Source organism: Methylomonas montana (assembly GCF_030490285.1).
Taxonomy (GTDB): domain Bacteria; phylum Pseudomonadota; class Gammaproteobacteria; order Methylococcales; family Methylomonadaceae; genus Methylomonas; species Methylomonas montana.
Genome location: NZ_CP129884.1, coordinates 2,122,954 through 2,353,639, shown reverse-complemented (window position 1 = coordinate 2,353,639; position 230,686 = coordinate 2,122,954). Strand labels below are relative to the sequence as shown.

Annotated in this window: 202 protein-coding genes, 1 tRNA gene and 2 pseudogenes (2 of these 205 running past the window's edge); 69 read left to right on the top strand and 136 right to left on the bottom strand. The window is 51.9% G+C overall.

Annotated elements, in window-relative coordinates; genetic code table 11:
- From QZJ86_RS10910 to QZJ86_RS10855, 12 genes are all read right to left on the bottom strand, one after another.
- Positions 1-1,510: the start of a DEAD/DEAH box helicase gene (locus QZJ86_RS10910; protein ID WP_301670436.1), read on the bottom strand. 4,748 nt of this gene lie to the left of the window's left edge; the window shows 1,510 of its 6,258 coding nt (coding positions 1-1,510); it begins with the start codon at positions 1,508-1,510; its stop codon lies off the left edge, out of view.
- A 2-nt stretch (positions 1,511-1,512) separates the two neighbouring features.
- Entirely contained in the window at positions 1,513-4,866 is a 3,354-nt protein-coding gene (locus QZJ86_RS10905) for an STY4851/ECs_5259 family protein (RefSeq protein WP_301670435.1), read from the bottom strand.
- A 205-nt stretch (positions 4,867-5,071) separates the two neighbouring features.
- Positions 5,072-5,530, bottom strand: a complete 459-nt coding sequence (locus QZJ86_RS10900; RefSeq protein WP_301670433.1) for a DUF3368 domain-containing protein — start codon at positions 5,528-5,530, stop codon at positions 5,072-5,074.
- On the bottom strand, positions 5,523-5,750 hold the full coding sequence (locus QZJ86_RS10895; RefSeq protein WP_301670432.1) for a UPF0175 family protein: 228 nt from the start codon (positions 5,748-5,750) through the stop codon (positions 5,523-5,525). Before QZJ86_RS10895 ends, QZJ86_RS10900 begins: the two co-directional genes overlap by 8 nt.
- Positions 5,751-5,752: 2 nt before the next feature.
- Entirely contained in the window at positions 5,753-7,126 is a 1,374-nt protein-coding gene (locus QZJ86_RS10890; protein WP_301670431.1) for a HEPN domain-containing protein, read from the bottom strand.
- Between the two features lie 22 nt (positions 7,127-7,148).
- Positions 7,149-7,553 (bottom strand): restriction endonuclease subunit S domain-containing protein, encoded by a 405-nt coding sequence (locus tag QZJ86_RS10885; protein ID WP_301670430.1) that lies wholly within the window; start codon positions 7,551-7,553, stop codon positions 7,149-7,151.
- Between the two features lie 264 nt (positions 7,554-7,817).
- Positions 7,818-8,624: a restriction endonuclease subunit S gene (locus QZJ86_RS10880; protein ID WP_301670429.1), complete on the bottom strand. Its 807-nt coding sequence runs from the start codon at positions 8,622-8,624 to the stop codon at positions 7,818-7,820.
- Positions 8,621-10,195, bottom strand: coding sequence for a type I restriction-modification system subunit M (locus tag QZJ86_RS10875; protein WP_301670428.1), 1,575 nt, complete (start codon positions 10,193-10,195; stop codon positions 8,621-8,623). The genes QZJ86_RS10880 and QZJ86_RS10875 overlap by 4 nt, the downstream gene beginning before the upstream one ends.
- Before the next feature lie 44 nt (positions 10,196-10,239).
- Positions 10,240-10,629, bottom strand: coding sequence for a type II toxin-antitoxin system VapC family toxin (locus tag QZJ86_RS10870; RefSeq protein ID WP_301670426.1), 390 nt, complete (start codon positions 10,627-10,629; stop codon positions 10,240-10,242).
- Positions 10,629-10,886, bottom strand: a complete 258-nt coding sequence (locus tag QZJ86_RS10865) for a hypothetical protein (protein ID WP_301670425.1) — start codon at positions 10,884-10,886, stop codon at positions 10,629-10,631. The genes QZJ86_RS10870 and QZJ86_RS10865 overlap by 1 nt, the downstream gene beginning before the upstream one ends.
- A 2-nt stretch (positions 10,887-10,888) precedes the next feature.
- Positions 10,889-14,284 carry a DEAD/DEAH box helicase family protein gene (locus QZJ86_RS10860; RefSeq protein WP_301670424.1) on the bottom strand — a complete coding sequence of 1,132 codons (3,396 nt, stop codon included), beginning with the start codon at positions 14,282-14,284 and terminating at the stop codon, positions 10,889-10,891.
- Between the two features lie 28 nt (positions 14,285-14,312).
- A complete protein-coding gene (locus tag QZJ86_RS10855; protein WP_301670423.1) occupies positions 14,313-15,830 on the bottom strand; it encodes a sigma-54 interaction domain-containing protein in 1,518 nt (505 codons plus the stop codon).
- 887 nt (positions 15,831-16,717) lie between these two features.
- On the opposite strand from QZJ86_RS10855, the gene QZJ86_RS10850 reads away from it, so the two are divergent.
- From QZJ86_RS10850 to QZJ86_RS10835, 4 genes are read left to right on the top strand one after another with little or no spacing between them, the layout of a single operon-like run.
- A complete protein-coding gene (locus QZJ86_RS10850) occupies positions 16,718-16,957 on the top strand; it encodes a helix-turn-helix transcriptional regulator (protein ID WP_301670422.1) in 240 nt (79 codons plus the stop codon).
- Positions 16,950-17,402 (top strand): hypothetical protein, encoded by a 453-nt coding sequence (locus QZJ86_RS10845; protein ID WP_301670421.1) that lies wholly within the window; start codon positions 16,950-16,952, stop codon positions 17,400-17,402. The genes QZJ86_RS10850 and QZJ86_RS10845 overlap by 8 nt, the downstream gene beginning before the upstream one ends.
- Positions 17,383-19,197, top strand: coding sequence for a DUF927 domain-containing protein (locus tag QZJ86_RS10840; protein ID WP_301670420.1), 1,815 nt, complete (start codon positions 17,383-17,385; stop codon positions 19,195-19,197). The genes QZJ86_RS10845 and QZJ86_RS10840 overlap by 20 nt, the downstream gene beginning before the upstream one ends.
- On the top strand, positions 19,190-19,657 hold the full coding sequence (locus tag QZJ86_RS10835; RefSeq protein WP_301670419.1) for a hypothetical protein: 468 nt from the start codon (positions 19,190-19,192) through the stop codon (positions 19,655-19,657). Before QZJ86_RS10840 ends, QZJ86_RS10835 begins: the two co-directional genes overlap by 8 nt.
- 4 nt (positions 19,658-19,661) lie before the next feature.
- Here QZJ86_RS10835 and QZJ86_RS10830 read toward each other — a convergent pair whose 3' ends face one another.
- From QZJ86_RS10830 to QZJ86_RS10815, 4 genes are all read right to left on the bottom strand, one after another.
- Complete coding sequence (locus tag QZJ86_RS10830; protein WP_301670418.1) at positions 19,662-20,924, bottom strand: tyrosine-type recombinase/integrase; 1,263 nt, start codon at positions 20,922-20,924, stop codon at positions 19,662-19,664.
- Positions 20,925-21,324: 400 nt separating this feature from the next.
- On the bottom strand, positions 21,325-23,682 hold the full coding sequence (locus QZJ86_RS10825) for a TOTE conflict system archaeo-eukaryotic primase domain-containing protein (protein WP_301670417.1): 2,358 nt from the start codon (positions 23,680-23,682) through the stop codon (positions 21,325-21,327).
- The gene (locus QZJ86_RS10820) at positions 23,675-24,226 is read right to left on the bottom strand and encodes a hypothetical protein (protein WP_301670416.1); all 552 of its coding nucleotides are present in this window, start codon (positions 24,224-24,226) and stop codon (positions 23,675-23,677) included. The genes QZJ86_RS10825 and QZJ86_RS10820 overlap by 8 nt, the downstream gene beginning before the upstream one ends.
- Positions 24,227-24,614: 388 nt before the next feature.
- Positions 24,615-24,860 (bottom strand): hypothetical protein, encoded by a 246-nt coding sequence (locus QZJ86_RS10815; RefSeq protein ID WP_301670415.1) that lies wholly within the window; start codon positions 24,858-24,860, stop codon positions 24,615-24,617.
- A gap of 353 nt (positions 24,861-25,213) precedes the next feature.
- Between QZJ86_RS10815 and QZJ86_RS10810 the strand changes: the two genes are divergently transcribed.
- From QZJ86_RS10810 to QZJ86_RS10800, 3 genes are read left to right on the top strand one after another with little or no spacing between them, the layout of a single operon-like run.
- On the top strand, positions 25,214-26,782 hold the full coding sequence (locus QZJ86_RS10810; protein WP_301670414.1) for a recombinase family protein: 1,569 nt from the start codon (positions 25,214-25,216) through the stop codon (positions 26,780-26,782).
- On the top strand, positions 26,779-27,681 hold the full coding sequence (locus QZJ86_RS10805) for a plasmid partitioning protein RepB C-terminal domain-containing protein (protein ID WP_301670413.1): 903 nt from the start codon (positions 26,779-26,781) through the stop codon (positions 27,679-27,681). Before QZJ86_RS10810 ends, QZJ86_RS10805 begins: the two co-directional genes overlap by 4 nt.
- A complete protein-coding gene (locus tag QZJ86_RS10800) occupies positions 27,678-28,559 on the top strand; it encodes a plasmid partitioning protein RepB C-terminal domain-containing protein (RefSeq protein ID WP_301670412.1) in 882 nt (293 codons plus the stop codon). The genes QZJ86_RS10805 and QZJ86_RS10800 overlap by 4 nt, the downstream gene beginning before the upstream one ends.
- Positions 28,560-28,581: 22 nt before the next feature.
- On the opposite strand, the gene QZJ86_RS10795 is transcribed toward QZJ86_RS10800, so the two are convergent.
- The 4 genes from QZJ86_RS10795 to QZJ86_RS10780 are packed head-to-tail and all read right to left on the bottom strand — an operon-like array spanning position 28,582 to position 31,638.
- Positions 28,582-29,103 (bottom strand): hypothetical protein, encoded by a 522-nt coding sequence (locus QZJ86_RS10795; protein ID WP_301670411.1) that lies wholly within the window; start codon positions 29,101-29,103, stop codon positions 28,582-28,584.
- The gene (locus QZJ86_RS10790) at positions 29,084-30,967 is read right to left on the bottom strand and encodes a DUF927 domain-containing protein (protein WP_301670410.1); all 1,884 of its coding nucleotides are present in this window, start codon (positions 30,965-30,967) and stop codon (positions 29,084-29,086) included. The genes QZJ86_RS10795 and QZJ86_RS10790 overlap by 20 nt, the downstream gene beginning before the upstream one ends.
- Positions 30,960-31,403, bottom strand: coding sequence for a hypothetical protein (locus tag QZJ86_RS10785; protein WP_301670409.1), 444 nt, complete (start codon positions 31,401-31,403; stop codon positions 30,960-30,962). Before QZJ86_RS10785 ends, QZJ86_RS10790 begins: the two co-directional genes overlap by 8 nt.
- The gene (locus QZJ86_RS10780; RefSeq protein WP_301670408.1) at positions 31,396-31,638 is read right to left on the bottom strand and encodes a helix-turn-helix transcriptional regulator; all 243 of its coding nucleotides are present in this window, start codon (positions 31,636-31,638) and stop codon (positions 31,396-31,398) included. Before QZJ86_RS10780 ends, QZJ86_RS10785 begins: the two co-directional genes overlap by 8 nt.
- 728 nt (positions 31,639-32,366) lie before the next feature.
- Between QZJ86_RS10780 and drmD the strand changes: the two genes are divergently transcribed.
- The 7 genes from drmD to drmC all read left to right on the top strand — a co-directional run bounded on the left by drmD (position 32,367) and on the right by drmC (position 46,418).
- Positions 32,367-35,522 (top strand): DISARM system SNF2-like helicase DrmD, encoded by a 3,156-nt coding sequence (drmD, locus tag QZJ86_RS10775; protein ID WP_301670407.1) that lies wholly within the window; start codon positions 32,367-32,369, stop codon positions 35,520-35,522.
- Positions 35,523-35,818: 296 nt separating this feature from the next.
- Positions 35,819-39,535: an Eco57I restriction-modification methylase domain-containing protein gene (locus QZJ86_RS10770; protein WP_320415855.1), complete on the top strand. Its 3,717-nt coding sequence runs from the start codon at positions 35,819-35,821 to the stop codon at positions 39,533-39,535.
- Between the two features lie 24 nt (positions 39,536-39,559).
- A complete protein-coding gene (locus QZJ86_RS10765) occupies positions 39,560-39,799 on the top strand; it encodes a hypothetical protein (protein ID WP_301938863.1) in 240 nt (79 codons plus the stop codon).
- Positions 39,787-40,200 carry a type II toxin-antitoxin system VapC family toxin gene (locus QZJ86_RS10760; protein WP_301938861.1) on the top strand — a complete coding sequence of 138 codons (414 nt, stop codon included), beginning with the start codon at positions 39,787-39,789 and terminating at the stop codon, positions 40,198-40,200. Before QZJ86_RS10765 ends, QZJ86_RS10760 begins: the two co-directional genes overlap by 13 nt.
- An 11-nt stretch (positions 40,201-40,211) precedes the next feature.
- Positions 40,212-43,736 (top strand): DISARM system helicase DrmA, encoded by a 3,525-nt coding sequence (gene drmA, locus QZJ86_RS10755; RefSeq protein ID WP_301938859.1) that lies wholly within the window; start codon positions 40,212-40,214, stop codon positions 43,734-43,736.
- A gap of 10 nt (positions 43,737-43,746) precedes the next feature.
- Entirely contained in the window at positions 43,747-45,585 is a 1,839-nt protein-coding gene (drmB, locus tag QZJ86_RS10750) for a DUF1998 domain-containing protein (protein WP_301938857.1), read from the top strand.
- Positions 45,582-46,418, top strand: a complete 837-nt coding sequence (gene drmC, locus QZJ86_RS10745; protein WP_301938855.1) for a DISARM system phospholipase D-like protein DrmC — start codon at positions 45,582-45,584, stop codon at positions 46,416-46,418. The genes drmB and drmC overlap by 4 nt, the downstream gene beginning before the upstream one ends.
- Before the next feature lie 53 nt (positions 46,419-46,471).
- On the opposite strand, the gene QZJ86_RS10740 is transcribed toward drmC, so the two are convergent.
- From QZJ86_RS10740 to sbcB, 9 genes are all read right to left on the bottom strand, one after another.
- Positions 46,472-48,871, bottom strand: coding sequence for a hypothetical protein (locus QZJ86_RS10740; RefSeq protein WP_301938852.1), 2,400 nt, complete (start codon positions 48,869-48,871; stop codon positions 46,472-46,474).
- Between the two features lie 268 nt (positions 48,872-49,139).
- On the bottom strand, positions 49,140-50,015 hold the full coding sequence (locus QZJ86_RS10735; protein WP_301938851.1) for a glycerol kinase: 876 nt from the start codon (positions 50,013-50,015) through the stop codon (positions 49,140-49,142).
- A gap of 32 nt (positions 50,016-50,047) precedes the next feature.
- The gene (locus tag QZJ86_RS10730) at positions 50,048-53,005 is read right to left on the bottom strand and encodes a UvrD-helicase domain-containing protein (protein WP_301938850.1); all 2,958 of its coding nucleotides are present in this window, start codon (positions 53,003-53,005) and stop codon (positions 50,048-50,050) included.
- A 123-nt stretch (positions 53,006-53,128) separates the two neighbouring features.
- Positions 53,129-53,464, bottom strand: a complete 336-nt coding sequence (locus QZJ86_RS10725; RefSeq protein ID WP_301938849.1) for a hypothetical protein — start codon at positions 53,462-53,464, stop codon at positions 53,129-53,131.
- A complete protein-coding gene (locus QZJ86_RS10720) occupies positions 53,448-54,494 on the bottom strand; it encodes an integrase domain-containing protein (protein WP_301938846.1) in 1,047 nt (348 codons plus the stop codon). The genes QZJ86_RS10725 and QZJ86_RS10720 overlap by 17 nt, the downstream gene beginning before the upstream one ends.
- A 1,716-nt stretch (positions 54,495-56,210) precedes the next feature.
- Complete coding sequence (locus QZJ86_RS10715) at positions 56,211-57,476, bottom strand: tyrosine-type recombinase/integrase (protein WP_301938844.1); 1,266 nt, start codon at positions 57,474-57,476, stop codon at positions 56,211-56,213.
- 175 nt (positions 57,477-57,651) lie between these two features.
- A tRNA-Leu gene (locus QZJ86_RS10710) sits at positions 57,652-57,738 on the bottom strand.
- A gap of 142 nt (positions 57,739-57,880) precedes the next feature.
- Positions 57,881-59,062, bottom strand: coding sequence for a pyridoxal phosphate-dependent aminotransferase (locus tag QZJ86_RS10705; protein ID WP_301938842.1), 1,182 nt, complete (start codon positions 59,060-59,062; stop codon positions 57,881-57,883).
- Between the two features lie 107 nt (positions 59,063-59,169).
- Entirely contained in the window at positions 59,170-60,609 is a 1,440-nt protein-coding gene (gene sbcB / locus QZJ86_RS10700) for an exodeoxyribonuclease I (protein WP_301938840.1), read from the bottom strand.
- A gap of 126 nt (positions 60,610-60,735) precedes the next feature.
- Here sbcB and QZJ86_RS10695 point away from each other — a divergent pair, with 126 nt between their 5' ends.
- The 3 genes from QZJ86_RS10695 to QZJ86_RS10685 all read left to right on the top strand — a co-directional run bounded on the left by QZJ86_RS10695 (position 60,736) and on the right by QZJ86_RS10685 (position 62,715).
- On the top strand, positions 60,736-61,332 hold the full coding sequence (locus QZJ86_RS10695; protein ID WP_301938839.1) for an SRPBCC family protein: 597 nt from the start codon (positions 60,736-60,738) through the stop codon (positions 61,330-61,332).
- A gap of 69 nt (positions 61,333-61,401) precedes the next feature.
- Positions 61,402-62,352 carry a YVTN family beta-propeller repeat protein gene (locus QZJ86_RS10690; protein ID WP_301938837.1) on the top strand — a complete coding sequence of 317 codons (951 nt, stop codon included), beginning with the start codon at positions 61,402-61,404 and terminating at the stop codon, positions 62,350-62,352.
- 72 nt (positions 62,353-62,424) lie between these two features.
- The gene (locus QZJ86_RS10685; RefSeq protein ID WP_301938835.1) at positions 62,425-62,715 is read left to right on the top strand and encodes a hypothetical protein; all 291 of its coding nucleotides are present in this window, start codon (positions 62,425-62,427) and stop codon (positions 62,713-62,715) included.
- A gap of 36 nt (positions 62,716-62,751) precedes the next feature.
- On the opposite strand, the gene QZJ86_RS10680 is transcribed toward QZJ86_RS10685, so the two are convergent.
- From QZJ86_RS10680 to QZJ86_RS10670, 3 genes are read right to left on the bottom strand one after another with little or no spacing between them, the layout of a single operon-like run.
- Positions 62,752-62,973 (bottom strand): FeoC-like transcriptional regulator, encoded by a 222-nt coding sequence (locus tag QZJ86_RS10680; protein ID WP_301938834.1) that lies wholly within the window; start codon positions 62,971-62,973, stop codon positions 62,752-62,754.
- The gene (gene feoB / locus QZJ86_RS10675) at positions 62,970-65,291 is read right to left on the bottom strand and encodes a Fe(2+) transporter permease subunit FeoB (RefSeq protein WP_301938833.1); all 2,322 of its coding nucleotides are present in this window, start codon (positions 65,289-65,291) and stop codon (positions 62,970-62,972) included. The genes QZJ86_RS10680 and feoB overlap by 4 nt, the downstream gene beginning before the upstream one ends.
- Entirely contained in the window at positions 65,288-65,521 is a 234-nt protein-coding gene (locus QZJ86_RS10670; protein ID WP_301938832.1) for a FeoA family protein, read from the bottom strand. The genes feoB and QZJ86_RS10670 overlap by 4 nt, the downstream gene beginning before the upstream one ends.
- 326 nt (positions 65,522-65,847) lie before the next feature.
- On the opposite strand from QZJ86_RS10670, the gene QZJ86_RS10665 reads away from it, so the two are divergent.
- From QZJ86_RS10665 to QZJ86_RS10655, 3 genes are all read left to right on the top strand, one after another.
- Entirely contained in the window at positions 65,848-66,123 is a 276-nt protein-coding gene (locus QZJ86_RS10665) for a hypothetical protein (protein WP_301939086.1), read from the top strand.
- A gap of 117 nt (positions 66,124-66,240) precedes the next feature.
- Positions 66,241-66,585 carry a hypothetical protein gene (locus tag QZJ86_RS10660; RefSeq protein WP_301938829.1) on the top strand — a complete coding sequence of 115 codons (345 nt, stop codon included), beginning with the start codon at positions 66,241-66,243 and terminating at the stop codon, positions 66,583-66,585.
- Positions 66,578-67,339, top strand: coding sequence for a M48 family metallopeptidase (locus QZJ86_RS10655; protein ID WP_301938827.1), 762 nt, complete (start codon positions 66,578-66,580; stop codon positions 67,337-67,339). The genes QZJ86_RS10660 and QZJ86_RS10655 overlap by 8 nt, the downstream gene beginning before the upstream one ends.
- Positions 67,340-67,465: 126 nt before the next feature.
- Here QZJ86_RS10655 and QZJ86_RS10650 read toward each other — a convergent pair whose 3' ends face one another.
- Entirely contained in the window at positions 67,466-68,395 is a 930-nt protein-coding gene (locus tag QZJ86_RS10650) for a haloalkane dehalogenase (RefSeq protein ID WP_301938825.1), read from the bottom strand.
- Between the two features lie 164 nt (positions 68,396-68,559).
- Between QZJ86_RS10650 and QZJ86_RS10645 the strand changes: the two genes are divergently transcribed.
- Both QZJ86_RS10645 and pdxR read left to right on the top strand, forming a co-directional pair.
- Positions 68,560-68,685: a hypothetical protein gene (locus QZJ86_RS10645; protein ID WP_301938824.1), complete on the top strand. Its 126-nt coding sequence runs from the start codon at positions 68,560-68,562 to the stop codon at positions 68,683-68,685.
- Between the two features lie 373 nt (positions 68,686-69,058).
- A complete protein-coding gene (gene pdxR / locus QZJ86_RS10640; RefSeq protein ID WP_301938822.1) occupies positions 69,059-70,519 on the top strand; it encodes a MocR-like pyridoxine biosynthesis transcription factor PdxR in 1,461 nt (486 codons plus the stop codon).
- Between the two features lie 54 nt (positions 70,520-70,573).
- On the opposite strand, the gene QZJ86_RS10635 is transcribed toward pdxR, so the two are convergent.
- The 7 genes from QZJ86_RS10635 to QZJ86_RS10605 form a co-directional block, all read right to left on the bottom strand.
- On the bottom strand, positions 70,574-71,782 hold the full coding sequence (locus QZJ86_RS10635) for an NAD(P)/FAD-dependent oxidoreductase (RefSeq protein ID WP_301938820.1): 1,209 nt from the start codon (positions 71,780-71,782) through the stop codon (positions 70,574-70,576).
- A gap of 80 nt (positions 71,783-71,862) precedes the next feature.
- A complete protein-coding gene (locus tag QZJ86_RS10630; protein WP_301938960.1) occupies positions 71,863-72,600 on the bottom strand; it encodes a beta-ketoacyl synthase chain length factor in 738 nt (245 codons plus the stop codon).
- Positions 72,600-73,799 (bottom strand): beta-ketoacyl-ACP synthase, encoded by a 1,200-nt coding sequence (locus QZJ86_RS10625; RefSeq protein WP_301938819.1) that lies wholly within the window; start codon positions 73,797-73,799, stop codon positions 72,600-72,602. Before QZJ86_RS10625 ends, QZJ86_RS10630 begins: the two co-directional genes overlap by 1 nt.
- On the bottom strand, positions 73,799-76,129 hold the full coding sequence (locus tag QZJ86_RS10620; RefSeq protein ID WP_301938817.1) for an MMPL family transporter: 2,331 nt from the start codon (positions 76,127-76,129) through the stop codon (positions 73,799-73,801). Before QZJ86_RS10620 ends, QZJ86_RS10625 begins: the two co-directional genes overlap by 1 nt.
- 3 nt (positions 76,130-76,132) lie before the next feature.
- Positions 76,133-76,765 (bottom strand): LolA family protein, encoded by a 633-nt coding sequence (locus tag QZJ86_RS10615; RefSeq protein WP_301938815.1) that lies wholly within the window; start codon positions 76,763-76,765, stop codon positions 76,133-76,135.
- Positions 76,762-77,373, bottom strand: a complete 612-nt coding sequence (locus QZJ86_RS10610) for a COG4648 family protein (protein ID WP_301938814.1) — start codon at positions 77,371-77,373, stop codon at positions 76,762-76,764. Before QZJ86_RS10610 ends, QZJ86_RS10615 begins: the two co-directional genes overlap by 4 nt.
- Before the next feature lie 2 nt (positions 77,374-77,375).
- Entirely contained in the window at positions 77,376-77,639 is a 264-nt protein-coding gene (locus QZJ86_RS10605) for a phosphopantetheine-binding protein (protein ID WP_301938813.1), read from the bottom strand.
- Here QZJ86_RS10605 and QZJ86_RS10600 point away from each other — a divergent pair.
- The 9 genes and pseudogenes from QZJ86_RS10600 to QZJ86_RS10560 all read left to right on the top strand — a co-directional run bounded on the left by QZJ86_RS10600 (position 77,638) and on the right by QZJ86_RS10560 (position 85,911).
- Positions 77,638-78,288 carry a methyltransferase family protein gene (locus QZJ86_RS10600; RefSeq protein ID WP_301938812.1) on the top strand — a complete coding sequence of 217 codons (651 nt, stop codon included), beginning with the start codon at positions 77,638-77,640 and terminating at the stop codon, positions 78,286-78,288. The two genes, QZJ86_RS10605 and QZJ86_RS10600, sit on opposite strands and share 2 nt — an antisense overlap.
- A gap of 70 nt (positions 78,289-78,358) precedes the next feature.
- Positions 78,359-78,598, top strand: a complete 240-nt coding sequence (locus tag QZJ86_RS10595) for an acyl carrier protein (protein WP_301938810.1) — start codon at positions 78,359-78,361, stop codon at positions 78,596-78,598.
- A complete protein-coding gene (locus QZJ86_RS10590) occupies positions 78,598-79,890 on the top strand; it encodes a hypothetical protein (protein ID WP_301938808.1) in 1,293 nt (430 codons plus the stop codon). Before QZJ86_RS10595 ends, QZJ86_RS10590 begins: the two co-directional genes overlap by 1 nt.
- Positions 79,891-80,018: 128 nt before the next feature.
- Entirely contained in the window at positions 80,019-81,446 is a 1,428-nt protein-coding gene (locus QZJ86_RS10585) for an amino acid adenylation domain-containing protein (RefSeq protein ID WP_301938806.1), read from the top strand.
- 574 nt (positions 81,447-82,020) lie between these two features.
- Positions 82,021-82,550: pseudogene (locus tag QZJ86_RS10580) on the top strand (REP-associated tyrosine transposase).
- A 106-nt stretch (positions 82,551-82,656) separates the two neighbouring features.
- Positions 82,657-83,772 (top strand): acyl-CoA dehydrogenase family protein, encoded by a 1,116-nt coding sequence (locus QZJ86_RS10575; RefSeq protein WP_301938804.1) that lies wholly within the window; start codon positions 82,657-82,659, stop codon positions 83,770-83,772.
- 2 nt (positions 83,773-83,774) lie between these two features.
- Entirely contained in the window at positions 83,775-84,644 is an 870-nt protein-coding gene (locus QZJ86_RS10570; protein ID WP_301938803.1) for a polysaccharide deacetylase family protein, read from the top strand.
- Positions 84,645-84,647: 3 nt separating this feature from the next.
- Positions 84,648-85,025: a rhodanese-like domain-containing protein gene (locus tag QZJ86_RS10565; RefSeq protein WP_301938801.1), complete on the top strand. Its 378-nt coding sequence runs from the start codon at positions 84,648-84,650 to the stop codon at positions 85,023-85,025.
- A gap of 139 nt (positions 85,026-85,164) precedes the next feature.
- Positions 85,165-85,911 (top strand): hypothetical protein, encoded by a 747-nt coding sequence (locus QZJ86_RS10560; RefSeq protein WP_301938799.1) that lies wholly within the window; start codon positions 85,165-85,167, stop codon positions 85,909-85,911.
- Between the two features lie 67 nt (positions 85,912-85,978).
- On the opposite strand, the gene QZJ86_RS10555 is transcribed toward QZJ86_RS10560, so the two are convergent.
- The 13 genes from QZJ86_RS10555 to QZJ86_RS10495 form a co-directional block, all read right to left on the bottom strand.
- A complete protein-coding gene (locus tag QZJ86_RS10555; protein ID WP_301938797.1) occupies positions 85,979-86,542 on the bottom strand; it encodes a hypothetical protein in 564 nt (187 codons plus the stop codon).
- A gap of 166 nt (positions 86,543-86,708) precedes the next feature.
- Positions 86,709-87,125: an acyl-CoA thioesterase gene (locus tag QZJ86_RS10550; RefSeq protein WP_407081646.1), complete on the bottom strand. Its 417-nt coding sequence runs from the start codon at positions 87,123-87,125 to the stop codon at positions 86,709-86,711.
- On the bottom strand, positions 87,122-88,108 hold the full coding sequence (locus QZJ86_RS10545) for an LpxL/LpxP family acyltransferase (protein WP_301938795.1): 987 nt from the start codon (positions 88,106-88,108) through the stop codon (positions 87,122-87,124). Before QZJ86_RS10545 ends, QZJ86_RS10550 begins: the two co-directional genes overlap by 4 nt.
- Entirely contained in the window at positions 88,105-88,848 is a 744-nt protein-coding gene (locus tag QZJ86_RS10540; RefSeq protein WP_301938793.1) for a glycosyltransferase family 2 protein, read from the bottom strand. The genes QZJ86_RS10545 and QZJ86_RS10540 overlap by 4 nt, the downstream gene beginning before the upstream one ends.
- Positions 88,832-89,203, bottom strand: coding sequence for an ApeI family dehydratase (locus QZJ86_RS10535; RefSeq protein ID WP_301938792.1), 372 nt, complete (start codon positions 89,201-89,203; stop codon positions 88,832-88,834). The genes QZJ86_RS10540 and QZJ86_RS10535 overlap by 17 nt, the downstream gene beginning before the upstream one ends.
- Before the next feature lie 8 nt (positions 89,204-89,211).
- Positions 89,212-89,862, bottom strand: coding sequence for a COG4648 family protein (locus QZJ86_RS10530; protein ID WP_301938789.1), 651 nt, complete (start codon positions 89,860-89,862; stop codon positions 89,212-89,214).
- Between the two features lie 6 nt (positions 89,863-89,868).
- Positions 89,869-90,117, bottom strand: coding sequence for an acyl carrier protein (locus QZJ86_RS10525; protein ID WP_301938787.1), 249 nt, complete (start codon positions 90,115-90,117; stop codon positions 89,869-89,871).
- A 320-nt stretch (positions 90,118-90,437) separates the two neighbouring features.
- Positions 90,438-91,214, bottom strand: a complete 777-nt coding sequence (locus QZJ86_RS10520) for a beta-ketoacyl synthase chain length factor (protein WP_301938785.1) — start codon at positions 91,212-91,214, stop codon at positions 90,438-90,440.
- A gap of 1 nt (position 91,215) precedes the next feature.
- Positions 91,216-92,451, bottom strand: coding sequence for a beta-ketoacyl-ACP synthase (locus tag QZJ86_RS10515; protein WP_320415848.1), 1,236 nt, complete (start codon positions 92,449-92,451; stop codon positions 91,216-91,218).
- Positions 92,445-93,173, bottom strand: coding sequence for a 3-oxoacyl-ACP reductase FabG (fabG, locus tag QZJ86_RS10510; RefSeq protein ID WP_301938783.1), 729 nt, complete (start codon positions 93,171-93,173; stop codon positions 92,445-92,447). The genes QZJ86_RS10515 and fabG overlap by 7 nt, the downstream gene beginning before the upstream one ends.
- Positions 93,170-93,595 carry an ApeP family dehydratase gene (locus tag QZJ86_RS10505; RefSeq protein WP_301938781.1) on the bottom strand — a complete coding sequence of 142 codons (426 nt, stop codon included), beginning with the start codon at positions 93,593-93,595 and terminating at the stop codon, positions 93,170-93,172. The genes fabG and QZJ86_RS10505 overlap by 4 nt, the downstream gene beginning before the upstream one ends.
- 37 nt (positions 93,596-93,632) lie before the next feature.
- Positions 93,633-94,802 carry a beta-ketoacyl-ACP synthase gene (locus QZJ86_RS10500; protein ID WP_301938779.1) on the bottom strand — a complete coding sequence of 390 codons (1,170 nt, stop codon included), beginning with the start codon at positions 94,800-94,802 and terminating at the stop codon, positions 93,633-93,635.
- A 27-nt stretch (positions 94,803-94,829) separates the two neighbouring features.
- Positions 94,830-96,068, bottom strand: coding sequence for an NAD(P)/FAD-dependent oxidoreductase (locus QZJ86_RS10495; protein WP_320415847.1), 1,239 nt, complete (start codon positions 96,066-96,068; stop codon positions 94,830-94,832).
- 343 nt (positions 96,069-96,411) lie between these two features.
- On the opposite strand from QZJ86_RS10495, the gene QZJ86_RS10490 reads away from it, so the two are divergent.
- A complete protein-coding gene (locus QZJ86_RS10490) occupies positions 96,412-97,692 on the top strand; it encodes an AMP-binding protein (protein ID WP_301938776.1) in 1,281 nt (426 codons plus the stop codon).
- A gap of 119 nt (positions 97,693-97,811) precedes the next feature.
- Here the strand turns inward: QZJ86_RS10490 and QZJ86_RS10485 are convergent, their stop codons facing one another.
- Together QZJ86_RS10485 and QZJ86_RS10480 are read right to left on the bottom strand one after the other, a co-directional pair.
- Positions 97,812-98,552: a PEP-CTERM sorting domain-containing protein gene (locus QZJ86_RS10485; protein ID WP_301938775.1), complete on the bottom strand. Its 741-nt coding sequence runs from the start codon at positions 98,550-98,552 to the stop codon at positions 97,812-97,814.
- Between the two features lie 130 nt (positions 98,553-98,682).
- Entirely contained in the window at positions 98,683-99,495 is an 813-nt protein-coding gene (locus QZJ86_RS10480) for a GlcG/HbpS family heme-binding protein (RefSeq protein WP_301938773.1), read from the bottom strand.
- 476 nt (positions 99,496-99,971) lie between these two features.
- On the opposite strand from QZJ86_RS10480, the gene QZJ86_RS10475 reads away from it, so the two are divergent.
- Positions 99,972-101,522: a phytoene desaturase family protein gene (locus tag QZJ86_RS10475; protein ID WP_301938771.1), complete on the top strand. Its 1,551-nt coding sequence runs from the start codon at positions 99,972-99,974 to the stop codon at positions 101,520-101,522.
- Positions 101,523-101,561: 39 nt separating this feature from the next.
- Here the strand turns inward: QZJ86_RS10475 and QZJ86_RS10470 are convergent, their stop codons facing one another.
- The 5 genes from QZJ86_RS10470 to QZJ86_RS10450 form a co-directional block, all read right to left on the bottom strand.
- The gene (locus tag QZJ86_RS10470; RefSeq protein ID WP_301938768.1) at positions 101,562-102,458 is read right to left on the bottom strand and encodes a DUF7281 domain-containing protein; all 897 of its coding nucleotides are present in this window, start codon (positions 102,456-102,458) and stop codon (positions 101,562-101,564) included.
- Between the two features lie 13 nt (positions 102,459-102,471).
- Positions 102,472-103,701 carry a hypothetical protein gene (locus QZJ86_RS10465; RefSeq protein WP_301938767.1) on the bottom strand — a complete coding sequence of 410 codons (1,230 nt, stop codon included), beginning with the start codon at positions 103,699-103,701 and terminating at the stop codon, positions 102,472-102,474.
- The gene (locus QZJ86_RS10460; RefSeq protein WP_301938766.1) at positions 103,698-104,330 is read right to left on the bottom strand and encodes a condensin complex protein MksE; all 633 of its coding nucleotides are present in this window, start codon (positions 104,328-104,330) and stop codon (positions 103,698-103,700) included. Before QZJ86_RS10460 ends, QZJ86_RS10465 begins: the two co-directional genes overlap by 4 nt.
- Positions 104,323-108,003 (bottom strand): ATP-binding protein, encoded by a 3,681-nt coding sequence (locus tag QZJ86_RS10455; RefSeq protein WP_301938765.1) that lies wholly within the window; start codon positions 108,001-108,003, stop codon positions 104,323-104,325. The genes QZJ86_RS10460 and QZJ86_RS10455 overlap by 8 nt, the downstream gene beginning before the upstream one ends.
- Before the next feature lie 80 nt (positions 108,004-108,083).
- Positions 108,084-109,283 (bottom strand): cation:proton antiporter, encoded by a 1,200-nt coding sequence (locus QZJ86_RS10450; protein ID WP_301938764.1) that lies wholly within the window; start codon positions 109,281-109,283, stop codon positions 108,084-108,086.
- 404 nt (positions 109,284-109,687) lie between these two features.
- Between QZJ86_RS10450 and QZJ86_RS10445 the strand changes: the two genes are divergently transcribed.
- Positions 109,688-110,968, top strand: coding sequence for an NAD(P)/FAD-dependent oxidoreductase (locus QZJ86_RS10445; protein WP_301938762.1), 1,281 nt, complete (start codon positions 109,688-109,690; stop codon positions 110,966-110,968).
- A gap of 14 nt (positions 110,969-110,982) precedes the next feature.
- Here QZJ86_RS10445 and QZJ86_RS10440 read toward each other — a convergent pair whose 3' ends face one another.
- A complete protein-coding gene (locus QZJ86_RS10440) occupies positions 110,983-111,867 on the bottom strand; it encodes a LysR family transcriptional regulator (RefSeq protein WP_301938761.1) in 885 nt (294 codons plus the stop codon).
- A gap of 157 nt (positions 111,868-112,024) precedes the next feature.
- Here QZJ86_RS10440 and QZJ86_RS10435 point away from each other — a divergent pair, with 157 nt between their 5' ends.
- The 8 genes from QZJ86_RS10435 (at position 112,025) to QZJ86_RS10400 (ending at position 123,918) form a co-directional block, all read left to right on the top strand.
- Entirely contained in the window at positions 112,025-112,603 is a 579-nt protein-coding gene (locus tag QZJ86_RS10435) for a beta-class carbonic anhydrase (RefSeq protein ID WP_301938759.1), read from the top strand.
- A 581-nt stretch (positions 112,604-113,184) separates the two neighbouring features.
- Entirely contained in the window at positions 113,185-114,579 is a 1,395-nt protein-coding gene (locus QZJ86_RS10430; protein ID WP_301938757.1) for a CmpA/NrtA family ABC transporter substrate-binding protein, read from the top strand.
- A gap of 89 nt (positions 114,580-114,668) precedes the next feature.
- Entirely contained in the window at positions 114,669-115,682 is a 1,014-nt protein-coding gene (locus QZJ86_RS10425) for an ABC transporter permease (protein WP_301938754.1), read from the top strand.
- 46 nt (positions 115,683-115,728) lie between these two features.
- Positions 115,729-117,453 (top strand): ABC transporter ATP-binding protein, encoded by a 1,725-nt coding sequence (locus QZJ86_RS10420; protein WP_407081661.1) that lies wholly within the window; start codon positions 115,729-115,731, stop codon positions 117,451-117,453.
- 34 nt (positions 117,454-117,487) lie between these two features.
- A complete protein-coding gene (locus QZJ86_RS10415; protein ID WP_301938751.1) occupies positions 117,488-118,750 on the top strand; it encodes an alginate export family protein in 1,263 nt (420 codons plus the stop codon).
- Positions 118,751-118,811: 61 nt separating this feature from the next.
- Positions 118,812-120,035 carry an NAD(P)/FAD-dependent oxidoreductase gene (locus QZJ86_RS10410; RefSeq protein WP_301938750.1) on the top strand — a complete coding sequence of 408 codons (1,224 nt, stop codon included), beginning with the start codon at positions 118,812-118,814 and terminating at the stop codon, positions 120,033-120,035.
- A gap of 12 nt (positions 120,036-120,047) precedes the next feature.
- A complete protein-coding gene (locus QZJ86_RS10405; RefSeq protein WP_301938748.1) occupies positions 120,048-122,726 on the top strand; it encodes a nitrate reductase in 2,679 nt (892 codons plus the stop codon).
- Positions 122,727-122,745: 19 nt separating this feature from the next.
- Positions 122,746-123,918, top strand: coding sequence for an EAL domain-containing protein (locus tag QZJ86_RS10400; protein WP_301938747.1), 1,173 nt, complete (start codon positions 122,746-122,748; stop codon positions 123,916-123,918).
- A 64-nt stretch (positions 123,919-123,982) separates the two neighbouring features.
- On the opposite strand, the gene QZJ86_RS10395 is transcribed toward QZJ86_RS10400, so the two are convergent.
- The 5 genes from QZJ86_RS10395 to QZJ86_RS10375 form a co-directional block, all read right to left on the bottom strand.
- Positions 123,983-124,189 carry a methylated-DNA--[protein]-cysteine S-methyltransferase gene (locus tag QZJ86_RS10395; protein ID WP_301938952.1) on the bottom strand — a complete coding sequence of 69 codons (207 nt, stop codon included), beginning with the start codon at positions 124,187-124,189 and terminating at the stop codon, positions 123,983-123,985.
- A gap of 737 nt (positions 124,190-124,926) precedes the next feature.
- A complete protein-coding gene (locus tag QZJ86_RS10390) occupies positions 124,927-125,973 on the bottom strand; it encodes a hypothetical protein (protein ID WP_301938745.1) in 1,047 nt (348 codons plus the stop codon).
- A 565-nt stretch (positions 125,974-126,538) separates the two neighbouring features.
- On the bottom strand, positions 126,539-127,306 hold the full coding sequence (locus QZJ86_RS10385) for a VPLPA-CTERM sorting domain-containing protein (RefSeq protein WP_301938744.1): 768 nt from the start codon (positions 127,304-127,306) through the stop codon (positions 126,539-126,541).
- 980 nt (positions 127,307-128,286) lie between these two features.
- Positions 128,287-128,754: a hypothetical protein gene (locus tag QZJ86_RS10380; RefSeq protein WP_301938742.1), complete on the bottom strand. Its 468-nt coding sequence runs from the start codon at positions 128,752-128,754 to the stop codon at positions 128,287-128,289.
- 38 nt (positions 128,755-128,792) lie between these two features.
- A complete protein-coding gene (locus QZJ86_RS10375) occupies positions 128,793-129,140 on the bottom strand; it encodes a hypothetical protein (RefSeq protein WP_301938739.1) in 348 nt (115 codons plus the stop codon).
- Between the two features lie 437 nt (positions 129,141-129,577).
- Here QZJ86_RS10375 and QZJ86_RS10370 point away from each other — a divergent pair, with 437 nt between their 5' ends.
- Together QZJ86_RS10370 and chrA are read left to right on the top strand one after the other, a co-directional pair.
- A complete protein-coding gene (locus tag QZJ86_RS10370) occupies positions 129,578-129,805 on the top strand; it encodes a chromate resistance protein ChrB domain-containing protein (RefSeq protein WP_301938737.1) in 228 nt (75 codons plus the stop codon).
- Between the two features lie 170 nt (positions 129,806-129,975).
- Positions 129,976-131,322, top strand: a complete 1,347-nt coding sequence (gene chrA / locus QZJ86_RS10365) for a chromate efflux transporter (RefSeq protein WP_301938735.1) — start codon at positions 129,976-129,978, stop codon at positions 131,320-131,322.
- Between the two features lie 200 nt (positions 131,323-131,522).
- Here chrA and QZJ86_RS10360 read toward each other — a convergent pair whose 3' ends face one another.
- Positions 131,523-131,930, bottom strand: a complete 408-nt coding sequence (locus QZJ86_RS10360) for a flagellar basal body-associated FliL family protein (RefSeq protein WP_301938734.1) — start codon at positions 131,928-131,930, stop codon at positions 131,523-131,525.
- A 62-nt stretch (positions 131,931-131,992) separates the two neighbouring features.
- Here QZJ86_RS10360 and nagZ point away from each other — a divergent pair, with 62 nt between their 5' ends.
- From nagZ to QZJ86_RS10345, 3 genes are read left to right on the top strand one after another with little or no spacing between them, the layout of a single operon-like run.
- On the top strand, positions 131,993-133,009 hold the full coding sequence (gene nagZ, locus QZJ86_RS10355) for a beta-N-acetylhexosaminidase (RefSeq protein ID WP_301938732.1): 1,017 nt from the start codon (positions 131,993-131,995) through the stop codon (positions 133,007-133,009).
- On the top strand, positions 133,002-133,547 hold the full coding sequence (locus tag QZJ86_RS10350; protein ID WP_320415854.1) for a hypoxanthine-guanine phosphoribosyltransferase: 546 nt from the start codon (positions 133,002-133,004) through the stop codon (positions 133,545-133,547). The genes nagZ and QZJ86_RS10350 overlap by 8 nt, the downstream gene beginning before the upstream one ends.
- Positions 133,544-134,287 (top strand): S-methyl-5'-thioinosine phosphorylase, encoded by a 744-nt coding sequence (locus QZJ86_RS10345; protein ID WP_301938728.1) that lies wholly within the window; start codon positions 133,544-133,546, stop codon positions 134,285-134,287. Before QZJ86_RS10350 ends, QZJ86_RS10345 begins: the two co-directional genes overlap by 4 nt.
- A 172-nt stretch (positions 134,288-134,459) precedes the next feature.
- On the opposite strand, the gene QZJ86_RS10340 is transcribed toward QZJ86_RS10345, so the two are convergent.
- Positions 134,460-134,654 (bottom strand): hypothetical protein, encoded by a 195-nt coding sequence (locus tag QZJ86_RS10340; protein ID WP_301938726.1) that lies wholly within the window; start codon positions 134,652-134,654, stop codon positions 134,460-134,462.
- Between the two features lie 124 nt (positions 134,655-134,778).
- Between QZJ86_RS10340 and QZJ86_RS10335 the strand changes: the two genes are divergently transcribed.
- Together QZJ86_RS10335 and soxZ are read left to right on the top strand one after the other, a co-directional pair.
- Complete coding sequence (locus QZJ86_RS10335; RefSeq protein ID WP_301938724.1) at positions 134,779-135,240, top strand: thiosulfate oxidation carrier protein SoxY; 462 nt, start codon at positions 134,779-134,781, stop codon at positions 135,238-135,240.
- Positions 135,240-135,548, top strand: a complete 309-nt coding sequence (gene soxZ / locus QZJ86_RS10330; RefSeq protein WP_301938722.1) for a thiosulfate oxidation carrier complex protein SoxZ — start codon at positions 135,240-135,242, stop codon at positions 135,546-135,548. The genes QZJ86_RS10335 and soxZ overlap by 1 nt, the downstream gene beginning before the upstream one ends.
- 2 nt (positions 135,549-135,550) lie before the next feature.
- Here the strand turns inward: soxZ and QZJ86_RS10325 are convergent, their stop codons facing one another.
- The 4 genes from QZJ86_RS10325 to QZJ86_RS10310 are packed head-to-tail and all read right to left on the bottom strand — an operon-like array spanning position 135,551 to position 139,074.
- Positions 135,551-136,510, bottom strand: a complete 960-nt coding sequence (locus QZJ86_RS10325) for a beta-ribofuranosylaminobenzene 5'-phosphate synthase family protein (RefSeq protein ID WP_301938721.1) — start codon at positions 136,508-136,510, stop codon at positions 135,551-135,553.
- Positions 136,511-136,544: 34 nt separating this feature from the next.
- Positions 136,545-137,222 (bottom strand): HAD family hydrolase, encoded by a 678-nt coding sequence (locus QZJ86_RS10320; RefSeq protein ID WP_301938719.1) that lies wholly within the window; start codon positions 137,220-137,222, stop codon positions 136,545-136,547.
- Positions 137,219-138,145 (bottom strand): hypothetical protein, encoded by a 927-nt coding sequence (locus QZJ86_RS10315; protein ID WP_301938717.1) that lies wholly within the window; start codon positions 138,143-138,145, stop codon positions 137,219-137,221. Before QZJ86_RS10315 ends, QZJ86_RS10320 begins: the two co-directional genes overlap by 4 nt.
- Positions 138,146-138,147: 2 nt before the next feature.
- Positions 138,148-139,074: a GGDEF domain-containing response regulator gene (locus QZJ86_RS10310; protein ID WP_301938715.1), complete on the bottom strand. Its 927-nt coding sequence runs from the start codon at positions 139,072-139,074 to the stop codon at positions 138,148-138,150.
- A 174-nt stretch (positions 139,075-139,248) separates the two neighbouring features.
- On the opposite strand from QZJ86_RS10310, the gene QZJ86_RS10305 reads away from it, so the two are divergent.
- Together QZJ86_RS10305 and pntB are read left to right on the top strand one after the other, a co-directional pair.
- Complete coding sequence (locus tag QZJ86_RS10305) at positions 139,249-140,802, top strand: Re/Si-specific NAD(P)(+) transhydrogenase subunit alpha (RefSeq protein ID WP_301938713.1); 1,554 nt, start codon at positions 139,249-139,251, stop codon at positions 140,800-140,802.
- An 11-nt stretch (positions 140,803-140,813) separates the two neighbouring features.
- Entirely contained in the window at positions 140,814-142,205 is a 1,392-nt protein-coding gene (gene pntB, locus QZJ86_RS10300) for a Re/Si-specific NAD(P)(+) transhydrogenase subunit beta (RefSeq protein ID WP_301938712.1), read from the top strand.
- A gap of 125 nt (positions 142,206-142,330) precedes the next feature.
- On the opposite strand, the gene QZJ86_RS10295 is transcribed toward pntB, so the two are convergent.
- The 13 genes from QZJ86_RS10295 to QZJ86_RS10235 form a co-directional block, all read right to left on the bottom strand.
- Positions 142,331-143,668 (bottom strand): sigma-54 interaction domain-containing protein, encoded by a 1,338-nt coding sequence (locus tag QZJ86_RS10295; RefSeq protein ID WP_301938709.1) that lies wholly within the window; start codon positions 143,666-143,668, stop codon positions 142,331-142,333.
- A 451-nt stretch (positions 143,669-144,119) separates the two neighbouring features.
- The gene (locus QZJ86_RS10290; protein ID WP_301938708.1) at positions 144,120-144,356 is read right to left on the bottom strand and encodes a hypothetical protein; all 237 of its coding nucleotides are present in this window, start codon (positions 144,354-144,356) and stop codon (positions 144,120-144,122) included.
- Positions 144,357-144,844: 488 nt separating this feature from the next.
- Positions 144,845-145,342, bottom strand: coding sequence for a hypothetical protein (locus QZJ86_RS10285; RefSeq protein WP_301938707.1), 498 nt, complete (start codon positions 145,340-145,342; stop codon positions 144,845-144,847).
- 30 nt (positions 145,343-145,372) lie between these two features.
- Complete coding sequence (locus QZJ86_RS10280; protein ID WP_301938706.1) at positions 145,373-146,344, bottom strand: peptidoglycan-binding domain-containing protein; 972 nt, start codon at positions 146,342-146,344, stop codon at positions 145,373-145,375.
- Between the two features lie 31 nt (positions 146,345-146,375).
- A complete protein-coding gene (locus QZJ86_RS10275; protein WP_301938705.1) occupies positions 146,376-146,792 on the bottom strand; it encodes a hypothetical protein in 417 nt (138 codons plus the stop codon).
- A 39-nt stretch (positions 146,793-146,831) separates the two neighbouring features.
- On the bottom strand, positions 146,832-147,719 hold the full coding sequence (locus QZJ86_RS10270) for a hypothetical protein (protein WP_301938703.1): 888 nt from the start codon (positions 147,717-147,719) through the stop codon (positions 146,832-146,834).
- 131 nt (positions 147,720-147,850) lie between these two features.
- Entirely contained in the window at positions 147,851-148,282 is a 432-nt protein-coding gene (locus QZJ86_RS10265; protein WP_301938702.1) for a hypothetical protein, read from the bottom strand.
- Between the two features lie 2 nt (positions 148,283-148,284).
- On the bottom strand, positions 148,285-148,887 hold the full coding sequence (locus QZJ86_RS10260; protein WP_301938701.1) for a hypothetical protein: 603 nt from the start codon (positions 148,885-148,887) through the stop codon (positions 148,285-148,287).
- 106 nt (positions 148,888-148,993) lie between these two features.
- Complete coding sequence (locus QZJ86_RS10255) at positions 148,994-150,007, bottom strand: hypothetical protein (RefSeq protein WP_301938700.1); 1,014 nt, start codon at positions 150,005-150,007, stop codon at positions 148,994-148,996.
- A gap of 26 nt (positions 150,008-150,033) precedes the next feature.
- A complete protein-coding gene (locus QZJ86_RS10250) occupies positions 150,034-150,702 on the bottom strand; it encodes a hypothetical protein (RefSeq protein WP_301938699.1) in 669 nt (222 codons plus the stop codon).
- Between the two features lie 74 nt (positions 150,703-150,776).
- Positions 150,777-151,088, bottom strand: coding sequence for a hypothetical protein (locus tag QZJ86_RS10245; RefSeq protein ID WP_301938697.1), 312 nt, complete (start codon positions 151,086-151,088; stop codon positions 150,777-150,779).
- A 20-nt stretch (positions 151,089-151,108) separates the two neighbouring features.
- On the bottom strand, positions 151,109-151,468 hold the full coding sequence (locus tag QZJ86_RS10240; RefSeq protein ID WP_301938695.1) for a hypothetical protein: 360 nt from the start codon (positions 151,466-151,468) through the stop codon (positions 151,109-151,111).
- Entirely contained in the window at positions 151,465-152,433 is a 969-nt protein-coding gene (locus tag QZJ86_RS10235) for a transglutaminase-like domain-containing protein (RefSeq protein WP_301938692.1), read from the bottom strand. The genes QZJ86_RS10240 and QZJ86_RS10235 overlap by 4 nt, the downstream gene beginning before the upstream one ends.
- A 471-nt stretch (positions 152,434-152,904) precedes the next feature.
- Between QZJ86_RS10235 and QZJ86_RS10230 the strand changes: the two are divergent.
- A pseudogene (locus QZJ86_RS10230) lies at positions 152,905-153,081 on the top strand (NAD(P)(+) transhydrogenase (Re/Si-specific) subunit beta); the annotation flags it as partial.
- Between the two features lie 98 nt (positions 153,082-153,179).
- Here the strand turns inward: QZJ86_RS10230 and QZJ86_RS10225 are convergent.
- Positions 153,180-154,520, bottom strand: coding sequence for a diguanylate cyclase (locus QZJ86_RS10225; RefSeq protein ID WP_301938691.1), 1,341 nt, complete (start codon positions 154,518-154,520; stop codon positions 153,180-153,182).
- Entirely contained in the window at positions 154,517-156,313 is a 1,797-nt protein-coding gene (locus tag QZJ86_RS10220; protein WP_301938689.1) for an ATP-binding protein, read from the bottom strand. The genes QZJ86_RS10225 and QZJ86_RS10220 overlap by 4 nt, the downstream gene beginning before the upstream one ends.
- Positions 156,314-156,498: 185 nt before the next feature.
- Between QZJ86_RS10220 and QZJ86_RS10215 the strand changes: the two genes are divergently transcribed.
- Positions 156,499-158,199: a glycoside hydrolase family 17 protein gene (locus QZJ86_RS10215; RefSeq protein WP_301938687.1), complete on the top strand. Its 1,701-nt coding sequence runs from the start codon at positions 156,499-156,501 to the stop codon at positions 158,197-158,199.
- Positions 158,200-158,222: 23 nt separating this feature from the next.
- On the opposite strand, the gene ilvA is transcribed toward QZJ86_RS10215, so the two are convergent.
- Positions 158,223-159,746, bottom strand: coding sequence for a threonine ammonia-lyase, biosynthetic (gene ilvA / locus QZJ86_RS10210; RefSeq protein WP_301938686.1), 1,524 nt, complete (start codon positions 159,744-159,746; stop codon positions 158,223-158,225).
- A 215-nt stretch (positions 159,747-159,961) separates the two neighbouring features.
- Here ilvA and rpiA point away from each other — a divergent pair, with 215 nt between their 5' ends.
- Together rpiA and QZJ86_RS10200 are read left to right on the top strand one after the other, a co-directional pair.
- Positions 159,962-160,621 (top strand): ribose-5-phosphate isomerase RpiA, encoded by a 660-nt coding sequence (gene rpiA, locus QZJ86_RS10205; RefSeq protein ID WP_301938685.1) that lies wholly within the window; start codon positions 159,962-159,964, stop codon positions 160,619-160,621.
- 221 nt (positions 160,622-160,842) lie between these two features.
- A complete protein-coding gene (locus QZJ86_RS10200) occupies positions 160,843-162,516 on the top strand; it encodes a formate--tetrahydrofolate ligase (RefSeq protein WP_301938684.1) in 1,674 nt (557 codons plus the stop codon).
- A gap of 305 nt (positions 162,517-162,821) precedes the next feature.
- Here QZJ86_RS10200 and QZJ86_RS10195 read toward each other — a convergent pair whose 3' ends face one another.
- Genes QZJ86_RS10195 through QZJ86_RS21620 form a run of 6 tightly spaced genes read right to left on the bottom strand, consistent with a single transcriptional unit; the run spans position 162,822 to position 169,168 of the window.
- Positions 162,822-163,370: a chemotaxis protein CheW gene (locus QZJ86_RS10195; RefSeq protein WP_301938683.1), complete on the bottom strand. Its 549-nt coding sequence runs from the start codon at positions 163,368-163,370 to the stop codon at positions 162,822-162,824.
- A gap of 17 nt (positions 163,371-163,387) precedes the next feature.
- Complete coding sequence (locus QZJ86_RS10190) at positions 163,388-165,427, bottom strand: methyl-accepting chemotaxis protein (protein ID WP_301938680.1); 2,040 nt, start codon at positions 165,425-165,427, stop codon at positions 163,388-163,390.
- A gap of 36 nt (positions 165,428-165,463) precedes the next feature.
- Positions 165,464-167,662, bottom strand: coding sequence for a chemotaxis protein CheA (locus tag QZJ86_RS10185; protein WP_301938678.1), 2,199 nt, complete (start codon positions 167,660-167,662; stop codon positions 165,464-165,466).
- Positions 167,659-167,997, bottom strand: coding sequence for an STAS domain-containing protein (locus QZJ86_RS10180; protein WP_301938676.1), 339 nt, complete (start codon positions 167,995-167,997; stop codon positions 167,659-167,661). The genes QZJ86_RS10185 and QZJ86_RS10180 overlap by 4 nt, the downstream gene beginning before the upstream one ends.
- Before the next feature lie 22 nt (positions 167,998-168,019).
- Positions 168,020-168,388 carry a response regulator gene (locus tag QZJ86_RS10175; protein ID WP_301938674.1) on the bottom strand — a complete coding sequence of 123 codons (369 nt, stop codon included), beginning with the start codon at positions 168,386-168,388 and terminating at the stop codon, positions 168,020-168,022.
- Positions 168,389-168,409: 21 nt separating this feature from the next.
- Positions 168,410-169,168: a methyl-accepting chemotaxis protein gene (locus tag QZJ86_RS21620; protein WP_407081660.1), complete on the bottom strand. Its 759-nt coding sequence runs from the start codon at positions 169,166-169,168 to the stop codon at positions 168,410-168,412.
- Positions 169,169-169,788: 620 nt separating this feature from the next.
- On the opposite strand from QZJ86_RS21620, the gene QZJ86_RS10165 reads away from it, so the two are divergent.
- The 3 genes from QZJ86_RS10165 to QZJ86_RS10155 are packed head-to-tail and all read left to right on the top strand — an operon-like array spanning position 169,789 to position 172,313.
- The gene (locus tag QZJ86_RS10165) at positions 169,789-170,598 is read left to right on the top strand and encodes a CheR family methyltransferase (protein WP_301938950.1); all 810 of its coding nucleotides are present in this window, start codon (positions 169,789-169,791) and stop codon (positions 170,596-170,598) included.
- Positions 170,595-171,191 carry a chemotaxis protein CheD gene (locus tag QZJ86_RS10160; protein WP_301938669.1) on the top strand — a complete coding sequence of 199 codons (597 nt, stop codon included), beginning with the start codon at positions 170,595-170,597 and terminating at the stop codon, positions 171,189-171,191. Before QZJ86_RS10165 ends, QZJ86_RS10160 begins: the two co-directional genes overlap by 4 nt.
- A 24-nt stretch (positions 171,192-171,215) precedes the next feature.
- Complete coding sequence (locus QZJ86_RS10155) at positions 171,216-172,313, top strand: protein-glutamate methylesterase/protein-glutamine glutaminase (protein ID WP_301938667.1); 1,098 nt, start codon at positions 171,216-171,218, stop codon at positions 172,311-172,313.
- A 15-nt stretch (positions 172,314-172,328) separates the two neighbouring features.
- On the opposite strand, the gene fucP is transcribed toward QZJ86_RS10155, so the two are convergent.
- The 8 genes from fucP to QZJ86_RS10115 all read right to left on the bottom strand — a co-directional run bounded on the left by fucP (position 172,329) and on the right by QZJ86_RS10115 (position 184,916).
- Positions 172,329-173,591, bottom strand: a complete 1,263-nt coding sequence (gene fucP, locus QZJ86_RS10150) for an L-fucose:H+ symporter permease (protein WP_301938665.1) — start codon at positions 173,589-173,591, stop codon at positions 172,329-172,331.
- A gap of 19 nt (positions 173,592-173,610) precedes the next feature.
- The gene (locus tag QZJ86_RS10145) at positions 173,611-175,803 is read right to left on the bottom strand and encodes a glycoside hydrolase family 3 N-terminal domain-containing protein (RefSeq protein ID WP_301938663.1); all 2,193 of its coding nucleotides are present in this window, start codon (positions 175,801-175,803) and stop codon (positions 173,611-173,613) included.
- Between the two features lie 266 nt (positions 175,804-176,069).
- Entirely contained in the window at positions 176,070-177,959 is a 1,890-nt protein-coding gene (locus QZJ86_RS10140; RefSeq protein ID WP_301938660.1) for an ATP-binding cassette domain-containing protein, read from the bottom strand.
- Complete coding sequence (locus QZJ86_RS10135; RefSeq protein WP_301938659.1) at positions 177,950-179,176, bottom strand: competence/damage-inducible protein A; 1,227 nt, start codon at positions 179,174-179,176, stop codon at positions 177,950-177,952. Before QZJ86_RS10135 ends, QZJ86_RS10140 begins: the two co-directional genes overlap by 10 nt.
- Positions 179,173-180,087 (bottom strand): AEC family transporter, encoded by a 915-nt coding sequence (locus QZJ86_RS10130; RefSeq protein ID WP_301938657.1) that lies wholly within the window; start codon positions 180,085-180,087, stop codon positions 179,173-179,175. The genes QZJ86_RS10135 and QZJ86_RS10130 overlap by 4 nt, the downstream gene beginning before the upstream one ends.
- Before the next feature lie 142 nt (positions 180,088-180,229).
- Complete coding sequence (locus tag QZJ86_RS10125) at positions 180,230-183,526, bottom strand: bifunctional diguanylate cyclase/phosphodiesterase (RefSeq protein WP_301938656.1); 3,297 nt, start codon at positions 183,524-183,526, stop codon at positions 180,230-180,232.
- Between the two features lie 143 nt (positions 183,527-183,669).
- The gene (locus QZJ86_RS10120) at positions 183,670-184,356 is read right to left on the bottom strand and encodes a (5-formylfuran-3-yl)methyl phosphate synthase (RefSeq protein WP_301938655.1); all 687 of its coding nucleotides are present in this window, start codon (positions 184,354-184,356) and stop codon (positions 183,670-183,672) included.
- Positions 184,353-184,916 (bottom strand): DUF447 domain-containing protein, encoded by a 564-nt coding sequence (locus tag QZJ86_RS10115; protein WP_301938654.1) that lies wholly within the window; start codon positions 184,914-184,916, stop codon positions 184,353-184,355. Before QZJ86_RS10115 ends, QZJ86_RS10120 begins: the two co-directional genes overlap by 4 nt.
- Before the next feature lie 153 nt (positions 184,917-185,069).
- Here QZJ86_RS10115 and QZJ86_RS10110 point away from each other — a divergent pair, with 153 nt between their 5' ends.
- From QZJ86_RS10110 to QZJ86_RS10090, 5 genes are all read left to right on the top strand, one after another.
- Positions 185,070-185,876 carry a response regulator gene (locus QZJ86_RS10110; protein ID WP_301938653.1) on the top strand — a complete coding sequence of 269 codons (807 nt, stop codon included), beginning with the start codon at positions 185,070-185,072 and terminating at the stop codon, positions 185,874-185,876.
- Between the two features lie 237 nt (positions 185,877-186,113).
- Complete coding sequence (gene lexA, locus QZJ86_RS10105; RefSeq protein WP_301938651.1) at positions 186,114-186,719, top strand: transcriptional repressor LexA; 606 nt, start codon at positions 186,114-186,116, stop codon at positions 186,717-186,719.
- Positions 186,716-187,330 (top strand): translesion DNA synthesis-associated protein ImuA, encoded by a 615-nt coding sequence (gene imuA, locus QZJ86_RS10100; protein WP_301938650.1) that lies wholly within the window; start codon positions 186,716-186,718, stop codon positions 187,328-187,330. The genes lexA and imuA overlap by 4 nt, the downstream gene beginning before the upstream one ends.
- Positions 187,331-187,339: 9 nt before the next feature.
- A complete protein-coding gene (locus tag QZJ86_RS10095) occupies positions 187,340-188,830 on the top strand; it encodes a Y-family DNA polymerase (protein ID WP_301938648.1) in 1,491 nt (496 codons plus the stop codon).
- Complete coding sequence (locus QZJ86_RS10090) at positions 188,814-191,921, top strand: error-prone DNA polymerase (RefSeq protein ID WP_301938646.1); 3,108 nt, start codon at positions 188,814-188,816, stop codon at positions 191,919-191,921. The genes QZJ86_RS10095 and QZJ86_RS10090 overlap by 17 nt, the downstream gene beginning before the upstream one ends.
- 48 nt (positions 191,922-191,969) lie before the next feature.
- On the opposite strand, the gene QZJ86_RS10085 is transcribed toward QZJ86_RS10090, so the two are convergent.
- The 10 genes from QZJ86_RS10085 to QZJ86_RS10040 form a co-directional block, all read right to left on the bottom strand.
- Positions 191,970-192,488, bottom strand: a complete 519-nt coding sequence (locus tag QZJ86_RS10085) for an REP-associated tyrosine transposase (RefSeq protein ID WP_301938644.1) — start codon at positions 192,486-192,488, stop codon at positions 191,970-191,972.
- Between the two features lie 629 nt (positions 192,489-193,117).
- Positions 193,118-193,840 (bottom strand): 23S rRNA pseudouridine(2605) synthase RluB, encoded by a 723-nt coding sequence (gene rluB, locus QZJ86_RS10080; protein WP_301938947.1) that lies wholly within the window; start codon positions 193,838-193,840, stop codon positions 193,118-193,120.
- A 25-nt stretch (positions 193,841-193,865) separates the two neighbouring features.
- Positions 193,866-194,708: an SMC-Scp complex subunit ScpB gene (gene scpB / locus QZJ86_RS10075; protein WP_320415846.1), complete on the bottom strand. Its 843-nt coding sequence runs from the start codon at positions 194,706-194,708 to the stop codon at positions 193,866-193,868.
- Between the two features lie 262 nt (positions 194,709-194,970).
- The gene (locus tag QZJ86_RS10070) at positions 194,971-195,795 is read right to left on the bottom strand and encodes a segregation and condensation protein A (RefSeq protein WP_301938643.1); all 825 of its coding nucleotides are present in this window, start codon (positions 195,793-195,795) and stop codon (positions 194,971-194,973) included.
- 2 nt (positions 195,796-195,797) lie between these two features.
- Positions 195,798-196,451: a site-2 protease family protein gene (locus QZJ86_RS10065; RefSeq protein WP_301938642.1), complete on the bottom strand. Its 654-nt coding sequence runs from the start codon at positions 196,449-196,451 to the stop codon at positions 195,798-195,800.
- Positions 196,452-196,457: 6 nt separating this feature from the next.
- Positions 196,458-197,078 (bottom strand): L-threonylcarbamoyladenylate synthase, encoded by a 621-nt coding sequence (locus QZJ86_RS10060; RefSeq protein WP_301938640.1) that lies wholly within the window; start codon positions 197,076-197,078, stop codon positions 196,458-196,460.
- Between the two features lie 96 nt (positions 197,079-197,174).
- The gene (gene tsaB / locus QZJ86_RS10055; protein WP_301938638.1) at positions 197,175-197,861 is read right to left on the bottom strand and encodes a tRNA (adenosine(37)-N6)-threonylcarbamoyltransferase complex dimerization subunit type 1 TsaB; all 687 of its coding nucleotides are present in this window, start codon (positions 197,859-197,861) and stop codon (positions 197,175-197,177) included.
- Complete coding sequence (locus QZJ86_RS10050; RefSeq protein WP_301938636.1) at positions 197,858-199,816, bottom strand: ATP-dependent DNA helicase; 1,959 nt, start codon at positions 199,814-199,816, stop codon at positions 197,858-197,860. Before QZJ86_RS10050 ends, tsaB begins: the two co-directional genes overlap by 4 nt.
- Positions 199,816-200,526, bottom strand: coding sequence for a tetratricopeptide repeat protein (locus tag QZJ86_RS10045; RefSeq protein ID WP_301938635.1), 711 nt, complete (start codon positions 200,524-200,526; stop codon positions 199,816-199,818). Before QZJ86_RS10045 ends, QZJ86_RS10050 begins: the two co-directional genes overlap by 1 nt.
- 27 nt (positions 200,527-200,553) lie before the next feature.
- Positions 200,554-201,093: a hypothetical protein gene (locus QZJ86_RS10040; protein WP_301938633.1), complete on the bottom strand. Its 540-nt coding sequence runs from the start codon at positions 201,091-201,093 to the stop codon at positions 200,554-200,556.
- Between the two features lie 323 nt (positions 201,094-201,416).
- On the opposite strand from QZJ86_RS10040, the gene QZJ86_RS10035 reads away from it, so the two are divergent.
- Positions 201,417-202,829, top strand: coding sequence for a PhoH family protein (locus QZJ86_RS10035; protein ID WP_301938632.1), 1,413 nt, complete (start codon positions 201,417-201,419; stop codon positions 202,827-202,829).
- Positions 202,830-202,835: 6 nt separating this feature from the next.
- Here QZJ86_RS10035 and QZJ86_RS10030 read toward each other — a convergent pair whose 3' ends face one another.
- The 15 genes from QZJ86_RS10030 to QZJ86_RS09960 all read right to left on the bottom strand — a co-directional run bounded on the left by QZJ86_RS10030 (position 202,836) and on the right by QZJ86_RS09960 (position 216,586).
- A complete protein-coding gene (locus tag QZJ86_RS10030) occupies positions 202,836-203,933 on the bottom strand; it encodes an AI-2E family transporter (protein ID WP_301938943.1) in 1,098 nt (365 codons plus the stop codon).
- 107 nt (positions 203,934-204,040) lie between these two features.
- Positions 204,041-204,340 (bottom strand): STAS domain-containing protein, encoded by a 300-nt coding sequence (locus QZJ86_RS10025; RefSeq protein ID WP_301938630.1) that lies wholly within the window; start codon positions 204,338-204,340, stop codon positions 204,041-204,043.
- Between the two features lie 42 nt (positions 204,341-204,382).
- Positions 204,383-205,585: a methyl-accepting chemotaxis protein gene (locus tag QZJ86_RS10020; protein WP_301938629.1), complete on the bottom strand. Its 1,203-nt coding sequence runs from the start codon at positions 205,583-205,585 to the stop codon at positions 204,383-204,385.
- Positions 205,586-205,591: 6 nt separating this feature from the next.
- Positions 205,592-206,650, bottom strand: coding sequence for a protein-glutamate methylesterase/protein-glutamine glutaminase (locus QZJ86_RS10015; protein ID WP_301938628.1), 1,059 nt, complete (start codon positions 206,648-206,650; stop codon positions 205,592-205,594).
- A gap of 8 nt (positions 206,651-206,658) precedes the next feature.
- Positions 206,659-207,297 carry a chemoreceptor glutamine deamidase CheD gene (cheD, locus tag QZJ86_RS10010; protein WP_301938625.1) on the bottom strand — a complete coding sequence of 213 codons (639 nt, stop codon included), beginning with the start codon at positions 207,295-207,297 and terminating at the stop codon, positions 206,659-206,661.
- Positions 207,294-208,130: a CheR family methyltransferase gene (locus QZJ86_RS10005; protein ID WP_301938624.1), complete on the bottom strand. Its 837-nt coding sequence runs from the start codon at positions 208,128-208,130 to the stop codon at positions 207,294-207,296. The genes cheD and QZJ86_RS10005 overlap by 4 nt, the downstream gene beginning before the upstream one ends.
- A gap of 52 nt (positions 208,131-208,182) precedes the next feature.
- Complete coding sequence (locus QZJ86_RS10000) at positions 208,183-208,698, bottom strand: STAS domain-containing protein (protein WP_301938622.1); 516 nt, start codon at positions 208,696-208,698, stop codon at positions 208,183-208,185.
- Positions 208,698-209,459, bottom strand: a complete 762-nt coding sequence (locus QZJ86_RS09995; protein ID WP_301938620.1) for a ParA family protein — start codon at positions 209,457-209,459, stop codon at positions 208,698-208,700. Before QZJ86_RS09995 ends, QZJ86_RS10000 begins: the two co-directional genes overlap by 1 nt.
- On the bottom strand, positions 209,456-209,962 hold the full coding sequence (locus QZJ86_RS09990) for a chemotaxis protein CheW (RefSeq protein ID WP_301938617.1): 507 nt from the start codon (positions 209,960-209,962) through the stop codon (positions 209,456-209,458). The genes QZJ86_RS09995 and QZJ86_RS09990 overlap by 4 nt, the downstream gene beginning before the upstream one ends.
- Positions 209,963-210,005: 43 nt before the next feature.
- On the bottom strand, positions 210,006-212,345 hold the full coding sequence (locus QZJ86_RS09985) for a methyl-accepting chemotaxis protein (RefSeq protein WP_301938616.1): 2,340 nt from the start codon (positions 212,343-212,345) through the stop codon (positions 210,006-210,008).
- A 42-nt stretch (positions 212,346-212,387) separates the two neighbouring features.
- Entirely contained in the window at positions 212,388-212,903 is a 516-nt protein-coding gene (locus QZJ86_RS09980) for a chemotaxis protein CheW (protein ID WP_301938614.1), read from the bottom strand.
- 16 nt (positions 212,904-212,919) lie between these two features.
- Positions 212,920-214,992: a chemotaxis protein CheA gene (locus QZJ86_RS09975; protein WP_301938613.1), complete on the bottom strand. Its 2,073-nt coding sequence runs from the start codon at positions 214,990-214,992 to the stop codon at positions 212,920-212,922.
- 40 nt (positions 214,993-215,032) lie between these two features.
- Positions 215,033-215,395 (bottom strand): response regulator, encoded by a 363-nt coding sequence (locus QZJ86_RS09970; protein ID WP_301938612.1) that lies wholly within the window; start codon positions 215,393-215,395, stop codon positions 215,033-215,035.
- Between the two features lie 254 nt (positions 215,396-215,649).
- Positions 215,650-216,024: an RNA recognition motif domain-containing protein gene (locus QZJ86_RS09965; protein ID WP_301938611.1), complete on the bottom strand. Its 375-nt coding sequence runs from the start codon at positions 216,022-216,024 to the stop codon at positions 215,650-215,652.
- A gap of 91 nt (positions 216,025-216,115) precedes the next feature.
- Positions 216,116-216,586, bottom strand: a complete 471-nt coding sequence (locus QZJ86_RS09960) for a type IV pilin protein (RefSeq protein WP_301938610.1) — start codon at positions 216,584-216,586, stop codon at positions 216,116-216,118.
- Positions 216,587-216,841: 255 nt separating this feature from the next.
- On the opposite strand from QZJ86_RS09960, the gene QZJ86_RS09955 reads away from it, so the two are divergent.
- From QZJ86_RS09955 to QZJ86_RS09940, 4 genes are read left to right on the top strand one after another with little or no spacing between them, the layout of a single operon-like run.
- Complete coding sequence (locus QZJ86_RS09955; protein ID WP_301938609.1) at positions 216,842-217,549, top strand: GspH/FimT family pseudopilin; 708 nt, start codon at positions 216,842-216,844, stop codon at positions 217,547-217,549.
- The gene (locus tag QZJ86_RS09950) at positions 217,549-218,214 is read left to right on the top strand and encodes a PilW family protein (protein WP_301938608.1); all 666 of its coding nucleotides are present in this window, start codon (positions 217,549-217,551) and stop codon (positions 218,212-218,214) included. The genes QZJ86_RS09955 and QZJ86_RS09950 overlap by 1 nt, the downstream gene beginning before the upstream one ends.
- A gap of 36 nt (positions 218,215-218,250) precedes the next feature.
- Positions 218,251-219,540, top strand: coding sequence for a pilus assembly PilX family protein (locus tag QZJ86_RS09945; protein WP_301938607.1), 1,290 nt, complete (start codon positions 218,251-218,253; stop codon positions 219,538-219,540).
- Between the two features lie 35 nt (positions 219,541-219,575).
- Positions 219,576-222,245: a PilV family protein gene (locus tag QZJ86_RS09940; RefSeq protein ID WP_301938606.1), complete on the top strand. Its 2,670-nt coding sequence runs from the start codon at positions 219,576-219,578 to the stop codon at positions 222,243-222,245.
- Between the two features lie 209 nt (positions 222,246-222,454).
- On the opposite strand, the gene queA is transcribed toward QZJ86_RS09940, so the two are convergent.
- From queA to QZJ86_RS09900, 8 genes are all read right to left on the bottom strand, one after another.
- Complete coding sequence (queA, locus tag QZJ86_RS09935; protein ID WP_301938604.1) at positions 222,455-223,474, bottom strand: tRNA preQ1(34) S-adenosylmethionine ribosyltransferase-isomerase QueA; 1,020 nt, start codon at positions 223,472-223,474, stop codon at positions 222,455-222,457.
- A 168-nt stretch (positions 223,475-223,642) separates the two neighbouring features.
- A complete protein-coding gene (locus QZJ86_RS09930) occupies positions 223,643-223,885 on the bottom strand; it encodes an FAD assembly factor SdhE (protein WP_301938601.1) in 243 nt (80 codons plus the stop codon).
- Positions 223,882-224,667: a succinate dehydrogenase iron-sulfur subunit gene (locus QZJ86_RS09925; RefSeq protein ID WP_301938599.1), complete on the bottom strand. Its 786-nt coding sequence runs from the start codon at positions 224,665-224,667 to the stop codon at positions 223,882-223,884. The genes QZJ86_RS09930 and QZJ86_RS09925 overlap by 4 nt, the downstream gene beginning before the upstream one ends.
- Complete coding sequence (gene sdhA, locus QZJ86_RS09920; protein WP_301938597.1) at positions 224,667-226,451, bottom strand: succinate dehydrogenase flavoprotein subunit; 1,785 nt, start codon at positions 226,449-226,451, stop codon at positions 224,667-224,669. Before sdhA ends, QZJ86_RS09925 begins: the two co-directional genes overlap by 1 nt.
- Before the next feature lie 3 nt (positions 226,452-226,454).
- The gene (gene sdhD / locus QZJ86_RS09915) at positions 226,455-226,835 is read right to left on the bottom strand and encodes a succinate dehydrogenase, hydrophobic membrane anchor protein (RefSeq protein ID WP_301938596.1); all 381 of its coding nucleotides are present in this window, start codon (positions 226,833-226,835) and stop codon (positions 226,455-226,457) included.
- Positions 226,836-226,849: 14 nt separating this feature from the next.
- Positions 226,850-227,221, bottom strand: coding sequence for a succinate dehydrogenase, cytochrome b556 subunit (sdhC, locus tag QZJ86_RS09910; RefSeq protein ID WP_301938592.1), 372 nt, complete (start codon positions 227,219-227,221; stop codon positions 226,850-226,852).
- Positions 227,222-227,258: 37 nt separating this feature from the next.
- Positions 227,259-227,432: a DUF1674 domain-containing protein gene (locus QZJ86_RS09905; protein WP_301938590.1), complete on the bottom strand. Its 174-nt coding sequence runs from the start codon at positions 227,430-227,432 to the stop codon at positions 227,259-227,261.
- 18 nt (positions 227,433-227,450) lie between these two features.
- Positions 227,451-228,758, bottom strand: coding sequence for a citrate synthase (locus QZJ86_RS09900; protein WP_301938588.1), 1,308 nt, complete (start codon positions 228,756-228,758; stop codon positions 227,451-227,453).
- 331 nt (positions 228,759-229,089) lie between these two features.
- Here QZJ86_RS09900 and QZJ86_RS09895 point away from each other — a divergent pair, with 331 nt between their 5' ends.
- The gene (locus QZJ86_RS09895; protein WP_301938586.1) at positions 229,090-229,401 is read left to right on the top strand and encodes a hypothetical protein; all 312 of its coding nucleotides are present in this window, start codon (positions 229,090-229,092) and stop codon (positions 229,399-229,401) included.
- Positions 229,402-229,819: 418 nt separating this feature from the next.
- Here QZJ86_RS09895 and QZJ86_RS09890 read toward each other — a convergent pair whose 3' ends face one another.
- Positions 229,820-230,686 carry the 3' portion of a phage tail tape measure protein gene (locus QZJ86_RS09890; protein ID WP_301938584.1) on the bottom strand. The gene runs 783 nt beyond the window's last position, so only the last 867 of its 1,650 coding nucleotides appear in the window; its start codon lies beyond the right edge, outside the window — the gene reads right to left on this strand; its stop codon occupies positions 229,820-229,822.

Sequence of the window (230,686 nt, the reverse complement as noted above, 5' to 3'; positions counted from 1 at the left end):
ACGCTTGTAAATGTGGACTGTTACAGTCATTGCAAAACACCAGTTCGTAGACTGGCGCCCCACATTCGCAACGCTCCCGTTGCTGGCTATAAACATACCCAAACTGCCAACTATCGGCTAACGGTGAATTTTGTTTGTGGCTGCAATTCGCATCCACACAACACCAAAGGCCATTAGTTACCTGATGAAACAGGTGCGAACGGATGGGCAAAAATGGTTGTTTGGGTTTATTGTCTTTATCCGGCAGCACTGTACCAGTGCACAAATCCAACCATGCTAACGTTTGTTGCTGCCTGGTTTTGATGTCTTCAATATTGCTGAATAACGCGCTGCTTAATTGAGCTAGGGTTTTGGGAATTGAGTTACGAGCAAACTCATCTCGCATCTTGCGGCTTGTTGGATGGTCTTCCAATGCCCGATAACGTTGTTTGGAGACTAATTGATTAGGTTCGATCTCGGCCAGCATTGTGATCGGTGTGTTTTGCTTAAAATTGCCTTTCGGCTTATTCAGAGGGGGAATACTTCTGTTTCCACCAATCACTGTCACCTGTTCAGGTGAGATACCAGCCAAGTCTGCTAAATAACGTTGTAATGGAACATTATCCTTATCCCCAATCGTCGCCGAAGTGGCGACGAATCGAACATCCTCGGGCTTAACGCCAAAACTATGCAAAACCCGCCGCAACAATAACGACAATTCAGCCGCTTGCGATCCTATATAGGTATGCGCTTCATCGAGAACGATCCAGCGTAACTTGCCCTGTGACTTTTCCAAGATGGGCGCGTCCACTTGTCTGACCAACATGTATTCCAACATGGTGGAATTGGTCACGAGTAACGGTGGCGGAGCATTACGCAGCAAATTACGTGACAGCACTTCATTCGGATTAGAAGCTTGCTTGGACGCTTTTTCATTTTCCGGCGTGTTGCCGTTATAAAGACAAAACCGCACTCCATCCCCAAATGCATGCGTCCACGCGCGTAAGCGATCACGTTGACTGTTAATCAAAGCATTTAGTGGGTAAATGAATAACGCTTGAACACCCACTAAAGATTGATTGCGTGCTTGGTACTGGCGGACTAAATCATTGATGACCGGCACCATAAAACACTCGGTTTTACCTGAGCCGGTACCACTAGTAATCACTATCGATTGAGGATTACTCAGTGATAGTTTTTCCCATGCCTTTAGCTGATGTTGATATGGTTTCCACTCCTTGCGAAAGGCATAATCTTTTAAATCAGAAGGTGGGCTGTCCATTGCATTGAGCAAGGACCTTTCTAACAATGATCCTGCCAATCTATCCATGGTTATATTGGCTTCTTCCCATCCAAAAATTGCCTCGAAAACCGGGTCGGCTAGAAAATTATTGGCATCGCCAACCGGTCGATTAAATTGCTCAGAAAGAAATTGCCGAAGTTCAGGATGGCTAATTCCCAAAATACTCAAAGTGGCTTCTGCGGAGCGTTCTGACAACTGCCGGATAAGCGGCTGAAAATAATTTAACATGATTAATTTGCGGAATTTTGGGATAAGTAGGCCAGAACAATCGAAAACGTTGCATAAAACCAATCTTCGTCAAATGCTTTGAGTCGGTTGATCTTAAATATTCTCACGGAGTCGCCAAGCCAATTTTCAGGCGCAGAAAGCGTTGAACAATAAATGGCTAATAGAACGGGCAAAATCGTAACCGCTCGATGATGGTCAGTAATATTTTCAAAATTTAGCCAACGCTGGGCCGATTTATCCAGTTGTAACCATCTAGCCATAATTTCAGGCTTTAGCATCTCAGGCCATTGACTTTCAGCTTGTCGCCGATCCAATTCCTGCTGAGAATCTCGGATCATATTTTTTACAACATCAAAGGGAATACCCTTCATGGCGTTGAGTTCTTGATCCGAGGTGTTGAAGAGTTCTTGCTTAAGAAGTCTAGAAATTAACGTCATCGACTGATTGAGGTTTGCAATACGTTTAATCCGACTATCAAGTATGAGTTGCGTATCTTCCGGATCATCTATTGTTTTGCCCAGGTAATCCTGATAATTGAGCAATGCCGTTATCCAATCCTGAATCGGAATAAGTTCCCAGAAAACCGGCAGTTCTTCACCCAGCTTTTTGGTAAAGCGTTCATCCATTTGGAAAACCAAATTGGCCAAAACTTCAGTACTGGTGACTGAAATAGTCCAAACATCAAAGCTAGCCAATGGCAAATGCATGCAGTATTTGCAAAGATTTCTTAAATAATTCCAACCACTGTGCTCATAATCGGAACACATGGTTTTTAGGACGTTACGGATTGCTTCTTGCCGATAATCTTTACCCAGTGTTACAGCACGATGCAGCGTTGTTACGCCATTGATGAACAATTCAGAATCATCAGCTTGTTCCCCGATGTGCCACAAAATAGGACGAAGTGATACCGAAGAAGACTCCGTCGGATAAATCAACCAACTCCCTAAATCACGTTTTTCTGGGTAAAAAAACCAACGACCAGTCAGCGCCCCCTCCGACTGTTGTGCTTCGAGCGAAATGTGAGCTTGCTCGGGCTGAGCCAGTCGCATTGCCTTTAATTCAATGCCTGAAAGTTGATCATGACCCAAGCAAGCCTGATCAATGCTGTCCAGTTCGACACTGCCTGATGCCAAATCCCTCTGAAGCATGAATTGATACCGAAATACCTCAGCTTTAAGCAATTCCGTGCCATTTTCATAAACGGCAAATGACACACTACTGTCCAGATTTCTGCTAATCGCCAAGAATGATTGAAACCATTCTTGATAGTCGATCAAGGCTATTTCGATAACAGCCCCTTTAAATTTCACCTTGTCGAGAAAATACAAATCACGAGCATCGCTCAAAGTGCTGTCTCTTAGTCTTAATTCGATATGCAAATGCCGATTTTGATTTGGCACTTCATTGAATAATCTAAGCCTAAAACCGTGTAGCTGATCTAAGAACAAAGGTTGCCGAGATGATTGCTTAATCCCTTCTGCATTGATGATCTGTCCACCACGCGCCGGAAATGGCAGCGTGACGGTTAGCATTTCTGGCTGTCGCGGCCAACATAAAGACAAATCGACATAAGCAGGCGGAGCGCTTTCAACAAACAAGTCCACACAGACAGCATTTGCTTCTGAATTTATTGTGTGTCGAATTCCTGGACCACAAATAACCGTAGCATCGCCGACGTTGTCCAAGCAGATTCGGCCATCCAGGGATTTTGGCGATGGCTTGAATCGAACCAAAAAATCTTCGGGCAAAATCGCGCATTTTTTTCGGAACCGAACATTGCCTTGGCTATCTTGATAACGAAATTCGAGAACGCCGTGATGAATTTCAGATGCAGGTGCCCAAGGATTTCGAGTGTTCGCTAATCGAGCAACCAATTTAGAAGCAGGAATCTCTGTGCGCCTTTCATTCTCATTATTCACGCAAACTAGCGTCGGTAGCCCCAGATAAACCTGCATAGGGCGAGAGTTAAATGCTAGTAACTTGCCTTGCAAATAAAACCGATCAGCAGAAACATCTTGCCCGGTTTTAATGACAAAATTAGCACCGTCATGATTAGAAAACCGGATTATCCCGCTGGCTTCGATTAAGTGATTTTGCGTCGAAGACTGTAACTGGACAACGTTCTCGCTCTCATGGCACCGAAGCTGAGAAGGATAAAGAATCCTGACTTGCTTGGCGCGCGTGTTAATGCTGGCTATACCCTCCAAAATCCAGTCATCGTTTTGCTGGCAAAATGTCCATGGTGCTTCTGTATCAAGTTCTTCGCAATCGGCAATCGCATCTTCGTAGATAAACGCGGATAAATGCCTTAAACGCAACCAATAGCCATAGGCCGCATGATCGCCTTTGATGATACTGGCACAGCGTTGTATTTGCAGGGAGGGCTTACCTTGATAAGTTGTTTTTAACGCTACGCCCAAAGATTTCACAGCGCCGCAGCTACTGACCAACTCAACATCCAGCCTTGAAGGAATGGGCTCAGCAAGGTTAAGTATGTCCAGAGGAACAAAACCAGCAAGTTCAAAATGCAGCTGTAATACACCGTCAGCACCCAGCTTGCGGATACCACGAAACGGTTGATTTGGCTTTTGATCAGATGCCTTAGCCGCAATCAAGACCATGTCGGAAAGTAAGGTCTGGCCCACTTCCGTTCCGATAGGCAATGGAAAGTTTTCCCGCCAGGTCGGCTTTTTTTGATCTAAAACCGTTATCGGATCATTACAATCATGCAATGCATATTTCTGCTTGAACTCGACAACTGTTTTAACCATGTCGCCAAGAATCGCAAACACTTGTTCATTTTGATAGGTTCTTGGAATGATGTAATCGCATTCGCCAATCAAGCTTTCCGCATTGACACCGGTATGGTGCAACCGGCTATATTTCGGAATAACTTGCCTGAAAACCCGGCCCAGCCAATCATTAGACTTGCTAGTGATTTGATTAAGCGGCAAACCGCCCTCAATGGCAATAGTACCAAGATAGCGTGAGCTACCATTGATAATTCGAACCTGTCGCCTCCAGTAACGCAAGCCGGTTTCAACCAAAACATTACGTCGACCAGTTGCTAAAACTTTGACATCGGCATTGAAGGAAGCAAATAACTTTTCCCACGACCAAGAACTACCATCGTATTCCCGCCGCCACCACTCAGATGCGTAAATCACAAATGCGGCATTCCAACCAGCTGCTTTATGAATGTTTTCAATACCGAATAAGGCAGTAGTGCTTAAGGCTGATTTTAACGACACGAACTCATCATCGTTCATTCGGTAACGATAAAGCGGACGGGCATCGGTCGTGGGGATGTTTCGGGAGGATAAAAACTCTGTTAGCCAATTTTTTGGAAGCATGTTTTTCGTTAGTAATTTAAGTCCAAATTTTATTAACCCAGTATGCTTACGCTGCCCACAATCAAGCATCAGTCAAGCAAATTGGAGTCCATTTAATTCATAAAAATCATGTCGTTATCACCAGAATGCAGACTTATCGCATTAACCCAGTCATACAACGGTCAAGCATAGGCTTTCCAAATCAAGGAACTATATTGCCTTGGTTTTAAAGCTCACCGGCTAGTCTTAATACCTCGGTTTCCAGCTTTTCAGAGAATCTGAAATTGACTTGCCGGAATTGGGCCAAAATATCGGAAACCGATGCAATTATTTTTTGTTGCTTGGCTTTGAGCAGAATGCCCAGCAACCCGGTATATTTGAGATCCAATTGTTTAGCGAGTTTTCTGGCTTTTAAATCGTCCAGAATCATGACTGAGTCGCCCGGCATTTGTACCGCCAAAGCAATGGTACTGGCTTCGCCCAAATCGACACTGGCGTTCAAAATCCGCAGATAATTTTTGTCCTGTACGACATCGACCATCATCCAGTTTGCCAAAGGTTTGCCAAATTCCTGCGCCACTTCCTCGGTGAGATGAATGGTTTGATATAACTTTTGCAGAATATCCAGCCGATCAATATTATCCAAAATGATCAGGCAACTGGTGTTTGAAATGATTTCAGGCATTTTCAAAATCCCGCCCAATGTCATCGGCAGGGTAATTCAATACCGATACCTGATAATGTCCTAGTAGCTCCATGAAGGCGCGTTTGGTGAAGCCCGCCATTTGCGCCGCCTGACCGATAGACAATAGGCCTTTTTCATATAACTTTCCCGCCAGCAGCAATTGAATTTCCTGGGCGTCTATATTGACGGTATCGGGTAATTGGACTTGTATTGTTTGCATGGTTATTCCTCTATTTTCGTAAGTTGCCGATCGGCCCAATTAGTCACGTTATTAAACCACTCACCTAAACGCCTTGAGCTAAATTTATCTTCTTTAAGTCCATCAACACCAAATTCATTTAGCACTCTCAGAAGAGTGATTTCACACAACTGTGCTCCGACATAAACACCCTGCCAAACCTCATCCGACCTAGGCGAAATACTGCCATGAACCAACTTGGAACGTAAGTCATAGGTCTTCTTCACCTTCGCTAGCCATGATTCACGATCCTCAGGCTTGTCGAAACAAAATGCAGAAACACGATCAGAAACCAATCTTGAGATGTCATCTTGCTCTTCAGTCATCACCATGCGCTCAAGGGCTGTAACATATTTGACGACGCGAGTTGATGGGCTTTTGTCGCGAGAAGCTTCGCCAAACCACTGAGCAGCATCTAGGAATCGCTGGCTTAACGGTCTAGCTAGAGCAGGATCGACTGCTAATTCCAAGGCTACGCCAAAGAGATTCAATATATTGATGTGCTCAGGGGAAGACAATCCTTCAGACCAGCCATCCGTAAAATTAACTTGCCCAAACACACTCGATGAAAGCGATGCTTCCAGTTCATTAGAATCGGACAAATACAATTTAGCTCGACGATCCATGAAAATTGCCGGCCCTTGTATTTGCATCTTATCTGTCCATTCCGCGCCCAACATCAGATGTAAGCAATCGAGCGCGGAAGTAACAGCCTGTTCTGCTATTTCGGCTGACGTTTCGCGGTCATAGCCTTTAATTTCAACTTCGGTGACCCATTGAAATTTACGATAATAACGTAGTGCATCCTTCAACAGCCGACGCGAATATTTATTATCTTCATGACCTTTGTCTTCAGTACTTTGGCGTAACTTATCCAGAAATACCCGGCGAATACTGGCTCTGTTATGAAACTTTATTGGCCCTATAACTAATGCTTCAGGATCTTTAGTTCGCATTAAATGACAGGGGATGAAATAAGTAACATTTTTTAAATGAGTCCTTGCCTGTTTAACTGAAGAAGCTATAACTTTGTCAACTTCTTTAGTATTAATGGGCCTCTTTTCTCGAAGAAATCGATTTACCATTATCCGTGAAAATATTTCTCTGAACTTTTCGGGCTTTATCTTCTTTTCTAATCCATGTTGTTTTGCAATATTACTGCTTAATTGGATTAATCGCTCACTTGCGGCGCGGCCGCAGAGCATTTTTGCCGAATTATTACTGGGATGAGGTATTTCGCAAAAACTATCTTCCTTGGATATGCTAAGTAGACCCTGGCTTTGAATCTGATCCCACAACCGTTCACACTCTGCAAAAATAAACTTTATATCCTCAATCAGTTGTTTTTTTGAACCCACGGCTTTTATTCTAGGTATTGTGTTAAATTTTGCCCGAAAAGGCTTTTTGACTTAGGGCGTTAAATAAATTATCCGCCTCATGTTGTTGGTCAAATCTTTTTACAAAACCTATGGTCTTCCTGTGAATTTTTTCAAATTTATCCTGCAGCTCTTTATTAGGAATAATAACTTTAACTTTTCCAAGTCCTTCTTGGTCAATTGTTGTCATAGTTACCGTCTTGGCTTGAGCAAAAACTCTCCGCCTAATTCCGGGAAGTCGAAGTTGAAAGTTAAGAAAAACGGGGTTTATATAGTCGAGCTTAGGGGGCATCCTAATCACATGACACTCAAACAGAGCTTCGTTATCTTTCCCAAGATAAACATTGCTCCATCCAATACCTTCAAGTTTCAAGGATGATCGACAGAATAAAATATCTCCGTAATTCATTCCATACTTGTCAATCTCTTTTGCGCTCGGCGTTACTTTATTTGTTTTCTCAGAAAATATTATTTCATGTGTTCCAAATAACTCGCCAACCCAAGCAACAGGCTTTCCTTCTCCATATTCCTCATTTTTTTTAAAAATTCCATCGCTGAAAATCTTGGAAACGGAGCGCGAGCGAAGTGAAGATTTTTAGTCCCCGATAGCCGTAGCGCCGGGCAGGTTTTCGCAGCGAAGCGGAGAAAACCTGCAAGGCATCGCGAAATGGCGTTAAGTCATGCGAGAGCCGATGTTCCGACCCCTTGTTGGGTCGGAACGAGGTGACGCGGACAAATCGGGGCCGCCGGAGGCATAAGCGGTCGCGTAATTTTTGCCGCTTGATTGGGCTGGGATGCCCAAAACAAGCTTTCGCAAAAATAGCGACTCCCCGATGTTCATCTTTCCGTTACAAAGTTGGGACAATAGCGATTCATCCCACCCCTTCGGATTAGTCACCGGATTGCCGAACATTTCTAAAAACACCGCGCGGAGAAATTGGTCGGCGAGTTGGATGGCTTGCTGGTTTTTACGGCGCAGGCTGTCGGCTTTGTCGAGTATCGCGGCGATGCGTTTTTGTTCGGGTTGAGATGGGAGAGGAATCTTAAAAGTCTTCAGAAAATCAGTACTAATCCTTTTTTGACCGGCTGCTCCTTTCATTGCTTTTTCGCCCAAAAATCGAAAACGATCATTCCAGACCATGAAAAATAAATACTTAGGATCAAGACAATCATCTTTGGCTCTGAGAACGTGGAATTCGGTTGACCCATATCCAATCGGGTGCTGCAAGTCATTGACTAAAACAGCCTTACCATTTTCAAAACACGGGGTAATCTTTGCTAATAAAACATCGCCGCGCTCAAAATATGTAAATCCTTTGCGCGTTTCTGCCAATATTCTGGATTCTTGCGACAGAATGGTTCCTTGCTCGGAAACAGACGCCATTCCTAAAAAAGAAACCTGCTGACTTTCATCTATTCCCTTTGGCAAAGATGGGTTTATTTCTGCAACGTCGTTGAGTGCGACTAGAGGCCAACTCACAGCATTCCCTCCAATTCCTTCAACTCATCCTGAATCTCATCCACCAATCCCATCCACTGCTGCAATATCGTTTTCGGGTCTTCGTATTCTTCTTCCTGATGTACGGTTTCCTTGTAGCGATTGACCGACAAGTCATACTTATTGGCGGCAATCTCGGCTTTACTGACCCAGAAGCAAGCTTGGGTTTTGTCATTGGCTTCGGTGTCGGCGCTGGACTTATCGCGGTTTTGATAGGCAGCCAACACCTTGGGCAAGTCGCCAGCAAAACTCAGCGGATTGCCTTGCTCGTCCTGATACAGCGGGTCGCGTTTGTCGTCCAGCGAGTAGCCGTCGTCTCGCACGTCGTAAAACCAGACGTGATCGGTGGCGCCGCCTTTGGCGAAGATCAAAATGGCGGTGGCAACACCAGCATAAGGCTTGAACACGCCGCTGGGCAGGTTGATGACGGCTTCCAGCTGGTTGTGTTCGATCAGTAATTGCCGCACGGCTTGGTGAGCATTGGACGAACCGAACAACACGCCTTGCGGGACGACGGTGGCACTGCGGCCACCGGGTTTCAGCATATGCAAAATCAGGGCAATAAACAGCAATTCGGTTTTTTTGGTTTTGACCAGCCGCAAAATGAGCGGGTTGATGGTGTCTTCGTCCAAACTGCCTTTGAAGGGCGGATTGGCAAAGATCACATCAAAGGCATTGTGCTCAAGCTCAGGAAAGTGCTGGGCAAAACTCTGCGCCAAGGTGTCCTGGTAATGGATATCCGGATTGTCAACGCCGTGCATGTACAGGTTCATGGCGGCGATACGCAACATGGTGCTGTCGAAATCAAAACCATGAAACATGCGGGTTTTGATGGTTTGCCATTGCTCCTGGGTTAATAAATCGCCGGTGTAAATGGTTTGGCTGACGGTTTTACCCTGATCATCGATGAGTTCTTCCTGCATCACGCCCTGTTGGCTGCTGTAGATTTCCAGCAGATATTCCATCACCGCCACCAAAAATCCGGCGGTGCCGCAGGCGGGATCGGCTACCACTTCACCCGGTTGCGGATCGAGCATCCATACCATGAGTTTGATGACATGACGCGGGGTGCGGAACTGGCCATTGATGCCAGCGGTGGTGAGTTTGCTAAGCAGGTATTCGTATAAGTCACCCTTGGTATCGCCGGCATCCAGCGGCAAGGCGTCGATCATTTCGATGGCTTTGACCAACAGGCTGGGTTTGTCGATGACCATGCGGGCATCTTTCATGTAATCGCCAAAGCGGCTGTCGCTGGTATGTTCGCGAAAATGCTTGAACACTTCATCGCGCACCAAAGTCATCAGGCGCTCGGCATCTTCGATATGACTGAACTGGCTCCAGCGCAGATGTTGATCGTTATCCTTAAAACGCCGGGTAAAACTGTGTCCAGTGCGGGCGGCGCGTTTTTCGTCACGGCTTTCGTTAATATCCAGCAGGCGGGCAAACATCAGGAAGGTGATTTGCTCGATAACGGTCAAGGGGTTGGCGATACCGCCTTGCCAAAATTCCAGCCAGAGTTTGTCGATTTTGTTTTTGAGTTCGCCGGTGATCATGAGGTTTTAAATGGTCTGATAGGGATAACTGAAATAGCGGTGTATTAAAGCACCGATGGAATATCGGTCTGGTTAAAGTCGTTGCCCTTGAACAGCAAGGGTTGATCGGTGTATCGAGCGGCAGCGTAACTACAGCAATCGCCAAAATTTAATTTGGCGGGATGGCGGCCCTTGCCGAACTGTCGCCAAGCATTTCGGGCCAATTGAGCCTGTTCCTGATCGAAGGCAATGATGACTGGAGCGATTAGCTTGAGCAGCTCGTCAAATTTGTCTGCGCCGACATTGCCTTTTTTATATTCGATGACCATGGAGGCTTCAACCACGCTGACAGCACTGATATAAAGCGAATCTGTCTCTAACAATATTTGCGCGTATTGATCTGCGTCGGTCTCATTGAGCAATATGGCGATCAATATCGATGAATCCACCACCATTATTCTTGTCCCCACAAGCCTTCGGGACTGTCGCTGTATCCCAAAATTTCATCTGGGCTACGTTCGTCTAAGGTGGGTAGTGCGGCGCAGTCATGGGCAATTTTCAGCAAGGCGGCTTGCCGGTCTTGCTTGGATTTTTTGGCTAATACACCGGATAAAAAACTGGCTTCTTCGCGCAAGCTTTGTTCCAACTCTTTGATGCGCTGGGTGGCACGGGTCATCGGTAAATTGTCGGGGACATTAATCATGATTTGCATGGTTATTTCCTGTGTGTCGGTGGTATCGGTTGTTTGCCAAAGCTTCGCACAATTGACAGCAATTCGTCGATTTGGGTTTCGTTTGTGAATAAGCGGTCCAACTCGCCAATGGCGGCAAACGGCATTTCGTAAAGGCTGTTAATTTCTATGGCACCACTTTGGGCAATTTGGCGTTTAAGCAAACCTAAAAATTGCACTTGCCGGGCGTTGAGACTGGGGTAGTGTTGAATGAAGGCTGCAAATCGTTGATTGACCTTATCTGAGTCCATACCGACGATGGAACGCAGGATTTGCTCCATTGGTGCTGCCGTGTCGTAAAAGCTTTTCAAGACATGCAAATCGACATCGGGATGGCTGGTGTGAATCAAAGCGTTGAGTTGGTTGAGTTCGGTTTCGGTGACGGCTTCGCCGCTGCGAATTTTGCTGAGTACCGGGTCTTGCTCGAACAACTCTTTTAAGGCTTGTTCGATTTTAACGCGATAAGCAGCCATATCGACGGCGTTTAAATAGGTGCTTTGTTTTTCCCTGATCTCGTCGCCATCAGTAATATCGATGGTGGGCGGCTCAACGGTTGGCCCGGTGGGTTTGTTGCGGTGCTGCATGATGCCGCGCAGTTCGACGCGAGCGTGTTCCAAGTCGGCTAGCGTGGCCGACTGCCACCAGTGTTGTTCGCGGCATTGTTTGATCCATTCGGCTTTGGCTTTAACCTGGTTTAGATTCATCTGCAATTGCCAGAGCTGTTCGATGGCGTCGCTGATCAAGTCTGCGAAGGCATTAGATTGCAAGATTTTTTGCTGCTGAATCTGGCTAAGCAATAAGTCCCATTGATAGGCATCGCTGTGGCCGCGCACGTCCAGCCATTGCATTAGCGGGGCGATTTCGGTTTCCAGCAGGATGACGGTGTTGGGGCTGAATTGTTGCAGCACATCGATTTGACTGAGTTGCTGCTTGATTTTCCATTTGTCGCGCACGGCGATGGTTTTGTTGTCCAGGCTGTTGATGGCTTTATGCAGCCAATCGGTCACCTCGTCGAAAAAACCGGTTTCAGCATGCTGCAAGGCGGTTTGCGCCAAGCTCAAACGAACTTCAAACAGTCGTTGCATCAACGACTTGGACTGGGTGATGACCACGTCGCGTTGCTTCATGCCGTGGTATTCGACCACACCCCAGTGATCGAAGATCAGGAAATGGGTTTTATGCTTGCCGGAACCGAACAAGTTAAGGCATAAGCGAGTACCACGACCAACCATTTGCCAGAATTTGACTGGGGATTTGACGGGACGGGCGAATACCAGATTGACGATTTCCGGCACGTCGATGCCGGTATCGAGCATGTCCACTGAAATGGCGATGGTGAGCTGGTCATTGGTTCCAGTACCTTTAAAATCGTCGATTAACTCTTCCGCACGCGGATCGTAGTTATCGATCACTTGGCAAAACTTGCCTCCGTATTGCGGATACAGCTCGTCAAACAGTTTCTCCAGTAATTTGGCATGTTGATGGTTGCGGGCGAAGACTATGGTTTTACCCAAGGTTTGGCCATCGGCTAGTCTTAGGCCATTTTCCATCAGGTTTTGCAGGATTTTGCGGTTGGTGTCCTTGTTATAGATGGCTTTGTCGATTTCTGCCGCATCGAAGTCCAGGCTGTTGGGGTCTATGCCTTGTTCTTCCAGTTGGGCAATCTCGTCCGCGCTCAAGGCTTTGCCTTTAATGCCATCGCGTAAAAACTTGGTGGTGTGTTTGACCACTTGATACGGCACTAAATATTTTTCTTCGATCGCGGTTTCTAGCGTGTAGCTGCTGGTTGGCTGTTTGAAATCACAACCGAACAGCTGACAAGTTGAGCGGCTGATCATTTCTACCGGCGTAGCAGTCAAGCCCACTTGCAACGCATCGAAATAGCGAAACATGTCACCGTATATGTTGTAGATGCTGCGGTGAGATTCGTCGGCGATGATCAAATCGAAAAAGCCGGGATCGAAGCGGTCGAACACTTTTATCATCGCTGGATAGGTGGCGACGAAAATGCGGTTGTGGGTGTCTTGCACACTTTTGCTGGTTAGGACAGTGATCGGCGCAGTCAGAAACTCGCTATAGGCATTTTTGGCTTGCTTCCGCAGTTCGCGGCGATCGCACACGAATAAAACCCGCTTAACCCAACCGGCTTTCATGCAAACATCGGTCAAGGCGATGGACAGCCGAGTTTTGCCGGTGCCGGTAGCTTGAACAGCCAAGGCTTTGCGCTGTTTGGTCTCAAAGCGTTCGGTAATGCGTTTCAGTGCTTCGTGCTGATAAAGACGCTCGCCGAGAATTTCAGGTTTAGGTGAAACGGTATTAAACGGCTTGCGTTCGCTGCGCTGGCGAACCTGGTACTGCAAGCTGGATTTGGAATAGAAGCCGTATAAGCGACGCGGTGGGTAGTTTTGGTCTGGATGATCGTCCCAAATCCAGATGTCGTGGCCATTGGTATAAAAGATGATGGGGCGCTGGCCGTGCATCTTTTCCAGGCCGTCGGCATAGTGTTTGGCTTGATGGCGGCCTGTTTCAGCATCAACGGCTGTTTTCTTGGCTTCAACGACGGCGAGCGGTTTGCCGTTGTTATCCCACAGCACATAATCGGCATAGCCTTCGCCGGTCGTGGTCGGTTGGTGTAGGACTTTTTCTTCCAGCGTAACTTGATCGGTTTGATCGACCGACCAGCCGACTTGGGCGAGTTGCAGATCGATTAAGTATTTGCGCGTAGTTGCTTCGTCGAAATGAAGGTCATGCGCAGCTTGCTGACCTTTGACGGTGGCTTGCTGTTGAAGCTGTTCCAACTCGGCAGCGGTTTTTTGCAGTTGCGCATTCTTTTCCCGCTCGGCTTCCAGCTCTGCCAACATGGCTTGCATGCGGGCTTCTTGCTTGGCGTATTGCTCCAGCAGGGTTTTGCGCTCTTTTTTGTATTCGGCTTTATCCGATTGCGCGGGGAGGGGCTGCTGGTAAACGGCAAGACTTTGAATATCGCCATTGGCATAGGTTGCCCATAACCAGCGGCCAATATCGAATGATTCTTTAAGTAACCATAACGCTGATTGCTCAGTGACTTTGTCACCATGCGCAGCTTTATTGCCGTGGATACGCAGAGCGTGGAGTTTGTCGATGATGACTTTAGGGGTGACCGCTTCGAAACTGGCATTGGTCAATTGTTCCATGAACGCAGCTTGCGGCGGGCGCGGCAGTCCAAGCTGGGAATAAACGATGGTCACGGAGCGTTCGGCAAAATTGCGCAACTTGGTCAGGGCGCTTTGCGGGTCCAGATAGGCATAATGCTCGGCAAAACCCGCCAAGCTGGCCAATTCCGGCCAGGTGCCTCTCAGGAATTCGAAGTTTTGTGATTGCATGATGTCGATTCTGTCCATAGCCCTTCTAAAGCGAAGAGCGTGCCAATTATTCTTCTATGCCCAGCTTGTCCATCCAATTGCTGAGCGTTTGGTAGTTCGGCAATCCTAGCAGTGCCGTGGCTTTCTTTTTATTACCGGCTACTTGAGCCAATGCCTTGGTAATGTATTTGCGTTTGATGTCGTCCAGCAAGCCTTGAATATCAAGGCCTGAGCCGATTTCGGGCAGATCGCTTTTATTGCCGCTGGCTGGTCGGCTAATCATGGCTTCCTGAATATCGAACTCGGTAATGGTATCTGATTCCGCCCATATTGAAGCTCGGAGTAACGTGCCGTGTAATTCTCGTATATTACCCGGCCAAGTGTGATTCAGAATAATATTTTTTGCTTTTACAGAAATTTTCTTATCTACATAACCCGGTTGATTGGATGCTTCACGATTGATCGCAGTCATTAAATGATCCATCAACAACGCGAGATCACCACTGCGTTCTCGCAATGGGGGCAATGTCAATACGCCAATGGCGACCCGATAAAATAGGTCTTCGCGAAAACGCCCCTCGGCAATGTGTCGCGCGAGATCGCGATTGGTGGCGGCGATGACTCGCACGTCGACTATTTTTGAATTGCTGTCGCCAACTTTGCTGATTTCACCGGATTGTAGGACGCGCAGCAATCTCACTTGAGCGTCTTCCGGCAACTCGCCAAACTCATCCAAAAATAAGGTGCCACTATCGGCAGCTTCGAAATAGCCGATTTTGTTGGTCACCGCGCCGGTAAACGCGCCTTTGATGTGGCCAAACAACTCTGAATCAATCAAATCTTTGGGAATAGCACCACAGTTGACGGTGATAAATGGCTTGCCTTGCCGTTGAGAGGCGTTATGAATGGCTTTGGCGAAGAGTTCCTTGCCAGTACCGGACTCGCCCATGATCAGCGCAGGTACATCGCGTAGCGCGATTTTTTCGGCTTTACGAATGACGCGCTGAAAGTCCGGATTTTGGGTAATGATGTCGGAAAACGCTGCCGATGTTGGCGCTTGATCCAATGCTAGCTGACTGAGCTTCTTATCGGCACGTTTAACGATTTGAGGGACGAACTCGGCGGATATGTCGAATGGAATGGTAACGAACTCGCCGCCTTTCTCCTTAGTCGATTGAACGAAGCGCGTGTTGTACTTGGTTTTACCCAGCAGAATAGATACCGCTGTCATCGACGGCGTACCGGGCGACAAGTGAATGCTGATCTCCAGACTAGGGTTTTCAGTAGTCAGCTTTTGCAGATAGCCATCAACCGCTTGATGGATGTCGCCGAAATCGATTGGAGAGCGCAGAGCACACGGGATGGTAAAAACCTTGATGCCGCTGTGCTGACTTAACCAGTCAACATAAGCATGGACTTGCTGAGGATCTTGGTCGTGTAGCAAGTGGAGTTCGTCGAATGATAGATTTTTTAGGGCACCCGATATAGGTCCATCACCTATTGGGGTTTGAGACGAGTCTAACAACAAGCCGGCTGCATTGAGATCGGTAATGCCCAGCCAAGACAACAGAATGTTTGTATTCATTTGATCGAGCAGTCTAGTCAGCAAATTGGCATGTAGAATAAACCCAAAGAAACGAATAGCCCAATTAAAAAATAACAAAACTTGTGGGTTACAAATATTTTTACCCTAACCGTTAGATCATCGAATTTACTATCCTGTAAAAAACGTGTCCCATCGCCAAATTACTTCCACAACTCTGGGTCAGCTAATCAAAGCCGAGTAAATTTTTTATATGCTTAATCACTGTCGGGTTGGCAAATGATTTTTCGCCAATTATCGAAATCGCACTAATTATCGCGATTTCGAAGACGACCTTCCAAAATTACGCTTCACAATATCCTCTAGGACGTTTTTGGGCTTCTGCCATCTCGTGAAACCCTGTTTCACGGGCATTGGCCGGTATCCATCGAAAATTTTTTTATTAATCGATCTTGCAGCTGATGGCAAATTCGTCATTAGCTGCAAGCGAGTCGCCACTCGATTTGGATATTCTGTCCGACGCGACATTACGCAATCCAATGGATTGCAGACTGGGCCGGCTGCGGTCTGAGCATGGGTGGATAGGTCTCTTGTATTAATGACTATCGCCCCATTTTTTTCAAATGATTCTGAGGTTAATAGACATGAGTAAATTACCGGAAACTGGTTTTCTACGTTTGAAACAAACGCTGAAAATCTTGGAAACGGAGCGATAGCGAAGTGAAGATTTTTAGTCCGCGATAGCCGTAGCGCCGGGCGGGTTTTCGTAGTGAAGCGGAGAAAACCTGCAAGGCATCGCGAAACGGCGTCAAGTCATGCGAGAGCCAATGTTTCGACCCCTTGTTGGGTCGAAACGAGGTGACGCGGACGAATCGGGGCCGCCGGAGGCATAAGCGGTCGCGTAATTTTTGCCGCTTGATTGGGCTGGGATGCCCAAAACAAGCTTTCGCAAAAATAGCGACTCCCCGATTATTGGTGATCCAAAAGCCGAGCCGCCCATTTCTGGATTGCTGCCTATGAGCAAATCATCCTGGTGGGATGGCGTCAAAAAAGGCATCTTTCCCAAGCCGATCAAAATGGGTCCCAATATGACGGCCTGGCGGGTGGAGGATATTGCCGAGCTCATTGCACGTTTAGGCGCTCAATGTGCCGGCAACGCGAATGCCTGATCAACGACTGCCGTTGCCGCCGTTTGCCAAGGCGCTGATCGCGCGACTGCAGTCCGCCTCGCCACCCTGGCCGATTATGATTTGCTTGGGTGGTGATGCCTGGCAACGCGCGCGGCAGTGGCAATGTAATCCCACCGTATGGTCACTGGTATTTCCGTCTAACTCAGCACCGGGCCATTATCGTTGGCCGGTGCTGGGCCTGATTCTTATCGTCGACTGGCAACTGGATCAGGCTGCTGGTCACGATGAGGTGATGGCGCTTGCCAGAGTATTGCTGCAGAAAGGCGCCGAACTGGTCGCGGTATGGCCGAGGTGGGTAGATTTTAGCGAACCGGCCTTCGAATATGATCCCTGTTTGCCGGTTGGCCAGCGCTGGGTTCAGGTGCGTGAGCAAATTGTGATTTACCGCCAGTCCAGTGGGCGAAATGATGCGATTTCTACCTGAAACACTGGATCTCGATGGGCCTGAGGAGGACATCAGCTCGGCCCATCATGGCGACCAAGACAAATACACTTCAGCGATCGAGAGAATCACTTTCGATGCATTGGACTTACCTTGTTTCCTGGTGCGGGATGACTGGTTTGACCTCAATGGCAAACGCAAGCCAGGTGTCTGGTTTTGCTATCAATCCGCCACCGCAGCCGGCAAACCGGTGACGCCGACGGCGATTCGCATTTGTTCGCCTCTGTATGTCGCTGCGGTCACCCATACCGAAGACGGCCGGTATTTTGGCAGGTTGCTGCGGTTTCTCGATACCTTGGGGCGCTGGCGGCAGTGGGCAATGCCGATGGAATTGTTGCGCGGTTCCGGTGAGGAACTGCGCGGCGAGTTGTTGGCGGCCGGCGTGGAAACTGAACAGCGTCATCGCGCCAAACTCGCGGATTATCTGCAATGGCAGGTGCCTGACAAGGTGATCATCGCGGCCTTGCGAACGGGTTGGACCACGAATGGCAAAACGTTTGTACTACCCGAACGCATTCTGGGCGATCAGGATGTGTATTTACAGAGTGATGCCATTCATCAAGCAGCGTCCTTGCGATGTGGCGGAGAGTTTCTGCAATGGCAGCAATTAGCCGCCATGTGTATCGGTAATTCGGTATTGATGGTGTCTATTTGCGTGGCATTGGCTGGCCCGTTGCTGACCAAGGTGCATCAGGAATCGGGTGGCATTCACTGGATAGGCGATACCAGTACCGGTAAGACTACCGCCTTGGTGCTGGCTGCTTCGGTATGGGGCGGAGAGGATTTCAAGCGCAGTTGGCGGGCAACTTCCAATGGAATGGAAAGCGTGGCGGTGATGCTGTCCGATACCTGTTTGTGTCTGGATGAAATTAACGAAGCCGACCCACAAGAAATCGGTGCCATTGTCTATTGCCTTGGCAATGGTACCGGTAAGACGCGTGCCAACAAAATCGGTGCGGCTCGTCAGGTTCAACGTTGGCGGCTATCGATTTTGTCGACCGGTGAGCGTTCCATTTCCGCGGCCATGCAGGAAAACGGTAAACAGGCCAAGGCCGGGCATTTGATGCGCTTATTGAATATCCCGGTAGCCCGTCGTTTTGGCGTATTCGATGAACTGCATCAATTCGGCGACGGGCGAACATTGTCCGATCATTTCAGAACACAGTGCGCCAGGCACTTTGGACATGCGGGCGTGCGATTTGTGGAATACCTGCTTCAGCAGGGCGACGCGGATTTTGTCAGCGTATTGTTGCAACTGGAAACCCAATTCCTCTGCCCGGATAATCAAACGGCGCGCGCCGCTTCGAAATTTGCCTTGTACGCCATGGCCGGCGAGTTGGCGATCGAAGCCGGAATTTTGCCTTGGCCGTTAGGTTCAGCTTTGTCCGCTTGCCAAGCGATGTATCAGCAATGGATGCTCGCACGAGGCAGTGGTCTGACCGAACATCGGCAAATCCTGCAGAACGTCACTGACTTCCTGTTGAAACATGGCGACAGCAAATTCACCGACAAAATGAATCCGCAGGAAAAGCCGCGTGCCGATCGAGCAGGCTGGTATGTGGATAGGGCCGGTGAGCGGATTTACCTCTTTACCAGTGCGGCACTCAGGGATGCGGGTGGCAATTTCGATTTCAATCGGGTGCTGGAAGCGCTGGAAACGGCACAGTGGATCGTCGAACATGACCAAGGCAAGCGGTCGAAAAAAACCGCCATCAGCGGTGTTGGCAAATTAAATCTGTATTGGTTACAGCCCAACGAGGATGGTGACCATGCTTGAAACGCTGTTTCAACACTTGGCCATCCCTGTTCCATCTTCCGGAGTTCCCCGAATTCAAGCCAAACTAAAGCGCGGAGAACCGCCACAACCCCAGACATTTCAGCATGTTCTCCGCGTTCCCTCGGTTCCCCAACAAAAAAGTCATTCAGATCATACAGAGTCGCTTTCGGCCTGTGAGCGGCAAAAGCTTCTGGCTTATCTGGCCGAGATTGAGGAAATCGATCCAATCGTCATCGATGAGGTACTGACAGTCTGTAGCAAAGACCCAGACAAACGGCAGTGGTTATTGCAATGGGCTGATCGGATCCTGCCCGCCAAACCCATCGATACCTTGGATAATCGACACTTTTGCCGAGACTGCTCGCATCTTGGTGGTGAGCTATGTACTCGTCATCAGTTCCGGTCGGTGGATGATTTGCCCCGTCACTGCGCGGATTTCCTGCCCAAACTCGCACGGTAAACGGCTAGTTCTGCTTTCTAAAGGGTATGACATGGGCGCCAGATTTCAATTCGTCCAAGTGGTCAGCCCAGGCCTGCATCATTATTTTTGTTCGTTCCGGGAGATATTCCGCGTAATTGTAGGCGGCTCTGACATCGTTGGCCTCTGAGTGAGCCAATTGGCGCTCGATATGGTCGCGATTGAAGTGCATTTCATTCAAGCGTGTCGATGCCATGGAACGAAAACCATGGGCGGTCATTTCTTCTTTGGTGTAGCCCATGCGCCTGAGTGCGGCATTGACTGTGTTTTCGGACATGGGTCTTGCCGAGCTGCGCTCGGATGGGAATAAATATTTGCCGCTACCGGTCAGCGGTTGCAATTCCATCAACACATGAACCGCCTGGGTAGCCAGTGGCACGATATGTTGGAGCCGCATTTTCATTTTCTCCGGCGGAATGCGCCATTGCTTTGCCGTCAAATCGATTTCTGACCATTCAGCATGCCGAATCTCGCCCGGACGGCAAAAGGTGAGTGCGGAAAATTGCAGGGCGCACTTTGAAATGAAGGAGCCTTGGTAATCGTCAATAGCTCTCAGCAATCCAGCAATTTGTTTGGGATCGGTGATGCTGGCATGGTGTCTTTTTCTGATGGGGCTTAACGCACCTCGTAAATCACTGCTAGGATCGCGAGCGCATCGCCGCGTGAGCACGCCATAACGAAAAATCTGGCCACAATTCTGTAAGGCTCGGTGTGTGGTATCAATCACGCCTCGGGCTTCCATGCGTTGCATGACTTCCAGCAACTCCAGGGCATCAATCTGATCGATAGGACGTTTGCCAATAAAAGGGAATACGTCGTATTCGAGCCGGGTGAGCAAACGTCTGGCATGATCTTCCGTCCATTTGGCTTTGAACTTTTCGTGCCACTCGCGAGCCACATATTCGAAACTATCGATAATGGGTAAACCCGACTCGAGTCGCTTTTCGTTTTCCGCGGCCAGTTGACGGGCGACTTTGACTTCCTTGCGCTTATCGCTGGGATCTTGGCCATTGGCAACTGAAACTCTAGCATCTTCGGCCTTGCGTCTGGCATCGGCCAGACCGGTTGTTGGGTAAACGCCCAGTGATAGCGTTTTGCGCTTGCCGTCAATGCTGTAATCAAACCGCCACCACATGGCACCGTTGGGCTTGATCAACAAATAAAGACCGCTACCGTCATTCAGGCGTCGGTCCTTGGCGGCAGGCTTGGCATTGCGAAGTGTGGCGTCGGTAAGTATATGTTTTGCCATGCAGAACACCTCGATTTACAGTAACTGCAGTAACTTTTTTCGTAAATTGGAAGTTACTGTAAAACTTACTGCATAAATTGTCGAGTGTTACTGGATTTTGACGCACTTCATTGGACAATAAAAAACCCGCGAAGCCAGTAAACTTGCGGGTTTTTGGATTGGGTTGCATCTGTTTGGATGCATAAATGGTGCTCAGACCGGACTAGAAATGACTATAAGTCAATGAAATAAATATAAATTTATATGATGAAAACCAGAAGTACACGATCGCATACACGATTTCAGGTTTTGCACTTTGCCTCGGTTTTACCGTCTCTATCAAAATAGTAAATTTTTTCCACTGACGAAAATGCTACGGGTTCAATTCTCAAATGACCAATCGAATTCGAATGCTCGTTGATCAGCTTGGGGCAGTCATTCGGTAGCCCATTGCCCGATATCCGCGTTGGCGTTTGTCCCACATCCGCAGTAAAGCCGGATGACCGGTGTCGACAAAATCGATAATTCGAACATCGGTTTTGGTGGCGTGTTCACGGTGTAAGCGTCCGGCGTATTGTTGCAGAGTTCCTTTCCATGAGATCGGCATGGCCAGAACCAAGGTATCCAGTGGTGGGTGATCAAAACCTTCACCCACCAATTTACCCGTGGCTAATAAAACCCTCGGAGCATCCGGCGGCAGCCCTTCGAGCTCTGTTATCAAAATTGAGCGTTGCTTTTTCGACATTCGACCATGAAGAACAAAAGGCGGCGGTAAATTGTTGTCCAGCGCTGACAAAATAGCATCCAGATGTTCGGTGCGCTCAGTCAGGACCAGCACTTTTCGCCCATGATCAAAAGCCGCAATGACCTCGCGGGCAATCGCCGCCGTTCGGTCCACATCACTGGCAATGTGACGAAATACATCTTGAATAGCAGATTCCTGAGGCAGATCGATTGTCTTGTACATCATCTGTGGAATAACTTCCAGATCGCTTGGTGCGTTATCTGGCTTGGCGGCTGTGTACCGAATTGGTCCACACTGCATGAAAATTATCGGTTGTTGCCCATCTCGGCGCACTGGAGTGGCAGTCAACCCCAGCACATATTTGGCTTTAACCCGTTTCAATATGGCATCAAATGAAACGGCGCCGATGTGGTGACACTCGTCGACGATCACATGGCCATAATTTTCTACCAATGGATTCACTTCACCTTGACGTGACAAGGATTGCATCACCGCAATATCAATCTTGCCGGTGGGTTTGGCTTTACCGCCGCCAATGGTTCCAACCACACCTTTGCCTACGCCCAGGAAGGATTGCAATCTTTCCTGCCATTGTTTGAGCAGTTCGGTTCGATGGACCAGAATCAGGGTATTGATGCCTCGCCGAGCGATAATCGCGGCCGCAGTCACCGTCTTACCAAATGCGGTAGGTGCACAGAGCACACCGGCGTGGTGTTGCAACATTTCACTGACTGCCAGTTCTTGATCCGATCGCAGAGTACCGGCGAATGCAATGTCGATTGCTTGTCCATCAAAGCGCTCATCCTTTAAATCATAGCGAATACCATTTTCCTTCAATAAATTTAAGGCGGCATCCAGGCAGCCGCGCGGTAATGCAATATGGTTCGGATAGTTTTCGGCACACCCAATGACACGCGGCTTATCCCAAACCGGGAAGCGCATAGCTTGTGCTTTATAAAACTCAGGATTCTGAAAGGCCGCGAGACGTAACAGTCGATTTGCCAAAGGTTGTGGCAGCTCGGATTTCTCAAAATAGATCAGGTTAGCCAGAGTAATAGACAGTGAATCAGGAAACGGCCCGGCAAGTTTGGCATTTTTGCTATCAGACCGCTTCCAAGGTTCTTTGTGATCTTCCTCATCGATAAAAGTGACATCCAAAGGATGCGCATTGCCCGTGGCCCGCAAAATAGTTGGCTCAATATCTACGGCAGCCATCGGCAGGATACTGGCTAAAAAGCCCCACTGGTCGGGATAGGGCTGTAAGTGTTTATCGACAAACACGCTAAACCCATTCTCCCGTGGCTTTTTCTGCAAGGGCAATGCGATCAAATTGCCAAAACCACCTTTGGGCATGGTGTCCTGATTAGGAAACAGGCGATCGTACGAAGTCAGCTTCAGTTGCCGAGTCCGAGAGCAGGTATGGCTGATGATGGCAGTGCCGAGTCGTCTGGCATCACGCGCGGAAACCTTGCTCGCGAAGAAAATCCAAGCATGAGCACCATTGCCGGAACGCGATATTTCCAGTGCTGCCGGTACCCCTAGTTCAGAGCATGACTGGACAAATGCCCGTGCATCTTCCTTCCAATCGGCCTCGTCGAAATCGACTGCCAGAAAATAACAACTGTCGTCAGCCAGCAACGGATAAACACCAATGGTGTGCTCGCCGGAAAGATGGCTATAAATGACAGCATCGGACAAGGCACTCAGTTGCCGAACGCCACAATCTGAGCATTTGATACGAGGCTTGTGACAGACACCGGGCCGCCATTCATTCGCGCAAGCTGGCGAGTAGCCAGATTTGCCGGTGGATTTGCTTTCCCAGCGAACGGGATACACGTCGGACCTGCCGCGAAACAATCGACGAAATAACGCAACTTTTTCGATCGTAGAAAGTGCTAATAATTCTGGCTCAATTAGAACAGGTTTTGGTGGCGGCTCAGGCGGTATTTTCCACTCGATGTTATGAGCTTCGAGTAAAGCAATCAGCCTTGCGTTTTCAGCTTGGAGATCGGCTAAAAGCTCATTGCTAGTCATCGATGCCATATTCGGCTAACAATATTTCCATGTCGTCGCCAACACCCCAGCCGACGTTCGGGCCTTGCAGCGCAACTTGCTCGAGTCTGTCTATAAACGGTGGGCGTTTGGCTTCCGGCAATGCCATGACATATTTCAACGCTTGTTCGAACATTCGCACTAAGGCATCGAAATACCCTTCATCTTCCATGCCGCAGTAACCCAGGAAAACAAATACTTCTTCGCAATAGAAAATTGATAGTTCAGCCAGTCCTTCAGGTTGACCGACCGCCTTTTTGTAATCGGTGATAGCTTTCTTCGCCTTGGCCACAGAGATGGGCTGATTTCGCATCACATCCGGACAAATCCAACGGGAAATGGTGGTCTTATAGGGTTTAAGAATATCCTCGCCCAACCCGAATCGTGCATGCAGAAACGTTTGATTATCTTTATTGGCTGCGTATAGATCTTGTATCAGACCGATCAGGCCAACACGATCGACGTCAGCCAATTTGGATTTAACGTCGCTCCAGGTTGCTTTGGATTTTTTCTGTTTGGTAGTCATTTGCTGTCGGATAGTTCTTTGCTTGTTCCTTCTTGCCGTAACTGCAAGTTATATCACTAGCTATTAAAGCTATCCATCTCGGCGACAGTGAGAGACAGAATCACTAGTAGCGTCATAAAAATTCCCGATCGGGAATATCGCCCATCATGGTTAGCCTATTTTAAGAAAATTTACCGAACGGGAAAAAACATGATCAGAATTCACTCCAATCAACAATCGGGCCAGAATACGACAGTCAAAACCAGCAAAGTCTTTAGCATTCTTAACACAACAAAGTAACTGATAAGTTGTCAGCATTGCATTCAATTAAGACATCGTAATCTTTCTGTCTATCATCTGTTTGATTGGGCTCAATACGCGTTTTTGTGTAGGGAGCCTTTGATGGCGATTAAACAATGTCTCGCTTGCGGCCAGTCTTTTCAACCACGTCCGCAAGTGCCACTGCAAACCTATTGCTCAGCGCCTTCATGCCAACAGCATCGTAAACGACAATGGCACCGCAACAAACTGAAGACAGACCCTGATTATCAAGAGAACCAACAACGGGCTCAACAATCGTGGATAGAGCGCAATCCCGATTATTGGCGTCAATACCGTGAATCTCATCCAAAGTATGTTGATCGTAATCGTACATTGCAACGAACACGCAACGCCAAAGCCAAGACTAGTCGAATTGCAAATATGGACGCGTCAACTCCAGCAAAGCTACTGCCTTCCGGGATTTACAGGCTCAGTTTGGTGACAGAGGCAAAGTTTGCAAAGATGGACGTTTGGACCGTAGAGATTACGGTACATGTTTGCGAATGTCAGCCAAATGCCGGTATTGCAAAGAGATGACTTGATCGGCAAACCATTAAGATTCTTATACCGTATTGTCAGTCCGCTCTTGGTAACCCCTGGATTTGGCTGTCCCCGCTTAGAAGATAGCTCCAGTCCACCAGTGGCTTAGCGAGAGCCTAATTTTCATGCGAACGGGGATCATCAGGTTTGATAAATCAAATTGAATCCAACGAAGAACGCCCAGAAACGTTAGTCAATTTACGCGCGGTGGAATATGTGCGAATGTCGACCGAGCACCAGCAGTACTCCACAGAAAATCAGTCTGACAAAATCCGCGAATACGCCGCTCGTCATAATATTGAGATCGTACGAACCTACACCGATGCCGGCAAAAGTGGTTTGCGCATCGATGGTCGAGTTTCATTACAACAGCTGTTGAAAGATGTTGAAACTGGATCTGCCGACTTTTCAATGATTTTGGTGTATGACGTTAGCCGCTGGGGACGATTCCAAGATGCTGATGAGAGCGCTTACTATGAATATCGGTGTCGGAAAGCAGGAATTCAAGTTACTTACTGTGCCGAACAGTTTGAAAACGACGGTTCACCTGTTTCCACCATTGTCAAAGGCGTTAAACGGGCTATGGCGGGTGAATACAGCAGAGAATTGTCGGCTAAGGTTTTCGCCGGGCAGTCTCGACTGATTGAGCTCGGTTTTCGTCAAGGCGGCCCTGCTGGCTATGGCCTACGACGGGTATTACTCGATCAAAACGGTTCCATTAAAGCCGAACTGGCCAGAGGCGAACATAAAAGCCTGCAAACCGACCGTGTCATCCTCATGCCTGGTCCCGAGGCGGAAATCCGCACCGTCAATTTGATGTATCACTGGTTCATCGAGGATGGACTGGTCGAGTCCGAAATTGCCGAACGCTTGAACGGCATGGGAATACAGACTGACCTCAACAGGCAGTGGACTCGCGCAACGGTGCAAGAGATCCTGACCAATGAAAAATACATTGGTAACAATATCTATAACCGCATTTCCTTCAAGCTCAAAAAGCTAAGAGTGGTTAATCCTTCTGATATGTGGATCAAAAAAGAAGGCGCATTCGAACCTATCGTACCGCCTGAACTGTTTTACACCGCGCAAGGAATCATTCGAGCCAGAGTTCACCGATATACCGACAAGGAATTAATCGAGCGTCTGCGAGCCCTTTACCAGCGCAGAGGCTTTCTGTCGGGATTGATCATCAACGAATCCGAAGGCATGCCATCCACATCCGTTTACGCGCATCGTTTCGGCAGCCTGGTGCGAGCCTACAAAATGGTCGGTTTCACACCAGATCGCGACTATCGATATCTGGAAATCAACCAATTCCTCCGTCGTTTTCACCCAGAAACCGTCAATGAAACCGAACGCCAGATCATGGCATTAGGCGGCACTGTCAAACGCGACGCTGGCACGGATCTACTGCAAGTCAATAATGAATTCAGTGTTTCCATAGTATTGGCGCGCTGCCAAAGCTGCGAAAATGGCCATCACCATTGGAAAGTCCGGTTTGACACAAGCTTGGCCCCAGACATTACCGTGGCGGTTCGCCTTGATGAAACAAATCATGCTGCACTCGATTACTACCTATTACCGCGACTGGATTTCGATCAACCCCGCATCCGTCTCGCCGAACATAACCCAATCGAATTCGAAAGCTACCGTTTCGACAGCTTGGACTATCTGTACGGTATGGCAGAACACACACGTTTGAGGAGAGCAGCATGACAGAAACAATCAGGACTGGCCAAATGCAAATGATCCCAATTAACTTGATTGATGTCCTTAATCCAAGAGAAAGAAACAAGCGTGTTTTCGAGGAGATCGTCACCAATATCCAAACAATCGGACTCAAGAAGCCGATCACTGTGACACCACGAGCAGCAACAGACGGCACCGAACGCTACCTTTTGGTTTGCGGCGAAGGCCGAATGAAGGCATTTCATGGTTTGGGTGAAGCAACAATTCCTGCCCTGGTTATCGAAGTCAGCGACGAAAATGCATTCATCATGAGTTTGACCGAAAATATCGCGCGCCGCCACTATCGACCGTTAGAGTTATTGGCAGGTATTCAGCAACTTCACGAACAGGGATACGACAAAAAAGTCATCGCCCAAAAAACCGGACTCTGCGTCGAGTATGTCCACGGCATACTCACCTTGCTGATGAAAGGCGAAGAACGTTTGTTGGTTGCCGTGGAAAAAGGCAAAATTCCATTGAATGCTGCCTTATCCATTGTCGGCGCGGGTGATGACGATCAAGCCATCCAGGCCGCCCTACAGGAAGCTTACGAGACTGGAAAACTACGCGGAAAACAATTGATACAGGCGCGACGAGTTATCGAACGCCGACAAACGTTAGGACCATCGGTTGCCAAAGGTACGCCGCGAAAAGCGCAAGATGTCACGACCGCAAGTTTGGTCAGAGTCTACCAAAAGGAAGTCGACCGCCAAAAACTGGTCGTTAAAAAGGCCCAGTTGACTCAACAACGCTTGTTGTTTGTCGTCAGTGCCCTCCGAGAATTATTTGCCGATGAGAATTTCTCGACTCTTCTGCGCGCAGAGGGCTTGGACTCTCTGCCGAAATATCTCGCTGAACGCGTCTTGTCGGGAGGTCGCACGATATGACCAATATACCTCTGGGATTCTGTCTCGAACCAATTTCAGTGCCGGTAGATAAGATCCTGCCCTCGCGGAGAACGCCTACTGGCGTTACCACCTCGCGAAAATATTTGCAGATACGCACATCGATACAGGAAATTGGACTGATTGAGCCTCTATCGGTCGGGCCTGCCGATGCTAAAACCGATCAGCTCATTTTACTGGATGGCCACATCCGACTGATCGCTTTGCAGGAATTGGGATATATCGAGGTTCCATGTCTGGTTGCTACTGATGACGAGAGTTACACGTATAACAGTCGTATCAACCGTTTGTCGACGATACAGGAACATCACATGATTCGCCGCGCCATCGAACGCGGCGTCACCCCAGAACGGCTGGCCAAGGCGCTCAGTGTCGATCCCCGCACGATTGAGCGCAAAGCGGCGTTATTGGAAGGCATATGCCCCGAGGCAGCAGAACTGTTGAAAGATCACCAGTTCCCAACGGATCTGTCACGGGTGTTGCGAAAAATGAAACCAACCCGCCAACTCGAATGTGTCGAGCTCATGATATCAGCCAATACCATCACCATAAATTATGCTGAAGCACTATTAGTCGCCACGCCGTCATCAATGCTTGTCGAAGGCAAGAAGCCGAAAAAGCTTAGCGGTCTAACTGCGGAGCAAATAGCCAAAATGGAGCGAGAGATGAGCAATCTTCAAGAACGATACAAAATGGTTGAGCAGACCTATGGGCAAGATGTCCTTAATTTAGTGTTGGCTAAGGGTTACTTAGCCAAATTACTTGAAAACCCAGCTATAAAAAGGTTTCTGCAGCAAAGGCAGCCGGAATTCTTGGCGGAATTCGAGGCCATTGTTCAAACAGTATCACTGGATCAATGACGCGTTGTATTCGCAATTTAACTTAACGTTGTTCAAAGTTCTTACACCTACGCCATTTATCCACCACAATCCGCCATCCGAATTGGCTGCATTGATGCCCTTGTAGCAATCGACAACTGGCACAGCGTACGAATCCCCGCGTATCGCCGTGGTGAATTCGCAGGGTATCTTCGGCCAGTTGCAAGGCGTAATGCAGGATGTCGGGGCTTGCCGCGCATTCGCTGAGAAACTCGTCGATGACCGATGAATCGGTTTCGCCAATGGCGTTCAGATAGGCCATAAGTCTGGCTTTATCTTGGGCGTTGAGCTTGTTGACGTTGTCTTGTTGGTACTTGCTGTTTTGGGGTGTTACCGGTATTACTGGTGTTACGGCCAGTCCTGGCGCGGGTTGCTGGGGTATTACCGATTCCGGGCCAGGTAACACCGGTGTTACCGCTGCAACCTTTTTACTTTGCGTTCCGTGGTGTTGGTAGTCTGGTTGAGACGGCTCATCGGTCGCCTCCGCCAGATAATGCCGTATCACATCAGCCAACATGGTCGTCATCAAACTGAATCACGTAAAACCAGGCTGAGCCGCCGTGGACTTTGACCTGGGTGACATGCTTTTTGGGATTGGGGCCAGATTTCAGGATGCCTTGACCGATCAGCAGTTTAACCGCTAATGCCAAATCGGCATGACCAATCGCCTTTTTAAAACCGGCCGAGCTGAACAACCATTGCCGGCCTCGTTCGGTTGGGCGCCAATAGCCGGAGCGCTCGCCATGCAGTCGGTTGGGATCGTCGGTTTTGGTAAAGCGGCTGTCGCCATAGAGTTCGACGTACTGCCGTAACGCATTGGCCAATTGCTGAGGTTCCAGTTCACCGGTTCCACGCTGTTGGCGCCAATGTTTGAAGCAGATCAGCGCCGCTTCCATCGCTATGCGTTCCGGCCAACCCGTAACACCATATTCGGTTGCCAGTTCCCCCGCCAGACCGATCAAGGCAAAGCTGCGGGCGGCGCGGGTTTCCTGCGCTGATAAGGGACCGAAGCGCTGTTCGAAAATGCGTAAACACTGGTCCAGGTAGGCGGCAAAATCGCGTGCATCGCGGGTCAAGTGCTCCAGAAAAGCGATACCGGCGGTGCCATACTGCTGCGACGTGTGCTGATGCAGCGCGGTGGCAAAATCCCGGCCACTGTCATAGTCATGCAGATGGTCAAAGGCGCCATGCTGACCAAACACCGCCAATTGCAGAAAGCGCACCAATTCGCCGGCTTTGACCGGAATCCCGGCCTTACTCAGATGCGCTTCAATCGAATCTTCGCCGTTAGACAGAATCGCTACCCGCCAATGCTGATGCGCCATGGCTTTACCACTGACCGTGGCCCGTTGCTTGCCAACGCCATTGGCCAGCAGATACAGCGACTTACTGACATCCTGAGCATCGGCTTTACTCATCTCATCCAGACACAGCAAACCGTCGTTGACTTGAACAGCCGCTGATTCTAGGCCATTTAACGTCGCGGTCCAGGAACGCTGGAAACTTTTTGGTTCGCCCCAGACACTGGCTGCGGCCTGCATGCCGCTGGTTTTGCCTTGACTGGAAGGACCATAAGTATGAATGGCCAGGCTGTCCAAATGGCATTTAGCCAGTAAAGGACCACAAAAGGCCAGCGAGACAACGAACAGCAAAAAAGGATTACCGGGACATAAACCCGCGACCTGTTGTTGCCAGGCGGACAAGGTACCAGCTTGCCGATAAAGACTACTGTGTATATTTCCCTCGGACTGCAGAATCACGGCATCACTTGAATCACCAATACTACGATCCGGCAGCACATAAACGTTATCAAACCAACCGGGTGTGGATGTGATCCAGACCGTTCGATCTGGATGTTGCTGACACAGATAATCCGCCAGCCGACTGCGTTGCGGATAGTGAATATCTAGGCCTTGATCGAACAAGGCTTTCTGCAGCTCATCGCCGCGGCCGGCGACTAAACGGAACGGCATGTTCCACTGTTTGAGTTGCCCCAGTCGATCGCGAAATTCCAGTAATAAACCGAAGTCGCCACCTTGTCGGTTGCGGGCAATGGCCACCGCCTTCAACACGCCACAGATTCTGACATCGCGCAGCGCCGGCGGCTCCTTGGCAGACGATTTGCCGAGAAAATGGTAATACACACCGGCGGGCCAGCAATGATCCAGGCCGCAGGTGTGTTCATACACTTGGTAACATGGCCGACTGTCGGCGCAGGGAAATAGCGCTGCCGCATCCTTCTCGGATTTGGCAGCAACCATTGATTGACGGGCTTGTTGGATCTCGGCCAAATCCGAAGGCGACAACTTCTCAGGCAGAAATCGGCTAATGGCGGATGCCAATCCGCCATCAACCTCTTCATACATTAGTGATTCAGCATGATCATCCACCGCCTGACTCCTCGTTCAGCCGATAAACAACAATCTCGTCCCGCACCTGAACCCAACGCTGGCCCACCGGCAAACGTGGATCGTATTCAAACGCGGGTTGACTGAAATCCACCCAACTTGGCCAGACGGCCACCCATTCGGCGCCGTAGCCCAGCAGCACCTTGACCAGCGCCATCACTTCATCACGACCAGTCGCGTGATCATATTGCCAGTCGACGATTAACATCAGGCCCAGCACCGGCCAACGAAAATGAGCCGGCGCTGAGTTAGACGGACATACCAGTGCCCATACGGTGGGATTCGATTGCCATTGCCGCGCGCGTTGCCAGGCATCACGACCAAAGCAAATCATAATTGGCCAGGGCGGCGACGTAGATTGCAGTCGTGCGATCAGCTCCTTAGCAAACGGCGGCAACGGCAGTCGTTGATCAGGCATTCGCGTTGCCGGTACATTGAGCACCTAAACGCGCAATGAGCTCGGCAATATCCTCCACCCGCCAGGCCGTCATATTGGTGCCCATTTTGATCGGCTTAGGAAAGATGCCTTTTTTGATCCCATCCCACCAGGATGATTTACTCATGGGCAGCAATCCAGAAATGGGCGGCTTGGCCTTTGGATCGCCAATAATTTGTTTCAAACGCAGAAAGCCAGTTTCGGGCAATTTATTCATGTCTATTAACCTCATAATCATCGGAAAAAATGGGGCGATAGTCATTAATACAAGAGACCTATCCCCCCTACTCAGACCGTTGCCGGCCCAGTCTGCAATCCATTGGATTGCGTAATGTCGCGTCGGACAGAATATCCAAATCGAGTGGCCACTCACTTGCAGCTGACGATGAATTTGCCATCAGCTGCAAGATCGGAAAATTAAATTTGTCTGATGCGATCTGAGGACGTATTTTTCAGCAAAAATTTTGAAAGCTGCTTGCAGTAAATTGCGATTTCGCAATTTACTGCAAGATTACGAAAAAAATTTTCGATGGGTACCGGCCAATGCCTGTTAAACGGGGTTCAACTCGATGGCAGCCGTCCGGAAACGTCCTGGGGAATATTGTGAAGAGTAAATTTGGAAGGTCGTCTTCGAAATCGCGATAATTATTGCGATTTCGATAATTGGCCAAAATTTTTTGTACTAACCCGACTGCGTAAAAGCGTCTATAAAATTAGCTGGTTTTGATTAGCTGACACCGAGATACGAAACCACTTGCTGATAGCGCATTGGTAGCGGATGAACAAGTGACTCCGACTCCACCTTGTTGTTGGTTCGCCAAACACTTTGAATCCCCCCTGAACCTTCGTTACTGACCCCTCGGATTAATTTTCTCGCAGGCAATAATTGATGTTGGTGTAGCATTTGCCTTTATTTATTAGCACAGCTTTGAATTAGGGAAGAAAATGCAGACAACACCGGAAATTGGCCAGCTTGCTATCGTTCGCAAGCGCCCCTTCGTTGTTACGGAAATCATTCCGGCAGCCCCCGGAATTGGACGAGATAAACCCAACCACTTGATCAAACTCTCGTCAGTTGAAGACGATGGATTGGGAGAAGAGCTGCAAGTTATATGGGAGTTGGAGCCAGGCACCTCGGTTTACGAAAAATCTACGCTTCCAAACCCAGATTCATTTGATCATCCCAAACGCTTGCAAGCCTTTCTGGACGCTGTTCGCTGGGGTGCCGTTTCGCAAGCCGATGACAAAGCCTTACAGTCACCTTTTCGCAGTGGCATTGAAGTAGACGACTACCAGCTCGATCCCGTCGTTCGGGCACTGTCCATGCCGCGCGTAAATCTGTTAATTGCCGATGATGTCGGTCTCGGTAAGACCATTGAAGCTGGCTTGGTCGTACAGGAAATGATTCTGCGTCATCGAGTTCGTTCTGTATTGATCGTTTGCCCCTCGTCTTTGCAAGTGCAGTGGAAAGAGGAGATGCGGGATAAATTCGGTCTCGAATTCCGCATTATCGATAGCAATACTATCAGTCAATTGCGCCGTAAGCGCGGCATTCATGTCAATCCGTGGACACATTTTCCGCGGTTGATCACTTCCGTTGACTATCTGAAACGTGAGCGTCCGTTACGAACTTTTCGGGAAACCTTGCCCGCAGGCGATCAACCCACTTACCCGCGGGCATACGATTTACTCATCGTCGACGAAGCCCACAACATTGCCCCTTCTGGCCGCGGCAAATACGCCACAGACTCGATGCGCACGTTAGCCGTTCGTTCGCTAACTCCGCATTTCGAGCACAAGTTGTTTCTCTCCGCGACACCGCATAACGGTTATCGCGAAAGCTTTGCCGCGCTATTGGAATTACTGGATAGCCAGCGCTTTGCCCGCGCCATTACCCCTGATCGCTCGCAATTAGACGCCGTGATGGTTCGGCGTATGAAATCCGAGCTTAAATTGCGCTGGGATGGCAGCCGTCGTTTTGCCGAAAGACTCGTCAAACATTTGGAAGTGCCATATACAAATGAAGAACGACTGGCCCACCAAGCCTTACAACAATATTCGGAATTGCGCCTCAAACACGCCAGCTCAGACGGCGAGCGCATGGCTGCCGAATTCGTCTTGAAACTGCTTAAAAAACGATTGTTCTCCTCGCCAGCTGCTTTCGGCACCACGCTCGAAAAACACGTCGCATCTGTCGGTAAGCAAAGCGGTAAAGCAATCGCCAATCGGGACATTGCCGACTTTTCCGATGACTATGCAGACGACGATGAATACGAACTCGAAACCGGCGAAGTCGTCAGCTCCGTCAGCCAATCATTATCGGCCCTGACCAGCGAAGAGCAAAGCCTGCTCAGACAACTCAGCGACTATGCTGTCAAAACCAGTTTGCGACCGGACAGTAAAGCCGAGACCCTGATCAAGTGGCTCAAAAACACTTTGCGTCCAGGTGGGCAATGGAATGAAGAGCGTGTGATCATCTTTACCGAATACCGCGCCACACAAAAATGGCTTTATGACCTTTTGGCCCGCGAAGGCTTTGCCGAAAATGAACGCCTGGAGATGATCTATGGCGGCATGGACAATAAACATCGCGAAGCCATCAAAGCGGCGTTCCAAACTCACCCAAAAGATTCGACCGTACGTATTTTATTGGCGACTGATGCCGCATCTGAAGGTGTCAACTTACAGAATTATTGTTCCAAGCTGATTCATTTTGAAATCCCCTGGAACCCTAATCGCATGGAGCAACGCAACGGCCGGGTGGATCGCCACGGTCAAAAAGCCGATGAGGTGGATATTTATCATTTTGTCGGCAAAGGCTTTGATAAAGCCCAGTCAACCGCCAAAGTGGGTGACCTGGAGGCCGATTTAGAGTTTTTGATGCGCGCTGCGCTCAAGGTGGAAACCATACGCGAAGACCTCGGCAAAGTTGGCCCGGTAATCGCCACGCAAGTTGAAGAAGCCATGCTGGGAAAACGCCAGCGCCTCGATACCAGCCGCGCCGAGCAAGAAGCAGAGCCCGTGCGCCGCATGCTGAAATTCGAACGCAAACTCCGCGAGCAACTGGAAAAACTGGCCGCTCAATTACACGAAACCCAGCACGACCTCAATCTCACGCCCGATCATATCGAAAACGTGGTTCGAGTTGGCCTGGAGCTCGCCGGCCAGCCTGCACTGATACCGGTCGAGATAGACGGCATTTGGCCCGATCCGACTGGCCTGCGGAAAACTTGCCCGGTATTTCATTTACCGGCGCTATCGAATAGTTGGGCGCAATGTACCGATGGTCTGGCCCATCCGCACAGCAAAATAATTCGCCCGATTGTTTTTGATGCCGCTTTGGCAACCGGTCGTGACGATGTGGTTTTGGCTCACCTCAATCATCGTTTGGTGCAAATGTGCTTGCGACTATTGCGAGCGGAAATCTGGTCACTGGACACCCAAACGCAGCATTTATCTCGCGTCTCGGCCTGCATCGTCGATGATTCTGCATTAAGCCATCCCGTGGTTATTGCCCATGGCCGAATTGTCGTTTTAGGTGGCGATAATCATCGATTGCATGAAGAAATCATCACCGCCGGCGGCGCCTTAATTGAAGGCCGCTTTAACCGCTTGAATGTCGGTGAAACCAAAGCCGCATTAGAATCCGCTACCGATACACCGGTACCGGCTGCCATAGAAGTCCGCTTCCAAGCGCTATGGCCAAAACATGCTGATAGCTTACTGGCAGCCCTGGAAGCGCGACGCGTCGACCGCACTAAAAACCTGGAAAAAACGCTTGAAGAACGCGCAGAAAAAGAAGTCAGCAAACTAACCGCCATCATGACCGAATTGCAAAGATCGATCCAAGCCGAACTAGCCCCCCACCAAATCGAACAATTAGACCTCTTTCTCTTCGGCGACGATCTTGGTAAACAACAGCGCGAACGTGATCTCTCGGCATTGCGTAGACGGCTAGAAGAAATTCCCGAAGAAATTGAACGCGAATCACGACATATCCGCTCGCGCTTTACTAATCCCCATGCCCGACTGTTCCCTGTCGCTGTTACCTGGCTAATTCCGCGTAAAGCCGTACTCGAAATCACCGGGGGTAAAGCATGAGCCAGCCCAACGTTTCGCGTCATCATGCCGATTGGCTGTCGTTGGTCGAAGTCTCCGGGCCATTTGTTTCATTGCCGGTATTACTCAAAACCTTTCCCCAGGGCTTGGATGCTCGCGATCCGGCGCAAGCTAAAGTATTACGCGCTGCCTATGAGGAATGGCAAGACAACCCCAATGGCCCCGGCAAACAGCGCGCCTGGATACTGCATGTCCTGACTCAACTGTTGGCGTATCCGCAAGATCTGATTGCCGAAGGTCAAACTCTCCCGGCTGGACTGGAAGCCAGTTTGCCGGAAATGGGCGAAACCCTGCGTCCGGATTTTGCCTTGGTAAGCCCGGCGGGTTCCGACAAACCCGGCCAAGCGCAAATGTTGATAATGACTTACGCGTCCGAACAGGCACTGGATAAACCGGTGATGGGTAAACTCTGGAAAGCCACACCCGCCACCCGCATGATGGAATTGCTGCATGGTGCCGATGTGCCATTAGGGTTGGTCAGTAACGGTGAGCAATGGATGTTGGTCTATGCCCCACGCGGCGAAATTACCGGCTATACCTCGTGGTATGCCAGCCTTTGGCTAGACGAACCCATTACCTTGCGCGCTTTCCATTCCTTGCTTAGCATTCGTCGCTTCTTTGGCGTCGCCGAAGACAGCACGCTGCAATCCATGCTCAAAGAAAGCGCACAAGATCAGCAGGAAGTCACCGATCAACTGGGTTACCAAGTCCGGGAAGCGGTCGAGGTATTGGTGCAATCCTTCGATGCCTTGGACAAGGAAAGCAACCGTGTCTTATTAAAAGGCGTCAGCGCTAAAAGCCAGTACGAAGCTGCACTCACCATCATGATGCGCTTGGTGTTCCTGTTTTCTGCCGAAGAACGCGACCTGCTGCATTTGGGCAAACCGCTGTATGACGAAAACTATGCGGTTTCCACCTTGCAGGAACAACTCCAGGAATTAGCCGACCGTTATGGCGAAGAAGTCTTGGAAAGACGCTACGATGCCTGGACTCGCTTATTAGCCACTTTTCGCGCGGTACATGGCGGTGTCGATCACCAGGATTTAATGATGCAAGCCTACGGCGGCTCGCTGTTCGATCCTGACCGCTACCCGTTTCTGGAAGGCCGCAGTATCGGCAGCAACTGGCGTAACAGCAGTGCCGAGCCCTTGGCCGTCAATAACCGCGTGGTCTTACATCTGCTCAACTCTTTGCAACGATTGCGTACTAAAAATGGCCCCGCAGGCATGTCAGAGACCCGCCGCGTGTCGTTTCGTGCCTTGGGTGTGGAACAAATTGGTCATGTTTACGAAGGCTTGCTCGACCACACCGCAGTGCGGGCCCATGAGGTAGTGTTGGGGATTGCCGGCACCCGAAAAAAAGAGCCTGAAATACTATTGTCCGAGTTGGAAGCCTTACTGGCGGACAGTCAAGATAAACTCATCAACTTTCTCAAAGATGAAACCGGCCGTTCTGTATCAGCATTGCGTAAAGCCTTGGAACAAGGCAGTTTACTGGACGAACACAAACTTTTGCTCGCCTGCGGACAGGATCAAACCTTGCTGGAACGCTTACGACCCTTGGCAGGTATCATCCGTGACGATTCCTTTGAACGACCACTGGTAGTCTTGCCCGGTAGCGTCTATGTCACCGCCGGCACAACCCGCCGTAGCACCGGCACGCATTACACACCGCCGACGCTAACCGAACCAGTGGTTCAACACACCCTGGAACCTTTGGTGTATCAAGGTCCCGCCGAAGGTTGGCCGCGTGAGCAATGGCAACTCAAATCGCCCAAACAAATTCTGGCTCTCAAAGTCTGCGATATGGCCATGGGTTCCGGGGCTTTTCTGGTACAAGTCTGCCGCTATTTGGGTGAGCGTTTGGTGGAAGCCTGGGAGAACGAGGAAAAACGCCATCCCGGCGAAGTATTGACCAGTCCGGAAGGCGAGTTTTCCAAAGCCGCACCCAGCGAACGCTTGATCCCTCAAGATTCAGCAGAGCGTGTTGCCATCGCCCGCCGGGTAGTGGCCGATCGTTGTCTGTACGGTGTAGACATCAACCCGATGGCCGTGGAAATGGCCAAATTGTCAATGTGGTTGATTACCGTCGATAAGCACCGCCCGTTTACGTTTTTGGATCATGCCTTCAAATGCGGTGATGCATTGTTAGGTATCACCGACTTCAAGCAATTGGAAAACTTCACTTTGCGAGGGGAAGATAGTCATCTGCTGGTTGCCTTCGCTGCGCTAAATCTGTGGCGACATATTGATGAAGCGAAAAGCAAACGGGAAGCGTTGGAAGCCATGCCATCTGACAGGCCCGAACAGATTCAGGCTAAAGCCTTGTTATATGCCGAGGCAGAAGAATCAGTAGCTAAACTCAATGCCGCTGCGGATATTTTGATCGCCGTCGAGTTACAAGGTTTGAAAGGCAAGGCTTATGACGCCGAACGCGAAGCTTCCGCAGATCACATGTTTGCTTATTGGAGTCAAGGCTTGCCTGAATTGCAGGCCTTTGCCGCGCGAAAATTAAATGGCAGAAAATGTTTTCACTGGGCGCTGGCCTTTCCGGAAATCATCGAAAATGGTGGCTTTAATGCATTTTTGGGAAACCCGCCGTTTGTCTACGGTACACTGGCAGCGACTGCCTATGGCGTAGATTATATGAATTTACTGCAATCAACCACTCCTCCATGGCATGGTAAAGCAGATCTAGTTATCGGCTTTTACAAGAGGTCCGCGAATTTGATCCGCGATAATGGCTGTTTTTCATTCATTGCTACAGCTTCAATTTTAAGAGGTGAATCTTTAGAATCAGGCTTAAGAGATTTGATTGAGCGTGGATGGAAAATATTCTGCGCTCGAAGTCCATTTAAATGGCCCGGTGAGGCCAATCTCGAAGTCGTAACCACGTCATTGAGCAAAAACTGGAATGGCCTTTATTTTCTTGATGAGCAACTTGTTGAAGGAATTAGCGAAGAATTAACTCCAGGGGGATCTGTTTCCGAAATACCTTTTGAGCTTGTATCTAACAATATTACCTCCGCACTTGGAATAAAGCTGTGCCCAGCTAATAGGGAGATAAGCTATCAAAAATATTTAAATGAGGAACAACTTGCACCTGAAATAAAAGATTTTTTTGTTCCTGCTATTGGAGGTGAGGAACTTTACGAACTGGTTGATCTTTCAACTGCCCGACGATCGATCTCACCTGAAAAACTAAATAAATTTCTTAAAGCTGGTGGACAACTTACTGGCAACGGGACAATTGAGATATATCAACCTGATACTTACACTCACTCGGCACCTGCTGCGGCAATCAACTTTCTACTAAATCACAGTGAACATGCGTTTGCGTGTGGTGAAACCTCCACGATATTAAGATTCACCAAAGTGCCAACCACTGGATGTATTCTCAAGCATAAATTAATAATATTTCCTGCTAATAATTGGGCTTTGTTAGCGGTACTTCAATCTGAAATTCATGGGGTTTGGGCTTGGCGTTGGGGACTACGACGAAAACGTGATCTTGTTTATAGCCCAAAGCGTTGCGCGGCAACGTTTCCTTTACCTGAACAAGTTAAAGGGTTAAATAGTATTGCTGAAGTTTTTTACAGTACTCGCCAAGCATACATGCAAAACAAATGCGAAGGGCTAACAAAAATTTACAATCGCTTCCATAATCCTAACGAAAATGAGCGAGGAATCATTGAACTGCGCCATCTGCATGAGGAAATGGACAGCGCTGTCGCAGATGCCTATGGCTGGCAAAATCTAAATCTCAAGCACGACTTTCATGAAACGAAGCAAGGACTGCGTTATACCATTTGCGAAGCCGCCCGCCGCGAAGTGCTTGACCGCCTGTTGGAACTCAATCACCAACGCTACGCCGAAGAAGTCGCTGCCGGCTTGCACGACAAGAAAGCTGCCAAGTCTGCCGGCACTGGTCGAGGGCGCAAGAAAAAATCCGAGCCAGCTGCTGCCAATGAACCCGAACAATTCCAACTTTTCTGAACACCATTCAGAAGGAGAGCCGTTATGACCGCCCAATATTACGAAGCCGTTGCCGAAATTCCGTTAGATCATTGCCTGCACTTGCAACTGCCGCTGGAAATTCCCGCTGGCCCGGTGCGGGTCGCGATTATTTATGATAGGGCTATCGATACCGCGGGACAGGACATTAAAAACCTGCTGGCCGCAATGCCGGATGTCGGCGACGATGCTGATTTTACTCGTCGCCGAGACCTAGGCAGAGAGGTACCGGAATGGGATTCCTGATCGACACCAACGTATTGTCCGAATTACGCAAGAAGGATCGCGCCAATTCAGGTGTTAAACAGTGGTTTGCCAGTGTCGATGGCAAAAGCCTGTATTTGTCGGTACTGGTCATTGGCGAAGTGCGTAATGGTATTGAACGCCTGCGTCGTCGCGACCCTGCGGCCGCCGAAAATCTGGATCGCTGGTTGTCCAAGGTAGAAAACGACATGGCTGGCCGGATTTTACCGGTGACGACTGCTATCGCTGATCGCTGGGGCCAACTTAATGCGCCTGATCCCTTGCCGGTAATTGATTCCTTGCTGGCTGCGACGGCATTGGAACACGACCTAACGCTGGTCACACGCAATGTCGCTGATGTGCAGCGCTCCGGCGTCAAATTGTTAAACCCATTTACGGATTGAATAGGCCAAGTATGACCGATCACAGCACCGCTGTAACCGCCCTGGCAACTTTGCCTAACCCAACCCCCACGACGATTCGCGATGAACTCACACAGATGGTTATTCGTGATCTTCTCGGTCCTGCCGGCGGTCCGGAGGAAGAATTAAACCAATACGAAGACCATGCCTACCAGCGCTATTTGGTCGGCATGTTGGCGCCAAAGGACAAGGAGGTTGCCGGCGGCGAATTGGACGAATTGGCAACGGGCGACGGCGATGAGGGGGAAGAAGGCAACACCGATGCCGGCGTGCCCGCGGGCAGCACGTATTTTCCGTCTTCAATGGGTTTAAGTTTTGTGGTGGCATCCGAAACGGCTGACATTCTGGTCGCTGCCGAATGGGGGCAGTACCTGCGGATCAAAAGCGATAATCAACAGAACAAAGACGGCAATCCCGCCAATGTCTGGAAGCGTAAACCGGTGATTGCGCCAGAATTACCGTTAGTATTGAAGGAAGGCAATATTGCCCCGCAAGCACTTCATCCCGATCACCCCTTGGTGTTGCTGCAGGGACGCATCCGTTCGACTGCGGACGGCTGGGTGGTTACGTTATTCATGATCAATCAACAGGAAGAACGTAAGGGTAGGAATGAGCCTAAAGATGAGGTTTGGGTATTTCAACCGAAGCTCAAAGTGTATGCCGCGGATAGTCGGCCAATTTTTGTGCAGCGCAAAAACGCCAAGCTTGATCTGTCAAAAATGGATCCTTTGACACGTGAGGAATCGGAAACCTTGGAAATGCTGTACCGGCATCAACGTGAGTTTGCCGTCGGCCACGGCATCTCGGTGCATGCCACGTTACCTGAGCCTTTGGCAGAACGAGCGAGCCAGGTAGAAACTGAATGGGTACCCTGTTTTGAAGTGCCGCAACAAACCCCGCGTTCTGCCGCGGACGATGAAAATCTCGCTGGCTTAACTATGGACATGAAGGCCCTGGCTGATTTACCCAAAGAAGGCTTGATTGCCAGCTTGCGCCATATCGAGACGGCCTACCGGGTGTGGATAAAGGTAGAAGCTAACAAACTGACCTTGCCGTCTGAGAAGCTAGATGGTCATGAGGAAACGGCGCGCCGATCTGTGGAGCGTTGTACTCGGGCCTTGCAACGGATTAAAGCCGGAATCGAGCTGATTGAAAACAACCCACTGGCCGAGGAGGCCTTTCGATTTGCCAATCGGGCGATGTGGCAACAGCGGATTCACACCACTTTTTCCCGAAAAGTGCGTAAGAAGGAAATCAAGCTGGAAGATGGCACTTCTTTGTTGGATGTTACGAAGAATCGTAGCTGGCGTTTGTTTCAGTTAGCATTCGTATTACTCAATTTACCGAGTCTAACCGATTTACATCACCCTGATCGTAGTCATGAAACCGATGCAGTTGCAGACTTGCTGTGGTTTGCCACGGGTGGTGGTAAAACCGAAGCTTATTTGGGTTTGACGGCCTATACCCTGGCATTAAGGCGACTACAAGGCGAAATCGAGGGTCGACGCGGCGATCATGGCGTGGCGGTTTTAATGCGCTATACCCTGCGCTTATTGACGTTACAACAGTTTCAACGGGCTGCGGCGTTGATGTGCGCCTGTGAATCGATTCGTCGGACCGATATTGGTAAATGGGGTGAAACACCCTTCCGCCTGGGACTTTGGGTAGGTAATAAAACCACTCCTAACACCCTTGCCGCTGCAGCCAATTCATTACGGCAGCGCAATGTCGGTGGCAGACCATCGGCTTCAGGTACACCCCAACAAATTACATCCTGTCCCTGGTGTGGTTGTGAGATCAAGGAAAAACATTTGCGGGTCTATGAAGCACCCAGCGACATTGGTCGCTGCGTCACCTATTGCGGTGACAATTTAGGAAGATGCGAGTTTTCCGAAGCCAAAGCCCCCAAGGAAGGTTTGCCGGTGATGGTGGTGGATGAAGAAATCTATCGCCGGCCACCCACGCTATTGATTGCCACTGTCGACAAGTTTGCGCAAATGCCCTGGAAAGGCGAAACGCAAATGCTGTTTGGCAAAGTTACAGAGGTTTGCGATCGGCACGGGTTTTTGTCGCCGGAAATTGATGATGGGCAATCCCACCCTTCCCGTAATGGTTTACCGTCAGTCAAAAATCGGCCCCATGGGGCATTACGACCACCGGATTTGATTATTCAGGACGAATTACATTTGATCAGCGGGCCATTGGGCTCAATGGTCGGGCTCTACGAATCGGCGGTTGATGAGCTGTGCTCTTGGCAAGTCGACGGCAAGAAAGTACGGCCTAAGGTTGTGGCTTCGACTGCTACGATCCGCCGTGCCCCGGATCAAGTGCAAAAACTGTTTGTGCGTAAACTGGAAGTGTTTCCACCGCAAGGCACCAGTATTAGGGATAGCTTTTTCGCCATTCAACGACCGACGGGAGCGGAGTATTCTGGTCGGCGGTATTTAGGGATCAATGCCTTTGGTCGGCGTTATCCGGTGGCCATGATTCGTAGCTATGTGGCGCATATGGCTGCGGCGCAAGCGCTTTATGATAAATACGGTCGATTGGCTGATCCATGGATGACCCTGGCTGGATATTTCAATTCCATTCGCGAATTGGCCGGCACGCGTCGTCTGGTCGAAGATGATATTCGCGCTCGTCTCCGTGATGCCGATCAACGGGGATTGGCAAAGCGCCGGGTACGAATGGGTGCTGTGGAAGAGCTAACTTCGCGTAAATCCGGCTCGGACATTCCAAAGATATTGGATAGGCTGGAGGCCGTTTTTGATAAGGAATTGGAAGCACAGCGTGCTGCTGAGCGTAAAGCTAATCAGCCTGTTAGTTCTTCGATGCCTTACGATGTAATTCTGGCAACCAACATGATTTCTGTTGGTGTGGATATTGACCGATTAGGTCTCATGCTGGTCGCCGGTCAACCCAAAAACACTTCTGAATATATTCAGGCGACCAGCCGTGTGGGGCGTTCCTCAGACGGGCCTGGCTTGGTCTGCACGGTATTCAACTGGGCGCGTCCACGCGATCTGTCGCATTACGAACGTTTTGAACACTATCATGAAACCTTTTACAAGCATGTCGAGGCCTTGTCCGTAACGCCATTTTCCGCGAGGGCTCTCGATCGTGGCTTGTCGGGTGTCATGGTTGGTTTGATGCGCTTATGGGATGAGCATTTGAACGAGAACGCCGCGGCTGGCCTAGTAGCGGATACAGACGCATTCTGGAGCATGATGGCAGACGTATTGGCCAAGCGAGGGGTTAATGCCACGCATGATCCTGCTGTCGCCGAACGCATCAAGGATATGCTGGATAGGCGTCGGGACGAATGGCTGTGTCGAGTGCATAACCAAAAAGATCATCAGCTTTGTTACCGCTCCGAGGGAGGGGCGACTGTTGGCTTGCTGGAGTTGGCCGATGATAAAGAGTGGAAGCTATTTACCTGTCTAAGTTCGCTGCGCGATGTTGAGGGCACCGTAGATCTGGTGCTGGATCAGCGCACCACAGGTTTACACACGGATTAAGGAAACGACGATGAACGAACTTGGCGAACTGCGCCCCAGCCAGTTAATTTTTACCTTTGGCATTGGCTCGTTAGTCGATTTGCCGAACATGTCAGCTCTTGTGATGGGGCTAGATGACTGGGATGCCCGATATTGTAAGGAGATCGAAGAAGATCGCTTGGTAGCCGCGGTACAAAAGCGCCTCGGCGCTCAGATGAACAGGCTTTACATGCCGCCAATAAAGTTGGATAGCATGGACCGTGATCCGACTGCGCCGGCTATCGGTGTGCCAGTGGTGCCATTTCCGCGCTGGATGCGCTGTTCGTTATGTGACACCTTGGCGACAGTGGAGTCAGGGGTTTTTAAACTGATTCAAGACCCTTATCGCCCGGATCGGACGGAATATGTGCATCAAGGCTGTTTGAAAAGCCAGGGCGGGCGTTCTCCATCGGCTTTGTCGGTACGATTTTTACTGGCATGTCGCGAGGGGCATTTAACCGATTTTTCTTGGTTAAGTTTTGTGCACAAAGGCAATGTTCCGTGTCGTCCGGCGACATTGAGCATGCGGGAGTTTGGCGCCTCAGGTGACGCCTCTGACATTATTGTGAAATGTCATACCTGCGGAACCGAACGGCGTATGGCCGATGCATTTGATCCGGCGGCCGAATATGCATGCACGGGTCATCATCCGCATTTGCGTCTGGTTGAAAATGACTGCAAAGAAAAAGCAAAACCCATTTTGCTTGGCGCGTCGAATAGCTGGTTTCCAATTGCCCTTTCCGCGTTATCCATCCCGCGTGCCACTGACAAATTGGGGAAATTGGTCGAAGAACAGTGGGCCAAGCTGATGAACGCGAATTCGTTAGCAAAGCTGGGCTTCTATCGAGAAGAGCAACAGACCTATCAATCGTTAATTCCGTTATTTGCGGAATTTTCTGACGAAGAAATCTGGGTGGCCATTGAAGAAAAACGCGCTGGACAACAGAGCACTCTGCCTGCCGAAGATTTAAAGCTACCAGAATGGATGGCTTTCTCAAATCCTGACTCATCCAAGGAAAATCGAGATTTCAAATTAAAGCGAGTATCACCGCCAAAAGGGTTTGAGGTGTTTCTCGAAGACACGGTCTTAGTGGAACGAATCAGAGAAGTCCGGACCTTGTTGGGATTTACCCGAATCGAATCTAATGCTGATTTTGCCGAAGCGACAATCATTCAAGATGGCCGTATGACCAAGCTTTGTCGCGAAAATCCAAGCTGGTTGCCCGCAGCGGAAGTACGTGGCGAAGGCTTGTTTTTGCGTATCCGAGAAGAAGTACTTCTGGCTTGGCAATCGAAAGATGAGGTCAAGCAACTTGAGCAAGAGTTTTTGGAATCACATAAGGCATGGCGCCGACTGAGAAAACTTGAACCCGTGCAAGATGGCTTTCCAGGTATCCGACTGATTCTTTTGCACTCGTTATCCCATGCCTTGATGCGACAAATCGTTTTGGACTGTGGATATACGGCTTCCAGTGTTCGCGAGCGCTTGTATTCGCGCAACCTTGGAGAAGATGGCGGGCCTATGGCTGGCATATTGTTGTACACCGCGGCGCCGGATAGTGAAGGCACGTTAGGCGGCTTGGTCGAATTGGGTGATCCACTCACTTTAGGCCGGCACCTTCAACAAGCGCTAGAGAGTATGCGCTTATGTGCGTCCGATCCGTTGTGTTCCGAACATAGACCCGATACGTTGGGCAGAGGCATACACGGTGCTTGCTGTCACGCTTGCCAATTTGCCGCGGAAACCTCGTGCGAAAGGGGTAATAGGTATTTGGATCGATCAGTACTTGTCGATACATTTTCCGCCCGCGGCACAGCGTTTTTTGAATGACCAACGTGCGTAAAGATTTATTTGCATTGATTGACAAGCTAGTCAAGAAAGCACCGGCTGATTGGATGAATGCCGCCTGCGAAACACTTCGGTCGGTTGATGCTGATAGTTCATCAGACAGGGTGGTCAAAAAACTACCGTTAACTAACAATGCCGATCTTTCATTTCTAGTTTGCGAAACGGTGCGAATGGCTTCCAACACCATGTCGTGGGAGGCTTTGAGTTGGACTCTTGATTCGAGTTTTGAAGTTTATCAACAAACCTTAGCCTCTCAACGTATCGAATTACTTTGGTCAGGCCCAACACCGGTTGCACAGATTCCTGCCCGCCGAATCGATCAGGCGCTATACGATTTAATTGCTAATGCTAAAAGCGAAATCTTGTTGGTTACATTTGCTGCATCGAGGATTCAGCGGCTTGTTAATGAGTTGGTCAATGCTCGACAGCGTGGTGTAAAAATCCGGCTGATCCTTGAGTTCGAACAAAGCTCTGAGGGGCAATTAAGCTACGATGCGTTGAAAGCTTTTCCAGAGACCTTTGTTCAGAATACTGAAGTCTATTGCTGGCCATTAGAGAAGCGCGATAGGAATCAAGCCGGACGCCCCGGAAAACTACATGCGAAATTAGCAATTGTTGACGATACGGTTTTAATTTCCAGTGCAAACCTGACCGATGATGCGTTCAATCGAAATTTGGAAGTTGGGGTCATGATCCAAAACAACGAATTTCTTGTAAATACAAAGGACTATATTGGGTCGCTGATTTCATGCGGAATTTTAAGCCGGTTAACAACCATGGTCCCGATAGTACTGGCGCCGAGCCCCACTGAATAACCTTCGTCAATTAAGGCGCTGCAATCAAACCGGTTTGCAGGAAGTGGAAGAATTTATCGAGCGGGAAGTGCTGTATGGCTCTCCGTGCGGTTCGTTACCTCACCGCACACTGCGAGCTGATCCGCTCTCTTAGAAGCGAGAGCTATATAATGATAAGGAACCACGTCATGGTCGATATTTTTCCCAATAACTAAACAATATCTTACATGCTCAGGCTCAAGCGCCATGTCAGCACCATTTTTTATGAACTCACTTTTACGCTGAATATTTTTGTCGTTATACAATACTACCACCATTGCAAATTCTGACGCTTCTGGTGGAATTAGAACTATTGAATTCTTGTGACCTTCTTTATCCCACATTCTTTGAACGCTTTTTTTCAGAGTTACTAGTGCTGCGTCAATTTTAATCTGATCGTCAGGAGAGAATCTATTTAACAAAACGCCAATTTCTGTCCATCTGGGTGTTGAGCGACGCTCAAGCTGATTAAATATTCTATTGAATAATGTAGAAGTTCGTGGTTTTGGCTTTTCAATAAAAATCCCATTGTCTTTAGAGTCATAATATCTATCAAGTGGCTCTGACATTTCACTTATTACAAGATGATCACAATTATCAGTATTAATGTTACCTAGATTAAATAACGTTGAAGCGTACAATCCCATCAAATCTAGTTCGCATCCAACAAAGTTAATTCTTCCTTCCATCTCTGTTCTTCGTTGCAAATAGTGGATGATCTGAACAGGGTGTTCTAAGAAATCAAATAATGTTTCGAAATCAGCAAGATTCATGGTTGGGCACGGGCAAAAATCCTTTGGCAACCATTCTGTTTCTTCAAATTTTAAAAAGCTAGACTGTATTGTTGCGAAATCCTCTAATGTTACAGAGAGTCTAATTATTTTATGTATGTTATTGAGATCAATCGGTAGTTTTTCTCTTAATTCGTCATTAATATCTGGATTCAGCCTGAGTTGATTTAGCCTATTTTCCAGGCGCGTCGATTGAATACTTGGCTCAACAAATAGTTCCTTGATATGGCGTTTAATTCTATCTGGGGCTCCCCGTAATGCGGGCTTAGTAATTCTTTGTGATTTTGCTTCGATAATTAGCAAATGAGAGTCAATCATGGTTATTAAATCGGTCTCATATTGATCATTACCTAATCGCCATGTTAATCCAGAAACAGTAGTAGACTCAGGGAATCTTCGCTTTACAATTTCAACTATTTTGTTTTCAAGGTACTGAGCCCTTCTTTCGTGAAGATCATCCTTATTTAGGCTTTCAATAATTTCATCAAAAGAAGCTAGTACAAAGCTGAAAAATAATTGGGGCACTGGGCAAAAATACAAGTTGCTAGTTTTCACTACAGGCTTATTCCAAATTGGATTGTCTAGAAAGAGATATCCTATTTCGTTACTAGATAATGCCCCCGCGCACAAAGAAAAATAATCAAGAATTTTAGATATGTTTTCACGATGTATATTAGATGCCTCTGATATATGTTCTTCATTAAAATAAAAACAAACTGGCAATCTGAGATCGTAATGAGACAAAATCAAGAAAAACAGTTTTTGTACCGATAAGCCAGAAATTGCTTCTGAACTCAAAAGTTCATCTACTTCTTTTTGTCCTTGTCCAATTATATGATGATATTTTTTTACCAGTTCTTTTTTATTATTTATCTTTTTTAATTGTTTCAGAACTGTAAGTCTTTCAGTCAATCTTTTCTCTATTGTCCGCACCATGAAGTCAAAAACTACAATTACTTCACTAGCTCTAAATCCTAAATGATTTAATAGCTTTTCATCGAAATAACTATATAGCTCGGTTGATATGCACTTTACTTGAGAATAAAACCCCCAGTTTCTAACCGATTGAGTGTGATTTCTTATCCATTCTTGAACTTCATTTACGGCTTTTTCTTTAGAGTTTAAATCAAATCTTTCACTAGCGAATCTACTGAAGGTGAAATCGCGACTAAAATACTTTAAAGCATTAATAGTGCCCTGTATAACATCTGGAGTTGGAGGTTGTTTTCCCCATTCGCTTTCAGGCATTTTTAATATGAGCGCCTGAAGGATTTCGACGTGTGATTGATTAAAACTATCTTCTCGCTCCTTGTATTGCACTCCTTGGTCTCCAGCACCAACACTCAAGCAATCGCCTGATACAATCGCCAAGACAGTTATTGGATCATGTTTAACTAATATATGCTGTATTTCATTCAATCTCTCTTGATAACTAGTTTTTGATTTTGCACCAATATCGTCTATTAACTCTCGCCTCATTTCATCTGTAAGATGTTGGAAGGGTGAAAAGTTTGCTAAAACAGGTGTAGATATTCCTATAGGTCTGGGCTGTTCTTTTTCGGCTTTGATACTCAATCTAGTTTTCTTTATTCTCAATTTCTCTCTTTTCTTCAACGCCCGCTTGGCCTTATTGTCTCTGCTCATTACATGTCCTAAGTCAAGATATATACCAGAATAATTTTGCAAATAAAGTGCACTGCATAAATCGCATACTCGATGACTCGGCTTTTAAATTTACCGACATACTATGCAATGACACAAGAAAGCAAGCTTTATCGATAAAATACAGGTTTTGAAGAAAAATATTCTTTTGTTATTAAAAGGTTGGCTTGGTGATTTGAATATCATTTTTCTCAACTCCATTGATGCCGCATTGAGACTACGCGATAAATAAATCAATCCACAGTATCATTTAATACGCCTGCACCCCAAACTTCAACAACAACCTCGGCAAAATATCATCCAAATTCAACACGTCCTTATCAGTCAATTCAATCAAATTGAAATTGTACTTATTGTAAATGGCGAGTTTTTCCTGTTTTCGGGCTAGATATTTGGCGTCGTTATCGTATCCCCAGAATTCGATATAGACTTTGCCGGTGGGGATGTAAAAGTCGCAGTACATTTCTTCTTCGATCGGCAGTTTGCGTTCGTAGGCGTGGACGATTTCCGCCATGTACAACCAATTGTCGATCAGCATTTCCGCCTTAGAGCGGACGAAGTGGTAGTCGGTGGTACGGTGGGTGGCTTCGAATTTGTGGCGGAAGCTGTCCATTTTGTCGGTGTCGGTCTTGGGTTTATCGACACCTTTCATGTTATCGACATTGTCTTTCAAGGCCCGGTTGCGGGTGATCTTTTCCGGCCAGCGCACGTAGGGAATACCGGAGCGGCTGTCTTCGCCTTGTTCGGCGCCCATCGCCAATCCTTGTTCGGTGACCAGCCAGCCTTTCAAGCCCTTTTTGATCCAGCCGAGTTCTGAAAGGATGTAGTTCATTTTGTTGGCAGACAGTTCAAAGTGTTGTCCCAACACGGTGGCGGTTAGCAGCTTAGCCGCTTCCGCTTTGGCTGCGGCGGTTGGCAATTGGAAGTCCTCGGGCCAGGCGACGTATTGGCCGAATTTACCGGTCAGGTAGACACCGCCGGCAGCCGTGCCTGCGTCGGTTAACTGCCATTTGTCTTCTTGCTTTTCGATTAGGCCCAGTGCAGTCAACTGCCCAAACATTAGCTCTTGGGACATGCCGCGCAATTTGGCCAGTTGGGTGGTGGATAGGCGTTTCTCGTCACTCATCTCTGTAATTCTCTAGTTAGATTGGATCAAGTTTAGACCATGCCCGGAGTCGCTCGAGCGGCGCTGACTGGTGATTTAACCTTGGCGGTCTGTAGATCAATAAATTGCTCGGTATGTGCACAGGAAAATGCTGCGTTTTTCCGGTAATGCGAGCAGCCCCAAAATTGGCCATGCGGTCCTTTGCGCAACACCATGGCGCCTTGGCAACGTGGGCAGATCGGTTCGACAAAGTCGCAACGACGATTTTCACAAACGCGAAAACGACCCTGGATTTTCAAGCTGCCGCCACACCACTGACAAGCCCGCTCTGTGTGATTGCAGAGTGGATATTGGTTGCAGCCAAAAAAGCTGCCGTACTGGCTATCTCGGGGTACCATCCAGCCGGTTTTGCAGGCTGGACAGGGAATATCGGCGATCTGTTCTTGAAAGCCGGGCCCGGTAAATTCGTCGATACTGACGGCATAGTCGCCGTCGACTAACTCCCTGACGAATGGCGATGGGTTGAGGCCGTTGGTGACTAAATACACGTGATGTCGTGCCCGCGTCAGAGCCACGTAAAACAGTCGGCGCTCTTCGGCATGCGCGAAGGCTTCGGCTTGAGGCAGCAATAATTCCAGCAAGGGGTGGGTGGCTTTTTCCGACGGAAAGCCGTGCTCGCCCTTCTCCAAACCAAACACGATCACGTAATCGGCTTCTTTGCCTTTGGAGGCATGTACCGTCATGAATTGCAGTGATAGCTGGGGATAGCGGCGCTTTAAGGCGGCGACATCGGGCCGTTTGAAGTTAAAGCGTGCAAGCATTAACACACTGGCGGATGGCTTGGCCTTGCTGGCGATGGCATCGAGTGCCGAATGGATGCCGGTCAAATCCTGATCGGTTTTGATGAGGGATACAGCCGGCTGTTCGACAAGCCGCAGGCTACGAATCTGCTTGTCGATCTGGCTGGGGTTTTGGATGACGAAGCGTGACGCCACTTCACCGATTTTGTTGTTGAAGCGAAAGGTTTGATCCAGCACGCTGGTTGCCGTGTCGCCAAAGTGGGCTTGAAAGTCTTTGGTCAGTGCGACATCGCTGCCGGTAAACCGGTAGATGGACTGCCAGTCGTCGCCAACGCCAAATAAGCTGGCTTCCGCTTGCTGTGCCATCAAGGCTTTTAGCAAGCGTGCCCGGCTTGCAGAAATATCTTGAAATTCGTCCACCAGCAAATATCGGTATGGCGATGGAAAACGGCCGGATTCGACGTAGTCGATGGCGCGGCCAATCATGTCGTCAAAATCAATGGTGGCGTTGTCGCGCAACCGTTGCTGGTAGGCTTGGTAGATCGGTTCGAATAAATGCGCGGCGGCGCGCATGCGTTCCTGGTCTTCATGCTTGTCCGCCTTCTCGACCAGTTGTTTGATGCTGAGGTAAGCGGCTTTGAACAAGCTGAGGATTTGCGCCATCAGTTTGCTGAATTCCGATACTCGGCCCAGTTGATTCAGTTGGTCGAGTAACTCGTTTTGCGGCAAGGGTTTGAACTGAACCCCGGCAGCTTGTAATTTTTCGCTGAGTACTTCGGTCAATCGCCCTTGTTGTTTCAGGTAGCTGAAGGTTTCAATCAGCGGTGTTTGATATTTTGCGTGTAGCGCCCGTTTCCAGGCGATGCCAGCAAGGTAGTTTGTTTGGTCTATAAAGGGCGGGGTTTGATTTAGTTCGTTAACGGCAAAGTATTCGATGTAAATGCCGTAAGCTGGTAGAAAGAAATCCGGTTGGTAGACGCGGTAATCCGGGCCGGAGGTGTTAACCTGGTAATTGGCCTCGTATTGATAAGCAATCCCTTGTCGATACAAGAAATTGGCAATCTCGCATTCCTCGTAGCTTTTGACGAGCTCGCCTTGCATTGTACGAATATCGTTTTCGAGGATGTAGGCATTGTAAGCGCCTAAACTATTGAAATTGAATTGGCTTTTGTAGGGATAGGCAAAACGTAGAAAATAGGTCAACAGCCGCGAGCGATAGCGTTCATCTTCCAGCAGGCTTTGAATTTGACTATCGACAAACGCAGCACGCAGGACGTCGTCTTCCGCCATTTTGTCAATGGCCGGCCTAGCACCTTCAACCTGGCTAATGATGTCTAAACCCAGGCCATGAAAGGTTTTCACTGTCAGGTTTTGAATCCCTAATTTCGACCGGATGCGTTCGCCCATTTCATCCGCCGCTTTGCGGGCATAGGCCAGCATCAAAATTTGTTCGGGTTTTGCCAGACCAGCTTTGATTAAATAACCGGCGCGGCCGATCATGGTACTGGTCTTACCGGTACCCGCGCCGGCCAGCACCAGGTTGTGCTGTTCGTCGATGATGCAAGCCTTGCGTTGCGCTTCGGTCAGCGGGTTGGTTTCGACCTGATCAAAAAAATCCCTGAACAGCTGGGCTTGTCGATCGATAAACGCCTGATTGAAACAGCTGATCTGCTCATCCATGTTGTCTATTAACGGACGGACATGCTGATAGTCTTGATGCAACTCGCTCGGCAAATACTGTAAACCATCAGGACGCTTCAGACCCGCCGCTAACGTAGCATGGCGTTTAATCCAATGAGCCGCCAAGGCACGGCGAATATAATGCTGGCCGGAAAAGATCAATCTGGCTTCTTGGGCTGCTTGTATCAAGGCAGGGGCAAACTCTTGGTAGAAACGCTGGATGCGTTGATTGACGTGGCGTTTCATCGATACTTGTAACAATGCCGACTGCTTTTTATCGACGCCGCCAAAGCGTAAGGTCTGGCCATCTATTTGAGAAATCACCAACGTATTCCAAAACCAACCGGATTCGACGCCAATAGCTGGCTGAATACTCAGTACGTGGTGTTGATGTTTCTTTTGAAACTTGTCCGTCAACACCAGCATTTCTTGGTCGAGAGCAAAGGCGTGAAAGCGGCGATCGTTAGCAAACCACTTGGCCCATTGACTCAGTTGGTAACGTGGTAAGTGGTTAGGCGTTGGCGTCTGCATATATCCTTAATTTATTTAAATCCGCTTGCCGAGTCAGCACTACCAAGTAATGAGAGTGGCCAAAAAGACGAAACTAGCATTTTTAAGCCGGTGAAAGCAAAGTAAAAACAGACGCAAACGGATTTAGACCGTAACTGTTGAGGGCGATTTTGCATCCGTAATCGGTTTGGTATTACACAGTGGCTTTGGCGGCTGGCCCGGTTTATCGGTCCATTCCCAGATCACGCATAACGCCAGCCAATAGGCATGGGCGGTTTTCGGTGCCAGATCGCGGTGGGCTTTCCAGAAGTCAATGACATGACGTTTGCCGATTTCGTGCAGGTTATGCGGCCGTTCCGTCTGTTCGATAAATTCCACGAACTTGATCATGCGACCGACCTGCAAGCGGCGATGGGCTTTGGAACCCTGGCGGACATAGTGGTGGGCCAGAGCCTGGATCTGCTTAACCAATATAGACACGCACCACCTCCAGACGCTCATGGCCCAGCTCCTGCGAGAGGATGCTGCGGGCGCGTTGATCCAGTTTTTCTGCTGCTGCAAGATCGATGTTGAGTTGGGTGGCCATGTAACTGTGCCACATTGATGAGTCGATTGCTGTATTGATCGGCGCCTTTACGCCGGTTAATGCCTGGTAACGCTGCTGGGCATAGTGGTGGCGCTGGCCATGAAAACGGAATTGCTGCTGTTGTGCCTGGCGATAGCAGTGGTCACGAAAATCGACATAGCGCAGATTAGCGGGAACCATCGATTGTCCGTCCTGCAGGATGGCGGCTGTTTCCAGTGCCACCAAGGCTTCTACTGAGACTGGCACCTGGCGCTGTTTGCCGCCTTTGGTGCCGCTAAAGACGGTGATGCGGTCTTCCCGTTGTGCTTGGCGAAGTGCTTTTTGCGCATCCAGCAAGGCCGATTCCTTGAAACGCAGCCCCAATGTCCGTTGCAGATTGAGCAAGACGGCAATGCGTTTGTCGTCGACACTGGTTTGCAACTGGTCGTGCTGCGACTGTGGCATGGCTTTGCTGGATTCCGGGATGTAACACCGTTTTGGTATGCCGCAATCTCGGGTCGGACTGACCGTTTGCCATTCGCCTTGTGTGGCGGAGTTCATGATGCTGTTGACCGCCGAGACATACAGTTGCGCAGTCGAGGCTTTCAATTCGTTGCGTTCCACCCTAGCTTTCAACGCCTGGCCATAAGCAATCACCAGCTCGCGGTTAATCTCTTCCATGCGTTTGATGCCTTGGGTTTGTTCCAGCCATTTGGCAAATACCGACCAGCGCTCGGCGAGTGTGCCGCGCGTGGCGAAGGCCTTGCCCGATTGATGGGCGCAGGTTTTTCCTGCTCGGGTCAGATTGCGACTGCCAAGACCGAGATTGCGGCCTCGCTTTCGACTCGCCATCAATGGTTTTGGCGCTTGGTCATCAGGAGGACTGACACGCGCGCCTGTGCCAGTCTGGTTTACTTGGTATTCGTCAGGTCGATCGATTGGCATGGTTAACCTCCAGAAAAAAGTGGGCAACAGACTCCCTTGTCCAAAGCGGACTGGGACTGATTTCATGGGCAACGCCATGCGCATCAGCAGTCGGCTTTGAACAAGGGAGCCGGGGTGGCCTTGTTAAAACAGTTTTTCTTTCGTCATGAGCGGGGGACCCCGGCTCCAACCCCACTTTGGTATACAAGGCCAAACTCATGACGATGAGTGTTGACGCACGGGTTGCCTACCCGGCGGAGGTGTATACCCAGTGTGAGGTGCGCGGCTTATGACTCGCTGCGCGGGCGAGTAATTGGTGTCGGTCGATGACGAACTCGGGGTGCTGGCCAGACGGATTCAGCGTCCACCTGCGACGCTAAACTCGGCCCCTTACACGTTCGAGACAGACTGACCCGGCAAAACCCGCGGCTATTACGCAGGTATCCGGTTGATTAACTTGATGGAAATGCTTGAATCCCGTTCTGTTTCTGTTTTTTAGAAACGGCGAAACAGCGGGCTTGGGTTTTTACCGGAAGACGTTATGCAAACGTCCGGGTATGACTTTGAAGGGAATCCAGATCCAATCCGCGTGACGAAATCGGTTGTTACGCCGGCAAACGCGACTGCCGGTGGCACAGACCGATGTGAAAACGGGACGACGGGATTCTTAAGAGACGTTCAATCGCCTTGCTCGGGTGGGCAGGCAGTCGCCTGACGCCGATCCAGATCGGAACGATTGATATAAAAACCCTAGCTATAAGATTGCCACCACCGAAGCGGTCAAACGACCTTTCAGTTATCCATTTTGCGGAACCAGGGTTCCAGACAAAATTTCTGCGCGCCTGCAAACGCGCAATGGCAACACCGCCTTTCGAAACTCTACTCGCGCGGTCTATCGGTTTGCGCCATCAAGGCGCTTTGGATTACTCAGCGATCGGCAGACGATCGTTGATGAATTTATAAAATGCTTCACTATCGACAGCGACCGTACCTTTCATCAAGGCGCATTTTCCCTGCCGACCCAAATAGAGCGTTTTAAACACCCTATCTGCACCCAAAAATAGTTTTAAGCGTGGACGCATGACCCTAAGGCCCAACGGACACAGTATATCCAACGGCTTCACTCTGCCACCCAATTGGGCTATAAGTCGGTCTGATTCGTTTATTTATACTGTCGAATTCCAACAGTCTATGAAAATTTCATCCTGAAAAATTCTACGTGCGGGGCTATTTTGGGGCTAAAATTGAGCGATTGTCAAACAATTTTTTCATTATATTTCAATCGTTTAAATAAATATTTCAAGCTGGATGGCGTTGGATTTTACTGGACAATCCGGTTTCACAGGCCCGAATGTTTTTCGCGCCAACCGTCCTTGAAAATAGGGACTGCGCCAAGATCGGTTAATTCGATTTCGATGGAGACACAGACCTAAATGAACTGGATATGGTTTATAGAAATCGTCGGCTAGTAATACCGATAATACTTGGTAATCCGTCGACATGTCCTCTACAGCACACGCCAGATAAGGCGGTAACACCAGTAATACAAGTAATCCCATTTTCCAAACATTTGCGTAAACACTGAGCCATGCCTGGACAATCAAATGCCTGATGACCAAAATGATCAATAAAGAGCTTTTTTATCGATCAATCATTGCGCAGATTCTGATCGATAAAAACACCTTCCAGCATCTGTATGTCGCAACTATGCGCAACCTTTATCTGACATGAAAGCAATCATGTATTCAATGATTTACGGATTGGTATTACGTCTGCGCTTTTGCCGCTTTTCAGAGTATCCAAATAATCCGCCCAGGATTGCATCATTCGGCGGCGTTCGTCCAAATATTGGGCTCGATTGTAGACAGCTCTTATTTTGTCCCTGGGGGCATGGGAAAGTTGTCTTTCGATGGCGTCTGGACTCCAGCTCTGTTCGTTAAGCAACGTCGACGCAGTGGTCCTAAAGCCATGTGCCGTCATTACTTCACTGTCGTAACCCAATGTCTTGAGTGCAGTCATGATGGTGTTTTCCGACATGGGACGACCGTTACCACGACTCGAAGGGAATACGTATGGGTTGTTTCCGGTCAGGGGATGGATGTTCTTTAAAATCTCCGTAGCTTGGGTAGATAGAGGCACTATATGGTGAAAATCTGTTTTGGAGATGAATGGCCGCCATTCCTTCGATTCAAAATCAATATCGGACCAGAGCATTTTTCTGATTTCCCCCGGTCTTTGGAATAACAATGGAGAAATGCGTAACGCGGACTGCACGACAAATGTGCCTTGGTAGTTGCCGATGTCTCTGAGCAATTGTGCAACCAGTTTCGGGTCGATGATTGCTGCTCGATGTTTTACCTTTTGCGCGGGTATTTGCTTGGCAACGGGTTGAGCGGGATCGAACTCGGTTAAGTTGTGTACGATCGCATATGCAAAAATGGCACTAATCTCCGCCCGGAGCCGGTGCGCGGTATCCAGTTTGCCTGCTTCAATTAAAGGTTTGAGTGCCGCCAAAACTTCGGCAGATTTAATGCCGTCGATTGGCTTGTCACCTATGTAGGGGAAGATCCAAGTCGTGAGGCGATTTTTCTTTTTCGTCAGAGTGTCGGCTGTATTGGTATTGATGATGGAATCAAGCCATTTGCCGGTTATGTCGGCAAAACTATTCAGGATGGGTAATCCATCGCTTTTTCGCTCCTGATTGAGCTTTGCAGTTTTCTTGTCTTCTCTAACTTTCTTACGTCCTTCCGCAGGATCATTATCATTGGCAAGTTGTTCGCGGATTTCTGAAGCCTTTCGTCGAGCAATTTCTAGCGTTACGCCCGGATATGCTCCTAGGGCGAGACGCTTCCGTTTACCCTCGAAGGTGTATACAAATTGCCAAAGTTTAGAGCCGCCAGACTTGACCCACAGATAAAGTCCGCCGCCATCATTGATGAAATAATCTTTTTCTTCCGGCTTGGCAGCCTTGTAGACCGCGTCCTTATTGAGTTTTTCAGCCATCTTGCACGCCCCAGTGTGTACTTTTTCCGGAAGGTATCAGTGAGTACACGAAAAAATACACGATTTGGTGTGTACTTGGCTAGTTTTTGTTGGATTGCGTCGGACAATAAAAAACCCGCGAAGCCAGTAAACTTGCGGGTTTTTGGATTGGGTTGCACCCTATTGGATGCATGATTGGTGCCTCAGACCGGAATCGAACCGGTACGACCTTTCGGTCGCGAGATTTTAAGTCTCGTGCGTCTACCTATTTCGCCACCGAGGCCTTCTTACTGATGAAGTGCGAAGGCCGCGAATTCTATAACATTGTTTAAATTTGTCAATTGAAAATTGGCAAATTAATGCCGACCTGTCCGCTAGTGATCGAAAATTAACTAACCGAATTAAACCGCTTGTTTGATTCTAAATTAAACCGCTTGTTTGATTCTAACCAAGGCGTTTTCCAAATTGGCCATACTGGTGGCAATGGAGATTCTGATGTGGCCAGGGCAACCGAATGCGGAACCAGGCACTAACGCCACGCCGGCTTTTTCGATTAAGTATTCGGCAAACTCCAGATCATCGTTGATGCCGTCCAGTCTGCTCAATAGTTTTTCCACGTTAGGGAATACGTAAAAGGTGCCGTCGGTCGGCAAACATTCGATACCGGCTATGCTATTCAGTTCGGCAACGACATAGTCATGGCGTTTTTTAAATTCCACCATCATGGTGTCGATGCAACTTTGGTCGCCATTCAACGCTTCTTCGGCAGCGACTTGCGAGATTGATGTGGGGTTGGAAGTGCTTTGCGATTGAATGATGCACATGGCTTCAATCAACGGCGCGGGGCCGGCGGCATAGCCGATCCGCCAGCCGGTCATGGAGTAAGCTTTGGAGACGCCGTTCAAGACGATGGTGCGATCGTAAAAATCCGGATGGGCATTCAGGATGTTAACGAAATCGCCTTTGTTCCAGAGGATCAGTTCGTACATGTCGTCGGTGGCGATCAGCACATCCGGGAACTCGCGCAATACGTCACCCAAGGCTTTTAATTCGTCTAGGCTATAAGCCGCGCCAGTCGGGTTGGATGGGCTGTTGATCACCAACAATCGAGTTTTCGGGGTGATGGCCGCACGCAATTGCGCTGGCGTGATTTTAAAATTTTGCGCCTGGCCGGTTTCGATAATAACGGGTACGCCGTCGGCCAATAGCACCATGTCCGGGTAGGAAACCCAGTAAGGGGAGGGGATGATCACTTCGTCGCCGGAATTGAGCAGGGCCTGAGCCAGATTGAAAAAGCTCTGTTTACCGCCGCAGGACACCAAAATTTGATTGGGCTGATAATCCAAGCCGTTATCGCGTTTGAATTTCTCGATAATGGCTTTTTTGAGGCCGGCGGTGCCGTCGACAGCAGTGTATTTGGTAAAACCGGAATTAATGGCTTTAATGGCGGCCGCTTTAATATGATCCGGTGTATCGAAATCCGGCTCGCCGGCGCCCAGGCCGATAATATCTTTGCCAGCGGCGCGCATCGCGGCGGCTCTGGCGGTGATAGCCAGGGTAGGGGATGGTTTAACCGCTTTAACTCTGTTGGACAGTGTAATGCTCATGATTCCTCGGTAGAAAATTCACTCAAATGGCCTGCATTATACGGCATAACGCATAAATCGCTTTGTTCCTGAAAAGAACTACTGAATTTTCAATCAGCAAAGAATCGTCAATTCAACAATTTTAAGCGTTGTTCTTCAGCATAATCCGCAAGCGCTTTCAATATCGCTTGATCCGCGCCAAGTTCTTCGCGCATTGCCGCAATTTTGGCGGTGAACTGCTCCAGGTTTAGGTAGCCATCCGTAGCCACACTGTTTAGCTTGTCTCGGCAATATTGTTGCCAGAGTTTGGCGTCTTCCTGTGACAGAGTATACGGATAATTTCGGGCGCGATAGCGAAACAGCATTTCAGGCAGACGGGCGTCGTCGAAATCGGCATCAAATTCGGTTAGCTCAGTAGGTCTGGCTTGTCTGATCTGGGCCATGATCGCCTTGTCGTTGTTGCTGAAAAAACCGCCGCTGTAAATCATCAAATCAGGATCGCTGGGAGAATCGTGGTATTTGCGCGTAAAAATTTCGGCGAGCTTATCGGCCAGAGGTGGCGCGGTCTGAATTCGCTGCAAGTTGGATCGACACAAGTCCAAATCAAGTTGCAAGCGCTCGGCGTCGGCCGGCCTTACCACAGACAAGGGTGCCAACACAGGAGCCTTATTGATATGCACAGTCTTTAATGGGATTCTGGCAACACCTTCAGGCAACGCGTCGCTGGCAACAAATAGCCTTTGCTGGATTTCCTCTGCGGTTAGCTCCAGCAAAGGTTCGGGACAGACTGAGAGATCGTAAACGATAATTTCGTTGCTATTCGTCGGATGCTGCGCCAAGGGCAATACCACTGCAAGACTATTGTTACGTGCGGCAAAACGGCCGGAGACATGGATTAACGGGGCAAAACTACCAAGTTGCAATAGTTTTAAAGCCGCATTTTTATGCCGGTTATTCAACAAATAGTCGAATAGCTTCGGTTGGCGTTGTTTGACCAACTTGGCCATCGCAATCGTTGCATACACATCGGATAACGCATCATGCGCCGCTTCATGGGCAATGCCGTTGGCCTTGGTGAGTTCTTCCAACTTAAAACTGGCAACGCCGTCGGCATTCAGCGGCCACTCGATGCCTTCCGGACGCAAAGCTTTGGCGGCACGAACGATGTCGATAATATCCCAGCGGGAATTACCGTTTTGCCATTCGCGAGCGTAAGGATCGTAAAAATTGCGATATAGCAGATTGCGGGTCACTTCGTCGTCGAAGCGGATACTGTTGTAACCCACGCCGCAGGTGCCGGGTTCGGCGAGTTGCCGACTAATCATGCTGGCAAACTCAGCCTCGCAGACGCCTTTTTCAAGGGTGAGTTGCGGCGTGATGCCGGTAATCAAGCACGCTTCCGGATGCGGCAAATAGTCTCCGGCGGACTGGCAATACACCATGATAGGTTCGCCGACGATATTGAAATCGTAATCGGTGCGGATGCCGGCGAATTGACAAGGCCGGTCGCGTTGCGGATCGATACCGAAGGTTTCGTAATCGTGCCAAAAAAAAGTCGCTGTGGTCATCAAATGCTCAAAAGAGGGAAGGGGTGTCGGGAAAATTTCCGCAAACATGCTTTTGCGGATACTCCCAGAAGGATTTTATTTTATAATCGCCCTCTCCATTTTATGTGACCATCATAGGAAAGTGTTATGAAAAAAACCTCGCTATTCGTTTCAGCTGCATTGTTTTTGTTTACCAGCATGGCAAATGCTCATGGCCCGGTTAGAGCAAAACTGACCGCGACTGTAACCATTGATGCGCCAGCGGCAAAAGTTTGGGATGTGATTAAAAGTTACGACGATCTATCCTGGTTGCCAGCCGTTAGAAGCGTAACAGGGGAAGGCACCAATAATAAAGGCGCAATCCGCACGCTGCATCTGACCAATGGCGGCACCATCACCGAAGAGTTGAAAGCCTATGATGCAGCCAAATTTGCCTACAAATACAAAATTACCGAGATGAGCTCATCCGGTACTATCAAACACGCCGGTCAGGACGAACATATTCCCGTATTACCAGTCGGCAACTATGCAGCCGAAATATCCGTTACCGATAAAGGCGGTAAAGCCGAAGTGGAATGGGTGGCGACTTATTACCGCGCTTACGTCAACAACAATCCTCCGGCTGAACTGAACGAAGAAGCAGCCGACAAAGCGGTCACTAACGTGTTGAAATCCGGCCTGGAATCTATTGCTAAAAAAGTCGGTGCGGGCGCTGTTTCCGTTGAAATCGACATCAAACGCTAAAACGTTGTCGTCCGGTTCTCGGTATACCGCCGAGAACCCTTCCGCTGCAAAATTCCACTCATCCTCACCATGTACAACAGATATTCGTTTTTGGCTTTGACGCTGCTAAGTGCTTTATCTAGCGTCAACGCCGATCCTCACGCCTTTATCACCAATCAGTTGGATAATTCGGTATCGGTGATCGATACCCAAACTCAACAAGTAGTCGAGACCATTAAGGTTGAGGGTAAGCCGGCTGGTGTTGCGGTGAATCTGCCCTTAAAACAGATTTATATCAGCACCCCGGAAGGCGGCGGCTTTGCGGTATTGGATAGCGAAAAACTGACCAAATTACGTACTGTTAAGGTTGGCGGAGCATCGCTGGGAATTACCGCCGATAGAAAAGGCGAACAAGTATTTGTGGCTGATTGGTATGAAAATTCGGTGACGGTTTTCGACACGAAAAACTTTGCCAAACAAAAAACCATAACCGTTGGCAAATCGCCATCCGGCATGGCGGTTAGTCCGGACAATCGTTGGCTATACGTTGCCAATCGCATCGATGATTCCATCTCGCAAATCGATATAAGAAAATTGGCGATCCGCAACACCACCAAGGTTGGCGCACATCCATTCGGCATTGCCGTGGATAGCCAAGGCAAGCGCCTGTATTCCGCTAACGTCGAAAGCGACGATGTGACGGTGCTGGACGCCCGCAGCCTGAAACGCTTGGCTACCATCAAAGTAGGGGCGAGGCCCTATGCGGTGGCTTTAGCTTCAAACGATAAACTGCTGTTTGTCACCAATCAGGACGACAGCACGGTCTCGGTAGTGGATACAGCGACTTTAAAACAGATTGAGGTAATCACTGTCGGCGATAAGCCGGAGGGTATCAGTACTCATCCAGATGATCAGCATGTTTATGTCGCCAATTGGTTTGATAACAATGTTTCAGTCATCGACGCCAAAACCCTGCAAGTGGTTAATACCATTAAGACGGGGGAGGGCAGTCGCGCCTTTGGCGAATTCATCACGCCTTAGCCCCGATAGACATTTTTACCGGATCGCTTGTATGGTAGACTGCGCGCCGTTGCTAACATCATTGAGAAATACATGGCTGAAAACGTTGAAGATTTAACCATTAGTTACGAAGACGGCGGCGTTGAAACTGTCAAGGAACTGGACAAAAAGATCCTGAGTAAGGGCGCTTGGGCGACGGTCATTTACCGTTATCAGGATTGGGAGCCGGCCAAGAATCAATACAGCCAGGATAGATTTAGTATCCGCCGTTATCAAAAACGCAACGGCGAATATCAGCAAAAATCGAAATTCAATATTTCCAGCGAAAAACAGGCGCAAGAGTTGATCGAAGCGCTGCAAGGCTGGTTGGCAGAAGATAAATAACATTTCAGTCTAGCGAGGTGAATACGCCTCGCTATGCTAATCGACCCACTCGTAAATCTCGGTCAAGGTCGGGTCGCACTTGCAACAGCTAGTGCCGCAGGACGAAGCGACCGGATTTAAACGTACTTTACCTTTGTTGATCCATTTGCCCAGCATCCCTCGCAAGGCATCGGCATCCATATGAAAATGGGCTACTAAATCGCTCAAGGTTACCCGGCGTTTTTCCTGCAAATAGCTGCGTAAGTCGGACAATATCATTGCATGACTCCATTCGCAGCAGCTTGGCGTACCCCGTAAAAACGTAACAAGAACAATATGCCAGCAAAGATAAGGGTTAGCGCCAATATCCAGCCGATAGCCGAATTTGGGTGCTGGGCATAGGTCATGCCTTGGTAGAAGAGGGTGGCCGTCAAGTAAGCGACAAAGGTGGTCCAGCACACCACGAATAAAGCCCAGCTGCCGTTGGTTTCTTTGTATATCGCCGCAGTGGCGGCTACGCAGGGCGCGTACAGCAAAATAAACAATAAATAAGCAAAGGCGCCGATTTGGCCATCAAAATGCGCTTGCATTACGCCGAATGTATCAAGTTTGACTTGCTGTTGTTCCGCTGCTGCAGCCTGATCGGAGATATTGGCTATGCCCAATCCTAATGGATCGAGCAGTTTGTCGGCAATTGCCAGCAGATTGTCGGGCACTGTTTGACAGGCTTCAAGCAACGCCTGTTGTAAATTGAAATTTTTCTTTTCCAATGCGTGATCGGAAACAGCCATTTGGCTGTACAACGCATCCAGCGTACCGACTACCGCTTCCTTGGCCAGCACGCCGGTAAAAATACCAACGGTGGCCGGCCAGTTGTCATGAGCGATGCCCATGGGCTGGAAGACCGGGGTTAGGGTGCGACCAATTTCGCTCAACACCGATTTATCGCTATTTTCCTGGCCGAAACTGCCGTCGGTACCCAAAGAGTTCAATACATTCAACACCAACACCATCGGCACGATGACTTTGCCGGCGTTGAAGATGAAGGTTTTTAAGCGTTCCCAGGTTTTGGTGTACACGCCTTGCAAAGTGGGCAAATGGTAAGCGGGCAGTTCCATCAAAAAAGGCGTGGGGGAGCCGCGCAACAAGGTGTGACGCATGATTAATCCGGTCAATACCGCTACCACGATGCCGAATAAATACAAACCAAACACCAGATTCTGGCCGCCAACCGGAAAAAACGCGGCGGCAAACAAGGCGTAAACCGGCAGACGGGCGCCGCAGGACATGAACGGATTCATCAGATTAGTTAAAACCCTATCACGCTGATTATCCAATGTGCGGGTAGCGATAATGGCTGGCACATTGCAGCCAAAACCGACGATCATCGGCACAAACGACTTGCCGGGTAGGCCAATGATGCACATGAAACGGTCCATTACAAATGCAGCTCTGGACATATAGCCGGAGTCTTCCAGCATCGATAAAAATATGAATAAGAAGCCGACGATGGGAATAAAGGTAGACACAACTTGAATGCCACCGCCGATACCGCTACTGATTAATACCACTAGCCAGTCCGGCAAATTCAAGGCGGTCAGTAACTCGCTTAAGCCATCCACCAGCAATGCTCCGACCGCTTTGTCGAAAAAATCGACGAAAGCGCTGCCGATATTGATGGTAAACATGAACATCGCGTACATCACCAACAAAAAGATGGGAATGCCCAGGAAGCGATTTAGGACGATACTGTCGATTTTGTCCGTGGTATTGCGGGAAACCTCGTTGAGTTTGCAGACGCTGGCTTTTACCAATTGGTTAACCAAGCCATAGCGGGCGTCGGCGGCTAGGATATCGATTTCGTCTTGGGTTTGAACTTCGATGTCTGCACGCAATTGTTCCGCAGCTTTTTGCAGTTCAGGACCGGCAAGCTGTTTGGCCAAGGTATCGTTTTCGAGTAAACGCAGTGCAAGCCAACGACTATCGCAAACTAAATCGACAGATTGCTGGGTTAATTTGGGCTGTAATTGGCTGACGGCAGTTTCAATGGCCGGATCGTAATTAACTTGTAAGCCTGGAATTGGCTTGCTGACGCAAGCTTTATTAATGACGTCGCGCAATTCCCTGATGCCGGCACCGGTCGCAGCGGTAACCGACACTACCGGGCAAGCCATTTCTTTAGCGAGCAGTTCGAGGTCGATTTTGATGCCGCGTTTTTTAACCGCGTCCATCATGTTCAAGACCAGTATCATCGGCACCCGCATTTCGATCAGTTGCGAGGTCAGATAAAGATTTCGTTCTATGTTGGAAGCATCGACGATGTTGATGATCAAATCAGCTTGGCGAGACGCCACATAATCGCGGGCTACTTTTTCGTCCAGCGAAATACTGTCGTCATCAGCTTCCAAGGAATAAGTGCCGGGCAAGTCGACGAGGCTTATTTGTTTGCCTTGATGCGTGTATTCGCCGGTTTTTTGTTCGACAGTCACGCCTGGCCAATTGCCGACATGCTGCTTAGAGCCAGTCAATGCATTGAACAGTGTGGTTTTTCCGCAATTAGGATTACCGACAACGCCGACGGAAAAGTCCATACTCATACTTTTTCTATGAGTAAGACTGACGCCTCGTTTTTGCGCAGCGACAAAGAAAATCCGCGGATCCTGATTTCAACCGGATCGCCCATAGGCGCGAAACGCGTGATAGTGAATTCCGTGCCTGGCGTTAATCCCATGGCCAACAATTTTTTGCGATAAACGCCGCCGGACCGATCGAAACCAACTATCCGACCTGTATCGCCGGTCGCAAGCGCTTTAAGATATGTCGACATATAAGCTAATTAATAATTGTTCTCATTAATTTGCAATATAGCATATCAATAAGGGGATGTTACACAATTAGTTCATTGCTTATCCTGCTACCAAGTCTTTGAGTTTGGGCACCTCGAAAAACTCATCGCCATGAGAAAATAGTCCTGTCGCATACATACCGCAAAACCGCCATGATTGTTGGCGCCGATTGAAAATTGACCTGGGGATTTAATGGCTCAGCGTACGCCACCGGGTTGTATTAGTCGAAGCCTCGTCCAATGACACATGAGCCTGAGCGAGGCGCTGTATTCCCAGTGTGAGATGAACCTGGGGGCTTGAAGTTGGGATGGCGATCGTGTTTACATACATGATGGATGCCTTGCCGTTTGTGAGTCGCAACGTCCATTCCGATAACGGCTCCCAGTACATCAACCACAAGGTGGCTGATGGTGTATCAATTCGGTTTTCAGGAGATGAAAGAAGCTTTCCGACAAGGCGTTATCCCGCCAATTGTCCTTACGGCTCATGCTTTGCCGGACGCAATATTTTTGCCGATTTTTTCCTGCTGGGATGCTCGAAAAAATCTTTCGGCAAAAATAGCGACTCCCCGGACTTCGCATAATGTATATTATGTTAAATTGAATACTATCAATAGGAACACTTTTTGCGTTGGCGTTCATTTAAGTAAACTTGTAACTAGATTTAAAGTACATTTGTAAACGGCATAACCCTTGATGATTTGCGCGGCAAAACCAGTTCAGACCTGCCGGATATTTTGGCGCATCGAGACGAAGCCAAAGCTTTTTATGGCGTGATTCAGGAGCCCTTGGCGGTTTATTCCGTGGCGGGCTACACCACGCCGGAAGTCTTTGCGGCAGAAACCGCCGTGAAGCTGGACGAGATTATCAGCGGGCATAAAATCCGCGACTGGACAAGAAATCAGGATGTAAAAAACCTGATGATGAATGAGATCGAGGATTACCTTTACAGTCTGAAAGGCCGTTATGAATTGCCCATGGATATAGAGCTGATCGAGCGGATCACCTATCAAGTGCTGGCTATTGCGGAACGACGGAATGGCTAGCATGAGGCGCGGTGTTTTGGCGGTGGCGGAAAAACCCAAACAGTCTGTTTTATTCGGGCAGACGGAAATCATCTATCGCGTGAATGCTTCTGACCGCAAGACCTTGGCTATTCATGTGTACCCAGATGGACAAGTGATTGTCGATGCACCGATGACGGCCAGCCGCGAAGCGATTGCCGAAAAGGTAAAGAAAAAAGCAGCGTGGATTTTTAAGCAAAAATTACAATTCGAGGCCTATCCCCCTGCCCTGCCCCAAAGGCGCTATGTGTCCGGAGAAACGCATCGTTATTTGGGACGGCAATACCGGTTACTGGTCAATCAGGGGTTGGTGGATCATGTCAAACTGGTGCATGGTCGACTGATTGTAGAAACAGCGACACCGAATAGCACTGAAAAAGTCAGAATGCTTTTACAGGCGTGGTATCGCTCGCGGGCAAAGACGGTTTTTTCGGAGAGCTATGCGCTTTGTGTCAGGCAAGTTGCCAAGTTAGAAATTCTGCATCATCAAGGCTTCCAGCTTCGTTTTATGCCGAACAGGTGGGGAAGCTGCACCGCGCAAGGCAATATCATCCTTAACCCGGAGCTGATTGCCGCCCCGAAGGATTGTATTGATTACGTGATTACGCATGAGCTTTGCCATGTGAAAGAGCGCAATCATAGTCTGGCGTTTTATAAACTGCTATCGGCAGTGATAAAGGATTGGGAGTTGAGGCGCAAGCGGCTCAATGAAATGGTTGAGGTGCGGTTTGTTTGAGGAGAACCTAAATTTATCAGTTTAATCGTGCGTAATTACACCCACTGGCACACCGTCGTCCTGACAGGTGCGCAAGCGCCGGGTTTTTGTGCTGAAAAAAGTACGGATGCAATTGAGATAACTTGTTTAACGGGCAAGATTAGTTATTTCAAGTGTTGATCGATTACATTGACTGTTAGCGAGTTGCCGGACAAACGCCCGCAACGCAGTGCCGATTTCGACGTGCGAATCTTCCTGAATATAATGAATGCCCTTGACCGACACCTCCTGTTGGTTCGGCCAGGTCCGGCAAAATTCGAGTGCGCGACCGGTGAGCAGTGCACCCGGTTCGGCCGAGACCAGCAATTTTGGAATCTGGCTGGAGGACAACCAATGCCCATATTGCTCAACAATCCTGACGACATCCGCCGGTTCGCCATCGATAGGTATTTCTCGCGGCCAAATCAGTGTCGGCCATCGCGCCGCGTGCGATTTGAACGGCGTCCGATAGGCATCCATTTCCCCGTCAGATAGCTTACGAAGTACGCTCTTCGGCAAAACGGTTTCCACGAAAAAATTGTCTGTCAATACCATTTGCTCGCCCTGCTCCGAACGCAAGGCGCGGAACAGAGCGTCTCGACCATCAGGAAAATCTTCCCAGCGCCTGGGTTGCACCAGGGCTTCCATGTAAGCGATGGCCCGAATCTGCTGCGGATGCCGATAAGCCCGGTAGAAGCCTAAGGCTGATCCCCAATCGTGCAAGACCAATATCACGTTTTCGGTCAAATCCAACGTATCGAACCAGGCGTCAAGATAGCGCGCATGATCCGTGAAGCGATAGGCGGCGTTTGGGGACTCGCCGGACTGTCCCATCCCCACCAAATCCGGAGCAAGGCAGCGGCCCTGCTCGACGAGGAACGGAATGATGTTGCGCCACAAGTAGGAAGACGTCGGGTTACCATGCAAAAAAACGATGGGATCGCCCTCGCCAACGTCGATATAGCTGATCTCGGTATCGAGTACGGCGATACGTTTGCGCGGATAAGGATCGGTACTGGATATTTGCAATTCGAACATGTTGAATCTCCTTTCAATCGGATCTCTGGTCAAATGTGTCAATGCATTGCCGGTATTCATGACTGCCCCCTTATTGCAGATAGTGATTTTGTAACCGCGATGGGTATGGGCAGCAGAATACGTCCGTTACCCATACCGTTAAAGAGCCACCATTCGTGAATTGCATGGGACCACTTTCGCTGACGCGTCATCTGTTACAACTACAGCGTCTCCCATCCGCCGCCCAGAGCATCACCGGCGGCCCGCCCGTCAGCGTGGCGTCGTCCAGTCCGACCACGATACTGTTCTGAAACGTATTGGCCGAGAATGCTGCGCAGGCAGCGGCGTTTCTATCCTGACTCAGCCCAGAGATTGCCAGTTGCGGCAAGATTTCCGCCAGAAGTCCGCCTGACACCGGCACGATGACGACCTTGACGGCCGAGTTTTTCTGTTAGAATAAAAGTAGGCATCGGGCGAGCGATTTTCCATAGCCGCCGTGCTGTAAAGCGTGGCTAGCCGAGATGAGCCGTTGAAGGATGAAACAAAGCGCACGCCTTTGCGGGCTACGTTTGCAGGCTCTATGGTCATGGTCAAGATACTTCTCCTTAATGTTGGATTCTCGTCAGGTGCGGATAAAATACGACCGCTTGCGATGCCAGGTAAGATCCACCAATCAAAAAAATCATGAGACCATTTTTCGATTTGGCAATTACGTTGCCGCCGCAAGGTTCCGGTGATTTGCTCCGCACCGTGCATCGCCAGTTGAGGGCCGCAATTGACGATGGCAGGCTGCAGCCGGGACTGCGCCTGCCATCCACCCGCGCGCTGGCCGCGGCACTTGGCGTCTCGCGCAATACCGTCGTGGCTGCATATGATCTTTTATTGAGCGAAGGTTACTTGGTGATTCACCCCAACGTGGGGACTTATGTTGCCAACCTCGCATCCCAGCCGATGCCGAGCAGGACGCCGAACCGCGTTAGTTTGCCGGATGTGCGCCTGAACGAATTCTGGCGGCAGCCGCCGCCGATTTTTCCGGGACCGATGTCGCGGGATGCGTTCCGTTACGACTTTCGGGTGGGACTTCCCGATAAGACATTGTTCCCCTTTTCCCTGTGGCGACGTTTATCGACCAGGATTTTACGGCCACTGACGAAAACGCCCGCCGCGTATACTGAACCCGAAGGGCGGGAAGCGTTGCGGGTGGCGATCACCAAGCATATTTCTTATGCCAGAGCGGTTTCCTGCCGGGTGGAGAATGTGGTGGTGACGGCCGGTGCCCAGCAGGCTTTCGATTTACTGGCACGGATATTGGTCACTCCGGACAAAACAGTCGTCGCCGTAGAAGAGCCCGGTTATCCGCCACTGCGAGCGGCATTTGCCGCTGCTCGCGCCAAAATCGCGCCCATTCCGGTCGATCATGAGGGACTGGTGGTCGAGCGTCTGCCGGAGGATGCGCGGGTGATCTACGTCACGCCTTCGCACCAGTGCCCGCTTGGCGTCACGCTATCGGCAAGGCGCCGGGCAGCTCTGTTGGATTTTGCTCAGAGCCGTGGTGCGGTGGTGATTGAGGACGATTACGATGGCGAATTTCGCTTCAACGACCGGCCAATCGATGCACTACAGACGCTGGATCGTCACGGATCGGTATTTTATGTCGGCACCTTTTCCAAAAGCCTGTTTCCTTCAATCCGGCTCGGTTACGTGGTTACGCCGCTCTGGGCCAGGCGCGCATTGGTTGCGGCAAAGGCCTACACCGATTGGCATTGCGCGGTGATCGCGCAGGATATGCTGGCCGCATTCATCGAGGAAGGCCATCTGCTGCGCCACATTCGCAAGATGCACAAAATCTATGCCGAGCGCCGCTCTATACTGAAGCAGTCGTTGGATCGACATTGCGGCGACAGGCTGAGCGTGATTGGCGCCGATGTGGGTTTACACCTAACGGTGGAACTGGCAGAGTCGCTGCAGGCAAGAAAATTGGCGCTAACAGCGGCCGCCGAAGGCATTCGCTTGCAGCCTTTGGATAGCTACGCTACGCAAAAACCTGCGCGTAACGGCTTTGCTCTGGGTTACGGCATGATTCAGGCAAACCAGATTGATGAGGCCATTTGCCGTCTGGCGCAAACGATGGATAAAATCGGCTAACCGTTTGCAGAGATCCGGTTATATCAATCAGTGACAGTCAACCGGCGAAAAAAATTAACTTACGTTTCGGCGCCCAGCCAGCAGACTTTGTTGCAAGGTGTTGTTGTCGACCCATAAATCGCCCGCCAAGAGCTGCGCAATCTGGGCTTTCAAATCGGGATCGCGGTCGGCCTCGAAAAACAAGTTATGGACGATGTTGGATTGGTAAAAGCGTTCCACGAACAGCCGCATGGTGTTGAAACCCAACAAGTAATTCTGATCGTCCTCGGCGTGTAGCTCAGGATCGGCTTCACGCCCTTCCGCCAGCCCTTGGTGAACGCGGTCAGCGACGCGAGCGGCACTGGTGAAAGCCAGAAATACGCCGGAGGAAAACACCGGATCAAGGAAACCGGCGGCGTCGCCGCAACAAGCGTAGCGAGAGCCGTAGCGGCTTTGGTTGGTGTAGCTGAAATCCGCTTCAACCCGAACGGGTGCAGATTGCTCTGCCCCCGCCAGCAATCGGTTCAAAATAGGTGAAGCCGCCAGATAACGGCGCAACAATGCTTCTGCGTCACAGTCTCTGGGGCGATCTTTTTGGACCACCAGCCCAACGCTCAAGCGCCGTCCGGACAGTGGAATGACCCAGATCCAGCCGATGTCCACGACCGGCACATAAATATTGCCGGAACGGAACAGATCATCGGCCTCTTCGCCCGGCTGAATATTCTGAAAGTGGCTATACACCGCAAACTTGCCCAAATTTTCGATGCGCTGGATGGCCTTGCCTTTCCTGCCCGTCAACGCGCTGCGGCCCGTGGCATCAATCAAATAGCGACAGCGGTATTGGCCCTTATCGGAAACGATGTCCACCCCTTGTGGCTGACAGGAGACATCCAATACTTTTTCTTCCTGATGGGTTTCGACACCGTGTTTGGCGGCGTTTTCAAACAACAGCTGGTCGAAGGGGCCGCGTTCGATCTGGTAGGTTTTACGGTGTACGCTTAGCGGGAAATACATGCGCTGTTCGGTGGTTTCGTCGATGAAAACCGCCCCGCTCTTAGCCAGGTTGCCGGCGCTCCAATCTATCCCCAAGCGCTGAATGACCGGCTCGCTAAAAGGCAGCATGGATTCGCCAATGTGGAAGCGCGGATGTCGGTCGCTCTCCAACAGCAAAATCTTGTGGCCATATTGTGCCAGCAAAGTCGCCGCCGTCGAACCGGCCGGGCCGCCACCGACTACGACGACGTCGTAGTCAAAAACATTTTGTTTATTGTCGGGCATCATCTGATCTGTTTAATAAAAAATCGCTCGAAAATCTGTCTTTTGCGCAAGCATAGCAAAGTTCAGGAGGTCAAAAACCGCTATCAACCGCTGACTTCAACCTGCCACGCCGGCGAAACCGACACGACTTGCGGGTGATTTTCTGCTCTCGCGGCCCGTTCAAGCAAGGGCATGGCCGCCAAGATCGGCATTTTCGCAATCAACGCCGCCCAGGCGGGTGGTAAAGTCGGCGCTCCTGTTTGAGGTCTGCCGAGTTGCATGATACTGCCCTCCACCATTCCGGCTGCCAACACCAAGGCACAGCCAAAAGCCGACTCGCCGCAGCCCGGATCGAGATATTCCGGCCAGGGTTCATCGTAGCAAACCAGCAGCAGCTCGCCGCCTTGGCAAGCCAATTGGCACCAGACTTCCAACAAGGCCATCGCAAAGGTGTCTGATCCTGCCGCTAACGCGCTGGCAGGCTGGGTACATAGCTGGGCAATACTCCAATAAGCGGCCGCGGTATTTTGCACGGAATTGTGAAAAGCGCTGGGGGACATCACTCCTTCCGGCTTGACCAACTCGGTGCAAAGCAGGTCGGTGGTCTTGATTTCGCCGGCCACGCTGGCGAATATCGAAGGCAGCGTCGCCGGCGAGCGTTGGGCATGCTCGCAGGCCGCTGCCGCCGCGCTGAACGCCAATTGCATCGCCTGGCTACTACGGCGGCGCAACAGCGGCGGAATCGTCTGGCGATTAATATCAAAGGCCGGAAACGGCAGACTGGCCCGAAATTCAGCGTCCGGCGCACAGGCGCCAAAGCCGAGCAGACTCATGCATTCCATCACGCGGCCTCCAGCAAAACACTGGCGTTATTGCCGCCAAAACCAAAGGCATTGCTCAATATCAGTCGAGGGCTAAATTCCAGGTTCGGCGCGGCGACGACCGGAAACAGACATTCCGGGTCCGGCCGCTTCAACCCGCAAGTACCAGGTAAAAAACCCCGTTCCAAAGCCAGCAGACTGACCACAGTTTCCACCGCGCCGGCCGCACCCAAGGTGTGGCCAAGCAAACCTTTCACGCCGCTGCAGGGCGGTGGATTCGGAAACAGGCTGACCACCGCTCTGGCCTCAGATAGATCGTTAAGCGTGCTGGCGGTGGCGTGCAGGTTGATGTAATCGACCTCGCCTACTTGCCGCCCCGCCAGGCGCAAGGCTTGGGCCATGGCGGTTGCCGCGCCGACCCCGTCGGGATGAGGCGCGCTCATGTGATGGGCATCGGAGGACTCCCCCACTGCCAACAGTCGAGGCCGGCCGGCATTGTCCGAGCTTTGCTTTTCCAGCAGCAGCAAAGCCGCCCCCTCGCCGATGTTGATGCCTTGGCGCTCGGCATCCATCGGCCGGCAGGCTTGTGGCGAAATTAATTGCAAACTGTTGAAACCGCGTAGCGTCAAGCGGCATAAACTGTCCACCCCGGCCACCAACACCGCGTCGCAACAGTCTGTCGCAATCAACCGTTGCGCTGCCGCCAAGGCTTTCGCGCTGGAAGAACAGGCCGTGGAAATCGCATAGCAAGGCCCATGCAAACCCAGTTCCAGCCGCAAAAACTCCGCGGTGGCCTGGGCCGTCTGGACTTGCAGGAAATGAAAATCGCCGGGCATCACGCCATCTTGCCGCAAACGGGCATAAGCATTCTCGGAGTCGTAAATACCCGAAGTGCTGGTGCCCAATATCAAGCCCACTCGTGCCGCGCCATACCTTGCGATTGCCCGTTCCACCTCGGCGCGAAAACCGCCCTGGCTCAGCGCTTTAAGCGCCAGCCTGGCATTGCGGCAATCATAGGCTTTCAGGCTGGGACGAATTTCCGGCAAAGGTGACGTCACCTCGCCCACCACCGTTTCGAAAGGAATATCGAACAGTTGTAGCAGTTTCAGACAGCTGCGATTGTCGATCAAACTCGAGTATAAGGCTTCCACATCGTCGCCGGCAGCGCTGACGCACTGGTAGGCCGTGACGGAAACTGGCGGTATCTGCGGGATCGTCATTAATTAGTTGGCTTTTGGATCAGTAAAGGACAGAGTAGAAAACCCAAGGTAACACCCAAGCTCACCGACAGCGCCAGAATCGGCAAGGTTGGCGTCTTGCCTAGCCCAAGCGCTCCAAAGGAAGCAATCGTCGTCAGGGTCGATGAGGCGATGGCGTGGTAGGTGACATCGGCATCGCGGCCGCGATTGTCGATAAAGAATATCCCGTAATCCACGCATAGCGATACCGACAACAACAGGCCAATCACATGCAGGAAACTGACTTCCTCGCCCATCAACGCCCAGGTGGCGAAAATGAACAGAACAGACGCCACGGAAGGCAACAGGGTCAAAAATACCTTACGCAGATCGCGTTGCTGCAGCCAGATAAACAGCGCCATCACGCCGATACCGATGCCCAGCATCACTAAAGATCGGTCCCGATATTTTCCTGCCAAATGATCCAATTGATCCTTTTGACTGAAGTAACGAGTGCCTTCCAAACCGGCCAGGCCTTCGATCAGTTGATCGGGATCGTGCTCGCCCAGCCACAGCGACAACATCACGCCATTTTGCCCGGCCAGCATTTGTCCGGACAGGATATGCCGTACCGGCGAATCCATTACCGCAGCGGGTTGCAATGGTTCAGCCGACGCAGGAAACAGCGTACCCAGTTTCTCGACGGACAGGCCAGCCTTGGATAATCCAGCTTTCCAGGCTTGCTGAAACTCCGGAGTTAGACCTCGTTGGTAAACTTTGGCGTTTTCGGTTTGCAGTTGTTCGGACACCAGCCAAGGAAACAGGCCGTGGTATTCGCTGACGACACCGGCCTGCTTCAGCGCCTTCAAGCGCCGCTCGGCCGCTTCGGAACGTTGGAGCGCGGTTTCCCAGTCGTCCGCTTGTATCAACACAAAGCGGCCCGGCTCGATACTGGAAAAATGAGAACGCACCGTCGCATCCTGCCGTTTCAACAAATCCATGTCCATCGCCAGATTTTGCATATCGTCCATCCAGCGGATTTGCGGTAGGGATAGTCCGGCAAATATCACGCCGACGCCGAACAGACCCAGCAACAATTTCCGGTGACGGCCGCAGAAATCCACCCAGGCGCCGATGCCCGGCAAATGCGCAGCGTGCAACGAGGAATGAGTCAGCAAGGCCGGCAACACCCAGCGGGTCAGGCCCAAGGACCCGGCAATGCTGGCTACGGCAAACACGGCGATTTGCTCGAAGCCTGGAAACCCGGTAAAGCCCAAAGCGCCATAGCCGATGACGGTGGTCAAGCCGCCCATTAACAGACTCGGCCACAGCAACCGGACCGCTGAAAGCGGCGTATTGCGGTGTTTGGCGCAATGTACCATCACATGAATGGGATAATCGGAAGAGATGCCAATCAAGCTGGCGCCGAGAGCCAGTGTCAAACTGTGGACATCCTGGAACACCAATGCTGTCGCCAAGGTGCCGATCACAAAGGAAGCGCCCTGCACCATCATCACCCAGTGCAAGGCAGAAAAAGAATGAAACAGGAAGATAAACACCAAGGCCACGGCGAGGCTGGACACCACCGAAACCAGAGTCACGTCCTGGCTGATCTCGCTTTGGGCCGCCACGCTGAACACCGGTACCCCGGCCATGGAGAGCCGAAAGGCGCCGCCGGTTTCTGAGTTCAAGCTGTCGAAGCTGGCCCGGATCGCCGCTTGCAGCCGGGTATGTGCTTCGGAATCCAACGCAGCCGGCCGGCTTTGCAAGATCAGGGCACCGCCGTCACCGAGCTTGGCTTGTTGCTGGAATTGGCCCTGTAAATCCTTGAAGCCGTTCAGTGACAATAACAAAGGATCCTGCTTGGCGATGGCTTTGACGAAACTGCCCTGGGGTGAAAGCAGAGCCTGTTTGAGTCCTTCTGCCTTAGCTGCCAACTTGGCAGGATCGAATAATTCCTGCCCGTCCTGTTCGGGATTCAGGCTGAATATGCGGGCCTGGTAAGGCGCGTAAGACGCTACGGCATCGATCCAGTCGCGGGGCGGCTGGTCGGCCGGCCACACCTGTTCCACGTCTTCCAGCTTGGCAAACTGACTAAGCAGTCGAGCGCTGAATACGGCTAAGGAAAGCGGGGATTCCGTAGGGCTGGTTTCGCTAGCCGAGTTCGCCGGTTCCGCCTTTTCGACCACTAACATATAGCGCCGCGATAGTTCGCCGGATTTCAACAAGCCGGACAACAGCCTGGAATCTTCGTCGTCGGTAGCGGTAAAAAAAGCGTTCAGGTCTGTCTCGACCCGAAGTTGCCAGACAGTCACCGCCAACAATAGCGGAAACAGCAGTATGAACCAGCGCTTTCTCCAGACGAAAGACACGCCTTATTCTCCGATCGCTTCCAGCAGCAAATGCTGGAAGGAATATTCCTGTTGCTGGGCTGCAGAGGCTTTCTGCATCCGGTACTCGGTAGATTCACCGTCCGCTTGACGGATCAGGATGCGCCGCTGTTTGTCCTCTTCGTCACCGGAGATTTCGATAGCCGGAATCTCATCGTTGCTGAGTTCCGGTTTAGGCGTCATCCGCAAGGTCCATCGCTTGCCTTGCTTTTCGGCGACAAGGTCATAGCTTGTTTGCAATTCTTCGGTGCGGCCCTGCAGGATGGAACGGAATACCGTGATCTGCTCGCCCGCGGGACCAGCCGAGCCTAAAGCCGCGCTGTGGCGTTGGTTTTGTTGCGGATCCCAGTAGTACATGCGCTGTTCGGCGATAGCCATGATCACCCGCGCGGGTTGCAGTTGCAATTTGACTATGCTGCCGTCCGGACCGGATAGCATGTAACCTTGACCATGCCATGGCGACGAGGCCAGCTCCAGTATGCGGGTTTCCTCGTAGCGAAAAAATGACTGGTCAGTTTGGCGGATGCGGGCCAACAATTCGGTCAGCACGGCTTCATCGGCCAATCCAGCAACGGGCAATAAGGCCAGGAGCAAAAACAGGCTGCGTTTAAAACTCATCCCTTGAATACCTTATGACCGTTCATAGCGATGCATTTGAAAGTCTCCAACGCCGGCGGAATCTCCAGATCGGGAAAACGCCGATGCCGGTAAAACCATTCGCCGGTTCCCAGTAAAGCCATCAGCCCATAAATCAGCACCCCGGTATAGAGTGCCCAAGCGGTTTGCCCGGCGATAACCGGCAGCAAGGCGCAGATCACCATGTTGACGGCGAAAAACAAGGTCCAGACCCAGGTCAGCTCCCGACAGTATTCGGCAATGCCAGGTACTAAGTCCGGAAATTGCAAGCGCACCAGGCGTTCGCAAAAAGAGGGCGGCGACCATAAGGTATGCCCGAACAAGACCGTCAGCCACAAATAGGCAAACGAGGGGACCAGCCAGATGAAATAGGCATTGGCAAAATATGCCCCCGCCAACAACACGGCCGCCAATAAGAAACTGCCCAGTCGCGCGACCAACATCGTCGCCGTAATGCCGCGCCATAGCGTTAGCGCCGCAAATACCAACAGTTCAAAGCTGGCAAAGCCCAGGCCGGCTAGATAAGCACTGAGGAATGGATAGGCGACAAGAATACAGGCAATGACGATCGGCTTGATGACATAACCCATATTTAACGGGTGCGATTGGCGGCGACGAATTCTGCGAGGGAACGGAGAGAGAGAAAAATCTGATTATTGCGTTCGTCGCCGGACGTGATCTTGATACCGTATTGGCGATCGAGCATCACGCCTATTTCCAGCGCGTCGATAGAATCCAATCCCAGTCCGCCGCCGAACAAAGCGGCATCCGCAGAAAGATCATCCGGTACGATGTCTTCCAGGAGCAAGCCCTCGATAAGCATGGTTTTCAATTGGCTAATCAAGTCATCTGACATGGCGGTTTATGTTCCATTAACAAACGCCGAATTCTACACAAATTCCCGGAGAGGTTCAAAATCACTTGGATTGAGTCGCCGGGAATGCCAAAATTGCCGCAAACCCAAACCAGCCAACATTCCAATTCCGACAGACAGATACGTGCGTCCTTTCCTGGCCTTCAAGATCCTGCTATTCACCCTACTCGTGCCCGGCACGGTGCTAATTTACATTCCGCACTGGCTACTTTCCGATCCAGTCGGTAACTTGCAGCCGGCCAACCTGACCTGGGCGCTGCCCGCGGGCTTCTGTATCATCCTCGGCTCGGCCTTTTATCTGCGTTGCGCCTGGGATTTTGCCATTGAGGGACTAGGCACCCCTGCTCCGATCGATCCGCCGCAGAAACTGGTCGTCACCGGGCTGTATCGCCGGACCCGCAACCCGATGTTTCAAGGCGTTTTGATACTGTTGTTGGCCGAGTGTTTGCTGTTTGCCGATCCGGCCCTGTTAGTTTATGCCGGCTCGATTGCACTGCTTTTCCATACCGCCGTGGTATTTCACGAAGAACCCGGCCTTGCCAGCCGTTTTGGCGTGTTCTATAGCGACTACTGCCGTCAGGTTCCGCGCTGGGGTTTTGCGTTACAGGCTTTTTCTTCGGACGCTGGCTGACGCCGGAAACCGATCGTTTGCTGGCGATCTGAGTATAATTTTCACCTCACTCACAAACCATTTCGATGCCATGAAGGAAAAACTCAAGAATTTCATCTTTGCCGAACTTATTTATCATGAAGATTCGGCCTCTTTCGGCGATGACGATAACCTGTTGGACGCGGGGCTGGACAGCATGGGCATCATGCGGCTGATCATGTTCGCCGAGAAAGAGTTTGGCGTGGCACTGCCGGACACCGAAATCGAACCGGATAACGTCGGCAGCCTGAACTCACTAGACAGATGGATACGCCGCAGCGGCCAAGCCTGATGACAAACCTTGCCGACAAGCTCTTCAACCCTGCCGACTATTTTACCTTCGTACTCGATCAGGAAATCCGCGACGCCGGCATGCCGGGCGGCTATTGCGGATTTGCGTTGCAATTGGCCGCCGCACCCGATTTGCAAGCCCTGCAACAACGTTTAGATCTGCTGGTGGAACGCTTTCCGCAAGCCTCCGCCATCATCGAAACTCGCGGCAAACGTTATGCCTGGGTAGCGACTGGCCGGACTATCCCGCTGGAGCAGCATCAATGCCAGCCCGGTGCGGATGAGACGGATGAAACCCAACGCCTACTGTTGGATATTTTCAATCGCCCCGAATCCCGGCCGCTGACGGTGCACTGGATAGCCGGGGCAGACGGCGGCACTTTGCTGCTGATCTGGCTGCATCCCTTGCTGGATGCGCGTGGCGGCAAGATATTGCTGGATTTCCTGTCGTCCGAGCGGCCGGAAAGCTTCAAGGAATCGCCATCGTTGATCGAAGCCAAATTAGCGCAATGGGGATTCTGGAAAAAACTCCAGTTGTTCTTCAAGGCCAAACGCCACAACACCGCAGCCAATAGTCTGGATAGTTGCCTGCCAACCCAGGTTGAACAAGGCCCGCAAGTGCTGCGTCTAAAAGTGCAGCGTTTCGATACGGATCAGTCGCAGCGCATCGCCAAACTGGCGCAACAATACACCGGTCTGACCGGGCGCACGCTGTATTACCTGGGCTGCTTCATGCGAGCGATGGAGCTGGTAGGGCCGCCGGCTGCTAAAGACGGTTATTGCATTCCTTACGCCTTCAACCTGCGTCGCCAGAACGCGCCGACGCCGGTGTTTGGTAATCATATCGGCTGCCTGTTTGCCCGCGCCACCCGCGATCAGGTTCGAGACAGAAAAGGCTTGTTTGCGCATCTTTTGAGTCAGCATAAACAAGTAGTAAGGGATGAACTGGATCTGGCCTACCTGCCGCTGATGTGGCTTGGTCAATGGCTGTCTCCGGCCCGCTACGCCAAAATTTTGCGCAAACAACACAGCGGCGGCGAATTGAGTTCGCTGTGGTTTTCCGACATCGGCGACTTGTCGTGGGGCAAAAAAGGCTTTCTCGGCGTTCCGGTGACCAATCTGTCCCTGATGTGCTGGATGACCTTACCGCCGGGATTAGCGCTATTGGCTAGCCAGCTCGACGGCAAGCTGGTCTTATCCTATAGCTACTTATCGCCGGCGGTTGACGAAGCTTGGCTGGATGCGGTGATAGCGGGGATGAACGCGGAGTTGTTGGAAACCGGGGAGAGCTGAGTGACGTATCGTTCCCGCGCTCCAGCGTGGGAATGCAACCGGAACCGCTCCAGCGGTTCGGGACGCTGGAGCTCTCACGCCGGAGCGTGGGAGCTATAAGTAATAATTTTTAGAATATCCCTTAACTCATGTTGCTAGCCCCCGTTCTACGCCAATGCCGACACCAACCCGACGCCCTGGCCCTGCAAGAGCAAGACCGGCAAATCAGTTATCGGCACTTGCTGCAACAGGCGCAAACCATCGCCGCCGCGTTGCAAGCCAAGGGCATCCCACCCGGCCAGCCGGTAGCGATTCATCTGGATCGCGGCATAGACGCGGCCATCGCGCTGTTCGGCGTGCTGCTGGCCGGGGCGTGCTACGTGCCGCTCGACCTGAAAAATCCGGCGCCGAGACTGAGCTTTATCGTCAGTGACGCTCAGGTTGGCGCGGTAGTGGGAGCGGGTTCTGCGCCGGCTTGGCTGGATGAAAATTTGTGGCTGGACATCGCCAGCTGTAACGAAGGCGTTCCGGAGCCAGTTGAAATTCCCGCCGAATCGCTGGCCGCGATTTTGTACACCTCCGGCTCCACCGGTCAGCCGCGCGGCGTGGCGCTCAGCCATAGAGCGGTATCGGCATTCGCCTCATGGGCCGCCGACTTACTGACTTTAACGCCTGCCGACCGCATCGCCAGCAGCGCACCATTCTTCTTCGACCTTTCTACCTTCGATCTATACGCCGTGTTGGGCGCCGGCGCCAGCCTGTATTTCCTTCCGGCCGGATTGACTATGGCCCCCGCCCGCTTGAGCACCTGGCTGAGCGAGCAAGCCATCAGCGGCTGGTACACCGTACCCTCGCTATTGGCCTTCCTGACCTATAAAGGCAACCTGGCGCAAACCCCGCTCGCCGCGTTGCGCTTTCTCATCTTCGCCGGCGAAGTATTTCCCACCCCTGCCCTGATTGATCTGGCCGTCAGTTTGCCGCAGACCGCCTTGTACAATTTCTTCGGCCCCACCGAAACCAATGTCTGCTGTTATTGGCCGGTGGCGCGCGACCGCTTGGTCGCGGCGCAAACTATCCCCATCGGCCAGCCAGCCGCTGGCTGCGAACTGCATATCGACACCGAAACCGGCGAGTTATGGGTACGTGGACCGACACTGGCTAGCGGCTACTGGCGCGATGGCCGCGTGCAGTCTTTTATGAACGCTGACGGCTGGTATGTCAGCGGCGACCGCGCCAGCCAGGAACAAGGCGAATATCGCTTTCACGGCCGCCTGGGACGCATGCTGAAATGCTCCGGCTACCGCGTCGAGCCAGCTGAAATTGAGGCTGTCGTCAACGCCATCCACGGTATCAACGGCTGCGCGGTGATCGGCATAGATGATCCTACTGCCGGCCAACGCCCGGCGTTGGCAGTGGTTTTGGAATCGGAATTGACTATCGCGGAGATTCGCAATGTACTGAGCCGACAATTACCGGCTTATATGCAGCCGAGTCGTTATCTGGTTTTGGAAGAGTTACCGCGATTGGCGAATGGGAAGATGGATTACTGCAAAGTGCGGAGCTTACTGGTAGCTTAAAGTTCAGGCGGAAAACCATCAGACTGCGTTTATTGCTAGGCATACTGCAATCGGCGATGATATACGGACACTTCATAGTCATTTTAACCAATTAGAGGAATCTCATGCACAGAGTTGCGCTATTTATGCTGGCTATCATGGTTTCCAACACGTCGCACGCTGGATGCTGGAAGGTTGGAGATTTCAGCGGCGTCTCTGCAAAAGCGGATGAGGGCTACGCAATTAGCAAAGACGGAATGTCTGGACAAAGCTTTATGGTTCAGATATCAGGCTCATCAACGGCCGTCATTCCTAGTGACTTGTCTTGCAAAGAAGCATCATCTACCTCAGTCGTGTGTGTCCACTCTGAACCAAATAGGAGCGTTGTCGAGACTTGGTCGGTTGATATAGCAAAAAAGGTAGCGTTTTACACAAAAGCAATCAGCGGCTACACAATATTTGACGGGCCCAATCTTTTCGTTGGAAAAATAATCGGGCCATGCAATTAATCATACTTTACGTCTAACATGATTCCCACGCTCCGCGTGGGAATGCAGCCCCGGACGCTCCAGCGTCCTGAACAAACAACTAGCCAATGGGCCGAAGCCGTTACACCATCACTGAATCTCGGCAAGCGCATTTCATGACCTGCCGGTCGTGGAATGGCTGCCGGTGTTTACCCGGCCGGATACCGTGCAAATCCTGCTCGACTGCTGGCAATATCAACAGCAACAGGTCGGTTTGAAGCTTTACGGTTACGTGATTTTGGAAAACCACCTGCATTTCATCGCGCAAAGTACCGCGCTGGATAAATGTGTTGCCAGTTTCAAAGCGTTTACCGCTCGGCGGGTCATCGATCATTTGCAGGCAAAACAAGCCGAACATTTATTGCAGAGATTGCGGTTTGCCAAATGCGCTCACAAGCATGACCGGGAGTTTCAGTTCTGGCAGGAGGGTGTGCATGCGGAGCTGATTCTCAGCGAAGCGATGATGCAGGAGAAGTTGGATTATATTCATGCCAATCCGGTCAAGCGAGGTTATGTGAATTTGCCAGAGCATTGGCGCTACTCCAGTGCATCGAACTATGCGGGACAGGGTGGCTTGATCGAGATTGACGTATGGTAGTCGTGACGCTGGAGCGTCCGGGGCGGCATTCCCACGCTGGAGCGTGGGAACGATACAATAACGGCCTCGATAAAAATCAATCTCTTCGCCTGTGTAAAAACTCAATATGAATAAACCTCCCGACTTTTCCGATTTAACTCCGTATGCCGGCCCACCGGACGAAGCCAAAATCCAAGCCCGCTTGCGCACCGTCGCCGAGCAAGGTGTGTTCCGCCATGCCCTCCCCGAGCACATCGGCGGCTTCGGCGACGATTTCGCCGCGTTGGTCAAAACCCATCGCCGCCTCGGTGCAGCCTGCCGCGATCCTGGTCTGATGCTGGCGATCAATGCACATCTATGGGGCTCGGTTTTCCCTATTTTGTTGTACGGCAGCGAGGCGCAGAAGGAGACATTTCTGCCGCCATTGCTAAACGGACAATGGCTAGGCGGCCATGCGATTACCGAGCCGTCCTGCGGTTCCGACGTGCAAGCGATGACAACTCACGCGCAACATAACGACGGCGGTTATATATTGAACGGCGAAAAACGCTATATCAGCAATGTGCCGTTGGCCGACTGGCTGGTAATTTACGCCAAGCTGGACGGCAAGATTTCCGCGTTCCTGGTTTCCCGAGAAGATCACGGCTGTCATTTCAGCAATGAAGGTGCATTGGATGCTTGCCGGGGCAGTGCCACCGGCAGCGTGATATTGAAAGATTGTCGGCTCGAAGCCGGCCGCTTGCTGGGAAAAGTCGGCGCCGGCACGCAGATGATCCAAAAGGCGTTGGAATACGAACGCGCCTTCGTGTTTGCCGGCATCGCCGGGATCATGGACTGGCAGTTGGCGGAAGTTGTTCGTTACAGTCGGGAACGGCGCGCCGGCGGCGTGCATCTGGGCCGCCATCAAGCCATCAGTCATAGAATCGCCGACATGAAATTAAGGCTGGATACCATCGATTTATGGTTAGGCGAATGCGCACGGCTTTGCGCCGCCGGCCAACGACTGACTATGGCCTCCGCGCAAACCAAACTCTATGCCGCCGAGGCATTTTTGCAATCCAGCCTGGATGCGGTGCAGATCATGGGCGCGGCTGGCCTGGAATCCGGGAGTCTCATGGCTGAATTGGTACAAGACGCACTGGCCGGCCGGCTGTTTTCCGGCAGTTCGGAAGTGCAGAAAAACCTGATTGCCGCCCTGCTCGGTACCGGCGACGCCTACAAGCTTAACCCTCAATCCTATTAATCATGACTCTTTCCGCTTACCGAAACTGGCAACCTACGCCGTTGATGAAGACTTCGTTCGTGCTGACGCTAGCCGCGCCGCTAGCGATCGCGATCCATCCTGCCATCTGGCCCTGGGCCTTGGCCGTCGTGGTTGCCGACCACCTGCTGTTAACCTTTGCCGGACTCTGGCCGCGCTGTTCCTGGGCGGGATCAAACTGGACTTCGCTGCCGCCAGCTTCCGCCGAGCGGGGCGAAATCGCCATCACCATCGACGACGGCCCCGATCCCGAAATTACCCCCGCCGTGCTCGATGTACTGGATCGTTACGGCGCCAAGGCTACGTTTTTTTGCATCGCCGAGAATGCTCAATCCTACCCAGACTTGTGTCGAGACATCGTCAAGCGTGGCCATGGGGTGGAAAATCACAGCATGCAACACAAATACCACTTGCCGTTTCTGCTGCTAGACGGATGGCTGGCCGAACTTAATACGGCCCAGGATGCTCTGACTAAGGTTACCGGCATCCGCCCCCGTTTTTTTCGGCCGCCTGTAGGCTTGCGCAACCCTTGGCTAGACCCGGTGCTCAACCGGCTGGATCTACAATTGGCTAGTTGGAGCCGGCGCGGCTTTGATACTGTGCAGCGCGATCCGCAAGTGGTGTTGGCAAGACTATTGAAAGGTCTAAAGGCCGGAGACATATTGTTGCTGCATGATAGAAATGCGGCCCGAACGGCTGAGGATGTTCCGGTCATACTGGAAGTGCTACCCGCCTTGCTGGATGCCATAGCCGCCGCGAAGTTGCACACGGTAACGCTAGGCGAAAGCTTGGATCGTTCCCGGCACATGCAGGAACCCCTTTTTAACAGAACGCATCAGACTGCGGAGACTTAAGCCATGAAAAAATACTATTCCATTTCAGCTTTGATGTTCTTTCTATGCGCTTGTACGTATCAAGCGCCAGACTATTTGCAAGTTATCGCCGCGCCCGAATTAAACCAACTGCTGCAAAACCAGGATATTTTTCTGGTTGACGTACATATCCCCGAGCAGCGGCATATCAAAGGCACCGATGCTTTTATTCCCTACAACGACATCAAAAAATACCAAGACAAACTGCCCAAGGATAAAAACACCCCGATTTATCTGTATTGCGAAGGCGGTCCGATGGGCAATGCTGCGGCCAGAACACTACATGAATTAGGTTACAGTAATTTAATGAATCTCGAAGGCGGCACCAAGGCCTGGAAAAAAGCAGGGTTTGATTTTGAATAATTAGCAGCTTATGTCTTTTATCCGCTAGACTGAGAATGGCAGTAGCAGGCAAAAGCACGAAACACTTTATCTTTTATAGTATCCCTACCAGCGACTGCAATATCCAGTTGCCCGGTGGTCAGTATATGGGGAGTATTTAATGCAACTAATGCAATATGTTTCCGATGTAATCACCAAGAACCAGTATCCCAATAGTTTTCCGGCCTATCTGGATATTCCACGCTCTTTTGTTCAGTATTGTTATGACTTCTTCACGACCGGTGAATCGCGCGGCATGGAGTTAGGCGTCACCTTAAGTATGAATGGAAAAGGGGAATTGGCCATTTCTGATAAGGTGATTGAAGGCAATGCGACCGGCATTAACCTGCCCTATGTAGAGGACAATCTTTTTTTTGGCGATTTGCATTGCCATCCGGCAAACAGTATCGGGCATATAAGTGGTTATGCCGCACATTCACCGGAAGATGTGGTCAGTATGCGTTCGCAAACGAGCAAACCCGTGTTTTTACGTTTTGTTTGCTCCGGCGGAAAAATTTATTTGATGGTGTATCGCAATGGCCATTCTGCGATAGTGGAAAAAAATGTGTTCGGTATTCGTGACGCATACGCACAACAGGCGCACGATTATTTTAATCGGCGTTGCCCCATCACCGAAGAAGAAAAGGAAGAGGCTTTCAGTAAAATGTCGAATTCGGCACAACTCAATGCCTATACCGTCTACATGCGATCAAAAACACCTGGATTTGGCAACGAAATGGAACGTCTATCCATAGCAGGAGGCAAGGAAATCGCTCGGGCCTGTAATCTTGGCTTTTTTGCAGGCGATCAAGGTTATGGTGTGTCTGTTTGGTTTTACGATTACTTACGCATTTATTTACAGCAGTAAAAATCCATCAAATTTATTATCCCGTTATTCTTAAGGCACTATTTCTTCCGCAACCGGGATTGCGGCATCAGTCGACGATGCTGTCGACCTTGCCGTTTTTGAATTTCACGACAAAGCGATTGAACAGGTTGGACCAGTATGTCCAATCGTCGCCATCCAGCGAGGGCGTCACATGTTGGGGTGGATAGCCTATGGCTGCCAGCACGGCTTTCTTGCTCATGTCTTTCTTGACCTGCCCCGCCAAAATGCTTTCGCGCTCGGCGGCAGTAAACCGGTTAAGGTCGACCTTGCTGGTGCCGGCGATTTTACTGAAGGCGATCGGCATCTCGTCTTTGGTGAATTTCTGCACGTTTTCGATGGTTATCAGCTGGCCGCTTGCCTCCACCCTGAGCACCGCCTGGTCCGAATCCAGAGAGAGCAGCGCAACCGCTGTATTGATAGGAATCAATTGACCCTTGCGGTAATTGGTGGTGCGGAACCTGTTCTGCTCTTGGAACAGACTGAACTGCGTGAAGTAAACCTGTGCCTGCGGGACCACTGCGGCCGCTTCGCCGGATTTAAGGTCTTTTTTACAACCGACCGCCAAAACAGCCAGGCAAAGCAAAATCAAAATTAAGTTTTTTCTGAACATAGTCAAAGTCCCTCGAGCAAATGGTTAAGAAAATGCTGGCGCCAACCTAGACATAGCGCCGCGAACGATAGATCAGATAGTACAAGCCAGCGGAACCGGTGGCGAGTCAAATATGAAAGACTAGCCCAGCCTTACCCAGCGCAAAACGGAAAACATCAATGCCCGGCTATGGGGCATCGGTTTTGATGCCGAGTTTTTCCAGAAATACCGCCGGCGAGGCGTAGCACATTTCGCCGCTGACGGCATCGACCGCCGCCTGTATGGTATGCCCCTTGGCCAGCACTTCCCCGGTGTTGGTGTCGGCGATCGAGTATTTGATCTTCATCCGATATTCCCATTCCACCAGTTCCGCCGACACCCGAATACTCTGCTCAAACTTGGCCGGGCGGACAAACTTCAGATGCAAATCGACGATGGGCCAAACGTATCCCGTGTCCTTCATGGCCATATAACCGTAGCCGATTTTGTCCAGCATCGCGCAACGGGCAAGCTCGATATATTTACAATAGTGCCCATGCCAGGCGATGTTCAATAGATCGATGTCATGAAAAGGCACTGTCAACTCGACGTCGGCGCGGATCATAGTCGCTTGTCCTCCGCTGCTACCTGGCCGGCATCGTCATCGCTTGACCGGCTCCAATACGGGTAAAAGTTAAACCATTGCAACGGCACCAAGCGGCAATAGGCTTCCAAGCGTTCCGCATAACGTCGCGCCAGCGATTCCAGCATCTCTCTGCGTTGCGGTTCGGAACGCGGGATGCGGATAGCTTCGGCAAACAGTTCCAGTTTAATCTGAAATCGTCCGTCTACGGGGAAGCAAAACAGGGTATATACCGGACAACGCAGCAGCGAGGCCAACAAATAAGGGCCTTGCGGAAAACTGGCGTCTTCGCCGAGGAAGCTGGCCGGCACCGTACGGCCGCCGACTTGTACCGGTATTCGATCACCCACCATCACCAAAAACTCGCCGCGTTCGATCTTTTCTTGCAGGGAAATAGCGATCGCCGGACTGAGTTCGGTGACTTGGATCAGTTGGATAGTAGCGCTGCCTTTACTGCCGCCGAGTAAGCGATTGAATTTCTCGGCATGTTTGGTATGCACCAGGATGTTGAGGTGAATCTGCCGGCGCTGGTTAGCAACCGCCTGACAAATTTCAAAGTTACCAATATGCCCGGATAGCAGCATTCCCCCCCGCTTTTGATCGATCATGTCGAGCAGCAACTGTCGGTTGGGAAAATCTACCTCACTTTGATCTATGCTGCCGGTCCAAACCACGATCTTGTCCAACAAGGTCTCGCCGAAGCTCAGAAAATGCTGATAACTCTGCCAGAGCCCGCCGTCCATGCCCAATTCCGGGTAAAACCGGCCCAGACGGCGCAAATAATCCATTGAAGCCTGACGGGCAACAGGTCCGAAAAGGAAGTAATAGCTGACGACCGGCCGTAAGAACAGGCGAAACACCCAGCGGCCGAACAGCCGATAAATCCATACCAATATCCGTATGCCCCAGAGCAGACTGTTTTCCTCGAGAGCCGCCCAATGGCCGGCAGCGTTAGCGGGCTTCATCGAAAATGCCTCGCCAACAGTTTTGGCAAACGTAGCAACATGCCGAAAAACAAGCGGGCATGGGTCTGACTGAGGAGCAAATTGTCCTCCCAGGCACGGAAATGGGATAAGCCATCTAGCGGATAGCGAACCTGAGTTGGAATAGAGATGACCGTTACCCCTTGCCAGTAAAGCCTAACCAAAATCTCCGTATCGAAGCCCATCCGATTTTCCATGGCTATGCTTTGGATCAACTTCGCGCAGGATGCCACGGGATAGACACGGTAGCCGCACATGGAGTCGGGAATCGCGCAGGACAAGGTGTTGATATGCACCCAGGCATGCGTCAGATAACGAGCGTAAAAGCGCAGTTTGGGAATCGATGCATCGAATAATGCTCGACCGATAACGACCGCGTCCGGCTGTTGCCGGGTGGCGGCTAGGAATTTAGCCAGATCGTCCAGATCATGCTGACCGTCGGCATCGATTTGCAGCGCATGAGAATAAGCTTGAGCCTGCGCAGCCAGAATGCCGGCCTTGACCGCCGCACCCTTCCCCTGGTTCAGCTCCAGCCGGATACTTTGTACCCAGGAATAGCGATCCGCCAGACTGCGAATAATCGCTGCGCAGCTCGCATCGCTACCGTCATCCACCAGCAGACAAGGCAGCCGATAAGCGGACAAACGCTCGACAATCCCCGTTAGCGGATTTTCATGGTTGTAGACAGGAATCAGTATGCAGGGATTAAACAAGGTGGTCATGAAAATAGATTCTACCCGAGCTGTATTCGCAGACTGCCGAACGGTAACAAAACTCCAATTTGCAAGCCTGCTCCAGATAATGCAAGCTCAATTCCAACTGCTGTCCGGGCAATAAAAGCTCTTTAAATTTCACGACTTCCATATGACTGAAGCCAAGATTTAACCCGAGGTATTGCCGAGCGTAATGCACCGCCCATTGAATTTGCGCGACGCCGGGGACAACCGGAATTTCCTCGAAATGGCCTTTGAAATAAGCCAGCTCCTCGGGGATTCGCAACGTCAGGAGCACCTGATCGGCATGGGAGTTTTCTCCCACTATTTTCGGAAACAAAACGGTTTGCTTATCTACCAACATTACACTATTCAAAAACTTGCCTTAACTTTGCGGCGGATGACCATTTCCCCGGCCATCAACAAGCCCATCAATATATAGGAGATGCAGCCGTTGTAAAGGCTCCACAGCCAGCGATCGCCATACCAGATGGTTAGCAACGAGAGCCCGGCATTCGCCAGGAAAAAACCTATCCACACCTGTGTCACCTTGCGGGTGTATATCACCCCTTTGGGCGGCAGATTAGGATCTTCGAGTCTCGCCAGCCGTTCCACCACGGTCGGCGGATAAGCCAGACTGAAGGCAAACACGCTAAAAAACAACAGGCTGACGAACACCGGATAGGCCAGCAACCAGCTGGTTTCGTTGACCAGCGCGGCCGCCAGCAGAAAAAAGGCGCAGATCAGCATCAGCAGCGGTTCCGCCTCGCCGGCGGGCTTGCCGAGACTTCGGCGCAGCAGGAAGCGCAACAAGAAAAGCCCGGCCAATAGCAAAGACATGGTACGCGGCTGAAGGTAATCCTGCGAAAACCAAATCAGAAAGGGATAAGCGGCCGCCAGGCCCCAGACGACGACGCTGAGGAACATGCCTTGACGTTCGGCGGCTGGCTCGGGACCGGCGTCGTTCCAAGCCTCGCCCAAGGACGCCAAGGCCATCCACTTGCTGAGAGTATCCTTAAGCATGGACGCTTAGCTAGCGCTGATTCGGTATACGGTATCGACAACGTCCTGGATGGTGCGGGCATTTTTGAAGTCTTCCGGATTGATGCGTTTGCCGGTAATCTCCCGTAGCCTGACCATTAAATCCACGGCGTCGATACTGTCTATATCCAAATCCTGCCGCAAGTTGGCATCCAGAACGATGTCCTCGGGCGCCAACTCGAACATTTCCGACATAATCTGTCTTAATGTGGCGAATATTTCTTCTTGGGTTTTCATACGGGTTCAGTTTCCTGTTGCGATACACGATCAATCGGGCCAGATTTTTCAGCAAGGCAAAATGCCCGGCAAGCCCGCTTACATCGGTATCAATGTCAATATTGTATTTTTTCTTCAAGGCCCCTCCAAGTTCCAATACGTCTATGGAGTGAAGGCCGGTCCTTTACCGGGTCGCAACAGAACAACTCTTTACGTCCCTGAAGCGGAATTATCCCCGCATCATCCCCAATTTGCCGGTTTGAAGTAAACCGGTTGGGCGCTTAAACCGCTGGCATTTTTTGAGGAGGATTTTTACTTGTACGCCACCGTCGCCGTGAGGCTCAAACATCGTCCAGACTCCAGCGCCAAAACGAGCGTTCGAGACGACAACCCGAACTCCGCACGCCATCCAGAATGGCCTGCACAAAACTTGCCGCCTGCCTGTCCTGATATTCCGGACTGCAGGCTGGCTCGCGCACCAGCCGCAACTGACGCCCCGGCCCTCCGGATTTAGTCAGAACCATCGCCAAAGCCCAAGTAATGTCGGGCGTGGATAGGTAGGCTTGGTACACTTCTGGCAAAGCTTGCTCATAGCAAACCACCAAAACCCGGGGGACTTCCAACAGCATGCCCCCCGCTTCGAGGAATGCTGCAAACATGCCCTCCGAACCACCCGCCAAGCACACATAGGGCAAGAAACTCTCGGTGTGGATGCTGGACAGACCGGCGATGGCATTGTGTACGCACAGGCTGAAGCGAGTAGGCGACACAGGCTCACCCTCAGCCATGCCTGCCAGCATCTCGAAGTAATACTGGCTTTCGCCATGGCTTGAGAAAAACACCGTAGGCATATCGCCGCCTGCAAGCCGACCGCGCCAAACCACTGCGCAGACCGCCCTGGCCAGGGGCGACAGCCGGCGCCTTTGCATCACCGGCAAAAAACTCACGTCGGCACTGCCATCGTTATACGGCAAAACGTCCCCGCCTGGCCAACCGCCAGTTACGGAAGTTTGTTGCGATTGCCATAGACACCAGTAATCGAGCGTGAAATTCAACCGGGTTTCCATCCCGCTCGGCGCCGAAGCCTGCGGGTGGGAATACGCCATGTTATCGGACACTTCAGTCTTCCCAGCGACGTAAAACCAAAGAAGTGTTGATACCGCCAAAAGCAAAATTATTGCTCATCACGTAGTTGACGTTAATACTACGGCCATCGCCGGTGATGTAATCGAGCTCCGCACAACGCTGATCAGGATGATCAAGGTTAAGATTGGGATGAAACCAGCCATCCTGCATCATCCTGATGGCAACCATGGCTTCCAAGGCGCCGCAGGCCCCCAAAGTATGGCCGGTGTAGCTTTTCAGGCTACTGATTGGGGTATTGGCTCCGAACACCGCGCCGGTGGCATGACTTTCGGCGATATCGCCTTGTTCGGTCGCGGTGCCGTGGGCGCTGATATAAGCGATTTGGCCCGGTTCAAGACGCGCATCCTGCAAAGCCAGACGCATGACCACCTGCATGGTTTCCGCGTTGGGCTGGGTGGCATGGGCGCCGTCGGCATTGGTAGCGAAGCCCGCCACCTCGGCATAGATCCGTGCGCCTCGCGCTAAAGCACGTTCCAGTTCCTCCAGTACCAGCGTACAGCCGCCCTCGCCGATCACCAGTCCATCCCGGTCGATGTCGAAAGGTCTGGGGGTGAGTTCCGGTTCGGCGTTACGGGTACTGGTAGCGTATAAGGCATCGAACAGCGCCGCTTCGGTGGGGCAAAGCTCCTCCGCACCGCCCGCCAGCATCACATCCTGCAAACCGAATTTGATGGCTTCATAAGCGTAACCGATGCCCATGCTGCCGGAGGTACAGGCGCTGACGCTTGGAATGACCCGACCCCGTACCTGGAAAAACAGCGCCACATTGGCCGCGGTGGTGTGGCCCATCATCTTCAAGTAGGTGGTGGCGTTGAGATTGCCGATGTCATGATTAATCAGCATTCTGCCAAAATCGGCGATCGCCGGAGTTGATCCTACTGATGAGCCATAGGCCACGCCGGTGCGCCCGCCACTGATGACCGGATCGCTCAACAAACCGGCATCAATCAATGCCAATTCCGTGGCGCGGGTCGCCAACAGCGAGACTCGCCCCATGCTGCGGGTGTTTTTGCGGGTGTAATGCGCGGGCAGGTTGAAATTTTCCACCGGTCCGCCCAGGCGGGTCAACAGACCGTTATAGATCTCCCACTCCGGCAAATAACGAATGCCGGAACGGCGGGCTACGAGTCGGGCGCGTATCTCGTCCCAATCGTTGCCGATCGGCGAAAAACCGGCCATGCCGGTCACCACCACGCGGCGGCTCAACACAAACCTCCATTCACCGAAATCACCTGCCGGGTAATGTAAGCCGCGTCGTCGGACATCAGGAAAGCCACCAAGGCGGCCACTTCTTCCGGAGTTCCCAACCGTTTTGCCGGAATCGCCGAGACCATCTCTTCCAAAGGCAACCCTTCCAGCATATCGGTCTCGATCAGGCCTGGCGCCACGCAATTGACGGTGATTTTACGTTTCGCCAATTCCACCGCCAACGCCTTGGTGGCGCCTATGATGCCGGCCTTGGCGGCGCTATAGTTGACTTGGCCGCGATTGCCGACAAGCCCTGAAACCGACGACAATGTCACGATGCGTCCGGGCTTGCGGCGCTGAATCATGGGCATTACCAAGGGATAAAGCACGTTGTAGAAACCGTCCAGATTGCTGCGCAACACCTGATCCCAATCTTCTCCGCTCAACGCCGGAAAGGCGTTGTCCCTGGAAAGCCCGGCATTGCACACCACGCCATAATAAGCGCCGTGAGCCTGGATGTCCTGTTCGAGCACTTGCTTGGCGGCATTACGGTCGGCCAGGTCGAAGCTCAATACCCTAGACTGCCTGTCCATTTGCAGAATTTCGTCCCGTACTTGCAAAGCCTCGTCCAGACGACTGCGACAATGCACGACAATATCGTACCCCTGGCGGGCCAGACGCAAAGCGATGGCTTTACCGATGCCACGACTGGATCCGGTCACCAGGATGGTTTTTTGACTCATATTCCCTTTCCTGCGAGAAATTTTTCCGAATCCTGCGGCAACAGGACGTTGAGGTTGGCGGTGGCGCTGATGTTGTCGCCCTGAATGGTGCAATCGAAAACCGACATATCGTTGGCCGCTTCGATGATCTTTTCCGCTCGCACATTCAGCCGAGTGCCGCAAGGGAAGCTAGCGACGGAGCATTGATAGTGACGGGTACCCAATAAAAATCCCAAGCCTATCTCTTCCCCCCGTATCTTCCGGTTGTAGCCGGAAAACGCGGCAATGGCCTGAGCCATATATTCCATGCCTACCCAAGCCGGAACCGTGTGATCCGCTTGCGAAAACAAGCCATCGTCGCGCACACTCAGTTCGGCGACGATATGGCTTTCCCCTACTTCCAGCACTCTGTCCAGCAGCACCATATCTTGAGACTGGGGCACTAGCGCTGCGACGGCGTACGGGAAATCCGCAGGGCTGTCAGAGTTGCCCGATGAGCAGGGATACATTATTGCCTCCAAAAGAGAAAGAATTGCTAAGGCAGTATTGTAGTCGCTTAGGCTGCCGGCTTTCCAGCGTGAGAAACCCCAGCTTCGGTATTTCCGGATCGCTTACCCCATCCCATAGATGCGGCGGCAAACGTTTTTCCGGATTCAAATCGGACAGCAGCAGCCAGCACAAACCGGCTTCGATGGCGCCGGCCGCGCCTAGACAATGGCCGGTCGCAGGCTTGTTCGAACCGCACGCGGTCTCGCTGCCAAACAAACGCTCAACCGCTCGGCCTTCCATCGCGTCGTTTTGCCGGGTTGCGGTACCGTGGAGATTGATGTAATCCAGCTGTTCAGGCGTCAGCGCGGCATCTTGCAGGGCCGCTTGCATGGCCGAATAGGCGCAGCTGCCGTCGGGACGGGGCGCTGAAATATGATAGGCGTCCGAACTGGTTCCAACCCCCAGCAGCGCAGCGACTGCCGGCTCTCGGCTGACCAGGAACAAAGCCGCTCCTTCGCCGAGGATGGTCCCGTCACGGTTTTTGCTAAAGGCATTACAAGCGGTGCGGCTAACCGCCCCCAAGGCCGTAAAGCCTTCCAAAGTGGTTCGACATAAGGCATCGCTGCCGCCAACCACCACCGCATCGCAGATCCCCAAGCGTAACAAGCGGCGGGCCGAAGCCAAGGCGTTGGCACTGGACGAACAACTGGTCGAGACGGTAAAGGCAGGCCCCTGAATATCCAGATAGGTCGCCAAACATTCCGCAGCGCCTCCCAATTCCTGCTGTTTATAGTGATAATTGGCCGGCATCCGCCCCGTGGTCTGCAACACCTGCACCGCTGATTCGCCCTCGGCGATCCCGGATGTACTGGTGCCGAGCACTAGGCCGATCCGGTCCCGACCGTAACGCATGATCATCCGGCCGACACCGGACTCGATCTGCGCCAGCGCCGTCAGCAGCATGCGGTTGTTTCGACAATCGTAGTGAGTCAGGCTTTGCGGCAGCGCGTGCAGCTGCGTTTGCACGCCTATCGCGGGAATGTCCGAGCCTAGCCAAGGTATGGCGGCGGGTTTACCGTAGTGACCGGAAAGCCAGGCGTGCAATACTTCGGCCTTGCTATCGCCCAACGCGCAGACTATGCCTAAGTCATTCAAATACAAGGATTGTCCTCATTCTGAAAACCGCGATCACAAAGTCGGGTATACGTCGGCGATAGCCTCGATTTTATTGGCGGGGCGCTGTGTCATCGGATTTTCTTCGTCCCAGGCGTAGCCGGCTAGAATTGAACAGATCATGGCTTTGACGCTGGCCAACTGATGTTCTTCGAAGATGATTTTTTGGAAGCGGCCATCGTACCAAGCCTCCACGTAAGCCCGAAATACCTCTATGCCCTTGCGCAAAGCCTGCTCGTATTCGACAGACCAGTTCACCGACTGGCCGCGTAATTGTCGGTCAACCAAGGGAACCGCCAAGGCGGCGGATTTCATCGCGATAGTAACGCCCGATGAAAACACCGGATCGAGGAATTCGCCGGCATTGCCAAGCAATGCAAAACCCTGGCCATAGAGTTGCTTGACGTTGGCTGAATAGCCGCCAATGGTATTGGCCGGCGTATCGAAACGGCTGTCCTGCAACAGCTCAGCGAGCCGAGGTTCTTCCATGACAATTTCCCTCAGCACTGCCAGTGGCTCGCCGCTGCGACCGTCCAGGAAACCGGCTGGCGTCACCACGCCCAGCGAACTTCTGCCGTTGCTGAACGGAATCAACCAATACCAAATCTCGTGAAATTTGGGATGAATAGCGATCAGAATCTTATTGCGGTCGTAATCCGCCACGCTAATCCGGTCTTCGATGTGGGTGAACAGCGCTCGACGCGGTGATAACGAAGAAGGCGTTTCCAAATTCAATAGCCGAGGCAGCACCCGGCCAAAACCACTGGCATCCAACACCATCGCCGCGCGCCATTCTTTCTGTACGCCATTGGCATCGACGCTGGTCAGGCGGGCTTGTCCTGGATTACTAAAATCGGCTGCCAGGATAGTCTGCTGGTAATGGATGGGCACACCGGCGGCTTCGGCGCTGTCGGCTAAAACCTTGTCGAAACGGGCACGCGGCACTTGAAAGGTAGTGCCCCAGCCGGCGCTAAATTTCTGGGTAAAATCGAACTCGGTCAGTTTGCCGGCCCTGGAAAACGCCGCGCCATTTTTGAATTGGAAGCCTTCCGCAGTTACCGCCGGCAACATATCGGCGTCTTCCATAAATGCCATGCATTGGGGCAGCAGGCTTTCGCCTATCGAAAAGCGCGGGAACTGTTCCTTTTCCAAAATCACCACTTGATGGCCGAGTTGTTTCAGCATCTTGGCGGCCACGCTGCCGGAGGGGCCGGCCCCAATAATCAATACATCCGCATCCATTTGTTTTTTCACCTTCTTATCCGGTTAAAATATCGCCCAACACTAAAACTCATAGCCCGTGGCCGTCGGTGAGTTAACCCCTTTGAGGGCGAAGCAAAAGCTCCCGCTCCTCGCGGAGGCTGTCGTAAAAGCCAAAACGTAGGTTGGGTTTACCCTAGGGGCATAAAAGCGTAGCGTAACCCAACAAAATCAAAATGTTGGGCTTCATTGCATTCAGCCCAAGCTACCTTTACGACACTCGCCAAGACGGAAAAGGAATACGCTAACTTACTTTATCGACATAAAAACCAGCGACCCACCTAATCAAACTTACTCAATGCAGGAAACCCAGAAATCCCCCGCTCCACAGATACCAATGGATTCGAGCTACGCAGCCCCTTTTGCACTCCACAACGGCCGGGTGGTGAGCCGAGGCAATTTATGGTCCGATGTCCTGGCCCTGGCCGCTCAGTTACCGGATCGGCCCTACCTGTTTAATTTATGCGAAAACCGCTACCTGTTTTGCGTCTGCCTTCTAGCGGCGGCTACGCGCGGGCAAATCTGCCTGTTGCCGCCGGCCGGTCAGATGGCGGTAATCCTGGAAATTCTCCGCGATTATCCCGGCGCGTATACCGCCAGAGAACACCCCCTGGAGCAAGCGGACTTGGAATGGTTCGAAGTAACTGCGCCAGGTTCTACAAGTATGACGTTGCAACCCCGCTTCGACTGGCAGCGCACCGCCGTGATCGCCTTCACTTCCGGCAGCACCGGCAAACCCAAGCCCTGCCCGCATAGCCTAAATACCTTTAAAACATCCGCCGAGATGGCGGTAAGCAGTCTGGGATTGGCTGAGCAGCAATTATTGATGCTTTCCACCACCCCGCCGCAACACATGTACGGCCTGGAAACCTCGGTATTTTGGCCGTTGTTTTCCAAGCTGGTGCTGCACGACGGCCGCCCGTTCTACGCCGAAGACATTCGTCAAACGATTAAAAACGCGCCGTGGCCCACGATACTGGCTTCCACGCCCACACATCTGCGTTCCTTGATCAAGGCCGACACCCCTTGGGACAATCTGGCCGGAATCATTTCCGCCACCGATACCTTATCCGAAAAGTTGGCCGGCGAAACCGCGGCAATTTTAGGGCAATCGCCCCGTGAAATCTATGGCAGCACTGAAACGCTGTCGTTTGCCAGCCGCGAGACCTTGCGGGAAAACCTGTGGCGACCTTACTTGGGCTGCCGCTTGATTCAAGATAAAAGCGGACCGACCAGCCTGGAATCCAAGCATTTGCCGAATGCGGTACAACTGCAAGATAGCGTGCAAATCGAAGCCGACGGCCGCTTCGCGGTATTGGGCCGCGATCAAGATATGGTGAAAATCGGCGGCAAGCGCGCCTCCCTGACCGAACTGAACCGCCGCTTGAAAGACATAGACGGCGTGGAAGACGGCTTTTGCTTCATCCAGGAAAATGGTCGATTGGCCGTTGTCGTTGTCAGCCAACTAAACAACCAAGATATTCGGTTAGGCTTACAGCCCTATGTGGACGAGGTGTTTCTGCCACGGAAAATCCATTTCGTTACAGCCGTTCCCCGCGATCAGACAGGCAAACTGGCAAAAATCGAGTTGGAAAATCTGGTGGCTGGCTTGGTTTAATGAATTTGGGCTACTTATCTTTCAAGGCAATTGGCTACTTCCTGTCAGATGTAGGGTGGGCAAATTTGCCCACCAAGTTTAATCGGCAAATCTCGCGTGGGCACAAAACCGTGCCCACCCTACCCGACTTGGCGCCGGAACGATATTCGAACGAACCCGAGCAACCCTGCTGATAATAATAAGGCGAGTGTGCTGGGCTCAGGCACCGTATTTGCATTTCCGGTAGCGCTGGCCACTATCGAAAAAAGCCGCGTTTGACCTGAATCCAAAGTGGCAAGGTCTGGGTAGTCAAAGTCGATGGGCACTGTCGTGACCAGGCTATCTGAACCAATAGTATCATTTACAAGCAAGTCTATCAGCGTCGCCACAAATTGACCGTCAGCATATAAAGCCAGAGAAAAGGCTGCGCTTGCCGATTCATTGACGGGATCGTCCAGAAGCAAAGTCCAGGCCCAGTCAATGTCAACATTGATAAACAACGGAGCTGGAGAAGTTCCCAGGTTTGTGATATTCAACCCACCTCCCACGGATCCCGTGGAAAAGGATGTGCTTCCTGCCCCCTCTGCCGTTCCGTTTGCAGTAGCGTTCACGCGAATAGTGTTGGCTGCGATCGGGGTGAATTCTGTGAAATCTGCAGTTGCTACAGCAGTTCCCCCGCCAGGAGGATTCACAATAGTGCTTATCGAAGCCGGTTGGGTGAGAATCTGGGTGTAACCGATGTCTCCTCCCGCAGTACTGACGGTGAGATCACCAGTGATGGAAACGTTATAAACGGCGGTGGCGTAAGCGGGAAGTGTTGTTGCTAAAAACAGCAACCCCGCGAATTGCAACACGCGGAGTGATAGTCTGAGATTCATCATGTACTCCTACGGCAGGATGAAAGCGATCTGGTGGCGGCCCCGGACAGAATCGGCTATTCCATTGTTCAGGGCTCTTGGATAAACAGCTATGTCTGTGCTGACCTCAAGCCAGCACAGGTAATCTTCCCTATCAGGGTTGTACCGGAGGAAGGGCGCTCGGATTAGTAGCAGGATTATCCGTAGCGATGGATTTGGCGGCCGCCGAACATTGCGGGTGCCCCCAGCCCCCAGCGCTATTGCCAGCCCCGTTGACTGTAGTCGAGAGCGGCTGAAGCGGGATGTCGTAGACAATATTGTCCGGCCGTATGGCGTCTCCACTGACGCCGCCCACGAAAGCGCCAAAGTGATCAAGATTAAGATCATTACGAACGCGCCAAGCGATGTTGTGGTCGGCGCAGGCAGAATCGCCACTGACCCCAAGGCCACCGATAATTTTTTGGTTGCTATCGTAAAGCCCAAGCCCCCCGCCAAACACATTCACACCACCGATCTTGCGACCGCGCATCGGGTCGGAGGCAGTGCCGAAAAGCGCCGGGCTACCCGCGTAGGCGACGGTCGTATCCACCGGATTGCTGAGTTGCAGGCCAAATAGACTGCCGCCTGGAAGCACCGCCGAGTAAAGATTCGCTGTCGAGAGTGCCAGCCCGTTGAGGCTAAACGCATTGGCAGTGTTGGCCTTCTGGGCGGAAATCACCCGGCTGCCAGGCCATTGTGAGCCTCGATCGGCGCCAGAGAAGGTAACCGCGCAGACGATGCCATCACGATCCACCACGGTCGCCCACATTTGTAAGTTGAAGCCGCCGTTCGGTTGCGCCACGGCCGCTTGCAACGCGGCTTTCAGTTCAGCGTGGGCAGGTAGCCCTTCGCAAACTGCCATGGCGGTTGATGAGCAGATGAGCAATGATAGGGTGGCGGATGTTTTGGCAAAGGTTTTCTTATACATATTGTCTTGACTCCCATTATGTGTTTTTACAAATAAAGACGAACAAAACTAATCATACTGGGCTCAACCGTTATAAAGTTAACCTACCTAGTAATAATTAATTATGTGTACCATCACATTTATATAATAAAGGATTTGCAGAGGCAATAATTTTCTGAAAGCCTTTTTTCTAAGTGGGCAGCATACATTTTGATCATTACTAAACGGAACAATGAACCGGATCACTTCTTTTGGCGATTGATATAGTTTCTCTTCCATGCAATTGACTGTCGGCTGATTGCTTGATTTTTGGCGTTCAGAAATATGGTTTGAATGATTACTGGTAGCCGAACCTGCCTGAACACCCCTCTCCAAAACGCGTGTTAGCAGCACAATAACAAAGTTTCCATCGGTTATCCCCGGACAAAAAACCAACTTGTTTTCTGTTAAGTTTGTTCCTAAGCTAGCCAGCTATTTATCCTCATAGAAGACACTCCATGCGCGGCGTTCACAGGGAATCGGCAAAAGAAGTTTACGACGTCGTCGTCATTGGCGCGGGCATTGGCGGACTGAGTACCGCCGCATTACTGGCGAAAACCGGCAAGTCGGTGTTGCTGGTGGAAAGGCACGACAGGCCGGGCGGCTATGCCCACGGCTTCAAGCGACGAAATTTTCATTTCGATTCCGGTGTACATCTGGTCAGCGGTTGCAACCCGGAAGGCTACGGCAACGGCAGCACCATTAATAAAATCTGCCGTGCCGTGGGTATAGATCCACAGTCTCTTTTCATTCCCGTCCCATCTTACGCCCGCGCGGTTTTTCCGGAATTCGAAATCCCTTTGCGAGCCGGCGAGGCGGAGTTCGTTGCCGGCTTGACCGAACGCTTTCCGCAGGAAAAAGAAGGCCTGCTGGCATTGATCCGGCTTTGCCGGGTGTTGGCGGAAGAGGCCATGCTGGCGGAAGAGTTATTAGCCCAGAGTAAGGCGACGCGGGTCTCGCCGGCGCAAATGCTATCCAATTTGTTCCGCTACCGCCGCACCACGCTGGCCGAAGCGCTGGACGAGTTTCTGGTCGATGTCCGCCTGAAAAGCGCTTGCGCGATGCTCTGGCCTTATTTGGGTCTGCCGCCGTCGCAACTGTCCTTTCTGTACTGGGCAGCCATGATGGCGGGTTACACTTACGAAGGCGGCTACTACTGCCTAGGCAGTTTCCAGATATACGCCAATCAACTGGCTGCGGCCATCGAAAATCAGGGCGGCGAAGTCTTGCTAAACTCCAGCGTGCGGCGGATTTGCGTCGAGCACGGCAAAGCCTGCGGGGTCATATTAGAAAACGGCCAGGTGATCCGGGCCGAAACAGTGGTTTCCAACATCGACGCGCGGCAGACTGCCGAGTTGTTAGTCGGCCGCGAGCACTTGCCAAATGGTTATTGCGAAAGCTTGGCGAAGCTGTCGCCGTCTTTGTCGATCTTCGCCAGCTATATCGCTACCGACCTGCCCATCGCCGAACAGAGCCATGCCCATGAGGGCTTTTTTTTCGAATCGTTCGACCATGAAGCCAGCTACGCCTTAACTCGGGCCGGCCAATGCAACTGGTTTTCCGCGACGCTGCCTTCTTTGGCCGATACTTCCCTGGCGCCGCCGGGACAAAGCATTATCATGCTGACCACGCTATGCCCGTTTGACGTCGGTCAGTCCTGGCGCATAGCCAAGAGCGGCTTTCAGCAGCGGTTGTTGGAAAAGGCCGAGCGGCATTTTCCCGGCCTTAACGACCACTTGTTGATGGTGGAGTCGGGTTCGCCGCGCACCTTGGAGCGCTACACCCTCAACCAGCAAGGCGCGGCCTACGGCTTTGCCCCCAGTCCGGATCAGATCGGTCCGAACCGGCCCAGTGTGGTAGGTGCCCTGCCCGGCCTGTATCACACCGGCCATTGGACCCGGCCGGGCGGCGGCGTGGCGGGCGTCAGCGTCTCTGCACTACTCGCCGCTCAAGCCGTGCTCGGCATAGCTAAGCAAGAGGATTTTTGGATCTATTTAGGACTGGAATAGCGGCCTTTCGGCAAAGCTGAAACGCAGCACTGACAAGCTTCAGCAATGATCGTGCAGCCAGATGGGAATTAATTCCAAAGGCACATTGTGGCTATAGGTATGTTCTTGTCGCAACGAACTACGTTCATCGCGCATTACGGAAACAAGATTCTTAAAGGGCTCGGATAACAAATTTGAATCTGCCTGCCGAAGCAAATAACCAAGAGCGTCAGACTGAGTGTCAAAACCCATGCGGCTTGCATATCGACTATTCAGTAAAGGTTGGCACGAATCGGCTTTGGGACCCAACCAGAATTTTGCAAAAGGCAATGTCGCCGCAATTTCCAAGCCTTTAGGATCCATATCGCTGAAGACGATAACGGTTTTGTCGGCGCCAAAACGCTTGATAAAGTCGCGGCAGGCCTGGGCTTTGGCGCCACTTTTGTAATCGCCGCGATAGACCCACAGAGCGTGGTTGTCAGGCAGCGGCAGTTGCCAGTTATGGCATAACGACATGATGGCCAGGTTTTCGACGACCACAATGGTCTGGTGCTCGACTGTCCGCAAGCTGGCGTTCAGGCAAAGCAAGCCGGCCGAGGCGATGCTTTGCGGATGCAGTGGAATTTGTACACCGTTGATGCGGAGGACGCCGTCGGCACTGTTCAGTAATAGATGATCATGGCCGGCAGGCTTAGCGGCCAGTTTTTCATTGGGGTGAAATTTGGCTATCTCCAACCGTTCGGCTGGCAATTGCTCGGTTATGAACGGGTCCAGGCCCATTTCGTCTTTTACCCTCTGACGCAGGCGGCGCTTGTCCTCGGCGCTAAAAATCAGACAGTTGTTGCGGACATAACCACAACCATAATGTGCCAGTACTTGTTGACCAAGCGGACTAATGCGGCGCTTGCTGTCTTGATTCGGTTTGTCTCTGACCAAGGCACTGATCCATTGGAACATCTTCCTGTCCATGTCACGCCACCCTTTGTAGCACGATTTCTTCGATGATCTGGTTACCATCGAAACCGGCCAGGCTTTCGCCTTGCATGTCCAATATAATGGCGTGGCGCACACGTTGGGGCAGGCAGCAATGTTGCGCGAATATCATGTCCAGCCACAGTTCGGCTTTGACTTCCAGACTTTGCTCACGCCAATAATGCAGTGCCGAAATTTTGCGTCCCTGCTGCTGAAGCGCTAGCGCAAACAGATTTTCGATATGGGTTTCGTATAGATCTTGATCGTATGCGATCCGATCGGGAATCTCGGTATTCAGCGGCTGTGAGGCGCTGTCCCTTGCCAGCGGCGCGACGGGCTTAGACTGGCGTCGCAGTTCCTGGACGATAGCGGTCAGATCGGCCTGCAATACAGGATTGGCGGTATTGATGCCGGGCTGAAGTGCCAGGCCGGCACCGCGTTTTAATAGTGCCGGGATGCTGGCTTCCGCGCTCCAGTCCAGTGCTTCCCATTCCGGATGTTGCCTGAGAAAATACGCCATGGCCCGGCAGCGGTTGGCGGTTTGCTCTTGCAACCGCAATTTGAACAGCAATTCCTTCATGCGACCGACGATACCGGTCAGCCGTTCGACGATGCTTTTGTGTTGGTCGATGAAATTGATGACTTTTCGACTCAATTCCGGCGGAATAGTGCTCCAGCTCAGCCAACCGTAGCAATCGTTGATTCTGACTTGATTAAGCTCTTGCACCAGATCTTGAGCATAGTTAAGCGCCCGTTGGTTTTGTCTGATTTTGCTGCTCAAAGATCCGACAAAACCGAATTGGCTGATGATGGCCGCGAACATCACACTCAGGCTGTTCTCCAGCGCCTCAATCGCCTCGTACAGCGTATCGTCGATCTGTATTAGATGATATTGCGCTTCGTCCTGGCGGTTCTGTTCCACTGCGCGGCGATAGTCTTCGATGTCTTCCTCAACATTCAAAATTATCTTGGCCATGTTGATGCTTTGCTGGTATCGCTGATTGCGCAATAGCAGGCGGTCGATCAAGCGCTTGATGTCGCTGGTCAAACGGTATTCATCGCTGGTATCGGCGGTGCGTAAAATACCGAATTTCTTTAAGCTGTTGATCGCGGCACGGTTTTCATCATCGGCGAACAGCGTGCCGTCGCTGTAAGTTTGCGCCAACAATTGGTCGGCACCGGCCAGCTTGCGGATCAGTCCGGCAATCTGCTCGTGATCAAAGCTCATAAAAACAGTTCCTGCTGTTCGTGGTCTTCGCCGTCGCTTGCGTGTTGATCCAACTCCAGGTTCTCGGCATCGTTCAAAAAGGCAATCACGGCATGCAGATAATTGATCTTGCCTGTAGCAATATAAACCGAAGCTTGCGGATTGGGGCGAGCCAGGTAGCCGGTTTGTTCCAATTTTTGCAATACCCAGGACAACTGCTCGGCGATAACCGTTTTGTTAGTTTTGAACAGCGTTAATTGCGTAAGGCGACTCAGTTGTTCCGATAAGGACGGTTCATGCTCAATGGCTTGCAACAACTTATGCAGGCGAATCTCGTCGCGAGCCCGAATCGGCGTGTCTTGCCCCAGAGCCGTCATCACCATATCCATCCATTCCACCACCGGGCGTAACTGCGAGCGTATTTCCGAAAAAGCCTCTCTGATGGCGGCGTGGTTGCTGTCGTCGACTACAGTGTAGCCGGCGTAAAACAGTTCGCCGTCCAGATTCAACAATTCGCGGTCCAGTGGTTTTAAGAAGGCGTTGATCTTGTCGGCATTGGCCGGCTGCGACAAATACTCAAACGCCTCCGGGTAGGCAGTCGGACAAATGAAATGACCAGTCAACAGGTCTTCGGCAACTTGCTTAAACATGATTAGCCTCCTGGAGAGTCTGTGCGTTCAACAGTGTATCCAGCTTGCTGGGCGGTAGTTCTACTTCGTGCAGCCTTTGCTGAGTCAGTAGATAGCGGCGATTGAACAAACCCAGCACATGACGGTCCGCGGTCGGGGTTGCAGAAAGAATATGGATGTTTTGCTTGGCTAAAAGATTCATCATCGCCTCGATGTTTTCCGGCGCCAGATCGCCGAGTTCGTCGATCGGCCAGCACACCACGGTGGGGTTTTGTTTGCGCAGCATGGCGGTGACGCCGGTGAAGAAGGTAATCAGCGCCAGATAAGACAGGCCGGTGGAGCTCACGTCCCTTAATTCGCGGGCGTTGCGGGCATGTTTAAGCTGGCCGTTTTCGAAGATGCTGAATTCGATGTCGAACAAAGCCACATGCCTGATTTTGACCCCAGTGGCCGGCAACAGCGCGGTCAGTTCGTTCATGGCCTGCACCAAACCTTCCGGAACACCCTGTTGTCCGCTCAATTCAGCGGTGTCACGGTATTGGCCGTATTGATCACCGAACTTTTTCAAGGCTTGCCAATATTCCAGGTCGCTCATTTTGGAACGGATATTGACTGTGATTTCGCCTAGCGCGGCGAAATAGCGTTCCTCGCTGACGTATTTAGACAATTCGCTGCCGGTACTTTTGATCGCGCGGTCAAAATTATACAAATGCTGATAAAAGGTGTTGACGCTGGAAGCGTGCAACTCGATTTGTTGAGCGGTAGCCTGTTTGACGTGGCCGACCATTTGCAATACATCGATTAACGGTTGTTCGATCTCCAGGGCTTCGGCCTGAAAAAACTCGCTGCGGTGAGCAGCCGAGTGCAGCGCTTGCGACCAGGCTTCCGCCAATTGGCTGCGCTGATGAGAGTTGAAAAGTTTCACCAGCTCCTGCTTCCCGCTTTGAATATCGTGCTCTTGACGCTTGCGTTGCTTGATGTTTTCTTGAACCAAGCGAGGTAGAGTGCCCGCCGCATAGTCAGGCTGGCCCTCGGCCAACACCGGCGGGCAATTGCGTAATTGCTCCATGCATTGCTCCAACAGCGCCAACAGGCTGTTGTTTGTCTTCAGCTGTTCTTCCAGAGTGCCGATTTGTTGGTTCAACTCGGTTCTTTGCCGTTGAAAATCCTGCTTTAACCGATCAGTTTCGTCTTGCAACTGCTGAATTTGACGAAAGCAGTCATCGCGTTGCCGGCAGTACTGCGGATGCTGTTGCCAGCGTTTTTGCAGCCAGTCTTGATATTCCTGGGCTTTGCGCTGAAAAACGCGAGCCTCTTTTTCCAAGTGCTCTGCTTCTTTGCGTGTAGCCATTAGCGTCAAAACAGTCTGCTCATCGGCGCCGCTGCTCACTAAATCGCTTTTCAATTGCTGGTTGATGCGGCTTTGCTCCTGTTTGAAATGCGCGTTGTCGGCTTCGATTTGCGCCTGGATGGCCAGCAGAAAATTCTCCAAATCCGAATCGATGATGCCTTTGCGGGCCAGATACTCGTTTTGCAGCTCCCGCATGACCTGCAAGTGCTGTCTGTCGATGTCGGCCAAGGCCTTGTCGCAGGCATTGATGTCGGCGGACAATTGGTTAATGCTATCTTCCAATTGCTGTCTGGATTTGGCGGTTGCAGCCTCGACCTGGTCGGACAGCGCTTTGCCTTCGTTGCGCAGGTTTTCCTCCTGCTTGTCGGCCTGTTGCACGGCTTGTTGTGCTTTACCCCCGGCGGCCTTGGCTTGCTCGCGCAGTTTATTGGCGGCTTGCAAAGATGCTTCCAGTTCAGCACATTCCTTGCTTAATGTGGTCACCCGTTCGAACAGGTCTTTTTCCTGCTGTTCCAGGTGTGCCTTGTCTTCTGTCAGAGAGCTGCGATCGGCCAAGGCCTCCAAGTCGATGCTAAGGCCGTAAAACTCCTGGCTAGCTTGGTTATTCCATTGCGGAGCTAGGCCGCTATTGTCCAAGAGATCCGGCGCGATCACCCGGCCTATGTTTTGCTGCCAGCCTTCGACTTCCTGTTCCAGGAAATATTGCAGCGAACCAGGCTCCGGGCGTAGACGTTTCTGACAGTCGGCATGCTGTGCTTTTGTGCGCCTGGATTCCGCTTTCTTGGCTTGGATATCCCGTTCGATTTGCTGGTAAAGATTCAGCCGGTTTTGGTAATCGGATTGCGTTTCGGCCAAGGCTTGATAAGCCGCCTTGCTGCACTGGCCGGCATCATCCAGCGCTGCGCGGTTTTTGCGCTGATCGGCGCGCAGACTATCCGGAATCGGCGGATTTTTTAGTTCGTTTTGCTTGAGCTGAAATGTGGTCGAAAATTGCGTGCGCTGTTCTTTAACAGGCTGCAGGCGGCGTTCTTTGTCTTCCAGCAAGCGATCTTTGCGCTGCTGAAATTCGCTATCCGCTTCGCGCAGGCTTTGGCTTTGCCGCAGTTTGGCTTCGGAGCGTTGCTGTTGGTAGCTTTGGACTTTTCTGTCGTGGCCGTGCCGTAGCTCGAATAATTTGTTTTGGTAAAAGCGGGTGATTTCCTGGGTTTTGTTTTCAAGCGCATCCAGTTCGGCTTGAATATCCTGCTGTTGTTGCGCGTAGTCTTCGGCCTTGCCACCTTTGAGTCCAAAGCTTTCGGCGCCTTGTGCTTCGAATGTCAGTTTTTGCGCTTCCAGCTGTTCGATTTGGAAATTGAGGTCTTCTAAGCCGACTTTTGCATTTCTAAGCGCGTCTTCCTTGGGTTCAAGCTGTTGATTGTAGGTTTGCTGCAGATGATCCCGCTGTTGGCGTAAGCCGGTTAGACTGCCACCCAGTTTTTCACTGTCTCGCTGCCCGGTCTTGTATTTGTCCCGACCCAGAAAGTGCAAATGCGACAGCAACTTCAGGGTTTGCTTCAGCTCGGCCAGGGTTTGCAGCAACTGGTCAAAGTCGGCGCGCTTGGCTTCAATTTCCCGCGCCGCGCTCAAATCGGCCAGCCAGGCGTCGATATGTTGTTTATTCAGCTGGAAGGGTTGTTGTTCGTCTTCGTTTTGCAAAAAGGTTTGACTGAGCTTACTGCGGGAAATATCGATCAGCATTTGCTTGATCACGTCGAAATCGCCGATTTTTTCGATCACCGAGCCGATGACTTTTTCGATGTGGTTCATCGGTGCGGCAGCCATCGCATAACGCTTTTGCAACAGGCGCAAGTCTTTTTTGCCACCGCTGAGCTGATGGCACTGAATGATGCCGCAGTAGTCGTCGACTGCGACGAATTTGGACGTTTCAGACCCGGTCGTTCGGTAAAAACGCTCTATACTCTGGCTGTCGCGGGGATAACCGCTTTCAGCGATATAGAAATCCTGCCGATACGGTGCGTCAATGAACTTGTATCTAGCAGCGCGACCATCACTTTGCACCATGACATGGCAAACCTGTTGATAGGGCCGTTGGTATTCATACACCAGATAGCTGCTGGTGCGGGGCAGATAATATTCCAGAAAGCTTTTTTTGCTGCCGCTGCCACCGACGATATTGCTGGGGCGCTCGCCCCAGAACAACTGCATCAAGCGCAGAAAGGTGGTTTTGCCGGCGCCGTTGGTGCCGCTGAGATTGGTGTGCCCGTCCAGTTTCAACAAAACGGTTTTGCCGGACCAAAAACTGTCTATCAGGATAATTTTTTGCAATTGGTAACAGTTTGTCATTGATGTTCTTAGATTTACAAGCCCAAGTAAGGTGGTGACGGAACCCAGATCAACGCTGGCGGTTTTACGGTTTACAACCGTTATTTGGCGCGGAAGATAATCGACTTCATTCGCGCCAGTTTCGGCGATACCACCGGCACCGTCAGCATGGTGCTGAGCACGGCCATCAGCAATAGGGCCGTGAAAGTCTCGCTGGTAATAATTTCCTTATCCAACAAAACATTGGCAAAGATGATCATGATCAAGGCCTTGGTTTGCAGCAGCCAGCCAATCAAAGAGGCCTCGCCGCGTTTCCATTTCAGGATTTTTCCGGCCAGATGGGTGCCGAGCAGCTTTCCGAACACCGAGACAAACAACAATAGGCCGGCGACGACCAGCACCGCGGTTCCGCCCATGGCCCAATTGGTTTTCAAGCCGGCGCTGATGAAATAAACCGGCATCACCGTCAGCAAAAGATGATGGCGTAACAGGTCCATTTGCGTTTGATTGAACCAACAGCCATCCAGGATAGCGCCGGCCAGGAAGGCGCCGACCATAAAATGTAGCCCCGCCCAATCCGCGGCAAAACCGGTAGCCGCCAAGGCGATGATGCCGACATACCAACGGTCGCGTTCCGGCAGCCAGGCCATCAGTTTCCTAATCCCATATGCCGATATCGCAAAACCCAGCAGAAAAGCACCCTGCCGACCCACCCGCTCCCAATCCAATAGAATTAATGCCAGCACCGCCCAAATCGCAATATCGTCCATGCTGGCATAACGCAGGATGCGCTGACCGATGGGCTGGCGCAGGACTTCCAGTTTTTCCATCAATAAAATCAATATCGGCAACGCTGTCACCGCGCAGGACATACCGATACCCAGTACGAATTGCCAGGGCATCGCTTTACTGCCTATCCAGCCCTCGAACGTCAGCATACCCAAGGCGGCGACGCAGCCAAACCCCAAAGGCACGCCCAGCGCCAGTCCGGCGGTGATAGTACTTTCCAGCCTATGTTCCCAGGCTTGGCGCAGATCCAATTCAATGCCTGCAACCCAGACAAACAGCATCACCGACCACCAGGCGATGCCGTTCAGCGCTTGTATCACCTGGTTGTTGAACACAAAGGCGTAATAATCGGGAAATGCCGCACCTAAAATGCCAGGCCCCAGCAGGATGCCGGTAATGATCTGCACCACCACCAATGGCGCGAAATAGTCTGTCCTGCCGATTCGCCATATCAGATACGGCAAACTGTAGATAATGGTCAGAGCAATCAGGAATATTTCCGTGGTGTTCATCGGCGGCTGGTTTTAGAGTTAGTTAGCGGGGTATTATTGCAAAATTAGCGTTTATGCAAACGGTGCATGTAATTGCCTGGAACAATAGATGCTGACAACGCTGATGGAAGCTGTTTTGCGTTTAGCCCTCCTGTTCATGAACGCGTTGCCAACGGGTTTGTATTAGACTGAACAGTAAGAAACCCACACTCAAAACAGCAATGCCGTTAAGTTAAGGAAAACCGTTCCCTGTCCCGCCCTCTATCAGAGGCTGTGTAATAGGTAGGTTGGGCTTTATTGTATTCAACCCAACCTACATTTGACTTTTACGACAGCGTCCAACAGAAGAGGCTGCTTAACTCAACGGCATTGCAACAAACTAGTCATGCAATTAAACAATCACTCCCAGATTCAGGTGGAATCCGATGTCGCAATTTGAATGCTTCGATGCCGCCGTCATCGGTGGCGGCCCGGCCGGCGCCAGCGCGGCGATCATGTTGGCTAAAGCCGGCAAACGCGTGGTGTTGTTCGAGCGCTCTCGTTTTCCGCGCTTTCAAATCGGTGAATCCTTGTTGCCGGCCTGTTGGGAAATCTGGCGGCGGCTGGGTATCACCGAAAAGATTGAAGCCGAAGGTTTTACAGTGAAACAGGGCGCCAATTTCGGTATGTTCAATCAAAAACCCGATGTGTTGCTACTGACTGCCGAATATCCAGGGTATTTCGAACGGCCTTATACCTATCATGTCGAACGCGCTCGTTTCGATGAAATTTTGCTGGAACATGCAGCAGAATGTGGCGTTGACGTGCGTCGGGAATGGTCAGTCGCGGACGTACTATTCGAAGGCGAACGAGCGATTGGTGTTAGTGCCGGGAAGAATGGTTCCGCACCTGCGCCGATTCATGCCTCGGTGGTGGTTGACGCATCAGGACGGGAGTCGCTGATCGCCCGCAAACTCAACTGGCGGCGCCCCTTACCCGAACTGAACAAAATCGCCCATTTTGCCCATTTCAAGGGTGGCTTTCGCCGCAATCCGCACGGTTTTATCAATTTTGGCGAGGTGATGGATGGCTCGGTGACGACCGACATCCACACCATCGATGGCGGCTGGGTTTGGTATATCCCTTTAAGAAACGATATCACCAGCGTCGGTGCAGTTTTGGATACCCGCTTCGCGAAAAACTTGGGCGATTCTCCCCAAGAACGCTTCGAGAAAGCCATCGCCAGTTGTACCAGCGTGCGCGAATGGCTCGAAGACGCTGAGCAAGCGATGGAAGTCAAAACCATTTCTTCTATCGGTTATATGAATGAGCGTTTTCACGGCGACGGCTTTGTGCTGGTGGGCGATGCCTCGATGTTTGTCGATCCGGTGTTTTCCGCCGGCGTGACACTGGCGATGCGTAGCGGTCTGTTCGCTGCCGATGCCATTCTGGACGGTTTCGCTAACGGCGGCGATTTCAGCGCGGCCCGGTTGCGTAATTATGAGGAGCGCATCCGTGAACCGATGGGGCGGATTTTCCAAATGATTTACAACTGGTATCGGATTCTGGAGCAAAAAGACGCCAATAATATTATCCTGCGTTCCCGGCAAAGCCCGATGCTGCGCGAGCGTTTTATCGTCCTGCTATCCGGTGGTTACGATAAAGTCAGCATGGAACAAATACTCGAAGCGGCCGAGGAACCGCAGTCAACGTATTTGATTTCATAAGCCCAATTTCAGCCTTATCGCTCGAAATACGCCAATAAAAAATCGATGAAGCTTGTTAACTTAGCGGGATAAAAACGCCGCTGCAAATAAGTGGCGTAGATTGCCAGCGATGTGCGGCGGTATTCGCGCAAAATTTCCACCAACTCGCCGCTTTGTAAATACGGCGCTACCGATAGCCTGGGCGCCTGGACGATTCCCATCCCCATCGCCGCCGCCTGACACAATGCCCGACCGTTATTCGACGCCAGCACCCAATCGGATTTGATTTTTTTTAGTTCGCCATCGACATTAAACAGCCAATAATCCCCATGCGGCGTATCGACATAATGCAGGCATTGGTGGTTGCCAAGCTCGTCTATCGTTTGCGGACAGCCTTTTTCGCTCAGATAAGCCGGCGATGCATAGGTACATAATTCAGTCTCGGCAATCTTGCGCGCCACGACGCCAGGGTCGAGCGTGTCGGTCACCAATAAGGAAATATCGAAACTACCGACCCGTAAATTCGGCGGCTTGTTGTCCAGCGACATCAAAATCTTCACCTCCGGATATTGGCGCAGATAACTTTCGATAGCCGGCACCATATACATACCGCCAAAATCGATAGGCGCGCTGAGTTTGATGGTGCCTTTCACCCTTTCGCCCAATTGCGCGGTGGCGGCTTCCAAATCAGCCAGATCCTCCAGCAATTGCTTGCTGCGGTTGTAATAAGCTTCTCCGGCGCTGGTCAGGCTTAAGCTGCGCGTGGTGCGATGCAGCAAAACCACGCCCAAGGACGCCTCCAGTTGGGCGATGTATTTGCTGATCATCATGGTCGATAGCTTCATTTCCTTGGCGACCGCCGAAAACGTGCCCAACTCGACAATCCGGCAAAAAACGCGCATGTTGTTAAACTTATCCATTGCAGCATCCAATATAAACTTAAAGTTTATATTTTATAAACCAAATAGCATCTTTAAACCAGAATAGCGCTTGGCTACAATGCCGCCCGGAGATAGTCGTTACACCGTCTGGTTTCGTGGTTTTAAACCAGACGTTTTTTCACCCACCGAGGTTATTATGAGCAAAATTCACAACGAAGTACTCCTGGCCAATCGCGAATATGCGTCCGGTTTCGACAAAGGTGGCTTGGCCATGCCTCCCGCACGTCAGTTTGCGATACTGACTTGCATGGACGCCCGCCTCGACCCTGCCAAATACGCAGGTTTATCCGAAGGCGATGCTCACGTGATCCGCAACGCAGGCGGCCGCGCCAGCGACGACGCAATCCGTTCCCTGGTTATTTCCTACAAATTACTCGGCACCAAGGAATGGTTCGTGATTCATCACACCGATTGCGGCATGGAAACCTTTACCAATGAAATCATGAGCGATTTGCTGGCCAGCAGTTTACAGACCGCCAGCATCGATGCGACCGGTTGGCACGACAATGGCGCGGGTCCAGGTTCGACCGACGGTAAATACATCAATTGGCTGACCATCAAAAACCAAGCGGAAAGCGTGCTGGAAGACGTTAACCGCATTAAATCGCATCCCTTGGTACCCGGCGAAATCCCGGTTTATGGCTACGTTTACGACGTAAAAACCGGCAGGTTACTGGAAGTACCGGAAGCGACCGCGGCCGGTCAAGCCCGCTAAACCGCAATCTTGTCCGATTAAGGGCGCAACACTTTAACAGCCGTCGTTGCGCCCTCTTCTCTTAAACGCCAGCCGATTTCTACTTTCTCCGGCAAGCATCTCGTCGGATAAGCCTCGCCAGAACAACTCCAAATTTACCCGGTTCCCGATAGTTAAGCGCCATTCCGTTGGCTTCGCTAGCGTTTAGAAAGGCTACGTGCAATCCGCAATCCCTGTTTTTCCGTAGGCTACCGTTAATGATTGCCGCACCATACAAGTGCAAAAAACAGGGGCTGTTTCAATAGAGTGCATCGTTTTCAACGCCGTTTTAGTGCGCCGTCTGACTCACAACACATCAAGCTCATTTAAAAAACACAATAAGCCACTGTTTTAAAATAAGATTTATAAAAACATCCCAGTGAAATGCAAAGATTGGCACCGGGTTTGCTTTATGTAAGGCAATACTCCAGCGTAGGAGTCGCACACTAAAGCAGCTCATCGTTGAGCAATCGAGACAAAGGCGTCTATCGCCCGATTTGATGACAAATCGGACGTAGACGCCTTTTTTTTGGGCCAATTTTTCTCAAATGACAGGAACCGACATGAAACATTGCAGAATATTTACACCGAAAACACTTGTCGCCGCGCTAAGTTCGGCCGTCGCAGTGGCAATATTAGGCTTTTCCAACCACAGCTTCGCCGCCGGCAAACTGGAGAAAGAAGACCTGAAATTCGGTTTCATCAAACTCACCGATATGGCGCCGCTGGCGGTAGCCGCCGAAAAAGGCTTTTTCGAGGAAGAAGGCCTGTTCGTGCAACTGGAGGCCCAAGCCAACTGGAAAGTGGTGATGGACCGAGTCGTCAACGGCGAACTGGACGGCTCGCATATGTTGGCGCCGGCGCCATTGGCGGCAAGTGTCGGCTTCGGCACCAAAGCGGATATCGTTGTACCGTTCAGCATGGGCTTCAACGGCAATGCCATCACCATATCCAACGACATCTGGAAACAAATGAAGCCCAACATTCCCACGGAGGGCGGCAAACTGGTGCGCCCGGTTAAAGCGGATGCGCTGAAACCGGTCATCGACAAATACAAAGCGGAAGGCAAGCCGTTCAATATGGCAATGACCTTCCCGGCCGGCTCGCATAACGTGAAATTACGTTACTGGCTGGCCGCCGGTGGTATTAACCCTGGGTTCTATTCACCACCCCAAGACATTTCCGGTCAAATCAACGCCGAAGCCATGCTATCGGTAACTCCGCCGCCGCAAATGCCGGCGACGCTGGAGTCCGGCACCATTTTCGGCTACTGCGTCGGCGAACCGTGGAACCAGCAAGCAGTATTTAAAGGCATTGGCGTGCCGGTGATCACCGACGAAGAACTCTGGAAAGACACGCCGGAAAAAGTCTTCGGCGTTACCCAGGCTTGGGCCGACAAATATCCCAATACTTACCTGGCGGTCACTAAGGCTTTAATTCGCGCCGCTATCTGGTTGGACGCCGACAACAACAAGAATCGCAAGGAAGCGATCGAAATGTTGTCGCAGAAGCAATATGTCGGCGCCGATGTCGAGGTATTGGCCGCCAGCATGAACGGCACCTTCGAATATGAAAAAGGCGATAAACGCGCCCTTCCCGACTTCAATACTTTCTTCCGCCACGGTGCCAGCTACCCGTCTTACAGCAGTGCGGTCTGGTATCTGACGCAGTTACGCCGCTGGGGCATGGTCAACGAATACAAACCGGACAACTGGTACCTGGAAACCGCGAAAAAAGTTTATCGCCCGGACATCTATCTGGCCGCCGCGAAAGAACTGGTCGCCGAAGGTAAAGCCAAGGCCGAAGACTTCCCGGCCGACACCGGCATCAAGCCATCGCAAAACTTCTTCATCGACAAGATTCCATTCGATGCCAACAAGCCTAACGATTATCTGGCCAAATTTCCGATAGGCCTGAAAGGCAAGCAAACCGTCTCCGGCGGCAAGATAGTCGATTAACGAACTCTGGTGGGTGCTCTACACAAGGATCGTATTTTGATGCATGGACGCATCCTTTTTATCGACCCCGAATATATGCGAGTAAAGCCATGACTAACAAACTGATTAAATTTTTCAATATCACCGGCCTGACCTGGTTTGTGCCCTTAGTCAAAATAGCCGCCGGCGAAAATCCGGCTAAACAACTGCGCCAGCTTTGGCTGATCATGGGTGTGCCCATCATTGCTTTTGTACTTTTTCTTGGCTTCTGGAGCGTGACTGCGGCTCGCATCAACACCAGCCTGGGGGCGATTCCCGGCCCGGTGGCGGTCTGGAGCGAAGTCGACGGTCTGGTCGCTGAGCATTTCGCCGAAAAAACCAAAATGGCCGAGTTCTACCAACGTCAGGAACTACGCAACAAAGAAAAACTGGCCGAGGACCCCAAAACCGAAATCAAGCAACGTCCTTATACCGGCAAACCGACTTACCTGGATCAAATTTTCACCAGCTTGCGTACCGTATTCGCCGGTTTCATCGTCGCCACGCTGTTTGCAGTACCGCTGGGTATCCTGTGCGGCATGAGTCCGGTATTGAATACCGCTTTTAACCCTTTGATTCAGATTTTCAAACCGGTATCGCCGCTGGCTTGGCTGCCTATCGTCACGCTGGTGGTCAGCGCGGTCTATGTCACCACCGACGACTCCTGGTTCGCCAAATCCTTCGTCACTTCGGCGATTACCGTGACCTTGTGTTCGCTGTGGCCAACGCTGATCAATACCGCCGTCGGCGTATCGTCGATAGACCGCGATCTGGTCAACGTCGGCAAAGTGCTGCGCCTGGATTGGATGACCCAGATCAAACGCATCATTCTGCCGTCCGCCCTGCCCTACATCTTTACCGGCATGCGCCTATCGCTGGGCGTGGGTTGGATGGTGCTGATCGCTGCGGAAATGCTGGCGCAAAACCCTGGGCTAGGCAAATTCGTCTGGGACGAGTTTCAAAACGGCAGCTCCAATTCGCTGAGCCGGATCATGGTCGCGGTATTTACCATCGGCATCATCGGCTTCATCTTGGACCGAGTCATGCACTCGCTACAAAACCTGTTCTCGTTCCAAAAAATCTGAGGATGCCGTCATGAGCGCCGCCCAAGCAAAAATTATCGAGCTTTCCATGCACAAACAATCAGCAACCGCTGCCGTTCCAGCCAACGATGCCTACAAGCCCTTGGTGGAATTGAAAAACGTCTGTAAATCCTACGGCGAAGGCCGGGATAAAACCTCCATCCTGAAAGACATCAATCTGGATATTCGCGAAGGCGAATTCATCGCCATCGTCGGCTTTTCCGGCAGCGGCAAAACCACCTTGGTATCGATGATCGCCGGTTTGATCCATGCCGATAGCGGCGAGTTGCTGAAGCAAGGCCAGCCTATAAAAGAACCTGGCCCGGATCGGGGTGTGGTGTTTCAAAACTATTCTCTGATGCCCTGGCTGACAGTTTATGAAAACGTGGCGCTGGCGGTGGATGCGATCTTCAAGAACTGGACGGCCGAGCAACGCCGCGCCCATACCGAAAAATACGTGAAGATGGTCAATCTGGGCCGGGCCATGGATAAAAAGCCGGGCGAGTTGTCCGGCGGTATGCGCCAACGGGTCAATGTCGCCCGCGCCTTGGCCGCCAACCCCGACATTTTGTTGCTGGACGAACCGCTTAGCGCGCTGGATGCCTTGACGCGCGGCAATCTGCAAGACGAAATTCTGCAAATCTGGGAGCAGGACAAAAAGACGGTGATTCTGATCACCAACGACGTCGACGAAGCCATTTATATGGCCGACCGGGTGATTCCGCTCAATCCCGGCCCGGACGCCAGTTTCGGGCCGGCGTTTCATATCGATCTGGAACGGCCCCGCGACCGCACCGCGCTGAATCATAACGAGGAGTTCAAGCGCTTGCGCGCCGAAATCACCCGTTATCTGATGAATATCGGCATAGAAAAAACCCAAACCGTGAGCAGCGACAAAATCAAACTGCCGGACGTACGCCCCAATACCAGTAACGACTGGAAACTGGATACTTCCGCGTTAAAACCTAATGCGCGCGACCTGGGCAAGGCCCGCTATCTGGAATTCGCCAACCTCTCGAAAATCTACCCGACACCGGACGGCAACAGCAGCGTCAAGGTGGTAGACGGTTTTGATATGAAAATGAAAAAAGGCGAATTCATTTCCATCATCGGCCACTCAGGTTGCGGCAAATCCACAGTGTTGTCGATGACCGCCGGCCTCAACGAAATTTCCGAAGGCGGCATTATCCTGGATAACCGGGAAATCAACGGCGCCGGCCCGGATCGCGGCGTGGTGTTTCAAGCCCCTAGCCTATTCCCTTGGTTGACCGCGTTCCAAAACGTCATGCTCGGCGTCGATAAAGTCTATCCGCACGCCAGCCAAGACGAACGCGACGATATCGTCGAATACTATTTAACCCGCGTCGGTCTGGCCGACTCCATGTTCAAGAAAGCCGCCGACCTTTCCAACGGCATGCGCCAACGGGTCGGTATCGCCCGTGCTTTCGCGTTATCGCCCAAATTGCTGCTGCTCGACGAACCGTTTGGCATGCTGGATTCCTTGACGCGCTGGGAATTGCAGGAAGTGTTGATGGAAGTTTGGGAACGCACTCACGTCACCGCCATCGTCGTCACCCACGATGTCGACGAAGCCATTCTATTGGCTGATCGGGTGGTGATGATGACCAACGGTCCCCACGCCAAGATCGGCAAGATTCTGGAGATCGATTTGCCGCGACCGCGTAGCCGCAAGGCGCTGCTGGAGCACCCCGATTACTACAAATACCGGGAAAGCCTGCTGACCTTCCTGTCCGAATGTGACCACACTCATTGATTTCATGTTTATCCATCCAGCCAAAGGGGGCTTTATGCCACTGCAAAAAACCAAACTGCCGAGCGTCACCTTGCCGGCAACACTGTTGTCGATGACCATCGCCAGTTTGCCGGCGTCGGCCGACATTACCAAGGAGGTAGAAGACGCATTGAATTTTTACCATTACGGCAGCAACGGCGCGGTAAAAATGGATTTGAACTACCGTTGGGAGAATGTGGATCAGGACAAGGGCTCCGGCGGCCCGAAAACTGCAAATGCCAATACTGCCCGCTTGCGCTTGGGCTTCCTGACGCCGACCTTTCACGATTTTCAAGCCTATGCGGAATACGAAGGCCTTTATGCCTTGCAGGAAGATTACAACAGCACTGTCAACCGCCGCACTCAATATTCGACCATCGTCGACCCGGACCAAAGCGAGCTCAATCAGTTCTGGCTCAGCTACAAAGGCATCGCCGATACGCTGATTAAAGTCGGCCGGCAACGCATCAAATTCGACGATGATCGTTTCATCGGTAACGTCGGCTGGCGGCAAATGGAGCAAACTTTCGATTCCATTTTGATCACCCATAACAATCAAACGCTGTTCGGTCTGACCATCAACGCCGGTTATATCGATCATGTACAAAATATCGCCGGCAGAACCGAGGACATGAATTCGCCGATTTTGAATTTGAATTATAAGGTCGGCGATTGGGGCAATCTGATCGGCTACGGCTACTGGCTTGATTATCGGGAAGTGGAAAACTACAGTAAATCGTCGCAAACCTATGGTTTGCGCTTCGACGGCAAATCGCCGCAGTTCTTCGATACCGTCAATTTCGTATATACCGCCGAATGGAGCAAACAGTCCGACTACGCGGACAACCCTAATCATTACCAAGCCGACCGTATCAATCTGATGAGTGGCTTGAGTGCCTATAACCTGACCTTGCAAGGCGCCGTCGAACAACTCAACGGTTACGGCAACAACCGGGTTTTCCAAACCCCGCTGGGCACTAACCATGCCTTCCAAGGTTGGGCCGATTTATTCCTGGTGACACCGGCTAACGGTATACGCGACGTATTCGCCACCGCCAGCTACAAAACCATGAACGATAGCCTGATCTTCACCGGCGTGTATCACGATTTTTACGACGATACCGGCGGTGTCGAATACGGCAGCGAATGGGATTTTTCGATACTGAAAAAATTCGGCAAGCACTATTCCTTGCTAGCCAAATACGCCAATTTCAATACCGAAAATGCAGCGTTTACCGATACCCAAAAAATCTGGTTGCAAGCCAACGTCAGTTTTTAAGCGGTCGGGGCGAATGCAGTTATTCGCCCCGGATCATCCACACTATTCATTCGACAACATCATGAAACCAAAATTGGTAGTGATCGGCAACGGCATGGCCGGCATGCGTACCGTTGACGAATTGATTCAAACCGCGCCGGGTCGCTACGACATCACCGTCTTCGGTGCCGAACCGCACGGCAATTACAACCGCATCATGCTGACGCCGGTGTTGTTCGGTGCGAAAAGCATCGCCGACATCATGATTCACGATTTCGAATGGTATCGAAAAAACCGGATTACCCTGCATTGCGGACCGGATAAGGCGGTCGTCGATGTGGACCGCGAACGTCGGTGCGTGATCGCCAAGGACGGCACTTGCGCGTTCTACGATAAGCTATTGATCGCCACCGGCTCGTTACCGTTGATGTTGGATATTCCCGGCCGAGATGTCGACGGGGTGCTAGGGTTTCGCGACATCGCCGATGTGGAAACGATGATCGAAAAAGCCACCAGCAAACGCCACGCGGTGATTCTGGGCGGCGGCCTGCTGGGTCTGGAAGCCGCCAACGGCCTGCTACAACGCGGCATGCAAGTCAGCGTGATCAATCGCGCGGACCATTTACTGAACCGGCAACTGGATCGCAAGGCCGCCGCCTTTTTACAGCGGCAACTGGCCGATAAAGGCATCCGCTTTTATCTGGGCACCACCATCGAACGCATAGATCAGCGAGATGGCCATATCAGTGCGGTGCGACTCGATGACGGCAGCGTATTGCCGGCCGATTTACTGGTGATGTCCACCGGTATCAAGCCCAATATCAGCCTGGCCAAGCGCATTGGTCTGGAATGCCAACATGGCATCGTGGTCGACGACGGCATGCGCAGCAGCGACCCGGCAATTTATTCGGTCGGCGAATGCGTGCAACATCGCGGCGAGCTGTTCGGCTTGGTCGCACCGGTCTACGAGCAGGCGAAGGTCTGCGCCCGGCAATTGTCCGGACTCACTTCAAGCCAATATAAAACCTTGTCGTCGGCGACCATGTTGAAAGTCACCGGCATCGATTTATTTTCGGTGGGCGATTTCGAAGGCGATAGCGAATGTCATATTTTGCAATTGATCGACCACGATTTGGGCGTCTATAAAAAAATCGTGCTACGCAGCAATATAGTCGTCGGCGTAATACTCTATGGCGACACCAGCGACAGCGCCTGGTACTTGAATCTGGTCAAGGATAGAACCTCGATAGCGGCGATCCGCCATCGGCTAATGTTTGGCCAAACGCCGCTGGCTAACGCGGCATAAACGGATTTACAGATGAACACCATTAAAACCACTTGCCCCTATTGCGGCGTCGGTTGCGGCATCGAAGCGACGGTGGAAGACATTGCCGGACACCGGGTGACCATCAAGGGCGACAGCGAGCATCCGTCCAATTTCGGTAAACTCTGCTCGAAAGGCGCGACGCTGGGCGACACGGTGTCGCTGGAAAACCGCCTGCTCTATCCCAGCATCCATGGACAACGCGTCGACTGGGACGACGCCTTGAACCATGTTGCAGAACGTTTTAATGCCATTATCGAGCGTCACGGCCCCGCAGCCGTGGCGTTTTATGTGTCAGGGCAGTTGCTGACCGAGGACTATTACGTTGCCAATAAATTGATGAAAGGCTTTATCGGCACGGCCAATATCGATACCAATTCCAGGCTGTGCATGTCATCGGCGGTAGTCGGTTACAAGCGCGCTTTCGGCGCCGATGCTGTACCTTGCAATTATGAAGATCTGGAGCTGGCCGAGTTGATATTGCTGGTCGGCTCCAATGCCGCCTGGTGCCACCCAATCAGTTTTCAACGGATACGCCGGGCCAAGGAAAACAATCCGAATCTGAAGATTGTGGTGATCGATCCGCGCGCCACGGCCAGTTGCGACATCGCCGATCTGCATCTGGCCGTCAAACCCGGTATGGACGCGCTGTTGTTCAACGGCATCCTGGCGCATCTGCAACAAAGCGGCCGGCTCGATCAGGCTTATATCGATAGTCATACCGAAGGTTTCGAAGCCGCGTTGGCCGAGGCGCAACGCAGCGCCGGCAGCATCGAACAAGTCGCGGCCGACTGCGGTTTAAGTAACGAGGCGGTCGGTACGTTGTTCGACTGGTTTGCCAACACCGAAAAAACCGTCACGGTCTATTCGCAAGGCATCAATCAATCCAGCTCCGGCTCGGATAAATGCAACGCCATCATCAACTGCCATCTGGCCACTGGCCGTATCGGCAAGCCGGGCATGGGGCCGTTTTCCTTCACAGGCCAACCCAACGCGATGGGCGGCCGCGAAGTGGGCGGCTTGGCGAATACACTGGCCGCACACATGGATCTGGAAAACCCGGAACATGTCGATAGAGTCGGCCGTTTCTGGGGCAGCGCCAGTGTCGCCGACAAACAAGGCTTGAAAGCCGTGGCGATGTTCGACGCGATCGCCGCCGGCCAGATCAAGGCGGTGTGGATCATGGCTACCAATCCGGTGGTGTCGATGCCGGATGCGGACAAGATCAAACGCGCCTTGCAACAATGCGAACTGGTAGTAGTCTCCGATTGCATCGCCAATACCGACACCGCCGAACTGGCGCATGTGCTGCTGCCGGCCACTGGCTGGAGCGAAAAAGACGGCACCGTCACCAATCTGGAGCGGCGCATCTCCCGGCAAAGGCCTTTGTTTCCGGCATCCGGCGAGGCCCAACACGATTGGTGGATCGTCAGCCAGGTGGCGCAACGCATGGGTTTCAGGGATGCCTTTAACTACCAATCCAGCGCCGATATTTTTCGCGAGCATGCGGCCCTGTCGGCGTTTGAAAACGATGCCGAGCATCAGCTGCGCGATTTCAATCTGAGTGCATTCGCCGACATCGATCAAAGGACTTTCAATGCGTTGCAACCGGTTCAGTGGCCAGTCACCCGCGCCCAGCCCCAGGGAACCGCCCGGCTATTTGCCGACGGCCAATATTTCACGGCCAATCGCAAAGCCCGTTTCATTCCGATCACGCCGCGTCCACCCGTCAATACGCCGGACAACGACTATCCGTTTACCTTGAATACCGGCCGCTTGCGCGACCAATGGCACACGATGACCCGCACCGGCCTGGCCGCCAAGCTGAACTCGCATCGGCCCGAACCGTTCGTGGAGATTCATCCGGCCGATGCCGAACGTCTTGGTTTGAGTGCGCGCAGCCTGGCGCAATTACAAAGCCGTTGGGGTGGCATGCTGGCGAGGGTCGAGATAAGCGATGCGCAACAACCCGGCAGTCTGTTCGTACCGATGCATTGGACTGGCCAACTCAGCAGTCGCGGCCGGATGGGCGCGCTGGTCAATCCGGTGGTCGATTCTGATTCCGGGCAGCCGGAAAGCAAACAAACCCCAGTTACTGTCCAGGCTTGGCCGGCAAGCTGGTATGCCACGATATTGTCTCGCCAGCAACTGCAAATCGATGGCTGTGAGTACCAAGTCAAAATTCGCGGCGACCGGTATTTTCGTTACGAACTGGCCGCTACCGAGGCCGGCCAGGATTGGCGAGCGTGGAGCCGGACATTGCTAGCCGATGCCGCGCATCGCCAGGACGACAGGTATTGGCTGGAATACAGCGACAGCCAAGCGGGCTACTTCCGCACTGCATATTTGCCGGATCGGCAATTGCAAGCTTGCCTGTTTGTCGGCCCGGACTGGGAATTGCCCGAGCCTGGCTGGCTGGGCAGTTTATTCGCTAAAGACGAACTCAACCGATCCGAGCGCCTCAGCCTGTTGAGCGGCTTGCCGCCGAAAGGCGAAGCCGATATTGGCCGAATCGTCTGTTCGTGTTTCAATGTCGGCGAAAAGACCATTAAGCAAGCGGTTCAATCCCAGCAACTTCAAAGCGTCGCCGAAATCAGCGCCTGTTTAAGCGCCGGTAGCGGTTGCGGTTCCTGTATCCCGGAACTGCGGGGGTTGTTACCGAAATCCAATTAACTTGATAGACCAAGGCACGATGCAAGCCAAAACCCCGTTATTTCCGTATTTTCAACCCATTATCTCGGTAGCCAGCGGCAAGATCGTCGGCTACGAAGCCCTGGCCCGCCAATACGACAGCAAAGGCAAAGTGGTTTCCGCCGGCGCCCTCTTCTCTTCCGCCGAACTGGATGCCAAGCAACGCACCGAACTGGATAGGCAGGTACGTTGGCAGGCGCTGGAAAAGTTTTCGCAATTGGCCGATACCCGCAGCTATCTGGCATTGAACATTTCCGCTGCCTGGATCGATAATCTGCGCCAACTGAACGCGTTGCCGACATTGCGCATGCTAGACGAATTCAATATCGATCGGCGCCGTATCATCGTCGAAATTTCCAATGCCCACGTCGATCCGCATAAATTGAAGCAGATCGTACAGCGCTATCGCAAACACGGTTTGAGCGTGGCCATCGGCGATTTCGGCGCCGGTTCGTCGCAACTGGAACGCGTGATCGCCATTCAGCCCGACATCATCAAAATCGATATGCGCTTGTTCAAATTGGCGACCAAAGGCGGTATCGCCGGTGACATCATTCATATGATTTCGCGCTTGGGTAAACGCACCGGTTGCCGGATCATTTGCGAAGGCGTGGAATCCGACGAAGCCTTTTTATTCGGGCTCAATTGCGGCGCGCAATTCATGCAGGGTTTTTTGTTTGCCCAGGCCGAAGCCGACTTCCAACCGGCCGATCTGTACGAGCAGCACATCGCCTCGCTGCGCAGTAAATTTTTGAAAAACACCTTGGCCAAGGTGCAAAAGAAAGTCAGCGCGATCAACACCACCAAAACCCTGATTTACAAACTGGCGGAAACCTTACAGGACGACTTCAACCTCAACGAACTGGTCAGTTGGAATTTCACCGAAAGCGGCGTGATTCGTTTTTATCTGTGCAACAACCACGGCGACCAGATTTCACCGGATTTTAATTTCAAGGAAAACCAATGGTTTACCGATCCGCGCAAAATCGGTTTCAATTGGTCGTGGCGGCCGTATTTCTTTCAACTACTGGCGCTGGAAAATTGCGGCGATCGCGAACGTATCGTCACTTCCGAACGCTACCGCGACTTTGAAACCAGTCTGCTCTGCAAAACCCTGTCGCTGCGCCTGGATAGCGAACGGATTTTACTGGTCGACACCGTGGCCGGCGATTGAGAACTTGGCTTAATCCTGGAGTTCCAGACTGACATGCCGTTGCCAGCCAGATTATGAACAACGCTTAACTTACTCCCGGTTGCTCATGCTTGCTTTCCCGGCGCAGTAGTTCAGCTTTGCGTTTGATGCCCCACCGATAACCCGAGAGATTGCCGTCCGATCGCACTACCCTATGGCAAGGAATCACCACCGCCAAAGGATTCGCCGCGCAAGCCACGGCCCGCAAGGCTTTCGGCGAGCCTGTGCGCTGAGCAAGTTCGGTATGGCTGATGGGTTCTCCGACCGGTATTTGCCTTAGCGCCTGTCATACTCGGTGCTGAAAAACCGTACAGCGAATATCCAGCGACAATGCCAATCCCGGCGCCGGCGCTTCGACAAAATCGATCAACTGTGCAACCCCACTGTTCAAACTCGGCGTCGCTGCTTATCAATTCGGCTTGCGGGAAACGACCTCGTATATCGTGGGCCAGTTCATCAGGATCATCGCCCAACGCAATAGCACCCGCTGTTTTCGCTGAGCGCCGCCAGAATCGCCCCTAGCGCGCGCACCGGTATTAACAATAGGTCTTGATGAAATTAGTCGATGCTGAAAAAAGAATTCTCTGCTATTGCGTCATAACACCTTCGCTGAAAATCTTGGAAACGGAGCGCGAGCGAAGTGAAGATTTTTAGTCCCCGATAGCCGTAGCGCCGGGCAGGTTTTCGCAGCGAAGCGGAGAAAACCTGCAAGGCATCGCGAAATGGCGTTAAGTCATGCGAGAGCCGATGTTCCGACCCCTTGTTGGGTCGGAACGAGGTGACGCGGACAAATCGGGGCCGCCGGAGGCATAAGCGGTCGCGTAATTTTTGCCGCTTGATTGGGCTGGGATGCCCAAAACAAGCTTTCGCAAAAATAGCGACTCCCCGATCGTGACTCTTAGATGCTAAAAAGCAAAGCCTCAGATCCGTTGCGAAAAGGCCGATCTCAATCCTCGTTGGTAGTTGCTTAATATACTGGCGCCATATGGATCATTCCAAGCGTTTGCGTTGGCTGACACCAATCAGGCCAACTATGGCACTCCCGAAGAGCCAAACTGCGCCGGGCACAGGCACCGGGGAAGCTGAGCCTGTTATATCCCATTTAAAACTACCACCATTAGTGCATGTTTGATCAAAACAACTACCGCCCGCAGCAATAAGATAGTAACCGGACTTCAAGCCCATCACCGTCAACAATGCATAATCCAAACCGTCCGTATTTGTAGAGACCCAGCTTGAAGCCGCCGAATTGGTAACCCAGGGGGTTGAGTTATTAACACCACCCGCACCCACAAAATTGCCATCGTCATTAGTAAATGTGGCGCCAGAATTTATATAGCCGATAAAATCTGTGACACCCAGCTGGGTGAGCGCATAGTTCCAAGATGTCTCCAAGCCCGGCCCAGCAACTTGGTTATATAGATGCCAGCCGATTTTGCTGACATTAGTTACCTCAAAATCGCTCGCGCCGCTGGTCCAAATGGAAAACCCTGGATTGTCCATGCTTGATATTCCGGGTATCCCAGTCGCAGTCATTTTAAATCCCACATCATAAGTCACGCCATTTGCTATATCGGCATCAGTGCCCACTTGTAGTTTTGCTAAACTGGAGCCCGTGTGCACCCATCCAAACCCACCGCTTCTCGCAATGGAATCCGCCCAAGATTTCTTGGCCGCGCTCCGCCCTTCCGATGTGATGATATCGCCAGCAAACATTCCCAAAGCCACTTCCTCCATCGCGTAAGCTTGCGATGAAATGCAACTCAGTGCAGCCATGATAAAAATACCGGCAAGGTGTTTTTTTTGATTTTGCGTTTTCATGTTGTTTGTCCAAGACCTCAATTTATTAGGCTTAACCACGCAGCTTTGTGTTAAAGCTGCGAATTCGATGATAAAAGCGCTATCCCAGTGGTCATGTGGCTCAATATGCGATGTGATCACGAAATACCTGAAGATCGTCAGAAAGATCACCTTCAGGTTCAGCAACAAACGCCAGTTCTGGATATAGCGCAAGTCATAGGCAACGCGTCGCTCCATTTTCTATATCGTATCGGTTTCGCCCCGGCAACCGCTGACTTGCGCCAGGCCTGTAATGCTGGACTTGACCTTGTGTCTGAGCAGGTATCGCGATATTTCTTTACCGGTACAGTTCATTATGCACACCGCATGCGGCTGGGGGCCGAACCCATATCCTTTCCATAAGGGCTTACTCATTCGTAATAACTGAACAGGTCGCTTGCACCAATTCATCTTAGGAATATCCCCAATGCCTGGTTCCACATTGTCAGATTTAAAACCCGCCGTCATGCGGGCTTCCAGTGTCATGGATGGCATGTGTTCGCCCAATATCAATTCTGCGAACCTGTAAAAAATCCCCGAGTACCGAGGAACGGCGCTCGGGACTTATCACCTACCTGTGCTAGCGCATCTAGCGCCTTATCCTGAAAGCACTGACAACCAAAATCGATCTGCCGGTTCATCCTGATTTAGCGCAGACTGGCTTCATAAAAGCTCATCCGGACTTAGCGAACCGATCAGCCTTGCAGATCCTGGGGCTTTCGCCCAATAGATCTTGGCGTCAATGCCTAGTCAAATTGCCCTATTAGGCAGGCAAAACGTTTTTACGCCGGTTAACACCGAATAGGCCCAGCAAGGCGCTACCGAACAACCAGGCAGCCGCCGGTACAGGTACTTCAGATACGGGGGCGCCTTGTATAATCTCAATTGATTTAGCCGTTCCCAACATCATTGAGCTACCGGTGGGTTCGCCTGCCATACACATGTCGTTTCCGGAACCCATTAAACTCCCGACAGTACAATCGCCGTAGATCATCGCATTTACAAGGGTAGCGTTAGTTGCAAGTGTTTGCAGACCGAGGCTGGTGATGTTGCCCGAGCCGTCGTGGGTGAATGCCAATGTGAAGTAGGCATTCTCATTGGCTGGCAAAAACTTCATACCATTCATGGAGGTGGCATAGTTATAGCCGCCGCCGGTATAAACATCAGTTGTATTTTCTTTAAAGATACTGGCAGTCACCAGCGAACCATTATTGGTTTGCTGCAACTGTTTATCCAATGCCAACATATACGTGCCATTATTTTCGATATCTTGCAGGCTTTGACCGTTTACATAATTACCTTGACCAGCTACCCAAGCGCCTTGCATGGATTCGTTCATGGTACCTGTGAAGTTTGAAACGGTGGTACCGTTCCAATTGAACGTACCATGAAATTCAGTGTCGCCAGCTGTGCCTGGAATCATTGGCTCGTTAAATTTACCGACAACACTGTAGGTAAAAGTAGACGCTTGAGCCAGGGAAGCGCTTGCGGCCAACAGTGCTGCTACGGCCAATTTGGTTTTCAGATTCATAGTTACTCCTTGATAATTGATTTAAAGTTTGGGCAATACAACCTGTACACCCGGTATTGCACCTGGCGCATTGGCTCTCCATCACCCAAGGAGGCGGCCCGGCCATCTGATTTCCCGTCAGACCCGTAGACTTTCCGACCCCGCCTCACGGCGGCTGTGGCAAATTGGGTGGTCAGGGCTTCTTGCCCACCCGCGGCCTATATCATCCAACCGCAGCACGCGTCTTCCCTGTCATTCAGCCTGAATTTATCCCCGAATCCCGAGATGCTACGACCTAGCGGCATTCCTCATTGCACAGCCCATCCATTAAGTTTTCAACATCTGACACATTCACGGCCAAATATTGTATGCACTTATCGAGCCAATAATATTTATATACAAATCAATAACTTATATAGATGCAAGAATTCGACTATTCGCCATTTCCCGTAGTTTATTGTGGAAATTCATTAGAAATGCGTCATATCCCGCAATTAGGGAATTTGCACTGCCGTTAGCGTCGGTCTCATCTGACCGGATCCCCGACCGCGGCAGCCAATATCCAGGGAATGAGCGTAAAACCGATTGAATTGAGTGAAATCGAGCGAGAGCAACTGCTAGGTCTGTGACTGGCGGGAGGGAGAACGTGCGCTGACCATTTTATCCGAAGGCCAGACAGTGTTTGCGGTTGCGAATCAGCAAAGTGCTAATCCAGAAACGATTCGTGAACGGCGCCGAAGATGGCTAAAAAGGGGTTATTATCCAGTTTGCCAGATCAACCACGTTTTGGAATAAAAGGGGCGAGGTATATGCCATTACCGTCAAACGCGCCTTTCAAGATATTTATGGGATGAGCCTGAGCAGGCCATTGATGAAATTGGCGCCGAATTTGGCTCAAAATACACATTGACTTTTTGCTAGCTGCTTAAAACCTAGCTGTGAACTGGCCCAAGACCGGTGCATGATGTCATGCACCGATGGCTTCACGGAGTGAATTCGATTCAAGAAGTACAGTGACTGCAACCATTGACCAGTTTGAAACTTTCTTGGGCTTTTTTCACCGCGCTGGCAGCGCTGGCAATCGATCCTAAGTAACGCAAAGCGTCTTTGGCGGGCAGCAAAGAGCAATTGGATTTGTGAACCACGTGTTCGCCGTTGTCTTGCGCGTTGATCTCTACAAAAAATTCAGCCATGGTGGATACCTCTTCGACTAGGGTTAAGGACAACGGCTCGAAAATTCGAACCCCGCTCTTGCTGCTGTCGGCCATCGTACATTCTGCATGAGAAAATGTTGCGAAAGTCACAGAAACTGCGCCGAATCCGGGATTTTCGAGCTCGTACCACCAAGTAGGCAACATCCATACCAGCAATGACGGCATTGCGCCAATATGCTTAAGTTCGCCGTGTAGTTTGTTTTTGGGGCAAATGACCGCTAAGCACTTGAGAACGACAAGGTCTTCGTAGGCCACTTATCGATGCCGTCGCCTATCACGACAACGGGACTCGTTCAATAACGATAATTCAAATTACATTCCCCGACAAAACGGCTGCGTAGCGAATTATCCTCGCTAGGGAAATGATTAACATCGACACCGCAACCGAGATCGACGGGTTTGGCTTTAAGCTTTGCGCCGCTACGAGCATCAAACAAACTGCCGGCGTTGCTGCGCATACTATCGTTAGCGTCGCTGGCCTGCCATTGATCCGATAAGGTCAAAATCAGTTCGGCTGTAGATTGCTGGCTGTATGGCTCGGTTGAACCGGCCAAAACATTTGTCGCGCAAAAGATCAGCACTCCCGTCGCGGCAAGCAGTATTTTCAAAACATTCAGAAACCAAAAATCAGTGATTTTCATGATTTTCTCCTGTTCCAAAGTGAAGGACACGAGCCCTACGAACAGTTATTTAACACCCGAGCCTGCCCAAGAACCCGATAGAAATCATGGATTGATAGTAGCTATATTTTATTTATTATCAACCCGATAAGCTCTATTGTTAAAGCGTTCAACCCGCAATAACTGTCAAGTGTTTGACGTGCTGAAGCTTTATGCTTCTAGCAGCATAAACAATGCCAAGGCATTGCTGTGTTGTGACGCCGAATCGCCCCCAAAAACGCCCTTATCCGTCTGATCACGCATGCAAGTAGCTGAACAGCGACCGGATTTTGGTTGACATACAAACATATAAAAAAGTAAAGCTCGCTATATATTTGTAGAATAAGAACAACATTAATGTCTAACCCTTGGTTGATCCTAATTGCCAGCCTACCCGCTCATAACGCCAGCAGCCGGATATGCGCATCTGGCATGGCCTCAAGGTCATGGGTTACGCGACCTTGCGCGATGGCGTGTTACCCCAACGAACGCGCATAGATTGTCTAGCCAGTGCTTGGCTGATCCTCCGTTTTATTGACGCCAAACTGCGCTTAATCTGGTTGGCTAATATTGCCGATTGTCCGGTCGATGCTACGGGTTTCTATTTCGACGATGCGGCCTTTACCCATATCGATGCGCTAATGTGACTTTCGAAGGGTTGCAAGCCAGTTTCGGCGGGTATCTTCGACCCTGAAGCGGCCGGAATAGACACTTTGATCACCGCCATGTGGTGGACTTGGGACGATGACGACCATTTGTTGGCCGAAGCCGAAACGATATTCGACTTGTTTTATCAAGCATTTACAGGACCAGCCGCATGAGCAACGAGCAAGCCACAACTCCGCCGTCCGTGAGTTTGAAACAGGCCTTTTGGTATTGGCTGAAGCTGGGGTTTATCAGCTTCGGCGGCCCGGCCGGGCAGATTGCCATCATGCATCAAGACTTGGTCGAGAATAAGCGTTGGATTTCCGAACGTCGTTACCTGCATGCTTTGAATTACTGCATGCTGCTCCCAGGCCCGGAAGCCCAGCAACTGGCGACCTATATCGGCTGGCTGATGCATCGCGGCTGGGGCGGCATATTGGCTGGCAGCCTGTTTGTGTTGCCGTCCTTATTGATTTTGATCGGTTTGGGCTGGATTTATCTGGCTTACGGACATTTACCCGCCGTGGCTGGTGCGCTTTATGGCATTAAACCGGCCGTAACCGCAATAGTGTTGTTCGCAGCATATCGGATCGGCTCGCGGGCGCTAAAAAACGCCTGGCTGTGGGCGATGGCGGCACTAGCGTTTTTGGCGATTTTTGCATTACATGCCCCGTTTCCCTTAATCGTATTCAGCGCCGGCGTGCTTGGCGCTGTCGGCGGCAAACTGGCTCCCAAATACTTCAATTTGGGTGGCGGTCACGGCAAAGCCAAACAGCATTTCGGACCGGCATTGATAGACGACGATACGCCGACGCCGGAGCACGCCCGCTTCAACGGTAAGAAGCTGGCTAAGTTGGCTTTAATTGGCCTGGCATTATGGGGCGGCGCACTCGGCTGGCTCTGCGCCAAATACGGCTGGGACGGCGCGCTGACGCAGATGGGCTGGTTCTTCACCAAGGCCGCCCTGCTCACTTTCGGCGGCGCTTATGCGGTACTACCCTATGTGTATCAAGGCGCGGTGGAACATTATCATTGGCTGACGCCGACGCAGATGATTGACGGCCTGGCCTTGGGCGAAACCACACCCGGCCCGCTGATCATGGTCGTCACGTTCGTCGGTTTTGTCGCCGGCTGGAGCCAGGCACTGTTCGGCGGCGAGCATCTGTTTTTGGCTGGTGCGGTGGCAGCAACCGTGGTCACTTACTTCACCTTCCTGCCCAGTTTTTTGTTCATTTTGGCCGGCGGACCGTTGGTGGAATCGACTCATAACAATCTGAAGTTCACCGCGCCGTTGACCGGCATTACCGCTGCCGTGGTCGGCGTGATTCTAAATCTGGCCGCATTCTTTGCCTTTCACGTGTTCTGGCCCAAGGGATTTAGCGGCGGGCTGGATAGCTTCGCGCTGCTGATCGGCCTGGCTGCCATTCTGGCTTTGTTTCGCTACAAAGCCGGCGTTATCCCGGTCATCATCTGCAGCGGCGCGGCCGGGCTGTTATTGACCTTTCTAAGCCCTGGCTAAGCCAACATGGCGTGAACTTATGACAAACGATTATACCCGGAGAGATTTTTAGCCACCGCGTATTCAATGGGAAGTTGTCGCCAGCCGCTTTCGAAAAGCCTTCAAAGTCCGGGCGATTTTTGGGGCTGGCTAATTACTGACATGTTTAGGAGGGACTTTTGAGTCGTTCATTTGCGCTATAAAAACTTAAACGTCCTAAGTCAATTAATTAAGAACTCCGAAAAAAACACATCCCTGAAACCGTCGCTATTCTGTATTTTGGTCAATAAATCAGTGATCAATTGCTTGGTTTTCAAGCGCAAGGCTTCGCGCTGTTCCATAGTTTGCAGATCGGTAGAACGCATGCCACTGAGCATCATAATCATCTCGTGACGCAAAACCGGCATGTGTTTTTTGACTTTTTCGACATGCTCGGCCCCTTCCATCAATAGTTGCACATTCAACACGAGGTATTTTCTCGGCTCGGCCAGATTGACGGTAAACTTGGGCTTCATCTCTACATATTCGATGACCGGCCCGGCGCTTTCATCGGCTTTCTTTTCGCCAGAATTGGCCCAAGCCGCGATTGGCAACATCATCAAACTGATCAACAAAACAAATGTTCGCACGGTTTCCTCATATAATGTGATGGTTAGACTAAAAGTATATTCCATATTTGACATTTACCACCATGAAACCACTCGCTATCGGCCCTGTCATGATCGACATCGAGGGCTACAGCCTTACCGCCCTTGATAAAGAAAAAATCGCTCATCCCAATACCGGCGCTTTAATCCTGTTTGCCCGAAACTACGATAATCCCCGGCAGATCGCCGCGTTGATCCAAGAGATCCGCACTGCACGCAACGGCGATATTTTAATTGCCGTCGATCAGGAAGGCGGACGCGTGCAACGCTTTCAAAACGGCTTCACCCGTTTGCCGGCCGCCGCACTATACGTGGAGCAACCCGATCTGGCCGAAGCGGCTGGCTGGTTGATGGCAACCGAACTGCTGGCAGTGGGCGTGGATTTTAGTTTCGCGCCGGTATTGGACGTCGATTGCGGCGTCAGCGAAATCATTGGCAACCGTTCCTTCTCCACAGACGCCGAACAAGCCGGACGGTTGGCGAGCACGTTCCGACAAGGCATGCGCAGCGCCGGCATGGCCGCGACCGGTAAGCATTTTCCCGGCCACGGCGCGGTGGCGCTGGATTCGCATCTGGCATTGCCGGTCGACGAACGCGACTTGGAGACTATCCGTTACCAGGATTTGCTGCCGTTTAAACAATTGATCGAGCAAGGCTTGGAAGCGGTGATGCCGGCTCACGTGGTTTATCCGCAAATCGACCGCTACCCCGCCGGTTTTTCCAGCACCTGGTTGCAGACCATTTTGCGCGGCGAATTGGGTTTCGACGGCGCGATCTTCAGCGACGACTTAAGCATGGCCGGCGCAGCGGCTATCGGCGACTTTACTGAACGGGCCGGCCTCGCGCAGCAAGCTGGCTGCGACATGCTGCTGGTTTGCAACAATTCGGCGGCCGCCGAACAAGTGCTGGACAAGCTACCGATCAAGCAGAACAGCAAGCGCGAACAACGCCTGCAAGCGATGCGCGGCCAATGCTTGATCGATAGCGATGCCCTGCCCCGCAGCGAAAAATGGCAAACACTTTCCAAACAAATCTCTGAATTTTATGAATCCCATGCTTGAAGAAATCGGCATCGTTAAACAACAGGCTCTGCAACTGTATTCCGCGGATGAAGTGGAAACAGCGCTGGACGCCATGGCCGTAGCGATTAGTGCCCAATTGCACGACAGTAATCCCTTGGTGCTGTGCGTGATCAACGGCGGCATCATCGCCACCGGCAAACTGTTGCCGCGTTTGGACTTTCCGTTGACTTTGGACAGTATCCACGCCACTCGTTATCGCAATGCCACCTCCGGCAGCGATATACATTGGCTGTTCAAACCCACGACCCCCATTGCCGGCCGCGCCGTGCTGGTGGTCGACGATATTCTTGACGAAGGCCATACGCTACATGCGATTGTCGAATATTGCCAGGAGCAAGGCGCGACGGCCGTTTACACCGCCGCCTTATTTGACAAACAACTCGACATCGATAAACCGGTCAAACCGGATTTCGTCGGCCTGACGGTCGCCAACCATTATTTGTTCGGTTACGGCATGGATTACAAAGGCTATCTTAGAAATGCGCCAGGCGTATATGCCTGCAAGGAAGTGTTATGACTTTGGCTATTATCGGCGGCACCGGTCTCACCCAGATCGATGAGTTAATCATCACCGGCGAGGAACGCGTAACAACGCCATTCGGCGAACCGTCCGCGCCTTATTTAATGGGAGAGCTAAACGGCCAGAAACTTGTTTTCCTGGCCAGACACGGCAATCCGCATCGAATTCCGCCGCATAAGATCAATTACCGGGCCAATATCTGGGGCTTGAAACAGCTCGGCGTCAGCGAGATTATCGGCGTGGCGGCGGTAGGCGGGATCGGCGCCGAGATGGCTCCCGCGCATATTGCCATCCCCGACCAACTGATCGACTACAGCTATGGCCGGGAACATACTTTTTTCGCCGACGATCTGGAACATGTCACCCATATCGACTTCACCGAGCCGTATTCGCCGCCGTTACGCAAGCGTATTATCCAAGCGGCGCAACAGGCGCAAATCAAGATCAGCGCCACCGGCACTTATGGCTGCACCCAAGGCCCCAGATTGGAAACCGTCGCCGAAATCAAGCGCATGGCCCAGGACGGATGCGATTTGGTAGGCATGACCGGCATGCCCGAAGCGGCACTGGCCCGCGAACTGGGCTTGGCTTATGCCAATATATCGGTAGTCGCCAATTGGGCGGCCGGCATCGTGGACGGCGAAATCACCATGGAGGAAATCGAAAAGAATTTAGACGTCGGCATGAGTCGAGCGATCGCGCTACTGAAAGCGACGGTGTTGTTCGCTGAAAGTTAAATCTTAAGATTGAATCAAGGAGGGTTTTGACGAAGCCCGGATGCTCCGCCAAAACCCGAGGAGAAGAAACCGAAGTTTCCTTTTCTTGCGGGACTTAGATAATCGTCCTTGTCAAAGCCGGAATGGGATAACACGTGAAGAAGATTGCTATTCCGGTGTCCTGAAATCGTTATTACTTGGCCAAACCGTTTTTATGCAGTACGTCGGAACGATAAGCTGAATTGCTGGAGTCTTCGGCGATATTTTTAGCGGCAGTGGCGTACTTATCGTGCTCGGCATTTTTGACCATCAATACGGCGCCAGCGGCTAATACCACAGCCAGACCAATGTAGAGCCAAAAATTGTCTTTTTCTTGTGCTTCACTCATTTTGAACCTTCCTGTTTATTGTGTTGTTGTGGTGGTGCTGAAATAAATTCAACGGCACAAAAGATAACAAACGGAAGGCTGAATTTTTTGATATACATCAACTAATATGTGGTTAATAAAACCGATGCCCAGCTCTCGCCGCTTATTCCTGAAAAAAACCGGCACATTAGCCGCCGGCGCACTGCTTGCCGGCGTTTCCGCCAAAGCCTTGGCTATCGAACACACCCAATATTTTGCCGCCGGCGACTTCGCCGCAAGCTATGCCAGGCTATTCGCCGGCCAAACCGTCATCGATAGCGATTTGCTGGAAATGGGCTTACCCGACATCGCCGAAGACGGGGCGGTGGTGCCGATTACCATCAGCAGCGATTTGGACGATGTCGAACGACTGTATCTGTTCGCGGATAAAAACCCGACGCCGCTGGTCGCGGAGTTTGAGCTGACGCCGTTGGTGAGCACTTACCTCACCGCTCGCATCAAGCTGGCCGAATCCTGTAATGTGATTTTGATTGCCCGGCGCGGCGATCAACTGCTGCGGCGCAGCCGTTGGGTCAAGGTCGTCCATGGCGGCTGTGGAGTCGGTTGATGAGCATCAAAATCAGAAGCCGGCGCCTGGACGGCTATATCGAAGTTAAAGTATTGATCAGTCATCCGATGGAAAATGGCCGCAATCGCGATGCCAACGGTGAATTGATTCCGGCGCATTTTATCGAGCAGTTGGTCGTCAAACTCAATGGTCAAACCATATTGACCAGCCATATGGCCGGTAGCGTCTCGAAGAATCCGTTTTTTACCTTCAGATTAAAAAGCGGCGAAGCCGGCGATAAAATCGCCGTAACTTGGATGGACAATCGCCAGATCAGCGATAGCGCCGAGCATCTGCTCGACGAATAGACTTAAGTTAGAATTAATTCCGCGGGCTGATTTCTGGCACTGACCACCAAAAAGCTTAACGGCGAAGCGGCAAATTGCCGTTCCAATTGCGCCACCAGCTCGGCGGCGCGCTGCGGGTTGGCCAGCGCACAAAACCCGGTCGGTCCCCAAGACGTCTGTCCGATAGCCACCGCGCCTTGCTCGGCTAGCCTAGCCATAGCCGAGGCCACCTCGGGACTGGTAAACACGCCGCCCTGCACCGGCGCGAAATGTTCGCCCACCGCTTGTTGCAGCAAGGTAATCACCTCGCCGAATCGGTCAAGATCGTGTTCCGCCAATGCCGGCAAACCTTGCATCAGCAACCGATAACACAAGTGCTCGGCTTGGGCCTGCGGGAACAGCGGCAATTGCTGAAACGCGCTGACTTCCTGTTCGCCGTGCAAACCCTGCCCGCGCTGATCGAATACCAATACAAAACGCCAGTCATCCGGCACGCTCATTTGCGCGATTAATGGCGGGGTCTTGGTATCCGGCCCACGGCCGCCATCCACCACCAAGCCGCCTTTTTCAAAGATACCAATGCCGATACCCGAGCGAGCGCCGCGATCCGAGAGCTGAGCGATGTCCCGAACCGACAGCCCCAATCCATAAAATGCGTTCAAGGCGGTGCCAACGGCCAAAGCCATTTGTGTACCCGAGCCCAGACCGATATGCTCGGGAATCGCAGTATCAATGCGAATCTGCAACTGCTCGGGCACATTCAACAACTGGCAGAATTGCCGGACGCATTTCAACGCACGACTGGCGGAAGGGCCGGTCACACACAGGCTATCGGCGGCACTAATGGTCAATCGAGTATTGATTTCGTTCAGCGCCAAGCCGATACTGCCGAAATGCCGTCCCAATGCCCCGCTTAAATCGATAAACCCCATGTGCAATCTGGCCGGAGCAACGACCGTGACCTTTTCGAACTGCGCTTTCACCACCTGGATTCCATCAGAGAAAAATGAGCCGGCATTATAGCGGATGATCTGGCCGAGCCGAGATAAAATCGGCCACTTGCCCCAGATCGTCCATCAAATAATCGGCATGCTCGGCGGCCCAGGCATCGACCGGCCTTAGCGAAGGCACCAAAATACACGGTGCCCCGGCGGCAAGTGCCGCGGCGACGCCGGTTGGCGAATCCTCCAGCACCAGACATTCCTGTATCGGGCAAGCCAATTCGGCGGCAGCCCGCCAGAAAATATCCGGCGCGGGCTTAGCGGCCGCAACTGCGTCGCCGGCCACGATATGCGGAAAAGTTTGCTGTAATCCGGCCAACGCCAAACAGCGTTGCGCCGCCGCTAAGCGGCTGTTAGTCGCCAAGCAATACGGCAAGCTGCGCTCAAGCAGCACAGCCATCAACGCGAAAAAACCGGGTTTTACCGCTATGCCGTATTTTTCGACATATGCCGTCCAATAACTGCCGCTTAAGTGTTGGAAACGGTCGATATCAAAGTCGTTGCCGCAATAGGCCTGTATCCGCTGACTGACTTGTTGGCCGGGAATGCCGGACAGGGATAGGCAAAAATCGTCGGCAAGTTCGCAATCCATTTCCGCTGCCGCCCGCCGCCAGGCATGAACATAGCCAATCTCGCTATCGAGCACCAAGCCGTCCATGTCAAAGATAACGGCGCTAATCCGGCATTCGGTCACCGTATTACCTTGATGAATTCGCCGATGGCCTCGCGGTTGGAACCCACCACAATCCGCCGTCGACCGTTCTGATCGATCTCCAACTGCCCCGCCACCGTCACCCATTCGCCGGCTTTAGCCTGGCCGCAATAAGTCGCGGTAAAACAGACGATGCTGTCAATGTCCGGATGCTTGAGCGAAAACCGGGCCGGGTAATCGAAGCCGTATTCATCGTCCTCGACCTCGACCTCGATTTTTATCTGGCCTAGTTTGCGATAGCACTGTTCCGCCTGATCGGGAGCTGCAATCGTTAACGATAGATCGAACTTGCGCTGGTTAATCATGGCCTTGTTATATTTGCGCTGCTCATGCCAGATATAGTCGTCCAAGGCAAAATCACAGGCGCGCCGCTGATAAGCAGATAGCCAATCGTCGTCGTTCAGGGCCTGGCAGCGGTCTTCGGCGATCAAGCCTTGCACGATGTTGCGGGCGTGGTGGAACTGGCTACGGTCGTAACAAACCAGATCGATATCGGAAGCATGATTTTGCAAACCGACCAGTAGCGAGCCTGTCACCCCTACCTGATCCAACTCCAGACCCTTGCCACTCAGCAAACCGCATAAATGCTGTAAATCCGTCAACACGGCATCGCTGGCCTCCCCTTCCAACAAGCCCCGTAAGACTTTTCTAGGCTGGTAATGGCATTCAATATCGGCGACCGGCACCGCATGCAAATGCGCGTCGAGTACGGTGGAAAAATGTCGGTATTGCGGATAATGCAGACCAAGAAAATCGTTAGCCTGCTCGGTATCGACCTTGTGCCAGCGCCCTTCCGTGTGGACATAACGCAGAAAACATAAGGCCTTGTCTTCCTCCAGGCCGTTCGCCACCACCGCGAAAATCAAACCATCCCTGGTTTCGATGAAATCTTTGGCTTGATACATCGCTAATCGATTTCCACCCGGTTACGGCCGTTCTGCTTGGCCTTATACAACGCGGCATCGGCGGCCTCGATCAGCAGTTGCGCCGTCTTATATTGGCCGACATAAGTCGCTACCCCCAGGCTCAAGCTCACCCGTCCCGTTTCAGTGTAGGTGCTGGAAATGTCTTTATCGGACACCGCTTGGCGAATTTTTTCGGCCAAGGCGCGGGCCTCATTTAACGGCGTCTCCGGCAAAATCGCGATAAATTCCTCACCGCCGTACCGGCAAATCAGATCACTGGTGCGCGCCAGCTGTTCGTTGATGGTTTTAGCCACCTCCACCAGGCAAGCGTCGCCTTGCTGATGGCCATAGGTATCGTTATAGGTTTTGAAATGGTCTACATCGCAAATGATCAGCGACAAGGGCGCCTTATTGCGCCTTGACAAGGCAAACTGCATGGTCAAATGACTATCGAAATGACGACGGTTGCCCAGCCCGGTTAATTGATCGCGTAGGGACAGGCGTTCCAGTTCTCGATTGGCCGATTGCAACTCCTGTTGGGTGTTTTGCAGTTTTTGCCGCATCACGTATATCCGTTCCATCGCGATGACGGTGAATTGCAGCCTCAGCGGATTGATCGGTTTCGGCAAATAAGCGTCGCCGCCCGCCAATATACCGTTAACAAACGATTCATCGTCGTCATAGACCGTCAGGAAAATGATCGGAAACCAATCGGCCTTTTTCAACTCGCGTATCGCCTTGGTGGCCTCAATCCCGCTTAAATAGGGCATTTCGACATCCATCAGGATTAAATCGACATCATTATCCGCAACATATTGCAACGATTCGGCGCCGTTTTCCGCATAAGCCACGTCATGCCCCAACTGCGTCAAGCATCCGGTCACTAGCTGTCTTATTGCAGCGCTATCGTCAACTACCAAAATTTTCATTCTTTATATTCTATACATAAGCCGTTGTAAGGATTTTAACGTAATTGACCAGCGCCACAGAAAACAATTGATAAAACCGATTCAATCCCCTATTCTCGGCCGCGAGTTTTTCGCACCGACGAACAATTCAGAATAAAAACAATTCGCTCATTGCTCCAAACCATAGGAGAAATCATGAAAATCGGTGTTCCGAAGGAAATTCACGACGGCGAAAAACGCGTCGCCACCACGCCCGAAGCGGCGGAAAAAATCATCAAACTCGGTTTTGAAGTCTGCGTGGAAACCGGTGCCGGCGATGCCGCCAACATATCCGACGACGCTTACCGCGAGGTGGGCGTCACCATCGTCGATTCGGCCAGAACTTTATGGCAGGAAGCCGACATCGTCATGAAGGTCCGAGTTCCGGAGAGTCATCCGGAACTGGCGATCGACGAAATAGAATTAATGAAGCCCGGCCAGCATCTGATCAGTTTTATCTGGCCGGCGCAAAACGAAGCCCTGATGCAGCAACTGGCCGCCAAACAAGCCACGGTACTGGCGATGGACAGCGTGCCGCGCATGTCGCGGGCGCAAAAAATGGACGCGCTGAGCTCGATGGCCAATATCGCCGGCTACCGGGCGATCGTGGAAGCCGCGCAACATTTCGGCCGCTTCTTCACCGGCCAAATCACCGCTGCCGGTAAAGTGCCGCCTGCCAAGGTGTTGGTGATCGGTGCCGGGGTCGCCGGTCTGGCCGCGATCGGCGCGGCAAAAAGCATGGGCGCCATTGTCCGCGCCTTCGATACCCGTCCGGAAGTCAAAGAACAAATCGAAAGTATGGACGCCGAATTCCTGATGCTGGACTTCCAGGAAGACGGCTCCGGCAGCGGCGGTTATGCCAAGACCATGTCCAAGGAATTCATCGAAGCCGAGATGGCCTTATTCGCCCGCCAAGCGATGGAAGTCGACATCATCGTCACCACCGCGCTGATTCCCGGCAAACCCGCGCCAGAGCTGATCACCGCCGGCATGGTGAAATCGATGAAGCCCGGCAGCGTGATCGTCGACCTGGCCGCCGAGCAAGGCGGCAACTGCGCGTTGACCGAAAAAGACCAGATCGTCGTCAAACACGACGTCACCATCATTGGCTACACCAACCTCCCCAGCCGTCTGGCCAACCAGTCCAGCCAGCTTTACGCCACCAACCTTCGCCATCTGCTGACCGACTTGTGCCCAAATAAGGACGGCACATTGAACGTCAATATGGACGACGAAGTGATTCGCGGCGCGACGGTAGTCAAGGAAGGCAAGATCACCTGGCCGCCTCCCCCGCCCAAACTGACCGGTAGCCACAAGCCGCTGACCGAGGCGCCGGCCATGGGCCCCAGCAAGGAAAAACCCAAATCCGCGCTGTCGCAATGGCTGCCCATCCTGCTGGCCGGCGGGGCATTATTTGGCATGGGTGCGGTCGCTCCAGCCTCGTTTTTGGAGCATTTCACCGTCTTTGTCTTGGCCTGCTTCGTCGGCTATCAGGTGATCTGGAACGTCTCGGCCTCGCTGCATACCCCCTTGATGAGCGTCACCAACGCGATCAGCGGCATTATCGTCATCGGCGCGCTGGTGCAAATTTCGGTGCCAGACAATCAAATCGTCACGGTCTTGTCCGGACTGGCGATTCTGATTGCCGCCATTAACATCGCCGGCGGCTTTCTGGTCACTCGGCGCATGCTCGAAATGTTCAGAAAATAAGGGGAATATTCATGTCACAAGGTTTAGTCACAATGTCGTATATCGCGGCATCGATTCTGTTCATTTTGAGTTTAAGCGGCCTCAGCCAGCAAGAAACCGCCCGGCGCGGCAACTACTTCGGCATGGTCGGCATGGCGATTGCCATCATCGCCACCGTGTTCAGCGGCAACGTCACCGCTTACGCGATCCTGGCCGCCGCATTACTAATCGGCGGTTCGATAGGCGCTTTCGCCGCCGCCAAGGTGGAAATGACGCAAATGCCGGAACTGGTGGCGCTGATGCATAGCCTGGTCGGTATGGCTGCAGTACTGGTCGGTTACGCCAATTTTATGGACCACACCTCGACCTTGATTGGCGCCGAAAAGACCATCCACGAACTGGAAATCTACATTGGCGTGTTCATCGGCGCGGTGACCTTTTCCGGCTCGGTGATCGCCTTCGGCAAACTGTGCGGCAAGATCACCGGCAAACCCGTACTGTTGCCGGCTAGGCACTGGTTCAACCTGCTGATGTTGGTCGTCACCATTATCCTAGGTAACCGCTTCCTGGCCGGGGCCGAATCCGGCGATGCCTTGCTGCCACTGCTGATCATGACCGGTATCGCGCTGGTGTTCGGCATCCATATGGTGATGGCGATCGGCGGCGCCGACATGCCGGTCGTGGTGTCGATGCTGAACAGCTATTCGGGATGGGCGGCAGCGGCGACCGGCTTCATGCTCAGCAACGATTTGTTGATCGTCACCGGTGCCTTGGTCGGTAGCAGCGGCGCGATTCTGAGTTACATCATGTGCCGGGCGATGAACCGGCACTTCCTGAGCGTGATCGCTGGCGGATTCGGCAGCACCGGCGGCGGTGTAGCGGCGGAAATCGAAGGCGAGGTGCAACCGATCGAAGCCGAGGAAACCGCGCAACTGCTGCGTGACTCGAAAAACATCGTCATCATCCCTGGTTACGGCATGGCCGTGGCCCAAGCCCAGCACACCGTTAACGAGATCACCAAGCTGTTAACCGGCCAAGGCAAGAAAGTGCGCTTCGCGATCCACCCAGTCGCCGGACGGATGCCTGGCCATATGAACGTGCTGCTGGCGGAAGCCAAAGTCCCTTACGACATCGTCTTCGAGATGGACGAAATTAATGAGGACTTTGCCGATACCGACGTCTCCATCGTGATCGGCGCCAACGACATCGTCAATCCCTCGGCCCTGGACGATCCCAACAGCCCGATCGCCGGCATGCCGGTACTGGAATGCTGGAAAAGTGGCACCACCATCGTCTTGAAACGCAGCATGGCCTCGGGTTATGCCGGCGTCGGCAATCCGCTGTTTGTCCACGAAAACACCCGGATGCTGTTCGGCGACGCCAACGACAGGCTGCAAGCCTTGTTGAAAGCCTTGCAAGGCTGAGTGCGGTTTTAACATCGTTCCGGAGCCTGCCGCCACTTGGCGGCAGGCCAGACTTCGTTGCAAATCGCAGGGCGTTTTTCGCCACTCCGCATTTGCATACAAGCTATCGCCGGCGACGGCATGACTCAGTTGACGCGATGCTTTCGTAACAGATAAGGCAAATTTCGTGGGTCTATGCCCAGCAAAGTCGCGGTGTCTTTTTTCACACCCCTGGTTTGACGCAAGGTATCCAGAATAATCTGCTTTTCCAGCGCATTGAGTTTTTCCCGCAATCCGTTCAGGGCGCCGCCGTTTGCATCGTCTTTGGAAAGACTGGATTTGGTGACGCTGTTCGGCAAACTTTCCGGCAGTATCAGCGCACTCTTCTCGACGATCGCGGCGTGTTCCACGACATTTTCCAGCTCCCGGATATTGCCCGGCCAATCGTACTGCATCAACAAGGCGTGTGTACCGGGATCGATACTCTTTATCGATTTACCCAGGTTCGCATTATTTTGATCAAGAAAGTGCTGAACCAGTAAATAAATATCCTCTTTCCGCTCCCTTAGTGGCGGAAGCGGTATCGAGAACACGTTTAGCCGGTAATAAAGATCTTCGCGGAACTTGCCCTGCTGCACGGCCTCGGCAAGATCGACATTGGTCGCCGCCAGCACCCTGACATCGACCGGCACGGTCATCGAGCTGCCGACGGGTTCGAATTCGTGTTCCTGCAACACGCGCAGTAGTTTGGCTTGTCCGGCCAGAGACATGCAGCCGATCTCGTCGAGCAGTATCGTGCCGCCATTAGCCTGCTTAAAACGGCCGCAACGGTCACGGATCGCGCCAGTAAATGCACCTCTGACATGGCCGAATAATTCGCTTTCGAGCAGGGTCTCGGAAAGCGCCGCGCAATTCACTTTCACGAAGGGATGTTTGGCGCGCAGACTGTGTACATGAATTGCGTTGGCGACCACCTCCTTGCCAGTGCCGCTTTCTCCCTGAATCAAAACCGTGGCATCGGTTTTGGCCACCGATCCGATCAGGCGGCAGACTTCGCGGACTTTTTCACTCTGACCGATAATGTTTGGAAAGTCCTTCAACTCGGACCAGCCATGATCAACATCCTCCGCATGAGGACATGTCCACGTCGGCGTATCGCCGGAGTCGCGCGACACCAGGACCAGATACCTCCCGGTAGCACAATCGATGGGTAAAGTCTCGAAACAGCTGCTGATGGTGCCGCCGGCTTTGGCGACCGAACAACATGCGCAAGTCGGCCAGTTCTGGCAGGTGGGGAGCCACCTTTCCGGGAACTGGAAAAATGTCTTGCAGCTTAGGGTTTTTAATTGCTCCGCTTGCAAACCAGTCAAACGTAAAGCCTGTGTATTCGCATCGAGAATACGATCGGACTCGACGTCGACAATAAAGATACACTCGCGGAATGCGTTAAAGAGCGTCTGGTAAAGATCGGTTCCACTACTCATGCTACCCTCCCCTGAGTTCGAGGTGCCTGGTGGTTGATACTTGCACTCGGCTCGGCAGACATGCCAGAGAGGGTTTGAAGCGCCGCGATCGGTTCGCTCGAAGCTTCAAAAATTTACCGAGGCTCCCCTGTTCCTTTCGCCAAATCTCGGCCGATTTATCACGGGTTTCAAACCCTGGCGCTACATAGGTAAACAGCGAATGCTCAGACTCAACCCTGATTCACGTTAAAATTAATTCATTTCAACAGACGCGTCAGTGCTCTTCAAGTGAGGTACTGCATTGGGATCATTGATAATTTTTCACACCTGGACCCGCTGTTTCGACGTCCAACGGCAACCTATCGCCTGAGTTGTCATGTGAAGCCGCACTATATATCAACGCAAAACGCTGCGGAACAACTTTGTAGTCTGGGCTTTGGAACGCGAGGATTTGTACAGCGCACCTCGGAACTTACAGCAACTCCAACAAATTGGAATACATGTATTCCTTGAGAATGACTCCGTCCGGTACATCGATGAAACTGGGCTGATCGCTGGCGGCGACCAGCAGGAAGATTTTTGCCGCCGGCTGGCGGTATTGCGCTACTCTCGCCAAACGTCGAACGGCCGGTATCGGCGGCGATGCGCCCAGCAAGATCACGTCCAGCCGCTCCTGACGCAACTTGAGCAATGCCGATCGGATCGACATTATGACGTGGACACGCGTATATCCTGACGTCAGCAAGAAATTTCTCAGACCTTCGCGTAATTGGCGATCCCGATCAAAAACCAGGATATTTAGCGTCTTCTCAAAAACAACGGCCATTTTTTATCCCCATCGTTTGAGAAAGAAAATAGCCCTCGGCAATTAGACCGGCGCCATGATTGAAATCACTTACACAACGCGCTAACGCAACCTTATTTTATTTATTTTCATGCATAGAGCGCTGCCTTGATTTTTCAACTTGTACAAGTCAAGAAAGTTGATATTCAGCAGTCTGACTATATCCGTTGCCAGAGCCGAATGACCGAGAAAATAGGCCTGCGCCACTCGATCATGGCCACAAAGACGCACCAAATGTTTCGCGCATTTTAATTGTTCGGCATAAGCATCCGATCCGGAAAGACCTTGCTCAAGCAAGACAAGATTTGTGAAATAGTGGGTTACGCCCTCATTTAGAAATTTACCGAAGGTATTTAAAATCCTGGCGAGGCAAATTTATGAACGGCCTCATGCAGCGCATGACCCACATTGGCGTTAGGTCGCATATGGATTGTTCGCGTCGGCGCATGATAAAAACCGTAAATTGCTTTTAATTCCTTTTCTGCGAGCGACCCCATCGGGTTTATTATTTTATGCAGAGTAACGAATCTATGTTCGAAAACTTTATCAATTTCGTGATGTATAAAATTTTTCGGGATTCTAATACTGGTTAATTTCTTTTCAATATAGGGTCTCAATATTCGGCTGCGTTCCAAAACACTCTGCAGAAGAGCAGGAGTTGATCGATTAATTCTGCTCTCGGTAGTCAATCCGGCCCTTTTTAATACCTCAAGAGGAAAAACCCCAAGCGGCGGTGGCGCCAGTCGTTTTTGATGTTCGGTTTTGGCGATGTCGAAACGCTGTTTTTCCTCTTCAAAATCCCTCAAACTTTCTGGAGATTGGCCTGGTTTTTCAGATGCGGAAAGATACATGCTCATTCTCCCTACATTGCTATCGGTTGCTCAGGGACGCTGTAGCAACAACTTGCGCCAAGTATCTGTGTCCGCAATTCCATTTGGCGTTAGTCCGTTGGCGTTTTGGAATGTCCGCACCGCGTTTTCGGTAGCTTGATCGAAAATCTGGTTTACGACGAGCAGTGGTGGTTTATCGGTCAAATCCATCGTGACCACCGAGGGTTGTATCCATCGGTTGAGTAACTTCTGAAGCTTACTCACTTCAATACCCCTAGAGCCTCGACGCAGCATCGAAGCACAGGCTTTTTCCGTTTCAGGATACAAATTCAGTCCATTCATCTCGGATACAAAGCGCTGATAGCAATAGGCGTTGCCGTACCGCCCTTCGTGACTTCGTCCGATAACTGAAGAGTAATAGATGTGGAGCGCTTCATGCAGCAAGGTCATCGCCATGTAGGCATCGGCATTGGCGCCGCTCAAATTCTCCCAGAATCCTTTGCCGAGCCCGAGAACATAGCTACCGATGGGATAATTGCAGGCTTCATAGCTGCTTGGCGCACGATCGCCACCGGGGCATCCCCAGCAGTGGTATTGAAGCTGGCCAGTGGCCAGAAGGCCTGCGGCGCGCTTAAGTCGGAATGCCACCAGTGCCCCGCGATCTTTCCAGACCGCGTCGGATGTCCGCCATTCCGGAACAAATTCCGGGAATGTTCCAAATATTTCACGAAATAGCGTTTTGGTCAGAACGGACCGGGTCGATTTTTCCAGGGCACGGACGGCCTTGGACGTTAAGGCAATCGCCTTGCCGACAGCATCTTTCACCGCTGTCTGCAATACAGCCACCGAAACGGGCTTGCCGACGATCGCTTCTATTTTTTTTCGGTCTTGCTCGCTGCAGGCAAAATGCTTGACTGGACTCGCTGCAACGGGCGACTGTGCAAGTCCGGTTTGATAAGGCGCCGGCGAGTCTATACGGGGTTTGTCTAACTGTTCAACAGTGTTGGTCGACCATAGATACATGTCTTCCCCCTATTTCAATAACGGCGCCGGATTAACGCGCACCTGCATCGATTTGGGCTTTGGAAAACAGCATGTAAGCCGCCAGCGAGACATCGATAACACGCCAGGTATCATCCGATCCGCGATAGACAAACGCACCCAATATCCGCATAGGGGCGTTATTCGGATAATTTAGGTCGCGAATCTCCTGATGCCATTTGCTTAGCTTTGCTGCTATTTTTTCCATTAATTCCCGAGCACGCGCCTGAGTCATCCACCGGCTCAAAGCCTTTTCCACTTCGCGGCGAAAATCCACGATAGAGGCTCGGTATCTAACCCTAAACTCTATATCGCAGCGACGCTGCCGAGCGCCCTCGCGCTGGCATTCCGACCAAGCCTTGCGAACATGTCCGCTCTTGACTATATCCTTGCCCAATGCTGTGCCTAGCTCGCCTATCGATATATACATAGTGTTTCTCCTTGCTGAATCATCGAATCCAGGGGGCCATTACTTTTGATACAGCGTCGCCTGGGATAATGTGATCGGGGCTGCGGATTTGGCATCGACAATAAGTTCGTATCGGGCGCCTAATTCGCTTGCAGCGATTTTTCTGATGCCGCCAAACCCCGTCAGCGGATCATTAGCCCATAACTGGCCCCGTGGTGATCTTAGAACCAATACCCAATGCCAACCGCCTTCGAGGTCGACGATGATCGGTGCCCCCTGTTTCAACGCGGCGAATGCTTCGGCTCGCGACGCGCTACGGACTATCGTGTTTTTGATTCCATACCTCTCGGCAAGATCCTGATTGAATTGTTTAACGCTCCCAGGATCATGTAAATGACTGACGATACGGCTGATGATTAATTTGGCCTCGGTTTCGGTGTCGCCGGCTGCCTTGGCTGCTTGAATTTTCTTCTTTAAATCGCTGAGTATCGTTCGATTACTGGGCTTATCCGGACCGAAGAGCGTTCTGAACGCCATCGCCCTTGAGGTACCCAGGCAGAAACTACCATTCGCCTCACCTTCGCTGAAAACCTGACGTTTGCCACTACGCCGCCAAGGGCTGTCTTTACCAGCGGCACCGGTAGCAGGATCGGCTTTGGTAACCGGATAGTTTCTATAGTTCAACGGCACGCCGGCCTGGGTTTCGTAAACCGCCTTCAATCTTTCGAGAAAACCAAGTTCGGAAGACCATTCCCAATATTTGGCAATCTCCTTGCGCGCAGCTGTACCGTCGTTGGTCGTGCCAGCACCGGCAGCGTATTTTCTTTGGCGATCGTAATGAATCTGCATCTGCCTTTTAGCAGCCCTGATTGCCTGGTCAATTTCACCGTCTCCCAATTCCCCCAGACCTGGCTGGAACGGGAGCTGTTGTTGTGCATATAAGTACATGTGTCCCTCGATCAAATCTTCAATCAGTAAACAATCCGATGCCCAATCATTTTTTCAAACAGGCCCTGTCTCATCGCCGCCTTGTCCGAAACACGTGGGTTTGCCGGCCGCGGAGCGCCATTCGTACCGTACTAACCATTACCGTATGCGGCGTTGAACCAGGTCCGCCCCAAAAGCCTGCCGCCAACCTTTTTGATCAGAGATTGGTCGTTGTCGACCTTGCGAACCGTAAACTCCAGCCGGCAGCCCTCCTCCAGGCGCAGATATATCGGAAATCCCGACAGCCCCCAGGGATTGATGATGTGGGAAAACGTCAAATAGGGGTCGCGCGGCTGTCCGTTGCAGCGGATCTGCCACTGCAAGCCCGGCGTTTGCACCTGTACCGGATTGGCCGCATAGGCATCGGTGAACTGGGCGAAATACATCAACATGCCGCTGTAATTCCGGTGCAATTCGTAGTGGGCCAGAACGATTTCCTCACCAAAACCCGGTGCATCTTGAACCGACGATTCGTCGAAATAAGTGGCGTCCAGAGGGATATCGCATATTTGGCAAGTACTCATCGTCAGGTTCCGTAGCCCAGGATTTTGTAGCCGTGCAGGACGAAGAAAAGGTCCGCGCCGCTGTATACCGATCCCACCGAAATCTCTTCGATTTCGATACGTATCGTCGAGCGCGGCATGAACATCATCGGTTTCGCCAGCGGTCGAAACGGCCGTTCGCCGTTCGCTTCGCCCAGACCGGCGATATTGTGTATCGGCTGATTCTGCAATTCCCGGCCGCTGCCGCTGTCGACGATGCTGTATTTGAAGTTGATGCCGCATAGCCTGACGAATAGCGACTGGCTTAGCGTGAGCTGGTCTTTTTCCGTCAACTGAGCGATTAGCCCATCCACGCTATCGGCGCCCAGGATGATGGGTGGCGGTTGCCGGATTTCCAGCGCGGCGGGGATGAAGCTGTAGCCAACCGCCACCGCGACGAATACGCCATCGGTACTGATGTTGATGACATCCTGTACCCGATTGCCGGCAGCGCCCTGCAATTTGAATCGGGCTACATAATCGTAAGGTATTTCCTTGGTGGTAGGCGTCGCGGCGCTGACTGGTCCGCCGTCCGCTGCCGGCCTCGGCATCCCCTGATCCTGGCCTAGCTGAAGTCCTGCTCTCATAATCGTGATCTCCCCTGGTCTGGACAGTTGCGTCCATCATGCCGGCCAGAATCGACCGGCGACATGACTGGCCCGCGTAACTGCATCTGGAATGACGGTCTGCATATCACCATAGCGGTTTCCAAATATCGGGCGGATTCGACGGCGGCACATGCCAGCGGGTTTGCGGTGGCTGTTCCGGCTCGTAACGTTCCAGACCATTCATGCCATCCTGTCTGACATAGCCCTCGACGCCCTGGCTTTCCGGGTCTTCGGCAAAACCTTGTAGTTCGTCCTCGCCGTCATAGCCGGCAAAGTCCGTACCCACGCCGATTCCCTGGAGTTCCTCGTCTTCGGCCAATCCGTACAAATCGCCATCCGCGTAGCCTTGCAACTCTTCGTCCTGATCGATGCCTTGCAACTCGTCGTCGCCTTGCATGGTTTGGGCGCCCCCCGGACCTTGGCAGTTGTATCCGGCTAGCCCGGCTTGTTTGAGCATCGGCGCCGCCGCGGTGAGCGCCGCCCCGCCGCCGGGTATTGCCGAGGCGACCTGTCTGACCACCGGTAGCGCCTGTTTTAGATAAGGACTCACCGATTTCAGAGCCAGTCTGGCCGGCTGAAATTTGAGGGCCCGTTTACCAAACTTGCGCAGTTTGCTCCAGAAGCCGCCGACATTGCCCAGGCCGTCCATACCCTGAGTGTACTGATACAGGTTGCCATCCGGCCCCTGGCGTATTTCGCCGATGTAGCCTATGCCCATCACCTGATCCAGGTCTTCTTCGCCTATGCCGTAGAACTGCTCGTCATCCGCCAGTCCTTGAACTTGATAGACATTGCCGTCCGGCGCCTCATACAAACCACCTATCCCTTCATAGCCTTGAATGCCGGCTCGACGCAGAAATGGCGTGGCGGCCGTCAATACCGCGGAACCGCCCGGAACGAAGGGCGCGAGCGTTCTGGCAATCGGCAGCGCCCGTTTCAGACCACGCTTGATTCGACTCCAGAATCCGCCGATCGGATTGCCGAGACCATCCACTCCCTGTACAAACTGGTACAAATGCCCGTCCGGCCCCTGGCGCACCTCGCCCAGATAACCGATTCCCATCATTTGCGGCACATCGCTTTCGCTTAAATATCTCATCGCATTTCTCCTATGGGTAACGGGGCTTACTGAACATCGCGCGTTAGGTAGCCATCCAGCACCACCCAAATCCGCAGCGGACCGAAGATATTGGCCAGGCGCTTTTCGGGCGAGTCTGCCGCTAATTCCGAACCCGGCACCCCCTGGGGAAAGGCAATTTCCACCCGAAAATTCTGCTGTGGCTCGATGAATACTGGCTCGGCGAAACGGAAGGTGGCAGTGGGGTCGGGTTCGCCATGATTGCTGACCGTCGGAAAACCGGGACTGATACCGGCGCCGGACGGAAACCAGAAGGTAGGCATCTCTATCATGGTTTTTTCGCCGACGATCAGCGAAGTGACCGAGTTATAGATCAGGTCTGCCAGGATTTCGCTTTCGCTGACCAGGGCCTGATTTTCAATTTCGACCGGGGCGCCGGCGCCCTTGGGTGTCACCCTTTTCTTTTCGGCTATCCGCAGATTCGAGACTATCACCCGTAGCGCGCGGGCCTCGAAGGTATTCAGACTCGGCAACACCCCGGCAGCCTGCATATTGGTTTCCAAACGGGTCTTGCCTTGAACATCGACAAAAAACCGAATCACGCGCGGATCGGTCATGAATTCCTTAAAAGCCTTTTTCGGCTCTTTGTCCGACACATGAAACGCGTCATACAGGGGGGCGTGCAGTTTTTCTTTCACGCCTTGCATCTTGGCCATATCAATCTCCTCAACTATTGGTTATCAATTCAATCAGTCCGCAATTTGCGTCGTGACAAGGTTTAATCCGGATTTCAGCTAACCCGTTCGTACAGCCGGCCATCCTCACCGAGAAAAAAGCGGCCGGTCATCTGTTTGTCGGTATCCGTGGCCGCCTCCGGGACGCCAATCCCCGTCGGATTGTCGCCTTCGGCAACATCGGCCTGATACAGCCGGCCGTTTTCGCCTAGATAGAACCGTTCTACTTCCGACGTAGCTCCGGCCTCGGCATAGCCCTGCAGTTGATAGACGACGCCATCCTCCCCGAGGAACAGGCTGCGTGCGCCCAATGTACCTGGGTTGACGATCATCAATTCATCCAGACCCAATTGTTTGTCGTCAGTCATCGTGTCCTCCGCATGCGCCGTTAACCTTCGATACCTTGGGCAGTGACCCGATAACTACCACCGATTATGTACAGTTGCGTGCCTTCACTGTTGCAGACCAGCCGCGGCGGGTCTTCCATGCGATGGATATAGGTAAACGGCTGTCCGGGCTGCCCTTTGTCCGAGCGGTATATCAGGCCGACCAATTCACCAAGCTCGACGACGACGGGCGGTATCGTTCGGCAGTGTCTGACTTTCATCACGCCGGTTGCACTAAAACTGTTGAAACTCCGATACAAGTCCTCGCCTTGCTCCAGTATTTCCAGCTTGACTGCATCGAAAACGCATCCACCAGACGCGTTTTTGCCAGCAGATGAATAAGGCGGACGGCGGCTGGTCATTTCTCTGACTTCCGTAAGGCTGGCGGTTGCAGTTCCACCGGGCGCAACGTTTGCATGTTCACCGGACGAACTGAACCGACTGGTTTCAACGCCACCGGACGCAATGCCTGCATGCCTTCAGCCGGCCCGACTCGTTGGGTTGAAACATGTGCAGCCGGTTTCGGCATCAACATGCCCCAGGTGCGCAATTGCTGCTCGAGCCGACTGACCAGGCGCGGACGTGGTTTCGGCGCCAGCCCCCGCCGCCATATCCTTTGCAGAACAGCTTTTAACCAGGGACTTTGAATTAGCAGGCGGCGCTGATGCAGCAATTCCCACAGCGACTTGATGCGCGGATCGTACGGGTGTATGGCCTGGTCGCGGATGGTATCGAGCAAATCCGCCAGCAGTTTTGGCACATCAGCCGCCGTATCGATGCCATGCAAGGTGATGCTCTCCGATCTTGCCGGGTTAGTTTCCAACGGGATGATTTTTTTAACCGGAGCCTGCGCCGACCAGCCCATCGGATGCGGCATCGTGGCGTCAAGCGGAATCCAACGGCCATGGTGCAGGACTTCGAGATAGATATGACTGAACAGCTCCGGCCGTGCCGGATTCGCGCCGCTCAACACCAGTCTGACCGGATGCCCGATGGCTTCCAGCATCGCGCCGAGCAGTATCGTCATGTCATCGCAATCGCCGGCGCGCAACTCCAGCATGCGTTTCGCCGAATGGAGCTCCTCGACCCGAAAAGTATCCTTGGTATAGCGAATGTTGTACTGAACCCACTCGAACAAGGCCTTGATCTCGCCCAGATAATCCTTGGGCCTTACCGCGCGCTGCTTAAGAATATCGATGGCCGACTGGCGCACCGTAAAATTCTTGGCGCCGCTTTTGATCAGGTCGCGAACCTGACTGGCCGTGTCGAGTGTTCCCAGGTAACCGCTGGGAATTTGTTTGATCTGGATTGTGGGCTGAGTGTGCATCGTTATCGGGTTCCAGGTTTTTCTCTATTTGGCGCTCGCGCCTCTCGAAAATCTCTGAAACTCTATGGCAAGTCCCGTACCAAAACTGGCCATGCTGCCTTATGTCAAACTAACACATTGTTATATCTAGATTATTTTGATAGGCCTCTAAAAAATCCTTTCAGGCAGGCAGCGTCGAAATCATAAAAATTATGTCTCGAAAAAGTCGCGTCACGAATGGAGAAGTCACTCCATGCGCGTCGCTCGACTGGTCATAAATTTTATGAATAAGATCGTTAGATTTATGAGCAAGGGCGAGTCCGCTTGTCCGGCAAGCGGCAAGCGTAGCGAGTTCTCGGTGTTCTCGGAGACATCCCCCGGACACAAAAGCGAGGTACTACCCGGCAGCGCGGGTGCAACCAAGCCGTGGTCAGGCCACGTTGAACTGCGCCACCAGGCGATACAGATTGTCGCTGACGAGTCAACAAGAATGCCGGCATACCGGTACTGGAATGCTGGAAAAGCGGCACCACCATTGTGCTAAAACGCAGCATGGCCTCGGGTTATGCCGGCGTCGGCAATCCTTTGTTCGTCCACGAAAACACCCGGATGCTGTTCGGCGACACCAACGACAGGCTACAAGCCTTGTTGAAAGCCTTGCAAGGATAAGATAAGCGTGGTTTTTAACTGATGAAGGAGCCGGGCTTGCCGAGAAACGGCGAGCCCGGTTACCTATTGAGTCGGGATGGCCGACCGCTATTGCTCGTCTATCTCTTTTCCGCACAGACCCTGTTGCGTCCTTCATGCTTGGCCTGATACAGGGCTTGATCTGCACGATTAAGGAGCGACTCGATGCAGGTATCGCTGGCTGCCAAACTGGCCACACCTATCGAAGTTGTGAAGCGCAGCGCGGTTTGTGACGGCACGGGGATTTCTACTGCTTCGACAGCCAGACATAAACGCTGGGCAATCTCCAAAGCGCGTTGACTATCCGTTTCCGGCAACATGATGGCAAACTCTTCGCCGCCCAAGCGGCCTATCATATCCACCTCGCGTAACAGCATCAGGCAAACCTCCACCAACTTTTTCAACGCCAAATCGCCTACCGCGTGACCATATTGATCGTTAATGGTCTTGAAATGATCCAGATCGAGCATCAACATCGATAGCTCGCCGCCGTAGCGGCGAAGACGGGAAATTTCCTGACCGGCGTGTTCCAGAAAGTGACGGCGGCAGGCACAGCCTGTCAAAAAATCGATATTGGCTTGCTGCTCCAGCTGCCACTCCAGCTTCTTACGTTCGGTAATATCCTGAATGACACCTACCATGGTGATTTGATCATGCTGCGAAAGAGGCTGGACGGTTCCGAGTATTTTTGGTTGCCGGTCTCCACCCAAGTTTACGGCTTGCCCCTTGCCATGAATGACTCGAATCTCTCCGTTGGGTAGAACAATCCGATATTCCATTTCACACCAGTCTTGGTCCGATAAACGGCCCAGGCAGCAGGCCACACGTTCCCTATCATCGGGATGTATAGCTTGCAAAAAAGATTCGTGGGTTGCAGGACATGTTTGCGGCTCCAAACCGAAGATGCGGCAGGCTTCTTCGGACCAATAGAAGTGCCCCGCTTGGGCATCCCACTCCCAATGCCCCAGATGAGCGATAGCCTGTGCCATTTTCAAGCTGGCTTCGCTCTTACGCAATGATTCGGCAACACTTTTCAATTCCCGCAGCGACTGATTCAGCGCCACATGGGTTCTGACTCTGGCAATCACTTCTTCCCGTTGAAATGGCTTGACGATGTAGTCGATGCCACCCGTCTGAAACGCTTTTACTTTGTCTTCCAGATCGACCGCAGCACTGATGAATATCACGGGGATGTCCTTTAATTTTTCGCTGCCCTTGAGTCGTCGGCATACCTCAAAGCCATCCATGCCCGGCATTCGAATGTCTAGCAGAATCAATTCCGGAATTTCGGCTTCAACGGAACGCAACGCCAGTTCGCCATTATTAAAAGGACGCACCCGAAAACCTTCCGTACTCAAAATATCTTTTAGTAACTTCAATGCGGTGGGTTCGTCGTCGACGATGAGAATATTGCTGATCATGGTGGAGGTTGAGTCATGTCGGCATTCAAGGATTCCAGGACATTCAGAATTGGCAAGTAATTGAAGGATTGTAGATAGACGTTGAGTCCTTTAGCCAATCCGGCATCCAGCCGTTCGATGCGTTGCAACAGTCCGGCAAGCTGTTCGGTGTTACCGACGATCAACGCGTTTGTCAGCTCCCGGCGCAGTTCGTCCGGAAGTTTTGCGGCCGCCTCCGCCGAAAAGACTGTTTCGGCTTCGATAGGCGCCTGGCGCCGGCAAGTGAATTTGACGCCCAACAGCCTCGCCATGCAATCGAATATTTCTGCGGTCCGATAAGGTTTGCGAACGAAATCGTCCATGCCCACCGCCAACATTTCTTCGCGTTGCTCGGAAAAAGCCGAAGCGGTGACGGCGGCGATTTTAACGGCTTTGCCCTCGGCCAGCGCCCGAATCCGCTGGGTCGCCTCCAGTCCGTCCATCACCGGCATACGTCTATCCATCCAGATAAAATGCGGCCGAAAGGATTGAAACATCTCCACGCCTTCCGCGCCGTTTTTGGCGACTTCGGCGACAAATCCCGCTTCTTCCAATAAATGTCGCAGAAGTAGCCAGTTTTCCTGCTGATCTTCGACGATCAGCACTCGATATTCCGGCTGTCCAGCCGCCAACGCGACGCCGCCGTCGTTTGCCAGCTCATCGTTGGGCGCTTCGGCTGCCTCGGCGATCTGAACAGGCAGATTTAGCCGAAACAGAGTGCCTCTGTTCGGTTCGCTTTCTACATCAATGCTGCCGCCCATCAGATCCAGATATTCCCGGACAATGGGCAAGCCCAATCCGGTGCCTTTTTGCGTTGCCGATTTACCAACCTGAACGAAAGGCTGAAAGATACGTGTCAAATTCTCCTTGTCGATGCCGACGCCGCTATCCTCAACCTCAATCTGTAATCGGGGTATATCGTTAGCGTGTTGAAGACTTACTCGCAGACTCACGCCGCCCTGCTGGGTGAATTTGATGGCATTACCGACCAGATTGATGATGATCTGCCGCAGTTTATCGCTATCGGCGGTGACAAATTGAGGCAGCGTTGCCGACTGTTCCAATAAAACTTTCAGGCCTTTTTCTTCGGCACGAACTCGCATCATCGCGGCGACTTCTCTGAGCAGCGCCGCCAGGTCGAAAGACTTGGCATCCAAGACGATGCGGCCGGCTTCAATTTTGGCCATATCCAGCACATCGTTGATTAAATTGAGCAAATGCTCGCCGCTGCGATTGATGATGTCCAAATTTTCGCGCTGTTCTTTGGTAATGGCCGGGTCGTTACGCATCAAATTGGAAAAGCCAAGGATGGCATTGAGAGGCGTGCGTAATTCATGGCTCATGCTGGCTAGGAAAACGCTTTTGGCTGTATTGGCCGCTTCCGCCAGTTCCTGGGCGGCTTTCGCGCGGGCCTGCGCACGACGCATCGCTTCGGCGACGCCGGAAATCATCGTGCAATTGACCACAAAAACCGCCATGCCCAACCAATCGCCGGCATCGGAAATGAACGGGTGCCCGGTGGGAGACCAAAGCAAAATCACACTGGCGGACAAGGCCGTGGTCAGCAAACCTACCGGCAGTCCGCCACAGAGCGCGGCAATCATCACTGCCGGGTAGAATGTCACATAAGGAATGCGCAGCCCCAGCCCTTGCAAGGGCCATATCCGCAAAGCTGCCGCCGATAAAACAAGCAGCAAGGCAACCAGATAAGGCCACCCATCAGGAAGGCGAATGGTTTGTCGAGTTTCGCGGCTTTTATGCATAGCAGCAGACATACTGGCTATCCCTTTTCTCGGGCATTGAGGCTTCTCTGCAAATAATAGTTTTTCAGCAGAGTAAGTATTTACTGATAAGTATGTAATCATTGACTTACGAACGCAATGACCAATGGTCTTAATCACATAGCAAACTCTGTATAATCCTTAGGTAATTGATCTTAAAGCTCAGTGGCGACACCAGTATGCAAACCTTCAGAATCCTGATCTATCTTTTCTTAGTCGTCATCGCTCACGGCAGTTTCGATTGTTTTACCAATAGGCCTCAAGATGCCGGCACCGATGTGCCGTCCGGCAAATTGCGAAGCTTATCGTTTGCGCCTTTTCGGGACGGTTTTAGCCCGATAGAAGAAAAATTTCCGTTACCCGAGCATATCGACGAAGACTTAGGGTTGCTGGCGGATAAAACCTACAGTATTCGCACTTACTCGACACTCGGCGGCATGCAGCCTACTGCGGATTTCGCCCGCAAACATGGCGTGGAGATGCTGCAAGGCGGCTGGCTGGGTAACCACCAGGGCAGCAATCAAACCGAAATCGCGGCCTTGATCGAATCGGTCAACGCCAACCCGGACGTAGTGAAACGGATAATCGTCGGCAATGAGGTACTGCTACGCCGCGATATGGATGTCGACACCCTGATTGGCTATATTCGTCAGGTCAAACAAGCAGTCTCCCAACCGGTGTCCTATGCCGATGTCTGGTCGATTTACATGAAGTATCCTCAATTGATGCAGGAAGTGGATTTTATTACCATCCACATTCTGCCCTATTGGGAAGACGAGCCGGTGGCGATTGAACATGCGGCCGCGCATGTCGAGAAAATCGTCAAACAAGTCGCAGACAAAGCTCACAGCATGGGTCTGAACAAGCCTATCCTGATCGGCGAATCAGGCTGGCCGGCCGCCGGCCGCCAACGAGGTAACGCGGTACCCAGCGTAGTCAACGAGACTCGCTTTGTCCGTAGTCTGATCGAGGTTGCCAACCGTAACGGCATGGACTACAACATCGTCGAAGCCTTTAACCAACCCTGGAAAAGCAATCACGAAGGCGTAGTCGGCGCCAATTGGGGTTTAATGTCGATCGATCGGCAACCGATTTTTCCATTGACCGGGCGGGTTCATGAAAATCCGGATTGGTATTGGGAGTTTGCCTGGGCGACTGCCTTAATCATCTTGATAACGACGGCCTACATCAAAAAGCTGCGGTCTGTTTCTACGCCGCGTCTGCTGATCTTTTTAGTGCTGACACAAGTGTTGAGCGTTTGCCTGGTCACCTTGGCCGAGTTTCTGTGGCGCACCAGTTACAGTGATTGGCAACACGCTTATGCGGTGTTTATGGTGGCGGCTAATACGCTGTTGAGCGGCTTGCTGATCCAGCGTTTTTACAATCTTTTGAGCGGCAGCCCCGCTGCGCCGCCACTCGCCAGCTGGCTAAAATACAGTTACCTGTTCTTTATTCTGTTGGCGCTGTATAAAACTTATCATTTGGCTTTTAACGGCCGTTATCTGAGTTTTCCGGTCGAACAATTTACCATTCCTGCCGTAGGGGTCTTGGGATTGATTATTTGCCTGTGGATCGGCCGGCACCGGCTGGATACTCGCGCCTTGGCATTCGAGCGTTTGGTCGGTGGAGAAAACAGCAAACGCTACCATCGTAGCCTGGCCAGTCTATTAGGTTTCGGCATCGCCGGCGTGATCATCGGCGAAACCCACGAATTCATGGCCGCATACGACTTCATTCAAGCGCATCCGGATTTCAGCGAAGGCCTGCCCGTGGCATTGGGCTATACGCTCAATAATCAGCAACTGGTCAGTTGGCTGCTTTGTATCTTTGCGCTGTCCATCCCTTTCTGGAGCAACGGCACCGATGACGCCAGAGCTTAAACGATGCGCTTAGGCCCCGCTTTCTAGTCGTTCACGCCACCAGCAAACAATCGATAAGCCGGATTTTCGGTCTCCCGTCGATAAACCAGCCCCAATGCATTTAAGCCGTGTTCGAAAGCCTGGCATTTGGCTTCGGGAATTTGCAAACCGATCAGTACCTTGCCGAATGCAGCACCGTGATTGCGGTAATGAAACAGACTGATATTCCACTGGCTACCTAGCGACATCAAAAACTTCAGTAGCGCGCCTGGGCGTTCCGGAAATTGCAGGCTGTAAACCTGTTCCTTTAATTCGAACGGCGCGTGGCCGCCAACCATGTAGCGAATATGGTCCTTGGCCAATTCGTTGGCGGTCATATCGGTCACCGGAAAGCCTTCCTCAACTAAATGCTCGATCAGTTGCTGCCGATCGTTTTCCACCCCGCTGCTGCTGATGCCGACAAACACTTGCGCCATCTGGCTATCAAAATAGCGGTAATTGAATTCGGTGATGCTGCGCTTGCCGAGCATTTTGCAAAATTTCAAAAAGCTGCCCGGCACTTCGGGTATTGCCACCGCCAGCAAAATTTCGCGGTGCTCGCCGACCTGGGTGCGTTCGGCGACATAGCGTAAACGGTCGAAATTGATGTTGGCGCCGCTGTCGATCGCGATCAGCGTTTGTTGATGCAAGCCTTGCTGTTCGACATATTTCTTTAAACCCGCCACCGATAATGCGCCGGCCGGTTCGGCTACCGAGCGGGTATCGTCGAAAATATCCTTGATCGCCGAACAAATCTCGTCGGTGCTGACGGTGATCACCTGATCGACATATTGCCGGGCAATCCGAAACGGTTCCGCACCAATCTGCTTGACCGCGACACCGTCGGCGAACAAGCCGACCTGCTCCAAGATCACCCGCTGGTCGGCTTTCAGTGCCTGATTCAGACAGTCGGCATCATCCGGCTCGACGGCAATGATTTTGATTTCCGGTCTGACGAATTTGACGTAGGCCGCAATGCCTGCCACCAATCCGCCGCCACCGACCGGGACAAAGATCGCGTGAATATCGCCGTTATGCTGGCGCAAAATTTCCATCGCCACGGTGCCTTGACCGGCGATGACTTCTGGATCGTCATAAGGATGGATGAAGGTCATGCCTTTTTCGGCGACCAGTTCCATCGCATGGCTGTATGCCTCATCGTAGGAATCGCCGTGCAGCACAATTTTGGCGCCGCGCGCCTTGACCGATTTGACTTTAATTTCCGGGGTGGTTTTCGGCATCACGATCAAGGCTTTGATACCCAGCTTCTTGGCCGCCAAAGCCACGCCCTGGGCGTGATTGCCGGCCGACGCGGCAATCACGCCGGCAGCGGTTTGTTCGGCGGTCAACGAAGCGATCTTGTTGTAAGCGCCGCGTAGTTTGAAGGAAAAAACCGGCTGTAAATCCTCGCGCTTCAGATAGACTCGGTTGTTGACCCGTTCGGATAAGGTTGGGGCAAAATCCAACGGCGTTTCCTCGGCCACGTCGTAAACTTTTGCCCGTAATATTTTTTCTATGTATTTTTGCATGATTGTCCTCGGCAACTTGCTGAAGGACGGGATGGACTGTATACAGCTTGTTTATCGTCCCTGCGTTGCCTTTTATGCCTTGTAGCGTGGTCCGCCTAAGCCCTTGCCGTCTTAAAAACTGCTGAGAGATTAGCCTTAATCGGTTATTATCCCACACAATGACGGGTTCATCGCCGTGTCAGATTCATAAGAGCAAACCACCAGGACAACCAACAATGACTCAAGACGAATTAAAAAAACAAGTCGCCGAAGCTGCCCTCAAATATCTGAAAAATGTTCCCATCATCGGCATGGGTACCGGTTCCACCGTTACGCATTTGATCAATTTACTGGCCGATTGCGATTTTAAACGCGATATCGAAGGCGCGGTGTCCAGTTCCATCAAAACCACCGAACACTTGCAAAAAATCGGCATTCCAGTGCTGGATCTGAACCAAACCGGCGATCTTGAAGTGTATGTCGACGGTGCGGACGAAGTGACGCCGCACAAAAAAATGCTGAAAGGCGGCGGCGGCGCATTGACCCGAGAAAAAATCATCGGTGGTGCCAGCAAAAAATTCGTTTGCATCGTCGACGAAACCAAATGCGTGGATGTGATGGGCAAATTCCCGTTGCCTGTTGAAGTATTGCCGTTGGCGCGCAGCTATGTCGCCAGACAACTGGTCAAATTGGGCGGCCAACCCATCCTGCGCGAAAACTACATCACCGACAACCACTGCGAAATTCTGGATGTGCACAATCTGAGCATCATCGACCCAATCGCACTGGAAAAAACCATTAACAATATTCCAGGCGTGGTCACCAACGGCTTGTTCGCATTGCGCGGCGCCGACGTGGTATTGGTCGGCAAAGGCACGGAAGTCATTACCTTGTAAGTCACGCGTCCCAGTGCGACAGCAGCGGGTTAAGCCCGTCCGGACAACCGGTCGGCTTAACCCGTTTCTATTTCAGCCGGCATTCACTATTTCCGGTAAAACCCCTTGAAATTTCTGGCTGCTCAAGCCGTTGATCTCTACAATATTCGGCTATTTCGCGGCCACCGGCTGCGCCAGCATCATTGCAACGCCTAACCGAGAGTACTTTAGGAACTTACACCATGTCTGACATTGAAATTGCCCAACAGGCAAACATGCGCCCGATTATCGATTTAGCCGGCGAAACATTCGGCATTCCGGCCGAGCAGCTGGACCCGTTCGGCCACTACAAAGCTAAAATTTCGCTGGAATACGTCAATAGCCTGACCGATAAAACCGACGGCAAATTGATTTTAGTCACCGCGATCAGCCCGACCCCGGCCGGCGAAGGTAAAACCACCACCACGGTCGGCTTGGGCGATGCGCTGAACCGGATCGGTAAAAAAACCATAATCTGCCTACGCGAGCCTTCCTTGGGCCCCTGCTTCGGCGTCAAGGGCGGCGCGGCCGGCGGCGGTTATGCGCAAGTGGTGCCGATGGAAGACATCAATCTGCATTTCACCGGCGATTTCCATGCCATCGGCGTCGCCCACAACCTGCTGTCGGCCTTGATCGATAACCATATCAACCACGGAAACGCGCTGGACATAGACCCGCGCCGCATCCAGTGGAAACGGGTGGTGGACATGAACGACCGCGCCTTACGCAAGATCACGGTCGGCATGGGCGGACCGGCCAACGGTTATCTGCGCGAAGACGGTTTCGACATCGTCGTCGCCTCGGAAGTCATGGCGATCTTGTGTCTGGCCACCAGCCGCGCCGATTTGAAGGCGCGCCTGGGTCGCATCGTCATCGGCTACAAGTCCGATAAGGTCACACCGGTTTACGCCAGCGACCTGAAAGCTCATGGTGCGATGGCCGCTTTGCTGAAAGACGCTATCAAACCCAATCTGGTGCAAACCCTGGAAAACAATCTGGCGATCATCCACGGCGGCCCGTTCGCCAACATCGCTCACGGCTGCAACACCGTCACCGCCACCAAAACCGCGTTGAAACTGGCCGATTATGCGGTCACCGAAGCAGGATTCGGCGCCGATTTGGGCGCGGAGAAATTCCTGGACATTAAATGCCGAATGTCCGGACTGAAACCGTCGGCGGTCGTCTTGGTCGCCACGGTACGGGCGCTGAAATTCCATGGTGGTGTCGCCAAGGACGATTTGAACCAGGAAAACCTGGCAGCCCTGGAAAAAGGTTTTGCCAATCTAGAACGCCATCTGCATAACATCACCCATCACTACGGTCTACCCTGCGTAGTGAGTGTCAACCATTTCACCTTCGACACAGACGCCGAAATCAATCTGCTGAAATCCAAATGCGAAGCCTTGGGTGCGAAATGCGTGATCGCCAAACATTGGGCGCATGGTGGAGCCGGTGCCGAGGATCTGGCCCGCGAGGTGCTGAATATCGTCGATCACCGCGAACCGGGTTTCAGCTATGTTTACGATGACGAGCTACCGCTCTGGAACAAGATCGAAGCCATCACTACCAAGTTGTACGGTGCCGGCAGCGTCAGCGCCAGTCCGAAAGTCATGGGCGAAATCAAGGCCCTGCAAGCCAACTACGGGCATTTTCCGATCTGCATGGCCAAAACCCAGATGTCGTTCTCGACCAACGCCAATACCAAGGGCGCACCATCGGGCCATAATGTGGAAATCAGCGAAGTGCGGCTTGCGAACGGCGCCGGCTTCATCGTCGCCATCGCCGGCGATATGATGACCATGCCGGGTTTGCCGAAAGTGCCTGCCGCCGAACGCATCGACATCAGCGACGACGGCGTGATCAGCGGCTTGTTTTAAGCCTAACGGTAGGCGCCCAGCAAGGTCTGCCTACCGGTACAGAAAGGTTATTCCGCCTGCAACGAATAGACCAGCGCCGCGCAGGAACAATTGACGGGCTCCGGAACATAACCACGAAAACGCCGAGATGACCGAAAGATTGCGGCCAAGGCCGGCGAGCATGGCGGCGGCTTTTCGGTGCTCGCGGCCGAAGTACGTAAATTGGCCATACGCAGACTTATGGGAACTTCTAAACATGCCTGCATCATCAGCGGGGACTTAGGAAAACGATATATTCAGCCTCGAGATACCTAAAGATAATGTGATTAGGAACCGGCCGTTTCCAGCTGTTCTTGAGATTGCGTCAGATTGTTCAGCTGAGACAATTCTTCCAGCGACAACACCCGATTGATAGCCAGCAGGATAATAAACACATCATCGACGCGCGCCATCGCTTGAATGAAATCGGTGCGAATATCGGCGCCAAAATCCGGTGCCGGTTGAATGTTGGCGGAAGGAATTTCCAGAATCTCCCGAACTTCATCGACCAGCATGCCGATCAGTTGCGAGCCTTCGATAGCTTCGATCGCCACCAGCACGATACAACTGCGTTTGCTGATTTCGGCGCGGCGATTTTTCAGCCGCGCCGACAAGTCGATCACCGGCACCACATTGCCGCGCAAATTAATCACGCCGTAAATGAAATCCGGCGTTAACGGCACATGAGTGACATTCGTGATTTCGATAATTTCCTTGACGTCCAATATGCTGACAGCAAAACTTTCGTCGCCTACTAGAAAAGTCAAATACTGCCCGGCCTGTTCTTGTACGGCCAGGTTGGTATTGCCGGTTTGTTTTTGCATCAGATTGGCCATGGCCTGTTCTCCATCAACTAGAAACGCTCGAAATCCTGGTCGTTAAAATCCAAGGCAGCATCGCCCGCCACATTACTTCCTGCTGGTTTATTGGCGCGGATCGGTTTGGCTGGCGCTCGCGTTTGCCGAGAGCCCGGAGGCGTATTTCTACTGGAAGCGGGCGACCGATTACCGCTGTTATCAAGCTTAAAGAACGCGACCGCATGTTGCAATTGCGTCGCCTGACCATTCAACTCCTCGGAGGTGGCAGCCAATTCTTCGGCGCTGGCGGCGTTTTGCTGAGTGGCTTTATCCAATTGCCGCATTGCATCGTTGATTTGATTGATGCCGCTGGATTGCTCCATTGACGCCGCGTTGATCTCCTGTACCAAATCGGCGGTCTTGACGATATTGGGGACCACGGTGGCAATCAGGTTGCCAGCTTTTTCGGCTATCGCCACGCTATTGGTCGCCAGTTCGTTGATCTCCTCGGCAGTCACGCGGCTACTTTCGGCGAGTTTGCGTACCTCGGCGGCCACCACAGCAAAACCCTTGCCGTGCTCGCCGGCGGACGCCGCTTCGATGGCGGCATTCAGCGACAATAGATTAGTCTTGTAAGCAATATCCTCGATCTGGCCGATTTTCTTGGCGATATTTTTCATCGCCTTGACGGTTTCATTGACTGCGTCGCCGCCATCGCGGGCCTCGCCGGCCGACTTGGTCGCCATTTGCTCGGTGACATGGGCATTTTCGGTGTTTTGCTGAACCGAGGCGTTGAGTTGCTCGATCGACGAGGTGGTTTCTTCGACGCTGGAAGCTTGCTCGGTAGCCATCTGGCTCATCGATTGGGCGGTGGCGCTGACTTGTTGGGAGGCGCTGGCCAATGTATCGGAGTTAGAGCGTACTTGAGCAACGACCTGGCTGAGCTTATCGCGCATGTCACGCAATGCTTGCGCCAGTTGGCCAATTTCGTCTTTGCCGTTGACATCCAATTTCGCTGTCAAATCGCCTTCCGCTAGCGATTTGGCAAACTGAACGCCGACGGTGATCGGCATGGTGATCATATTTGCCAAGAACATTGCGATGATAATACCCAAGATCAATGCGGCAACAATGGTACCGACGATGATTTTGTTGGCGTCGCTGACCAAAGTTTCTGCTTGAGTGCGAGCCACGCCTAACTGCGTATAACCGGCTTCTTCGGCAGTTTGCGCCTGTTTGATGACGTTGGCACCAAGATCGGCCATGTCTTTGAGTATGGTTTTAAGTTGATCGTCATTGGCGATCCAGGTCTGAGCCGCTTGCTGATATTCACGAGCCAAATCGAGCGTTTCGGCAATATTCTTTTTGCTCTCTTCACTGTTGGCTAGCTTTGCCTGCTCATCGAACATGGCAATCAATTCAGGCAGCCAGACCTGCATTTGTTTCCAGGCCACCCTATCCTTGTAATTGACCTCTTCCTTCTCGGCGCGCATGATCTCCATGGCTTTGATATAGGCCTGAGTGGAACCGATATAGCGCTGAACATAATGATCCAGCTCCTGTTGATTGGCTCCTCCCTTCGCCATTACCTCCTTATAACGATTCACCTGCTTTTTCAGATCGGAATCGACCGCTTTGGCCACGGCATTGCCTTTTTCCACCATAGTTTCGACCGCCTTTTTATTGGCTTTCAATGCTGCGACACCGGCGCGGTACTTATCGGCATATTTTGCCGTGCCTTCACGAGCTGTTTTGGATTGGGTTAGCAATTCGTTATTGTTATATTGCTTAGCAACTTGGTCGACCTTATCCAAATACTCATTCAGTTTTTTGACATTATCCTCGGCTCGCTGGTGAATTTCGTCTTCTTCAAACAGCAGGTAGTTTTTCTCTTCCATGATGGTTGCCAAGGCCATCCTTTCCACGCCGGTCGCATATTCCACCGACTTGCCGTTATTGTCGGTAATACCAAATAACGCACCGGACACATCGCCGATATAGATTTTGGCCAAAAGTCCGAAACCAATGGTAATCGTCACTAACAGCATCGCACCCGTTAAGATTTTTGTTTTTATTTTCAGGTCGTTAATATTCATGAACTTTTCCTCTGTTATGAAATTGAACTCGCAATGCTATTGCAAGCGTTGAGAACTGGGCCTTGGCATTGCGCGTCCCTTGTCTTTGATCGCCGCCTGAATCAAGCCTTGTACATCCAGGATCAGCGCAACGTTACCATCGCCCAATACCGTGGCCCCGCTGATACCTTTCAGTTGTTCGAAAACTTTGCCGAGCGGCTTGATGACGGTTTGATGTTCGCCATGCAATTCATCCACCACGAATCCGGCTTTATCCTGCCCGGACCTGACCACCACGATGCTTTCCCGTTTTTTGCTGGTATGGTTGCGGCGATTATGGAAATAGTCGCCCAAACGCAGATACGGTAACACTTGGCCACGCAGATTGATGTAATGCTGAACCTCATCGATGTCGCATTCGCTGGGATCCATCTCGATGCATTCATCGACCATGCTCAGCGGAATGATGTAACGTTCCTGATCGGTTGCAACCATGAATCCATCGATAATCGCCAAGGTAAGCGGCAGCTCGATACTGATGGTGGTACCCTGCCCTTCCACGCTGTCGATACTGACTGTGCCGCGCAAGGCTTCGATATTTTTCCTGACCACATCCATGCCGACGCCGCGACCGGACAGATTGGTCGCCTGCTCCTTGGTGCTGAGTCCGGCGGCAAAAATCAGATCGTGGATTTCTGGTTGCGACAAACCATGGTTGGCTTTGATCAGGCCACCGGCGATGGCCTTGGCGACGATTTTCTCGCTGTTGAGGCCGGCGCCGTCATCGGCAATCTGAATCACGATGTGCCCAGATTGATGGAAAGCATTGAGTTGCACACTGCCTTGGGCCGGTTTACCGGCGGCGATGCGCTGCTCGGGGCTTTCGATACCATGGTCCAGTGCATTGCGAATCAAATGGGTCAGCGGATCGTTGATTTTTTCCACGACGGTCTTGTCCAGTTCGGTGTCACCGCCGCTGATATACAGCTCGATGTCCTTGTTCAATTCCTTGCTAACATCGCGCACCACCCGGCGAAAGCGCGAAAAGGTTTCGCCGATCTGCACCATACGCAGTTCCAACGCGGTATCGCGAATACTGCTGACCAGCGCATTCATACTGGCCGCGACATCGCCGGCATCGCTCATGCCATGGCGCTCGACGATCAAATTCATCGCCGCGCTGGAAATCACCAGCTCGCCGACCAGGTTAATCAGCTGACCAAGCTTGGTGGCATCGACCCGGATATAGTTGGCTTCGGCGGCCAGTTTTTGCTTGGTCTGCGCCTGCTTTTTAAGTGCCTGTTCAACTAGCGGCTGTTGCACGACCTGTTGTTCCACCAAGATTTCGCCGAGCGGCTTACCACTGGCTTCTGTTTCGGCTGCTTCGACCTGACTCTGCAACGCACGAGCGACATCGCGTTGGGTCAAGGCACCCACCTGAACCAGCATATCCCCCAGCCGATTAACGTAACTTTCATCCTGGGCGTCCAGCAGCTTCAGATACTCATCAATTTTGGCATTGGGTGGCAATATTTTGATATCGCAATCGTCGGCTGCGAATTCGAATACCGCTTCTATCGTTTGCTTGCTAGCATCGCTTTGAAAGGCAATTCTGAAATGCAAATAACAGCTTTCCGGGTCCATCGCCTCGCCGGCCGGCATCTCCGGCGCCACGGTCAGGATCTGTTTGATCTCGCCCAGAGTTTTCAGATAACGGATAAACGACAAAGGATCCATGCCATTACGGAACGCATCCTGTTGAAAATCTAATGAAATCAGCCAATTATCATCGACCGATATTTCACCGCCCCCTTCGCTTTGCAGGTTGGCGTCGTCAACGTCGCTAGGCTGCATGCCGGTAACCTGCCGACCGGTCAGTTGCTTGATCAATCGTTCACTGGCAATAGTCAACTCGTCAGGTAATGGCTCGTCATTATGGGTCAAACAATGCTCGACCAGCTTGCTGGTGTGGTCCTTACTTTCCAGTAAGACCGAAATCAATTCGGCATCGATTGCTCGCTCGCCGTTGCGCACCTTGTCCAACACCGATTCGGCCTCATGGGTGAAGCTAACGATCGAATTGAAACCGAACAGTCCCGACGAACCCTTGATGGTGTGCATAGCCCGAAACAGACTGTTGATGGTTTCATTGTCGTCAGGCATGGTTTCCAATGCCAGCAACGCGTTTTCCATGTCCGTCAGCAGCTCTTCCGCTTCTTGGGCAAAGATGGTTAGGGCAGCATCTAATTCGTTCATGATGATTTCCAGTCAGCGGAAATAACGATGGGATCGCCGAAATGTTTGCTAAGGTTAAGCAGTTCCAACACTTCCACGACCGCTTGACTATGTTGTGTCAGGCTTAACTTGATATTCTGGCTAACTGCCTCGCGCTTCAAAAACATCAACAATTGCACACCGGCACTGTCGATCTCGGTGACACCGCCCAGATCGATTTGCGCCTCTTTAGCGGTTTTCAGATAGGCCGATAGCTGCAGTTTTTGTTCCTGCACCGAATAGATGGTCATTTCATCCCGGATGGCTAGATGAATAACACCTTTTTTTTGCTGTTTTAATTCAATAGCCACACCCATCTCCGATGGTTACAACGGTTGATTAAGGCAATACCAATTTGGACACCGCATCCAGTAAGGTAGGCGCTTGAAAAGGTTTGGTCAGCCAGGCTTTGGCGCCGGCAGCCTTACCGGCCTGTTTTTTGTCGTCGGCCGCTTCGGTGGTCAACATCATCATCGGCGTGAATTTGTATGCAGCCAATTTCTTGGCCTCCACCACAAAGGTAATGCCATCCATATTGGGCATATTGACATCGGTGATAATCAGATTGATTTTTTGCCCGGTCAATTTGTTTAACGCGTCCTTACCGTCGCAGGCTTCGATCACGTCGTAACCCGCGCCTTTTAAGGCAATAGTGACGACTTGGCGGATGGACGCCGAATCGTCAACAATCATGATGGTTTTAGCCATTGCTTAATCCTTACCGTAAATTTAGAAAAATGTAATATCGTCGTTTTTCGAAACGTTCTGATGACTGCTTGCCACGTTAGACGAGTGATTAATCAATTCTTCCGGCATCGTATAGCTAAGCTCCATTTTCGCCAGGGTGGCACCGACATCGAGACTATTGGCATGCCGTTCGTCCTTGCTACGGGCGGCGTCGACCGCATTCTGTAAGCCGTTCAGATTATTTTCGACATGCGAGAGCATTTGGCTGACTCGATCCTGAAACTGGAACGCGGTGAGCACCGAAAAAATTTCATCGCGAATCTGCACACTATTAGCGCGCAACTGATCGGCATCGTTTTTGAACACATCCAACGCAGCTCGTAAATCATCCAATGCGGTGTGAATGGATTGTTCGGCATCACGTATCGCCTTGTCGTCGGTGGAGCCGGATACTTCGGACATTTTCAAGGTTGAAGCCATTGCCTTATTAATACCCTCGATAGCATGACTGATCTTTTCACCGGTGGAAGATGAAAAACCGGCCAGTTTTCGCACTTCATCGGCCACCACCGCAAAACCGCGACCGTTTTCGCCGGCACGAGCCGCTTCAATAGCCGCATTCAAAGCCAACAGATTGATTTGCTCGGCAACCTTGCGCACTTCTTGTGCCATTGAATCCAATTGCTGAGTATGAGTCGATAGCTTACGCACCTCCTCGACCACGGCATGTTCGACATCCTGAATTTGGCTCAAAATTTTCAATACCGCCGTCAAGGCAACACGGCTTTCGCTAAACAGCATATCGACACTACGCCCCTGCCGGGCTGATCCGCCACCGGAAATAATCCGCTCAAGTTGATCGACCATTGCTCCGAAACGGTTAGTCAATACGGTAATTTCCTGTTCGGTGTGCGTGCGAGAGGTATGCACCTGACGAAGCAAAATAGGCACGACTTGTAGAAACAGACGTTCCAACTCAAAGGCATAGCCCTCCAAATCCTGGAGTTTGACGTCTTCGTCGCCACGCCAGGCACGATTGACTTCGTTCAGGATAGCTTGGTGCCTATTGAATAGCGTCGAGCCGACGAAAATACCGCCAAAACCCAGCGCGACGGTTGCGCCAAGACTAATCAAGCTGAAACCGGTTTGCACACAAGCCACTAAACCGCCAAGCACTCCCAAACCAACCGTTAACGCATAAAAAATGACAGGGCTTGGATTTTTAGCGATCGGATCGCTAGCTATACGAGGCATAATGTTTCCATTAGAGTATTGAGTTAAGTCTTCGATAGTAGAGAGTTTTACCCGATCATTCAACCCAGTAACACATTGGGTCTTTCAAGATTGTTAAACGTCGTTCATTTCCAGAAAATATTACCCGGCATATGTGACTATCGAACCATAAATAAAGGAATTTTGTTATTAGTATTTCGCCGATTACCCACGAAGAGTTCGAACGTTTCAGAAGCCTGATATACAACCATGCCGGCATCGCTTTGGCACCGGAAAAAGAAGTGATGGTTGCCAGCCGTTTGGCTAAGCGCCTGGAATATTACGGCCTGACGAGCTATAGCGAGTATTACAAGCTCGCCACCAGCAGCCCGGACTATCCGCACGAATTTCAAATGTTGGTCAACATTCTCACCACCAATGAAACCTATTTCTTCCGCGAGCCCAAGCATTTTGAGTTTTTCCGCGATACGGTACTCAAATCCTGGCATGGCGAACATTTGCGAGTGTGGAGCGCGGCCAGTTCCTCCGGCGAGGAAGCCTACACCTTGGCGATGGTCATGGCGGAAAACCTGGGAATGCGTAGCTGGGAAGTTTTCGGTTCCGACTTAAGCACCCGCGTATTGGCGGCTGCCCGGAACGGCGTTTATTTGATGGATAGACTCGAGCACATGGATACGCGTTTATTAGAAAAATACTGTTTGAAAGGCGTTCGCAGCCAGCAAGGTTTTTTTCGGGTTGACGCCAAATTACGTCATCGGGTGAAATTCGAACAAGTCAATCTGATGAGCAGCTTGCCAGCCGGCATTGGCAAGTTCGAGGTTATTTTTCTACGCAACGTGCTGATTTATTTCGATCAGGATACCAAGAAACACGTGGTCGAACGGCTGCTCACCGCTTTAAAACCCGGCGGCTATTTCTTTATCAGTCATTCGGAGAGTTTGCATCGTGTCACGGACCAGCTGCAAATGATCAAACCATCCATTTATCGCAAGCCATGAAAGCGCTGCCGTTTAAAAATACCCGACGCATCATCATCGAGCCCGGCGAATTCTATGCCTCTCGCCAAGCGGAAGTAATTTCGACCCTGCTGGGTTCCTGCGTGGCCGCCTGCTTATTCGACCCCATCAATCGAGTGTTCGGCATGAACCATTTTTTACTGGCTTATCGACATCAGGCTCATAACACGCCTATTATCGAATCCAATGAAGGCCGTTACGGCATCTATGCGATGGAACTACTGATTAATGAAATGATGAAACTAGGCGCTAACCGGCTTAACCTCAAGGCCAAATGTTTTGGCGGCGGTAATGTCCTGAAACTGCGCGAAGACGGTGATAACAAGAAAACGATTGGCGATGTGAATGTGTTGTTCATCAAAGAGTTTTTAAAAAAAGAAAACATTCCCATGCTTAGCGCCTGTCTTGGCGGCACCATCGGCAGAAACGTTCATTTTGTCGGCAGTGATTATTCGGTTTTCGTCAAAAAAATCGATAGCAGTCAACAACAACTACTTGAAAACGAAGAGCGTCGTTACTGGAAGAAAAATATCGACGAACATGAAAAATCCGGCGGCACAGCCGAATTCTGGTAAACACATTCAATTCATCACGGTTCTATGGCAGACACAAAAGTATTTATCGTCGACGATTCCGCAGTGGTTAGACAGGTCTTAACTGGCTTGCTGGATAGTCTGCCCGGCATCAAGGTCATCGGTGCCGCACCCGATCCGCTCTTTGCGCTGCCTCGCATGGAAAAGGAATGGCCGGATGTGATCGTGCTGGATATCGAGATGCCGCGCATGGACGGCATCACCTTCCTGAAAAAATTGATGCTGGAACGTCCGACGCCGGTAGTCATCTGTTCGACGCTGACGGCCAAGGGCGCGGAAGTGACGATGCAGGCCATGAGCGCCGGCGCGGTAGACATCATCACCAAACCCACCGTCAACCTGAAAGGTTTTCTGCAGGACTCCAAAACCCTGCTGGCCGATGCGATCAAAGGCGCCGCACATGCCAGACTCAAAAAAACGGTGTCGCCTTTAGTCAAGCCGCCGCTTGATAACGCCCCAAAATTGAACGCGGATGTGATGCTGGCGCCTAGTCATTCGACCGCAATGGCCGAAACCACCGACCGCGTAGTGGCAATCGGCACCTCGACCGGCGGCACCCAGGCGCTGGAATATGTATTGACCCGCCTGCCCCGCACCACGCCCGGCATCGTCGTGGTACAACACATGCCGGAAGCTTTCACCGCGGCATTCGCCAAACGTCTCGACAGCCTCTGCCAGATTACCGTCAAGGAAGCCGAACAGAACGACCGGGTCATTCCCGGCCTGGCGCTGATAGCGCCTGGCGGCAAACACATGTTGTTGCGCCGCAGCGGTGCGCAATACCGGGTGGAGATCAAGGACGGTCCGCTGGTGACTCGCCACCGACCTTCCGTCGATGTGCTGTTCCGTTCCACCGCCCAGGCCGCCGGCAAGAATGCGCTAGGCATCATCATGACCGGCATGGGCGACGATGGCGCCCATGGTTTGAAGGAATTGCACGACACCGGCGCGCTGACAGTGGCGCAGGACGAAGCCAGTTGTGTGGTCTACGGCATGCCCAAGGAAGCGGTGAAACTGGGCGGTACCGATGGTGAACTGTCGTTATCGGCAATTCCGAATTTGATTATTCAGTCGCCCAGCCGGACTAAATTCCTGAAAGGCTGAAATGTTGCGTTCTGATCACAGCCGGATACAACGGTAGCCGTAAAAAGCGATGTATAGATAACACAGCAAAGGCACAAAAAAGGCGTACTGAATGCCAATATGATCGGCAAATGCGCCCTGAACCACCGGCAAGATCGCGCCACCGACGATGGCGGCGCAGAGAATGCCGGAACCCTGGCCGGTGTGCTTGCCCAGTCTGGTCAACGCCAGCGAGAAAATGGTCGGGAACATGATGGAATTGCACAACCCCACCGCCAGAATGGTAGCCATCGCCAAATAGCCGCTACCCAGCATGGTCGCCAACACTAAACAAACCGCCGACAACGCATTAAAAATCAACACTTTGGCCGGATGGATTTTTTGCATCACCGCCGACCCGACAAAACGGCCAACCATCGCCCCGCCCCAGTAAAACGACACATAATTGCCGGCGTCCATTTCCGCCAGCCCGGCGATGTTCGGTTCGCCCAGAAAATTGACCAGAAAGCTACCAATAGAGACTTCCCCGCCGACATAGACAAAAATCGCCAGTGCGCCCAATACCAGGTGCGGGTACTGCCAGGCGCTCCCGCGATCGTCTTCGGCTGCCATTGCAGTGTGTCGAGTTTCGTTTTCGATTTTCGGCAGATTCAACATCGCAAACACCGCCGCCATCAAAAACAGCACTGCGGCTAAAAATAGATAAGGATTTTGCACCGCCGCTGCTTCTACCGCCTGATAGGCGGATAAATCTTCGGGATTAAGCAGTTTGATCTCATCGGCGCTTTTTACCGCGGTAGACAATATAAATAGCGTGCCGAAGCGCGGTGCCAAGGTGGTGCCCAGGGAGTTGAAGGCCTGCGTCAAGGTCAGTCGGCTGGATGCGGTTTCCGGCGGCCCCAGTACGGTCACGTAAGGGTTGGCCGCCACCTGCAATAAGGTAATGCCAGAGGCCAGAACGAAAAATGCCGTCAAAAACAAGGGATACGAATGCAAGCCAGCGGCCGGGTAAAACAGCAAACAGCCGCTACCGGCGATGGCCAAGCCGATGACGATGCCGCTTTTATAGCCGATCTTTTCCACCAGATAGCCGCTCGGCATTGACACTACGAAATACGCAGTGAAGAAGCAAAACTGCACCAGCATGGCCTGGGTATAGTTCAGCGTGAATACCGCTTTCAAGTGTGGAATCAGGATGTCGTTCAAGCAAGTAATGAAACCCCAGATGAAAAACAGCGAGGTCAAAATGGCCAAGGAACCCAAATGTGACGGCTGTCCGGTGTTTTGCTGATGATTCATCTTAAATCCTCTGCTTGGCTCAGTTTTTCACGACGTTGAAATGCACGGCCTCATTGCCGACCATCACCTTGAACTCGCCCGGCTCTACGATGCGCTTCATGTCCAAGCCGATGAAGGACATATCCTGCGCCGTCAATGTGAAATGCAGAGTTTCCTGCTGTCCGGGTTTCAGTTCGACTTTCTTGAACGCTTTTAATTGTTTGACCGGCCGAGTCACCGAAGCAGCTACGTCGTTCAGATACACCAGCACGGCTTCCTTTCCGGCTCTTGCACCGGTATTTTTCACGTTAACCGTCACTTCGATCTCGTCGCCCACGGCAATTTGCTCTTTGTTCAGATGTAAACCGCTGGTTTCGAAACTGGTATAACTCAAACCGTGTCCGAAGGGATACAAAGGCCGATACTGGTTGTCCTCGTATGCCTCCAGCGGCTTGTGGTCGTAAGGCACCACCTCGTTAGCGTGGCGCGGATAGGAGATCGGCAATTTGCCGCTGGGATTGACGTCGCCGAACAGAATATCGGCCATCGCCGGCCCGCCTTCCATGCCCGGCAACAGACCCAGCACCACTGCCTGCGCTTTGTCGGCAATTTCGGTAATGATGCGCGGCCGGCCGCCGAAAGTGACCAGGATCACCGGTTTGCCGATCGCAAAAATGGCTCTGGCCAGTTGCAACTGCACCGGATCGAGCTCCAGCGACACGATGTTGCCCATGGTTTCGGTATACGGCTTCTCGCCCAAGGCCAGAACCACCACGTCGTGCTGACGCGCGTCGTTGACGGCCTGTTCGATATTGATCTCGTCACTAAAACGCTCACCGCCGACATAAGTCACTTTGCCGCTGGTCTTTTGGCGGATGGCTTCCAGCAACGTCAGTTTGTCTTGCGGATACAGTTCCTCTTTATCGCCTTGCCAGGTAATGGTCCAGCCGCCGTTCATCACGCTGAGCAGATTAGCGGTCGGCCCGGTCACCAGAATGCTGGTCTGCTTGCTCAAGGGCAGAATATGCTGGTCGTTTTTAGCCAAGACGATGGCTTCGCGCGCCGCTTGCCGGTTCACCGCCACGGCTTCCTCGCTGACGAAATTACCCTCGACCGCCAAGGCAGGTTCGGTTGTTTCGAACAGACCGCTTTGATATTTGACACGCAGGATTCGCGATACCGCTTCGTCGATGCGGGTCATCGGCACTTCGCCGGTTTTCGCCAAATCCAGCAGCAAGTCGTAAAAAGAAAAATTGAACGGCACCATGCTCATATCGACGCCGGCCATCACCGCGATTTTGACCGCTTCGCGCGGCGAAGCCGCCAGCTTGTCGCGGCTATATAAACGGATGATGTCTTCCCAATCGGAGACGGTAAAACCTTTAAAGCCCAGCTCGCCGCGCAGGATTTCGGTCAGATAATGATAATTGGCATGACCGGGGATACCGTCGACTTCGGCGGAATTGATCATCACCGTCGGCGCACCGGCCTTGACACCGGCTTCGAAGCCAGGCAAAAACCATTCGCGCAAGGCCCGTTCGCCGATCCAGGCCGGACTGCGGTCCTTGCCGTTCAAGGGGTAGCTGTAGCCGACATAATGTTTCAAACAGGTCGGGACTTTGTCGGCTTTGGCGAAGTTGTCGCCTTGATGCCCCTTGATATAAGCACTGCCCATCGCGCTGGATAAATGCACGTCCTCGCCGTAGGTTTCCCACAATCGCGGCCATAGCGGCTGACGGCCGATGTCCATCACCGGCGAAAAATTCCAGTCCAGACCGGAGGCTTTGACCTCGCGGGCGGTAATCTCGCCTGCCTTGAAGGATAAATCGGTATTGAAAGTCGCGGCCATGCTGATCGCTTGCGGAAACAACACCGAGTTTTGCGTGTAGGTGGCGCCGTGAATCGCGTCGATGCCGTAGATCACCGGGATTTTCAGCCGGGTTTTGGCGGCCGTTTCCCGTATGGTTTGCGTCATCTGCCGCCATTTAGCTATCGGTTGGGCCTTATTGTTGGGCGTAGTCGGCGTATTCAGAATGGAGCCGACGTGATGATTGAATATCGCATCTTCCAACTTGCCCTGGTCCACCGGATTATCGGCATCCTGGCCGTTGACCACCGAAACCACGCTAAAGTCGATCTGCGTCATCTGCCCGACTTTTTCTTCCAAGGTCATTTGCGCCAGCAATGCCTGGACTTGCTTTTCAATGGCCTCGTTTGCTTCTTGTGCACTCACGCTGGACTCCAACACGGCGAAAAGGGAGAAAATCAATAAATATGTTTTTAGTTTCAAGGTTCTATGCTTAGGTTTTACAAGTAATGCTCACTCAAACGATCTGTAAGCTCATCCGGTTTAAGCGGTTGGAAACCCTCGCCGGTTTACGGCCAAGGGTATTGTTTTTCAATACCGAAACGGCATCCGAATCGGCGATTTTACGGATGAAAACATGCCTGCGTGCAATTTTTTAATGGCCAGAAAATCATCACGCTTTTAGGTCTGGCTTATTGCATGGCCTCCAGCTCGTCCCAGCGCTGATACGCTTGGGCCAGCTCTGCTTCGGCAGATTTCAATTGTTCCAGCGTTACGGCCACCGCTTCCGGGCTTTGTTTGTAAAACTCGGCACTATTGATGGTGGCGGTCAACTCGCCTTGCAGCGATTCCAGTTGTTCGATGCGTACCGGCAATTGCTCCAGTTCTCTTTGTTCCTTGAAGCTGAGCTTCTTGGCTGGCGTAGTTTTCGGCTTTTCTTTTTTCAGCGCCTGCTCGGCGATCTTGACCGCTTCGGCCTCGGCTTTTTTATTGCGTTCTGTTAGTGCGAACCAGTCGGCGTAACCGCCGATGTATTCCTCGACCCTGCCCTCGCCTTCGAACACCAACACGCTGGTAACGACGTTATCCAGAAATTCCCGGTCATGACTGACCAATAACAAGGTGCCCTGGTACTCGACCAGCTTTTCTTCCAGAATTTCCAGGGTCTCCAAATCCAGATCGTTGGTCGGTTCGTCCATCACGATCAGGTTGGCGGTCTTGGTAAACAAACGGGCCAATAACAGGCGGTTTTTCTCGCCGCCGGACAGGCTTTTCACCGGCGAACGGGCCCGGGCCGGGGCGAACAGGAAGTCGGCCAGATAGGACATCACATGGCGCTTGCCGTCCGGCGTATCCACAAACTCGCCGCCGTCGAGGACGCTGTCGGCTACCGAGAGTTCCGGATCGAGTTGCTCGCGCAATTGGTCGAAGTAAGCGATTTGCAGATTGGTGCCCAGCTCGATGGTGCCGGTGGTCGGTTGCAACTGCCCAAGCAATAGTTTCAACAAGGTCGATTTGCCGGCGCCGTTGTTACCGATCAAGCCGATCTTGTCGCCGCGTTCGATACGCAGCGAAAAATCCTGGATGATAGGCTTATCCTGATATTGAAAACTGACATCGATCGCCTCGATGACTTTCTTGCCGGAAGCCTCGCCTTTGTTCAAACTGAGTTTGGCGGTACCCTGGGTGTTGCGGCGTTCGGAGCGTTCGTCGCGCAACCTTTTCAAGGCTCTGACCCGGCCTTCGTTACGGGTGCGTCTAGCCTTGACACCCTGCCGGATCCAGGCTTCTTCCTTAGCCAGCTTCTTGTCGAATTCGGCATTTTGATTGGCTTCGTCTTCCAAGGCCGCCGCCTTGCGCGCCAGATAATCCTGATAATTGCCGGCCCAGGAAGTCAACTGGCCGCGGTCCAGATCGATGATCCGCGTCGCCAGTTTTTGCAGAAAAGCCCGGTCGTGGGTGACGAACATCACCGCGCCCTGGAAAGCCAGAATCTGCTCTTCCAGCCAGGCAATGCTTTCGAAATCCAGATGATTGGTCGGTTCGTCCAGCAATAACACTTCCGGCTCGATCACCAAGGCCCGCGCCAAGGCTACCCGCCGTTTCCAGCCGCCCGACAAACTGCCGACCTGCACATCGGCCGGCAATTGCAGTTTGCTCAATATCGCTTCGACCCGGGTTTGAAACTCCCAGCCGTTGTCGGCTTCCAGCTTATGTTGCACGTCGCCCAAGGCTTGCAGTGACTGTTCGCTGCCGTCCATATGGCTCAACAATTCGTGATAGCGGGCGATCAAGCGGCCCAACTCACCCAGTCCGCCGGCCACTGCTTCGTAAATCGTGTCGTGTTCATCCAGATTGGGCGATTGCTCCAGCCAGGCTAAACGCAATTCCGGCTGTTTCCAAATCTCGCCGTGATCGGCATGAATATCGCCGGCGATAATTTTCATCAAGGTCGATTTGCCCTCGCCGTTGCGGCCCAGCAGGCCGACCCGCTCGCCGGCATCGAGCTGAAAAGCAGAATTATCGAGCAGTGCATGGGTGCCGAAGGCGATGGAAACATTGGTTAAGCGGATTAAAGGCATTTGTTTTGTAGGTAACGTCTAAGTAAGTCCAGCGCCAGCAAAGCGGCCTGGTTTTGTTTGTGTTTAAGGGTGCCGTGGGCATTCAGCTGCGTCGCGACCACACCTTTGGGTGTTGCCATGGCATTATAAAGGACTAGCGGTTTATCCTTGTCCTGGTAATCGTTTGTGCTACTGCTGTAGAGCTGCACCAAGGCAAAATCGGTTTGCGATTGGGCTTTCAGTTGCTCGGCCCAGACTCTGGCGATTTGCAAACAATCACCGGCGCCCGGACCGGCTTGCCAAGAACCGGCCGTGCGTCCCCAGTCGAGATTGATTTCCACCCGAGTCAGCCAGTCGCGTCCCAAGCATTTAGCGGCTAACTGGCCCTGGCTGGCAGTTTCCAGCAGCGCCAGGGAATAGCGTTTTTCGCTCATCGCGGCAGCTACCACCTCCAGCAGATCGCCTTGTTTTTCATTTAAGCCGTCGATAGCAAACACATAATCGCCGATCCGCGCCGCGACATCAGCCACGCAAGCTTGTTTGCGCGCTTCCGGAAAACCGCTGGGAAATAACAGTTTGGTCTGCACCTCGTCCGGCGCGGCGCGAAAACCCAGTTGCACATCGTCCGGCAGTGGCATATCGTCCAGACTTTGCTGAATTGCCGATTCGCCGATGCCAATACTGCGTAAAGTGACCAGACCATCGGGCTGCAAAGGAAAATGTTGCTGCAATTGCTGTCGCACCAGCGCGTCGAACATCTGCTTCATTTCCGACGGTACGCCCGGCAGAAACACAAACCAGCAACGTTTGAATGGCAGCGCAAAACCGGGCGCGGTGCCGTAGGCGTTATCGATACGCAGCGAACTATGCGGCAGCATCGCTTGTTTGCGGTTAGCCGGCGGCATCATCCGATTGCGGCAGGCATAATACTGCTGGATATGAGCGAAAGCCTGCTCGTCGAATTGCAAAGGCAAACCGCTGGCAGCGCTGACCGCCTCGGCGGTGAGATCGTCAACGGTCGGCCCCAGGCCGCCGGTGCAGATACAGCAATCGGCACGTTCGGCGATTTCCGAGAACAGCGCAATCAAGTCATGCAGATTATCGCCCACCACCGTATGGCGTTTCAGCGTAAAACCCAGTTCGACCAGTTGTTGGGATAGCCAGGCGGCGTTGCTGTCCACGGTCTGCCCGCAAACGATTTCCTCGCCTTGGGAAAATATTTCGGCAATCGGTTTCATAAGACTCGGAACCACAGCGGTAAACTCAACAGACTCAGTGCGGTGGTCAGCGTCACGGCCATCGCATACAGACCGCTATCCAGTTTATAACGGTCGCATAAGACGATACCCAGCACCATGCTAGGCATGGCGATATCCATCACCGCGGCCGCTTTAAACTGGCCCGTCAGATTCAAGTGCCCCGCCAACCACAAGGCAAACAACGGCATCAGCAGCAACTTGATTGCCACTATCGGAATGACGAACGGCAGATTGCGGACATGGACCTCACGCCAACTCAGCGCCAGACCTAAGGAAAAAATCATCAACGGCGCCACCGCGCCGGCACAAGTTTTCAACAAGCCCGCCAACCAGAACGGTATCGGCACTTGGCTCAGATTCAATGCCACCGCTAAAAACGCCGCCCAAAACGGCGGCGCATTGAAAAACCCTAACACCGATTTAGGTTTGGCTTCGGCGGTTTGGCCGTAATGGCGGGCCGACATGATGCCGATAGTGAACACCAAAGGCGCCACGGCAAATAAGTCGATCTGAATCACCACCGATCGCGCCCAACTACCAAAGGCTTGCTCCAACACCGGCAGGCCGAGATAGGTAACGTTAGGAAACGCCGCCGCTAATAGCACCGTGCCGGTTTGCGGATTTTGGAAACGGCATGCTTTAACCGTCAGCCAGCTCAGCGTCAGCGCTAACAAGACGCTGGCGCCGGCCAAGGCGCTAAATTGCAGCGACTGCCAACCGATATTGGCTTGCCACAATACATCCAGAACCATCACCGGCAGGAAAAAATAGTAAACCACGCTAGTCAACACCAGCCGCGTCTGATCCGCCGACAAGCGATTCGGGGTCAAAACTCGCCAACCGGCGCCGCACAGCATCAGCACGGTCATTTGCAACAAAGTCGTATTCATGCCGCGTATTTTATCAGGCTGGCGGCGAGGATAGCGGGCTAAAGCCACTCAAGCGTCTCTTAGGCCGTCGCAAAACCACGGCAAACGGGTCTCCGAGTCTTGTGGCAATAGCCAGCCTAGCGAAAGTTAGCGTGTCTCGAGGTCAGACGGCACGGTTAGGCGTCTGGTCGAATAGTGCCTCGAACTGATCGGCGGGAACCGGCTGCGAAATTAAATAGCCTTGACCGTAATCGCAGCCCATCCGCTGCAACAGATCGTATTGTGTCTGGGTTTCTATGCCCTCCGCCACCACTTCGATACCCAACTTGTGGGCCATCACCACAATCGCTTCGCATAAGGCCATATCGCTGGAATCGGTTGCCAGATTCCGCACGAAGGATTGGTCTATTTTGATGTAATCGATGTCGAATTTCTTCAAATAGGCGAGAGACGAATAACCGGTGCCGAAATCGTCCAAGGCCACCTGTATCCCGGCATCGCGGAAGCCCAGCAAGTGTTCGCGGATTGCGACGCCGGCATCCAATAACAAGCCTTCGGTAATCTCGACAATCACGCTCTGCCCCGGTAACTCCAGCTCCGCCAATAAATCCAGCCATTGGCTCTGCGTCGCGGTTTGTTTACGAAATTGCGCCGGCGACTTGTTAATGCTGATCTGAAAATCCGGATTAAAAGCGTGCCGCCATTGCTTGGCTTGCCGCGCGGCGCTGTCGAACACCCAATCGCCGATATCGACGATCATCCCGGTATCCTCGGCGACCGGAATAAATTCCGCCGGACTGACCATGCCTAGCGTCGGATGCTGCCAACGCAGCAAGGCTTCCGCTTTGACTATGCTGCCGGTGGCAAACGCGACAATCGGCTGGTAATACAGTAAAAACTGCTGCCTGGCCAGCGCGACATGCAAATCGTTGGCTAGACGCATGCGCTGCTGAGCGTTTTGCTGCATCAAAGACGTGAAATAATGGTAACGGTCGCGGCCTTCATTTTTAGCCGCATACATCGCTTGATCGGCATTTTTAAACAAGGCATCGGAGTCCATCGCATCGTCGGGATAGACGGCGATGCCGATACTCGCGGAAATGTAAGCGGTTTCGTTGCCTAGCCGGAAAGGTTCCGCGATCTTCTGCAGGATATTGCCGGCAATCCGGTCCACGCCTTCGGTATGGTCCAGTTCGCCGAGGATAATGGTGAATTCGTCGCCCCCCAATCTGGCTATGCTATCGGAATCTCGAACGCATTCGTGGAGCCGGCGCGCCGTTTCTTTCAACAGAATGTCGCCCATGAAATGCCCCAGGCTATCGTTAACATCCTTGAAACGATCCAAATCCAGAAACATCAACGCGACGCGGTGGTTCTTGCGGAAAGCTTTCTTGATTTCCTGATGCAGCCGGTCCATAAACATATTCCGATTCGGCAAACCGGTGAGCGGATCGAAATTTGCTTGCCGCCAAATCAATTCCTCGGATTTCTTGCGATCGGTGATATCGGCAATCAAAGCCACTCGGCGATGCACGCCACCGGCTTCGTTGAGGATGGAATTAATGGTCACCCACTGTATGCAATCCTCGCCGTTCTTGCGGCGGCCGCAAATTTCGCCGGCCCATTGTCCGGTGGTATTGATCACGCGTAACACGGTTTTATAGAAGGCTTGATCGTGATGATCCGAGGTCAAGCTCGCGAATACCTTGCCGATCACTTCTTCGGCCAAATAACCGGTGACTCTGGTGAAAGCCGGGTTGACAGTAATGATGGTGCCCTTGGCATCGGTCACCATCATCGCTTCGCTGCTGTTCATATACACCAGCGCCGCTAACTGTATTTCCTCTTCGGCATGCTTACGGGCGGAAATATCGTCGTAAACGCCTAACACCCCAATCAGCTGTTGCTGTAAATTTCGCAAGGGTACTTTTGAGGTTCTCAACCAAATGGTTTCGCCTTGCAGACCGCTCAAACTTTCTTCGTAATCCAATTTGGCGGTATTGCTGTCGATGACTTGTTTGTCGTCGGCCAAATACGAGGGCGCGCAATCCCGCCAGACTAGCTCGCTATCCAGTTTGCCGATCAATTCGGCCGGCCCAGCCAGCCCGGCATCACGGCAAAAGGCTCGATTAGCGCCCAAATAACGGAAATTTAGATCTTTCCAGAACACACGACTGGGGATGGTATTAATGACGGTTTCCAGCATATTCACCGAATCGGCCAGCTTGCGCATCGCTTCCACCCGGTCGGAAATATCGTGCAAAATCAGTAAATGATTACCCGACAAGGCATTGTCGAGCAGGACAATATTAACCAATACCGTATGGCAATTGCCGTCCTTGCCGCATACTTTTAACTCTTGCGGCGCAGAGGCTCGGTCGGTAGCACCGCTATGCAAGCGTTGATGCTCATGCCAGCCGCTGATGACTTGCTGGCGATATTCGATATCGGGATGCGCCAGCCACCACCACTCTGCCAAGCTGGGGACATCCTCCAGTGTATAACCGAAGGTCTTGACGAAAGCCGGATTCAAATAGGTGATATTGCCTTGCGTATCGTGCAGGACGTAAGCAATCGGCGATTCATCGATGATGGCATGAAATTTAGCTTCGCTGACCGACAAGGCCTGATGCGCTCGATACAACTGCTGGTAAGGCAGCTGAATGCTATTCAGAAAAACCGAACGGTAAATCAAGGCGTAGGCAATAACCTTGTATAAATGGCCAAGCAGGATGAATAAATCGTGGAAGTTGACGTAAAACGTCACAAACAGCTCGCTCATCGCCATCACAACCGCCGCTGCGGCTAAACCGCCGGCATCGTGGGATTGCCCGTGCCGGGTCTGCCATAAATAACCTAGCGCGGCAAAACCGTAGATCCCGGCCAGCAGATATTCGCAGTTCTTTTTAAAAGGTGTCAGACCGTCGTTCGGGTCGAAGGTATGCGGTAGCCAGGCTTGATGGTAAAACACCAGCCAACAGATCGCCGCGCTAGCAAGCAACACTGCGCTCAATATCAACCAGCGTGTCATTGCAATCAAGCGCCAGGCCGGCGACAACAGCCCCGCCAACAGACCGACCGCCGCAAACAGACGGGCCGTTAACCAAAAAGCGATGGCTTTTTCCGAATCGCTTTCGGTGATGAACGCCGGCATGCCCTCAAAAGACAAGGTGTGCATGAAATCGAGGATGGCCACCCCTAAGAAGCAACAGGCCAGTATCATGAAGTTGGCAGAATTTTCCTTGTGATAGACGCTCCAGCCCACCGCAAACACCAAAGCGGATATGACGATGGAAACGCCTTCCATCAGGTTATGCACCGCCAGAGTCTGGGTGACGGGTTGCAGCCAGCCGTCCGAAAATCCTAGATAAGCGCTAAGCAGCTGAATCAGCAGCAACCCCAACACAACCCAAAGCAACCACCTTGCGTGGTTTTGTTCGCTGTGCTGTCCTGCTGTCATCTCATGCCCTTTGCTCGTCGAACCGAATTATTAAAGACTGGGCGCCGCCAGCCGATGTGTCAAATCAAAGATAATAGTCGTCAAAAAAAGTGCTGCGGCCAGGTGGGCCAGAAAAGTATCAGACGCGGCCGAGCGGGTAATCGTCAAGCGGCCAAGGCCCGCCAATGCACTCTAAGCGCGTCGATTTGCGCGACATCCAGTTGCGCGGTGCGGCAGTGCCGCATGCATAAGGCACCTCGAAATCCTAAATAATCCGGCGCTAAGGGCAATAAATGAGTAATGTCTTCGGCGCGTAACGACCCGGCCAAACCGCTTAGCAAACCTCGACTATCCGCCATATCGACAAAGGTTTGCAACTGTTCGATGCTCATCAGTTGGGTCAGCGAGCCGCATTGCTTGTCCATCGTATCCAACATCACGCCATGAAATCCGGCCCTTGCCAAGGCGTCAATAATCGTAAAATCAGGATGGGTATCGGCAAACAATACCGCCACCAATGCCTGCCCTTGATCGGCGACGGTTTGCAGAGCGTCGATGCAAGCTTGCCAGTCGCCGCCCGGAAAAAAACCGATCTTCACATAATCCACGCCAGTAGCCGCCATGGCTTGCGTGGCCGGCAACACCAAATCGGGCAACATCGGCAAATCACCGATGGTCGCACTAACACGGGTCGCCAGCTGTAAATGGCCGATAATCTCAATCACCGTGGCCACATCCAGCGCTCCCAAGGCGCCCTGTGCCGGTTGTTTCAAATCGATGATATCAACAGCGGCGGCTTCAACCAATAAAGCTTCCGCCAGACTATTCACGCTGGCCAGCATTGCGGTCATGCTGCAACTCCCTGGCGATGTTGCTCGATAGCCTCCATCAACCAACCCCAGGCTTCGCGCTCGCGCTCGCCGGCGGTTTTGTCCAGGCCGACGCGCAAATAATCCAATTCGGCTTGAACCTTCTCCCACGGTAAGCGGTCCAGCCGGCTGATTAAAATCGCCGCTTCGAGCACCGAATATTGCGCCCGATTGAAGCCTTGGAACGGGCTATGATTAGCTTCGTACACAGCCTGACAGAACAACTTCGGACGAGTGTCGTCGTCTTCCAATCTCACTACCTTCAGTTCGGCATGCGCCAAAGTATCGGCCAAATAATAACCCTCGATTTGCCGAGTCGGCAATAAGGGCCAATCACGGCGACCGGTCAGACAGCCGGCAAAAATTCGCACGTCATCGCAATAATTGATGACCGCTGTTTTGGTTTTCAGCATATTATCCAAGGTGGTCGATGGCCGAAACGGCAAGATAATGCACTGATCTTTGTTAACATGCACCCCCATCGGCGCGATGTGAACTTCGCCCTGAAGATTGACGGTGGTAATGAGGGTTTCTTGAATCATGTCTGTTTGGGTCTATCCTGAAGCGTGAAATGTCGCCTGCCTATCGGCGAATCAACGCGCAATTTTAATCTCGCCGGCTACACCATGGGGATTTTTTTTCCACAGCCGGATACTTGACGCCATTCCGAATAACAATAACCAGGCCATTTCATTATGCATGCCATCAATATCGCTGACCTGTCGATCCTGCTGATTGAACCGTCGACGACTCAACTGAAAGTCATCGTCCAGCATCTGCGCAACGAAGGGGTTGCCCAAATCGAAGGGGTCGCCAATGCGGCGGCAGCCCTGGAAACTTTGCGAAATCATCGCCCGGACTTGATTATCAGTAGCCTTTATTTGCCGGATATGATGGCCACCGAACTGGTCGAATATCTGCGGGAAGACGAAGCCTTGAGCCATATCCCCTTTATGCTGATTTCCAGCGAGTCCAGCTTCGCGGTACTGGATAGCATCCGCCAGGCCGGCGTCGTGGCTATATTGCCTAAACCCTTCGCCCACGAAGACTTAAAAAATGCCTTGCGCGCCACTATCGAGTTCATCGATCCGCAAGAAATCAGCCTGGCACATTACGATGTCGAAAACGTGCGGGTCCTGGTGGTAGACGACAGCGCGCTGGCCCGCAAGCATATCAACCGCGTCCTGAACAATATGGGTATCGTCAAGATTACCCAAGCCCAGGACGGCAAGGAAGGCGTGGACCTGTTCAGCCAGGATCAGAATGCCTTCGATCTGATCGTCACCGATTACAATATGCCGGTGATGGACGGCCAACAATTGATTAAAACCATCCGCCAGGACTTAGGCAATTCCATCGTGCCGATCTTGATGGTGACCAGCGAAGATAACGAAACCCGCCTCAGCAACATTCACAAGGCCGGCGTGTCGGCAATTTGCGACAAACCCTTCGACCCGCAGACCGTTAAGGAAATGTTGTTTCGGGTGTTGGAACCGGATTGAGATTTTTAAAATCCGCCATCTATCTCTCTGCATTTTCCTCTAAACACTTGGGTTAACTGGGCATTTGCCTACCTTTGTTCCTTTGCTGTTACGCTCGGACACCTTCTGGCACACGCTCAACCTCAGGCCATTAGTAGCCACCACTGCCAAGACTCTAAAAAATCGACGATAAGCTAGTTGCAGCGATCGTGCTGACGGCACTATACTGCTCATAAAAGCAGTAACTATAAAAGCCGTATGAAACCACTCACCGACCGCCAACAAGAAATTCTGAACTTCATCGAGCGTACCTTGCAACAGGAAGGCTTTCCGCCGACTATTGCCGAAATCGCCGACGCCTTTGGCGTGCGTTCCACCAACAGCATCCGCGGCCACTTGCAGGCCTTGGCACGTAAAGGGGCGATCGAGCTGGTACCGGCTGCATCGCGCGGCATCCGCCTGTTGAAACCGACTCCCGATCAAGGCCTACCGTTGGTCGGCCGGGTGGCGGCGGGACAGCCGATTCTGGCCGAAGAACATATCGAACGCTATTGTCGACTGGGGCCGGAGTTGTTCGATAACCGCGCCGATTACTTGCTGCGGGTACAAGGCATGAGCATGCGCGATGCCGGCATTCTCGACGGCGACCTACTGGCCGTTCAGCGCACGCCGGAAGCGCGCGACGGTCAAATCGTCATCGCCCGGATTCACGATGAAGCGACAGTGAAACGGCTACGGCTAGACGGCGCTAAAGCCTTTCTGGAACCGGCCAACCCGGATTTTTCGGTGATCGAAGTCGATTTGGAGCGCGAGCCTCTGGCGATAGAAGGCGTGGTGGTTGGCGTGATCCGTGGCGGGCTATGAACGCAAACGCATTGGACCAACTCTTGCGTTCCCAAACCGGAATCTGGCGCGGATTGCGTTCGGAAAACCAAGCCTGGCCGGTCGTTGCCACCGGCTTTCCTGAACTGGATGCCATACTACCCGGCGGCGGCTGGCCTTTGGGCGGCGTGCTGGAAATCTTATCTCCCTGCCTGGGTAGCGGCGAATTACGCTTACTGCTACCGGCCATGTCCTGCATGACACAAGCCAAACGCTGGATAGCCTGGATCGCACCGCCGCAGCAAGTCTATGCACCCGCCTTGCTACAGGCCGGCATCGATTTAGCCTATGTTTTGGTAGTGGACTGCCGGCAAGAGGCCGACATTCCTTGGAGCGTGGAAAAATTGCTGCGTAGCGGCCGCTGCGGCATGACCTTGGCTTGGCCACGCCGGCTCAGCGACCACCAGATCCGGCGCTTGCAATTGGCGGCCGAGGTCGGATCAGCACTGGCGGTGCTATTTCCGAAGCAACGTACCGGTGCCGGCTACACGGCATTGCGTCTGGAAGTCAGGCCCGCAGAGACCGGCCTGGCCTTACACATTATGAAGGCGCGTGGCAGTTTGCAGTGCGCGTCTTTAACTCTGCCGCTATAAGGCATGGCCATGGCCGCGACTGCCAGAAGAATATCGCCCACACCGGCGGACCGATTCGATGCCGCCGCCAAACCCAACGCGGCCAATAGCCAACTTTGGCTATGCACCTATTTTCCCGATTTGGCTTTGGCAGCACTGCATCTGGATTTAGATCAGGCCGTCGCCAGTTCGATGCAGCACAAAGGCCAAACTCGCTTGCATGCAGTCTCGGACCCGGCTAGACAAGCAGGCGTCGAACCGGGCATGGCCCCCGCCGCCGCATTAGCCCTGTGTCCGGGCTTGATCATCCGCAACCGAGATCCGCTAGCCGAACGCCAGGCATTACAACAATTAGCCGACATTGCCCTGGATTTCAGCCCCTGGGTCAGCCTGGATCAAGCGGACTGCTTACTGTTGGAAATTGGTTCCTGCCTGACCCTGTTCGGCGGTGCGGAGAGCTTGCGAGATAAGCTGAGACTCGTGCTACAAACCAGCGGGCATCGTCCCCTCATTGCCATTAGCCCTTCCCCAACCGCCAGTACCTTACTGGCCAAACTTAGCCTGGAAAACATCGTCATCGACCGCCTGGCCTTACGCTCGACACTGGGGCCGCTATCTATCGCCGCCCTGGATCTGGACGATAAAATCTTACGCAGGCTATTTCGCACCGGCATCCGTCAACTCACCGACCTGTGGCGCTTACCGCGCGACGGCCTGACCAAATGCTATGGCGCCGGCTTGCTGCAACAACTGGACAGGCTGGCCGGCCGGCAAACCCAAGTTTTACAAGCCTTTCATAGTCCGCCGCGTTTTCAGGCCAGCCGCGAGATGCCGATAGAACTGGAACGTATCGAACATTTCTTTCCGGCCATCGAACAACTGGCCGACGAATTTGCGGCGTTTCTGAAAACCCGCGACGCCACGACATTAGGCATCGTCCTGGAACTGCACCATCACGGCCGCCCGGCCACTCGGCTGGCATTGGATTTTCGCGCCGGCAACCGCGACCCAAGACATTGGTGCAGCTTGCTATACGAAAAACTGGCACGTTCGCCATTACCGGCACCGGTGCTGGCCGTCAGTCTGATCAGCCAGGCCATAGCCCCGTTTCAACCAGAGCGCTTCAGCTTGTTCGATGACCACGAACAGCCCAACGGCGAAGCCGAATGGCAGGCGACCTTGGATCAATTGCAGGCCAGACTGGGACACCAGTCCTTGAAATTCCTAGCCACGCAAAACGATCATCGGCCTGAACGAGCGATGACTACACAGTCACCCATATCAACTTCAAACTCCCACTTACCGCCGCGCCCTTTGTGGCTGCTGCCGTATCCCGAACCAGTGCGGCTCGGCGATATTCGCCTGCTATCCGCGGCGGAACGCATCGAATCAGGCTGGTGGGACGATCAACCGGTACGCCGCGACTATCACATCGCCAAGGATAAGCGCGGCCGCAAACTGTGGGTTTATCGAGACTTAAACGCCAAACAACAGTGGTTTCTGCATGGCCTGTTCGGATGATGCCGGCGCGCTGGACATTGGTTTCGCCGAGTTGCACTGTCTGTCCAACTTTAGCTTCCTGCGCGGCGCCTCGCACCCGGAAGAACTGGTCGCGGAAGCCGCTCGGCTAGGTTACCAGGCGCTGGCGCTGACCGACGAATGCTCGCTGGCCGGCGTGGTACGCGCGCATCTGGCAGCCCGAAAGCACAATATTCAACTGATCATCGGCAGCGAATTTGTCTTAGAAGATGGTCTGAAACTGGTATTGCTGGCGACCGATAGAATCAGCTACGGCAACCTGTCCGCCTTGATCACCCTAGCTCGCCGCCAAGCCGCAAAAGGCAGCTATCGGCTAACCAGGACCGATTTAGCCGGACATTTTCCGCAAGGCTGTCTGGCAATCTGGTTAGCCAACGATCAACACCGGGAAGACGATGGCCTCTGGCTGAAACAGTTATTTGCCGACGATCTGTGGCTGGGGATCGGCAGATTTTTATCGGGCCGAGACGCAATCTGTTTAAAACAGGCCGAAGCCATAACCATGCAATTGGACATCCCGATAGTCGCCTGCAATAACGTGCATATGCATCGCCGTTCGCGCCGGGCTTTGCAAGATACGCTCACCGCGATTCGCCTCGGCCAACCCCTATCGCAATTGGGCTATGCCTTGTTTGCCAATGGTGAACGGCATCTCCGCCCCCGGCCTCGCTTGGCCCAGCTCTATCCGCCGGAATGGCTGCAACAAACCTTGGCTATTGCCGAACGCTGCCACTTTTCATTAGATGAATTGCGTTACGAGTATCCGCAGGAACTGGTGCCCAACGGCCATACCCCCACATCCTGGCTGCGGCATTTAACCGAAGCCGGCATAAGCAAGCGCTGGCCGGCTGGCGAGCCCAGCAAAGTGCGCCAGCAGATCGAGCACGAACTAAGCTTGATCGCCGACCTGGTCTACGAGCCTTATTTTCTGACCGTACACGACATCGTCAGATACGCTCGCGAACAAGGCATCCTCTGCCAAGGCCGCGGCTCGGCGGCTAATTCGGCGGTGTGTTTTTGTTTAGGCATCACCGAAGTCGACCCGAGCCGAATGAACCTGCTGTTCGAGCGCTTCCTGTCTCGAGAACGTAACGAACCGCCGGACATCGATGTAGATTTCGAACACGAGCGCCGCGAACAAGTCATTCAATACATTTATCGAAAATACGGCCGCCACCGTGCCGCGTTGGCCGCCACGGTGAGCACTTACCGGACTCGCAGCGCGGTACGCGATGTCGGCAAAGCCTTGGGTTTGAACCTGGCGCAAATCGAGCGTCTGGCCGATAGTGTGGATCGTTGGGACGGCTATCGGCTAATGCCGGAGTCTTTAAAAGAATGTGGCTTCGCCCCGGATAGTCCCCCCGTGCAACGCTTGGCTATGCTGGTCGAGCAAATCAAAGGCTTTCCGCGCCACCTGTCGCAACACGTCGGCGGCTTCGTGATCGCTCGCGATGAACTCTCGCGCTTGGTGCCGGTGGAAAATGCCGCGATGGCCGAGCGCACCGTGATTCAATGGGAAAAAGACGACCTGGAAGCGATGGGCTTGTTGAAGGTAGACGTACTGGCGCTGGGCATGCTTAGCGCGATTCGCAAGGCTTTGGTCTATCTCGGCGAATACACTGGCCGAGCTTGGACCTTGGCCGATATTCCCGCCGAAGACCCGGCCGTTTACGCCATGCTGCAACAAGCCGACAGCATAGGCGTGTTCCAAGTCGAATCGCGGGCGCAGATGACCATGCTGCCGCGCCTGAAGCCGGCCAATTATTACGATCTGGTCATTGAAATCGCCATCGTCCGCCCCGGCCCGATTCAGGGCGAGATGGTGCATCCTTATCTGGCCCGCCGCAAGGGATTGGAGGAAGTCGAATATCCCAGCCCGGAAGTCCAAGCCGTGCTGGAACGCACGCTGGGCATACCGATTTTTCAGGAACAAGTCATGCAACTAGCCATGGTCGCGGCCGGCTTTACCGCCGATGAGGCCGATCAACTGCGCCGAGCCATGGCAGCCTGGAAACGCAAGGGCGGGCTGGAGCCGTTCGAACGTAAATTGCTGGACGGTATGCGGGCGCGCGGCTACATCGCCGAATTCGCCCAGCGGATTTTTCAACAGATTAAAGGCTTTGGCGATTACGGCTTTCCGGAGTCGCATTCCGCCAGCTTTGCCTTGCTGGCTTACGTGTCAGCCTGGCTGAAACGCCATCATCCGGCGGCGTTTTGCTGCGCCTTGCTGAACAGCCAGCCGATGGGATTCTACGGCCCATCGCAACTGGTACAGGATGCCCGCCGCCACGGCGTGGAAGTGCGGCCGGTGGATGTGCAGAGCAGTTTGTCTCAATGTTCATTGGAGTTTCCCGCAAACGCCGCGCCAGCCTTACGTTTGGGTTTTAATCAAGTAAAAGGTTTATCGGCAATAGCGGCGACCAAGATTGTCCAATTCCGAGGCCAGCAACCATTTACCAGCGTCACCGATCTAGCGGCTCGCGCCGATTTGGGCCGACAGGATTTAGAATACTTGGCGGCGGCCGATGCGTTGAAAAATCTAGCCGGCAACCGGCATCGCGCCTTTTGGGCCGCCGGCGGCGTGGAAGCATCCACACCGGTATTTGGCGTGCCCATCATCGCCGAAGCCGCTCCACTGTTAAAACCACCCAAGCCGGGCCAGGAAGTACTAGCCGACTATGCCAGCACCCGGCTCAGTCTGCGCGAGCATCCTTTGGGCCTGCTGCGCGAACGTTTGCGCCGCCGAGGCGTCACCACCGCCGCCTCCTTATGGCAACGACGCAACGGCAGCATCGCCCAGGTTGCCGGTCTGGTGATCTGCCGGCAACGGCCAATGACCGCCTCCGGCGTGACCTTTGTCACCCTGGAAGACGAAACCGGCCAAGTCAACCTGGTGGTCTGGCCCGCCACCGCCCTGGCCCAGCGCAAACCCTTGCTGAAAGCCCGCCTGCTGTCGGTGGTAACCGGCACCATCCAGCAAGAAGACGGCGTGCTACATCTGGTGGCCGGCAAATTGGAGGATTGGAGTAACTGGATCGGCGATTTGGAGAGTAAATCGCGGGACTTTCATTGAAACACCAAAATTTTAAGAGAATGGTTTTTATCCCTTAACCCAACTCGACTACTCGCAGTCCAAGTCCGCAATATCCGCAGCCAAGGCACACCCCCAATTGGCGGGATAAAACCCTGCATCTACGAAACGTTGAAACGAACTGTGCGGCCATTCCGCGGGAGACAAAGCCAAACCATGTTTGACTGGGTTGTAATGGATGTAATCCAAATGCTTATTAAAGTCCGATTCGTCACGGATGCAATGCTCGAAAAAACGTGGTTGCCAAATGGTTTTTGCACCGTCTTTTTTCACACTCGCCGAAACTCTTCGAGAAAAAGCAGTTTTAATCATTTGCCACCGGGTTGAATAATCGAAATCGCCCTCCGGCAATAGCCAGAGACAATGCAAATGATCAGGCAAAATGACGGCAGCGGTTATGTCGAAGGGTCGTTTGCATTTAACCTCTTGAAACGCCTGCCGAAGCAACGCAACCCGCTGAATATAGGCGAAAATCGGTTGGCGACGATATGCCACCACAGTAAAAAAATACAAACCGCCAGGAATATACAACCGCCTATAATTGCTCATAATCCCATTAGTTACCCGGTGTAAGATTATTTTTCAGCCTAGTCCAAGGCAGACATTTCCGACAAAAACTACCGTCCTAGTGTAGGCCAGAATAAGCCGATAGGCGTTTCTGGCAATTACACGTTTGCCGGAAACGCTAACGCTTATTCCGGCCTACATGGCTGAACAAGCTGGGTTTCCGTTATCGCTCCTACCCAACCCACACAAAGTTGGCGTTAAAAATTCGCGATGGGTTGGGTTTTCCCCGTATGCCGCGCCGAGTACCGGAGCTTTTGATAGGAATAGCCCGCAAGGGGTGCGGCAGGGACGCCGCACGTTGCCGAAGGGGCAGGATGCCCCTTTCGGCAACCCCTAGCAAAAGTGAGGAACGCAGGAAACAAGCGGCATTCGGGCCGCCTTTTCTTTGGGTACTTTCTTTTGGCGGAACAAAAGAAAGTATCTCGCCTGCCGGTGCGAGAACCGGCATTCAATCAAGCTTCGCGATAGCGAATCATTGTTTATGCAAACAAAAAAGTCCGTGTGGACACGAGTGTAACAGCATGCCCCTCCATTTAGAGTTTAGATTCGTCTATCAATTCTTAACAGCTCCATCTTCGTTCAAGCCCTGACTTTCGCAAACCAAATCTAAGCTACAACCCCACAAACTCCATCAACCCCTGCAATTCCTTAGCCTCCAACTCGTAAAACGAATGCGCCCTAACCCGCTCCGGCAAGCCGACATCGCCGTAGCGAACCCGGATCAAGCGGCTGACCTTAACGCCTTGCGATTCCCACAAGCGCCGCACCAAACGATTGCGGCCCTGCTTCACCGTGGCATAAAACCATTTGTTGGCACCTTCGCCGGCGTAGAAGCTGACGTCTTCGAAATGGGCCGGACCGTCGTCGAGTTGTACGCCTTGTTTCAGGCGTGCCAGCATCGCGTCGTCGACTTCGCCTAATATCCGCACCGCGTATTCGCGTTCGACTTCGCGAGACGGGTGCATCAAACGGTTAGCCAGTTCGCCGTTGTTGGTGACCAGGATCAAGCCGGAGGTGTTGATATCCAGCCGGCCGACCGCAATCCAACGGCCGACTTGCAAGCGCGGCAACTGGGTAAAAATCACCGGCCGGCCTTCCGGGTCGCGGCGGGTGACTAGTTCGCCGACCGGCTTGTGGTAGACCAGCACGCGGGTCGGCTGCTCGGCGTATTTTTCCCATTTGACGATCCGACCGTTGATTTGCAAATGGTCTTCAGGCTTTAAATGGTAGCCCGGTTGCACCGGATTACCGTTGACGGTGAGTTTGCCTTCTTCTATCCAGCGTTCGATTTCCCGTCGAGAACCAAGCCCGGCCCGCGCCAGTAATTTCTGGATACGTTCGCCGCCCTCTACGGGCGCATTAGTGGAGGGTGAGGTTTTCGGCGCCGCTGCCGGCTTCGGTTTGGGCGCCGAACTCGGTTTCCGAGATTGCGGTTTCTGGGTCCGTTTGTCCTGCGGGGCTGACGGGTTGTTCGATCTCGGCGGTTTGCGGTCTTTCACTGTGGTCCTGCTCGGGTTGCGGTTGAGGCGAATTGCCGAAATCGAAATTGACGATTTCTTCCAGGGTCGGTAATTCGCTCAAGGAGGTTAAATTGAAATAATCCAGAAATTGTTTGGTGGTGCCGAATAAGGCCGGCCGGCCCGGTACTTCCTTATGGGCGATGACGCGAATCCACTCGCGTTCCAACAGGGTTTGCACAATGGAACTGCTGACGCTGACACCACGAATGTCTTCGATTTCGCCGCGCGTCACCGGCTGGCGATAGGCGATGATGGCCAAAGTTTCGAGTAGCGCGCGCGAATAACGCGCGGGCTTTTCCTCGAATAAGCGCGTTACATAAGGCGACAGACCTTCGCGCACCTGAAACCGGTAACCACTGGCCAATTGCCGGAGTCCGATCGGCCGATCGGCATAGTCGCGGGCGATGTCGTCCAAGGCCATTTGCACCGACAAGGTATCGGGCTGTTCCAGTTCCGGAAAGGTTTCCTGAATCTGTTTGATGGTCATCGGTCGATTGGCGGCAAACAAAATGGCTTCTACGATGCGCTTGGTGTTCATGTCGCACTCTTTAATTATGTCGGGCTGTAGTCGGTGGCGTTCGACCAGGATGGGTTGGTAAGTGCTGGCGCGAATAATCTCTGCCCAACGCTGCGGTAAACGGCTTGCGCGCCGAGACTCGCTAACGGCCGCAGCCTCCGGCATGGGCGATTGCCAGTTACTCCGCCAAACCGGCAGCAAGCGCACTGCTCGCCGATGGGGCTCAGGCAAAACGACGAGGCCGCGCGGATCGAGGGCTTGAAAAACCGGAACGCGCGGCTCGCTCGACCAGATAGCCGGAAAACGCACGGCTCGCCGTTTGACCGGAACAAATATCGTAACCGGCTCGGGTTTGATGCGAGGCTTGCGGGGCGCTCTGGGTTTGGCTGCGGGAATAACATCGACGACAGTTTCGGCTAGCTGTGGATCAGTCCCCGGAGCCGCTATCGACGCGGATTCTGACTTGGATGCCGGCGTAAGGTTCGGACTGGAAGATGTCGATGATTCCTTCTTTGCTGAGTTCAAGGACGGCAAGAAACGCGACAACCACTCCGTTTTTTCCTTCACTTCGGGCAAAACATGCTGCGAAAGAGAGGTGGTTATCCGATTGGTTAAGTTTTTCCAAAATGGCTGCCATTCGTTCACGGACTGATAGGGGTTCTTTGGTTATGTGATGGTGACTAAGCCTCTCGGCACGCTTCAATATGTCCTGGAAGGCCAGCAGGAGTTCCTTGAGTTGCACATCCGGCAGAATTTGCTGGACGTCCACGGTCGAGGTATCGACGCCAAATTCGAAAGTATCGCGCTCGTTTCTGGGCAGCAAATCGATTTCTTCCGCGACTTTTTTGATCGCTTCGTATTCCTGTAGTTTGCGGATCAAAAATGCTCTGGGGTCCTCTTCTTCCTCTTCGCTTTCCGGCTGTCTGGGCAACAGCATCCGCGATTTAATCTCCGCCAGCAGCGCGGCCATCACCAGATATTCGGCAGCCAGCTCTAGCCGCAGATGATCCATCATCTCGATGTAAGCGATATATTGCCGGGTAATCTGGGCGATGGGAATGTCGAGAATATCCAGATTCTGGCGGCGAATCAAATACAACAGCAAATCCAAAGGCCCTTCGAAAGCGTCCAGAAATACTTCCAGCGCATCCGGTGGAATGTACAGATCGTCCGGCAAATCCTGGTAGGGCTGGCCTTGCACCAGCGCCAGAGGCGGCGACGCGATTTCGACCGGTAAAGCAGCTTCGTTCAAAACTACATTCCCGCCAGGCTAAAAAACCATTGTTGAGCGTAATACATCGGATAGGCCAAAATGTATTGCAACACATCGGTGGCCAGTAATATCAGCAAAAAGATAAAACCAAAACGCTCCAAGCGATTGTATTGCCAAGCCCAATACTCCGGCAGCAGTCCGGATAAAATCCGGCTGCCGTCCAAGGGCGGAATCGGCAACAGATTGATCAAAGCCAATACCAAATTGATGCTGATGCCCGCCACCCCGCTATAGATCAACGGCAAGGAAATAAACTCGATTTCCAGCATCACGCCTAATCTGGCCAGCAAGGCCCAAGCCGCTGCCATCAACAGGTTGGACAAAGGTCCGGCTATGGCCACCAAAGCCATGCCTTGTCTGGGATTTTTAAACCTTCTGGGATCAACCGGCACTGGCTTGGCCCAACCGAAAACAAAGCCGGTGAAGGTCAGCAATAACAAGCCCGGAATAATCAAGGTACCCAATATATCGATATGTTTCAGCGGGTTTAGTGTCAAGCGGCCTTGGTCGGCGGCGGTGTTATCGCCCAACGATTTCGCTACCCAACCGTGCGCCACTTCATGGCCGGTAATCGCAAACACTACCGGCAAAATCCACACCACGATCCGCTGTATCAGCGTTAATTCATCCATCATCGCTTTTTACTCCAACATCGGCGCAATACCGATACCTTGTCTGACAATTTCGATGGTCTTGTCGCCGCAGGCGATCACGGTAGTCGGTTGATATTTGATAACGCCGGCATCGATCACCAGGCCCAACTCTTTTTCCAATCTTTTTCTGATTTCATAAGGGTCGGCCAACGCTTCAGTTTCGCCTGGCATCATCAACGTGGAAGTCAGCAAGGGTTCGCCGAGTTGTTCCACCAAGGCCTGGGCGACCGGATGTTCGGTAATCCTGACGCCTATGGTTTTCTTTTTCGGGTGTTGTAAACGCCGCGGCACTTCCCGCGTCGCATCCAATAAAAAAGTGAACGGCCCTGGCGTCAGCTTTTTAATCAAACGGTGGGCGTCGTTACCCATTTTGGTAAAAGTCGACACCTGAGATAAGTCGTTGCACAACAGGGTAAAGTTATGATTATCATCGAGACGGCGGATGCTGCGGATTTGATCCATCGCTTGCTTATCGCCGATCTGGCAACCCAGCGCGTATGAAGCATCGGTCGGATACACAATCACCCCGCCGTTCCGCAGGATATTGACCGCTTGTTGAATCAAACGCGGCTGCGGGTTCTTCGGGTGAATTTCAAAAAATTGCGCCATTGGCTAAAAGTGACCGCTCAAATAAAAAAGCATTGTACCTTAGAAGGGATTTAAAAAGGTCGCGGGTACTTTTTAATAGGCGTGGCGGCTAGCTTGTCATCTTTCCGATTGCTTTTTGGCGACTTTATCGCGCAAATAGACCGGCATGGCCTGTTCGACCGCCACCGCCTGGCCGTTGGCAAAGCCATAGGCACCCAATTGAGCGACGCAAGCGGCACGAGGCCAAACATCGACATGCGTTTCCAGCACACGCTCGCCTAAGCGCTGCACTAACTGGTCGGCATAAACGCCCCAACCGGAACCAACCCCAAAGCCTATTCTATCGGGAAATATCACCTCGCCAGCCGGCGTCACCGCTTCCGCGCCGATCAATTCCGCCAAGCCCAAGGAATTACGTTGATAAACGCCCCAAAAGATTTCGTCCATCCGTGCGTCCATCGCGGTAAAACTCAATTCGACATCAGGCTGATGGTTGAAAACATCCTGGGCAATGGCCGCCAGCGTCGAAACCGGCACCACCGGCAAATCGGCGCCATAAGCGATGCCTTGCACCACGCCGCCGGCAATCCGCACCCCGGTAAACGAACCGGGTCCGCGACTCAAGCCAATCGCGTCCAGTTGTTGCGGCTTGAGCTGGGCGTCGGCCATCAATTGGTCGATCATCGGCAAGATCAGCTTGGTATGTTCGCGCGGCGCGACCGCAAATTTTTCCCGAATCTCGCCATCGATAAACAAAGCCGCCGAACAGGCATCGGTGGAGGTTTCTACTGCCAGTAATTTCAAGTGGTTTCCTCGGTTGCAAAAAACTGCCGCACATCCTCGATTTCGCGGCTACGTTTCATCGCCGGCACGCTGTCCAGAAACATCTGCCCGTAGGAACGCTTTAATAATCTGGGATCGCAAACCATTAATACGCCACGGTCGTTGACGTCGCGAATCAAGCGGCCCACCCCTTGGCGCAGCATGATGATGGCGCTGGGCAGTTGATGTTCGAAAAACGGATTGCGGCCCTGCTTTTCCATCGCGTTCATCCGCGCCTTCAATACCGGATCGCCCGGCGAGGCAAACGGCAGTTTATCGATGATCACGCAAGATAAGGCGTCGCCGCGCACGTCGACGCCTTCCCAGAAACTGGCCGTCGCCAGCAATACCGCATTGCCCAGTTCCTTGAACTGATCCAACAACACGCCTTTCGAGCGAGTCCCTTGCACCAATATCGGGTGATCGATCTTGCCTTCCAGCAATTGCGCGGCGCGTTGCAAGGCCCGGTGACTGGTAAACAGGAAAAACGCCCTGCCCCGGCTGGCTTCCAGCACAGGCAATGCAAAGTCGATAATTTTATCGGTAAATTCCGGATCGCTGGGCTGCGGCAAACCTTTGGGATGATAAAACAAGGCTTGATTCGGATAATCGAACGGACTCTCCCAACTCTGGCTGAGCGCGCCGCTCAAACCCAGATTCTTGGAAAAATGCACGAAGTTATTGGCCACACTCAAGGTTGCCGAGGTAAAAATCCAGGTAGCTTTATGCCGGGCCATGAAACCGCGAAACTCCTTGGCAATATCCAGCGGCGTGCGGCTGAGGGTAAAGGATTTACTATAGGTTTCATACCATTTGATCCACTGGCCGTCCTTGTCGCTTATCAGGGTTTCCAGTTGCGCATCCAGCGCTTCGGCGCGATCGAAGCAAGATTCCAGACCTTTACTGCGCACCGAGGCGCGTTCCAATTGATCGGTCAAGCGGGCCAGTTGCTTTTGCAAGGACTCCAAGGCGCCGGCAATTTTTGGGTTGGTTTCGATGTCTTGCCAGTCGCCGCGGCGTAGTTCCAGGCCAAACGCCAAGCGTAAATCCTTGACTTCATGTTGCAAGTCCTCGCAAGCGGTGCGCAAATCCGGCATATCCTTGGCATCGGTAAAATATTCGGCCAAGCTGTCGTCGGCCAGATCGGTCAATTGCTTGCCGCTGATCGTCACCCCCAAAAAATTGGAAGCAGTGTCGGCCAGTTGATGCGCTTCGTCGATCACCACCACTTCGGCATCCGGCAATAGCTCGCCGAAACCGGTTTCGCGGATCGACCAGTCGGCACACAGTAGATGATGATTGACCACCACAATCTCGGCTTCCTGAGCCTGCTTGCGGGCCTTGGTCAAAAAGCAGTCGGCGTAGTCGGGACAGTTTTGGCCCAAGCAGTTGTCGGTGGTGGAGGTCGCGTGAAACCAAACCGGATCGCCGTCGTGCACATCGGCGACTTCCGAGACGTCGCCGGCCTTGGTGCGTTTCGACCAGGCCTTGATCTGCGCCAGTGCTGCCGCGTCTTCCTGACTGTAACCGAAAGCGGAATTTAGTGCCTGTTCCAGCCGGTAGGTGCATAAATAATTGGCGCGGCCTTTCAACAAGCTGGCCTTGAACGGCCGTTTGCTCAAGGCTTTGCGGATTACCGGCAAATCCTTGTTGAACAATTGGTCTTGCAGGTTTTTGGTACCGGTGGAAACGATGACTTTCTTGCCGGACAGAATGGCGGGAATCAGATAGGCAAAGGTTTTACCGGTGCCGGTGCCGGCCTCGGCAATCAGGTTTTGCTGCGACCCGATGGCATAGGCGATTTTTTCGGCCATTTCGATCTGCGCGGCGCGCGGCGAATAGCCGGCGATCACCCCAGCCAAGGCACCGCCGTCGCCAAAAATTTCGGCCAGTTTTGTGACCGCGCCGGAAACCGCCGGCTGTGTACTATCAGCCACTAGCGCCCGAAAAAGCTGTCCGCCTTGGCTTTAGCTTCTTTGGCACCTTGAGTGTTTTGCTGCATTTGCCGGGCTTCGGCGATTAGCAACCAGCTTTTACGTTTTAGATCGAGATCGCTACCGGCCAGCAAAGCGGCTTTGCCGGCCAGCTCTTCCGCCAATTGCGGCTTATTTTGTTTGATCCTGAGTTGCGCCAATTTATAGGTCAAAGTCGGATTGCGCGAATCGATACGCAACGCTCGTTCCATTACTACCACAGCCGCATCCAGATCGCCGCCGTTACGATTGCGATCCGACTCGCTAACCAAAGCGATCACCGCCGGCGAGGTACCGCTGGGCACAGCCGCATCTTCGATCACGAATTTGGGCGCTGGCGCCGTTGCTGTAACCGCAGGAGCAGCCGGAGCAATCGGTGCGGAGGGAGCGGGAATATCCGCAGGCGGCATTAACGGCTCCGCCCGAAAAGCCGGCAGATTGGGTTCATCCTTAAAATTATTGGCAACACCTTCTATCGGATAAGTCGCTGTATTGGCGGACTGTTTCTTGGCTGTAACCACTGGTGGCGCCTTGCTGGCCACCGCTTTTTTTGATGGCGCTTTTTTAACCGGCTTGCTGCTCACCGCCGGCGGAGGCTCGGAGCCGGAAAAGCTGCTACAAGCCGTCAATATCAACAACAGAGGGAACACAACTAATAGAGATTTATTATTCATCTACGCTTTAAAAACCACATCAAAAAATTAAAACAGTTCGATTTCCGCTTCATCGCTTTGCTGACTGGCTTGTTCAAACAAGGCCAACGCTTCGTCGATACTTTTGCCTTGGTGAATGGCATCGAACATGACTTTTTCAGCTTCCATAGTGTACTGACTACGAATACTTTCCTGAAATTTATGCCATTCGGCGGGATTATATAACCTGTGCGGCGTATCGATGATAGCCGACAAGCCTTTTAGATTGTCGGAAACATGCTGCAGGCATTGCTGCAAGCGATCGTAAAACTGAAAGGCCACAATCGCTGCATTCATCGTTCCTTGGGTTGCCTCGCAACGCATCAAGGCATGATCCCGGCTTTCGCTAGACTGCAATTCGCTGAGTATTTCATAGATGGCTGTCATGTCGCCGACCATGTTGGTGAAGGAACTGGCCAAGGCATTCACCGATTCGTCGCCGACTTTCATACTACCCTCAACCTGGGCAACCGACACCGTCAATAATTTGATCGTTTCCCGGATTTGACTCCAACCCAAATCCGGCTGGCTCGATGCTGAAAAAGTCATAAATGGCAATCCTAAAAATACATAGACAAATAAGAGGAGCGACAAATTGGTTCTATTGTAACCGACTATGCAACACAATTGACGACGCGGTCATTATAGTGAAACCAGACAGTATGCAGATGGGACCAGCCTTTTAAAAACCGGCAACGCCAATGCATTTAAAAACTTAATTTAGCAACCACATCGCGTTCCGCAGTTTAGCCCCTAGGACGGTCACAGGCAGCCAAGTCATCAGTCATAGCCCAGTTGACGATAACTCGACGGATAGAGTAGAAAGGCATAGACAGTACCCGGTTTTTCACCACGATCTATATAAGGAAAATATGAATATTCAATCCGCCGGCAAAAAATTGTTCGTATTGGACACCAACGTATTGATGCACGACCCCACCTCTATCTTCCGCTTCCAAGAGCACAATATCTTCATTCCGATGGTGGTGCTGGAAGAACTCGACCATGCTAAAAAAGGCTTATCCGACGTCTCGCGCAATGTCCGCCAGGTCAGCCGTTTCCTGGACGAATTAATCCGCGACGCCGACCAAAAAACCATCAACGAAGGCTTGCCGCTTTCGCGTATCGAACACGGTTTAGCCAGCGAACGCGAGTTCGACGGCCGATTGTATTTTCAAACCCGGCAGTTGTCGCATTTACTGCCCGACGACCTGCCCGGCCAAATTGCCGATAATTCCATCCTGAGCATCGTGCTGGCCTTGGGCAAAGAATACCCTGATGTCAGTGTGATCCTGGTCTCCAAAGACATCAATATGCGCATCAAGGCCGCAGCGCTGCAAATCAATGCCGAGGATTATCACAACGATCAGACCATCGAAGACATCGACCTGCTCTACAACGGTACCATGGCGCTGGACAGCGACTTTTGGGAAGAGCACGGCGGCAAAATGGAGTCTTGGCAGGAAAATAACAATACCTACTACAGGGTCAACGGGCCATTAGTGGCGGAATGGTATCCCAACCAGTATCTATACATGGAAGGCGAAGACAATTTCGAAGCGATCGTCAAAAGCCGGGAAGGCGATACTTCGGTGCTGCAACTGGCGCGCGATTATCGGACCAAACACAATAGCATCTGGGGCATTTCCGCGAAAAACCGCGAGCAGAACTTTGCGTTGAACGCCTTGCTTGACCCTAACATCGATTTCGTCACGCTGATCGGCTCGGCAGGCACCGGCAAGACCTTGTTGGCGCTGGCGGCAGGCCTGTCGCTGACGCTGGAAAGCAAGCTCTATCTGGAAATCATCATGACCCGCGAAACCATGCCGGTCGGCGAGGACATCGGTTTTTTGCCCGGCACCGAAGAAGAAAAAATGGCGCCGTGGATGGGGGCCTTGATGGACAATCTGGAATTGCTCGGCAGCCGCTCAGGCACTACCGAATGGGAACAGGGCGCATCGCAAAACGTGATGATGAACCGGGTTAAAATCCGCTCGCTGAACTTCATGCGCGGCCGGACTTTCCTGAATCGCTATTTGATTATCGACGAGGCGCAAAATTTGACGCCGAAACAGATGAAGACCTTGATCACCCGAGCAGGCCCAGGCACCAAAATTATTTGTATCGGCAACTTGGCGCAAATCGATACGCCTTATTTGACCGCTACTAGCTCGGGCTTGACCTATGTGGTCGACCGCTTCAAGAGCTGGCCCAATAGCGCGCATATCACATTACGTCGGGGCGAACGTTCGCGTTTGGCGGACTTTGCTTCCGACAATTTGTAAACGCGATCAAGCTGTTACGCTATCGCTCTCCCACTTTGGCCACGCCATCAAAACCGCTTTAACCAGCGTGGCCAAAGGGATAGCGAAAAATACGCCCCAAAACCCCCAGATACCGCCGAAAAACAAGATGGCGACGATGATGGCAATCGGATGCAGATTCACCGCTTCCGAAAACAATAAGGGTACCAATATCACCCCATCCAAGGCTTGAATCACCGAATAGGCAATAAAAACATACATGAACTGATCGCCGCCACCAACGCCCCACTGCACGTAGGCGACGGCCAATACCGGAAACGTCACCAAGGTAGCGCCCACGTACGGTATCATCACGGACAAACCCATCAGCACAGCCAACAGCATGGCGTAATTGAGACCCAACAGCCAAAACACCAGATAACTGACGACCCATAAGATGAAGACTTCCAGAAACTTGCCACGCACATAATTGGCAATTTGCCTATCGACCTCTTGCCAGACTCTCAAGCTCAGCGTGGTATCTTTCGGCAAAAACTGCACGAACCACCCCAACAGTAACTGCTTGTCCTTCAGGAAAAAAAATACCATCAGCGGCACCAAAAACAAATACACAATCACCGCCACCAGTCCTACGAACGATTGTGCGGAACCGGAAATCAAATCCTGGCCGTACTTGAGCAAATCTTGCTGAATCGAAAACATGATTTCCCGAATCCTGGCTTCCGAAATCAATTCCGGATGGCGTTCAGGGAAGCGCATGATTTCGGCTTGGGTGCTGGATACTATTTCGGGTATGCGCTGCACCAACTGCACCATCTGTTCCGACACGATAGGCACCAGCACAACTAACACAAAGCCCAATGCAGCCATGAAGGCGAAAAATACCAGATGCACGGCAATTAAGCGCCCCAGTTGCCGTTGCTCCAGCTTGACGACCAAACCTTCCAATAGATAAGCCAGCACGATCGCCACAAAAACGGGCATCAAGAGTCCGAGCAGGCCATAAATCAACAGAAAGCCACCTAGCAAAATAATCGCCAGGGAAACCACTTGCGAATTTGGCAAAAATCGCTGAACGAAATTTCTGATGAAATCAGAGCGAGAAAAGTCTGTCTGTTGGGTCATAAAGGTCTGACGGTTATCCGGCATGGTGTCGGCTTGCTCGCCACAGGGAAGAATGAAAAGGAGGTTTGATCGAATCAAGCGGAGAAAGCGATTTTATTCGCACTCGCTTAGGATAGGGTGAATAATTTATCGAAACTGGCAATTTCCAAAATTTTTTTTACTTCAGCGCGCGCATTTTTAATCCTTATCGCCGATTTATCGCCCGCCACCTTGTCACGCAAAACCAACAACATACCCAAAGCGGAACTATCCATATAGTCGGTGCCGCTCAGATCAACATCTATCAGTTTTATGCCGCTTTCCAGCAATTTGGTGGCTTCCCGAAACTCATTGTGCACACCAAAATCAAACCGTCCTCTCACCCTGATGGATAACACACCAGACTCCACCCTTGCATCAATGCTCATACTTTATTGCTCCAATCTTATGTTTGTCGGCATAATTTTCAGTTAAAACAAATCCACATCACCTTCCTCCATGGAAGACTGCGAAACGATATTGGACTTCCTGACCCGCCATTGCTGTTGCATATCCCGCAGGCGATCGGCACCTTGGACTAACTGGTCCTGCCAGCTTGATCTATTCCCGGTTTTAAACACACCTAAACCTACTCCTATTTCGTCTTGCAAGGAATTGAAATGCTGTAAATTAAATTGCAGATATTCAATTAGTTGTCGGGCCATATCCTCAAATTGCAAACCTCTCACCGCATTGCCGACGCTGGTTTCAATCCTGTTAGTTAATCGCGAAACTTCACCGACATTGCGGGTAATATTGGCGTTGATGACCGTAATATCCTCCATCATCTTGTCGATACTGGCCTTAGAACTAATTGCAACATTCATATCCTTGGAGGCCATGACTTCAATCATGGTTTGCGCGTCGTGAATATTATCCTTGGAGGCTTTAACCACCAGCTTAATTTCTTCGCTGAACTTATCCGAGTTTTTCGATAAATTACGCACTTCGCCGGCAACGACCGCAAATCCGCGGCCCGCATCACCGGCTCTGGCCGCTTCGATAGCCGCATTCAGCGCCAACAGGTTGGTTTGGTCGGCAATTTTTTGGACATCACCCAACAATTTTTCGACATGCGCCATGTGCTCGCCCACATCATTGATCACCGCCACCATTTCCATGCTCTGCTTGCTGATTTGCAAAATATGATCGATGAAAAACTGTAAGACATTGTCGGTTTCTTGCGTGAACTGACTGAAATTAAGGCTGTTACTGCCATTATCCACGGCGCCCTCCAGATCGGAGACCAGAGAATGCACGACGGCCGACTGTCCGGATGTCAAACTGTGCAAACTGTTAAAGCTGTCCGACATGGTATTGACCGCATCCGCGAGCATGGATTTCAGTTGTTCCAATTCCGCGCGAAAGCAATTGGCTTCCTGCTCGATACAAGCGCTCAAATGCTCGATATAACTATCAATGGCGTTCGCTAAACCCGCTTCACTCCTATCCTCATCGCGAGACGCATCCTGTTGCGCTATTTGCTGCGTACGAAAGCATTTGAACATCCAAAGCGCAATCACCAGCGGTGCAGCGAGTTCATAAATGACAGGCGAAGGTACCAAAAACGGCAAAAAACATACGCACAGCGTGAATACCGTCAGTACCGCGTTGTTTCTCAAGAATTGCATCATAAAAGTTTAATCCACCAGCGCCAGAATTTTTTCGGCTATTTTTTCCAAGGATAACACATGATGAGCGGCACCCAGTTTATAGGCCTCGCCAGGCATACCCCAAACCACGCTGGAGGCTTCGTCTTGAACAATGTTGATTGCCCCGGCATCGCGCATTTCCTTCATGGCTATCGCTCCATCTGCACCCATCCCGGTCAGCATGACACCGATGGCATTGCTGCCGACATTTTCGGCAACCGATCGAAATAAGACTTCTACGGAAGGTTTGTGCCTGTTGACGGGCGGACCATTATCCAAGCGGCAAGCATAACGAGCACCATCCCTTACCACCCGTAAATGTTGATCGCCTGGCGCGATGTAAATGTGACCGGGCAAAATCAATTGGCCATCGCTGGCCACGCACGCGGTCATCTCTGAAGCATCGTCCACATGTTTGGCAAACGACGCGCTGAAAGCAACAGGTAAATGTTGAGAAATCACAATGGCTGGCGCTGATTTGGGTAGGTTTCTCACTAATTGTTTTACCGCTTCCGTGCCTCCCGTCGATGAACCGAGCGCCACCACTTTGTGAGTCGTTTTGAAATGTTTTTTAACTCCCAAACTCGTTACGTCAGTAGAACCGTACATCATGCCTTTCGCCTGATTAACTGCCAATGTATTCACTTTTGCCTGAGACGCCATCCTGATTTTCTCGACAATCTCATCTGCATACGCGAGCAAACCTTGCGTGACATCGACTTTAGGCTTGGCGACGAAATCAACCGCGCCCAGAGAGAGTGCCTCCAGCGTGACTTCGGCGCCTTTTTCGGTCAATGTCGAAATCATCACCACCGGCATCGGCCGCAGACGCATCAAATTGCGTAAAAATGTCAACCCGTCCATGCGCGGCATTTCCACGTCCAGTGTTAACACATCCGGATTCAAGGCTTTGATCTTTTCTCTAGCAATAATGGGATCGCTAGCTGTCCCCACCACTTCAATGTCGCCTGATTCATTGAAAATATGGGTCAGCATTTGCCGGATTAACGCGGAATCGTCGACGATTAGTAGCTTAATTTTTGCCATCTTGCGCCCTAAAATAGCTCTACGCTGCCTTCAACCGGCGCATTCTTAATACTCGAACTGTATTGTTTCTCGCGCATAAAGATCGTTTGATTGTGCAGATCCTTGATTCTTTTCATTCTGACCCGCCCCGTCATTGGAAAAAAATTGACTTTCCGCGGGTAAATATCGCCCAAATCTTGCGAAACCAGTTTCAATGCTTCTGTATCCACATAGTCCAACACAAACTTGATATTTCTGGCACCGACATCGCCCAAGGTCGCAATAATTTTGCCGCCCCCAAACAATTTAACTTCCAAGTTTTTACGTTTGCCGCCGTTTTTCAATATGCTGTTAATCAAATGTTCCATCGCGTAATTACCGTAACGCGAGGCATTGCCGACCACCGCTTCGTCCCGTGCGTTCAAGCGGTTTTCAGTGGTCTCCGGTAACATGAAATGGTTCATGCCGCCCACACCGGTTATTACATCGCGTATACAAGCGGCCACACAAGAACCGAGCACGGTAGTAATCATTTCATCTTGATTGGTAACGTAATATTCGCCGGGCATCAGTTTTGCCGCCACTATCTGATTTTCCTGATCCCAGTAGCGGTTGACGTTTTCGAAACCGGAGATAAGTGATTTTTCGACGTTATGTAGCTGGCTCACTTGCGCAGTTTCCTATAAATAGTATTCCCAACCAGACTAAATCCGGTATCGAGCTGATGCAATGATTCGGAGTGGCCTATGAATAGGTACGCCCCCTCCTCAAGCAAACTGCAATAGCGGTTGGCCAGTATGGCTTTGGTTTCTCTGTCAAAATAGATCAGTACATTCCGACAAAAAATAAAATCAAAATGCCCCTTAAAAGGCCACTGCTGCATCAAATTCAATTGTTTAAACTCAATCAATTCCCGCAGCTCCGACTTAATCCGTACTTTATTCGATTGACTGCCAGCACCTTTTTGAAACCAGCGTTTCAGACGCTGCTCCGCGATGCCGGACACCCGATCAACCGGATAAATGCCGGCGGCGGCGGTCGCTAGCACATTGGTATCAAGATCGGTCGCCAAGATGGTTATTGCCCAATCAGCAGGTATATTTTCCTTTAAAGTCATCGCCAAGGAATAAGGCTCTTCGCCGGTTGAACAGCCGGCGGACCAAATTTTAATTTGCTTGCTGGCGGCCTTTTTTTTCAACAGCTCCGGAATAACTGTCCGGCTCAAAAATTCGAAGTGGTGATTTTCGCGAAAAAACGAGGTGAGATTCGTGGTAACGGCATTGATAAATTCGGTAAATTCATCGTCCGGATTATTTTGCAAATAGTGGCAATATTGCTTAAAGGTAGTAAACCCCAACATCCTAACGCGTTTCGACAGCCTGGAATAAAACATGTCAAACTTATCGTCCGGCACCAAAATACCGGAATATTGGTTGGATATTGTTCTTAAAACATCAAAATCGGCCTTTGTATATTCAAATTCGCGCGGCTTTTCTCTCATTAGTCCCTTTTGAAAATCGGTTGTAACGATAGCGGGCTAGTTAGTTGCCGATTCAGAAAAATCCGGATGCGGCTTGATCGACTTCGAGCATTTCGGCAATACCCAACAATTCGGCGGCTTCGATAAATCTATCGGACGGAAAATCAATCGATATCGACTTCTGCAAACTTACTGCCGCTTGTTTCAATACCAATAGCAGCTGCAAGCTTGAGGTGTCTATCATCGTCACCGCCGATGCATCGATGTCGATAGCGTCGTGATGATTCAACATCTGCATCAACTGCTGATGTAACACGGTGACATTTTGAATATTAAGCACTGGTTCCAAGACCAGCACAGCCTTTTCAGCGTTCTCTGCCAAAGTGCCATCGGTTGCTTGCGGTGGCGTTTGAAAATTCGCTGTTTCTGGAATTATAGCCAAGGTGTCTATTAAACCGACGAATTCTTGAGTTTCGCGATATTCGGAACCATCCGATTCGGCTACCGGTTCGCTTCGTTGGTCGGATGCTTTAAGCATCCATGCCAAAGGATCGTATCCGATCAAACTATTTTCGTCTTTTTCCGCCATCACATCACTCTCCCTTCCAAAAAGTCTTTAGCAAGTGCCGTAAAATCTCTTGCTGATCGACAGCCAGGACGATATTCAAAAATAGTCTTACCAAAACTCGGACATTCGGCAAGTAGCGCGGTCTCTCGAATAGCGGTCGCCAGAATTTTACCGGGAAAATATTTTTGCAAGACGCCTAACACCTCTTTTGAAATTCGCCGAGTAGGTACATAGCGAGACATTACCAAGGAAAATTTATATTGTTTTTTTAAGGCGCTTTCGAACTTTTTTATCGTGCCCATTAAATGTGACAGACCTTGCAAAGCCAGATAATCACTAGTCATCGGCACCAATATTTCGTCGGCCGCGAACAAGACATTGGCGACTAACACCCCCGACGAAGGCGGGCAATCTATAAAGATAAAATCTTGCTCGATGTTACTGTCGTGTAAAGCTTTGCGCAGTAGATCGCCACACTGCGCGCCACCTTCCAGCAATTGCTCGACTTCCTGCAAGCGGGGACCGGCAACCACCAAATTGAGATTTTTTCTGACTGGAATTAATTGCCGCTCCAGGCTGCAATGATCCAGCATCACTTCATCGATACCACTCTTCTGCGACTCAACAACCCCCAAGGAAACGGCTAAGTGGCATTGCGGATCAAAATCTATCACCGTGATTTTTTTACCCAGCTTAGCTAATGCATGGGTCAAGTTAACCGAGGTTGTCGTCTTGCCAACCCCGCCTTTCTGGTTAAGGACTGCGACAATCCTAGCGCTCATTTACCCTCTACGGCAGAAGATAAACCGATCATTTCGCCAAATTCTTCCGGATTCAGTAGTTTGTCGACATCCAATAACATCACCATGTTCTTCTTACCGACATACAAGCCTTTCATATATTGAGTATTGATTTTAGATCCCAAATTAGGTGACTTTTTAATGTCGGAAGGATTAATATCCAGCACATCGGATACGGCATCGGCAACAATCCCCATTACCGTAAGGCCCGCTGCGGTATTGATGCTCATCACTATCACCACCGTAACGGGGGTGTAATCCACTTTTTCCATCTGAAAGCGCTCGCGCAGATCGATAATCGGCACGATGGAGCCGCGCAAATTTAATGCACCTTTGACGAAATCGGGGGTGTTGGGAATTTTTCTGATCGGCTCCCAACCCCTGATCTCCTGCACTTTCAAAATTTCAATGCCATATGCTTCGCCGGCTAACTCGAAAGTTAGAAATTGTTCCACCTGTTTATTGGATACTGTGTCGGCTGTCATGGCTATATACCCTAAGCAATCAGATAAAAATCAAATATCGCAATTAAAAATCCTGCCATTCGTCATCGGACTCAGTGGATTGATAATTGCTTTGTCTGATCGGCTGCGGCTTGGGCGCTCGGCTCGGCTCCGACCGGGTAACACCGCTGTTCGCCGCGTGATGAACAATCTGTTGCTGACTGGCTTTTTTTTCCGTTTTGAAGAATGACAACATTTCAACCATGTTGGTTGACAAATCGCTCATCGAAACGCTGGCCGCCGAAGCTTCTTCAGCCAGTGCGGCGTTTTGTTGGGTAATTTCATCCATTTGCGCAACGGCCTGATTGACTTGACCGATCCCGGCAGACTGTTCAACACTGGCATCGGCAATTTGAGCAACGATATCGCCCACTTTTTTTACACCGGCCACAATTTCAGTCAGCGCTTTCCCTGTTTCATTGACAAACTCGGTGCCGGCCCTGACTTTTTGCACACTGGTTTGGATTAACTCCTTACTTTCCCGAGCGGCGGTGGCACTTCGTTGGGCCAGATTTCTGACCTCGGTGGCAACCACGGAAAACCCCCGACCTTGCTCGCCGGCTCTAGCGGCCTCGACCGATGCATTCAATGCCAACAAATTGGTCTGAAAAGCAATTTCATCGATCACGCCAATAATATCGGCAATTTTATTGCTGCTTTCGTTAATCTCCTGCATGGCGGACACCGCAGCCTTCACAACATTGCCGCCCTTTTCAGCCAGTTCCTTGGCGTTATTGGCCACCAAATTCGCTTGTTGGGCATTATCCGCGTTGTTTTTAACGGTACTTGTCAGCTCTTCCATGCTCGCGGCGGTCTCTTGGAGATTTGCCGCCTGCTGCTCCGCGCGTTGCGACAAGTTGTTGTTGCCACTAGCAATTTCCTGAGACGAATTATTGATGAAATTCGCCGACTCGCTGACCTGCCCGAAAATTTCGTTCAGCTTATCAATAGTGGTGTTGATATCGTTCTTGCAACTGAGGTACACCCCTTGAGAATCGCTGGTAATGCGATTAGTCAAATCGCCCTCCGCCATGCTCTGCATGGTACTACCGACTTCACTGAACACATTTTCAATAACATCGGTTAATTCATTTATGCCTTTACTAAGCGTTTCAAAAAAGCCTTGTTTATCGGCAAGCTGAATCCGACTAGTCAATTCGCCAACCTTAACAGCCTCGACGATACTGGCAATCTCCTGCTCGATTTTGACTTCGTGCGTCCTATCCAGCCATTCAACGACGATGCCGATACGCTCGGCGTCGTCGTTCATCACCGGATTCGCGACGATATTCATATGCCTATCGCCAATCACCAACGCAGAACTAAACGTGCTGGATAGGTTTGCTAATATGCCGCGTTGATGTGCCGGTTTTTTATGGAACTGGTCGATATTGGCGCCCATTAGCTTGTTCGCATCGAATGCCGGCAATTGTTTGCGAATGTCGGTTTCCGCATTTTTGAACATATCCGCAACGGTTTTGTTCATATAAATGATCTCCAGATCATTATTGGCTACCATCACGCAAGATTGCACATTATCCAAAGCCTGTTTGATGCGCATCGCCTCTGATCCGATCTGCTTGGAATAAGCCAAATCGGAATTTAGTTTGACTTGCATGCCATATAAGGCACGTTTGAAATCGCCAATTTCATCGCCGCGATTCAGATCGATGGTATTTCTGAAATGTTCGTCCGACAGCCTATAACAAATGTTGATCGAACTCTCGAAGGTTTGAACGATATTTCTGATCAAGCCATATCCGATGAGCGTGCCTATCGCAACCAACGCCGATAACCAGGATACATCAACCACGTTTTGCGCTAAATAGGCTGAATATATCGAATATAGAGCGGGTAGCAGCAAGGTCAGATAGACAATGCCGGCTTTTTTCCACAAACCTATATCCGACAGTTTTTTAATCGCCGCCGCAAAACCTGTCGGACGCAGCGTCGCTTTATCGGCATTTAATTTTTCATACAAGGATTCGGCCTGCGCAATTTGTTCGCGCGACGGGGCGTAACGCACGGAAAGATATTCATGCACCTTGCCATTTTTAAATACCGGCGTGACATTCGCTTCCACCCAGTAATAATCACCGGATTTGGTTCTATTTTTAACCGGTGCTGTCCATGGCAACCCGGCTTTCAAACACATCCATAAATCCTTGAAAGCCGCTGGCGGCATATCAGGGTGTCTAACCACATTGTGATTAGCGCCTATCAGTTCGTCTTTACTAAATCCGCTGATTTCGATGAAAGCATCGTTCGCGTAAATAATGATGCCTTTCGGATTAGTGCGCGTGACCAAAATGGTACCGGGCTTCATCAAGACTTCGCGATCGGTCACCGGGTGATTGACTCTCATTGCATATCCTCCATCAGGACACAGCCAGACACTGCTCTTGTTTCAACTTTCATCTTCATCATCCACGCCATCAAGTTTTAATAATTTATCGACATCCAATAGCATCACCATCCGGTCGTTTACAGACGCCAGACCGTTGATAAATTCGGTGCTGACTTTGGCGCCAAAATTGGGCGCGCTTTGAATGCTTTTTTTATTGATATCCACGACATCGGAAACCGAATCGACTACAACACCCATCACGCGGGTCTTATCCGCCATTCGGGCTTGCAAAACCACTACCACCGTCAAAGGCGTATAAGCACTATGGCCTAGCTGAAAACGCTCCCGTAAGTCGATAATCGGCACAATCGCGCCCCGCAAATTGACCACGCCTTTTTCATACGCCGGCACATTGGGTATCCGCGATACCGGCTCCCAACTGCGAATTTCCTGTACGCGCAGAATGTCCACACCGTACTCTTCCTGACCCAAGGTAAAGCTGAGGAATTGCAAACTGCTTTCCTGCTTTTTCGCCTCTTGCGGCGCTGTATCATTGACTTCGATAAGTTCCGACATGATATGTTTAATCCGGTTATTGATTGGCCAAACGCACTAAACCGGGAATATCCAGAATCAGCGCCACCGAACCGTCTCCTAAAATGGTTGCCGCGGATATACCTTCGATTCGACGATAATTCGCTTCCAAAGACTTGATCACCACTTGTTGTTGGCCGAGTAAATCATCCACGAATAAGCCGCAACGCAACCCTTGGCCCTCGACGACCACGATCAAACCTTCGGTCAGCTTAGTGGTTTTGGCGCTGGGGACATTGAAAATCTCATGCATCCTGACAATCGGCAGGTATTGGCCACGCAACAGGAAGGTTTCGCCCTTGCCGGCCACCCGGTTGAGCCTATCTTCCTTAACATGCAACGATTCGATGATGGAACCCAGCGGCAAGATATAAATTTCGTCGCCGACGGCAATCGACTGGCCATCGAGTATGGCCAGAGTCAGCGGCAAATGTATCGAAATCGTCGAGCCCTTTCCCAATTCGGACAGGATTTCAATATTGCCGCCCAAGGCCTGAATATTGCGACGGACCACATCCATGCCGACGCCGCGACCGGAAATATCGGTGAGTTTTTCGGCAGTGGAAAATCCCGGCATGAAGATCAGTTCGTAGGTTTGCTTATCGGTCAGGATGGCATCTGCATCGATCAAGCCTTTCTCGATGGCTTTGGCCCGCAGTTTGTCTTTATCTAAACCTTTACCGTCATCGCTGACTTCGATGACGATATTGCCGCCACGGTGATAAGCCTCCAGCGTCACCGTACCGGTTTCGGGCTTGCCGGCAGCCAACCGAACGTCCGGCATTTCGATGCCGTGGTCGAGACTATTCCTGACCAGATGCACTAAAGGATCGCTGAGCAGTTCGACGACTGTCTTATCGACTTCGGTATGCTCGCCTACCAATTTAAGTTCGATTTTTTTGCCCAACTTACTGCTGATGTCATGTGCAAGCCGAGGAAAGCGGCTAAACACAAAACTGATAGGCAGCATGCGAATATTCATCACGCTTTCCTGCAGCTCGCGGGTATGCCGTTCTAACTGAGACAGGCCGTTTTTCAACTGATCCAGTTTATTCAACTCAAAATGTTCACCCAGTAAACTCAGCATGGATTGAGTTATCACCAACTCGCCGACCATATTGATCAGCGTATCGATTTTGCTGGTATCGACCCGAATAGAACTGGAACCTTTTGCGGCAGTTTTTGCTTCTTCCTTGTTGCCGGCTTTTTCAACACTTGCCAATTTAGGTTCGGTAGTCTTTGAGAATTCAAAGCTTGCTGGCTCGATGCTCGAATTTACAGCGGGTACGGGCGAAGCTTGTTGCGATACGGCTAATGCCGATGACCCCTCCCCATAAATGGCTAGTTTAGCTAGATCGCAATCGTCTTCGACCCAATCGAAAATCTCGTCGATTTCCGCCACGGACGCATTGCCTATCAACTCCAGCTTCCAGGATAAATGACATTCTTCCGGATCAAGATCGTAAAAATCCGGTACACCCTGCAAATCGACCGTCGTCTTTAATTGACCAAGAGTAGCCAATTCCCTAAACATCCTGACCGGCTCGTTACCGGTTTTTAGTAAATGCAAATGCGGACTAAAGGCGATTTTCCAGCCAATAATCTCTTGCTCAACACCGGATAAAGGAACATTGTTTGCCATGGAGCCAACTGCTGGTTGCTCTGAAAAATCGGCCGCGCCGAGATTATTCAGTTCGTTATCCAACGCTTGCTTATGCTCGGCAACATCAGTCCGGTCAATTTCGCCGTCTGTCTGTATCGCTTGCAGCATGTCCCGCAAACAATCAACGGATCCCAATAATACATTGACAGCCGGTTGCGTGACTTTCCGACGCCCATCGCGCATCTCGTCCAACAAGGTTTCCATCACATGGGTGAAATCGGAAACCGCCGTAAAGCCAAAAGTGCCGCTACCGCCCTTTATCGAATGCGCAGCCCGGAAAATGGTATTGATATCATCGACATTGACATCGCCCATATCGAGATTGAGCAATCCGGATTCCATTGCATCAAGGCCTTCGAAGCTTTCCTCGAAAAACACTTGATGGAATTGCGCCATATCGATAGCCATAGAATTACCGAATCCTTTGTAGCGTTGAGAATATCAGAAACTAACCCATCACCTTTTTGATGGTTTTCAACAACTGATCAGGATTAAACGGCTTAACAATCCAGCCCGTAGCGCCGGCATCCTTACCTTGCTGTTTTTTATCCATACCGGCTTCGGTCGTCAGCATCAACATGGGCGTAAACTTATAATTGGGCAATGCCCTTAAATCTCTAATCAACTCAATCCCATCTTTATTAGGCATGTTGACGTCGGTCACAATGCAATCGAAAGCCTGCGCCTTGGCTTTGTTCAAGGCATCCAAACCGTCAACCGCTTCCACCACGTTGTAACCGGCGCCTTTCAATGTGAAAGACACCATCTGTCTCATCGATGCAGAATCGTCTACTGCGAGAATTGTTGCCACAATTTTTCCTCCAAAATTTATCGAATTTATATTTGAAATCTACCTGAACATGCCATTGATGGATTGTGTTCAGGTAGGCAGGCGATCTTTGTGCCCCATTAAAGTGCGACTAAGCTACAACAAGATTGTAGTTACTCAAAATTGAATTACCGAAAATGCGTACTGCGACATGCGGCCGGCCGGCATCAACCGAGACAGCAACAGATAGGAAAAGATGAGCGAACCTTGATGGCGCTCATTTGAGCGTCATGACATTAATTTATGCGGATCCCCGATCTTCGACGATCTCTTTTTCTTTTATCGGTTTTCAGGCCTTTTGCGGGAAGCTCATTCCTTTGTCGCCTATCATTTTGCCAATTTCTCACTTCATATTCATGGACATTAAGCAACGCCCCAAAGGCTGATTTTCCATTCAATGAATGGATGACTCGCATCGCCACGTCATCCGGTGTCACAAACGCCACACCGTGATATTCAAAAGGCTTTTCGTCATAACTCACTTCTATTATTTTTACCGACTTAAGAGAACCGCTTTTTTGCCAAAACTGCCCTTCAAGCGAAGGTTTAATCAGCTTCTCCAAATCATACTTATTGATGGTGGACGGTATATTTTTTATGATTAAAAACATTGCTACTTATCTACTTCAATACGAACGCGATATGGGGGACGAGTTATTAAGCTCGTTGCCCCTCCATTTTGACAATGAGCTCAACTTAGCTCTACTTCCCCCAACATTCCTGCACATCTGCATCTGTCGTTTGCGAAGCCGAGGTCGTTTTACCATCTTGATTGACAGCAAAAACATTGCACTTCGTGTCCGTAAAGTCACTAGGCGTAGCTGTAAATTTATAGGTTGTATTATTTGGCGTACCTGAAATTGCAATGGTGTAATGTCCATTTGGCGAATTGTTCGGAAGATTAATTTTTAAATCTGAACAACTAAATGTAGCCGGTGAAATCGGATATCCAGGTGTAATTGTTGTGGCGTATTGTGGACAATTAGCCCGATATTTTTCCTGGGCCAATTGCGCTTGCAACAAAGCGGCCTTACCATCTGAACGTTTAGAGCGAACAACATATTCTCTATAAGAAGGATACCCAACCGCCGCCAAAATACCGATCACCACTATCACAATCATCAGCTCAACCAACGTAAAACCAAAAATCTTTTCTCTCACTCTGTGTTTCATTTCAAATACCTTTTATTTAGCGGGGTGTATAAGGAAAGTGAGCTAGTCACCTATACTAACTATATTCGAAGACGTACCAAAATTATCGAGACTTAGCCCGAGAAAAGCAAACCTATACAAACAACCACGGCATTACTGCAATTGACGATGAGGATTGTTTCCGAATACGGAAACCGTATGGCAACCACTCTCATACAGCAGGAAAACGTGTGTGACTGATGCTTTCTCCATAATGCGTTAAACTGGAGGCCAAGAATGTTATCCGGTGTAGCAACAAACAACCGACGGTCGGCAAAACAAGCATACCTAAGCTTAGACACAATGACTCATATTTCACGAACGCAAAAAAGATATTTGGTTGAAAAAACCGAACTGGCAAGAAAGCGCAAGCAGCAATATGGATTAACACTGATTGAGCTATTGGTGGTGATTGTCATCGTCGCCGTGTTAGCCGGACTTGCCGTCCCTTCTTTCCAAGATCAAATGCGGCAGCAACGCGTGGAAGGCGCGGCAGAAGGTTTGGTTGCGGCATTGCAAAACGCAAAAGCGGAAGCGGTGACTAGCAACGCTGCAATCACTGTGGGCAAAAGCATCGTATTTACATCGTCCGGCTCAGTCTGTACCGGCGCTGCCTGCGCTAGCGCCAGCAATGCTTATAGCGATTGGTGCTATGGCATGACAAAAGCAGGCGCTACGACTTGCGATTGCTCGACCGCCAATAGCTGTGCTGCGGGCAGCGTAGTTAGCAACACCGATTACACAGGGATAACCGTTACCTTTAATACCGCAAAATCGCGAACATTCGAATCACTGAGAGGCACAGCAACTTCCGGCACCATCCGGTTTTTTGCAGCCGGTGGAAAATCGCTCGGCGTCACCACCTCCTCAACCGGCAGAATCAGAATTTGTAAGGATAGCGCTTCCACGCTAACCAGCTATATCGACAGCGGAGCCTGCCCATAATGAAACCTTCAACTATTTTAAACACCAAGCAACAAAGACTAACCGGATTTACCTTGGTTGAATTATTGGTTTCGGTTTTAATCGGCCTAATCATTCTTGGCGCAGTATTGGGTATCTTTGTGTCGATGATAAAATCGGACAATGAAAACTTAAAATCCATTCGGCTCAATCAGGAGCTTAGAGCGGCCATGAGCCTGATGACCCGAGATATTCGCCGTGCCGGCGCAAACCGCAATGCTGCAACCAATGCCGCAACTCTGCCTCCAACCAACCCGTTCTCGTCGACCAGTACGGCCAACACCGCCTCTACAGCAACACGCTTGGTGATTAGCGGTGGTGGTAACACCATCTCCTACTCCTTCGATGAGGCTACTGGCGGCACCACCGAATTATATGGCTTCCGCCTAAACACTACGGCTGGCACTGAACGGATCGAACAATGCAACGGTTCAACCAGCGTTGCCGCAGGTTGCGGCACCTGGCAACCCGTGACAGACGAATCGCTGGTACGTATCACTGGTCTCACTTTCACCGATACCACCGTAGTCGAGGCCGGCATCAACGTTCGGCAAATTAGGATCAGTCTGTCCGGCGTCTTGCGCAGAGACACCACGGTAAGTCGAACCATTACCGAAACCGTAAAAATCCGTAACGATGAATTTTAGCGTTTCATCAAAACGACTGAATAGGATGGTGAAGTTATGAAATCACTAATAAAACACTCGTATCAACGCGGAATGGCTACCTTGGTCGTCACCATTGCAGTGCTTGTGACCGCGACTCTGATGGTCATTTTCGCCACCAAGGTCGGCATGTTCGACCAACGCATGGCCGGCAACGAAACACGCCACAAGGAGGCGTTTGCGATTGCCGAGGCCGGACTGGATTATTCCACCGAGCGTTTCATTACCGAGTTTAAACGGCTCTACGATGGCACAAGCCCAACCACCACCACAAACACACTTGCCACCATTCTGGCCAATGCCCAGGCGACCGATCTCAGAGCCGATGGCACTGCCGCCAGTGCCGGTCAAGCCAAGTTTAGTGTAACCGTCGTCAATAGCGGCGCAAGCCTTGGCACTATTCCGATATTTACTTTCACCAGCACGGGCACCAGTGCCGACGGCTCCGGCTCGGCAAACGTCATTCGCCAAATCAGCATGGCCAACGCACTGGGCGGCAGCACCCCCGATGTTCCCTTGATCGTTGGCGGATCGGTTGGCACCGGCGGCAATTTCAATATTGTCGGCAACCCCAACGGTTCTGGGCCAGGCGTGCCGGTATCAATTTGGTCAGGCCCCCCCAGCAACCCACCTAAAGTCATCGAACTGACTAGCGGCTCCGCAGCCACCTGCCACAGACAATATTTTGGTGGCAATAATCCCCAATGCGGTCCGTCTTATCTATCGCACGCGGAGATGGGCGGCGTAACACTAACTTCATACAGCCAAAGCTACCCGGACTTGCTCCCCAACGATGCCAATTTTCCCACCGATCTGTTCCGGTTTCTGTTTGGCATCAACAAAGCCGATTGGACTACAAAAAAAGCGGAAGCCGATAGTTATGGTCATGTCGTGTCCAGTTGCAGCGGCTTGAACGCCAGTTCAGGCAATACTTATCCGCTATGGTGGATCACCGGCGAGTGTCAGTTGGGTCCGGGTCAGGTAATTGGCTCTACAACCAAACCGGTAATTCTGGTACTGGATAACCAAGCCCTGACTATGAATAGTGGGACTTCCGTTATTTATGGGATTGTTTATATTTTCGATAATCCCACTATTGCTAACACCACCGGCAACCCGCCGACGCCAGGCATGAAGCTGGGAGGCAGCCCAATGATTCAAGGCTCGTTGATTTCCGACGTGGGCGGTGATCAGATGCAAGGTAGCTATTCAGTCGTTTACGACCCCGACTTACTGAGTAACCTTGGCGGAAAAAATGGCAGTAGCTACACCGCCGCGTATATTCCCGGCAGTTGGCGCGACTTTTGATAAATACCAACCACAGCAAACTTCAGGTAACTCATATGAAATCCGCTAGACGACAACGAGGCGTAGGCCTAATCGAAGCATTGGTTGCCGGCTTGGTATTTGCCGTGGGCATCGCCGCGGTCATCCAGTTGCAAGGCAAGTTTTTCAAAAACAGCAGTTCGGCCAATGCCCGATCCATAGCGATGAGTATCGCTCAGGAAAAACTGGAAGATTTGCGTGCTTTCCAAAAGGTTGACTCGACGGATACCACGATCGTTGACTTCACCGGCATTGGCACCAATACCGGCGGTCGGTTAACCAACCCGGTATTGAGCGCCACCGGCTTCGACACTAATAGCCCTCCACAGCCTCTAAAAACCCTATCGATAGGTAATATCTCATTTTCCAGAAACTGGACGGTCACCGATTATTATTACAACAACGGCACGCTGACCACTCCGGTTCCTGGCGGCACTATCCCCGATCAAAAAAGAGTCGTCGTCACCGTCACTTGGAGCGATGTTGGCGACGCCGCAGATCAGACTCTTGCCCTGGAAGGTTTAATAAACAACAATGGCCCTGCGGCTCTGGCAGCGTTGTCTCATAATAGTGGCGGCAGCGGCGAGAAACCTACGGTTTATTATTCCCCTAGCCTGGATCAAGACGTCGTGGCGGTCGGGGTAGGCAGCACCACCAAACGGGAAACGCTGGTACCCACCGCAGATAGCAGTAGTCAGGTCAAGTTTACCGCCTACACCTACACCTCGACAGGCCAATTGCTACGTCAGGAAGATTTTTTAACCGTATCCTGTAACTGCGCATTTACCACATCCGGCCAGGCGCGAACGGCTTCCTATGCAAAATGGGAGGGCAATAGCTACAAAGACCAGGCAGGTGATTTAGTCGACAAGGACAAAGGTTGCGCTACCAATGGCAATAACGGCAACTGTCTTAGCAATCCAGACGAATTTTGCAGCGTCTGCTGTGGCGACCATCATGATCCTGGCGCTTCCACCGTAGACGGCTCTGACAACAAATACTGCAATCCCACCGCTTCAACCGATGACGTCCGCGATCGCTGCTACGATCCGTTCAGGGGCGCATCGGATTTCAGTAGCGGCAAGCACAAACACTATTCCAGCTCTGGTACGCTCGCCAGCGCCTCGGGCGATCAGTATTTGGAATCCTGCCGGATGAAAAGAATCGATGGCTTTTGGCGAGTATATCAGGATTGGCATCGAGTCGAAATCAGTGCCTTCCCGCTCAGTGAATTGGCCCTGGTATCGGGTCAGACCAGTACTGCCGAGACTACCTATGCCAACTATGTTAAAGGTATTGTCGATGCGATCCTGGACGACAACACCATTTCAAAATTTTACGGCCAATCGTTTACATTACCGACCAAACCGGACGTCGCCAACCGTACCGCTTCCAACCCGGTATCCGTTTCAGTTGGTGGTCAGCAAACCCTGACAGCGCGCGCCGTTTATGTCGATTATCTCAGTCCGTCTGTACTAACCGAGATTAAGGCAAAAAAATCGGCAAACGCAGACTACTTAATTCATGTTCCATTTTATGAAGTGGATGTGACCAATCGCGGCCCCAAATGTAACGCCGCAACGCAAGCGGCCTATGGAGGCTGGTGCCCACCCAATACACATGAAGTCGACGTAGGTGCGGGTGACATTGCCGATCAAAATGGAAACGGTTTAGCCTCCGGCGTAATTGAGGGCGTTTCAGCCACAACCGGCTCGGTCAATGTTACTTACAGCATGCGCCGCAGTAATAGCGGTTTAATGGGCCTCAGCGAACCTGTCGATAGGGCAAATGTAGACAATAGCGACATACTCCGCGGTGCTAACTCGACGACAAGTCCACGCGATATTGCTCAGGTAGCGGTGTCGGTGACAACCGGCGCTGTCAGTACCACGCATACCCTGTCGGTGACCTTGAGCGGTGGTAGCCCAAGTTCTGGAACCCTGTCGATCACGCCAAACAGCGGTACCGCCAGTTGTACGGGCAGCGGTACGTCTTACAGCTGTACCGTACCTAACAGTGTAGCCGGTAGCTTAAGCTTTAGCGGCTTGGCCGGCACCGATACTTGCACAGGATCGAGCAGCTACAGCGACAGCTCGACAAATCAATCGGTTACATTACCCATAAGCTGTGCGGCAGCCGGTACTCTCCATACACTAACTGTCACACTGACTGGAGGCACACCTTTGACTGGCACCTTCAGCTCTGACTTAGCAAGCAATTGCAACGGTAGCGGCACATCCTATACCTGTAGCGAATCGAATACGGCCACCGGCACCGCCACGTGGAGTTATTCAGGCGCAACCAGCTCAGGCAGCAGTTGTTCGGGCACAGGCACTTATGCGACAAGCACTACGGCTCAAAGTATTAGTGTGGCTATCAGCTGTGTTGCCACCAGAACGCTGAATGTCTGCTTGACCGGCGATAATTTCACCGCCGGTACGCTCCAAGCCACACCGGCCTCCGGTGGGTCGCAAACGACTTGCTCCACACCCAGCGGCAACTGCGGATCTGGGAACAGTGCGGGCAAAAGCTCAAACTGTACGGTTCCGAGCGGTGCAGGTGGAACACTAAGCTTTACCGGCAACACCAATAGTCAAACATGCGATGGCCCTACCAGCCCCGCATCGGCCTACACCTACGGAGTAAACGACACCACCTTCAGTATGTCTATTGACTGCCATAACTAGAGCCACTTGCGGCGATTCCACTGGAGACAGGAATCGCCGCAAACTCTATTCGGTGAATTATGCATCGTGAAAGCCGGCAATATCTCTACCGGATAATTTACATGCGACTGAAGGAAGCCAGCCCGGCAAGCCTGCGTAGATAACTATCGGTGAAACGAATTTCGGCTTTACATAGGGCGGCCGCCCGGCTACCCCAGGAGTGCTTAAAGTTAGATAACAATCATCGCGTCGCCATAACTGAAAAACCGGTAGCGTTGCTCGATGGCATAACGGTAGGCATTCATTACCGCGTCGTAGCCGGCAAATGCCGACACCAGCATCAACAGAGTCGATTCCGGCAAATGAAAGTTGGTTAGCAGTGCATCGACCGATTTGAACGCATAGCCCGGCGTGATGAATAGATTGGTATCGCCGAATCCGGCTTGCAATGCACCGCTAATCGAAGCCGACTCCAATGCTCTAACCGCCGTGGTGCCGATCGCTACCACCCGGCCGCCTTTTTCCCGAGTTTGGCTTACGGCGTCGACGCAAGCTTGCGAGACGCTATAAAATTCTTTATGCATCACATGCTCCGATAAATTCTCGACGCGCACCGGCCGAAACGTGCCGCTGCCGACATGCAAGGTCACAAAGCTGCGCGGCACGCCTTTTTTGTCCAAGCGTTCCAAAGTTGCTTGATCGAAATGCAACCCAGCCGTCGGTGCCGCCACCGCACCAAGCTGATCGGCAAATACGGTTTGATAACGGTCCAGGTCGCTGACCTCATCGGAACGACTAATGTAAGGCGGCAATGGGATATGCCCTACTTCAGCCAATAATCCCAACAAGCCGGCCTCTGCTTCAAATTCCAGCCGGAATAGATCCTCTTCTCTACCCAGCACCCGGCAGATCACACCATTTTCCAATATCAACAATGAGTCGGCCTTGGGTGATTTGCTGGCCTTGACATGGGCCAAGGCGCGACGTGTATCCTCAATGCGTTCGATCAAAATCTCGACTTTACCGCCGCTCGCCTTACGCGCGAACAAGCGCGCCGGCATCACTTTGGTATTGTTAAACACCAGCAAATCATCACTGGTTAACATATCGACAAAATCGGCAAACTGGCAGTCTGTAATAGTTGCAGTCTGTTTATCCAAGCGCAATAAACGACTGGCGCTCCTTTCCGGTAGCGGATATTGGGCAATAAGCTGGTCGGGCAACTGATAATTAAAGTCGCTCTTTTTCATGACAGATGTTTTTGAGTCAATTTTAGATAACTGTGCTGTGATCTTAGTCAACCGCAGTACAGGCAATAGGGGATTATTTTATTCGAGATTACTTGAAGTTTATTCAGCTAACAAAAGCGCAGCACCTGTTTAGTACTCTTATCGCAGCCGGCATCGAGATTACACACTTTAAGCAGGCAAGGCCCTCATCAATGCGACAAGATCCGCCAAATCGGCATCGGCTGGAGATTGTTCGCCCATCAAATACCTCATCAAATCGCTGTCTTCCAGATCAAGCAGTTCTAAAAATGTCTGTTGTTCCCGGCTGTCGGCCGTCAGATAGCGATTATCCAGATACCTGAGCAATATCAGATCAAGCTCCAGCGTACCGCGCCGGCAACGCCAGCGCAGTTTATTGATGTTTTCACTCACAGATGATGATCGCGCTCTACCAACAGTTTTTTGATTTCGGCGATAGCCTTGGCCGGATTGAGGCCCTTCGGACACGTGTCGGTGCAGTTCATGATGGTGTGGCAACGATACAATTTGAACGACTCGTCGAGTTCGTCCAGGCGTTCCTTATCGTTTTCATCGCGGCTATCGGCCAGCCAGCGATAAGCTTGCAGCAAAATGGCCGGACCGAGATATTTATCACTGTTCCACCAATAGCTTGGACAGCTGGTCGAACAACAAGCGCATAGCACGCACTCATACAGTCCGTCCAGTTTGGCACGCTCTTCCTTGCTTTGCAGGCGTTCGGCATCGGGCGCTTCGGATTCAGTGGTTAACCAGGGTTTGATTGAAGCGTATTGCTCGAAAAAGTGGCTCATATCCGCCACCAAATCTTTGACCACCGACATATGCGGCAACGGGAAGATTTTAATGGTCCCTGAGTAATCGCCGATCGCCTTGGTACACGCCAGCGTATTTTTACCGTTGATGTTCATCGCGCAAGAGCCACACACCCCTTCGCGGCAGGATCGGCGAAAGGTTAGGCTACTGTCGATTTCGTTCTTGATCTTCAAGATCGCATCCAGCACCATTGGCCCGCATTTATCCATATCAATCTCGTAAGAATCGATGCGCGGGTTTTCGCCGGAATCGGGATCCCAGCGATAGACTTCGACCAGACGAATGTTAGTCGCGCCTTGGGCAGCCTTATATATCTTGCCTTTTTTGACAACCGAGTTTTTGGGGAGTGTAAATTCAACCATTAGTAAACCCTCTCTTTAGGCGCAACGACTTCGACCTCGTCGGTGAGCGTGTACAGGTGAACGGGGCGATAATCGATCTTGACCTTATTGTCCTGCCGCCAAGTCAAAGTATGCTTCAGCCAGTTTTTGTCGTCGCGTTTCGGGAAGTCTTCACGAGCATGGCCACCACGGCTTTCCTGGCGATTGCCGGCCGCAGTGATGCTCACTTGCGCCTGACCCAACAGATTATCCAGTTCCAGGGTTTCGACCAGATCGGTATTCCAGATCAGTGACTTATCGCCGACTTTAACGTCATTGAACGACTCGGCGATTTCGCCGATGCGTTGAATGCCTTCCTGCAAGGTGGATTCGGTTCTAAATACCGCTGCCTTGGCCTGCATCGTGGTTTGCATCTCCAGACGAATCTCGGCGGTTGAACGACTGCCGTTGGCGTGACGGATTTTGTCGAAACGCGACAACGCGTGATCGCAAGCGTCTTTCGCCAATGGTTTATGCGCGGCGCCCGGTTTGACCAATTCGGTGCAACGGATTGCCGCCGCACGGCCAAACACCACCAAATCCAGCAAGGAGTTAGAACCCAATCGGTTGGCGCCGTGCACCGAAACGCAGGCGGTTTCGCCGATCGCCATCAGTCCGGGCACCACATAATCCGGGTTGCCATCCTTTAAAGTCACTACCTCGGCTTTGTAGTTGGTGGGAATGCCGCCCATGTTGTAATGCACTGTCGGTAGTACCGGAATCGGTTGTTTGGTAACGTCAACGCCCGCAAAAATCCGCGAAGTTTCGGCGATACCCGGCAAACGCTCATGAATCACGGCCGGATCGAGATGTTCCAGATGCAAATGCACATGATCTTTTTTCGGACCGATACCGCGACCTTCGTTGATTTCCACGGTAATCGCCCGGCTGACTACGTCGCGCGAGGCCAAGTCCTTGGCGGTCGGTGCGTAACGCGCCATGAAATGTTCACCTTCGGAGTTGGTCAGATAACCGCCCTCTCCGCGCGCGCCCTCGGTGATCAGACAGCCGGAACCGTAAATGCCGGTCGGATGAAATTGGATGAACTCCATGTCTTGCAAGGCCAAACCGGCCCGCAATGCCATGCCATTGCCGTCGCCGGTCACAGTGTGTGCCGAGGTGCAGGAGAAAAAGCTACGGCCGTACCCGCCGGTGGCCAGTACGGTTTGATGGCCGCGGAATAGATGGATGGAGCCGTCGTCCAGACACCAAGCCAACACCCCCTTGCATTCGCCGTCTTCCATGATCAAATCCAGCGCGATGTACTCGACGAAAAACTCGGCATGGTGTTTCAGGGCTTGCTGATACAAGGTATGCAGAATCGCGTGCCCGGTGACGTCGGCCGCCGCGCAAGTACGTTGCGCGAACTCCTTGCCATAGTGCGTGGTCATGCCACCGAAAGCGCGCTGATAAATCTTACCGTCCGCTGTGCGGGAAAACGGTACCCCGTAATGTTCCAGTTCGATGATGGCCGGAATCGCTTCGCGGCACATATATTCGATGGCGTCCTGATCGCCCAGCCAGTCCGAACCTTTCACGGTATCGTACATGTGGAAACGCCAGTCATCTTCGCCCATGTTGCCCAGCGCGGCGCTGATTCCGCCTTGCGCGGCGACGGTATGGCTGCGGGTCGGAAACACCTTGCTGATACAAGCGGTTTTCAGGCCTTTTTCCACCATGCCGAAAGTCGCCCGCAAACCGGCTCCGCCGGCGCCAACCACCACGACATCGTGTTGGTGTTCAATGATGTTATATGCTGAGGCCATGGTTTACCTTGCCAATAAAATAATGATAATCGCGAGCAGTGCCGCAATGCCCAGAACTAAAAAAATCAGATTGGTGGCGCGGATCGCCAGATGTCTGACAGGAATCGTCGAGACATAATCCTCGATCACCACTTGCACGCCCAACGCGGCGTGGTAGACCACCGCCACCGTCCAGGCAATGATCGCCATGGTATTAAACGGCGAAGATAACCAATCCACGGTTTCCGCATAAGGCGCGTTCAGTGCCTTGTTCAATAACACGATCAACCAAAACGACAGCGGTACCAACGCGACGGCGGTAACACGCTGATACCAAAAATGCCCTGAGCCGCTATGCACCGAAAAAAAATCGGCGGCTTTTTCCAGTAATGCTTTGTAATCCATAATCAGCCCTCTTTTTAGGAAACCACAAAGGTAATCAGTGTCAGCGATGCGGACGCAATCAATTCGTAGACGGCAAATTTATCCAAAGTAACGCGGTCAAAAGTCTTACCTGTATCCCAGATCAAATGGCGAATACCGTGCACTAGATGAAAAAACAGCGCATAGATGAAGCCCCAATAGACTAATTTGAACAACCAGTACTTCATGAAATCCTGCATCGCGCCATAAACGCCCTCGCCAGCGGCAATCGCGAACAGCACATAGACAAACAGCACGAGGCCCATCGACAGAAACACGCCGGTCATGCGATGGGTGATGGAAACCAGGCCGGTCAAAGGCAAGCGATAGACTTGCAGGTGGGGCGAAAGGGGTCTGTTTGCTGACATGATGTTCCCTAAAGTTAAGTTTAAAAATAACGCTGGATCAAAAATCGACGCAACGTCCCTTGCGTTCCCAATCGCCGAAGCGCGTGGGTTCCGGCCCTTTCGGACCGTTGATTTCTTCGGGTAATGACGGTATCTGTTCAGCCACCTCTGCGGGTGTTGATTCAGATTCGGGATTGTCGATCTGTGCCTGCAAAGTTTGCTTGTCTTTCATGTCGGTATGATGACTCGATTAGCGATTGTTAATAGCCACAAAATCCCGGCGTGGCAAACCCACATACAATTGCCTTGGGCGGCTGATCGGCAATGTCGGCTCTTCCATCATTTCCAACCAATGCGATACCCAGCCTGCCGTCCTGGCAATCGCAAACATCACGGTGAACATATCCACCGGAATATGCAAGGCCTTGTAAATAATGCCGGAATAAAAATCGACATTGGGATAGAGCTTTTTCTCGATGAAATACTCGTCTTTCAACGCATATTCTTCTAATGCCAAGGCCAATTCAAACAGCGGATCGTTAGTGTGCGTTCTGCTTAATACCTCATAGCAGGTTTTGCGGATAATGGTAGCGCGCGGATCGAAATTTTTATAAACACGATGGCCGAAACCCATCAAACGGAACGGATCATTATGATCCTTGGCCTTGGCGATAAATTTAGGCACATTTTCGACAGTGCCTATTTGCGCCAGCATATTCAACACCGCTTCGTTAGCGCCGCCGTGCGCCGGCCCCCACAATGCGGCAATGCCGGCCGCAACGCAGGCATAGGGATTGGCGCCCGTACTACCGGCCATTCTCACCGTCGACGTGCTGGCATTTTGTTCATGGTCGGCGTGCAGAATAAACAACAGATTTAGCGCTTTGACCAGATTGGGATCGATGTAGTGTTCCTGATCGATATAGTTTTGCGAAGAGCGCGAGAACATCATGTTCAAAAAGTTTTCGCAGTAACTCAAATCCATGCGCGGGTAAACGAAAGGCCTACCGATCGAATGCCTATAGGAAGCGGCGGCGATGGTCGGCATCTTACCTATCATCCGCGTCGCACAAATGCGGCGGCTAGCGTGATCCTTAATGTTCAGGTCGCTGTGATAAAACGCAGACAAGGAACCCACCACGCCGACCAGCATCGCCATCGGATGTGCATCGTAATGAAAACCGTCGAAGAACTTCCGCAAGGCTTCGTGAATAATGGCCCGGTCGCTAATTTCTTCGTTAAAGTCGCGCAACTGCGTGGCATCCGGCAACTCACCATTCATCAGCAAATAGGCGACTTCGGTAAATTCGCAGTTTTCGGCCAGCTGTTCGATCGGATAACCGCGATACAACAAAATACCTTTATCGCCGTCGATATAAGTGATTTTGCTTTTGCAAGCGGCGGTAGCAATAAATCCCGGATCGTAAGTAAAACAACCCAGGTCTTTGTTCAAAGAGCGAATATCAACGGTATCTGCACCCAAAGACCCCTTCAACAACGGATATTCAACTTCTTTTCCGGTGGCGTTATGCCTGACCAGTAAAGTATCGTTCGACATGGTTTCCTCAGTTATCTGTTAGCAGAAGCTTAGCAGTCGGATTTGATTATCACACAGGCTACCCATTCGGCCAAACCCTTGTGTAATCCTGCCCACATTTTTCAGAAAACGTAGCTTCATACAGGAAAATATCCCTACACACCTGCGCCTAGGTCGCTGCAATAATGTATTTGACCAGTTGCGTCGGTATACTAAGCCGACCTGTAACAATTCCATATCTAAAAACCTGACTACAGGTTCTTAAAGTTCAATGATATGAGAGCACTGATTGCAATACCGCTGCCGGTACTGTTGACTGGGTGTTCTGGTATGGGAAGGGCTATTTCAGTTTATGGGGGACTCAGCCGTGCAGCGGTCCGAGCTTGATTTTCAAGACCACACTTTCCGCATGTTCGACAGGAAAGACCTGAACAGCATCATGGTTACGCCGTCATTCGGCGATTCGCTGAAAAGCGGGGCTATCAAAGGCGCAACTTTTGGCGGACTTAACATCCAAGACGACAAAGGCCGATTTACCGCTGTCACCCTATCCTATCTTGAGAAAGAACTGCCTAATGAAGTGTGCAATGTTGATAAAGCTGAAATCCTAATCGACCCGCAATGGGCGCTGTTTTATACCTGCAAGGTTAAGACAGGGAATTAAAGCCAAATAAAAAACAAGCGCACCAATGCCTTACGTGTTGATTACGATTGATTAAATCCGGTTACACTGGGGTTACACAAAACCATCACGCAACAAAAAAGGCCTAGGTCGTTAAACCTAAGCCTTTGATTTGTCTGGTAGCGGGGGCAGGATTTGAACCTACGACCTTCGGGTTATGAGCGCCAACCAATAACAGGCGAACACATCGGGACACGCTGAAACGTCCTTAGGATCAATAGGATAACAGAAACTGCCCGAAGGTCAAGCGCGTTTCAACGTGTTTAAATTTAGTTTCGATGTGCCCTAGATTGTGCCCTGTCTTGCGCCCTCGGGCAAAAAACCGATGGTCTATGGTGCCAAAAAACAAAAGCCGCCCGCATTGCTGCCAGGCGGCTTTTGATCCGGCTAACCGATCAAGTTACGGCATGCCTAGATACATAGCATGGGTAAACCCATAGCCCACATCCACATTCGACCGAACCGGCCCACGAGTTTTACTCGGAGCCACTCGCATCGTTGCGGGTGAATTGTCGAACCGGACATTGACATCAACCCCGCCTTTCACCGACCCAACAATATTTTTTTGGTAGCCCGGTGCCCGCATGCCTTCGCCGCTGGGTAATTGAACCCCCGAGAAATCAGGCAACAACGAGGCAACCGATTTACCTAAGAACATTGGCACACTGCCAACCAGCTTTAGCATAGAATTGTTCGAAACCCAGTTACCGATGTATTTGAACATGTCGATCAGCGGTTGGAAAAAATCCTTGATCCTGCTGAATCCTTCCTTAAGCCGGTTGACGATGCTATCCCAGTTATCAATGATCAACGGTGCCGCGACGATGGCCGCTTGTGCCAGCAACATCAGTGGGTTTAACTTCATGGCCGCCGTTATTGCGCCGATACCGCCAGCCAAACCCCAGGCCGCAACTTTCAAGCCGACAAAGGCGCCGGCCATCTTCGCCGCTGTCATCACCGCCGGCCCGTTTTGATCAATAAAGCCGGTTAGATTTTCTGATATACGGTTGACGGAATCGGCGGCCGCCTTGAGTTCCGGCGCGTACTGGCTGCCGAATTTCGCCATGAAATTTGACCAAGTACCGCCGGCTGTCTCCACCTTGTTAGTGAGCGTACCGGCGGAGTTGGCGATTTTGTCCAGCAGACTGCCTTGGTTGGCCATCGCCTGCACTTGCCGGTTATAGCTTTCCAGGGTGATCAGCGCGGCTTTGCTGGCGTGCTCCTTGCCGAACAGGTTTTCCAATTTCGCAAAGCGTAGCTTGCTCGG

What these genes read in the sequence shown, in the direction of transcription:
- QZJ86_RS10905 (WP_301670435.1), bottom strand. Translation starts at nt 4,866, where the DNA reads ATGCTTCCAAAAAATTGGCTAACAGAGTTTTTATCCTCCCGAAACATC.
- QZJ86_RS10900 (WP_301670433.1), bottom strand. Translation starts at nt 5,530, where the DNA reads ATGCCTGAAATCATTTCAAACACCAGTTGCCTGATCATTTTGGATAAT.
- QZJ86_RS10895 (WP_301670432.1), bottom strand. Translation starts at nt 5,750, where the DNA reads ATGCAAACAATACAAGTCCAATTACCCGATACCGTCAATATAGACGCC.
- QZJ86_RS10885 (WP_301670430.1), bottom strand. Translation starts at nt 7,553, where the DNA reads ATGAATTACGGAGATATTTTATTCTGTCGATCATCCTTGAAACTTGAA.
- QZJ86_RS10875 (WP_301670428.1), bottom strand. Translation starts at nt 10,195, where the DNA reads ATGATCACCGGCGAACTCAAAAACAAAATCGACAAACTCTGGCTGGAA.
- QZJ86_RS10870 (WP_301670426.1), bottom strand. Translation starts at nt 10,629, where the DNA reads ATGGTGGTGGATTCATCGATATTGATCGCCATATTGCTCAATGAGACC.
- QZJ86_RS10865 (WP_301670425.1), bottom strand. Translation starts at nt 10,886, where the DNA reads ATGCAAATCATGATTAATGTCCCCGACAATTTACCGATGACCCGTGCC.
- QZJ86_RS10860 (WP_301670424.1), bottom strand. Translation starts at nt 14,284, where the DNA reads ATGGACAGAATCGACATCATGCAATCACAAAACTTCGAATTCCTGAGA.
- QZJ86_RS10855 (WP_301670423.1), bottom strand. Translation starts at nt 15,830, where the DNA reads ATGAATACAAACATTCTGTTGTCTTGGCTGGGCATTACCGATCTCAAT.
- QZJ86_RS10850 (WP_301670422.1), top strand. Translation starts at nt 16,718, where the DNA reads ATGCCCAAAACAAGCTTTCGCAAAAATAGCGACTCCCCGATTATTGGT.
- QZJ86_RS10845 (WP_301670421.1), top strand. Translation starts at nt 16,950, where the DNA reads ATGCCTGATCAACGACTGCCGTTGCCGCCGTTTGCCAAGGCGCTGATC.
- QZJ86_RS10840 (WP_301670420.1), top strand. Translation starts at nt 17,383, where the DNA reads ATGATGCGATTTCTACCTGAAACACTGGATCTCGATGGGCCTGAGGAG.
- QZJ86_RS10835 (WP_301670419.1), top strand. Translation starts at nt 19,190, where the DNA reads ATGCTTGAAACGCTGTTTCAACACTTGGCCATCCCTGTTCCATCTTCC.
- QZJ86_RS10830 (WP_301670418.1), bottom strand. Translation starts at nt 20,924, where the DNA reads ATGGCAAAACATATACTTACCGACGCCACACTTCGCAATGCCAAGCCT.
- QZJ86_RS10825 (WP_301670417.1), bottom strand. Translation starts at nt 23,682, where the DNA reads ATGACTAGCAATGAGCTTTTAGCCGATCTCCAAGCTGAAAACGCAAGG.
- QZJ86_RS10820 (WP_301670416.1), bottom strand. Translation starts at nt 24,226, where the DNA reads ATGACTACCAAACAGAAAAAATCCAAAGCAACCTGGAGCGACGTTAAA.
- QZJ86_RS10815 (WP_301670415.1), bottom strand. Translation starts at nt 24,860, where the DNA reads ATGTACGATTACGATCAACATACTTTGGATGAGATTCACGGTATTGAC.
- QZJ86_RS10805 (WP_301670413.1), top strand. Translation starts at nt 26,779, where the DNA reads ATGACAGAAACAATCAGGACTGGCCAAATGCAAATGATCCCAATTAAC.
- QZJ86_RS10800 (WP_301670412.1), top strand. Translation starts at nt 27,678, where the DNA reads ATGACCAATATACCTCTGGGATTCTGTCTCGAACCAATTTCAGTGCCG.
- QZJ86_RS10795 (WP_301670411.1), bottom strand. Translation starts at nt 29,103, where the DNA reads ATGACGACCATGTTGGCTGATGTGATACGGCATTATCTGGCGGAGGCG.
- QZJ86_RS10785 (WP_301670409.1), bottom strand. Translation starts at nt 31,403, where the DNA reads ATGCCTGATCAACGACTGCCGTTGCCGCCGTTTGCTAAGGAGCTGATC.
- QZJ86_RS10780 (WP_301670408.1), bottom strand. Translation starts at nt 31,638, where the DNA reads ATGAATAAATTGCCCGAAACTGGCTTTCTGCGTTTGAAACAAATTATT.
- drmD (WP_301670407.1), top strand. Translation starts at nt 32,367, where the DNA reads ATGCAGACAACACCGGAAATTGGCCAGCTTGCTATCGTTCGCAAGCGC.
- QZJ86_RS10770 (WP_320415855.1), top strand. Translation starts at nt 35,819, where the DNA reads ATGGGCGAAACCCTGCGTCCGGATTTTGCCTTGGTAAGCCCGGCGGGT.
- QZJ86_RS10765 (WP_301938863.1), top strand. Translation starts at nt 39,560, where the DNA reads ATGACCGCCCAATATTACGAAGCCGTTGCCGAAATTCCGTTAGATCAT.
- QZJ86_RS10760 (WP_301938861.1), top strand. Translation starts at nt 39,787, where the DNA reads ATGGGATTCCTGATCGACACCAACGTATTGTCCGAATTACGCAAGAAG.
- drmA (WP_301938859.1), top strand. Translation starts at nt 40,212, where the DNA reads ATGACCGATCACAGCACCGCTGTAACCGCCCTGGCAACTTTGCCTAAC.
- drmB (WP_301938857.1), top strand. Translation starts at nt 43,747, where the DNA reads ATGAACGAACTTGGCGAACTGCGCCCCAGCCAGTTAATTTTTACCTTT.
- drmC (WP_301938855.1), top strand. Translation starts at nt 45,582, where the DNA reads ATGACCAACGTGCGTAAAGATTTATTTGCATTGATTGACAAGCTAGTC.
- QZJ86_RS10740 (WP_301938852.1), bottom strand. Translation starts at nt 48,871, where the DNA reads ATGAGCAGAGACAATAAGGCCAAGCGGGCGTTGAAGAAAAGAGAGAAA.
- QZJ86_RS10735 (WP_301938851.1), bottom strand. Translation starts at nt 50,015, where the DNA reads ATGAGTGACGAGAAACGCCTATCCACCACCCAACTGGCCAAATTGCGC.
- QZJ86_RS10730 (WP_301938850.1), bottom strand. Translation starts at nt 53,005, where the DNA reads ATGCAGACGCCAACGCCTAACCACTTACCACGTTACCAACTGAGTCAA.
- QZJ86_RS10720 (WP_301938846.1), bottom strand. Translation starts at nt 54,494, where the DNA reads ATGCCAATCGATCGACCTGACGAATACCAAGTAAACCAGACTGGCACA.
- QZJ86_RS10715 (WP_301938844.1), bottom strand. Translation starts at nt 57,476, where the DNA reads ATGGCTGAAAAACTCAATAAGGACGCGGTCTACAAGGCTGCCAAGCCG.
- QZJ86_RS10705 (WP_301938842.1), bottom strand. Translation starts at nt 59,062, where the DNA reads ATGAGCATTACACTGTCCAACAGAGTTAAAGCGGTTAAACCATCCCCT.
- sbcB (WP_301938840.1), bottom strand. Translation starts at nt 60,609, where the DNA reads ATGACCACAGCGACTTTTTTTTGGCACGATTACGAAACCTTCGGTATC.
- QZJ86_RS10695 (WP_301938839.1), top strand. Translation starts at nt 60,736, where the DNA reads ATGAAAAAAACCTCGCTATTCGTTTCAGCTGCATTGTTTTTGTTTACC.
- QZJ86_RS10690 (WP_301938837.1), top strand. Translation starts at nt 61,402, where the DNA reads ATGTACAACAGATATTCGTTTTTGGCTTTGACGCTGCTAAGTGCTTTA.
- QZJ86_RS10685 (WP_301938835.1), top strand. Translation starts at nt 62,425, where the DNA reads ATGGCTGAAAACGTTGAAGATTTAACCATTAGTTACGAAGACGGCGGC.
- QZJ86_RS10680 (WP_301938834.1), bottom strand. Translation starts at nt 62,973, where the DNA reads ATGATATTGTCCGACTTACGCAGCTATTTGCAGGAAAAACGCCGGGTA.
- feoB (WP_301938833.1), bottom strand. Translation starts at nt 65,291, where the DNA reads ATGAGTATGGACTTTTCCGTCGGCGTTGTCGGTAATCCTAATTGCGGA.
- QZJ86_RS10670 (WP_301938832.1), bottom strand. Translation starts at nt 65,521, where the DNA reads ATGTCGACATATCTTAAAGCGCTTGCGACCGGCGATACAGGTCGGATA.
- QZJ86_RS10665 (WP_301939086.1), top strand. Translation starts at nt 65,848, where the DNA reads ATGGCGATCGTGTTTACATACATGATGGATGCCTTGCCGTTTGTGAGT.
- QZJ86_RS10655 (WP_301938827.1), top strand. Translation starts at nt 66,578, where the DNA reads ATGGCTAGCATGAGGCGCGGTGTTTTGGCGGTGGCGGAAAAACCCAAA.
- QZJ86_RS10650 (WP_301938825.1), bottom strand. Translation starts at nt 68,395, where the DNA reads ATGTTCGAATTGCAAATATCCAGTACCGATCCTTATCCGCGCAAACGT.
- QZJ86_RS10645 (WP_301938824.1), top strand. Translation starts at nt 68,560, where the DNA reads ATGGGACCACTTTCGCTGACGCGTCATCTGTTACAACTACAGCGTCTC.
- pdxR (WP_301938822.1), top strand. Translation starts at nt 69,059, where the DNA reads ATGAGACCATTTTTCGATTTGGCAATTACGTTGCCGCCGCAAGGTTCC.
- QZJ86_RS10635 (WP_301938820.1), bottom strand. Translation starts at nt 71,782, where the DNA reads ATGATGCCCGACAATAAACAAAATGTTTTTGACTACGACGTCGTCGTA.
- QZJ86_RS10630 (WP_301938960.1), bottom strand. Translation starts at nt 72,600, where the DNA reads ATGGAATGCATGAGTCTGCTCGGCTTTGGCGCCTGTGCGCCGGACGCT.
- QZJ86_RS10625 (WP_301938819.1), bottom strand. Translation starts at nt 73,799, where the DNA reads ATGACGATCCCGCAGATACCGCCAGTTTCCGTCACGGCCTACCAGTGC.
- QZJ86_RS10615 (WP_301938815.1), bottom strand. Translation starts at nt 76,765, where the DNA reads ATGAGTTTTAAACGCAGCCTGTTTTTGCTCCTGGCCTTATTGCCCGTT.
- QZJ86_RS10610 (WP_301938814.1), bottom strand. Translation starts at nt 77,373, where the DNA reads ATGGGTTATGTCATCAAGCCGATCGTCATTGCCTGTATTCTTGTCGCC.
- QZJ86_RS10600 (WP_301938812.1), top strand. Translation starts at nt 77,638, where the DNA reads ATGGCGGTTTATGTTCCATTAACAAACGCCGAATTCTACACAAATTCC.
- QZJ86_RS10605 (WP_301938813.1), bottom strand. Translation starts at nt 77,639, where the DNA reads ATGTCAGATGACTTGATTAGCCAATTGAAAACCATGCTTATCGAGGGC.
- QZJ86_RS10595 (WP_301938810.1), top strand. Translation starts at nt 78,359, where the DNA reads ATGAAGGAAAAACTCAAGAATTTCATCTTTGCCGAACTTATTTATCAT.
- QZJ86_RS10590 (WP_301938808.1), top strand. Translation starts at nt 78,598, where the DNA reads ATGACAAACCTTGCCGACAAGCTCTTCAACCCTGCCGACTATTTTACC.
- QZJ86_RS10585 (WP_301938806.1), top strand. Translation starts at nt 80,019, where the DNA reads ATGTTGCTAGCCCCCGTTCTACGCCAATGCCGACACCAACCCGACGCC.
- QZJ86_RS10575 (WP_301938804.1), top strand. Translation starts at nt 82,657, where the DNA reads ATGAATAAACCTCCCGACTTTTCCGATTTAACTCCGTATGCCGGCCCA.
- QZJ86_RS10570 (WP_301938803.1), top strand. Translation starts at nt 83,775, where the DNA reads ATGACTCTTTCCGCTTACCGAAACTGGCAACCTACGCCGTTGATGAAG.
- QZJ86_RS10565 (WP_301938801.1), top strand. Translation starts at nt 84,648, where the DNA reads ATGAAAAAATACTATTCCATTTCAGCTTTGATGTTCTTTCTATGCGCT.
- QZJ86_RS10560 (WP_301938799.1), top strand. Translation starts at nt 85,165, where the DNA reads ATGCAACTAATGCAATATGTTTCCGATGTAATCACCAAGAACCAGTAT.
- QZJ86_RS10555 (WP_301938797.1), bottom strand. Translation starts at nt 86,542, where the DNA reads ATGTTCAGAAAAAACTTAATTTTGATTTTGCTTTGCCTGGCTGTTTTG.
- QZJ86_RS10550 (WP_407081646.1), bottom strand. Translation starts at nt 87,125, where the DNA reads ATGATCCGCGCCGACGTCGAGTTGACAGTGCCTTTTCATGACATCGAT.
- QZJ86_RS10545 (WP_301938795.1), bottom strand. Translation starts at nt 88,108, where the DNA reads ATGAAGCCCGCTAACGCTGCCGGCCATTGGGCGGCTCTCGAGGAAAAC.
- QZJ86_RS10540 (WP_301938793.1), bottom strand. Translation starts at nt 88,848, where the DNA reads ATGACCACCTTGTTTAATCCCTGCATACTGATTCCTGTCTACAACCAT.
- QZJ86_RS10535 (WP_301938792.1), bottom strand. Translation starts at nt 89,203, where the DNA reads ATGTTGGTAGATAAGCAAACCGTTTTGTTTCCGAAAATAGTGGGAGAA.
- QZJ86_RS10530 (WP_301938789.1), bottom strand. Translation starts at nt 89,862, where the DNA reads ATGCTTAAGGATACTCTCAGCAAGTGGATGGCCTTGGCGTCCTTGGGC.
- QZJ86_RS10525 (WP_301938787.1), bottom strand. Translation starts at nt 90,117, where the DNA reads ATGAAAACCCAAGAAGAAATATTCGCCACATTAAGACAGATTATGTCG.
- fabG (WP_301938783.1), bottom strand. Translation starts at nt 93,173, where the DNA reads ATGAGTCAAAAAACCATCCTGGTGACCGGATCCAGTCGTGGCATCGGT.
- QZJ86_RS10490 (WP_301938776.1), top strand. Translation starts at nt 96,412, where the DNA reads ATGGATTCGAGCTACGCAGCCCCTTTTGCACTCCACAACGGCCGGGTG.
- QZJ86_RS10485 (WP_301938775.1), bottom strand. Translation starts at nt 98,552, where the DNA reads ATGATGAATCTCAGACTATCACTCCGCGTGTTGCAATTCGCGGGGTTG.
- QZJ86_RS10480 (WP_301938773.1), bottom strand. Translation starts at nt 99,495, where the DNA reads ATGTATAAGAAAACCTTTGCCAAAACATCCGCCACCCTATCATTGCTC.
- QZJ86_RS10475 (WP_301938771.1), top strand. Translation starts at nt 99,972, where the DNA reads ATGCGCGGCGTTCACAGGGAATCGGCAAAAGAAGTTTACGACGTCGTC.
- QZJ86_RS10470 (WP_301938768.1), bottom strand. Translation starts at nt 102,458, where the DNA reads ATGTTCCAATGGATCAGTGCCTTGGTCAGAGACAAACCGAATCAAGAC.
- QZJ86_RS10465 (WP_301938767.1), bottom strand. Translation starts at nt 103,701, where the DNA reads ATGAGCTTTGATCACGAGCAGATTGCCGGACTGATCCGCAAGCTGGCC.
- QZJ86_RS10460 (WP_301938766.1), bottom strand. Translation starts at nt 104,330, where the DNA reads ATGTTTAAGCAAGTTGCCGAAGACCTGTTGACTGGTCATTTCATTTGT.
- QZJ86_RS10455 (WP_301938765.1), bottom strand. Translation starts at nt 108,003, where the DNA reads ATGACAAACTGTTACCAATTGCAAAAAATTATCCTGATAGACAGTTTT.
- QZJ86_RS10450 (WP_301938764.1), bottom strand. Translation starts at nt 109,283, where the DNA reads ATGAACACCACGGAAATATTCCTGATTGCTCTGACCATTATCTACAGT.
- QZJ86_RS10445 (WP_301938762.1), top strand. Translation starts at nt 109,688, where the DNA reads ATGTCGCAATTTGAATGCTTCGATGCCGCCGTCATCGGTGGCGGCCCG.
- QZJ86_RS10440 (WP_301938761.1), bottom strand. Translation starts at nt 111,867, where the DNA reads ATGGATAAGTTTAACAACATGCGCGTTTTTTGCCGGATTGTCGAGTTG.
- QZJ86_RS10435 (WP_301938759.1), top strand. Translation starts at nt 112,025, where the DNA reads ATGAGCAAAATTCACAACGAAGTACTCCTGGCCAATCGCGAATATGCG.
- QZJ86_RS10430 (WP_301938757.1), top strand. Translation starts at nt 113,185, where the DNA reads ATGAAACATTGCAGAATATTTACACCGAAAACACTTGTCGCCGCGCTA.
- QZJ86_RS10425 (WP_301938754.1), top strand. Translation starts at nt 114,669, where the DNA reads ATGACTAACAAACTGATTAAATTTTTCAATATCACCGGCCTGACCTGG.
- QZJ86_RS10420 (WP_407081661.1), top strand. Translation starts at nt 115,729, where the DNA reads ATGCACAAACAATCAGCAACCGCTGCCGTTCCAGCCAACGATGCCTAC.
- QZJ86_RS10415 (WP_301938751.1), top strand. Translation starts at nt 117,488, where the DNA reads ATGCCACTGCAAAAAACCAAACTGCCGAGCGTCACCTTGCCGGCAACA.
- QZJ86_RS10410 (WP_301938750.1), top strand. Translation starts at nt 118,812, where the DNA reads ATGAAACCAAAATTGGTAGTGATCGGCAACGGCATGGCCGGCATGCGT.
- QZJ86_RS10405 (WP_301938748.1), top strand. Translation starts at nt 120,048, where the DNA reads ATGAACACCATTAAAACCACTTGCCCCTATTGCGGCGTCGGTTGCGGC.
- QZJ86_RS10400 (WP_301938747.1), top strand. Translation starts at nt 122,746, where the DNA reads ATGCAAGCCAAAACCCCGTTATTTCCGTATTTTCAACCCATTATCTCG.
- QZJ86_RS10390 (WP_301938745.1), bottom strand. Translation starts at nt 125,973, where the DNA reads ATGGAGCGACGCGTTGCCTATGACTTGCGCTATATCCAGAACTGGCGT.
- QZJ86_RS10385 (WP_301938744.1), bottom strand. Translation starts at nt 127,306, where the DNA reads ATGAATCTGAAAACCAAATTGGCCGTAGCAGCACTGTTGGCCGCAAGC.
- QZJ86_RS10375 (WP_301938739.1), bottom strand. Translation starts at nt 129,140, where the DNA reads ATGAAAATCACTGATTTTTGGTTTCTGAATGTTTTGAAAATACTGCTT.
- QZJ86_RS10370 (WP_301938737.1), top strand. Translation starts at nt 129,578, where the DNA reads ATGCGCATCTGGCATGGCCTCAAGGTCATGGGTTACGCGACCTTGCGC.
- chrA (WP_301938735.1), top strand. Translation starts at nt 129,976, where the DNA reads ATGAGCAACGAGCAAGCCACAACTCCGCCGTCCGTGAGTTTGAAACAG.
- nagZ (WP_301938732.1), top strand. Translation starts at nt 131,993, where the DNA reads ATGAAACCACTCGCTATCGGCCCTGTCATGATCGACATCGAGGGCTAC.
- QZJ86_RS10350 (WP_320415854.1), top strand. Translation starts at nt 133,002, where the DNA reads ATGCTTGAAGAAATCGGCATCGTTAAACAACAGGCTCTGCAACTGTAT.
- QZJ86_RS10345 (WP_301938728.1), top strand. Translation starts at nt 133,544, where the DNA reads ATGACTTTGGCTATTATCGGCGGCACCGGTCTCACCCAGATCGATGAG.
- QZJ86_RS10340 (WP_301938726.1), bottom strand. Translation starts at nt 134,654, where the DNA reads ATGAGTGAAGCACAAGAAAAAGACAATTTTTGGCTCTACATTGGTCTG.
- QZJ86_RS10335 (WP_301938724.1), top strand. Translation starts at nt 134,779, where the DNA reads ATGCCCAGCTCTCGCCGCTTATTCCTGAAAAAAACCGGCACATTAGCC.
- soxZ (WP_301938722.1), top strand. Translation starts at nt 135,240, where the DNA reads ATGAGCATCAAAATCAGAAGCCGGCGCCTGGACGGCTATATCGAAGTT.
- QZJ86_RS10315 (WP_301938717.1), bottom strand. Translation starts at nt 138,145, where the DNA reads ATGTATCAAGCCAAAGATTTCATCGAAACCAGGGATGGTTTGATTTTC.
- QZJ86_RS10310 (WP_301938715.1), bottom strand. Translation starts at nt 139,074, where the DNA reads ATGAAAATTTTGGTAGTTGACGATAGCGCTGCAATAAGACAGCTAGTG.
- QZJ86_RS10305 (WP_301938713.1), top strand. Translation starts at nt 139,249, where the DNA reads ATGAAAATCGGTGTTCCGAAGGAAATTCACGACGGCGAAAAACGCGTC.
- pntB (WP_301938712.1), top strand. Translation starts at nt 140,814, where the DNA reads ATGTCACAAGGTTTAGTCACAATGTCGTATATCGCGGCATCGATTCTG.
- QZJ86_RS10295 (WP_301938709.1), bottom strand. Translation starts at nt 143,668, where the DNA reads ATGAGTAGTGGAACCGATCTTTACCAGACGCTCTTTAACGCATTCCGC.
- QZJ86_RS10290 (WP_301938708.1), bottom strand. Translation starts at nt 144,356, where the DNA reads ATGTCGATCCGATCGGCATTGCTCAAGTTGCGTCAGGAGCGGCTGGAC.
- QZJ86_RS10285 (WP_301938707.1), bottom strand. Translation starts at nt 145,342, where the DNA reads ATGTATCTTTCCGCATCTGAAAAACCAGGCCAATCTCCAGAAAGTTTG.
- QZJ86_RS10280 (WP_301938706.1), bottom strand. Translation starts at nt 146,344, where the DNA reads ATGTATCTATGGTCGACCAACACTGTTGAACAGTTAGACAAACCCCGT.
- QZJ86_RS10275 (WP_301938705.1), bottom strand. Translation starts at nt 146,792, where the DNA reads ATGTATATATCGATAGGCGAGCTAGGCACAGCATTGGGCAAGGATATA.
- QZJ86_RS10270 (WP_301938703.1), bottom strand. Translation starts at nt 147,719, where the DNA reads ATGTACTTATATGCACAACAACAGCTCCCGTTCCAGCCAGGTCTGGGG.
- QZJ86_RS10265 (WP_301938702.1), bottom strand. Translation starts at nt 148,282, where the DNA reads ATGAGTACTTGCCAAATATGCGATATCCCTCTGGACGCCACTTATTTC.
- QZJ86_RS10260 (WP_301938701.1), bottom strand. Translation starts at nt 148,887, where the DNA reads ATGAGAGCAGGACTTCAGCTAGGCCAGGATCAGGGGATGCCGAGGCCG.
- QZJ86_RS10255 (WP_301938700.1), bottom strand. Translation starts at nt 150,007, where the DNA reads ATGAGATATTTAAGCGAAAGCGATGTGCCGCAAATGATGGGAATCGGT.
- QZJ86_RS10250 (WP_301938699.1), bottom strand. Translation starts at nt 150,702, where the DNA reads ATGGCCAAGATGCAAGGCGTGAAAGAAAAACTGCACGCCCCCCTGTAT.
- QZJ86_RS10245 (WP_301938697.1), bottom strand. Translation starts at nt 151,088, where the DNA reads ATGACTGACGACAAACAATTGGGTCTGGATGAATTGATGATCGTCAAC.
- QZJ86_RS10240 (WP_301938695.1), bottom strand. Translation starts at nt 151,468, where the DNA reads ATGACCAGCCGCCGTCCGCCTTATTCATCTGCTGGCAAAAACGCGTCT.
- QZJ86_RS10235 (WP_301938692.1), bottom strand. Translation starts at nt 152,433, where the DNA reads ATGCACACTCAGCCCACAATCCAGATCAAACAAATTCCCAGCGGTTAC.
- QZJ86_RS10225 (WP_301938691.1), bottom strand. Translation starts at nt 154,520, where the DNA reads ATGATCAGCAATATTCTCATCGTCGACGACGAACCCACCGCATTGAAG.
- QZJ86_RS10220 (WP_301938689.1), bottom strand. Translation starts at nt 156,313, where the DNA reads ATGTCTGCTGCTATGCATAAAAGCCGCGAAACTCGACAAACCATTCGC.
- QZJ86_RS10215 (WP_301938687.1), top strand. Translation starts at nt 156,499, where the DNA reads ATGCAAACCTTCAGAATCCTGATCTATCTTTTCTTAGTCGTCATCGCT.
- ilvA (WP_301938686.1), bottom strand. Translation starts at nt 159,746, where the DNA reads ATGCAAAAATACATAGAAAAAATATTACGGGCAAAAGTTTACGACGTG.
- rpiA (WP_301938685.1), top strand. Translation starts at nt 159,962, where the DNA reads ATGACTCAAGACGAATTAAAAAAACAAGTCGCCGAAGCTGCCCTCAAA.
- QZJ86_RS10200 (WP_301938684.1), top strand. Translation starts at nt 160,843, where the DNA reads ATGTCTGACATTGAAATTGCCCAACAGGCAAACATGCGCCCGATTATC.
- QZJ86_RS10195 (WP_301938683.1), bottom strand. Translation starts at nt 163,370, where the DNA reads ATGGCCAATCTGATGCAAAAACAAACCGGCAATACCAACCTGGCCGTA.
- QZJ86_RS10190 (WP_301938680.1), bottom strand. Translation starts at nt 165,427, where the DNA reads ATGAATATTAACGACCTGAAAATAAAAACAAAAATCTTAACGGGTGCG.
- QZJ86_RS10185 (WP_301938678.1), bottom strand. Translation starts at nt 167,662, where the DNA reads ATGAACGAATTAGATGCTGCCCTAACCATCTTTGCCCAAGAAGCGGAA.
- QZJ86_RS10180 (WP_301938676.1), bottom strand. Translation starts at nt 167,997, where the DNA reads ATGGGTGTGGCTATTGAATTAAAACAGCAAAAAAAAGGTGTTATTCAT.
- QZJ86_RS10175 (WP_301938674.1), bottom strand. Translation starts at nt 168,388, where the DNA reads ATGGCTAAAACCATCATGATTGTTGACGATTCGGCGTCCATCCGCCAA.
- QZJ86_RS21620 (WP_407081660.1), bottom strand. Translation starts at nt 169,168, where the DNA reads ATGCTGTTTAGCGAAAGCCGTGTTGCCTTGACGGCGGTATTGAAAATT.
- QZJ86_RS10160 (WP_301938669.1), top strand. Translation starts at nt 170,595, where the DNA reads ATGAAAGCGCTGCCGTTTAAAAATACCCGACGCATCATCATCGAGCCC.
- QZJ86_RS10155 (WP_301938667.1), top strand. Translation starts at nt 171,216, where the DNA reads ATGGCAGACACAAAAGTATTTATCGTCGACGATTCCGCAGTGGTTAGA.
- fucP (WP_301938665.1), bottom strand. Translation starts at nt 173,591, where the DNA reads ATGAATCATCAGCAAAACACCGGACAGCCGTCACATTTGGGTTCCTTG.
- QZJ86_RS10140 (WP_301938660.1), bottom strand. Translation starts at nt 177,959, where the DNA reads ATGCCTTTAATCCGCTTAACCAATGTTTCCATCGCCTTCGGCACCCAT.
- QZJ86_RS10135 (WP_301938659.1), bottom strand. Translation starts at nt 179,176, where the DNA reads ATGAAACCGATTGCCGAAATATTTTCCCAAGGCGAGGAAATCGTTTGC.
- QZJ86_RS10130 (WP_301938657.1), bottom strand. Translation starts at nt 180,087, where the DNA reads ATGAATACGACTTTGTTGCAAATGACCGTGCTGATGCTGTGCGGCGCC.
- QZJ86_RS10125 (WP_301938656.1), bottom strand. Translation starts at nt 183,526, where the DNA reads ATGACAGCAGGACAGCACAGCGAACAAAACCACGCAAGGTGGTTGCTT.
- QZJ86_RS10120 (WP_301938655.1), bottom strand. Translation starts at nt 184,356, where the DNA reads ATGACCGCAATGCTGGCCAGCGTGAATAGTCTGGCGGAAGCTTTATTG.
- QZJ86_RS10115 (WP_301938654.1), bottom strand. Translation starts at nt 184,916, where the DNA reads ATGATTCAAGAAACCCTCATTACCACCGTCAATCTTCAGGGCGAAGTT.
- QZJ86_RS10110 (WP_301938653.1), top strand. Translation starts at nt 185,070, where the DNA reads ATGCATGCCATCAATATCGCTGACCTGTCGATCCTGCTGATTGAACCG.
- lexA (WP_301938651.1), top strand. Translation starts at nt 186,114, where the DNA reads ATGAAACCACTCACCGACCGCCAACAAGAAATTCTGAACTTCATCGAG.
- imuA (WP_301938650.1), top strand. Translation starts at nt 186,716, where the DNA reads ATGAACGCAAACGCATTGGACCAACTCTTGCGTTCCCAAACCGGAATC.
- QZJ86_RS10095 (WP_301938648.1), top strand. Translation starts at nt 187,340, where the DNA reads ATGGCCGCGACTGCCAGAAGAATATCGCCCACACCGGCGGACCGATTC.
- QZJ86_RS10090 (WP_301938646.1), top strand. Translation starts at nt 188,814, where the DNA reads ATGGCCTGTTCGGATGATGCCGGCGCGCTGGACATTGGTTTCGCCGAG.
- QZJ86_RS10085 (WP_301938644.1), bottom strand. Translation starts at nt 192,488, where the DNA reads ATGAGCAATTATAGGCGGTTGTATATTCCTGGCGGTTTGTATTTTTTT.
- scpB (WP_320415846.1), bottom strand. Translation starts at nt 194,708, where the DNA reads ATGCCGGAGGCTGCGGCCGTTAGCGAGTCTCGGCGCGCAAGCCGTTTA.
- QZJ86_RS10065 (WP_301938642.1), bottom strand. Translation starts at nt 196,451, where the DNA reads ATGATGGATGAATTAACGCTGATACAGCGGATCGTGGTGTGGATTTTG.
- QZJ86_RS10060 (WP_301938640.1), bottom strand. Translation starts at nt 197,078, where the DNA reads ATGGCGCAATTTTTTGAAATTCACCCGAAGAACCCGCAGCCGCGTTTG.
- QZJ86_RS10045 (WP_301938635.1), bottom strand. Translation starts at nt 200,526, where the DNA reads ATGAATAATAAATCTCTATTAGTTGTGTTCCCTCTGTTGTTGATATTG.
- QZJ86_RS10040 (WP_301938633.1), bottom strand. Translation starts at nt 201,093, where the DNA reads ATGACTTTTTCAGCATCGAGCCAGCCGGATTTGGGTTGGAGTCAAATC.
- QZJ86_RS10035 (WP_301938632.1), top strand. Translation starts at nt 201,417, where the DNA reads ATGAATATTCAATCCGCCGGCAAAAAATTGTTCGTATTGGACACCAAC.
- QZJ86_RS10030 (WP_301938943.1), bottom strand. Translation starts at nt 203,933, where the DNA reads ATGACCCAACAGACAGACTTTTCTCGCTCTGATTTCATCAGAAATTTC.
- QZJ86_RS10025 (WP_301938630.1), bottom strand. Translation starts at nt 204,340, where the DNA reads ATGAGCATTGATGCAAGGGTGGAGTCTGGTGTGTTATCCATCAGGGTG.
- QZJ86_RS10020 (WP_301938629.1), bottom strand. Translation starts at nt 205,585, where the DNA reads ATGATGCAATTCTTGAGAAACAACGCGGTACTGACGGTATTCACGCTG.
- QZJ86_RS10015 (WP_301938628.1), bottom strand. Translation starts at nt 206,650, where the DNA reads ATGGCAAAAATTAAGCTACTAATCGTCGACGATTCCGCGTTAATCCGG.
- QZJ86_RS10005 (WP_301938624.1), bottom strand. Translation starts at nt 208,130, where the DNA reads ATGAGAGAAAAGCCGCGCGAATTTGAATATACAAAGGCCGATTTTGAT.
- QZJ86_RS10000 (WP_301938622.1), bottom strand. Translation starts at nt 208,698, where the DNA reads ATGGCGGAAAAAGACGAAAATAGTTTGATCGGATACGATCCTTTGGCA.
- QZJ86_RS09995 (WP_301938620.1), bottom strand. Translation starts at nt 209,459, where the DNA reads ATGAGCGCTAGGATTGTCGCAGTCCTTAACCAGAAAGGCGGGGTTGGC.
- QZJ86_RS09990 (WP_301938617.1), bottom strand. Translation starts at nt 209,962, where the DNA reads ATGACAGCCGACACAGTATCCAATAAACAGGTGGAACAATTTCTAACT.
- QZJ86_RS09985 (WP_301938616.1), bottom strand. Translation starts at nt 212,345, where the DNA reads ATGAGAGTCAATCACCCGGTGACCGATCGCGAAGTCTTGATGAAGCCC.
- QZJ86_RS09980 (WP_301938614.1), bottom strand. Translation starts at nt 212,903, where the DNA reads ATGTCGGAACTTATCGAAGTCAATGATACAGCGCCGCAAGAGGCGAAA.
- QZJ86_RS09975 (WP_301938613.1), bottom strand. Translation starts at nt 214,992, where the DNA reads ATGGCTATCGATATGGCGCAATTCCATCAAGTGTTTTTCGAGGAAAGC.
- QZJ86_RS09965 (WP_301938611.1), bottom strand. Translation starts at nt 216,024, where the DNA reads ATGTTTTTAATCATAAAAAATATACCGTCCACCATCAATAAGTATGAT.
- QZJ86_RS09960 (WP_301938610.1), bottom strand. Translation starts at nt 216,586, where the DNA reads ATGAAACACAGAGTGAGAGAAAAGATTTTTGGTTTTACGTTGGTTGAG.
- QZJ86_RS09955 (WP_301938609.1), top strand. Translation starts at nt 216,842, where the DNA reads ATGTTATCCGGTGTAGCAACAAACAACCGACGGTCGGCAAAACAAGCA.
- QZJ86_RS09950 (WP_301938608.1), top strand. Translation starts at nt 217,549, where the DNA reads ATGAAACCTTCAACTATTTTAAACACCAAGCAACAAAGACTAACCGGA.
- QZJ86_RS09945 (WP_301938607.1), top strand. Translation starts at nt 218,251, where the DNA reads ATGAAATCACTAATAAAACACTCGTATCAACGCGGAATGGCTACCTTG.
- QZJ86_RS09940 (WP_301938606.1), top strand. Translation starts at nt 219,576, where the DNA reads ATGAAATCCGCTAGACGACAACGAGGCGTAGGCCTAATCGAAGCATTG.
- queA (WP_301938604.1), bottom strand. Translation starts at nt 223,474, where the DNA reads ATGAAAAAGAGCGACTTTAATTATCAGTTGCCCGACCAGCTTATTGCC.
- QZJ86_RS09925 (WP_301938599.1), bottom strand. Translation starts at nt 224,667, where the DNA reads ATGGTTGAATTTACACTCCCCAAAAACTCGGTTGTCAAAAAAGGCAAG.
- sdhA (WP_301938597.1), bottom strand. Translation starts at nt 226,451, where the DNA reads ATGGCCTCAGCATATAACATCATTGAACACCAACACGATGTCGTGGTG.
- sdhD (WP_301938596.1), bottom strand. Translation starts at nt 226,835, where the DNA reads ATGGATTACAAAGCATTACTGGAAAAAGCCGCCGATTTTTTTTCGGTG.
- sdhC (WP_301938592.1), bottom strand. Translation starts at nt 227,221, where the DNA reads ATGTCAGCAAACAGACCCCTTTCGCCCCACCTGCAAGTCTATCGCTTG.
- QZJ86_RS09905 (WP_301938590.1), bottom strand. Translation starts at nt 227,432, where the DNA reads ATGAAAGACAAGCAAACTTTGCAGGCACAGATCGACAATCCCGAATCT.
- QZJ86_RS09900 (WP_301938588.1), bottom strand. Translation starts at nt 228,758, where the DNA reads ATGTCGAACGATACTTTACTGGTCAGGCATAACGCCACCGGAAAAGAA.
- QZJ86_RS09895 (WP_301938586.1), top strand. Translation starts at nt 229,090, where the DNA reads ATGGGGGACTCAGCCGTGCAGCGGTCCGAGCTTGATTTTCAAGACCAC.